This is a genomic window from Dryocola mayonis (assembly GCF_051307045.1).
Classification (GTDB): Bacteria; Pseudomonadota; Gammaproteobacteria; order Enterobacterales; family Enterobacteriaceae; genus Dryocola.
Genome location: NZ_CP150452.1, coordinates 173,014 through 403,699, shown reverse-complemented (window position 1 = coordinate 403,699; position 230,686 = coordinate 173,014). Strand labels below are relative to the sequence as shown.

The 230,686-nt window shown below is 55.9% G+C and carries 181 protein-coding genes and 36 pseudogenes (2 of these 217 running past the window's edge); 65 read left to right on the top strand and 152 right to left on the bottom strand.

All coding sequences use genetic code 11. The annotated features are described in order from the left end of the window. The 5 genes and pseudogenes from def to mscL all read left to right on the top strand — a co-directional run. Window positions 1-490 carry the 3' portion of a peptide deformylase gene (gene def / locus WLO32_RS01915; RefSeq protein WP_121264480.1) on the top strand. The gene continues 20 nt to the left of window position 1, outside the view, so the window shows 490 of its 510 coding nt (coding positions 21-510); its start codon lies beyond the left edge, outside the window; its stop codon occupies window positions 488-490. 14 nt (window positions 491-504) lie between these two features. Continuing rightward, entirely contained in the window at window positions 505-1,452 is a 948-nt protein-coding gene (fmt, locus tag WLO32_RS01910; RefSeq protein WP_435946992.1) for a methionyl-tRNA formyltransferase, read from the top strand. Window positions 1,453-1,526: 74 nt separating this feature from the next. Beyond that, window positions 1,527-2,816, top strand: a complete 1,290-nt coding sequence (gene rsmB / locus WLO32_RS01905) for a 16S rRNA (cytosine(967)-C(5))-methyltransferase RsmB (RefSeq protein WP_435946991.1) — start codon at window positions 1,527-1,529, stop codon at window positions 2,814-2,816. A 49-nt stretch (window positions 2,817-2,865) separates the two neighbouring features. Continuing rightward, window positions 2,866-4,243: pseudogene (trkA, locus tag WLO32_RS01900) on the top strand (Trk system potassium transporter TrkA). Between the two features lie 161 nt (window positions 4,244-4,404). Beyond that, window positions 4,405-4,818, top strand: a complete 414-nt coding sequence (gene mscL / locus WLO32_RS01895) for a large-conductance mechanosensitive channel protein MscL (protein WP_435946990.1) — start codon at window positions 4,405-4,407, stop codon at window positions 4,816-4,818. On the opposite strand, the gene WLO32_RS01890 is transcribed toward mscL, so the two are convergent. The 31 genes and pseudogenes from WLO32_RS01890 to rpsJ all read right to left on the bottom strand — a co-directional run bounded on the left by WLO32_RS01890 (window position 4,793) and on the right by rpsJ (window position 19,660). Next, a complete protein-coding gene (locus WLO32_RS01890; protein WP_435946989.1) occupies window positions 4,793-5,035 on the bottom strand; it encodes an alternative ribosome-rescue factor A in 243 nt (80 codons plus the stop codon). The two genes, mscL and WLO32_RS01890, sit on opposite strands and share 26 nt — an antisense overlap. A 64-nt stretch (window positions 5,036-5,099) precedes the next feature. Continuing rightward, window positions 5,100-5,516, bottom strand: a complete 417-nt coding sequence (gene zntR / locus WLO32_RS01885) for a Zn(2+)-responsive transcriptional regulator (RefSeq protein WP_435946988.1) — start codon at window positions 5,514-5,516, stop codon at window positions 5,100-5,102. A gap of 3 nt (window positions 5,517-5,519) precedes the next feature. Then, window positions 5,520-5,885: a DUF1992 domain-containing protein gene (locus WLO32_RS01880; RefSeq protein WP_435946987.1), complete on the bottom strand. Its 366-nt coding sequence runs from the start codon at window positions 5,883-5,885 to the stop codon at window positions 5,520-5,522. Between the two features lie 111 nt (window positions 5,886-5,996). Next, window positions 5,997-6,383 (bottom strand): 50S ribosomal protein L17, encoded by a 387-nt coding sequence (rplQ, locus tag WLO32_RS01875; protein WP_008457198.1) that lies wholly within the window; start codon window positions 6,381-6,383, stop codon window positions 5,997-5,999. A 40-nt stretch (window positions 6,384-6,423) separates the two neighbouring features. Beyond that, window positions 6,424-7,413: a DNA-directed RNA polymerase subunit alpha gene (locus tag WLO32_RS01870; protein ID WP_002438685.1), complete on the bottom strand. Its 990-nt coding sequence runs from the start codon at window positions 7,411-7,413 to the stop codon at window positions 6,424-6,426. A gap of 25 nt (window positions 7,414-7,438) precedes the next feature. Beyond that, window positions 7,439-8,059 (bottom strand): 30S ribosomal protein S4, encoded by a 621-nt coding sequence (gene rpsD, locus WLO32_RS01865; protein ID WP_202308084.1) that lies wholly within the window; start codon window positions 8,057-8,059, stop codon window positions 7,439-7,441. A 34-nt stretch (window positions 8,060-8,093) separates the two neighbouring features. Beyond that, a complete protein-coding gene (rpsK, locus tag WLO32_RS01860) occupies window positions 8,094-8,483 on the bottom strand; it encodes a 30S ribosomal protein S11 (RefSeq protein WP_004138423.1) in 390 nt (129 codons plus the stop codon). A gap of 16 nt (window positions 8,484-8,499) precedes the next feature. Next, entirely contained in the window at window positions 8,500-8,856 is a 357-nt protein-coding gene (rpsM, locus tag WLO32_RS01855) for a 30S ribosomal protein S13 (protein WP_121264456.1), read from the bottom strand. A gap of 146 nt (window positions 8,857-9,002) precedes the next feature. Continuing rightward, window positions 9,003-9,119: a 50S ribosomal protein L36 gene (gene rpmJ / locus WLO32_RS01850; protein ID WP_000868187.1), complete on the bottom strand. Its 117-nt coding sequence runs from the start codon at window positions 9,117-9,119 to the stop codon at window positions 9,003-9,005. A 30-nt stretch (window positions 9,120-9,149) separates the two neighbouring features. After that, complete coding sequence (secY, locus tag WLO32_RS01845; RefSeq protein ID WP_121264453.1) at window positions 9,150-10,481, bottom strand: preprotein translocase subunit SecY; 1,332 nt, start codon at window positions 10,479-10,481, stop codon at window positions 9,150-9,152. A 7-nt stretch (window positions 10,482-10,488) separates the two neighbouring features. After that, window positions 10,489-10,923, bottom strand: a complete 435-nt coding sequence (rplO, locus tag WLO32_RS01840) for a 50S ribosomal protein L15 (RefSeq protein ID WP_121264450.1) — start codon at window positions 10,921-10,923, stop codon at window positions 10,489-10,491. 3 nt (window positions 10,924-10,926) lie between these two features. Further along, a complete protein-coding gene (gene rpmD, locus WLO32_RS01835; protein WP_004846568.1) occupies window positions 10,927-11,106 on the bottom strand; it encodes a 50S ribosomal protein L30 in 180 nt (59 codons plus the stop codon). A gap of 6 nt (window positions 11,107-11,112) precedes the next feature. Further along, window positions 11,113-11,613, bottom strand: a complete 501-nt coding sequence (gene rpsE / locus WLO32_RS01830; protein ID WP_121264447.1) for a 30S ribosomal protein S5 — start codon at window positions 11,611-11,613, stop codon at window positions 11,113-11,115. A 9-nt stretch (window positions 11,614-11,622) separates the two neighbouring features. Further along, complete coding sequence (gene rplR, locus WLO32_RS01825) at window positions 11,623-11,982, bottom strand: 50S ribosomal protein L18 (RefSeq protein WP_435946986.1); 360 nt, start codon at window positions 11,980-11,982, stop codon at window positions 11,623-11,625. Between the two features lie 9 nt (window positions 11,983-11,991). Further along, complete coding sequence (rplF, locus tag WLO32_RS01820) at window positions 11,992-12,525, bottom strand: 50S ribosomal protein L6 (protein WP_121264441.1); 534 nt, start codon at window positions 12,523-12,525, stop codon at window positions 11,992-11,994. Window positions 12,526-12,538: 13 nt separating this feature from the next. After that, window positions 12,539-12,931 (bottom strand): 30S ribosomal protein S8, encoded by a 393-nt coding sequence (rpsH, locus tag WLO32_RS01815; protein WP_121264439.1) that lies wholly within the window; start codon window positions 12,929-12,931, stop codon window positions 12,539-12,541. Between the two features lie 33 nt (window positions 12,932-12,964). Continuing rightward, window positions 12,965-13,270: a 30S ribosomal protein S14 gene (rpsN, locus tag WLO32_RS01810; RefSeq protein ID WP_121264437.1), complete on the bottom strand. Its 306-nt coding sequence runs from the start codon at window positions 13,268-13,270 to the stop codon at window positions 12,965-12,967. Window positions 13,271-13,283: 13 nt separating this feature from the next. Beyond that, window positions 13,284-13,823 carry a 50S ribosomal protein L5 gene (gene rplE, locus WLO32_RS01805; RefSeq protein ID WP_435928811.1) on the bottom strand — a complete coding sequence of 180 codons (540 nt, stop codon included), beginning with the start codon at window positions 13,821-13,823 and terminating at the stop codon, window positions 13,284-13,286. A 14-nt stretch (window positions 13,824-13,837) separates the two neighbouring features. Continuing rightward, window positions 13,838-14,152, bottom strand: a complete 315-nt coding sequence (gene rplX, locus WLO32_RS01800; protein ID WP_007724317.1) for a 50S ribosomal protein L24 — start codon at window positions 14,150-14,152, stop codon at window positions 13,838-13,840. Between the two features lie 10 nt (window positions 14,153-14,162). Then, complete coding sequence (gene rplN / locus WLO32_RS01795) at window positions 14,163-14,534, bottom strand: 50S ribosomal protein L14 (protein ID WP_008457164.1); 372 nt, start codon at window positions 14,532-14,534, stop codon at window positions 14,163-14,165. A gap of 167 nt (window positions 14,535-14,701) precedes the next feature. Continuing rightward, entirely contained in the window at window positions 14,702-14,956 is a 255-nt protein-coding gene (rpsQ, locus tag WLO32_RS01790; RefSeq protein WP_000130100.1) for a 30S ribosomal protein S17, read from the bottom strand. Beyond that, window positions 14,956-15,148, bottom strand: a pseudogene (gene rpmC, locus WLO32_RS01785) (50S ribosomal protein L29). The gene rpsQ and the pseudogene rpmC overlap by 1 nt, the downstream one beginning before the upstream one ends. Next, the gene (rplP, locus tag WLO32_RS01780; protein WP_008927134.1) at window positions 15,148-15,558 is read right to left on the bottom strand and encodes a 50S ribosomal protein L16; all 411 of its coding nucleotides are present in this window, start codon (window positions 15,556-15,558) and stop codon (window positions 15,148-15,150) included. The pseudogene rpmC and the gene rplP overlap by 1 nt, the downstream one beginning before the upstream one ends. Window positions 15,559-15,569: 11 nt before the next feature. After that, a complete protein-coding gene (rpsC, locus tag WLO32_RS01775) occupies window positions 15,570-16,271 on the bottom strand; it encodes a 30S ribosomal protein S3 (RefSeq protein WP_000529945.1) in 702 nt (233 codons plus the stop codon). A 17-nt stretch (window positions 16,272-16,288) separates the two neighbouring features. Beyond that, window positions 16,289-16,621 carry a 50S ribosomal protein L22 gene (gene rplV / locus WLO32_RS01770; protein ID WP_002919773.1) on the bottom strand — a complete coding sequence of 111 codons (333 nt, stop codon included), beginning with the start codon at window positions 16,619-16,621 and terminating at the stop codon, window positions 16,289-16,291. Window positions 16,622-16,635: 14 nt separating this feature from the next. Further along, window positions 16,636-16,914, bottom strand: coding sequence for a 30S ribosomal protein S19 (gene rpsS, locus WLO32_RS01765; RefSeq protein ID WP_001138115.1), 279 nt, complete (start codon window positions 16,912-16,914; stop codon window positions 16,636-16,638). A gap of 16 nt (window positions 16,915-16,930) precedes the next feature. Continuing rightward, window positions 16,931-17,753: pseudogene (gene rplB / locus WLO32_RS01760) on the bottom strand (50S ribosomal protein L2). Window positions 17,754-17,772: 19 nt separating this feature from the next. Further along, the gene (gene rplW, locus WLO32_RS01755) at window positions 17,773-18,075 is read right to left on the bottom strand and encodes a 50S ribosomal protein L23 (RefSeq protein WP_121264427.1); all 303 of its coding nucleotides are present in this window, start codon (window positions 18,073-18,075) and stop codon (window positions 17,773-17,775) included. Beyond that, on the bottom strand, window positions 18,072-18,677 hold the full coding sequence (gene rplD, locus WLO32_RS01750) for a 50S ribosomal protein L4 (protein WP_121264423.1): 606 nt from the start codon (window positions 18,675-18,677) through the stop codon (window positions 18,072-18,074). Before rplD ends, rplW begins: the two co-directional genes overlap by 4 nt. A 10-nt stretch (window positions 18,678-18,687) precedes the next feature. Continuing rightward, the gene (gene rplC, locus WLO32_RS01745) at window positions 18,688-19,317 is read right to left on the bottom strand and encodes a 50S ribosomal protein L3 (protein ID WP_016538466.1); all 630 of its coding nucleotides are present in this window, start codon (window positions 19,315-19,317) and stop codon (window positions 18,688-18,690) included. Between the two features lie 31 nt (window positions 19,318-19,348). Beyond that, window positions 19,349-19,660: a 30S ribosomal protein S10 gene (gene rpsJ, locus WLO32_RS01740; RefSeq protein ID WP_001181005.1), complete on the bottom strand. Its 312-nt coding sequence runs from the start codon at window positions 19,658-19,660 to the stop codon at window positions 19,349-19,351. 380 nt (window positions 19,661-20,040) lie between these two features. On the opposite strand from rpsJ, the gene WLO32_RS01735 reads away from it, so the two are divergent. Next, window positions 20,041-20,508, top strand: coding sequence for a prepilin peptidase (locus tag WLO32_RS01735; protein ID WP_435946985.1), 468 nt, complete (start codon window positions 20,041-20,043; stop codon window positions 20,506-20,508). A gap of 26 nt (window positions 20,509-20,534) precedes the next feature. Here the strand turns inward: WLO32_RS01735 and bfr are convergent, their stop codons facing one another. From bfr to fkpA, 11 genes and pseudogenes are all read right to left on the bottom strand, one after another. Then, window positions 20,535-21,011 carry a bacterioferritin gene (gene bfr, locus WLO32_RS01730; RefSeq protein WP_435946984.1) on the bottom strand — a complete coding sequence of 159 codons (477 nt, stop codon included), beginning with the start codon at window positions 21,009-21,011 and terminating at the stop codon, window positions 20,535-20,537. Between the two features lie 72 nt (window positions 21,012-21,083). Continuing rightward, entirely contained in the window at window positions 21,084-21,278 is a 195-nt protein-coding gene (gene bfd, locus WLO32_RS01725; RefSeq protein ID WP_121264415.1) for a bacterioferritin-associated ferredoxin, read from the bottom strand. Between the two features lie 149 nt (window positions 21,279-21,427). Further along, window positions 21,428-22,613 (bottom strand): annotated as a pseudogene (tuf, locus tag WLO32_RS01720) (elongation factor Tu). 71 nt (window positions 22,614-22,684) lie between these two features. Next, a pseudogene (gene fusA / locus WLO32_RS01715) lies at window positions 22,685-24,800 on the bottom strand (elongation factor G). A 93-nt stretch (window positions 24,801-24,893) separates the two neighbouring features. Continuing rightward, window positions 24,894-25,364: a 30S ribosomal protein S7 gene (gene rpsG, locus WLO32_RS01710; RefSeq protein ID WP_017803037.1), complete on the bottom strand. Its 471-nt coding sequence runs from the start codon at window positions 25,362-25,364 to the stop codon at window positions 24,894-24,896. Between the two features lie 96 nt (window positions 25,365-25,460). After that, window positions 25,461-25,835 (bottom strand): 30S ribosomal protein S12, encoded by a 375-nt coding sequence (gene rpsL, locus WLO32_RS01705; RefSeq protein ID WP_003023654.1) that lies wholly within the window; start codon window positions 25,833-25,835, stop codon window positions 25,461-25,463. A gap of 124 nt (window positions 25,836-25,959) precedes the next feature. Then, window positions 25,960-26,247, bottom strand: a complete 288-nt coding sequence (gene tusB / locus WLO32_RS01700; RefSeq protein WP_435946983.1) for a sulfurtransferase complex subunit TusB — start codon at window positions 26,245-26,247, stop codon at window positions 25,960-25,962. Between the two features lie 7 nt (window positions 26,248-26,254). Then, window positions 26,255-26,614: a sulfurtransferase complex subunit TusC gene (gene tusC, locus WLO32_RS01695; RefSeq protein ID WP_435946982.1), complete on the bottom strand. Its 360-nt coding sequence runs from the start codon at window positions 26,612-26,614 to the stop codon at window positions 26,255-26,257. Beyond that, a complete protein-coding gene (tusD, locus tag WLO32_RS01690) occupies window positions 26,614-27,000 on the bottom strand; it encodes a sulfurtransferase complex subunit TusD (RefSeq protein WP_435946981.1) in 387 nt (128 codons plus the stop codon). The genes tusC and tusD overlap by 1 nt, the downstream gene beginning before the upstream one ends. Beyond that, window positions 27,001-27,723 (bottom strand): helix-turn-helix transcriptional regulator, encoded by a 723-nt coding sequence (locus WLO32_RS01685; RefSeq protein WP_435946980.1) that lies wholly within the window; start codon window positions 27,721-27,723, stop codon window positions 27,001-27,003. Window positions 27,724-27,904: 181 nt separating this feature from the next. Next, window positions 27,905-28,724, bottom strand: a pseudogene (gene fkpA / locus WLO32_RS01680) (FKBP-type peptidyl-prolyl cis-trans isomerase). Between the two features lie 225 nt (window positions 28,725-28,949). Here fkpA and WLO32_RS01675 point away from each other — a divergent pair. Further along, window positions 28,950-29,168 (top strand): protein SlyX, encoded by a 219-nt coding sequence (locus WLO32_RS01675; RefSeq protein ID WP_435946979.1) that lies wholly within the window; start codon window positions 28,950-28,952, stop codon window positions 29,166-29,168. A 46-nt stretch (window positions 29,169-29,214) separates the two neighbouring features. On the opposite strand, the gene slyD is transcribed toward WLO32_RS01675, so the two are convergent. From slyD to kefG, 4 genes and pseudogenes are all read right to left on the bottom strand, one after another. Then, window positions 29,215-29,793, bottom strand: a complete 579-nt coding sequence (gene slyD, locus WLO32_RS01670) for a peptidylprolyl isomerase (RefSeq protein ID WP_121267442.1) — start codon at window positions 29,791-29,793, stop codon at window positions 29,215-29,217. Window positions 29,794-29,892: 99 nt separating this feature from the next. Continuing rightward, window positions 29,893-30,093 (bottom strand): YheV family putative zinc ribbon protein, encoded by a 201-nt coding sequence (locus tag WLO32_RS01665; RefSeq protein WP_435946978.1) that lies wholly within the window; start codon window positions 30,091-30,093, stop codon window positions 29,893-29,895. Window positions 30,094-30,105: 12 nt separating this feature from the next. Next, complete coding sequence (kefB, locus tag WLO32_RS01660; RefSeq protein WP_435946977.1) at window positions 30,106-31,911, bottom strand: glutathione-regulated potassium-efflux system protein KefB; 1,806 nt, start codon at window positions 31,909-31,911, stop codon at window positions 30,106-30,108. Beyond that, window positions 31,911-32,475: pseudogene (gene kefG, locus WLO32_RS01655) on the bottom strand (glutathione-regulated potassium-efflux system ancillary protein KefG). The gene kefB and the pseudogene kefG overlap by 1 nt, the downstream one beginning before the upstream one ends. Before the next feature lie 125 nt (window positions 32,476-32,600). Between kefG and WLO32_RS01650 the strand changes: the two are divergent. Continuing rightward, on the top strand, window positions 32,601-34,505 hold the full coding sequence (locus tag WLO32_RS01650; RefSeq protein WP_435946976.1) for an ABC transporter ATP-binding protein: 1,905 nt from the start codon (window positions 32,601-32,603) through the stop codon (window positions 34,503-34,505). A gap of 20 nt (window positions 34,506-34,525) precedes the next feature. On the opposite strand, the gene WLO32_RS01645 is transcribed toward WLO32_RS01650, so the two are convergent. Beyond that, window positions 34,526-35,125, bottom strand: coding sequence for a LysE family translocator (locus tag WLO32_RS01645; protein WP_435946975.1), 600 nt, complete (start codon window positions 35,123-35,125; stop codon window positions 34,526-34,528). Window positions 35,126-35,187: 62 nt separating this feature from the next. On the opposite strand from WLO32_RS01645, the gene WLO32_RS01640 reads away from it, so the two are divergent. The 3 genes and pseudogenes from WLO32_RS01640 (at window position 35,188) to WLO32_RS01630 (ending at window position 37,356) form a co-directional block, all read left to right on the top strand. Further along, window positions 35,188-36,204, top strand: a complete 1,017-nt coding sequence (locus WLO32_RS01640) for a hydrolase (protein WP_435946974.1) — start codon at window positions 35,188-35,190, stop codon at window positions 36,202-36,204. Window position 36,205: 1 nt separating this feature from the next. Continuing rightward, window positions 36,206-36,424 carry a YheU family protein gene (locus WLO32_RS01635; RefSeq protein WP_121267448.1) on the top strand — a complete coding sequence of 73 codons (219 nt, stop codon included), beginning with the start codon at window positions 36,206-36,208 and terminating at the stop codon, window positions 36,422-36,424. 61 nt (window positions 36,425-36,485) lie between these two features. Continuing rightward, window positions 36,486-37,356 (top strand): annotated as a pseudogene (locus tag WLO32_RS01630) (phosphoribulokinase). Between the two features lie 26 nt (window positions 37,357-37,382). Here WLO32_RS01630 and WLO32_RS01625 read toward each other — a convergent pair. Next, a complete protein-coding gene (locus WLO32_RS01625) occupies window positions 37,383-37,787 on the bottom strand; it encodes an OsmC family protein (RefSeq protein WP_435946973.1) in 405 nt (134 codons plus the stop codon). A 315-nt stretch (window positions 37,788-38,102) separates the two neighbouring features. Here WLO32_RS01625 and crp point away from each other — a divergent pair, with 315 nt between their 5' ends. Both crp and WLO32_RS01615 read left to right on the top strand, forming a co-directional pair. Then, complete coding sequence (crp, locus tag WLO32_RS01620) at window positions 38,103-38,735, top strand: cAMP-activated global transcriptional regulator CRP (protein ID WP_000242758.1); 633 nt, start codon at window positions 38,103-38,105, stop codon at window positions 38,733-38,735. 63 nt (window positions 38,736-38,798) lie between these two features. Next, a complete protein-coding gene (locus WLO32_RS01615) occupies window positions 38,799-40,889 on the top strand; it encodes a YccS/YhfK family putative transporter (RefSeq protein ID WP_435946972.1) in 2,091 nt (696 codons plus the stop codon). Window positions 40,890-40,933: 44 nt separating this feature from the next. Here WLO32_RS01615 and argD read toward each other — a convergent pair whose 3' ends face one another. The 5 genes and pseudogenes from argD to ppiA all read right to left on the bottom strand — a co-directional run bounded on the left by argD (window position 40,934) and on the right by ppiA (window position 44,283). Continuing rightward, window positions 40,934-42,154 carry a bifunctional acetylornithine/succinyldiaminopimelate transaminase gene (gene argD, locus WLO32_RS01610; RefSeq protein ID WP_435946971.1) on the bottom strand — a complete coding sequence of 407 codons (1,221 nt, stop codon included), beginning with the start codon at window positions 42,152-42,154 and terminating at the stop codon, window positions 40,934-40,936. A gap of 88 nt (window positions 42,155-42,242) precedes the next feature. Then, a pseudogene (gene pabA, locus WLO32_RS01605) lies at window positions 42,243-42,807 on the bottom strand (aminodeoxychorismate synthase component 2). A 33-nt stretch (window positions 42,808-42,840) separates the two neighbouring features. Beyond that, a complete protein-coding gene (locus tag WLO32_RS01600; RefSeq protein ID WP_435946970.1) occupies window positions 42,841-43,443 on the bottom strand; it encodes a putative adenosine monophosphate-protein transferase Fic in 603 nt (200 codons plus the stop codon). Next, a complete protein-coding gene (locus WLO32_RS01595; RefSeq protein WP_435946969.1) occupies window positions 43,433-43,603 on the bottom strand; it encodes a YhfG family protein in 171 nt (56 codons plus the stop codon). Before WLO32_RS01595 ends, WLO32_RS01600 begins: the two co-directional genes overlap by 11 nt. Window positions 43,604-43,710: 107 nt before the next feature. Then, a complete protein-coding gene (gene ppiA / locus WLO32_RS01590) occupies window positions 43,711-44,283 on the bottom strand; it encodes a peptidylprolyl isomerase A (RefSeq protein WP_435946968.1) in 573 nt (190 codons plus the stop codon). A 280-nt stretch (window positions 44,284-44,563) separates the two neighbouring features. Between ppiA and tsgA the strand changes: the two genes are divergently transcribed. The 5 genes and pseudogenes from tsgA (at window position 44,564) to cysG (ending at window position 51,264) form a co-directional block, all read left to right on the top strand. Then, a complete protein-coding gene (gene tsgA, locus WLO32_RS01585) occupies window positions 44,564-45,751 on the top strand; it encodes an MFS transporter TsgA (RefSeq protein ID WP_435946967.1) in 1,188 nt (395 codons plus the stop codon). Window positions 45,752-46,068: 317 nt separating this feature from the next. Further along, window positions 46,069-48,619 (top strand): annotated as a pseudogene (gene nirB / locus WLO32_RS01580) (nitrite reductase large subunit NirB). Further along, window positions 48,616-48,942: a nitrite reductase small subunit NirD gene (gene nirD / locus WLO32_RS01575; RefSeq protein ID WP_435946966.1), complete on the top strand. Its 327-nt coding sequence runs from the start codon at window positions 48,616-48,618 to the stop codon at window positions 48,940-48,942. The pseudogene nirB and the gene nirD overlap by 4 nt, the downstream one beginning before the upstream one ends. A gap of 128 nt (window positions 48,943-49,070) precedes the next feature. After that, complete coding sequence (nirC, locus tag WLO32_RS01570; protein WP_435946965.1) at window positions 49,071-49,877, top strand: nitrite transporter NirC; 807 nt, start codon at window positions 49,071-49,073, stop codon at window positions 49,875-49,877. 13 nt (window positions 49,878-49,890) lie between these two features. Continuing rightward, on the top strand, window positions 49,891-51,264 hold the full coding sequence (gene cysG, locus WLO32_RS01565; RefSeq protein WP_435946964.1) for a siroheme synthase CysG: 1,374 nt from the start codon (window positions 49,891-49,893) through the stop codon (window positions 51,262-51,264). 42 nt (window positions 51,265-51,306) lie between these two features. Here cysG and trpS read toward each other — a convergent pair. The 12 genes and pseudogenes from trpS to WLO32_RS01505 all read right to left on the bottom strand — a co-directional run bounded on the left by trpS (window position 51,307) and on the right by WLO32_RS01505 (window position 61,431). Then, window positions 51,307-52,312, bottom strand: a pseudogene (gene trpS / locus WLO32_RS01560) (tryptophan--tRNA ligase). Continuing rightward, window positions 52,305-53,018, bottom strand: coding sequence for a phosphoglycolate phosphatase (locus tag WLO32_RS01555; protein WP_435946963.1), 714 nt, complete (start codon window positions 53,016-53,018; stop codon window positions 52,305-52,307). Before WLO32_RS01555 ends, trpS begins: the two are co-directional and overlap by 8 nt. Then, window positions 53,011-53,688 (bottom strand): ribulose-phosphate 3-epimerase, encoded by a 678-nt coding sequence (rpe, locus tag WLO32_RS01550; RefSeq protein ID WP_121267463.1) that lies wholly within the window; start codon window positions 53,686-53,688, stop codon window positions 53,011-53,013. Before rpe ends, WLO32_RS01555 begins: the two co-directional genes overlap by 8 nt. Window positions 53,689-53,732: 44 nt before the next feature. Further along, window positions 53,733-54,549: pseudogene (gene dam, locus WLO32_RS01545) on the bottom strand (adenine-specific DNA-methyltransferase). A 63-nt stretch (window positions 54,550-54,612) separates the two neighbouring features. Then, on the bottom strand, window positions 54,613-55,926 hold the full coding sequence (gene damX, locus WLO32_RS01540) for a cell division protein DamX (protein WP_435946962.1): 1,314 nt from the start codon (window positions 55,924-55,926) through the stop codon (window positions 54,613-54,615). Window positions 55,927-56,024: 98 nt separating this feature from the next. Beyond that, window positions 56,025-57,113: a 3-dehydroquinate synthase gene (aroB, locus tag WLO32_RS01535; RefSeq protein ID WP_435946961.1), complete on the bottom strand. Its 1,089-nt coding sequence runs from the start codon at window positions 57,111-57,113 to the stop codon at window positions 56,025-56,027. A 57-nt stretch (window positions 57,114-57,170) separates the two neighbouring features. Further along, window positions 57,171-57,692 carry a shikimate kinase AroK gene (aroK, locus tag WLO32_RS01530; RefSeq protein ID WP_121267467.1) on the bottom strand — a complete coding sequence of 174 codons (522 nt, stop codon included), beginning with the start codon at window positions 57,690-57,692 and terminating at the stop codon, window positions 57,171-57,173. 320 nt (window positions 57,693-58,012) lie between these two features. Beyond that, window positions 58,013-59,257, bottom strand: coding sequence for a type IV pilus secretin PilQ (pilQ, locus tag WLO32_RS01525; protein WP_435946960.1), 1,245 nt, complete (start codon window positions 59,255-59,257; stop codon window positions 58,013-58,015). Continuing rightward, window positions 59,196-59,528 (bottom strand): HofP DNA utilization family protein, encoded by a 333-nt coding sequence (locus tag WLO32_RS01520; protein WP_435948227.1) that lies wholly within the window; start codon window positions 59,526-59,528, stop codon window positions 59,196-59,198. The genes pilQ and WLO32_RS01520 overlap by 62 nt, the downstream gene beginning before the upstream one ends. A 43-nt stretch (window positions 59,529-59,571) precedes the next feature. Beyond that, window positions 59,572-60,045: a hypothetical protein gene (locus WLO32_RS01515; RefSeq protein ID WP_435946959.1), complete on the bottom strand. Its 474-nt coding sequence runs from the start codon at window positions 60,043-60,045 to the stop codon at window positions 59,572-59,574. Next, window positions 60,035-60,571 carry a PilN domain-containing protein gene (locus WLO32_RS01510; protein ID WP_435946958.1) on the bottom strand — a complete coding sequence of 179 codons (537 nt, stop codon included), beginning with the start codon at window positions 60,569-60,571 and terminating at the stop codon, window positions 60,035-60,037. Before WLO32_RS01510 ends, WLO32_RS01515 begins: the two co-directional genes overlap by 11 nt. Next, on the bottom strand, window positions 60,568-61,431 hold the full coding sequence (locus WLO32_RS01505; protein ID WP_435946957.1) for a pilus assembly protein: 864 nt from the start codon (window positions 61,429-61,431) through the stop codon (window positions 60,568-60,570). The genes WLO32_RS01510 and WLO32_RS01505 overlap by 4 nt, the downstream gene beginning before the upstream one ends. Window positions 61,432-61,511: 80 nt before the next feature. Between WLO32_RS01505 and mrcA the strand changes: the two are divergent. Beyond that, window positions 61,512-64,065: pseudogene (gene mrcA / locus WLO32_RS01500) on the top strand (peptidoglycan glycosyltransferase/peptidoglycan DD-transpeptidase MrcA). Window positions 64,066-64,107: 42 nt separating this feature from the next. Here mrcA and nudE read toward each other — a convergent pair. Beyond that, on the bottom strand, window positions 64,108-64,668 hold the full coding sequence (gene nudE / locus WLO32_RS01495; protein ID WP_121267474.1) for an ADP compounds hydrolase NudE: 561 nt from the start codon (window positions 64,666-64,668) through the stop codon (window positions 64,108-64,110). 334 nt (window positions 64,669-65,002) lie between these two features. On the opposite strand from nudE, the gene WLO32_RS01490 reads away from it, so the two are divergent. The 5 genes and pseudogenes from WLO32_RS01490 to pckA all read left to right on the top strand — a co-directional run bounded on the left by WLO32_RS01490 (window position 65,003) and on the right by pckA (window position 71,106). Next, a complete protein-coding gene (locus tag WLO32_RS01490) occupies window positions 65,003-67,144 on the top strand; it encodes an intracellular growth attenuator family protein (protein WP_435946956.1) in 2,142 nt (713 codons plus the stop codon). Between the two features lie 57 nt (window positions 67,145-67,201). Next, a complete protein-coding gene (yrfG, locus tag WLO32_RS01485) occupies window positions 67,202-67,879 on the top strand; it encodes a GMP/IMP nucleotidase (protein ID WP_435946955.1) in 678 nt (225 codons plus the stop codon). Window positions 67,880-67,881: 2 nt separating this feature from the next. Continuing rightward, complete coding sequence (gene hslR, locus WLO32_RS01480; RefSeq protein ID WP_435946954.1) at window positions 67,882-68,283, top strand: ribosome-associated heat shock protein Hsp15; 402 nt, start codon at window positions 67,882-67,884, stop codon at window positions 68,281-68,283. 24 nt (window positions 68,284-68,307) lie between these two features. After that, the gene (hslO, locus tag WLO32_RS01475) at window positions 68,308-69,186 is read left to right on the top strand and encodes an Hsp33 family molecular chaperone HslO (RefSeq protein ID WP_435946953.1); all 879 of its coding nucleotides are present in this window, start codon (window positions 68,308-68,310) and stop codon (window positions 69,184-69,186) included. 299 nt (window positions 69,187-69,485) lie between these two features. After that, a pseudogene (gene pckA / locus WLO32_RS01470) lies at window positions 69,486-71,106 on the top strand (phosphoenolpyruvate carboxykinase (ATP)). Window positions 71,107-71,218: 112 nt separating this feature from the next. On the opposite strand, the pseudogene envZ reads toward pckA, so the two are convergent. Together envZ and ompR are read right to left on the bottom strand one after the other, a co-directional pair. After that, a pseudogene (gene envZ / locus WLO32_RS01465) lies at window positions 71,219-72,572 on the bottom strand (two-component system sensor histidine kinase EnvZ). Then, the gene (ompR, locus tag WLO32_RS01460) at window positions 72,569-73,288 is read right to left on the bottom strand and encodes an osmolarity response regulator transcription factor OmpR (RefSeq protein ID WP_001157751.1); all 720 of its coding nucleotides are present in this window, start codon (window positions 73,286-73,288) and stop codon (window positions 72,569-72,571) included. The pseudogene envZ and the gene ompR overlap by 4 nt, the downstream one beginning before the upstream one ends. A 236-nt stretch (window positions 73,289-73,524) precedes the next feature. On the opposite strand from ompR, the gene greB reads away from it, so the two are divergent. The 5 genes and pseudogenes from greB (at window position 73,525) to feoC (ending at window position 79,836) form a co-directional block, all read left to right on the top strand. Beyond that, window positions 73,525-73,998 (top strand): transcription elongation factor GreB, encoded by a 474-nt coding sequence (gene greB, locus WLO32_RS01455; protein WP_435946952.1) that lies wholly within the window; start codon window positions 73,525-73,527, stop codon window positions 73,996-73,998. Window positions 73,999-74,127: 129 nt separating this feature from the next. Next, window positions 74,128-76,458: a Tex family protein gene (locus WLO32_RS01450; protein WP_435946951.1), complete on the top strand. Its 2,331-nt coding sequence runs from the start codon at window positions 74,128-74,130 to the stop codon at window positions 76,456-76,458. 525 nt (window positions 76,459-76,983) lie between these two features. Next, window positions 76,984-77,208 carry a ferrous iron transporter A gene (feoA, locus tag WLO32_RS01445; protein WP_435946950.1) on the top strand — a complete coding sequence of 75 codons (225 nt, stop codon included), beginning with the start codon at window positions 76,984-76,986 and terminating at the stop codon, window positions 77,206-77,208. A gap of 55 nt (window positions 77,209-77,263) precedes the next feature. Beyond that, window positions 77,264-79,587: pseudogene (gene feoB / locus WLO32_RS01440) on the top strand (Fe(2+) transporter permease subunit FeoB). Between the two features lie 9 nt (window positions 79,588-79,596). Then, window positions 79,597-79,836, top strand: coding sequence for a [Fe-S]-dependent transcriptional repressor FeoC (gene feoC, locus WLO32_RS01435; protein ID WP_435946949.1), 240 nt, complete (start codon window positions 79,597-79,599; stop codon window positions 79,834-79,836). A 44-nt stretch (window positions 79,837-79,880) separates the two neighbouring features. Here the strand turns inward: feoC and WLO32_RS01430 are convergent, their stop codons facing one another. Then, window positions 79,881-80,150, bottom strand: coding sequence for a YdgH/BhsA/McbA-like domain containing protein (locus WLO32_RS01430; protein WP_435946948.1), 270 nt, complete (start codon window positions 80,148-80,150; stop codon window positions 79,881-79,883). Between the two features lie 129 nt (window positions 80,151-80,279). After that, the gene (bioH, locus tag WLO32_RS01425) at window positions 80,280-81,056 is read right to left on the bottom strand and encodes a pimeloyl-ACP methyl ester esterase BioH (RefSeq protein WP_435946947.1); all 777 of its coding nucleotides are present in this window, start codon (window positions 81,054-81,056) and stop codon (window positions 80,280-80,282) included. Between the two features lie 38 nt (window positions 81,057-81,094). Between bioH and gntX the strand changes: the two genes are divergently transcribed. Both gntX and nfuA read left to right on the top strand, forming a co-directional pair. Then, window positions 81,095-81,778 (top strand): DNA utilization protein GntX, encoded by a 684-nt coding sequence (gene gntX, locus WLO32_RS01420; RefSeq protein WP_435946946.1) that lies wholly within the window; start codon window positions 81,095-81,097, stop codon window positions 81,776-81,778. A gap of 58 nt (window positions 81,779-81,836) precedes the next feature. After that, the gene (nfuA, locus tag WLO32_RS01415) at window positions 81,837-82,412 is read left to right on the top strand and encodes a Fe-S biogenesis protein NfuA (protein WP_121267488.1); all 576 of its coding nucleotides are present in this window, start codon (window positions 81,837-81,839) and stop codon (window positions 82,410-82,412) included. Between the two features lie 35 nt (window positions 82,413-82,447). Here nfuA and malQ read toward each other — a convergent pair whose 3' ends face one another. Then, complete coding sequence (gene malQ, locus WLO32_RS01410; RefSeq protein WP_435946945.1) at window positions 82,448-84,529, bottom strand: 4-alpha-glucanotransferase; 2,082 nt, start codon at window positions 84,527-84,529, stop codon at window positions 82,448-82,450. A 9-nt stretch (window positions 84,530-84,538) separates the two neighbouring features. Further along, window positions 84,539-86,942: pseudogene (malP, locus tag WLO32_RS01405) on the bottom strand (maltodextrin phosphorylase). 463 nt (window positions 86,943-87,405) lie between these two features. Between malP and malT the strand changes: the two are divergent. Continuing rightward, window positions 87,406-90,112 (top strand): annotated as a pseudogene (malT, locus tag WLO32_RS01400) (HTH-type transcriptional regulator MalT). A gap of 88 nt (window positions 90,113-90,200) precedes the next feature. On the opposite strand, the gene glpD reads toward malT, so the two are convergent. Continuing rightward, window positions 90,201-91,709 carry a glycerol-3-phosphate dehydrogenase gene (gene glpD / locus WLO32_RS01395; protein ID WP_435946944.1) on the bottom strand — a complete coding sequence of 503 codons (1,509 nt, stop codon included), beginning with the start codon at window positions 91,707-91,709 and terminating at the stop codon, window positions 90,201-90,203. Window positions 91,710-91,912: 203 nt separating this feature from the next. Here glpD and glpE point away from each other — a divergent pair, with 203 nt between their 5' ends. The 3 genes and pseudogenes from glpE to WLO32_RS01380 all read left to right on the top strand — a co-directional run bounded on the left by glpE (window position 91,913) and on the right by WLO32_RS01380 (window position 93,914). Then, window positions 91,913-92,242: a thiosulfate sulfurtransferase GlpE gene (gene glpE, locus WLO32_RS01390; RefSeq protein ID WP_435946943.1), complete on the top strand. Its 330-nt coding sequence runs from the start codon at window positions 91,913-91,915 to the stop codon at window positions 92,240-92,242. Between the two features lie 65 nt (window positions 92,243-92,307). Next, window positions 92,308-93,139, top strand: a pseudogene (glpG, locus tag WLO32_RS01385) (rhomboid family intramembrane serine protease GlpG). A gap of 16 nt (window positions 93,140-93,155) precedes the next feature. Continuing rightward, window positions 93,156-93,914 carry a DeoR/GlpR family transcriptional regulator gene (locus tag WLO32_RS01380; protein ID WP_121267495.1) on the top strand — a complete coding sequence of 253 codons (759 nt, stop codon included), beginning with the start codon at window positions 93,156-93,158 and terminating at the stop codon, window positions 93,912-93,914. Window positions 93,915-94,074: 160 nt separating this feature from the next. Here WLO32_RS01380 and WLO32_RS01375 read toward each other — a convergent pair whose 3' ends face one another. The 8 genes and pseudogenes from WLO32_RS01375 to asd form a co-directional block, all read right to left on the bottom strand. Then, a complete protein-coding gene (locus tag WLO32_RS01375; RefSeq protein ID WP_435946942.1) occupies window positions 94,075-94,332 on the bottom strand; it encodes a hypothetical protein in 258 nt (85 codons plus the stop codon). 75 nt (window positions 94,333-94,407) lie between these two features. Next, a complete protein-coding gene (locus WLO32_RS01370) occupies window positions 94,408-94,656 on the bottom strand; it encodes a hypothetical protein (RefSeq protein WP_435948226.1) in 249 nt (82 codons plus the stop codon). A gap of 365 nt (window positions 94,657-95,021) precedes the next feature. Further along, window positions 95,022-97,469: a glycogen phosphorylase gene (glgP, locus tag WLO32_RS01365; protein ID WP_435946941.1), complete on the bottom strand. Its 2,448-nt coding sequence runs from the start codon at window positions 97,467-97,469 to the stop codon at window positions 95,022-95,024. A 19-nt stretch (window positions 97,470-97,488) separates the two neighbouring features. Further along, window positions 97,489-98,922, bottom strand: a complete 1,434-nt coding sequence (gene glgA / locus WLO32_RS01360) for a glycogen synthase GlgA (protein ID WP_435946940.1) — start codon at window positions 98,920-98,922, stop codon at window positions 97,489-97,491. 107 nt (window positions 98,923-99,029) lie between these two features. After that, entirely contained in the window at window positions 99,030-100,313 is a 1,284-nt protein-coding gene (gene glgC / locus WLO32_RS01355) for a glucose-1-phosphate adenylyltransferase (RefSeq protein ID WP_121267498.1), read from the bottom strand. A gap of 14 nt (window positions 100,314-100,327) precedes the next feature. Next, a pseudogene (glgX, locus tag WLO32_RS01350) lies at window positions 100,328-102,312 on the bottom strand (glycogen debranching protein GlgX). After that, window positions 102,309-104,495, bottom strand: a complete 2,187-nt coding sequence (gene glgB, locus WLO32_RS01345; protein ID WP_435946939.1) for a 1,4-alpha-glucan branching enzyme — start codon at window positions 104,493-104,495, stop codon at window positions 102,309-102,311. Before glgB ends, glgX begins: the two are co-directional and overlap by 4 nt. Before the next feature lie 270 nt (window positions 104,496-104,765). Beyond that, window positions 104,766-105,872, bottom strand: a complete 1,107-nt coding sequence (gene asd / locus WLO32_RS01340; protein WP_435946938.1) for an aspartate-semialdehyde dehydrogenase — start codon at window positions 105,870-105,872, stop codon at window positions 104,766-104,768. Between the two features lie 163 nt (window positions 105,873-106,035). On the opposite strand from asd, the gene WLO32_RS01335 reads away from it, so the two are divergent. Beyond that, window positions 106,036-106,629: a YhgN family NAAT transporter gene (locus tag WLO32_RS01335; RefSeq protein ID WP_435946937.1), complete on the top strand. Its 594-nt coding sequence runs from the start codon at window positions 106,036-106,038 to the stop codon at window positions 106,627-106,629. An 80-nt stretch (window positions 106,630-106,709) separates the two neighbouring features. On the opposite strand, the gene gntU is transcribed toward WLO32_RS01335, so the two are convergent. The 5 genes and pseudogenes from gntU to WLO32_RS01310 all read right to left on the bottom strand — a co-directional run bounded on the left by gntU (window position 106,710) and on the right by WLO32_RS01310 (window position 111,708). After that, window positions 106,710-108,050: a gluconate transporter gene (gntU, locus tag WLO32_RS01330; RefSeq protein WP_435946936.1), complete on the bottom strand. Its 1,341-nt coding sequence runs from the start codon at window positions 108,048-108,050 to the stop codon at window positions 106,710-106,712. After that, a complete protein-coding gene (gntK, locus tag WLO32_RS01325; protein ID WP_435946935.1) occupies window positions 108,047-108,580 on the bottom strand; it encodes a gluconokinase in 534 nt (177 codons plus the stop codon). Before gntK ends, gntU begins: the two co-directional genes overlap by 4 nt. Window positions 108,581-108,748: 168 nt before the next feature. Continuing rightward, a pseudogene (gntR, locus tag WLO32_RS01320) lies at window positions 108,749-109,745 on the bottom strand (gluconate operon transcriptional repressor GntR). Window positions 109,746-109,850: 105 nt separating this feature from the next. Further along, a complete protein-coding gene (locus WLO32_RS01315; protein WP_435946934.1) occupies window positions 109,851-110,546 on the bottom strand; it encodes a pirin family protein in 696 nt (231 codons plus the stop codon). Window positions 110,547-110,670: 124 nt separating this feature from the next. Beyond that, entirely contained in the window at window positions 110,671-111,708 is a 1,038-nt protein-coding gene (locus WLO32_RS01310; RefSeq protein ID WP_435946933.1) for an oxidoreductase, read from the bottom strand. A 364-nt stretch (window positions 111,709-112,072) separates the two neighbouring features. Between WLO32_RS01310 and yhhY the strand changes: the two genes are divergently transcribed. After that, window positions 112,073-112,570, top strand: a complete 498-nt coding sequence (gene yhhY, locus WLO32_RS01305) for an N-acetyltransferase (RefSeq protein WP_435946932.1) — start codon at window positions 112,073-112,075, stop codon at window positions 112,568-112,570. Window positions 112,571-112,599: 29 nt separating this feature from the next. Here yhhY and ggt read toward each other — a convergent pair whose 3' ends face one another. Further along, on the bottom strand, window positions 112,600-114,378 hold the full coding sequence (gene ggt, locus WLO32_RS01300; RefSeq protein ID WP_435946931.1) for a gamma-glutamyltransferase: 1,779 nt from the start codon (window positions 114,376-114,378) through the stop codon (window positions 112,600-112,602). 123 nt (window positions 114,379-114,501) lie between these two features. On the opposite strand from ggt, the gene WLO32_RS01295 reads away from it, so the two are divergent. Further along, entirely contained in the window at window positions 114,502-114,948 is a 447-nt protein-coding gene (locus WLO32_RS01295; protein ID WP_435946930.1) for a DUF2756 family protein, read from the top strand. Here WLO32_RS01295 and ugpQ read toward each other — a convergent pair. The 10 genes and pseudogenes from ugpQ to livK all read right to left on the bottom strand — a co-directional run bounded on the left by ugpQ (window position 114,935) and on the right by livK (window position 125,171). Then, window positions 114,935-115,678: a glycerophosphodiester phosphodiesterase gene (ugpQ, locus tag WLO32_RS01290; protein ID WP_435946929.1), complete on the bottom strand. Its 744-nt coding sequence runs from the start codon at window positions 115,676-115,678 to the stop codon at window positions 114,935-114,937. The two genes, WLO32_RS01295 and ugpQ, sit on opposite strands and share 14 nt — an antisense overlap. Continuing rightward, entirely contained in the window at window positions 115,675-116,745 is a 1,071-nt protein-coding gene (locus WLO32_RS01285) for a sn-glycerol-3-phosphate import ATP-binding protein UgpC (protein ID WP_435946928.1), read from the bottom strand. Before WLO32_RS01285 ends, ugpQ begins: the two co-directional genes overlap by 4 nt. A 3-nt stretch (window positions 116,746-116,748) precedes the next feature. Further along, window positions 116,749-117,594: a sn-glycerol-3-phosphate ABC transporter permease UgpE gene (ugpE, locus tag WLO32_RS01280; RefSeq protein ID WP_435946927.1), complete on the bottom strand. Its 846-nt coding sequence runs from the start codon at window positions 117,592-117,594 to the stop codon at window positions 116,749-116,751. Continuing rightward, window positions 117,591-118,479, bottom strand: a pseudogene (gene ugpA / locus WLO32_RS01275) (sn-glycerol-3-phosphate ABC transporter permease UgpA). Before ugpA ends, ugpE begins: the two are co-directional and overlap by 4 nt. A gap of 181 nt (window positions 118,480-118,660) precedes the next feature. Next, entirely contained in the window at window positions 118,661-119,980 is a 1,320-nt protein-coding gene (ugpB, locus tag WLO32_RS01270) for a sn-glycerol-3-phosphate ABC transporter substrate-binding protein UgpB (protein WP_435946926.1), read from the bottom strand. A gap of 322 nt (window positions 119,981-120,302) precedes the next feature. Then, window positions 120,303-121,016, bottom strand: coding sequence for a high-affinity branched-chain amino acid ABC transporter ATP-binding protein LivF (livF, locus tag WLO32_RS01265; protein WP_435946925.1), 714 nt, complete (start codon window positions 121,014-121,016; stop codon window positions 120,303-120,305). Window position 121,017: 1 nt separating this feature from the next. Beyond that, window positions 121,018-121,785 (bottom strand): high-affinity branched-chain amino acid ABC transporter ATP-binding protein LivG, encoded by a 768-nt coding sequence (gene livG, locus WLO32_RS01260; protein WP_121267514.1) that lies wholly within the window; start codon window positions 121,783-121,785, stop codon window positions 121,018-121,020. Further along, complete coding sequence (locus WLO32_RS01255; RefSeq protein ID WP_435946924.1) at window positions 121,782-123,068, bottom strand: high-affinity branched-chain amino acid ABC transporter permease LivM; 1,287 nt, start codon at window positions 123,066-123,068, stop codon at window positions 121,782-121,784. The genes livG and WLO32_RS01255 overlap by 4 nt, the downstream gene beginning before the upstream one ends. Next, on the bottom strand, window positions 123,065-123,991 hold the full coding sequence (livH, locus tag WLO32_RS01250; protein ID WP_435946923.1) for a high-affinity branched-chain amino acid ABC transporter permease LivH: 927 nt from the start codon (window positions 123,989-123,991) through the stop codon (window positions 123,065-123,067). Before livH ends, WLO32_RS01255 begins: the two co-directional genes overlap by 4 nt. 70 nt (window positions 123,992-124,061) lie before the next feature. Next, window positions 124,062-125,171: a high-affinity branched-chain amino acid ABC transporter substrate-binding protein LivK gene (gene livK, locus WLO32_RS01245; RefSeq protein WP_435948225.1), complete on the bottom strand. Its 1,110-nt coding sequence runs from the start codon at window positions 125,169-125,171 to the stop codon at window positions 124,062-124,064. A gap of 422 nt (window positions 125,172-125,593) precedes the next feature. Between livK and panM the strand changes: the two genes are divergently transcribed. Next, window positions 125,594-125,974 carry an aspartate 1-decarboxylase autocleavage activator PanM gene (gene panM, locus WLO32_RS01240; RefSeq protein ID WP_435946922.1) on the top strand — a complete coding sequence of 127 codons (381 nt, stop codon included), beginning with the start codon at window positions 125,594-125,596 and terminating at the stop codon, window positions 125,972-125,974. A gap of 89 nt (window positions 125,975-126,063) precedes the next feature. On the opposite strand, the gene WLO32_RS01235 is transcribed toward panM, so the two are convergent. The 5 genes and pseudogenes from WLO32_RS01235 to ftsY form a co-directional block, all read right to left on the bottom strand. After that, complete coding sequence (locus tag WLO32_RS01235) at window positions 126,064-127,167, bottom strand: branched-chain amino acid ABC transporter substrate-binding protein (protein ID WP_435946921.1); 1,104 nt, start codon at window positions 127,165-127,167, stop codon at window positions 126,064-126,066. 233 nt (window positions 127,168-127,400) lie between these two features. Then, window positions 127,401-128,255 carry an RNA polymerase sigma factor RpoH gene (gene rpoH / locus WLO32_RS01230; RefSeq protein ID WP_435946920.1) on the bottom strand — a complete coding sequence of 285 codons (855 nt, stop codon included), beginning with the start codon at window positions 128,253-128,255 and terminating at the stop codon, window positions 127,401-127,403. Between the two features lie 273 nt (window positions 128,256-128,528). Further along, a pseudogene (ftsX, locus tag WLO32_RS01225) lies at window positions 128,529-129,585 on the bottom strand (permease-like cell division protein FtsX). After that, entirely contained in the window at window positions 129,578-130,246 is a 669-nt protein-coding gene (gene ftsE / locus WLO32_RS01220) for a cell division ATP-binding protein FtsE (RefSeq protein WP_121267521.1), read from the bottom strand. The pseudogene ftsX and the gene ftsE overlap by 8 nt, the downstream one beginning before the upstream one ends. Before the next feature lie 2 nt (window positions 130,247-130,248). Beyond that, window positions 130,249-131,790, bottom strand: coding sequence for a signal recognition particle-docking protein FtsY (gene ftsY, locus WLO32_RS01215; RefSeq protein WP_435946919.1), 1,542 nt, complete (start codon window positions 131,788-131,790; stop codon window positions 130,249-130,251). Window positions 131,791-131,984: 194 nt separating this feature from the next. Between ftsY and rsmD the strand changes: the two genes are divergently transcribed. After that, on the top strand, window positions 131,985-132,560 hold the full coding sequence (gene rsmD, locus WLO32_RS01210; RefSeq protein ID WP_435946918.1) for a 16S rRNA (guanine(966)-N(2))-methyltransferase: 576 nt from the start codon (window positions 131,985-131,987) through the stop codon (window positions 132,558-132,560). An 11-nt stretch (window positions 132,561-132,571) separates the two neighbouring features. Then, complete coding sequence (locus WLO32_RS01205) at window positions 132,572-132,841, top strand: DUF1145 family protein (RefSeq protein ID WP_167614118.1); 270 nt, start codon at window positions 132,572-132,574, stop codon at window positions 132,839-132,841. On the opposite strand, the gene WLO32_RS01200 is transcribed toward WLO32_RS01205, so the two are convergent. Further along, window positions 132,835-133,200 (bottom strand): DUF2500 domain-containing protein, encoded by a 366-nt coding sequence (locus tag WLO32_RS01200; protein ID WP_435946917.1) that lies wholly within the window; start codon window positions 133,198-133,200, stop codon window positions 132,835-132,837. The genes WLO32_RS01205 and WLO32_RS01200 overlap by 7 nt on opposite strands. A 171-nt stretch (window positions 133,201-133,371) precedes the next feature. Between WLO32_RS01200 and WLO32_RS01195 the strand changes: the two genes are divergently transcribed. Both WLO32_RS01195 and zntA read left to right on the top strand, forming a co-directional pair. After that, window positions 133,372-133,998 (top strand): lysoplasmalogenase, encoded by a 627-nt coding sequence (locus WLO32_RS01195; protein WP_435946916.1) that lies wholly within the window; start codon window positions 133,372-133,374, stop codon window positions 133,996-133,998. Between the two features lie 83 nt (window positions 133,999-134,081). Further along, a pseudogene (gene zntA / locus WLO32_RS01190) lies at window positions 134,082-136,287 on the top strand (Zn(II)/Cd(II)/Pb(II) translocating P-type ATPase ZntA). A gap of 55 nt (window positions 136,288-136,342) precedes the next feature. Here the strand turns inward: zntA and WLO32_RS01185 are convergent. The 4 genes from WLO32_RS01185 to tusA all read right to left on the bottom strand — a co-directional run bounded on the left by WLO32_RS01185 (window position 136,343) and on the right by tusA (window position 139,612). Beyond that, entirely contained in the window at window positions 136,343-137,629 is a 1,287-nt protein-coding gene (locus WLO32_RS01185; protein ID WP_435946915.1) for a TRAP transporter large permease, read from the bottom strand. A 16-nt stretch (window positions 137,630-137,645) separates the two neighbouring features. After that, window positions 137,646-138,155, bottom strand: coding sequence for a TRAP transporter small permease (locus tag WLO32_RS01180; protein WP_435946914.1), 510 nt, complete (start codon window positions 138,153-138,155; stop codon window positions 137,646-137,648). Window positions 138,156-138,186: 31 nt separating this feature from the next. Further along, on the bottom strand, window positions 138,187-139,170 hold the full coding sequence (locus WLO32_RS01175; protein WP_435946913.1) for a TRAP transporter substrate-binding protein: 984 nt from the start codon (window positions 139,168-139,170) through the stop codon (window positions 138,187-138,189). A gap of 196 nt (window positions 139,171-139,366) precedes the next feature. After that, the gene (gene tusA, locus WLO32_RS01170; protein WP_435946912.1) at window positions 139,367-139,612 is read right to left on the bottom strand and encodes a sulfurtransferase TusA; all 246 of its coding nucleotides are present in this window, start codon (window positions 139,610-139,612) and stop codon (window positions 139,367-139,369) included. A gap of 178 nt (window positions 139,613-139,790) precedes the next feature. Here tusA and WLO32_RS01165 point away from each other — a divergent pair, with 178 nt between their 5' ends. Both WLO32_RS01165 and WLO32_RS01160 read left to right on the top strand, forming a co-directional pair. Beyond that, complete coding sequence (locus WLO32_RS01165) at window positions 139,791-140,456, top strand: 7-cyano-7-deazaguanine/7-aminomethyl-7-deazaguanine transporter (RefSeq protein ID WP_435946911.1); 666 nt, start codon at window positions 139,791-139,793, stop codon at window positions 140,454-140,456. A 72-nt stretch (window positions 140,457-140,528) separates the two neighbouring features. Then, complete coding sequence (locus tag WLO32_RS01160; protein WP_435946910.1) at window positions 140,529-141,086, top strand: DcrB family lipoprotein; 558 nt, start codon at window positions 140,529-140,531, stop codon at window positions 141,084-141,086. Here the strand turns inward: WLO32_RS01160 and WLO32_RS01155 are convergent. Continuing rightward, window positions 141,087-142,311 (bottom strand): annotated as a pseudogene (locus WLO32_RS01155) (MFS transporter). A gap of 143 nt (window positions 142,312-142,454) precedes the next feature. On the opposite strand from WLO32_RS01155, the gene WLO32_RS01150 reads away from it, so the two are divergent. Next, entirely contained in the window at window positions 142,455-143,504 is a 1,050-nt protein-coding gene (locus WLO32_RS01150) for an AI-2E family transporter (RefSeq protein WP_435946909.1), read from the top strand. Window positions 143,505-143,578: 74 nt separating this feature from the next. On the opposite strand, the gene WLO32_RS01145 is transcribed toward WLO32_RS01150, so the two are convergent. The 21 genes and pseudogenes from WLO32_RS01145 to tssH form a co-directional block, all read right to left on the bottom strand. Continuing rightward, window positions 143,579-144,199: a helix-turn-helix transcriptional regulator gene (locus WLO32_RS01145; RefSeq protein ID WP_435946908.1), complete on the bottom strand. Its 621-nt coding sequence runs from the start codon at window positions 144,197-144,199 to the stop codon at window positions 143,579-143,581. A 63-nt stretch (window positions 144,200-144,262) separates the two neighbouring features. Next, window positions 144,263-147,232 (bottom strand): autotransporter outer membrane beta-barrel domain-containing protein, encoded by a 2,970-nt coding sequence (locus tag WLO32_RS01140; RefSeq protein WP_435946907.1) that lies wholly within the window; start codon window positions 147,230-147,232, stop codon window positions 144,263-144,265. 24 nt (window positions 147,233-147,256) lie between these two features. Next, window positions 147,257-147,865, bottom strand: coding sequence for a helix-turn-helix domain-containing protein (locus WLO32_RS01135; RefSeq protein WP_435946906.1), 609 nt, complete (start codon window positions 147,863-147,865; stop codon window positions 147,257-147,259). 434 nt (window positions 147,866-148,299) lie between these two features. Further along, complete coding sequence (locus WLO32_RS01130; RefSeq protein WP_435946905.1) at window positions 148,300-148,803, bottom strand: type VI secretion system baseplate subunit TssE; 504 nt, start codon at window positions 148,801-148,803, stop codon at window positions 148,300-148,302. Then, window positions 148,790-149,587, bottom strand: coding sequence for a type VI secretion system accessory protein TagJ (locus WLO32_RS01125; RefSeq protein WP_435946904.1), 798 nt, complete (start codon window positions 149,585-149,587; stop codon window positions 148,790-148,792). Before WLO32_RS01125 ends, WLO32_RS01130 begins: the two co-directional genes overlap by 14 nt. 17 nt (window positions 149,588-149,604) lie before the next feature. Next, the gene (locus WLO32_RS01120) at window positions 149,605-150,447 is read right to left on the bottom strand and encodes a TagK domain-containing protein (RefSeq protein WP_435946903.1); all 843 of its coding nucleotides are present in this window, start codon (window positions 150,445-150,447) and stop codon (window positions 149,605-149,607) included. Then, a pseudogene (locus WLO32_RS01115) lies at window positions 150,448-150,715 on the bottom strand (PAAR domain-containing protein). It abuts the gene before it with no gap. A 90-nt stretch (window positions 150,716-150,805) separates the two neighbouring features. Next, window positions 150,806-153,046: a type VI secretion system Vgr family protein gene (locus WLO32_RS01110; RefSeq protein ID WP_435946902.1), complete on the bottom strand. Its 2,241-nt coding sequence runs from the start codon at window positions 153,044-153,046 to the stop codon at window positions 150,806-150,808. Window positions 153,047-153,073: 27 nt separating this feature from the next. Continuing rightward, entirely contained in the window at window positions 153,074-153,763 is a 690-nt protein-coding gene (locus WLO32_RS01105) for a T6SS protein Cts1T (RefSeq protein ID WP_435946901.1), read from the bottom strand. Between the two features lie 26 nt (window positions 153,764-153,789). Further along, window positions 153,790-157,626, bottom strand: a complete 3,837-nt coding sequence (gene tssM / locus WLO32_RS01100; protein ID WP_435946900.1) for a type VI secretion system membrane subunit TssM — start codon at window positions 157,624-157,626, stop codon at window positions 153,790-153,792. Window positions 157,627-157,637: 11 nt separating this feature from the next. Further along, a pseudogene (gene tssL, locus WLO32_RS01095) lies at window positions 157,638-158,979 on the bottom strand (type VI secretion system protein TssL, long form). Between the two features lie 26 nt (window positions 158,980-159,005). Further along, window positions 159,006-160,352: a type VI secretion system baseplate subunit TssK gene (gene tssK / locus WLO32_RS01090; protein WP_435946899.1), complete on the bottom strand. Its 1,347-nt coding sequence runs from the start codon at window positions 160,350-160,352 to the stop codon at window positions 159,006-159,008. Between the two features lie 3 nt (window positions 160,353-160,355). Then, window positions 160,356-160,892: a type VI secretion system lipoprotein TssJ gene (gene tssJ / locus WLO32_RS01085; protein WP_435946898.1), complete on the bottom strand. Its 537-nt coding sequence runs from the start codon at window positions 160,890-160,892 to the stop codon at window positions 160,356-160,358. Between the two features lie 137 nt (window positions 160,893-161,029). Further along, window positions 161,030-161,516: pseudogene (locus WLO32_RS01080) on the bottom strand (Hcp family type VI secretion system effector). Window positions 161,517-161,694: 178 nt separating this feature from the next. Next, a complete protein-coding gene (gene tssC, locus WLO32_RS01075; RefSeq protein WP_435946897.1) occupies window positions 161,695-163,194 on the bottom strand; it encodes a type VI secretion system contractile sheath large subunit in 1,500 nt (499 codons plus the stop codon). Window positions 163,195-163,209: 15 nt separating this feature from the next. Further along, complete coding sequence (tssB, locus tag WLO32_RS01070) at window positions 163,210-163,737, bottom strand: type VI secretion system contractile sheath small subunit (protein WP_435946896.1); 528 nt, start codon at window positions 163,735-163,737, stop codon at window positions 163,210-163,212. Window positions 163,738-163,832: 95 nt separating this feature from the next. Next, on the bottom strand, window positions 163,833-164,411 hold the full coding sequence (locus WLO32_RS01065) for a fimbrial protein (protein WP_435946895.1): 579 nt from the start codon (window positions 164,409-164,411) through the stop codon (window positions 163,833-163,835). Continuing rightward, window positions 164,411-167,029, bottom strand: coding sequence for a fimbria/pilus outer membrane usher protein (locus tag WLO32_RS01060; protein WP_435946894.1), 2,619 nt, complete (start codon window positions 167,027-167,029; stop codon window positions 164,411-164,413). Before WLO32_RS01060 ends, WLO32_RS01065 begins: the two co-directional genes overlap by 1 nt. A 94-nt stretch (window positions 167,030-167,123) precedes the next feature. After that, window positions 167,124-167,894, bottom strand: a complete 771-nt coding sequence (locus tag WLO32_RS01055) for a fimbrial biogenesis chaperone (protein WP_435946893.1) — start codon at window positions 167,892-167,894, stop codon at window positions 167,124-167,126. Between the two features lie 104 nt (window positions 167,895-167,998). Next, window positions 167,999-168,539: pseudogene (locus tag WLO32_RS01050) on the bottom strand (fimbrial protein). A gap of 81 nt (window positions 168,540-168,620) precedes the next feature. Continuing rightward, window positions 168,621-171,318 (bottom strand): annotated as a pseudogene (gene tssH / locus WLO32_RS01045) (type VI secretion system ATPase TssH). 366 nt (window positions 171,319-171,684) lie between these two features. Between tssH and tssF the strand changes: the two are divergent. From tssF to WLO32_RS01010, 7 genes are read left to right on the top strand one after another with little or no spacing between them, the layout of a single operon-like run. Next, complete coding sequence (gene tssF, locus WLO32_RS01040) at window positions 171,685-173,565, top strand: type VI secretion system baseplate subunit TssF (RefSeq protein ID WP_435946892.1); 1,881 nt, start codon at window positions 171,685-171,687, stop codon at window positions 173,563-173,565. Further along, complete coding sequence (tssG, locus tag WLO32_RS01035; RefSeq protein WP_435946891.1) at window positions 173,562-174,590, top strand: type VI secretion system baseplate subunit TssG; 1,029 nt, start codon at window positions 173,562-173,564, stop codon at window positions 174,588-174,590. The genes tssF and tssG overlap by 4 nt, the downstream gene beginning before the upstream one ends. Window positions 174,591-174,642: 52 nt before the next feature. Continuing rightward, window positions 174,643-175,728 carry an ImpA family type VI secretion system protein gene (locus tag WLO32_RS01030; RefSeq protein WP_435946890.1) on the top strand — a complete coding sequence of 362 codons (1,086 nt, stop codon included), beginning with the start codon at window positions 174,643-174,645 and terminating at the stop codon, window positions 175,726-175,728. Window positions 175,729-175,731: 3 nt separating this feature from the next. Beyond that, a complete protein-coding gene (locus tag WLO32_RS01025; RefSeq protein ID WP_435946889.1) occupies window positions 175,732-176,721 on the top strand; it encodes a fimbrial protein in 990 nt (329 codons plus the stop codon). Between the two features lie 25 nt (window positions 176,722-176,746). Further along, window positions 176,747-178,093 carry a GlcNAc-transferase family protein gene (locus WLO32_RS01020; RefSeq protein ID WP_435946888.1) on the top strand — a complete coding sequence of 449 codons (1,347 nt, stop codon included), beginning with the start codon at window positions 176,747-176,749 and terminating at the stop codon, window positions 178,091-178,093. Next, window positions 178,090-179,886, top strand: coding sequence for an OmpA family protein (locus WLO32_RS01015; protein WP_435946887.1), 1,797 nt, complete (start codon window positions 178,090-178,092; stop codon window positions 179,884-179,886). The genes WLO32_RS01020 and WLO32_RS01015 overlap by 4 nt, the downstream gene beginning before the upstream one ends. A 20-nt stretch (window positions 179,887-179,906) precedes the next feature. Beyond that, window positions 179,907-180,398, top strand: a complete 492-nt coding sequence (locus WLO32_RS01010) for a DcrB-related protein (RefSeq protein WP_435946886.1) — start codon at window positions 179,907-179,909, stop codon at window positions 180,396-180,398. Window positions 180,399-180,463: 65 nt separating this feature from the next. On the opposite strand, the gene WLO32_RS01005 is transcribed toward WLO32_RS01010, so the two are convergent. Beyond that, on the bottom strand, window positions 180,464-181,666 hold the full coding sequence (locus WLO32_RS01005) for an NAD(P)/FAD-dependent oxidoreductase (protein ID WP_435946885.1): 1,203 nt from the start codon (window positions 181,664-181,666) through the stop codon (window positions 180,464-180,466). A 229-nt stretch (window positions 181,667-181,895) separates the two neighbouring features. Between WLO32_RS01005 and pitA the strand changes: the two are divergent. Then, window positions 181,896-183,399: pseudogene (gene pitA, locus WLO32_RS01000) on the top strand (inorganic phosphate transporter PitA). 172 nt (window positions 183,400-183,571) lie between these two features. Here pitA and uspB read toward each other — a convergent pair. Next, on the bottom strand, window positions 183,572-183,907 hold the full coding sequence (uspB, locus tag WLO32_RS00995; RefSeq protein ID WP_121265025.1) for a universal stress protein UspB: 336 nt from the start codon (window positions 183,905-183,907) through the stop codon (window positions 183,572-183,574). 332 nt (window positions 183,908-184,239) lie between these two features. On the opposite strand from uspB, the gene uspA reads away from it, so the two are divergent. Further along, complete coding sequence (gene uspA / locus WLO32_RS00990) at window positions 184,240-184,677, top strand: universal stress protein UspA (RefSeq protein WP_121265023.1); 438 nt, start codon at window positions 184,240-184,242, stop codon at window positions 184,675-184,677. A gap of 87 nt (window positions 184,678-184,764) precedes the next feature. On the opposite strand, the gene WLO32_RS00985 is transcribed toward uspA, so the two are convergent. The 4 genes and pseudogenes from WLO32_RS00985 to prlC form a co-directional block, all read right to left on the bottom strand. After that, on the bottom strand, window positions 184,765-185,067 hold the full coding sequence (locus tag WLO32_RS00985) for a CcdB family protein (protein WP_435946884.1): 303 nt from the start codon (window positions 185,065-185,067) through the stop codon (window positions 184,765-184,767). Window positions 185,068-185,076: 9 nt separating this feature from the next. Further along, window positions 185,077-185,256, bottom strand: coding sequence for a type II toxin-antitoxin system CcdA family antitoxin (locus WLO32_RS00980; protein ID WP_435946883.1), 180 nt, complete (start codon window positions 185,254-185,256; stop codon window positions 185,077-185,079). Window positions 185,257-185,415: 159 nt separating this feature from the next. Further along, a pseudogene (gene rsmJ / locus WLO32_RS00975) lies at window positions 185,416-186,169 on the bottom strand (16S rRNA (guanine(1516)-N(2))-methyltransferase RsmJ). Between the two features lie 8 nt (window positions 186,170-186,177). Further along, complete coding sequence (prlC, locus tag WLO32_RS00970; protein WP_435946882.1) at window positions 186,178-188,220, bottom strand: oligopeptidase A; 2,043 nt, start codon at window positions 188,218-188,220, stop codon at window positions 186,178-186,180. Between the two features lie 168 nt (window positions 188,221-188,388). Here prlC and WLO32_RS00965 point away from each other — a divergent pair, with 168 nt between their 5' ends. Next, window positions 188,389-189,231: a 23S rRNA (adenine(2030)-N(6))-methyltransferase RlmJ gene (locus tag WLO32_RS00965; RefSeq protein ID WP_435946881.1), complete on the top strand. Its 843-nt coding sequence runs from the start codon at window positions 188,389-188,391 to the stop codon at window positions 189,229-189,231. 5 nt (window positions 189,232-189,236) lie between these two features. On the opposite strand, the gene WLO32_RS00960 is transcribed toward WLO32_RS00965, so the two are convergent. Continuing rightward, on the bottom strand, window positions 189,237-189,935 hold the full coding sequence (locus tag WLO32_RS00960) for a bactofilin family protein (protein ID WP_435946880.1): 699 nt from the start codon (window positions 189,933-189,935) through the stop codon (window positions 189,237-189,239). Window positions 189,936-190,246: 311 nt separating this feature from the next. Between WLO32_RS00960 and gorA the strand changes: the two genes are divergently transcribed. From gorA to WLO32_RS00945, 3 genes are all read left to right on the top strand, one after another. Next, window positions 190,247-191,599 carry a glutathione-disulfide reductase gene (gene gorA, locus WLO32_RS00955; RefSeq protein WP_435946879.1) on the top strand — a complete coding sequence of 451 codons (1,353 nt, stop codon included), beginning with the start codon at window positions 190,247-190,249 and terminating at the stop codon, window positions 191,597-191,599. A 521-nt stretch (window positions 191,600-192,120) separates the two neighbouring features. After that, window positions 192,121-192,888 carry a winged helix-turn-helix domain-containing protein gene (locus tag WLO32_RS00950; protein ID WP_435946878.1) on the top strand — a complete coding sequence of 256 codons (768 nt, stop codon included), beginning with the start codon at window positions 192,121-192,123 and terminating at the stop codon, window positions 192,886-192,888. Next, a complete protein-coding gene (locus WLO32_RS00945; RefSeq protein ID WP_435946877.1) occupies window positions 192,885-193,352 on the top strand; it encodes a hypothetical protein in 468 nt (155 codons plus the stop codon). Before WLO32_RS00950 ends, WLO32_RS00945 begins: the two co-directional genes overlap by 4 nt. Before the next feature lie 130 nt (window positions 193,353-193,482). Here the strand turns inward: WLO32_RS00945 and WLO32_RS00940 are convergent, their stop codons facing one another. The 10 genes and pseudogenes from WLO32_RS00940 to WLO32_RS00895 all read right to left on the bottom strand — a co-directional run bounded on the left by WLO32_RS00940 (window position 193,483) and on the right by WLO32_RS00895 (window position 216,871). After that, window positions 193,483-194,550, bottom strand: coding sequence for an HlyD family type I secretion periplasmic adaptor subunit (locus WLO32_RS00940; RefSeq protein ID WP_435946876.1), 1,068 nt, complete (start codon window positions 194,548-194,550; stop codon window positions 193,483-193,485). A gap of 4 nt (window positions 194,551-194,554) precedes the next feature. Next, window positions 194,555-194,761 (bottom strand): hypothetical protein, encoded by a 207-nt coding sequence (locus WLO32_RS00935; RefSeq protein ID WP_435946875.1) that lies wholly within the window; start codon window positions 194,759-194,761, stop codon window positions 194,555-194,557. Beyond that, window positions 194,754-197,021 carry a type I secretion system permease/ATPase gene (locus WLO32_RS00930; RefSeq protein WP_435946874.1) on the bottom strand — a complete coding sequence of 756 codons (2,268 nt, stop codon included), beginning with the start codon at window positions 197,019-197,021 and terminating at the stop codon, window positions 194,754-194,756. The genes WLO32_RS00935 and WLO32_RS00930 overlap by 8 nt, the downstream gene beginning before the upstream one ends. A 27-nt stretch (window positions 197,022-197,048) precedes the next feature. Beyond that, window positions 197,049-198,689, bottom strand: coding sequence for a TolC family protein (locus WLO32_RS00925; protein ID WP_435946873.1), 1,641 nt, complete (start codon window positions 198,687-198,689; stop codon window positions 197,049-197,051). A gap of 84 nt (window positions 198,690-198,773) precedes the next feature. Next, window positions 198,774-210,506 (bottom strand): Ig-like domain-containing protein, encoded by an 11,733-nt coding sequence (locus WLO32_RS00920; protein WP_435946872.1) that lies wholly within the window; start codon window positions 210,504-210,506, stop codon window positions 198,774-198,776. A gap of 210 nt (window positions 210,507-210,716) precedes the next feature. After that, window positions 210,717-211,688 carry an OmpA family protein gene (locus tag WLO32_RS00915; RefSeq protein WP_435946871.1) on the bottom strand — a complete coding sequence of 324 codons (972 nt, stop codon included), beginning with the start codon at window positions 211,686-211,688 and terminating at the stop codon, window positions 210,717-210,719. A gap of 69 nt (window positions 211,689-211,757) precedes the next feature. After that, window positions 211,758-212,342 carry a LuxR C-terminal-related transcriptional regulator gene (locus WLO32_RS00910; protein WP_435946870.1) on the bottom strand — a complete coding sequence of 195 codons (585 nt, stop codon included), beginning with the start codon at window positions 212,340-212,342 and terminating at the stop codon, window positions 211,758-211,760. Window positions 212,343-212,371: 29 nt separating this feature from the next. After that, window positions 212,372-212,677 (bottom strand): winged helix-turn-helix domain-containing protein, encoded by a 306-nt coding sequence (locus tag WLO32_RS00905; protein ID WP_435946869.1) that lies wholly within the window; start codon window positions 212,675-212,677, stop codon window positions 212,372-212,374. 969 nt (window positions 212,678-213,646) lie between these two features. Next, a pseudogene (locus tag WLO32_RS00900) lies at window positions 213,647-215,288 on the bottom strand (STY4199 family HEPN domain-containing protein). Between the two features lie 164 nt (window positions 215,289-215,452). Then, complete coding sequence (locus WLO32_RS00895; RefSeq protein ID WP_435946868.1) at window positions 215,453-216,871, bottom strand: PLP-dependent aminotransferase family protein; 1,419 nt, start codon at window positions 216,869-216,871, stop codon at window positions 215,453-215,455. A gap of 176 nt (window positions 216,872-217,047) precedes the next feature. Between WLO32_RS00895 and WLO32_RS00890 the strand changes: the two genes are divergently transcribed. Together WLO32_RS00890 and WLO32_RS00885 are read left to right on the top strand one after the other, a co-directional pair. Then, the gene (locus WLO32_RS00890; RefSeq protein ID WP_435946867.1) at window positions 217,048-217,221 is read left to right on the top strand and encodes a DUF1127 domain-containing protein; all 174 of its coding nucleotides are present in this window, start codon (window positions 217,048-217,050) and stop codon (window positions 217,219-217,221) included. Between the two features lie 124 nt (window positions 217,222-217,345). After that, window positions 217,346-217,745, top strand: a pseudogene (locus WLO32_RS00885) (YdeI family stress tolerance OB fold protein). Window positions 217,746-217,786: 41 nt separating this feature from the next. Here WLO32_RS00885 and WLO32_RS00880 read toward each other — a convergent pair. After that, window positions 217,787-218,545, bottom strand: coding sequence for an SDR family NAD(P)-dependent oxidoreductase (locus WLO32_RS00880; protein ID WP_435946866.1), 759 nt, complete (start codon window positions 218,543-218,545; stop codon window positions 217,787-217,789). Window positions 218,546-218,664: 119 nt separating this feature from the next. Here WLO32_RS00880 and WLO32_RS00875 point away from each other — a divergent pair, with 119 nt between their 5' ends. The 3 genes from WLO32_RS00875 (at window position 218,665) to WLO32_RS00865 (ending at window position 222,263) form a co-directional block, all read left to right on the top strand. Then, window positions 218,665-219,564: a LysR family transcriptional regulator gene (locus WLO32_RS00875; protein ID WP_435946865.1), complete on the top strand. Its 900-nt coding sequence runs from the start codon at window positions 218,665-218,667 to the stop codon at window positions 219,562-219,564. 51 nt (window positions 219,565-219,615) lie between these two features. Next, on the top strand, window positions 219,616-220,677 hold the full coding sequence (gene yhjD / locus WLO32_RS00870) for an inner membrane protein YhjD (protein ID WP_435946864.1): 1,062 nt from the start codon (window positions 219,616-219,618) through the stop codon (window positions 220,675-220,677). A 260-nt stretch (window positions 220,678-220,937) separates the two neighbouring features. Then, window positions 220,938-222,263, top strand: a complete 1,326-nt coding sequence (locus WLO32_RS00865; protein WP_435946863.1) for an MFS transporter — start codon at window positions 220,938-220,940, stop codon at window positions 222,261-222,263. An 88-nt stretch (window positions 222,264-222,351) separates the two neighbouring features. Here the strand turns inward: WLO32_RS00865 and WLO32_RS00860 are convergent, their stop codons facing one another. Further along, window positions 222,352-224,418 (bottom strand): AsmA family protein, encoded by a 2,067-nt coding sequence (locus tag WLO32_RS00860; protein WP_435946862.1) that lies wholly within the window; start codon window positions 224,416-224,418, stop codon window positions 222,352-222,354. Between the two features lie 63 nt (window positions 224,419-224,481). Beyond that, window positions 224,482-225,255: a cyclic-guanylate-specific phosphodiesterase gene (pdeH, locus tag WLO32_RS00855; RefSeq protein ID WP_435946861.1), complete on the bottom strand. Its 774-nt coding sequence runs from the start codon at window positions 225,253-225,255 to the stop codon at window positions 224,482-224,484. A 232-nt stretch (window positions 225,256-225,487) separates the two neighbouring features. Between pdeH and WLO32_RS00850 the strand changes: the two are divergent. Beyond that, window positions 225,488-226,421, top strand: a pseudogene (locus WLO32_RS00850) (sugar kinase). Between the two features lie 40 nt (window positions 226,422-226,461). Here WLO32_RS00850 and WLO32_RS00845 read toward each other — a convergent pair. The 3 genes and pseudogenes from WLO32_RS00845 to hmsP all read right to left on the bottom strand — a co-directional run. Next, window positions 226,462-227,947 (bottom strand): annotated as a pseudogene (locus WLO32_RS00845) (M16 family metallopeptidase). 218 nt (window positions 227,948-228,165) lie between these two features. Continuing rightward, window positions 228,166-229,452 (bottom strand): dicarboxylate/amino acid:cation symporter, encoded by a 1,287-nt coding sequence (locus tag WLO32_RS00840; RefSeq protein WP_435946860.1) that lies wholly within the window; start codon window positions 229,450-229,452, stop codon window positions 228,166-228,168. 176 nt (window positions 229,453-229,628) lie between these two features. Beyond that, window positions 229,629-230,686, bottom strand: the 3' portion of a protein-coding gene (gene hmsP, locus WLO32_RS00835; protein ID WP_435946859.1) for a biofilm formation regulator HmsP. The gene runs 937 nt beyond the window's last position; the window shows 1,058 of its 1,995 coding nt (coding positions 938-1,995); its start codon lies beyond the right edge, outside the window; the stop codon is at window positions 229,629-229,631.

The following is a 230,686-nucleotide window of genomic DNA, read 5'->3' as shown; positions in this document are numbered from 1 at the left end:
ACATATTCCGGACGAGCGCCTTCGCAAAGTCGCAACGCCGGTCAAAGAAGTAAATGCGGAAATTCAACGTATCGTTGATGATATGTTCGAGACGATGTACGACGAAGAAGGTATTGGCCTTGCCGCAACCCAGGTCGATATTCATCAACGCATTATCGTTATTGACGTTTCCGAAAACCGCGACGAGCAGCTGGTGCTGATCAACCCTGAGCTGCTGGAAAAAAGCGGCGAAACCGGTATTGAAGAAGGCTGTTTGTCTATTCCGGAACAGCGGGCTCTGGTGCCGCGCGCCGAGAAGGTGAAAATCCGCGCGCTGGATCGCGAAGGTAAACCCTATGAGCTGGAAGCGGATGGCCTGCTGGCAATTTGTATTCAGCACGAAATGGATCACCTGGTCGGTAAACTGTTTATCGATTATCTGTCGCCACTCAAACAACAGCGTATTCGTCAGAAAGTTGAAAAACTCGACCGTTTGAAAGCGAAAGCTTAAGGACAAAAAGCAACGTGTCAGATTCTCTGCGTATTATTTTCGCCGGCACCCCCGATTTTGCAGCGCGTCATCTTGACGCGCTGTTGTCTTCTCAGCACCAGGTCGTCGGCGTTTTCACCCAGCCAGACCGTCCGGCTGGCCGCGGCAAGAAGCTCATGCCGAGCCCGGTAAAAGTGCTGGCCTGCGAAAAAGACCTCCCCGTCTTCCAGCCCGCTTCCCTGCGCCCTGCAGAAAATCAGCAGCTTGTTGCCGATTTGCATGCGGACGTCATGGTTGTGGTGGCCTATGGCCTGATCCTGCCCGCCGCGGTGCTTGAGCTGCCTCGCCTTGGCTGTATTAACGTGCACGGTTCTTTACTGCCGCGCTGGCGCGGCGCGGCGCCAATCCAACGCTCCTTGTGGGCCGGAGATGCGCAAACCGGCGTAACTATTATGCAAATGGACGTTGGTCTCGATACGGGCGATATGCTGTATAAGCTGGCCTGCGACATCGGCCCGGAAGACACCAGCGCCACGCTTTATGAAAGGCTGGCCGAACTTGGCCCGCAAGGCCTGCTGGAAACGCTAAACCAGCTTGCCGCCGGCACCGTCCTGCCTGAAGTTCAGGATGAAGCGCTGGTGACCTACGCGGAAAAACTGAGCAAGGAAGAAGCGCGCATCGACTGGTCGCTTTCGGCCGTACAGCTTGAGCGCTGTATTCGCGCCTTCAACCCATGGCCGATGAGCTGGCTGGAGATTGACGGCCAGCCGGTCAAAGTCTGGCGTGCTTCGGCTATCGCCAGGCAGACCAGCGCTACACCCGGCACTATCCTTGAAGCAAGCAAGTCGGGGATTCAGGTTGCAACCGCAGACGGCATTTTAAATCTCGAAGAGCTGCAGCCGGCGGGTAAAAAAGCGATGAAAGCGCAGGACCTGTTGAATTCGCGTCGTGAATGGTTCGAGCCAGGCGCGCTGCTCGCCTGAGCCACTAACTCTCTTACGCCCGGGTCACTGCCTGGGCATTTTTGTTTTTAAGCGCCGGAAAACAGAGCGTAGCTATGAAAAAATCTTTAAATCTTCGCAGCCTGGCAGCCCAGACCATTGAGCAGGTTGTGGAAAAAGGGCAATCACTGAGCAATGTGCTGCCGCCGATGCAGCAAAAAGTCTCTGATAAAGATAAGGCGCTGCTGCAGGAGCTTTGCTTTGGCGTGTTGCGTACGCTGCCGCAGCTCGAATGGCTGACAGGCAAGCTGATGTCCCGCCCGATGACCGGCAAGCAGCGCACCATCCACTACTTAATCATGGTAGGTTTTTATCAGCTGCTTTATACCCGCATCCCGGCACACGCCGCGCTGGCAGAAACGGTCGAGGGCGCCGTTGCTATCAAGCGTCAGAATCTGAAAGGGCTGATTAACGGCGTCCTGCGTCAGTTTCAGCGTCAGCAGGAAGAGCTGATGGCCGAGGCGGCCACGCATGAAAGCCGTCTTCTTCATCCTTCCTGGCTGATACAGCGCATCAGGAAAGCCTATCCGAACCAGTGGCAGAGTATCATCGACGCCAATAACCAGCGTCCGCCGATGTGGCTGCGCGTAAATCGCCAGCACCATTCACGGGATGAATGGCTTGGGCTATTAGCCGAAGCCGGCCTGGAAGGACAGCCCCACCCGCGGTATCGCGATGCCGTACGTCTGGATACTCCGGCATCGGTTCATGCTTTGCCGGGCTTTGACAAAGGTTGGGTCACCGTACAGGATGCCTCGGCCCAGGGCTGCGTCGATCTATTGGATCCGCAAGACGGCGAAACGATCCTCGATTTGTGCGCGGCTCCCGGCGGGAAAACCACGCATATTCTGGAAGCCGCGCCCGGCGCCAGCGTCATGGCGGTAGACGTCGATCCGCAACGTCTTAAACGCGTTCACGAAAACCTCGAACGCCTTGGCATGAGCGCGGAGGTAAAACAAGGCGATGGCCGTTTCCCTGCGCAGTGGTGCGGCAAGCAGCAGTTCGACCGCATTTTGCTGGATGCCCCATGTTCGGCAACCGGGGTGATCCGCCGTCATCCGGATATTAAATGGCTGCGCCGCGACAGGGATATCGCCGAGCTGGCAGAGCTGCAGAAAGAAATTCTGCAAGCTATCTGGCCGCATCTGAAAACGGGCGGCACGCTGCTTTATGCAACCTGCTCCATTTTGCCTGAGGAAAATAGTCAGCAGGTCGCCGACTTCCTTGCGCGCCATCCGGAAGCAAAGCTGGCGGCCACCGGAACGCCGGCGCAGCCGGGCATCCAGAATCTGCCCGCTGAGCACGAAGGCGACGGATTCTTTTACGCTAAGCTTATTAAAAACTGACTCATGCCCTACCGAGTCGTCAGTTTCATCATTAATGAAGCTATAAACCATGAAAATAATCATTCTGGGCGCCGGCCAGGTCGGCGGCACCCTGGCGGAAAACCTGGTGGGCGAGAACAACGATATTACCGTTGTTGATACCAATCAGGATCGCCTGCGCAGCCTGCAAGATAAGTTTGACCTTCGTGTGGTTCAGGGACACGGTTCGCACCCGCGCGTTTTACGTGAAGCCGGGGCGGATGACGCCGATATGCTTGTGGCGGTGACCAGCTCCGATGAAACGAATATGATCGCCTGCCAGGTAGCCTACTCCCTGTTTAATACGCCCAATCGTATCGCGCGTATCCGCGCGCCGGACTATGTCCGGGACGCAGAACGCCTGTTTAATGCAGAAGCGGTGCCTATCGATCACCTTATCGCGCCCGAACAGCTGGTTATCGATAATATCTACCGCCTGATTGAATACCCGGGCGCGCTGCAGGTGGTGAATTTCGCCGAAGGCAAAGTAAGCCTCGCCGTGGTGAAAGCCTATTACGGCGGACCGCTGGTGGGAAACGCTCTGTCGACGATGCGTGAACATATGCCGCATATTGAAACGCGCGTGGCAGCCATCTTCCGTCACGATCATCCGATTCGTCCACAGGGTTCAACCATTGTGGAAGCGGGCGACGAGGTGTTCTTTATTGCGGCGTCGCAAAATATTCGCGCGGTCATGAGCGAGCTTCAACGGCTGGAGAAACCTTACAAGCGCATCATGCTGGTCGGCGGCGGCAACATCGGCGCGGGCCCTGGCGCAGCGTCTTGAAAAAGACTACAGCGTTAAGCTTATCGAGCGCGATCCACAGCGTGCGGCAGAGCTGGCCGAGATGCTGCAGAATACCATCGTCTTCTACGGCGACGCCTCCGATCAGGAGCTGCTGGCCGAAGAGCATATTGAGCAGGTCGACCTGTTTATCGCCGTCACCAACGATGATGAAGCCAATATCATGTCTGCGATGCTGGCAAAGCGGATGGGGGCGAAGAAAGTGATGGTGCTTATCCAGCGCCGCGCTTATGTCGACCTGGTGCAGGGCAGCGTTATCGACATTGCCATATCGCCACAGCAGGCCACCATTTCAGCGCTGCTGGGGCACGTGCGCAAAGCCGATATCGTCAGCGTTTCATCATTACGCCGCGGGGTTGCGGAGGCTATCGAAGCCGTGGCTCATGGTGATGAAAGCACATCCCGGGTCGTGGGCCGCGTAATTGATGAAATCAAGCTGCCGCCGGGCACCATCATTGGCGCGGTAGTGCGCGGCAATGACGTCATGATCGCTAATGACAACCTGCGTATCGAACAGGGCGATCACGTTATTATGTTCCTGACCGATAAGAAATATGTCAGCGACGTTGAGCGCCTGTTCCAGCCAAGCCCGTTCTTCCTCTGATAAGCGATGGGCGGCTTGCTATGCCGCCCATTTATGACTCCCGCCAAATAATCCCCTCTAAAAATAAGGCATTAGCGAGAGGTTCTTATTACTCTCCGGAAATGGCAATCGGGTCATCATTTGTTAGACTTACTAACGTTCGCCAGTACAAGGAGATAAAAATGAGTATGTTAAAAGAATTCCGCGAATTTGCGATGCGCGGGAACGTGGTTGATTTGGCAGTGGGTGTGATTATTGGTGCCGCTTTCGGGAAAATCGTTTCTTCACTGGTTGCGGATATTATTATGCCGCCGCTTGGGTTGCTGATTGGCGGTATCGATTTTAAACAGTTCGCTCTAACGCTCAGGCCCGCGATAGGTGATACCCCGGCCGTCGTCATGCATTACGGTATGTTTATCCAGAACGTCTTTGATTTCCTGATCGTTGCCTTTGCAATCTTTATGGCGATCAAAGTCATCAATAAACTGAATCGCAGGAAGAAAGAAGAGCCGGAAGCAGCACCGGCGCCAACTCAGGAAGAAGTGCTGCTGAGCGAAATCCGCGATCTGCTCAAGCAGCAGAACGAACGCATCTAGTCTCGCTCGTTAAAAGCGGAAGGCCAGTGGTAAAAAAGCGGTTTGCTTGTTTGCCACTGGCCTCCCGGTTACCACGTTTGCCATATTTTGCATTACGCTGATAGCTTCCTTTTCCCTTTTTGTTGCGTTCCACTCGTTGGCGAAACAGCGGGTCGTGTAGCAAAGCCTCAATGGCGTTATCCTTGATAACCCCTTTCTTGTGCTGATAATGGCTCATAAAAACTCCGGTTTGATTAAAATAACGGCGCGATTTTATGCCTGCGCATAATCTGGTGCAACAGCTATTTTGTACTGCTCGCACCCTGCTCCAGCGCCTCGAGAATGGAGCAGTAAACGCTGCTGTGAGCGCTGCCGCAGCATGCGTCATTGAGCCGCTGCAGCGACTGACGCATATGTTCCAGCTCGTTAATTTTTGACTCAACTTCTTTTAAACGGCTTTGCACAATGCCCTTCGATTCCTGGCAGGTGTGATGTTCAGGATCGATGCGGATCGACAGCAGCTCGCGTATTGTTTCCAGGGTGAAGCCCAGCTGCTTTGCATAGCGAATAAACTTAAGGCGCTGCAGATCGGTTTGGCTGTAGAGGCGAAACCCGCCTTCGGTTCTGACCTCGTGCTCCATCATGTGCTGCTTTTCGTAATAGCGAATGGTATCAGGGGTAACATCCGCCAGTCTGGCGAGCTCTCCAATGCGGTACATAAATTACTCCTCTACTTTATGAAGCAGTTTCTCTGCATATTCCCCATGCAGAAAATCTGTACTTAAACCGGCCTGCCGCAGCTTCAGCTCAAGCAGCATAATTTTTTTGCTAAGAGCCTGGTAATCCGGATGCTCCCTGCCGATGGAGTTAAGCAGATCGTTAAGTTCTATGGCCTCTTTGCGCTGCTGAAGTTCCGGCGGCAAACACCCTGCATTCTTCAGGAGGCGAAAAGCGCTCCGCAATTCCACCGGCACGTTTGAGTCATCTTCAAGCACAAGCGGTTCGCCTGCGCCCGGCAGATTGTCAAACTCACCTTTACGCTGCGCGTCAACAATATGGCGTTCAGCCCACCGATCGAGTAACCACATAAGCGTCCAACATCAGGATGGAAATAAAACAAGAATACGACAATGGTTCGGGAAGGGAAATTACAGGCATAAAAAAACCGGGCAAGCCCGGTTTTTCTATGTTACTGCAGATTACTCTGCAGCAGCTTCTGTTTGAGACTCGGCGCGATCAACCAGCTCGATGTAAGCCATCGGAGCATTATCGCCAGCACGGAAGCCACACTTCAGAATACGAGTGTAACCACCTGCACGGCTCGCAAAACGCGGACCCAGTTCATTAAACAGTTTTGCCACGATCTCGTTATCACGAGTACGGGCGAATGCCAGACGACGATTAGCAACGCTATCAGTCTTGGCAAGAGTAATCAGCGGCTCAACTACGCGACGCAGCTCTTTCGCTTTAGGCAGGGTCGTCTTGATGATTTCATGACGAACCAGTGAACCTGCCATGTTGCGGAACATTGCCTGGCGATGGCTGCTGTTGCGGTTCAGTTGACGACCACTCTTACGATGGCGCATGACCTTATCCTTCTCAGTAAAACCTTAACCTGTGATCCGGTTACTCGTCAGCGATGCTTGCCGGTGGCCAGTTTTCCAGGCGCATGCCCAGAGACAGTCCACGGGAAGCCAGCACGTCTTTAATCTCGGTAAGAGATTTTTTACCAAGGTTAGGCGTTTTAAGCAGCTCAACCTCGGTACGCTGTACCAGATCACCGATATAGTGGATAGCTTCTGCCTTAAGGCAGTTAGCAGAGCGGACAGTCAATTCCAGATCGTCAACAGGGCGCAGCAAGATCGGATCGAATTCTGGTTTCTCTTCTTTAACTTCCGGCTGACGTACATCACGTAAGTCAACGAAAGCTTCAAGTTGTTCAGCCAGAATGGTTGCCGCACGACGAATCGCCTCTTCAGGATCGATTGTGCCGTTGGTTTCCATTTCGATGACCAGCTTGTCCAGGTCGGTACGCTGTTCAACACGCGCTGCTTCAACATTGTAGGCAATACGCTCTACAGGGCTGTAGCAGGCGTCGACCAGCAGACGGCCGATTGGGCGCTCATCTTCTTCCGAATGAATTCGGGCAGAGGCCGGCACATAACCGCGACCGCGCTGAACTTTGATACGCATGCTAATAGATGCGTTCTCATCGGTCAGGTGGCAGATCACGTGCTGCGGCTTGACGATTTCGACATCACCATCATGGGTAATGTCGGCTGCAGTCACAGGGCCAATGCCAGATTTATTCAGGGTAAGAATAACTTCATCTTTACCTTGAACTCTCACCGCCAGCCCTTTCAGGTTGAGCAGGATCTCCAGGATATCTTCCTGAACGCCTTCTTTGGTGCTGTACTCATGTAGTACACCATCAATCTCAACTTCGGTCACCGCGCAACCCGGCATCGACGAAAGCAGAATACGGCGCAGTGCGTTACCAAGAGTATGGCCAAAGCCACGCTCTAAAGGCTCAAGGGTCACCTTGGCGTGCGTCGAACTCACTTGCTCGATATCTACCAGGCGCGGTTTTAGAAACTCTGTCACAGAACCCTGCATTGTGTCCTCTCTTTGGTACTAAGCTTTACTTGGAGTAAAGCTCGACGATCAGGTGTTCGTTAATGTCCGCAGACAGATCGGTACGCTCAGGCTTACGCTTAAACACACCTTCCATCTTGGCAGCATCAACTTCCAGCCAGGTTGGCTTTTCACGCTGCTCAGCCAGCTCCAGAGCGGCCTTCACGCGAGATTGCTTTTTGGCTTTCTCACGGATGCTGACTACGTCATTCGGAGTTACCTGATAAGAAGCGATGTTAACAACGCGACCGTTTACCATTACTGACTTGTGGCTAACCAGCTGACGTGCTTCTGCACGAGTAGCGCCAAAGCCCATACGGTAAACAACGTTGTCCAGACGACCTTCCAGCAGAGCCAACAGGTTTTCACCGGTGTTGCCTTTCAGACGAGCTGCTTCTTTATAGTAGTTACGGAACTGACGCTCCAGCACACCGTAGATACGGCGAACTTTCTGCTTTTCACGCAACTGCACACCATAGTCAGACAGACGCGGTTTACGCGCACCGTGCTGGCCAGGAGCTTGTTCAATTTTACACTTGGTATCGATCGCGCGAACGCCAGACTTAAGGAATAAGTCGGTGCCCTCACGACGGCTCAGCTTGAGCTTAGGACCCAAATATCTTGCCATTTTCTTTCTCCAACAAACCTAAAAAAACGGGGCGTTATACGCGACGTTTTTTCGGCGGACGACAACCGTTGTGAGGGATCGGAGTCACATCAGTAATATTAGTGATGCGGAAACCAGCGGCGTTCAGAGCACGAATAGTAGATTCGCGACCCGGACCCGGTCCCTTAACCATAACTTCCAGGTTCTTGATACCGTATTCTTTCACGGCTTCTGCGCAACGCTCTGCTGCAACCTGAGCTGCGAACGGAGTTGATTTGCGAGAACCACGGAAACCGGAACCACCGGCAGTTGCCCAACCCAATGCGTTACCTTGACGATCGGTAATAGTAACGATTGTGTTGTTGAAAGAAGCATGGACATGAGCCACGCCGTCAGAGACTTGTTTTCTTACACGCTTACGTGCACGAACTGGTGCCTTTGCCATTATTCAATCACCCCGATTATTTCTTGATCGGTTTGCGCGGACCCTTACGGGTACGGGCGTTGGTCTTGGTACGCTGACCGCGTACTGGAAGACCACGACGATGACGCAAACCGCGATAGCAACCAAGGTCCATCAGACGCTTGATGCTCATGCTCACTTCACGGCGCAGATCACCTTCAACGACAAATTTGGCAACTTCGTCACGCAGCGTGTCGATTTGTTCTTCAGACAGCTCACTGATCTTAACATCTTCAGCGATACCCGCAGAGGCACAAATGGCCTTGGAGCGAGTCTTGCCGACACCGTAAATCGAAGTCAATGCGATTACGGCATGTTTCTGATCAGGAATGTTAATGCCTGCTATACGGGCCACTATGCACTCCTACTATTTTGATTATGCGTCCCATACCGAAAAGCCCGTTTTCAGGATACTCAAATGGAAACGCATAGACATACAAAAGATTGGCTGGCTAATCTAGCCAGCTCAACCCAACTTTGCAAGAAAAATATGCGAGATAATCAGCCTTGACGCTGTTTATGCTTCGGCTCGGCGCTGCAAATCACGCGAATAACACCGTCACGCTTAACGATTTTGCAGTTACGACATAATTTCTTGACGGAAGCACGAACTTTCATTTTTACTCTCCGTAACTTCTCAAGCGACGATTAACGGCCGTAGCCTTTCAGGTTCGCTTTCTTCAATGCAGACTCGTACTGACTGGACATCATCAGAGTTTGCACTTGAGCCATAAAGTCCATGATGACCACGACGACGATAAGCAGTGATGTCCCACCGAAGTAGAACGGCACTTTCATCGCATCACGCATGAACTCCGGGATTAGGCAGATAAAGGTAATGTAGAGCGCACCAACCAGGGTCAGGCGGGTCATTACTTTATCAATATACTTCGCCGTTTGTTCTCCCGGACGAATTCCTGGTACAAATGCACCGGACTTCTTCAGGTTATCTGCTGTTTCACGCGGGTTGAAAACCAACGCCGTATAGAAGAAACAGAAGAAGATGATTGCAGACGCATAGAGTAACACATAAAGCGGTTGCCCAGGCTGCAAATACAGCGAAATTGTTGTCAGCCAGTTCCAACCGGTACCGCCCCCGAACCATGACGCGATGGTCGCCGGGAACAGAATAATACTGGAAGCAAAGATCGCCGGGATAACCCCTGCCATGTTCACTTTCAGCGGTAAATGCGTGCTCTGCGCAGCATAGACACGACGACCCTGTTGACGTTTCGCGTAGTTCACCACAATGCGGCGTTGGCCACGCTCAACAAAAACAACGAAGAAGGTCACTGCGAATACTAATACTGCAACCAACAGCAACAGGAGGAAGTGCAGGTCGCCTTGCCGCGCTTGTTCGATGGTATGGCCAATGGCCGGCGGTAAACCCGCAACGATACCCGCGAAGATTATGATTGAGATACCGTTGCCGATACCACGTTCAGTAATCTGTTCGCCAAGCCACATCAGGAACATAGTCCCGGTGACCAGACTCACAACAGCGGTGAAATAGAATGCAAAGCTTGGGTTTAACACCAAGCCTTGCATACCAGGCATATTCGGTAAACCGGTAGCAATACCGATTGACTGGAATATTGCCAACACCAGGGTGCCGTAACGGGTGTACTGGCTGATCTTACGACGACCAGACTCCCCTTCTTTCTTTAACTCTGCTAACGCTGGATGAACCACCGTCAGCAGCTGGATAATAATCGATGCCGAAATATACGGCATGATACCCAATGCAAAGATAGAAGCACGGCTGAGAGCACCACCAGAGAACATGTTAAACATTTCAATGATAGTGCCTCGCTGTTGTTCAAGCAGTTTGGCAAGTACAGCGGCATCAATACCAGGGATCGGAATAAAAGAGCCAATGCGGAACACAATCAGCGCACCGATAACAAACATCAGTCTGCGTTTCAGCTCGCCAAGCCCACCTTTAGCACTTTGAAAATCTAATCCCGGTTGCTTTGCCATCTGCTACTTATTCCTCGATTTTACCGCCAGCAGCTTCGATAGCAGCACGAGCGCCTTTGGTGACACGCAGGCCGCTAACAGTTACCGGACGAGTGACCTCGCCAGACAGGATCACTTTCGCGAACTCAATCTGAATACCGATAATGTTTGCTGCTTTCAGCGTGTTCAGGTCAACTACGTCGCCTTCAACTTTCGCCAGATCGGACAGACGAATCTCTGCGGTGATCATTGCCTTGCGAGAGGTGAAACCGAATTTCGGCAGACGACGGTACAACGGCATCTGGCCACCTTCGAACCCACGACGTACGCCACCGCCAGAACGAGAGTTCTGACCTTTGTGACCACGACCGCCGGTTTTGCCGAGACCAGAACCGATACCACGACCCAGACGCTTGGAAGCGTGCTTAGACCCTTCGGCCGGAGACAGAGTATTTAAACGCATCTCTTACTCCTCAACTTTAACCATGTAGGAAACCGCGTTGACCATACCGCGTACAGCAGGAGTATCCTCGCGCTCTACGGTGTGGCCAATACGACGCAGACCCAGGCCAAGCAGCGTTGCCTTATGTTTCGGCAGACGACCGATTGCACTGCGGGTTTGTGTAATTTTAATAGTCTTTGCCATGGTCAATTACCCCAGAATTTCTTCAACGGATTTACCACGCTTGGCAGCGACCATTTCCGGAGACTTCATATTCGCCAGGCCATCAATAGTTGCACGAACCACGTTAATCGGGTTGGTGGAACCATATGCTTTAGCCAGAACGTTATGTACTCCAGCGACTTCCAGAACGGCGCGCATTGCACCACCGGCGATGATACCGGTACCTTCGGAAGCCGGCTGCATGAACACACGAGAACCTGTGTGCACGCCTTTAACAGGGTGCTGCAGGGTGCCGTGGTTCAGCGCGACGTTAATCATGTTGCGACGGGCTTTTTCCATCGCTTTCTGGATCGCTGCTGGAACTTCACGCGCTTTACCGTAGCCAAAACCAATGCGACCGTTACCATCGCCAACCACTGTCAGAGCAGTGAAGGAGAAAATACGACCACCTTTAACGGTTTTAGATACGCGATTTACCGCGATCAGCTTTTCCTGCAGTTCGCCAGCTTGTTTTTCGATGTGAGCCATCTTACACCTCTACCTTAGAACTGAAGGCCCAGCATCACGGGCAGCATCTGCCAGTGCCTGGACACGACCATGATATTGGAAACCAGCACGGTCAAAAGCAACAACGGTGATGCCTTTTTCCAGCGCGCGCTCTGCAACAGCTTTACCCACAGCTGCAGCGGCGTCTTTGTTTCCAGTGTACTTCAATGGCTCAGCGATAGCTTTCTCTACAGTAGAGGCAGCTACCAGAACTTCTGAACCGTTTGGTGCGATAACCTGTGCGTAAATGTGACGCGGGGTACGATGTACCACCAGACGAGTCGCACCCAGTTCTTTAAGCTTGTGACGTGCGCGGGTCGCACGACGGATACGAGCAGATTTCTTATCCATAGTGTTACCTTACTTCTTCTTAGCCTCTTTGGTACGCACGACTTCGTCGGCGTAACGAACACCCTTGCCTTTATATGGCTCAGGACGACGGTAGGCACGCAGGTCAGCAGCTACTTGGCCGATCATCTGTTTATCAGCGCCTTTCAGCACGATTTCAGTTTGAGTCGGACATTCAGCAGTGATACCCGCTGGCAGCTTATGCTCAACAGGGTGAGAGAAGCCCAAGGCTAAATTCACCACGTCGCCTTTAACAGCCGCACGATAACCTACACCAACCAGCTGCAGCTTCTTAGTGAAGCCTTCGGTAACACCGACAACCATTGCATTTAATAACGCACGAGTGGTGCCCGCCTGGGCCCACGCGTTTGCAAAGCCTTCGCGCGGAGCGAAAGTCAGAGCATTATCAGCGTGATTAACTTCAACAGCATCGTTGATAGTACGAGTCAGCTCGCCGTTCTTACCTTTGATCGAAATAACCTGACCGTTGAGTTTTACCTCTACGCCAGCAGGAATAACGACCGGTGCTTTAGCAACACGAGACATTTTATTCCTCCAATTAGGCTACGTAGCAGATAATTTCGCCACCAAGACCAGCCTGGCGCGCTGCACGATCAGTCATAACACCTTTAGAGGTAGAAACGACAGCAATACCCATACCGGCCATAACTTTAGGCAGCTCATCTTTTTTCTTATAGATGCGCAGACCTGGGCGGCTGACTCGCTGAATGCTCTCTACCACAGCCTTGCCCTGGAAATACTTAAGAGTAAGTTCCAGTTCAGGCTTAGTGTCGCCTTCAATTTTAAAATCTTCGATATAGCCTTCTTCTTTCAGCACGTTGGCAATTGCCAATTTCAGCTTGGAGGAAGGCATGGTGACCGCAACTTTATTCGCGGCTTGACCGTTACGGATACGGGTCAGCATATCCGCGATCGGATCTTGCATGCTCATCTGTCTTTACTCCCGTGATTCAATTGGTGACAATTACCAGCTAGCCTTCTTAAGACCCGGAATTTCACCGCGCATAGCGGCTTCACGGACCTTAATACGGCTCAACCCGAACTTCCGCAGGAAAGCGTGCGGACGACCAGTTTGACGGCAGCGGTTACGCTGACGAGACGGGCTGGAATCACGCGGCAGGGACTGCAGCTTAAGAACTGCATCCCAACGTTCTTCGTCGGATGAGTTCACACCAGAGATAATAGCTTTCAATTCCTCGCGTTTAGCGCGGTATTTGTCAGCCAGTTTTACGCGAACGACTTCGCGTGCTTTCATGGATTGCTTAGCCATTAGTAACCCTACCTTACTTGCGGAATGGGAAGTTAAAGGCAGCCAGCAGAGCACGGCCTTCATCATCAGATTTCGCAGTAGTGGTAATGGTAATATCCAAACCACGAACGCGATCGACTTTGTCGTAGTCGATTTCTGGGAAGATGATCTGCTCACGGACACCCATGCTGTAGTTACCACGGCCATCGAATGACTTAGCGGACAAGCCACGGAAGTCACGGATACGTGGTACAGCAATGGTGATCAGGCGCTCAAGAAACTCCCACATGCGTTCGCCACGCAGAGTTACTTTACAGCCGATCGGATAGCCCTGACGGATTTTGAAGCCTGCAACAGATTTGCGTGCTTTGGTGATCAACGGCTTTTGACCGGAGATTGCTGTCAGATCGGCTGCTGCGTTATCCAGCAGTTTCTTGTCAGCGATCGCTTCACCAACACCCATATTCAGGGTGATCTTCTCGACCCGAGGGACTTGCATGACAGAATTGTAGCTAAACTCAGACATGAGTTTTTTAACTACTTCGTCTTTGTAGTAATCATGCAGTTTCGCCATCGTACTACTCCAAATTACTTGATAGTTTCGCTGTTAGACTTGAAGAAACGGACTTTTTTGCCGTCTTCGAATCTAAAGCCTACACGGTCAGCCTTGCCGGTTGCCGCATTGAAGAGCGCAACGTTGGAAACCTGAATTGCGGCTTCTTTTTCAACGATGCCACCTGGTTGGTTCAGGGCCGGAACCGGCTTCTGATGTTTCTTAACCAGGTTGATACCTTCAACGATGACCTTGCCGGAAGACAAGACATTCTTAACTTTACCGCGTTTACCTTTATCTTTACCGGTTAACACGATAACTTCGTCATCACGACGGATTTTCGCTGCCATGATTCGCTCCTTAGAGTACTTCTGGTGCCAGAGAGATAATTTTCATGAACTTCTCATTACGCAGTTCACGAGTTACCGGCCCAAAAATACGCGTGCCGATTGGCTGCTCGCTGTTATTATTTAAAATAACGCATGCATTACCATCGAAGCGAATGACAGAACCGTCCGGGCGACGAACACCCTTCTTGGTGCGCACCACTACCGCTTTCAGCACATCGCCTTTCTTCACCTTACCGCGAGGAATTGCTTCCTTGATGGTAATTTTGATGATGTCGCCGACGCCTGCGTAGCGACGGTGCGAGCCACCCAGAACCTTGATACACATTACGCGACGTGCGCCGGAGTTGTCGGCCACGGTCAGCATAGTCTGTTCTTGGATCATTTCAGTGCTCCGCTAATGTCAACTACTACTTCGGGACCTATATATTAGGTCGTAAAAAGCCCCATAAACGAGGGCGCGGCATTATAACACCGGTTCCAGGATATGGGTAGAAAAAATAAACGGCCCACTACTGAGCCGTTTATTTGTTTTTGAGAAGGCTTACTGTATTACAGAACCGCTTTCTCTACAACGCGAACCAGCGTCCAGGACTTAGTCTTGGACAGTGGACGGCATTCGCGGATTTCAACCACGTCGCCGATACCACATTCGTTGTTCTCGTCATGTACGTGCAGTTTGGTCGTACGCTTGATGAATTTACCGTAGATCGGGTGTTTCACGAAACGTTCGATGGCAACAACAATGGATTTCTCCATTTTATCGCTGACAACGCGACCTTGCAGAGTACGGATTTTATCGGTCATTACGCACCCGCCTTCTGAGTCAATAAAGTCTTAACACGCGCAACATCGCGACGCACTTGCTTAAGCAGGTGAGTCTGTTGCAGCTGGGCCACTGGCAGCTTGCATACGCAGGTTGAACTGCTCGCGCAGCAGGTTCAGCAGCTCGGTGTTCAGCTCTTCGACGCTCTTTTCACGCAGCTCTTTTGCTTTCATTACATCACCGTCTTAGTTACAAAGGTGGTTTTAATCGGCAGTTTCGCTGCTGCCAGCTTGAAGGCTTCACGGGCCAGCTCTTCAGGTACGCCGTCCATTTCATACAGGACTTTACCTGGCTGGATCAAGGCAACCCAATACTCCACGTTACCTTTACCTTTACCCATACGCACTTCAAGCGGCTTTTCGGTGATTGGTTTATCCGGGAATACACGGATCCAGATCTTACCCTGACGCTTAACTGCACGTGTCATGGCACGACGTGCTGCTTCGATCTGACGTGCAGTCAGACGACCACGGCCAACAGCTTTCAGACCGAAAGTGCCGAAGCTAACATCCGTTCCTGCAGCCAGACCACGGTTGCGGCCTTTGTGCACTTTACGGAATTTTGTACGCTTTGGTTGTAACACAGCGACTCTCCTTACTTACGGCCTTTACGCTGCTGCTTTTTAGGTTGAGCAGCCGGTTTTTCCGGTTGTTCAACAGCAGCCATCCCACCCAGGATCTCACCTTTGAAGATCCACACTTTAACGCCGATTACACCATAAGTGGTGTGCGCTTCAGAGGTGTTGTAGTCGATGTCAGCACGCAGAGTGTGCAACGGCACGCGACCTTCACGGTACCATTCGGTACGTGCGATCTCGGCGCCGCCCAGACGGCCGCTTACTTCAACTTTGATACCTTTAGCGCCCAGACGCATGGCGTTCTGTACAGCACGCTTCATAGCACGACGGAACATAACGCGACGTTCCAGCTGAGAAGTGATGCTGTCAGCAACCAGTTTTGCGTCCAGTTCAGGCTTACGAACTTCGGCGATATTGATCTGTGCAGGCACGCCAGCGATATCCGCTACGACCTTGCGCAGTTTTTCTACGTCTTCGCCTTTCTTACCGATAACGATGCCAGGACGAGCGGTGTGAATAGTCACACGAATGCTCTTAGCCGGACGCTCGATAACGATACGAGATACAGACGCCTTCGCCAGTTCCTTAGTCAGGTACTGACGAACTTTAAAATCGCTGTCCAGGTTGTCAGCGAATTCTTTGGTGTTCGCAAACCAGGTAGAGTTCCATGGTTTTACAATACCCAGGCGAATACCATTAGGATGTACTTTCTGACCCATTGCTAGTCTCCAGAGTCTCAGCGATCGGACACAACCACAGTAATGTGGCTGGTGCGCTTCAGGATGCGATCTGCACGACCTTTTGCACGCGGCATAATGCGCTTCATGCTAGGGCCTTCGTCTACGAAGATTTTCGCGACTTTCAGATCGTCAATGTCAGCGCCATCGTTGTGTTCAGCGTTAGCAATGGCAGATTCCAGTACTTTCTTAACCAATACAGCCGCTTTCTTATTGGTGTAGGTCAGAATATCCAGAGCCTGCGACACTTTCTTACCGCGAATCAGGTCAGCAACAAGGCGAACCTTCTGAGCAGAAGAACGAGCATGGCGATGTTGAGCTAAAGTTTCCATCTCTTCCTCCTACCTTATTTCTTCTTCGCTTTTTTATCAGCAGCGTGGCCGCGATAAGTACGAGTCGGTGCGAATTCACCCAGCTTGTGACCGACCATTTCATCGGAAACAAAAACTGGAACGTGCTGACGACCATTATGGACAGCGATGGTCAAACCGATCATGTTAGGAAAGATCGTTGAACGACGGGACCAAGTGCGCAGGGGCTTCTTGTCACCGCTTTCCACCGCTTTCTCTACCTTCTTCAGCAAGTGCAGGTCAATAAAAGGACCTTTCTTGAGAGAACGTGGCATGGCTTATCCTCTAAAATTATTTGCTACGGCGACGTACGATAAATTTATCAGTACGCTTGTTGCTGCGGGTCTTCTTACCTTTGGTCTGAACGCCCCACGGAGTTACCGGGTGCTTACCAAAGTTACGACCTTCACCACCACCATGTGGGTGATCGACTGGGTTCATCGCAGTACCGCGAACGGTAGGACGAACACCACGCCAGCGAGCGGCACCCGCTTTACCCAGAACGCGCAGCATATGCTCAGCATTGCCAACTTCGCCCAGTGTCGCGCGGCAGTCAGCTTCGACTTTACGCATTTCACCAGAACGCAGACGCAGGGTAACGTAAGCACCATCACGTGCAACGATCTGCACATAGGTACCAGCGGAACGTGCCAGCTGACCGCCTTTACCTGGTTTCATTTCTACGTTATGAACAGTAGAACCAACCGGGATGTTGCGCATCGGCAGGGTGTTACCAGCTTTGATTGCAGCATCAACGCCAGACTGAATCTGGTCGCCAGCTTTCAGGGCCTTTAGGGGCCAGGATGTAACGGCGCTCGCCATCTTTGTACAGAACCAGTGCGATGTTCGCAGAACGGTTCGGATCGTACTCAAGACGCTCAACAACAGCTGGGATACCGTCTTTGTTGCGTTTGAAGTCAACAATACGATAAGCCTGCTTGTGACCACCACCGATGTGACGAGTGGTGATGCGGCCATTGTTGTTACGGCCACCGGATTTGCTGTTTTTTTCAACCAGCGGAGCAAAAGGTTTGCCCTTATGCAGCTCAGGGTTGACCACTTTAACGACGTGGCGACGACCCGGAGATGTCGGTTTACATTTAACAATTGCCATTGTTCTTTACTCCTCCGACTTACTCAGCGCCGCCGATGAAGTCCAGATTCTGGCCTTCCTTCAGGGTGACGTAAGCTTTTTTCCAGTCGCTACGACGACCGATACGCTGTCCATGACGCTTAGTTTTCCCTTTAACAACCAGGGTAGTCACGTCATTGACTTCGACTTCAAACAGTTTCTGCACAGCAGCTTTGATTTCTGCTTTAGTCGCGTCTTTAGCAACTTTGAGAACGATGGTGTTGTGCTTTTCCATCGCAGTAGACGCTTTTTCAGAAACGTGCGGTGCGCGAAGCACCTTCAGCAGACGTTCTTCACGAATCATGCCAGCATCTCCTCAACTTGCTTAACAGCATCAGCAGTCATAACCACTTTGTCGAAGGCGATCAGGCTAACCGGGTCGATTGCTGCTACATCGCGTACGTCAACCTTATGCAGGTTACGTGCGGCCAGGAACAGATTCTCATCCAGTTCGCCGGTGATGATCAGCACATCTTCCAGAGCCATGTCTTTCAGTTTCTGAGCAAGCAGCTTAGTTTTAGGCGCTTCAACAGAGAACTGTTCGACAACGATCAGACGATCCTGACGTACCAGTTCGGACAGAATGCTTTTCAGCGCGCCGCGGTACATCTTTTTGTTAACTTTTTGACTGTGGTCCTGCGGGCGAGCAGCGAAGGTCACGCCACCGGAACGCCAGATCGGGCTCTTGATAGAACCTGAACGCGCACGGCCGGTACCTTTCTGGCGCCACGGTTTTTTACCGGAACCAGTTACTTCAGCACGGGTCTTCTGAGCACGAGTACCTTGACGGGCACCAGCTGCATAAGCAACTACAACCTGATGTACCAGCGCTTCGTTGAAATCACGACCGAAGGTAGTTTCGGAAACAGTCAGCGCGCTTTGCGCGTCTTTCAATACTAATTCCATTGCTATCCCCTTACGCCTTCACAGCTGGTTTAACGATCAGGTCGCTACCGGTTGCACCCGGGACCGCACCTTTCACCAGCAGCAGGTTGCGCTCAGCGTCAACGCGTACTACGTCCAGGCTCTGAACGGTTACGCGTTCGTTACCCAGTTGGCCTGCCATTTTCTTGCCTTTGAACACTTTGCCCGGAGTCTGGTTCTGACCGATAGAACCCGGAACGCGGTGAGACAAGGAGTTACCGTGTGTCGCGTCCTGGGTACGGAAGTTCCAGCGCTTAACGGTACCTGCGAAACCTTTACCTTTAGAGGTACCGGTTACGTCAACTTTTTTAACTTCAGCAAACAGCTCAACGCTAATGTCCTGACCTACGGTGAACTCTTCGCCTTCAGCAAGACGGAATTCCCACAGACCACGGCCAGCTTCAACGCCAGCTTTAGCAAAGTGACCAGCTTCCGGCTTGGTTACACGGTTAGCTTTTTTAGCACCAGTGGTCACCTGAACAGCGCGGTAGCCGTCGTTAGCCAGGTCTTTAACCTGAGTAACACGGTTTGCTTCTACTTCAATTACGGTTACTGGGATAGAAACGCCGTCTTCAGTGAAGATACGGGTCATACCCACTTTTTTACCGACTAAACCAATCATTGTTTCAACCTCTCAATCGTCAATGACCTGATTAACCCAGGCTGATCTGCACGTCTACACCGGCAGCCAGATCCAGACGCATCAGAGCATCAACGGTTTTCTCAGTTGGCTCAACGATGTCAACCAGACGCTTGTGAGTGCGGATTTCGTACTGATCGCGCGCGTCTTTGTTGACGTGCGGGGAGATCAGAACGGTAAAGCGCTCTTTGCGGGTCGGCAGCGGGATCGGACCACGGACTTGCGCACCAGTGCGCTTAGCAGTCTCGACGATTTCCGCAGTTGATTGATCGATCAGACGATGATCAAACGCTTTAAGGCGGATACGGATTCTTTGGTTCTGCATGAGACCAGAGCTCCAATTATTTTATAGACGAAAAAAATTACTACTCGCACCCATTACGATTGATGGGAGAGTGTAATCGTTCATACATAGCCTCCCTGTTGGAGACATTGTTGGCAGCAAAATCACTACCAGGGTTCATATCGAACCAGCCGTCAATTAAGACAGGCCCGCGCATTATACGTAAATACGGCCACGAAGCAAGTCACGCTTACGAATTAAACAGCCTTTTCTGCAAGACAGACGAGGCAGCTTCCATTTACCGTGTAAAACATGCAGGCGCTGGTGAAACCCTGGAAGGTATGCCGGGAAACGGTAAACCGCCCCTTCTCCCCTTCTGCGCTCCGCAGTAGTGTCGTATAACATTTTCAGGAGCAGCGACCATGATGACTCTTCCTTCCCTGTCGGTAACTTGCTTTATAGGTGTATACATTGGGTTATTGCTGCGGCTTAGCTGGATAGATCTGAAACAACGTCTGTTGCCGGACGCTCTGAACTATGCGCTGTTATGGTCCGGGCTATTGTTCCATGTGTTTTTTAATACGGAGCGACTGGCTTCAGCGGTGACGGGAGCCGCCGCGGGTTATTTAAGCCTGTGGATAGTGTACTGGTGCTACTTTTTCTTGCGCAAATGCGAGGGTATCGGATATGGAGATATGAAGCTGCTGGCTGCGCTGGGCGCGTGGCACGGCTGGCAAAATCTGCAGTGGATTGTGTTAATAGCGGCGATATGCGGCTTAGCGACGGCGGGAACAGCTAAAATCTGGCGGGCTGATTCTGGGGATTTCACCACGCCGCTACCTTTTGGGGCCCTGCCTTGCGATAGCGGGTGGTGTTACAGGATGGTTTAATCATTACCCTTTACAGATTCACCAGCTCAACTGGCTTCTTTAAGCTGCGACTGAAGATAATTCTGCAGGCCGATTTTGGCAATCAGGTCCAGTTCCGTTTCAAGCCAGTCGATGTGATGCTCTTCCTCAGAGAGGATTTGGATCATCATGTCGCGGCTGACGTAGTCATGGATGGTATCCGCATAGGCGATGGCTTCGCGCAGATCTCTGGCGCCTTCCATTTCGAGATTGAGATCCGAGCGCAGCATCTCTTCCACATCTTCGCCAATTTGAAGCTTGCCTAAGTCCTGCAGGTTGGGAATGCCCTCAAGGAATAAAATACGCTCGATATACTTATCGGCATGCTTCATTTCATCGATGGATTCATGGTACTCAACTTCGTTGAGGCGCATCAGGCCCCAGTTTTTGAACATTCTCGCATGGAGAAAATACTGATTGATCGCGACAAGCTCGTTTCCCAATAATTTATTGAGATAATTTATTATCTTAATATCACCTTTCATTTTTTACTCCCTCCGCTTCCACTACATGAAGCGTAGATGTAGCACGGAGTAAGTCAAAAAAAAGTGACTGGCTTAAGCAATCTCTTTAAATTCCGGGATCTGTAACAGCTCTTCCTGCATGATTTCCCGTGCCGCACGAACGCACTTCCCGCACTGGTTTCCTACCGGAATAAACTTGCGAAGCTGCTGGAAAGATTGTGGCTGAAACTGGCGCACTGCCTGGCGAATTTTTTTATCACTTACACCGTTACACAAGCAAACGTACATAGGCACTCCCGTTCAAATTCTGCGCAAAGTGTAAATGAGAATAGTTATGATTACAATAGCACAGCGGCGTTTGACGGTGATGCCGGCCTGAAAAAAATGTAAAAAAAAGAGCGCCTGAGCGCTCTTTTTTCATACAAAGATATCAGCGATTAAGCGATAACTTTAGCAACAACACCGGCACCAACGGTACGGCCGCCTTCACGGATTGCGAAACGCAGACCGTCGTCCATCGCGATTGGGTGGATCAGGGTAACAACCATTTTGATGTTGTCGCCCGGCATGACCATCTCAACGCCTTCCGGCAGTTCGATGGTACCGGTCACGTCAGTTGTACGGAAGTAGAACTGTGGACGGTAGCCTTTGAAGAACGGAGTGTGACGGGCCGCCTTCGTCTTTGGACAGGATGTACACTTCAGATTCGAACTGGGTGTGTGGCTTGATGGAGCCTGGCTTAGCCAGAACCTGACCACGTTCGATTTCTTCACGTTTGATACCACGCAGCAGAACGCCAACGTTCTCGCCCGCACGGCCTTCGTCCAGCAGTTTGCGGAACATTTCAACGCCGGTACAGGTGGATTTCGCGGTATCTTTGATACCAACGATTTCAACTTCTTCACCAACCTTGATGATGCCGCGCTCTACACGACCGGTAACAACGGTACCACGACCGGAGATGGAGAATACGTCTTCGATTGGCAGCAGGAACGGCTTGTCGATAGCACGCTCTGGCTCAGGGATGTAGGAATCCAGGAAGCCTGCCAGTTCAACGATTTTCGCTTCCCACTCAGCTTCGCCTTCCAGCGCTTTCAGTGCGGAACCGCGAACGATTGGGGTATCGTCGCCCGGGAAGTCGTACTGGGACAGAAGTTCACGAACTTCCATTTCCACCAGTTCCAGCAGCTCTTCGTCATCAACCATGTCGCATTTGTTCAGGAACACGATGATGAAAGGAACGCCTACCTGACGACCCAGCAGGATGTGCTCACGGGTCTGCGGCATCGGGCCGTCAGTTGCAGCAACAACCAGGATTGCGCCGTCCATCTGAGCCGCACCGGTGATCATGTTTTTCACGTAGTCGGCGTGCCCTGGGCAGTCAACGTGCGCGTAGTGGCGAGTCGGGGTGTCATACTCAACGTGGGAAGTGTTGATGGTGATACCACGAGCTTTTTCTTCCGGCGCGTTATCGATCTGGTCGAATGCACGAGCAGAACCGCCGTAGGTTTTAGCCAGAACGGTAGTGATTGCTGCAGTCAGAGTAGTTTTACCATGGTCAACGTGGCCGATTGTGCCGACGTTAACGTGCGGTTTTGTACGTTCAAATTTTTCTTTAGACACGGCTATATTCCTTACTATAGTGCTCTCCCCTCAAGGAGAGAGCACGGGATCATTGTTTTAAAACCCAGGGCTTATTTACCACGGGCTTCGATTACGGCCTGAGCAACGTTGTTCGGCGCATCATCATACTTCAGGAACTCCATGGAGTAAGAAGCACGACCTTTGGTCAGAGAACGCAGTTGAGTTGCGTATCCGAACATTTCAGACAGCGGAACTTCAGCGTGAATCACAACGCCGGTAACGTTAGATTCTTGACCGCGCAGCATACCACGACGACGGCTAAGGTCACCGATGACGTCACCAGTGTTCTCTTCCGGCGTTTCAACTTCAACCTTCATGATAGGCTCAAGCAGAACCGGTTTCGCTTTCTTAAAGCCATCTTTAAAGGCGATAGAAGCGGCCAGTTTAAACGCCAGCTCAGAGGAGTCAACGTCATGGTAAGAACCGAAGTGCAGACGCACGCCGAGATCGACTACCGGGTAACCCGCCAGCGGACCAGACTTAAGCTGCTCCTGGATACCTTTATCAACGGCCGGGATGTATTCGCCAGGAATTACACCACCTTTAATGTCGTTGATGAACTCGTAGCCTTTCGGGTTTGAACCCGGCTCCAGTGGGTACATGTCGATAACAACATGACCGTACTGACCACGACCACCAGACTGCTTGGCGTGTTTACCTTCGATATCGGTAACTTTCGCGCGAATCGCTTCGCGGTAAGCAACCTGAGGTTTACCGACGTTCGCTTCAACGTTGAACTCACGCTTCATGCGGTCAACGATGATGTCCAGGTGAAGTTCACCCATACCCGCGATGATAGTCTGGTTAGATTCTTCATCAGTCCATACGCGGAATGATGGGTCTTCTTTAGCCAGACGGCCCCAGAGCCAGACCCATTTTTTCCTGGTCGGCTTTGGTTTTCGGTTCTACCGCGATGGAGATTACCGGCTCAGGGAATTCCATACGCTCCAGAATGATCACGTTGTCTGGATCACACAGGGTGTCACCAGTCGTCACGTCTTTCAGACCGATAGCAGCAGCGATGTCGCCTGCGCGAACTTCTTTGATCTCTTCACGCTTGTTAGCGTGCATCTGAACGATACGACCAAAACGCTCACGAGCAGCTTTCACGGAGTTCAGTACGGTATCACCAGAGTTAACCACGCCAGAGTACACGCGGAAGAAGGTCAGGTTACCTACGAACGGGTCGGTTGCGATTTTGAATGCCAGCGCAGCGAATGGTTCATCATCGCTTGCATGACGCTCAGCTGGCGTATCTTTACCGTCGTCCAGAATACCGTTGATAGCAGGAACGTCAGTTGGTGCCGGCAGGTAATCAATTACCGCATCCAGCATCGCCTGAACACCTTTGTTCTTAAATGCAGAACCACAGGTTACGAGGATGATTTCGTTGTTCAGCACGCGCTGACGCAGAGCCGTCTTGATTTCTTCCTCGGTCAGCTCTTCGCCGCCCAGGTATTTTTCCATCAGCTCTTCAGAAGCTTCAGCTGCGGACTCAATCAGGTTCTGGTGCCATTCTTCAGCCAGATCGACCATATCAGCAGGGATATCTTCGTATTCGAAGGTTACGCCCTGATCGGCATCGTTCCAGTTGATAGCTTTCATTTTCACCAGGTCAACAACACCGGTGAAACCTTCTTCAGCACCAATCGCCAGCTGAAGCGGAACAGGGTTCGCGCCCAGACGGGATTTGATCTGGCCTACAACTTTCAGGAAGTTAGCACCCATACGGTCCATTTTGTTAACGAACGCGATGCGTGGAACTTTGTATTTGTTAGCCTGACGCCATACGGTCTCAGACTGTGGCTGAACACCACCAACTGCGCAGTAAACCATGACCGCACCGTCAAGAACACGCATGGAACGTTCTACTTCGATGGTGAAGTCAACGTGCCCGGGGGTGTCGATGATGTTTACGCGATGCGGTTCATACTGCTTAGCCATACCTGACCAGAACGCAGTAGTTGCAGCGGAGGTAATGGTGATACCACGCTCCTGCTCCTGCTCCATCCAGTCCATGGTGGCTGCGCCGTCATGAACTTCACCGATTTTGTGGTTTACACCGGTGTAGAACAGAATACGTTCGGTAGTAGTGGTTTTACCGGCGTCGATGTGTGCACTGATACCGATGTTACGGTAGCGTGCAATGGGTGTTGTACGAGCCATTTGATTCCTCTATATCCTGGGACGTTCAATTAAGTAACCCAAAGCGGGCAGCTTTTTTGAAGCGCCCGCCTGGTGACTAACACTCCGAAGGGATTACCAACGGTAGTGAGCGAACGCCTTGTTGGCTTCAGCCATACGGTGAACGTCTTCACGTTTCTTAACTGCAGTACCTTTGTTCTCTGCAGCATCAGAAAGTTCGTTCGCCAGGCGAAGAGCCATGGATTTATCACCGCGTTTACGAGCAGCTTCTACGATCCAACGCATTGCCAGGGCATTACGACGAACCGGACGGACTTCTACTGGAACCTGATAAGTAGAACCACCTACGCGGCGGGACTTAACTTCGACAGTCGGACGAACGTTGTCCAGAGCGACTTCGAAAGCTTCCAGTTCGTTTTTACCAGAACGCTGAGCCAGGGTCTCCAGCGCGGTATAGACGATTGCTTCTGCAGTAGATTTTTTACCATCTACCATCAGGATGTTTACAAATTTGGCCAGCAGTTCTGATCCGAACTTAGGATCCGGCAGAATTTTACGTTGACCAATGACGCGACGACGTGGCATGGAAATACTCCGTTGTTAATTCAGGATTGTCCAAAACTCAAAGAGTTTAGTTTTGACATTAATTTAAAACGTTTGGCCTTACTTAACGGAGAACCATTAAGCCTTAGGACGCTTCACGCCGTACTTGGAACGAGATTGCTTACGGTCTTTAACGCCGGAGCAGTCAAGCGCACCACGAACGGTGTGGTAACGAACACCTGGCAAGTCTTTAACACGACCACCACGGATCAGGATCACGGAGTGCTCCTGCAGGTTGTGACCTTCACCACCGATATAGGAGGTAACTTCAAAACCGTTAGTCAGACGAACACGGCAAACTTTACGCAGTGCGGAGTTCGGTTTTTTTGGAGTGGTGGTATATACACGAGTACATACACCACGTTTTTGCGGGCAGGCTTCCAGCGCAGGCACGTTGCTCTTTGCAACTTTGCGTGCGCGTGGTTTGCGAACCAGCTGGTTAACTGTTGCCATTAAATAGCTCCTGGTTTTAGCTTTTGCTTCGTAAACACGTAATAAAACGGCCTCATATAATATGAGGACGCAGAATTTTAGGGCTGAGCCGAAAAGGTGTCAAGAAATATACAGCGATCCTGGATTACCAGGCGATCTGCCGTTCGTGTTTAACCGTCAATCTGACGAAGTCATTATAGCTGACCGTGTCGATTTTGGATGAAATTTGAGCAATCAGGCCGCGTGCTTCGAGATCTTCGCGCAGAGCGCTAACAGATATGGGGGCCGCGAGCAGCAATTCAAGGTAGCGGCTCTCCTTTATTGCGGCAATCACGCCATCCTGCAGCAGGAGCAAATCATCCCCTTCCCTTACGCAGCGTAAGAGCGTCTCCAGATCGGCGTTAAAAGGCGAGTGGCTTAAAATATGCAGCATGGGCGCCTCAGAAGGTAAGTACCACATCAAACTGATGCAGCGTTTCCCGCAGCGCATTCGGGGTCAGCAGGTCAACGTCTATGACCCACGCGCTGTTTTCAGATAACCCGCGCTCGCGCGCTGACTCGGCGCAAAGGTAGCACTGCTCAATATCATAGAGCGGCAGCACGCGAAACGTGGAGATGTAATCACGGGAGAGAATTTTATCGGGCTGCTGGCCCGGCAAGATTTGCAGCACGCCATCGCCCACGAAGAAAACGCCGATATCTTCGGACAGCGCGGAGGTGGCGAGCAGAGCGTCCAGCCCTTCGCGCCCGGCCGAGGTGCCGTGCGGGGCGGACTTAAATACAAACGCAACGCGTTTCATCAGAACTGCACCATTCTTTCACAGGTGAGCGAAGCTTCCGCAAGCGCACCCAGTCCGCTCAATGTAAAACCTGGCTGGAGGTTGCTCGCGGTAAGACCGTGCCGTTTTGCCTCGGCGTCATCGAGCACCCCACGGCGCAACGCGGCCGCGACGCAAATATGCAGCTCCACGCCATGCCGATCGTGAAGCTCCTGCCAGGCCCGCACTATATCCGCTTCATCGCTCGCCGGCGTCGTCAGGGCGTTGGCGTTGAACACGCCTTCCCGGTAGAAAAAAACGCAGCCCAGCTCATGCCCCTCGGCGATAACCGCCCGCGCAAACTGCAGCGCGCTGCTCGCCTGTTGAGTGCCGTAAGCCGGGCCAGTCACCATAATGGCGAAACGCATTTACTTTTCCTGTCCCAGGAAATCGCCGTTTTTGAACTGGCGAATATAGAGATAGACCGTGTGCTTGGAAATGTTCAAACGGTCCGCCACCTGGTTAATGGCGTCTTTGATATCGAAGATGCCTTTCTCATACAGGTTGAGGACAATCTGACGATTCTTAGCGTTATTGGAGACGTTACGATCCGCGTTCACCTCTTCGATGGTGAACTCCAGGGTTTGCATCACCAAATCCTCCACGGAGGAGGCGAAGTTTACGGAAGAAGGCACTTCCTGCGACTCCGGCGGCGTGAAGGTCGACATAATCTGCGAGAAAGGCACGTCCAGATTCATGTTGATGCACAGCAGGCCAATCACGCGCTGGTCGCGATTGCGGATGGCGATAGTAACGGATTTCATCAGCACGCCGCTTTTAGCGCGCGTGAAGTAACATTTAGAGACGCTGCTGTCTGCTCCGGTCATATCGTGGAGCATGCGCAGCGCCAGATCGGTAATCGGTGAACCAATTTTTCGCCCGGTGTGCTCGCCGTTTGCAATGCGAATGGCTGAACACTTCAGATCCTGAAGGGAATGCAGCACGATTTCGCAATGGGAACCAATCAGCATCGCTAACCCATCGACGACCGCCTCATAGGATTTTAATATTTCGAAGTCGGTTTGTTCAAAGGGACGCTGGTCCAGCAGGTCGAGCTCGCTGGTTTCGTTGGTTAAAAGCGAATTGGACATTTAAAAATACCACCCTCTACAGAGAGCCTGTCGCGCTTTAGTGGTGTCAGGGCAGACTCAAAACTCAGTTGAAACGCTGACAGCTAAGGTAATACACCGTAAGACCCGCTTTCCAGTTTTTATTATTATATCCCGCTACAAATAAAAAACCGCCGCCCCAGGGGCGGCGGTTAAGCGCTGCTTATTTATTCTTCGCAGCGTCCGCTTCCGCAGCGACGTCAGGCTTGGCGTCGGCTTTCGGAGCCGGTTTGATATCCAGCAGCTCTACGTCAAAGACCAAAGTAGAGTTAGCAGGGATTCCCGGCACGCCGGTTTTGCCGTAGGGCCAGCTCAGGTGGGATAACCATCTTGATTTTGCCGCCTTTCTTGATGTTTTTCAGGCCTTCGGTCCAGCCCGGGATAACGCCGTCCAGACGGAAAGAGAGCGGCTCGCCGCGGGTATAGGAGTTGTCGAACTCTTTACCGTCGATCAGCGTACCTTTGTAGTTTACGACTACGGTGTCGCTGTCTTTTGGCGCATCGCCGCTGCCTTCTTTATCTACTTTGTACAGCAGGCCGGTAGAGGAGGTTTTCACGCCTTTCTCTTTGGCAAAGGTATCGCGGAAGGCTTTGCCTTTGTCCGCGTTCTCTTTCGCGTCTTTTTCCATTTTCGCCTGGGCGGAAGTCTTCACGCGGGCTTCAAACGCCTGCAGAGTCTGCTCGATTTCCTGGTCGGTCAGCTTGCTCTTATCGGCAAACGCGTCCTGAACGCCGGCGATAAGCTGGGCTTTATCCAGAGTGATGCCCAGCTTTTCTTGTTCTTTCAGGGAGTTTTCCATGTAACGGCCAAGCGAAGCACCCAATGCGTACGCAGATTTTTGATCGTCATTTTTAAATGCTGCGTTGCCTGCAGGAGCCGCGGCGGCATCTTTTGTGGCAGCGGCCGGAGCAGCAAACGCCGGTGCGCTCAGGGCAACAGCCATCGTGGTCGCCAGAAGCGTTACTTTAAACAATGATTTCATCCATTTCTCCAGGACCGGGGCCTCTAACCCCAAGGTTATTTTTAACTAAGAGACGTACTATAACGTTGCCGGAGAAATCTACACAATCTCCGCGCTCTTTATCGAGTCAAATTCAGACTCTTTTTGTATAAAGAAGTTTCGTGAAGCGGCAAATGGCGCTGTAACGGGCGGTAATTTTCAGTAGAATCGCGGGAATTGTCCATCTGCAGGCCAAAGAGGTAAGCCATGCAACAAAAAACGACCGAACAGCGACTGGAAGAACTTGAGAGTCGTCTCGCTTTCCAGGAGATAACCATAGAAGAGTTAAATCAGACGGTAACGGCTCACGAACTGGAGATGGTCAAACTGCGCGAGCATTTTCGTTTACTGGTGGAAAAACTAAAGGCCAGCCAGCCGTCGATGATGGCTTCCCAGGCCGAGGAGACTCCGCCTCCGCATTACTAAAAAGAAAAGGCGTGTCTCAGACACGCCTTTTTTTATCGCTTAAGGCTTAGTGGCAGCCGCAGCCGCCGTTACCGCCGCAGCCACCTTTACCGTGGTCATGGTCGTGATCGTGGCCGTGACCACCGCAGCAGCCGTCACCGTGTTCGTGGTGATGATCGTGTTCGCCGTGAACGTGGCCATGAGCCAGCTCTTCAGCGGTTGCTTCACGAATGGCGATAACCTCAACGTTGAAGTTCAGGTTCTGGCCTGCCAGCATGTGGTTGCCGTCAACCACAACGTGGTCGTCTTCAACTTCGGTGATTTCAACCGGCACCGGACCCTGGTCGGTTTCCGCCATAAAGCGCATGCCGACCTGCAGTTCGTCAACGCCCATAAACACGTCTTTCGGTACGCGTTGTACCAGGTTTTCGTCATACTGGCCGTAAGCGTCGTTAGCGCCGACGGATACGTCAAACTTATCGCCAACAACGTGACCTTCCAACGCTGTTTCCAGGCCAGAGATCAGGGAACCGTGACCATGCAGGTAGTCCAGCGGCGCACTCACCGGAGACTCATCAACCAACACACCGTCTTCTGTACGTACCTGATAGGCTAGGCTGACCACCAGGTCTTTTGCTACTTTCATGATATCTCCTGAGCGAGCGTGGGGAAAAAAACTGGCGACGATTGTAGCGGAAATCTACGCCGGTGTACCCTTAAGCTTAAAAAAACTCGGGGCTTCCCGCTAGTCCGGATGAAAAATGCCTATTACCTGCTCCTGTTCGCGCACGTGCTCACGGGCCTGTTTGTCCGCTTCGCGCATCTGGTGCCCGCACTTAACGCATTCAACGATATCGATATTATTCTCGCGCCACATGGCGAGAGAGTCCTGCGCCTTGCAATGAGGACACACGGCACCGGCAATAAAACGCTTGCGCACTGACATTGGCTTCACCTTCTATTCAAACTCGTCCCAGCCATCAAGCTGGCGACGCTCTTGTTGCATTTCGCGTTCAAAGATCTCTTCCAGCTCCCGACGCGCCTCTCTTACTCTGGAAATCTGCGCGTTATCGGTATGGACCGGGATAAGCTCGCGCAGCATGCGCATATCCAGACGACGGAAATGCTGTTGCGCGCGATGCGCCTGATGAGGATGCATACCGAGCGTCATCAGGGTCTTGCGCCCTAACTCCAGCGCGCTGGAGAACGTTTCGCGCGAGAATTGCTTCACGCCGGCCTGTAACAGCTCGTGCGCTTCCACACGTCCCCTGGCCCGCGCCAGAATCGACAGGTGCGGAAAGTGTTGTTGACATAGATGGACGATCTTCATCGTATCTTCCGGCTCGTTGCAGGTGATAACGATAGATTTCGCCGCTTCCGCGCCCGCGGAACGCAGCAGCTCAAGCTCCGTCGCGTCGCCGTAATACACTTTATAGCCGTATTTACGCATCAGGCTGACGGAGCTGATATCCCGCTCCAGCACGGTAATACGCATTTTATTGGCCATCAGCAGGCGGCCGATCACCTGCCCAAAGCGCCCGAAGCCGACGATAATCACCTGCGGATGATCGTCTTCCACATAAGGCTTCTCGTCCGGCTCTTCATCGCTGTTAAAACGCCGCGCCAGAACGGCGTCCACGCCCTTCATTAATAATGGCGTGGTCATCATGGACAAGGTGACCGTCACTAACAGCAGCGGCATCTGATCGTTGTGAAACAGCTTTTGCGAAGAGGCGGTAGAAAAAAGGACGAAGGCAAATTCTCCGCCCTGGCTTAGCACGCCGGAAAACTGCAGCCTTTCAGAACTGCGCAAACCGTAAAGGTGGGAGATGCCGTACAGCACGACAAACTTCACCGCCACCAGCACGATAACGCTGAGCACCACGAATAACAGATGGGTATAGAGCACGCCGAGGTTCAGCGCCATCCCGACGGAGATAAAAAACAGCCCCAGCAGCAATCCCTTAAAGGGATCGATGGCGATTTCCAGCTCGTGCCGGTATTCGCTTTCCGCCAGCAGTATGCCGGCGATAAACGTTCCCAGCGCCATCGAAAGCCCCAGCATATCCATAAACAGCGCCGACCCCAGCACCAGCAGCAGCGCCGCGGCCGTAAAGACCTCACGCACGCCGGAGCCGGCGATAAAGCGGAACAGCGGCCGCAGCAGATAACGCCCGCCAATCAGCATGCCGGCGAAAGCGACGACCTTGAAGCCGACCTTTATCCAGTCCGTGTGGCCGTTGTCATTGCCCGCCAGCAGCGGCACAAGCGCCAGCGCCGGAATGACCGCGAGATCCTGAAACAGCAGCACGGAAAAGCCCAGCTGCCCCGCCTCGTTACGGTTCATTCCCTTATCGCGCATCAGCTGCAGCGCCATCGCCGTCGACGACATAGCAAGCCCGATACCGCCGATAACAGCGGCCTGCCAGGAGAACTTCGTCAGCATCAGCAGCCCGGCAAGAATAACGGCGCTTAAGATAACCTGCGCCGCGCCGACGCCGAAAATCGAACGCCGCAGCTGCCAGAGTTTTGCCGGATTCAGCTCAAGCCCGATGATAAACATCAGGAACACCACGCCCATCTCAGAGAAATGCAGGATTTCGTCCACGTCGCTGATAAAGCCTAATCCCCAGGGCCCGATAGCGATGCCCGCCAGCAAATAGCCCAGCACCGCGCCGATCCCTAAGCGGGCGGCAATCGGAACCGCGACCACCGCGGCAAATAAAAACAGCACGCCGGCAAACAGTAAGTCAGGACTTTCCATCAGCGTCCTCCCGGCGGTAACGGCGAAGCCAGCCAGTCGCCGTAGGCTTTCGCGTGGCTGGCTAACTCCCCGGGAGACTGTCGCCGCGCCCAGTAAACGATGATGGGGTTCATCCAGTGCATGCGGCACATGGCCGCCGTCAGCTCAAAGGGCCGCAAAATATCGGTCAGGGGAGAACGGTTAAAGCCATCGTGACGGTAAGCGCCCTCCGGCTCTCCCGTGGTGATGACGCTCCGCCAGTACTTTCCCGCCAGAGCCGTGCCTCCAACGCCGCTGGCAACGCCGCTGGCAAAGCCGCGGCTTAGCACGCGGTCCAGCCACTCTTTGAGCAGCGCCGGACAGCTATAGGTATAAAGCGGGTGTTGGAAGACGATGACATCGTGTTCCTGCAGCAGCGCCTGCTCCTGATAGATATCGATAAAAAAATCGGGATAGTGCGCGTAAAGATCGTGCACGGTAACATTTTCAAGCTGCTCGGGCCGGTTGGAGCAAAACCCGGTTTGCGACCGAGTCCTGAGATTCCGGATGGGCATACAGCAGCAAAACTTTCGGCGGCTGCGACATCATTACCCTCCAGGGCGTCGTCATAGTGATTTTTTTGGGCTACCATGCAGCCCGACGCGATACCCAACGCATCACGTTACCTGAATATAATGACAATTTAACATACTCTGAACATACGGCGCTTTATGATTGTTTTCTCCTCGTTACAAATTCGTCGCGGCACCCGCGTTCTGCTGGATAACGCCACCGCCACCATAAACCCGGGCCAGAAAGTCGGCCTGGTGGGTAAAAACGGCTGCGGCAAATCCACGCTGCTTGCGCTGTTAAAGAACGAGATTAGCGCCGATGGCGGAAGTATGACCTTCCCCGGCAACTGGGCGCTGGCCTGGGTTAATCAGGAAACCCCGGCGCTGGAAATGCCCGCTATTGAATATGTTATCGACGGCGATCGGGAGTTCCGTCAGCTTGAGGCCGAGCTGGCGCAGGCGAACGAGCGCAACGACGGCCACGCCATCGCCATCGTACACGGCAAGCTTGATGCGGTTGACGCCTGGACTATCCGCTCCCGCGCTTCAAGCCTGCTGCACGGGCTGGGATTTAGCAACGAACAGCTCGAACGTCCGGTCAGCGACTTCTCCGGCGGCTGGCGCATGCGTTTAAACCTGGCGCAGGCGCTGATTTGCCGTTCAGATTTACTGCTGCTCGACGAACCGACCAACCACCTGGATCTGGATGCGGTAATCTGGCTGGAAAGATGGCTAAAAAGCTATCCCGGCACGCTGATCCTTATCTCTCATGACCGCGACTTCCTCGACCCGGTGGTGGGCAAAATCATTCATATCGAACAGCAAAGCATGTTCGAGTACACCGGCAACTACTCTTCGTTCGAGGGCCAGCGCGCGACCCGCCTTGCCCAGCAGCAGTCGATGTACGAAAGCCAGCAGGAACGCGTTGCGCACCTGCAAAGCTTTATCGATCGTTTTAAGGCGAAGGCCTCGAAGGCGAAGCAGGCGCAAAGCCGCGTTAAAATGCTCGAACGTATGGAGCTTATCGCTCCGGCGCACGTGGATAACCCGTTCCACTTCAGCTTCCGCGCGCCGGAAAGCTTGCCTAACCCGCTTTTGCGGATGGAAAAGGTCAGCGCGGGCTACGGCGATCGCGTGATCCTTAACTCCATCAAACTTAACCTGGTTCCCGGCTCGCGTATCGGCCTGTTAGGCCGCAACGGCGCGGGTAAATCAACGTTGATTAAGCTGCTGGCGGGCGAGCTGGCTCCGCTACAGGGCGATATCGGCCTGGCGAAAGGCATCAAGCTTGGTTACTTTGCCCAGCACCAGCTCGAATATCTGCGGGCCGATGAGTCGCCGCTCCAGCATCTGGCGCGCATTGCGCCTAAAGAGCTGGAACAGCAGCTGCGCGATTATCTCGGCGGCTTCGGCTTCCAGGGCGATAAGGTTACCGAGCAAACGGCCCGTTTCTCAGGCGGCGAAAAAGCCCGCCTGGTGCTGGCGCTGGTGGTCTGGCAGCGCCCTAACCTGCTGCTGCTCGATGAACCGACTAACCACCTCGACCTCGATATGCGCCAGGCGCTGACCGAAGCGCTGATTGATTTTGAAGGCGCGCTGGTGGTGGTTTCCCACGACCGTCACCTGCTGCGCTCAACCACCGACGATCTCTATCTGGTGCACGATGGAAAAGTCGAAGCCTTCGACGGCGACCTGGAAGATTATCAGCAGTGGCTAAGCGACCTGCAAAAGCAGGACAACCAGCCGGAAGACGGGGCGAAGGACAACGCCAACAGCGCGCAGGCGCGTAAGGATCAGAAACGCCGGGAGGCCGAGTTACGCACCCAGACCCAGCCGCTGCGCAAGCAAATCACCCAGCTTGAAAAGCAGATGGAAAAGCTGAACGCGCAGCTGGCGGCGGTGGAAGAGAAGCTGGCTGACAGCGCCATTTACGATCAAAGCCGCAAGGCCGAAATGACCGAATGCCTGCAAACCCAGGTGAAGGTCAAATCCGCGCTGGAGGAGTGTGAAATGGAATGGCTGGACGCCCACGAACAGCTTGAACAAATGATGCAGGGCGAGTAATCGCCCCCATCAATGCTGGTTTAGCGCCAAATCAGCAGCACGCAGGCCGCCGTCAGCAGGCCCATCAAGACGTTGAAAATGGCCCAGGCGCGGCGGCTGCGCAGCAGTTTGCCAATCAGGCTGCCAAAGCCGATCCAGATGGCGCCCGCCACAATGTTCACCAGCGCGATACCGAGGCTGATTAACACCACGGAATGCAGATACTCCGCACCGGCAAGGCTAAAACTGGCTACCGCCCCAAGCGCCATTAGCCATGCTTTCGGGTTGATAAGCTGAAGCAGCCCACCCTGCCAGAACGGAATGGGCGCCGGCGGCGGAGCATCCGTTTCCAGACGCTCGTAGGTCGCCGTACCAATTTTCCACGCCAGCCATAAAAGATAAGCGCTGCCGGCAATTTTTAGAATAAGGTGCAGCGCAGGGTAAATCAGAATCAGGCTGCCCACGCCGCAGGCCACCAGCAGCAAAATGCACTGCATGCCCAGCATGATGCCGATCATCAGCGGTAAGCTGCGCCAGAAACCGTAGTTGGCTCCGGAAGAGGTAAGTAACGTATTATTAGGACCCGGGGTGATAGCTGCGACCCAAAGAAAACCAAGCATTGAAAAGAAAAGCGTTTCCATAACGTGGGTGCTCCACACCCAAAGGTAATAATTAGCAAACAAAATGAAACTAACAGTGTGATATGGATCAGACAAGCCCTGCAGAATTGAATTTTAATCATGATGACGGCCAGGATTTCCGTCCAATGCGCGGATTGAGCAACCCCCACCTGCAAACTATGCTGCCGCGCGTGATCCGTCGTCGTGTCAAATTTAAACCCCACTGGCAGCGTCTCGATATGCCGGATGGAGATTTCGTCGATCTCGCCTGGAGCGAAGATCCGGCTGCGGCCGTCGATAAACCGCGCCTGGTGGTTTTCCATGGTCTGGAGGGCAGCCTGCACAGCCCCTATGCTCACGGCCTGATTGAAGCGGCTAAAAATCGCGGCTGGCTGGGCGTGGTTATGCACTTCCGCGGCTGCAGCGGCGTGCCCAACCGCATGCAGCGCATCTACCATTCCGGCGAAACCGAGGACGGCACCTTTTTCCTTAACTGGCTGAACCAGCGCTATGGCGATGCGCCCACGGCGGCGGTCGGCTTCTCCCTCGGCGGCAACATGCTGGCCTGCCTGATGGCGAAACAGGGCGTGGACTGTACTTTAAAAGCGGGCGTTGTGGTCTCGGCCCCGCTGATGCTTGAGCAGTGCTGCTACCATATGGAACAGGGTTTCTCGCGTTTCTATCAGCGCTACCTGTTAAACCTGCTTAAAAAGAACGCCGCGCGGAAACTCAGAAGTTATCCCGGCACGCTTCCTGTCGATTTAAGACAGCTGAAAGGCGTGCGCCGCATCCGCGATTTTGACGATCTGATTACCTCGAAAATCCACGGCTTTGCCGACGCGCTGGACTACTACCGCCGGTGCAGCGCCATGCCTTTGCTGCCGGATATTGCTAAACCCACGCTCATTATCCATGCTAAAGACGATCCCTTTATGGATCACCATGTCATTCCTGATAAGGCATCGTTACCCACAAATATTGAATATCAACTCACCAGTCATGGCGGACACGTCGGCTTTGTCGGCGGCACGCTGCGTAAACCGGAAATGTGGCTTGAGCAGCGCATCCCCGACTGGCTGACGAGATATCTGGACCACTAAGATGATTATTCCCTGGCAGGATCTCGACGCGGAAACGCTCGACAATCTTATCGAATCCTTTGTGTTACGCGAGGGTACGGATTATGGTGAACAGGAACGCTCGCTGTCGCAGAAGGTCGCCGATGTGAAACGACAGCTGCAAAGCGGCGAAGCGGTTTTGGTCTGGTCAGAGCTTCATGAAACGGTGAATATTATGCCGCGCGGGCAGTTCCGCGGCTGACCCTTGTCATGGGGCGCGGTCTGTACTGCATAATTCTTACAATCCATGGAGTTGTTGCCCTATGTCAGCCAAACATCCGGTTATCGCCGTCACGGGATCCAGCGGTGCGGGAACCACCACCACAAGCCTTGCCTTTCGCAAGATTTTTCAGCAGCTGAACCTGCGCGCCGCGGAGGTCGAAGGGGACAGCTTCCACCGTTATACCCGTCCGGAAATGGATTTGGCTATCCGCAAAGCGCGCGACCTTGGCCGCCACATCAGCTATTTCGGCCCTGAGGCCAACGATTTCAGCCTGCTTGAGCAGACCTTTGCTGAATACGGGCGCAGCGGCCAGGGCAAATCCCGTAAATATCTCCATACGTATGATGAAGCCGTGCCCTGGAACCAGGTGCCGGGAACCTTTACGCCGTGGCAGCCTTTGCCAGAGCCGACGGACGTCCTCTTTTACGAAGGGCTGCACGGCGGCGTAGTCACCCCGCAGCACGACGTGGCGAACCACGTCGACCTTTTGGTAGGCGTGGTGCCCATCGTTAACCTTGAGTGGATCCAAAAGCTGGTGCGCGACACCAGCGAACGCGGCCCATTCCCGGGAAGCGGTGATGGACTCGGTCGTCAGATCGATGGATGACTACATCAACTACATCACCCCGCAGTTCTCGCGCACCCATATCAACTTCCAGCGCGTGCCAACGGTAGATACGTCTAACCCCTTTGCGGCGCGCGGCATTCCGTCGCTGGACGAAAGCTTCGTGGTTATTCACTTCCGCGGGCTGGATGACATTGATTTCCCATATCTGTTGGCCATGCTGCAGGGATCTTTCATTTCCCACATCAATACGTTGGTGGTGCCCGGCGGGAAAATGGGGCTGGCGATGGAGCTTATCATGACGCCGCTGGTGCAACGGCTGGCGGAAGGCAGAAAGGTCGTTTAGGGCGGCGCCCGCCGCCCTGAAGCGCGTTAAGCTTCGATCACTTCATAGCTGTGCGTGATGTTTGCGGCTTTCTCAAGCATCAGCGCTACCGAACAGTATTTCTCAGCGGAGAGATCCACCGCGCGGGACACGGCGTTGTCCTTCAGGTCTTTGCCGGTCACGATGAAATGCAGATTAATGTGCGTGAACAGGCGCGGGGCTTCTTCACGGCGCTCGGACGTCAGCTTCACTTCGCAATCCTTCACGTCGTGGCGGCCTTTTTGCAAAATGGACACCACGTCGATGGCGCTGCAGCCGCCGACCGACATCAGTACCATCTCCATCGGACTGGGCGCCTTATCGCCTGAATTGCCGTCCATCAGGATCTGGTGGCCCGAAGCCGATTCGCCCAGGAAAGTTAACCCCTCAACCCATTTAACTCGTGCCTGCATGTTGCTTACTCCTGTTGAAGAAATTTCCTTTCAGAGTACGCGGATGCGGTAAAACTGGCAACGGAAGGCGACCTGCATCATGCTGAAACGAGACAATAGGAGACACTTGTCAAAAGCTATGCTAAAACAATCCGGATGCAACATTTGATACATTGACGTGATAAATGTCTGCAGAGGACATCACTAATTACAGGCGGCAAGATTGACTTGCAGGCCATTTCCCCCGAGTGGGAAATATTCTAACGATTGCAACGCCGGGCAGGAGGTTTTGCATCCTGTCTTTGGTAGCCAGTTTATAACAGAGGATAACCGCGCATGGTGCTTGGCAAACCGCAAACAGACCCGACACTCGAATGGTTCTTGTCCCATTGCCACATTCATAAGTATCCATCAAAGAGCACGCTGATTCACCAGGGTGAAAAAGCAGAGACGCTGTACTACATCGTCAAAGGCTCCGTGGCAGTGCTGATTAAGGATGAAGAGGGTAAGGAAATGATCCTCTCCTACCTGAACCAGGGCGATTTTATCGGTGAATTAGGCCTGTTTGAAGAAGGCCAGGAGCGCAGCGCCTGGGTTCGTGCGAAAACCGCATGCGAAGTGGCCGAAATTTCCTATAAAAAGTTCCGTCAGCTTATCCAGGTTAATCCGGACATCCTGATGCGTCTGTCTTCCCAGATGGCGCGTCGCCTGCAGGTCACGTCAGAAAAAGTAGGCAACCTCGCCTTCCTCGACGTTACCGGCCGCATCGCTCAGACGCTGCTGAACCTGGCAAAACAGCCGGACGCTATGACCCACCCGGACGGCATGCAGATTAAAATCACCCGCCAGGAAATCGGTCAGATCGTCGGTTGCTCCCGCGAAACCGTAGGCCGCATCCTGAAAATGCTGGAAGATCAAAACCTGATTTCCGCTCACGGTAAAACGATCGTCGTTTACGGCACTCGTTAATTCCTGTTCACAAAATGGCGTGTCGCTTCGGTAACACGCCATTTTTGTCTCTACACTTCTGATATGTGGCGTCGACTGATCTACCATCCCGAAGTTAACTACGCACTGCGACAAACGCTGGTGCTGTGTCTTCCCGTGGCGGTAGGCCTGATTCTGGGCAATCTGCAGGCCGGGCTGATGTTCTCGTTAGTGCCCGCGTGCTGCAATATTGCCGGTCTGGATACGCCTCATAAACGCTTCTTCAAGCGGTTAATCATCGGCGGCGGCCTGTTCGCCATCAGCAGTCTGCTGATGCAGCTGATGCTGCTGTACACGCCCGTGCCGCTTCCGGTCATTCTTCTGGGTATGGCGCTGCTGCTGGGTGTCACCGCCGAAATCAGCGCGCTCCACGCCCGCCTGCTGCCCGCCTCGCTCATCGCCGCTATTTTTACCCTCAGCATGGCCGGGAATATGCCCATCTGGAAACCGATGCTGCTTTATGTTTGCGGCACCGTCTGGTACGGAGCGTTCAACTGGTTCTGGTTCTGGATGTGGCGCGAACAGCCGCTTCGTGAATCCTTAAGCCTGCTCTACCGCCAGCTTGCGGACTATTGCGAGGCCAAGTACGGCCTGCTGACCCAGCACACGGATCCTGAAAAAGCGCTGCCGCCTTTGCTGGCCCGCCAGCAAAAAGCCGTCGATCTGATCACCGTTTGTTACCAGCAGCTGCACATGCTGGCGGCGAATCAGCAGAACGGCTACAAGCGCCTGCTGCGCGCCTTCCAGGTGGCGCTCGATTTACAGGAGCACATCTCCGTTAGCCTGCATCAGCCGGAAGAGGTGCAAAAGCTCGTCGAGCAAAGCCACGCCGAGGCGGTGATACGCTGGAACGCGCAGACTATCGCGGCGCGTTTACGCGTGCTGGCCGACGATATCCTTTATCACCGCTACCCGAAGCGGTTTGTGATGGATAAACAAATCGAAGCGCTGGAAAAAATTGCCCGTCAGAACCCGGACAACCCGGTCGGGCAGTTCTGCCACTATCACTTCAGCCGCATCGCGCGCGTGCTGCGAACCCAGCGTCCTTTATATGTTCGCGACCTGATGGAGGACCGCCAGCGTCGTCTGCCGCTGTGGGCCGCCCTTAAAAGCTACCTGTCATTTAAATCCGCCGCGCTGCGTAACTCAGCGAGGCTCGGCGTCATGCTGACCGTGGCCAGCCTGCTCGGCGCCTCTTTGCATTTGCCCAAGCCCTACTGGATCCTGATGACCGTTATGTTCGTGACGCAAAACGGCTACGGCGCGACGAGGGTGCGTATTCTGCACCGTTCGGCCGGCACCATGGCCGGCCTTGCCATCGCGGGCATCGCCCTGCACTTCCACTTTCCGCAGTATATTGCGCTCACCGCGATGCTTATTATCACGCTGGTAAGCTATCTCTTTATCCGCAAAAGCTACGGCTGGGCGACCATTGGCTTTACCGTTACCGCCGTTTATACCCTGCAGCTGATCACCCTAAGCGCCGAGCAATACATTGTGCCCCGCCTGATAGATACCCTGCTCGGCTGCCTGATCGCCTTTGGCGGCATGGTCTGGCTGTGGCCACAGTGGCAAAGCGGCCTGCTGCGTCAGAACGCCCACGACGCGCTGGAAACCGATCAGGAAGCCATCCGTTTGATTTTAAGCAGCGATCCCAGGCCCACGCCGCTGGCCTGGCAGCGCATGCGGGTCAACCAGGCCCACAACGCGCTGTTTAACTCCTTAAACCAGGCGATGCAGGAGCCGGGCTTTAACTCGAATTATCTGGAAGATATGAAGCTGTGGGTAACGCACAGCCAGTTTATCGTTGAGCATGTCAACGCGATGACGACCCTTGCCCGCGAACACAATATGCTCACGCCGGAGCTGGCGCAGCGTTACCTGCAGGCGTGCGAAATCGCCCTGCAAAGATGCCAGCAGCGGCTTGAATATGACGGGCCCGGGGAGACGAAAGACGCGGTTATTCTGGATGCAGAAGCGCTGCCCACCGGGCCGTTAAGCACCATGGAGCAGCATTTACAGCGGGTGCTGGGGCATCTTAACACCATGCACACCATTTCTTCAGTGGCATGGCGTCAGCGCCCGCATCATGGGATCTGGCTAAACAGCAGCCTGCGGCGGCCGCAGGGAGGGTAAAAGCCATCCGCTAAACGCCGCATGACGCAGGCTTTATGGCCCGGCTAAGCCTTGGCGATCTTGCCGACGGCTTTCGCAAAGCGCCGCATGCCCTCTTCGATGTCCGCGTCATCCACAATCAACGATGGCGCGAAGCGCATCACGTCCGGGCCGGCATTCAGCACCATCACCCCTTCATCAGCGGCGGCGTACAGGAATTCACGGGCGCGGCCCTTATACTCCGGCTTCAGCTCTGTGCCGATCAGCAGCCCCATGCCGCGAATATCGCTGAACAGATTGAACTGCTCATCGATCTGCCGCAGATGCTTCACGAACAGCTGACGTTTTTGCGCAACGCCTCTTAGCACTTCCGGCGTGTTGATAATATCGAATGCGGCGCCGGCTACGGCGCAGGCCAGCGGATTGCCGCCGTAGGTTGAACCATGGGCGCCGACGTGGAAGGCGGAAGCAATTTCCTGGGTCGTCAGCATCACGCTTACCGGGAAACCGCCGCCGAGGGCTTTGGCGCTGGTGAGGATGTCCGGCGTCACGCCGTAGTGCATATAGGCGAAGAGTTCGCCGATACGTCCCATGCCGCACTGCACTTCATCGAACACCAGCAGCGCGTTGTGCTCATCGCACAGCTCGCGCAGCCCTTGCAGGAATTCAGGCGTTGCGGCGGTAACGCCGCCCTCGCCCTGAATCGGCTCCACGACAATCGCGCAGGTATGATCGTCGATGACGGCCTTTACCGCGTGCAGGTCGTTAAACGGAACGTGGATAATATCGGCAGGTTTCGGGCCGAAGCCGTCGGAATACTTCGGCTGTCCGCCAACCGAAACGGTAAACAGCGAGCGGCCGTGGAAAGCGTTATGGAAGGCGATAATTTTGGATTTGTACGGGCTATGGCGGGTAGAAGCGTAGTAGCGCGCAAGCTTAAAGGCAGTTTCGTTGGCTTCCGTACCTGAGTTCATAAACAGCACGCGCTCGGCAAAAGTTGCCTCAATCAGCTTACGGCCCAGACGCAGGGCGGGTTCGTTCGTAAAGACGTTGCTGGTGTGCCACAGCGTTTCGCCCTGGGTTTTCAGCGCCGCCACCAGCGCCGGATGGCAGTGGCCCAGCGCCGTAACCGCAATGCCCCCAGCAAAATCAACGTATTCTTTACCCTGCTGATCCCATACCCGGCTGCCCTTACCCTTTACCGGAATAAACTCGGCTGGTGCATAAACCGGCAGAATAACTTCATCAAAGGTCGCGCGGTTAATTGCTGATTGTTCAGTTGCCATTGATTCCCCATCCAGTTTTATACAGAAGAGATTCGTGAAAATATAATCACGAAATATGCATAAAAAATCATTAGCTGGCAATAAAAAATCACCGATTCAGGAAATTGGCCAGCAGCTGATGGCCCTGCTCGCTGAGGATGCTTTCAGGGTGGAACTGCACCCCTTCCAGATCCAGCGTACGGTGGCGGATGCCCATGATTTCGCCTTTGTCGGTCCAGGCGGCGATCTCAAAACCGTCTGGCAAAGTGGCGGGGTCGATAAGCAGCGAGTGGTAACGCGTCACGGTAAGAGGATTATTCAGGCCGCTGAATACGCCGCTGTCGTTGTGGGAAATAACAGAAGTTTTGCCGTGCATCACCTGGTCTGCGCGGATAATTGCAGCGCCAAACGCCTGGGCAATGGCCTGATGGCCGAGGCAAACCCCAAGGATCGGCAGCCGTCCTGCAAAATGCGCAATGGCGGCAAGCGAGATGCCGGCCTCGGTCGGCGTGCAGGGGGCCCGGAGAGATCACGAGTTTTGCAGGCGCCAGAGCGGCGATTTGCGCAAGCGTAATGTCATCGTTGCGCTTTACCACCACTTCGGCGCCGAGCTCGCAAAAATACTGATACAGATTCCAGGTGAAGGAATCGTAATTGTCGATAAGCAGTAACATGGCGGCTCCGGCAGAAAGAAGAACCGCGCTATTCTATTCGCTTTCCCTCGCCTCGCTCACCACTTTAGTAAAAATCGCCGTGAGCGGCTTAAGATCGCCCAGCGCCCCCGCCTGGTTCGCGGCTTGCCACGTATCCTGCTCGGCTTCGCTCCAGTCGAGCATGTAGCCCGCATGGATCGCCAGCTGCTCGAAGAACACGCGCTGCGCCCGGCCGCTGCCGATACGGAACGGATGCAGAACGTTTATTTCGCAATAGTAATGCGCGAGGCGCTCGATAAACTCCGGCTTCTCAAGGTCGCTCAGGTAGCGTTCATCCTCCAGCTCCTGCATCAGATCGTTGCCTTCGTTTTCAATGTACTCGAAGTGGCAGAAACGGGTATCGCCCTGATAGATATCGACCTTTCTTAACTCGCCCGCCCAGTCGTACACGTCCTGGAAAAGCTGCTGATGGATAGAACACAGCCACGGCAGGCCCATGCGCATCGGGCCAAGCTCGATGGTTGCCGCCCGTAGCGCGGTCAGCTGAAGCTCGGCCTCTTTCAGCCGCTCGGCCTCACGAATATCAAGCCGGTTGCGCAGCACGTGAATACCAGACCAGAAATAGGGATCGCGCCCTTCGCCGAATTTATCGCTCATAGTGACCCCGCAGTTCGCTGATGCGCGCCAGAGCTTCATCACGCGTAAGCGTAATCAGCGGTACTTCCAGGCCTTCCAGCCGGTTGCTGGCCTGGAAAGATCGGCTGCGCTGCTGCTGCCACAGACGGGATTTTTGCTTCTCGGTGAGTTTCTTGCCCATATCGCCTCCCTTATTTCGCCACTGGTTTGCCACAAGTATAAGCGGCATTGCGCACAGTTGCCGGGGAGCGGGCAGAGCGCGGGTCAAACCAACCCGCGCGCAAGGAATTAAGGCAGGACTTTTGCGGAGAGGATAACTATCGGTTTTGACGGAACATTCTGGTAAGGACCGACGTCGTGGGACTGAACCTGAGAAATCTTGTCGGCCACTTCCATCCCTTTCACAACTTTACCAAACACCGCATAACCGAAATCGCGCTGGCCGTGATCGAGGAAAGCGTTGTCCGCGACGTTAATAAAGAACTGGCTGGTGGCGCTGTCTTTATCCGCGGTACGCGCCATGGCGACGGTGCCGCGGGTATTGCGCAGGCCGTTATCCGCTTCATTTTTAATCGGCGGGTTCGGCTGCTTTTGATTCATATCTTCAGTAAAGCCGCCGCCCTGCACCATAAAGCCCGGAATGACCCGATGAAAGGTGGTGTTGTTATAGAAGCCGCTGTTGACGTAATCAACGAAATTCTTCACCGATACGGGAGCTTTTTGGCTATTTAATTCCAGCTCAATATTACCGGCAGAGGTCGTTAACAGGACGTGAGGATCGCCGCTTGCCGCCAGTGCAAGGGGGGAAACAGCCGAGATGGCGAATACAGCTGCAACAGCCGCCAGAGTCGATTTGAGCATCAGAAATTCCTTACGAAGGCAGTGAATGAAGCAAGTGGCTAGAGTGTAAAGAGGAGCAGCGGCGGGTGCCAGCCCTTTACGGTTTTTTACTTTTCAATAAATCAATAAGTTGCACGAATGAATCTGTTTTACAGATTGAAATATGTGAGCTGATTCATGAAACGAATGGTAATTTTTAAACATAATTACATTGAATGTTTAAATCGATCACGTTCACGGCTAAAATTCACTCGCCCACGGCGCTGTCAACGCGCTTTACACTTCTATTCACAGGCAAGATATGACTAACAGCAACCGTACCAAGCTGCTATGGATCAGCTTTTTCTCCTACGCCCTGACCGGCGCGTTGGTGATTGTCACCGGGATGGTGATGGGAAACATCGCAGAATATTTCCAGCTGCCCGTCTCCAGCATGAGCAACACCTTTACCTTCCTGAATGCTGGCATTCTGATTTCAATCTTCCTGAATGCCTGGCTGATGGAAATTGTGCCGCTGAAAACGCAGCTGCGTTTTGGCTTCCTGCTGATGGTACTGGCGGTAGCCGGCCTGATTCTGGGCCATAACCTGACTATCTTCTCCGCCTCGATGTTCGTTCTGGGTCTGGTCAGCGGCATTACCATGTCGATCGGTACTTTCCTCATCACCCATATGTATGAAGGCCGTCAGCGCGGTTCCCGCCTGCTGTTTACCGACTCCTTCTTCAGCATGGCAGGGATGATTTTCCCGATGGTCGCCGCGATTCTTCTGGCGCGCAGCATTAACTGGTACTGGGTCTATGTCTGCATCGGCCTGGTGTACGTCGCCATCTTCCTGCTGACTTTGGGCTGTGAATTCCCGGCGCTGGGCAAACATGCGAAGGAAACGCACGCACAGCCGGTGGCGAAAGAAAAATGGGGCATCGGCGTGCTGTTCCTCTCCGTAGCGGCGCTGTGCTACATCCTCGGCCAGCTGGGCTTTATCTCCTGGGTTCCTGAATACGCGAAAAGCCTCGGCATGAACATCAACGACGCGGGCAAGCTGGTCAGCGATTTCTGGATGTCGTATATGGTGGGCATGTGGGTATTCAGCTTCGTGCTGCGTTTCTTCGACCTGCAACGCATTCTGATGGTGCTGGCGGGTGCCGCGACCGTGCTGATGTACCTGTTCAACACCGGCGAACCTGCGCACCTGGCGTGGTTTATCCTGGCTCTGGGCTTCTTCTCCAGCGCAATTTACACCACCATCATTACTCTGGGTTCCCTGCAGACCAAAATCGCTTCGCCGAAGCTGGTTAACTTCGTGCTGACCTGCGGCACCATCGGCACCATGCTGACCTTCGTGGTCACCGGCCCGATTGTGGCCCACAGCGGCCCGCACGCGGCGCTACAGACCGCAAACGGCCTGTATGCGGTGGTCTTCGTCATGTGCATGGCGCTTGGTCTGGTGACCAAACACCGCCAGCATAATACGGCGGCGGCGGCGCACTAAGCCCGACCCCTCTCCCATCTTCGGGAGAGGGTTTCCCTTCCGGCACGTCTTCTCTGCTTTCGGTCGTCTCCGGCGCCTGTTACTCAGTTTTTTATCATCCTTATTACTCTTTTTTTACTTCACGCCTGGCAAGCCCTCTCCTGCCCTCGCCGCGGGCTTTTGACGAAAAACCAACCAATTCCATAACTTATAAAAAAACTATTTAAATCAACCATATACTCCTTAAGTGGTATACAAAGGCGTATTTGATTTGCATCAATAATCGCCTTTGCTGAATCGTTAAGGTAGGCGGTAATAGAAAAGAAATTGAGGCAATTATGAGCAAAGTCAGAATCGCAATTATCGGTAATGGCATGGTCGGCCATCGCTTTATCGAGGACTTACTTGATAAGGCCCAGCCCGGCGAGTTCGACATTACCGTCTTTTGTGAAGAGCCGCGCAAAGCCTATGACCGCGTGCATCTCTCTTCCTATTTTTCCCACCATACCGCTGAAGAATTATCCCTGGTCCGCGACGGCTTCTACGAGAAGCACGGCGTCAACGTGCTGGTGGGCGAACGCGCCATCACCATCAATCGCCAGGAAAAAGTGATCCACTCGAATACCGGCCGTACCGTGTATTACGACAAGCTGGTTATGGCTACCGGCTCCTATCCGTGGATCCCGCCGATTAAAGGGTCCGAAACGCAGGACTGCTTCGTCTACCGCACCATTGAAGACTTGAACGCTATCGAAGCCTGCGCGCGCCGTAGCAAACGCGGCGCCGTGGTCGGCGGCGGGCCTGCTCGGCCTGGAAGCCGCGGGCGCCCTGAAAAACCTTGGCGTGGAAACCCACGTTATCGAATTCGCGCCGATGCTGATGGCGGAACAGCTCGACCAGATGGGCGGCGAGCAGCTGCGCAATAAAATCGAAAGCATGGGCGTGCGCGTTCACACCAGCAAAAACACCCTTGAGATTGTTCAGGAAGGAAAAGAAGCGCGTAAAACCATGCGTTTCGCCGACGGTAGCGAGCTTGAAATCGACTTTATCGTCTTCTCAACCGGTATCCGTCCGCGTGATAAGCTGGCGACCCAGTGCGGCCTTGCCACAGCGCAGCGCGGCGGTATCGTGATTAACGACAGCTGCCAGACCTCCGACCCGGACATCTACGCTATCGGCGAATGCGCCAGCTGGAATAACCGCGTGTTCGGTCTCGTGGCGCCGGGCTACAAGATGGCCCAGGTTACCGCGGATCACCTGCTGAACAACGCAAACGCCTTTGAAGGCGCGGACATGAGCGCCAAGCTCAAGCTGCTGGGCGTGGACGTGGGCGGCATTGGCGACGCGCACGGCCGCACGCCAAACTCACGCAGCTACGTTTATCTCGACGAAAGCAAAGAAGTTTATAAACGCCTGGTGGTCAGCGAAGACAACAAAACCCTGCTGGGCGCGGTGCTGGTGGGCGACACCAGCGATTACGGCAACCTGCTGCAGCTTGTTCTGAACGCCATTGAGCTGCCGGAAAACCCGGACGCGCTGATTCTGCCTGCGCACGCAGGCAGCGGCAAACCTTCCATCGGCGTAGACAAACTGCCGGACACCGCGCAGATCTGTTCTTGCTTCGACGTCACCAAAGGCGACCTGGTTAACGCCATCAATAAAGGCTGCCACACCGTGGCGGCGCTGAAAGCGGAAACCAAGGCCGGTACCGGCTGCGGCGGCTGTATTCCGCTGGTAACCCAGGTGCTGAACGCCGAGCTGGCCAAACAGGGCATCGAAGTAAACAACAACCTGTGCGAGCACTTCGCGTTCTCCCGCCAGGAGCTTTATCATCTTATCCGCGTGGAAGGGATTAAATCCTTCGACGAGCTGCTGAGCAAATACGGCCAGGGCTACGGCTGCGAAGTCTGTAAGCCAACCGTCGGCTCCCTGCTCGCCTCCTGCTGGAACGACTATATTCTCGAACCGCTGCACACCCCGCTGCAGGACACCAACGACAACTTCCTCGGCAATATCCAAAAAGACGGCACCTACTCGGTGATCCCACGTTCCGCCGGCGGTGAAATCACGCCTGAAGGCCTGATGGTCGTCGGCCGTATCGCCCGTGAATACAACCTGTACACCAAAATCACCGGCTCCCAGCGTATCGGCCTGTTCGGCGCGCAGAAAGACGACCTGCCGGAGATCTGGCGCCAGCTGATTGAAGCGGGCTTTGAAACCGGCCACGCCTACGCGAAAGCGCTGCGCATGGCGAAAACCTGCGTCGGCAGCACCTGGTGCCGTTACGGCGTGGGCGACAGCGTAGGCTTCGGCGTCGAGCTTGAAAACCGCTACAAGGGCATCCGCACCCCGCACAAAATGAAGTTCGGCGTTTCCGGCTGCACCCGCGAATGCGCGGAAGCGCAGGGTAAAGACGTGGGCATTATCGCCACCGAAAAAGGCTGGAATCTGTACGTGTGCGGCAACGGCGGCATGAAACCGCGCCATGCGGATCTGCTGGCGGCAGACCTCGATCGCGACACGCTGATCAAATATCTCGACCGCTTCATGATGTTCTACATCCGCACCGCGGATAAGCTGACCCGTACCTCCGTATGGCTGGAAAACCTGGAAGGCGGCATCGGGTATCTGCAACAAGTCATCATCGAAGACAAACTGGGCCTGAACGCCCAGCTTGAAACTGAATTGACGCGTCTGCGCGAGAAAGTGATTTGTGAGTGGACCGAAACGGTGAACAAGCCGGAAGCGCAGGTTCGCTTCAGACACTTTATCAACAGCCCGCAGCGCGATCCGAACGTGCAGGTCGTATCCGAGCGCGAACAGCATCGCCCGGCCACGCCTTACGAGCGTATTCCAGTCACTATGGTTGAAGCGGAGGAAATCGTATGAGCCAGTGGACTACCGTTTGTCAGTTGAACGACATTCTGCCAGCGACCGGCGTTTGCGCCCTGCTGGGCGGCCAGCAGGTGGCGATTTTCCGCCCGCGCAACGACGAGCAAATCTACGCCATCAGCAATATCGACCCGTTCTTTGAGGCGAGCGTGCTGTCGCGCGGGATTATTGCCGAGCACCAGAGCGAACTGTGGGTTGCCAGCCCGCTGAAAAAACAGCGTTTCCGTCTGCGCGACGGGCTGTGTATGGAAGATGAAAGCCGCTCCGTTGCGCACTTTGCCGCCCGCGTTCAGGACGGCATGGTTCAGATCAAAGCTTAATAATATTCTGACCGAAGCGTAGGGTAGAAAAGCATAGCGCTTTTCACCCTACGACCTTCAGGATCGGAAAGCACAAAGCGCCTTTTTTACCTTTTCTTTATTATTTTCAATTATCTGGGATAACAAAAATGTTCACCGATACCATTAATAAGTGTGCGGCGAATGCCGCTCGTATTGCCCGCCTGTCGAAAAACAATCCGCTCGGCTTTTGGATCGCCTCCGCCATGGCCGGCGCCTATGTCGGGCTTGCCATCATCCTTATCTTCACCCTCGGCAATTTGCTCGATCCCGCCGTTCGTCCGCTGGTGATGGGCGCCACCTTCGGTATCGCCCTGACGCTGGTGATTATCGCCGGCTCAGAGCTTTTTACCGGCCACACCATGTTTTTGACCTTCGGCGTTAAAGCGGGAACCCTTTCTCACGGCCAGATGTGGGCTATCCTGCCGCAGACCTGGGCTGGCAACCTGCTGGGCTCCGTGTTTGTCGCGCTGCTGTACAGCTGGGGCGGCGGTAGCCTGCTGCCGGCGGATACCAGCATCGTCCACACCGTTGCGCTGGCAAAAACCACCGCGCCGGCGATGACGCTGTTCTTCAAAGGCGCGCTGTGCAACTGGCTGGTATGCCTTGCGATCTGGATGGCGATACGTACCGAAGGCGCGGCGAAGCTTATCGCTATCTGGTGGTGCCTGCTAGCGTTTATCGCCTCCGGCTATGAACACTCCGTGGCCAATATGACGCTGTTTGCGCTCTCCTGGTTTGGCCACCATAGCGAGGCTTATACGCTGGCCGGCATCGGCCACAACCTGCTGTGGGTAACGCTTGGGAATACGCTTTCCGGCGCGGTATTCATGGGTCTGGGTTATTGGTATGCTACGCCAAAAGCCGAACGACCACGGCCAGAGCGTATCGCTGCGCCTGAAACTGTAAGCCAATAATTGAGGATTGAACGTGGATCACCTGCCCATATTTTGTCAGCTACGAAATCGCGCCTGCCTGCTGGTTGGCGGGGGCGATGTCGCAGAACGTAAAGCACGTTTATTGATGGAGGCAGGTGCGCGCGTCACTGTTAATGCCCTGGACTTTACGCCGCAGTTTAAAGCCTGGGCGCAACAGGGCATGCTGACCCTTGAACAGGGCGAGTTTTCCCCCGCCCTGCTTGACGCCTGCTGGCTGGCGATCGCCGCAACCGATGACGACGAGGTGAATCAGCAGGTCAGCGATACGTGCGAATCCCGCCGCATCTTCTGCAACGTGGTCGACGCGCCTAAGCAGGCAAGCTTTATTATGCCGTCGATTATCGACCGTTCGCCGCTGATGGTCGCGGTCTCTTCCGGCGGCACTTCACCGGTGCTGGCTCGCCTGCTGCGAGAAAAGCTCGAATCCATTCTGCCGCTGCACCTGGGCAAAATTGCCGGCTACGCGGGCACGCTGCGCGGGCGGGTGAAAGCGAAGTTTGCCACCATGGGCGAACGCCGCCGCTTCTGGGAAAAATTCTTTACTAACGATCGCCTGGCGCAATATCTGGCGAACGAAGATAAAAAGGCAATCGACCAGGAAACCGAGTCGATGTTCGCCGCCGAACTCGATCATCGCGGCGAAGTGGTGCTGGTCGGCGCGGGGCCGGGCGATGCGGGATTACTGACCCTTAAAGGCCTGCAGCAGATCCAGCAGGCCGACGTGGTGGTCTATGACCGTCTGGTCTCCGATGACATTATGAACCTCGTACGCCGCGACGCGGACCGCGTCTTTGTCGGTAAACGAGCAGGTTTTCACTGCGTCCCACAGGAAGAGATTAACCAGATCCTGCTGCGCGAGGCGCAAAAAGGTAAACGCGTGGTGCGTCTGAAAGGCGGCGATCCCTTTATCTTCGGCCGGGGCGGCGAAGAGCTGGAAACGCTGTGTCACGGCGGTATTCCCTTCTCCGTTGTGCCGGGGATAACCGCGGCCTCGGGCTGCTCCGCTTATTCCGGCATTCCGTTAACCCACCGCGACTACGCGCAAAGCGTGCGGCTGGTAACGGGGCACCTGAAAACCGGTGGCGAGCTCGACTGGGCGAACCTGGCGGCAGAGAAACAAACGCTGGTGTTCTATATGGGGCTTAATCAGGCGCCGGCCATCGAACAAAACCTTATCAGCCACGGCATGCCTGCGGATATGCCGGTTGCGCTGGTAGAAAACGGCACCTCCGTTAAACAGCGCGTCGTCAACGGAACGCTGAACGAGCTTGGCGAGCTGGCGACGCAGGTTGAAAGCCCGGCGCTGATTATCGTCGGGCGCGTGGTGGCACTGCGCGACAAGCTGAACTGGTTCTCGAATCACTAATAAAAAAGGAGGCTTTCGCCTCCTTTTTTTATCGCTTGCGCCTTACGGCTGGGCAACAAAGCCAATCACTTCGTACACTTTCTTCAGCGTGGCGCTGGCGTGAGCACGGGCTTTTTCCGCGCCCTCTTTCATCACCTGGTGCAGGAAGGCTTCGTCATTGCGATAGCGATTGTAGCGCTCCTGAAGGTCGATCAGCATGCCTGAGACGGCTTCCGCTACGTCACCTTTCAGGTGGCCATACATTTTGCCTTCAAAGTGCTGCTCAAGCTCAGGGATAGTCTTGCCGGTGACCCCAGACATAATATCCAGCAGGTTGGAAACGCCGGCCTTGTTGACGACGTCGTAACGTACCACTGGCGGCTCGTCGGAGTCGGTCACCGCGCGTTTAAGCTTCTTCACCACCGACTTTGGATCTTCGAGCAGGGCCGATAACGTTGTTGCGGTTATCGTCAGATTTGGACATTTTCCTGGTCGGCTCCAGCAGGGACATCACGCGCGCGCCGGACTTAGGAATAAAGGGTTCAGGCACCTTGAACACTTCGCCATACAGGGCATTAAAGCGCGCGGCGATATCGCGGCTCAGCTCCAGATGCTGTTTCTGATCTTCGCCCACCGGCACCAGGTTGGTCTGGTAGAGCAGGATATCGGCGGCCATCAGCACCGGATAGTCAAACAGGCCGGCGTTGATATTTTCGGCGTAGCGCGAAGACTTATCCTTGAACTGCGTCATGCGGCTCAGCTCGCCGAAATAGGTGTAGCAGTTCAGCACCCAGCTTAGCTGCGCATGCTCAGGCACGTGGGACTGAACGAAAATGGTGCTTTTCGCCGGATCGATACCGCAGGCCAGGTACAGCGCCAGGGTGTCGAGCGTGGCTTTACGCAGCGCGTTCGCATCCTGGCGCACGGTAATGGCGTGCTGGTCAACGATGCAGTAAATGCAGTGGTAATCGTTCTGCATGTGAACCCACTGACGCAACGCACCCATGTAGTTACCAATGGTTAATTCACCTGAAGGCTGCGCGCCGCTAAAAACAATGGGTTTACTCATGTTCTGATTCCTGATTTTCTTTGCAAGGGAGCCCGAGAGCGGGCAATAAGTCACTGAACTTATCAAACACGACGTTCGGTTTGCTCAGCTCAATAGCTTCACCATAGTTATAACCGTAGGTCATGCCGACGCAGGGACAGCCCGCAGCCTGCGCGGCAAGAATATCGTTGCGGGAATCCCCCACAAACAATAGCGCTTCCGCGCTCAGGTTAAGCTTCTCCATGACCTTAAACAGCGGCTCCGGATGCGGCTTCTTGTTCTCCACATCGTCGCCGCCGATAACCACCTGGAAGTATTGCGCGATGCCCAGCTTTTCAAGCAGCGGCATAACAAACGGCGTCGGCTTATTGGTCACCAGCCCCATCGGCAGGCCGTTGTCGGCCAGCGCGGCCAGCGTGTCGGCGACGTGCGGAAACAGGAAGCTGCCTTCGTCGACCGTTTGCGCATAGAAGCTATCAAACAGCTTGCGCGCCATAAGGCACTGATCGAACTGCGGCTCCTGGCCTTTTAACGCCCAGGTCAGCGCGCGCTGCACCAGCACGTCGGCGCCGTTTCCAATCCACTTCTCGACGTTTTCTTCGCCGGCCGTTGGCAACTCAAGCGCGTAGAGCGCCTGATCCATCGCCTGGCTTAAGCCCAGCGCCGTATCCACCAGCGTGCCGTCCAGATCGAAGGCGACACCGCGAATTTTTTCAAACTTATTCATGACTTACCTTTGCCAGTTCATCGCGCATGCGATCGATGACCGTTTTATAATCGGGCTGACTGAAGATAGCCGAGCCGGCGACAAACATATCCGCGCCCGCCGCGGCAATCTCCGCAATATTATCAACTTTCACGCCGCCGTCGACTTCAAGGCGAATATCGTAACCGGAAGCGTCGATGCGCTCGCGCACCTGGCGGAGTTTTTCCAGCGTGTGCGGAATAAACGACTGTCCGCCAAAGCCCGGGTTTACGGACATCAGCAAAATAACGTCCAGCTTATCCATCACGTGATCCAGCCAGCTGAGCGACGTCGCCGGGTTAAACACCAGGCCCGCTTTGCAGCCGTGCTCTTTAATCAGCTGCAAAGAGCGGTCAACGTGTTCGGAAGCTTCAGGATGGAAGGTAATGATGCTGGCGCCGGCTTCGGCGAAATCCGGGATGATGCGATCGACGGGCTTCACCATCAGGTGTACGTCAATCGGCGCGGTGATGCCATAATCGCGCAGTGATTTCAGCACCATAGGCCCGATGGTCAGATTTGGAACGTAGTGGTTATCCATAACATCGAAATGGACGACGTCGCTGCCTGCAGCCAGCACTTTGGCCGTGTCTTCACCCAGGCGGGCAAAATCGGCAGACAGGATTGAGGGGGCAATCAAATACTGTTTCATCCGCTTCTCCAATATATTGTCATTTTTGAGGCGAACGAAACGGCTCAGGCTACGCCGTAAAGCGCCAGCAGTTCGTCCACCTTGTTACGCGTTCCGCCATTTCTGCTGATGCTGCGTCTGACCTGCAGCTTATGCAGCTTCGCCTGCTGATACCAAATCCGGGTCAGCTCGGTGTCATGATTGGAAATCAGCACCGGAATGCGGTTTTCCTGCAGGTTTTCCGCAAGGGCAGCCAGATGTTGCTGCTGCACTATGCTAAAGCTGTCCGTATGATAAGCCGTAAAATTCGCCGTGGCGGATAGCGGCGCGTACGGCGGATCGCAGTACACCACCGAGCCCGCGGCGGCGGCCCGTCATGCTGACATCATACGACTGGCAGACGAAAGTAGCCTGCTGCGCCCGTTCGGCAAAGTGGTACAGCTCCTCTTCCGGAAAGTAGGGTTTACTGTAGCGGCCAAACGGCACGTTGAATTCGCCGCGCAGGTTATAACGGCACAGTCCGTTATAACAATGGCGGTTAAGGTACAAAAACAGCACCGCACGGCGAAACGCATCTTTGCACTGGTTAAACTCGGCGCGAAACAGATAGAAGGCTTCGCCATTGTTATGCTCGGGCGCAAACAGGCTGCGGGCTTCCTGAACATACTCGTCGGTACGCGCTTTGACAATGTTGTACAGGTTAATCAGATCGCTGTTGATATCCGCGAGGATATAGCGTGAATAGTCAGTGTTCAGAAAGACGGAGCCTGCACCAACAAATGGCTCAATCAGACAGTCACCTTCTGGCAGATACTTCTTTATGTCATCAAGCAGGGGGTATTTCCCCCCTGCCCATTTCAGAAAAGCGCGATTTTTTTTCATGCTGTCTAACTATTTACACCTTCTCCAGCTGTGGAAAGGTTCCGACAGCGACTGCGCTTGCCATCACTTCAGATCGGACTGAACCTGATGAATTGGTTTTGCCCACGGGTTCTTCGCCTGTACGTCAGCCGGCAGAGTTGAAACGGCGCGTTTCGCCTCGTCTTTGCTGGCGTAAACGCCGCTAATCAGCACGTACCACGGCTGACCGTTACGTACGGTCTGGTAGACCATGTAATGCTGCAGGTTTTCTTTCTTCGCCCATGCGTTCAGATTCGCAGAGTTGGAAGAAGAGCTGAGCTGCAGGGTGTAATGGCTGCCCGGCGCGCCTTTAATTGCGCTCGCATCCCCGGTAACCATCGCGCCGCCGCTTGCCGCTGGAGCCGCAGTACTGGCTGTCGCCGCTGGAGCCGCCGCTTTCGGTGCCGCAGCCGCAGCCGGCGCTTTAACAGGTTCTTTAACCGGAGCCGCTGCCGCAGGTTCGCTGCGTTTCGCGGTAGTAACAGGTTTTGGCTCCGCAACGGTAGCTTTCGCCGTTGCCTGAGGTTTAGCCTGCGCTGGCTGAGTTTTATGCGGCTCAATCACCGCTTGTTTACGTTCCGGACGCGCGGCTGGCTGCGGCTGGCGTGCCTGCTCGTTTTTCGCGGTATTCTGAGCAGGCATGGCTGCCGCACCGCTGCCTGCCATACGTGCAACCGTAGCCGGCTGGGTTGGCAGAGTAGAACCGCTTGCCGCGTTGTCGATCTGATCCTGCTGCTGTGTCAGCGCATTATTCAGATCGCCTGGAACTTCCACACGCTGCTGGCCTTCTGGTGTCGGCTGCACCTGCGCATCCGTTGGGGTAGAAGAAATAGGCGGTAAATTTACTTCCTGCTGCTGTTGGCCCGCGTTAGCGGTTTGGTTAGCAACGTTTGACTCGCCCGGCTGCGGCTGCGCGCCGTTAGCCTGGTTCGCGGTGTCATTGGTGGCGGACAGATCGATATTCTTTTCGGCGTTTGGATTTTTGTTGGCCGTATCATTATCGGAAGAAGGCGATTTGAGCGCGGATCCGATACCGATAATGAGCAGCAGCAGAACCAGAATACCGATGCCCATCATCAGATGCTGACGAGAGACGGGAACCTTCTGTTTCGGGGCTTTTTTGCGTCCGCGCGCGGGACGGCGTTCGGCGGCTTCAACCTTCATGCCGTCATCGCCTTCGTACTCCTCTTCGTCGCGAGGACGACGGGAACGCGAGGAACGAGGTTCATCGGCATCAAGATCGACGTCATCGACGTTGATCTGCGGTTCGTTATCGAACTCGTCAGGCTTGCGTGAACGATCCCGACGACGATCGCTGGGATCGGGTTTCAGTTCGTCTTCCGGTTTGAATTCATCCATTTAACACCCCACTCAAAGGCTTATGCCAGCAGTACGTACTTTGCACATCGCCCGAAGTTAAAAATCGCCCGACTGCGGCGACCAATCATTTCTAATAGTTAAGCCTGCTGACAATCAGCAATGGCGGACAGAACGACATTGTGTGGCACTCCGCCACGAACTTCACTCTTCCCGATAGCCAACGGCAGCACAAGGCGTAGCTCGCCGGCCAGTACTTTTTTATCTCGCATCATGTGGGGCATATATGCGTCTGCTGACATTTCCCGCGGCCCGGTAACGGGCAGCCCGGCACGCTGCAGCAGGGTAATGACGCGCTGAACGTCGGCTTCGCTGAATTGTCCCAGGCGAAACGCAGTGCGCGCGGCCATAACCATTCCGGCTGAGACCGCTTCGCCGTGCAACCAGTTGCCATAGCCCATTTCGGCTTCAATGGCGTGGCCAAAGGTATGGCCCAGATTGAGTAAAGCACGTAAGCCGCTTTCGCGCTCGTCGGCGGCCACAACTTCTGCTTTCAGTTCGCAACAGCGGCGAATGCAGTAAGCCATCGCTTTGCCGTCCAGCGCTAATAAAGCGTCGAGATTATCCTCAAGCCAGCTAAAGAACGCCGCATCGAGAATAATGCCGTATTTGATCACCTCAGCCAGGCCCGACGCCAGCTCCCGTTTCGGCAACGTACTCAGACAGTCGAGATCCACCACCACCGAAGCGGGCTGGTAGAACGCGCCAATCATATTTTTACCAAGGGGATGGTTAACGGCCGTTTTACCGCCAACGGAGGAGTCCACCTGCGAAAGCAAGGTGGTAGGAACCTGAATAAAGCGTACGCCGCGCTGATAGCTCGCCGCGGCAAAACCGGTCAAGTCGCCTACCACGCCGCCGCCAAGGGCGATTAGCGTCGTGTCGCGACCGTGCGGCTTTTCCAGCAGCGCCGTAAAGACGGTATCGAGTACGGCAAGGCTTTTGAATTTTTCGCCATCCGGCAGGATGACGGTATCGACTTTAACGCCCGCTTGCTCAAGCAGACCACGCACCTTATCCAGGTAAAGTGGCGCAAGGGTTTCGTTGGTCACCAGCATCGTCTGATCGCCAGCTTTCAGCGGCCAAAAGGACGCCGAGTCATTAAATAACCCGGCAGCGATGGTGATAGGGTAACTACGTTCCCCGAGAGTAACAGCTAACCTCTCCATAACGCGAAGTCCACCTTAAGAAGCTTTGCCCGCAGGCGTTTCTCGATTAAGCCAGAATCAATTGCTTTCCAACATATGAATAATCTGGTTAGCAACCACTTTGGCACTTTGGTCGTCAGTGCGAATCGTCACGTCAGCAATCTCTTCGTAAAGAGGATTGCGTTCTTGCGCCAGGGCCTCAAGCACTTCACGAGGCGGTGTCTCAACCTGCAGCAGCGGACGCTTTTTATCGCGCTGGGTGCGGGCAAGCTGCTTTTCAATTGTGGTTTCAAGATAAACCACAACGCCACGGGCCGAGAGACGGTTACGGGTTTCGCGAGACTTCACAGAGCCGCCACCAGTCGCCAGCACAATGCCCTGTTTTTCAGTGAGTTCGTTAATGATTTTTTCTTCGCGATCGCGGAAGCCTTCTTCGCCTTCAACGTCGAATACCCAGCCCACATCAGCTCCGGTACGTTTCTCAATCTCTTGATCAGAATCGAAAAATTCCATATTGAGTTGCTGAGCTAACTGACGCCCAATAGTGCTTTTGCCGGCACCCATAGGCCCAACCAGAAAGATATTGCGTTTCTCTGCCATTTTTTCGGTACTACTAAGACAATTCGTTGATGATAAACCCACCCGGTAACAACCTGCTGCGGCGGGACATGAACTGAAACCTCATAAGCGTGAGTTCGAGAATCAGACTAAAAATTATCTCAACACTCAAGGTAGTTTGGCAACCGATTAAATTACTCAACGCCCCAGCTAAGAGATGAAAAGCATAAACCAGGTTTATCGGCCGCAGGAAATTATTACCCTGCTTCTCGAAACGGTACACCTTGTAAGCTAATTCCTCTCTGCCGTCAAACACCTGAGCTACGATTACGAGAAAAATCCGTCGGCGGCTTTAGAAAAAGCTACGGAATCGGGATAAGTCGGGGCGTAATAAAAACTACCAGCTCGCGACGCTGGCTGTCTTTCGCATCGTGGCGGAACAGGCCGCCAAGCAGCGGAAGGCTGCCCAGCACGGGAACCTTGTCACGGCTGTCTTTATTATGCTGCTGAAAAATCCCCCCCAGCGCGAGCGTTTCCCCGTTTTTCACCGACACGACGGTTTCGATTTCCTGCTTATCTATGGCCAGCGCCTCTCCATTGGCCTGCTCGATGCTCCGCCCCGGCATATTCTGGCTGATGCGTAATTTCAGGCGGATGTTGCCCCGCGGCTGAATGGTGGGCGTAACTTCCATCCCCAGTACCGCCTCTTTAAACTCTACGGATGTCGATCCTTTCTCCCCGTTGGCGACCTGATAAGGAATTTCCGTACCCTGCTTGATGCTGGCCGGCTGGCGATGGGCGGCCATTAAGCGCGGGCTGGCGATAATCTCCAGCTGCTGCTGTTGCTCAAGGGCGGATAATTCCATTTCAAGCAGCCGCCCATCAATACGCGCAATATTAAAACCGATATGCGTTGTGGCGCTGTTTACGGAAACATCCGCGCCCATACCGGTAAAATCAGGCGCGGCGCTTCCCCTGCTGCCCTGGGCGAGATTCCACTTCACGCCCAGCTCATGCAGCTTATTCTGGTTAACGGTGACGATATGCGCCGCAATTTCCACCTGCCCCATAGGGAGGTCCATCTCCTCCACCCAGCCCGCTATCTGCTTCAGAGCAGCTTTGTTATCCCGCACGATAAGGCGGTTGGTGCGTTTATCCACGGTCATGCTGCCGCGCGGGCTTAATAGCTTTTCGCCCACCGCCTTGAGCGCCGCGGCTAGCTCGCCGGCGTCGGCATGGGCCGGAGAAAATACCTGGTTAAGCAGCGGCAGCTTCAACGCCTGCTGTTGACGTAGTTGTTCCTGTACGGCCTGCTGTTGCTGCATGTGGGCTTTTGGTACGATTTGCAGGACGTTTCCTTCGCGAAGCTGCGTCAGCTCAGCCGTTTTCAGCACCAGCTGAAAAGCCTGTTTCACAGGAATGCCCTGCAGATGGAGCGACACCACGCCCTCCACGCCGGGCGCTATCAGCAGATTAAGGCGCTGGTTTTCTGCCAGCGCCTGTAAAACCTGGGCCACGGGCGCATTATCCAGCGTCAGGGAAACTTTATCCGCGAGGCCTGCTGACGGCCAGGCTATCAGCAGAACGAACGCGCGCATCCATGCCATATGTTTTTCCTTCTGTTTTCCATGAGTAAAAGGGTCGTCCGCATTCCGCGGGCAAGGTGACGGTTAAAAGCCGTTGGTCGATCTCAAGGATCTGCGTTCCGCGCTCTGTCTGCATCCCGCGAGCAAGGCGGCGCCATTTTTTCTGCGGATCGCGCATTATGACGATCGCGCCTTTTTCAGAGCTAATCACCCCATGAAGCGTCCACTGCGCCAGCTTTTTAACAAGCGCATCGCAAGGCGCGAGCAGCGGTTGAAAGGGGTTTCGCGGCATGGACGAAGCCGGCTGCGCCGCTATCAGCAGGACAAGAAGAAGGTTACGGTTCATCGCTGATGTCCAGCGTGATGGCCAGTCGAAGGCGCTCGCCTTTTGGTTCGACGGCAAACCCCTGCAGCGCGATATCGCCATAGCCTGATAAGCGAGCAAATAAGGAAGGAAGTTTTTCCCAGGCCAGCAGCATTTCCAGCGTGGCGGTTTGGCCCTCAGGCTGCCATTTTTCGAGTTTTCCTCCGCCCTGATGGGCAAACTCCACCGCTGAAAAACTTTCAGGCGGCGGGGCTTCTCCAGGTTGTTCCGCGACGCGGGTGGATGAAACCAAAGCAACAACGCCGTGGCGCAGCCGGGCAAGCGTTGTGCTTTCCTGCTGATTATGAAGTAAAGATTCCCGCAGCCTCGCCTGCTGCGGCCGGATAACAAAGCACAGGAGAAGGATAACTACGGCAGCGTTAACCGCGGCGAGGCTCGCATACTTCACCCGGCGGGGGGCGGCCAGCCAGCGTTCAGTCAGCACTATCCACCTCCGCAAAGGCAAAGGTGAAGGAGAACGCCAGCGGGCTATCAGGGTTACGCTGGATCTCCTTCGCCGAGACGTTAATAACTTCAGGAAGCTGCCGTAAATTCTGTTCCAGAAGGCGTAAGTCCTCCGGTTTTTCCGCGTTGCCGTGAAGGGCTATTCGCCCTTTTGCCATAGCAAGAGAGGTAAGCCAGATGCCGGCGGGCAACGAGCCGGCCAGCCGGATTAGCCGTGGCTCCCATTCACTTATCGATAATCGCTGCGCTTTACGCGCCTCCTGTAATTTTTGTCGCTTAGCCAGCTTTTGCGCCGCCTGATATTTTTGCTGCAGCGAAGCACGCAGCTGCGACAGATATTCGGCCTGAATGCGCTGCTGCTCTGCTTGCCACGCAACCAAAGCGCGACTGACAGCAGCGACCAATAACGCCGACAGCACGCACCCCGCGGCCAGTAAACCCCAGCGGCGCAGCTGACGTTGACGGGTGCGCTTTCGCCACGGCAGCAGGTTGATCAAAGCCGTCATCGGTTGACCCACCCGATAGCCAGCCCGATAGCCACGGTGAAGCTTCCGCCATGCGGCGGCAACGGAGGTTGCAGCCGCGCCAACGCGCGCCAGGCGTCTAATGGCCGCGCGCCCTGCGGCAAGGGTTCCGCCAACGCGCTGCTGAAGGCGACCTCCTGCGGCTCGACCGCCAGCTGCCGGCATAAATCAGAAAACGTCTGCGCCTGACGAACGTCCGTCCACCCCCAGTCCGGCTCTTCGCCGGGCCTGGCCCAAAGCCAGTGATCTTGCTCCTGGTGCACCAGCAAACGCGGCTTGTCCGGGCTGCACAGGCGGCCAAGAGCGGGAAGCACGCTCGCGCCCGGCGTAAGCGAGACAGGGAACAGGCGCTGCCTGGCAAGGTTTGTAAGAAGTTCCCGCACCTCGCTGTGCCGGGCGGCTATTACCCGTATTTGAGCCGCATCCTGCGGCATCGCCGTGTAATCCCAGCTCAGTTGAGCAGGCAACATCTGCAGCTGCTCTGCGGCGGAGGCGGCGAGATAGCTTTCACGGGCCGGTTCGCACAGGCGGTTATCGGGCGTCGGAACCGGACGCTGTAAGGTGCGCCGGGTCGGAAAGGCGACGCGAAGCTGATGGCGTAACGGCAGCTCCCTTCGCCATTGCGCCAGCGCTTTTATCAGGTTTTCCGGCGCCTGCACGACGCCTTCCCGAAAGGTGTTTTCGGGCAGCGGAATAAGCCACCATTGGCGTAGCTGCCATCCCTGCCGCTGCCGCTTTACGGCCACCGCGCGCAACGTTTGCTGTTGAATTTCCAAGCCTATTTGCCAGGTGCTGATAACCATAGTGACGATCTCCGTGTCGTTTGCTTTCGAATTTGGCATATCAAAGCTTCTGGCTTGCCTTTATACTACCGCGCGTTTGTTTATAAACTGCCCAGTGGGAACCTGATGGGAAATTTAAGGTGAAGTTCGTAAAGTATTTATTCATCCTTGCAGTCTGTTGCATTCTGCTGGGAGCCGGCTCGATTTACGGGTTGTATAAGTTTATAGAGCCGCAGCTGCCCGATGTCGCCACGCTAAAAGACGTGCGGCTACAGATTCCGATGCAGGTCTACAGCGCTGACGGGGAATTAATTGCCCAGTACGGCGAGAAACGCCGTATCCCGCTGACGTTGAATCAAATTCCGCCGGAAATGGTGAAAGCGTTCATCGCCACCGAAGACAGCCGCTTCTATGAGCATCACGGCGTCGATCCGGTGGGTATTTTCCGTGCCGCAAGCGTTGCGCTGTTCTCAGGCCATGCTTCCCAGGGCGCAAGCACCATTACCCAGCAGCTGGCGCGCAACTTCTTCCTGAGCCCTGAGCGCACCATGATGCGTAAGATCAAGGAGGCCTTCCTGGCGGTGCGTATTGAGCAGCTGCTGAGCAAAGATGAAATCCTTGAACTCTATCTGAACAAAATCTATCTCGGCTATCGCGCCTACGGCGTGGGGGCAGCGGCACAGGTCTATTTCGGCAAAACTGTCGATCGGCTTACGCTGAGCGAAATGGCGGTGATCGCCGGTTTGCCAAAAGCGCCATCGACGTTTAACCCGCTCTATTCGCTGGAAAGATCCACCTCGCGCCGCAACGTTGTCCTCGCGCGTATGCTGAGTGAAAATTACATCACCCAGGCGCAGTATGACGAAGCGCGCGGCGAGCCGATTGTCGCAAACTACCACGCTCCGGAAATCGCCTTCTCAGCGCCCTATCTTTCTGAGCTGGTGCGGCAGGATCTGGTAAGCCGCTACGGCGATAAAGCCTACGAAGACGGCTACAAGGTTTACACCACCATCACCCGCAGGATTCAGCAGGGCGCCCAGCAGGCGGTTCGTAACAACGTCATGGCTTACGATATGCGTCACGGCTACCGCGGCCCGTCAAACGTGCTGTGGAAGGTGGGCGAAAGCGCCTGGGACGAGAAGAAAATCATCGACTCCCTGAAAAATCTGCCCGTTTACGGCCCTCTGTTCCCGGCGGTGGTCACCGGCGCGAATGCGACAGAAGCAACGGCGCTGATGGCCGACGGCACCTCGGTATCGCTAGGCATGAGCGGCGTACGCTGGGCGCGTCCGTATCGCTCTGATACTTCGCAGGGCCCGACCCCGCGTAAAGTCACCGATGTGGTTCAGACAGGGCAGCAGATTTGGGTGCGCAAAGTTGATGACGCCTGGTGGTTAGGCCAGGTGCCGGACGTAAACTCGGCGCTGGTGTCCATCAATCCACGCGACGGCGCGGTGCTGGGCCCTGGTCGGCGGCTTCGACTTCAATCAAAGCAAATTTAACCGGGCCACCCAGGCGCTGCGCCAGGTGGGTTCGAATATCAAACCCTTCCTCTACACCGCCGCGATGGATAAAGGCTTAACCCTGGCCAGCATCCTGAACGACGTGCCTATCTCACGTTGGGATGCAGGCGCCGGCTCAGACTGGCGTCCTAAAAACTCACCGCCGGAGTACGCCGGGCCGATTCGCCTGCGTCAGGGCCTGGGCCAGTCGAAAAACGTGGTGATGGTGCGGGCGATGCGCGCGATGGGCGTGGACTACGCCGCAGAATATCTACAGCGCTTCGGCTTCCCGGCGCAGAACATCGTGCATACCGAATCTTTAGCGCTGGGCTCCGCGTCGTTCACCCCGATGCAGGTGGCGCGCGGCTACTCGGTTATGGCTAACGGCGGCTTCCTGGTCGACCCGTACTTCATCACAAAAATCGTCGATGACAACGACCGCACCATATTCGAAGCGAAGCCAAAAGTGGCCTGCCCCGAGTGCGATCTGCCGGTGATTTACGGCGAGACGCAAAAATCCAACGTGCTGGAAAACCAGGATGTGGAAGATGTAGCGGTTTCCCGGGAACAGCAGAATGCCAGCGTGCCTATGCCGAAGCTTGAACAGGCAAACAACGACCTCGTGGCGCAGACCACCGCGCCTGAGTATGCGCCTCACGTTATCAATACGCCGCTGTCGTTTTTGATTAAAAGCGCGCTCAATACCAATATCTACGGCGAACCGGGCTGGCAGGGTACGGGCTGGCGCGCCGGACGCGATTTGAAACGTCGCGATATCGGCGGCAAAACCGGTACGACGAACAGCTCTAAAGATGCGTGGTTCTCAGGCTACGGCCCGGGAGTTGTGACCTCCGTGTGGATAGGCTTTGACGATCATCGCCGCGATCTTGGCCGCACTTCTGCAAGCGGCGCGATTAAGGATCAGATATCTGGCTACGAAGGCGGCGCCAAGAGCGCCCAGCCGGCATGGGACGATTTCATGAAAGTCGCCCTTGACGGCGTACCTGAAGAGCCCATCACCCCGCCGCCGGGCATTGTGACGGTAAATATCGACCGCAGCACCGGGCAGCTGGCCAACGGCGGCAACAGCCGTGAAGAGTATTTTATTGAGGGCACGCAGCCAACACAGCAGGCGGTGCACGAGGTGGGTACGACGATTATTGATAACGGCGAAGAGCACGAGCTGTTCTGAAGTAAAAAAGCCCTTCTGTTGAAGGGCTTTTTTTATGGATATCTACAAACGTCCCTGCTCTTTTAACCACTCCCGGACCAGGAACAGCGCGCTGACGTTGCGCGCCTCGCTGAAGTCTTCCTCGTCGAGCAAACTCATTAACGACGCCAAGGGCCAGCGCACCTGCGGCAGCTCTTCCGGCTCATCCCCTTCCAGCGATTCAGGATAGAGGTCTTCAGCAATCACTATATTCATTTTGCTGGAGAAATAAGACGGCGCCATGGTGAGCTTTTTGAGGAAGGTCAGCTCGTTTGCACCAAAGCCCACCTCTTCTTTAAGCTCGCGGTTTGCCGCTTCAAATACGGTTTCACCCGGATCGATTAGCCCTTTGGAGAAGCCGAGTTCATAAGATTCTGTGCCGACGGCATATTCCCGGATCAGGATGATATGGTCGTCCACGATGGGCACGATCATCACCGCTTCGCGGGAGGAAGGACGCATACGTTCATACACGCGCCGCACGCCGTTGCTAAATTCCAGGTCCACCGTTTCGACATTAAACAGACGTGAACGGGCCACGGTTTCAACATGTAAAATGGTCGGTTTTTGTAAGGATTTGCTCATCGTGGCTGGATTTAACAGTGAAGACAGGAAGCTATTGTGCGGTATGCCGCACATCTCGCGCAATGCACATCGGTTATTATTTACATTTGTGTAACTTTATACCCCTAAGAACAGCACAGGCTTATATGTCAATAGTTAGCAATGAAATAGGAATTTGCTGATATTTACAGGGAAGTCGCTTTGCTAACATCAGTTTACCGCAGGTTGTGCCCTTACAAATATGTCTCAAGTTCCTGTTAATACCTGCCGATAACAACTCTTACACCCATAACTTTTTTGAAGGGGTGCAACTTGCTGCGCTTGAATAAGAAAACGATTATTTGATGGGGAAAGCATGAGCACCTTACTACTTCTTTTAGCTGCTATGCTGGCCTGCGTATTGATTGCCGGATGGTTGGTCTGGCGCAGCCTGAGGCTGCGCGCCCGTTTGCCGCACACGCAATCTTTTACCGGAGCAACCTCGCGCAAGTTAACCGCCGAAGAACGCACCGCCGTTGAAAACTACATTGAGACGCTGACCCGCACGCAGGATATCGTCGGGCCTTCCGGGGCAAGCACCGCGCCGGTTAAGCTCGTGCTTAACGCGCAAAGCAACACTGTCCTGTCCCTGACGCGCTCCATCACTCGCTATGGCCTGTCGACCGACGATGCCAATAAGTGGCGCTACTACCTTGATTCTGTTGAAGTTCATCTGCCGCCGTTCTGGGAGCAGTACATCACTAACGACAATAACGTTGAGCTGATACGTACTGAAACCGTACCGCTGGTTATCTCGCTTAACGGCCATACGCTAAACGAAGATAACGGTGAAAACCGGGGCTTCGCGCTGGAACGCACCACCGCCAGCCAGGCCTCCATCCGCGGTGAAGAGAGCGAACAGATAGAATTGCTCAATATCCGTCAGGAAACCCCTGAAGAGGCCGCGCTAAGCCGGCCGGACGGGCTGCGCGAAGCCATCCTGATTTGCGTCGCGTTTGTGATGCTATTCTTCTGCCTGGTGGGCCCTTCGGTCGTGCTGCCGTGGCTGCTGGGCGGCGCGGTGATGCTGCTGGCGGCAAGCCTGTGGGGGCTGTTCGCGCCTCCGGCAAAGAATACATTGCGCGAAATACACTGCCTGCGGGGCACGCCAAAGCGCTGGGGATTATTTGGCGAATCCAACCAGGAGCAGATTAACAATATCTCGCTGGGCATTATCGACCTGGTTTACCCTCCGCACTGGCAGCCCTACGTGGCGCAGGATCTGGGCCAGGAAACCGACATCGATATCTATCTGGACAGGCACGTTGTGCGCCAGGGTCGTTTTCTGTCGCTGCACGACGAGGTCAAAAACTTCCCCATTCAGCACTGGGTGCGCAACATGGTGATCGCCACCGGCGCGCTGGCGGTGCTGCTGATGCTGACTATCTGGGTTCCTCTCGAAATGCCGCTTAAGCTAAGCATTTCATGGCTGAAAGGCGCCCAGTCCGTCGAGGCCACAAGCGTTGCGGATCTGGATAAAACCCGGCTCCGCGTCGGCGATACGCTGCGCGTCAAGGGCACCGGCATGTGCAATATCCACCTGCCAGGCGCCTATCCAACCAAACAGAACTATCCGTTTACGCCCTTCGACTGCTCGCAGATTGTCTGGAATACCGCACGCCCGCTGCCGCTGCCGGAATCAGACATTATGGATAAAGCCACCGCGCTGATTCAGGCCGTAAGCGGCCAAATCCACCCGCAAACGGAAGCCGACTCGAAGGTTAACCCGCAGCTAAGAACCGCCATCCAGAAATCGGGCATGGTGCTGCTGGATAATTTTGCCGGCATCGTGCAGAAAACGCAGGCGCTCTGCACGGCGGATGACGAATGCGTACGGCTAAAAAACGCTTTGATTAACCTTGGCAATACCAAAGACTGGGATTCACTGATTAAGCGAGCCGACACGGGCAAGCTTGACGGCGTAAACGTACTGCTACGCCCGGTCAGCGCCGAATCGCTCGATAATCTGGTGACCACCTCCACGGCCCCGTTCTTTGTGCGTGAAACCGCCCGCGCGGCGCAGAAGCTCAACAGTCCGGCCCCCGGCGGGTTTATCATTATCAGCGAGGAAGGAAGCGATCTGGTCGATCAGCCGCTCCCTCCTGTTTCGCTGTATGACTACCCGGCGCAGGAGCAATGGGGCGAGTTCCAGCGCCTTACCGGCATGCTGCTGCAGACGCCGTTCAGCGCCGAAGGGATTATCACCGGCCTGAGCACCGATGCGAACGGCACGCAGCACGTCACCTTGCACCGCATTCCGGACAGCAGCAGCCTGTGGCGCTATATCGCCACGACGCTGCTGCTTTTCTGCCTGCTGGTAAGCCTTGCGGTCAACGGCCTGCTCGCCCTGCGCCGCTATCGCCGCAGCCGTAACCGCCTCGCGCAGATTCAGCAGTACTACGAAAACTGCATGAATCCGTCGCTAGCACCCCTCCCTGCGGTACGTTCGCTGTTCTAAACTTCGCGCGGCAGTGTGCTAACCTGTCGCGCAGTTTTCCTCAATCAGGTTTAACCCATGCATATTGATATTGCCTGGCAGGACGTCGATACCGTTTTGCTCGATATGGACGGTACGCTGCTGGATCTGGCGTTTGATACCCACTTCTGGCAGAAGCTGGTCCCGGAAACCGTAAGCCTTGAGCGAGGCATTCCCCTTGAGGAAGCCCACCTGCTGATCGCCCGTGAATATCATGCCGTGCAACATACGCTAAACTGGTACTGTTTGGATTACTGGAGCGAGCGGCTTGGGCTGGACATTTGCGCCATGACTACCGCTCAGGGGCCAAACGCCGTGCTGCGTGAAGATACCGCCCCCTTCCTGGATGCGCTAAAGGCCTGCGGTAAACGGCGAATCCTGCTGACGAATGCGCATCCCTATAATCTGGCGGTCAAGCTTGAACACACCGGTTTAGCGCAGCACCTTGATTTATTGCTTTCCACCCACACATTTGGTTATCCGAAAGAGGATCAGCGTTTATGGCAGGCCGTTGCGGCGCATACGGGGCTGGATAAAGCAAAAACCGTATTTATCGATGACAGCGAGCCGATTCTGGATGCAGCGGCGAAGTTTGGTATTCGTTATTGCCTGGGGGTGACCAATCCGGATTCCGGACTGGCGGACAAAACCTACGCGCGTCATCCCGCGTTGAATGACTACCGTCGCCTGATTCCCTCGCTTCGTTTTAAGGAGTAGCCATGAAAGAGAAATCGTCCGAAGGCATACGCCTCGACAAATGGCTGTGGGCAGCGCGCTTCTACAAAACCCGCGCCGTGGCGCGGGAAATGATTGAAGGCGGCAAGGTGCATTACAACGGGCAGCGCAGCAAGCCCAGCAAGACCGTTGAACTCAATGCCGTGCTGACGCTGCGCCAGGGCAATGACGAACGCACCGTCAAGGTGCTTGGCATCACCGACCAGCGTCGTCCGGCAACGGAAGCCGTGCAGCTTTATGAAGAGACGGCGGAGAGCCTCGAAAAGCGGGAAAAAATGGCGCAGGCACGCAAGACGAACTCGCTGACTATGCCGCACCCGGACCGTCGCCCGGACAAGAAAGAACGCCGGGATTTGATGAAATTTAAACACGGCGGCAACGACTAGCTGCCGCCTGACTGAGAGAAAACTATGGCTCAACACGACCAACTCCATCGCTACCTGTTTGAAAACTATGCCGTGCGCGGCGAACTGGTAACGGTATCCGAAACCTGGCAGCACATCATGGAAAACCATGACTATCCGCAGCCGGTGAAAAAAATCCTCGGCGAACTGCTGGTCGCGACTAGCCTGCTGACGGCCACCCTGAAGTTCGACGGCGACATCACCGTCCAGCTGCAGGGCGACGGCCCGATGACCCTCGCGGTAATTAACGGCAACAACAAACAGCAGATGCGCGGCGTGGCTCGCGTTCAGGGCGATGTCCCGGCCGACGCCGATTTAAAAACCCTGGTCGGCAACGGCTACCTGGTTATCACCATCACGCCGAGCGAAGGCGAGCGTTACCAGGGCGTTGTGGGCCTGGAAGGCGATACGCTGGCCGACTGCCTGGAAGATTACTTCCTGCGTTCTGAGCAGCTGCCGACGCGTCTGTTTATCCGTACCGGCGACGTTGAAGGCCAGGCGGCCGCAGGCGGCATGCTGCTGCAGGTTTTACCTGCGCAAAATGCCCAGGCAGACGACTTTACTCACCTGGCGACGCTGACGGAAACCATTACCGCCGAAGAGCTGCTTACGCTGCCGGCTAACGATGTGCTGTGGCGTCTGTATCACGAAGAAGAGGTCACGCTCTACGATCCCCAGGCCGTTGAGTTTAAATGCACCTGCTCGCGCGAGCGCTGCGCCGACGCGCTGAAAACCCTGCCGGACGAAGAAGTGGACAGCATCATCGCCGAAGAAGGCGAAATCGATATGAACTGCGACTACTGCGGCAGCCACTACATTTTCGACGCCATGGATATCGCCGCGATCCGCAACAACGCCTCCCCGGCAGACCCTCAGGTCCATTAATTTATCCCGCTAGCGGACGGCGCTCGCGCTTGTCCGCCCTTCTTTTTCAACGCGTTGCTTGCAATAGCGATCTCATTCACAAAGCATCCGTTTATCGCGCTGCTTTTTAACTTATCCGGCATATTTTACCCGAGCTTTTGTCAATTCCTGCCATACTCTCACCCCGTCGCGGCCGGCTGCACAGCGTTTTCCGCTGTCGAATCGGGCTGGATACTCAAATCTATGAGTTTGGTCGCGGTTAACAACCCATAAACAACCCTACAATCTCAGGCAGTACAAATTGGCTAAGGAGTAGTGACATGCGAGTTAAAGGTATAACCCCGCAGGATCTCAAGGCTTATGGTATTAACGATGTGAGTGAAGTGCTTTATAACCCCGATTACGACACTCTGTATCGCGAAGAGCTTGATCCCAGCCTGGAAGGTTTTGAACGTGGCGTAGAAACTAATCTTGGCGCCGTCGCCGTTGATACCGGCATCTTTACCGGCCGCTCACCGAAAGATAAATATATCGTTCGTGACGACACGACCCGCGACACCTTCTGGTGGGCGGATAACGGCAAAGGCAAGAACGATAATAAACCCCTTACGCAAGAGACCTGGCAAAGCCTTAAAGGTCTCGTCACCCGGCAGCTCTCCGGCAAACGCTTGTTTATCGTCGACGCCTTCTGCGGCGCCAATGCCGACACCCGTCTTTCGGTACGTTTTATTACCGAAGTGGCCTGGCAGGCTCATTTCGTTAAGAATATGTTTATCCGTCCGACCGAAGAAGAGCTGACGACCTTCGAACCTGACTTTGTGGTGATGAACGGCGCCAAATGCACCAACCCCGACTGGCGGGAGCAGGGCCTGAACTCGGAAAACTTCATCGCCTTTAACCTTACCGAAAGGATGCAGCTGATTGGCGGCACCTGGTACGGCGGCGAAATGAAGAAAGGGATGTTCTCCATCATGAACTATCTGCTGCCGTTGAAGGGCATTGCTTCGATGCACTGCTCGGCAAACGTTGGCGAAAAAGGCGATGTCGCGGTGTTCTTCGGCCTGTCCGGCACCGGTAAAACCACCCTGTCTACCGATCCAAAGCGTCGCCTGATTGGCGATGATGAACACGGCTGGGACGATGACGGCGTGTTTAACTTTGAAGGCGGCTGCTATGCGAAGACCATTCGCTTATCGGAAGAGGCCCGAACCGGATATCTTCCATGCCATACGCCGCGATGCGCTGCTGGAGAACGTCACCGTGCGCGAAGACGGCTCCATCGACTTTGACGACAGTTCCAAAACCGAAAACACCCGCGTCTCCTACCCGATTTACCATATCGACAACATCGTTAAGCCGATTTCTAAAGCGGGCCACGCGACTAAGGTCATCTTCCTGACGGCGGATGCGTTCGGCGTACTGCCGCCGGTTTCACGCCTGACGGCGAACCAGACCCAGTACCACTTCCTGTCCGGCTTTACCGCTAAACTGGCCGGCACAGAGCGTGGCGTCACCGAGCCGACGCCGACCTTCTCGGCCTGTTTTGGCGCGGCGTTCCTCTCGCTGCATCCAACGCAGTATGCGGAAGTACTGGTAAAACGCATGCAGGCTGCCGGCGCCCAGGCCTATCTGGTGAATACCGGCTGGAACGGCACGGGCAAACGTATTTCGATTAAAGACACCCGCGCGATTATCGATGCGATTCTGGATGGTTCTCTGGACGATGCGGAAACCTTCACCCTGCCGATGTTTGACCTGGCGATCCCAACGGAGCTTGCCGGCGTCGATCCCCATATTCTGGACCCGCGCGGCACCTATGCGTCTGTGGAGCAGTGGCAGGAGAAGGCCGAGCAGCTGGCTAAGCTGTTTGTATCTAACTTTGAGAAGTACACCGATACCCCGGCGGGTGCGGCTCTGGTCAGCGCCGGTCCTAAGCTTTAGGGCGTGTGGCGGATGGCGTTGACGCTTATCCGCCCTGCCGGCCCACGGGTCAGGTAGGCTGAGCCATAAAAAAAACGAACCTCTCGGGGTTCGTTTTTTAATTTCAGTCCGCTCAGGCATCTTTCGTCTGATGGACGACCTTGCTTATCGGCAGCGGCAGCCAGGCCCGAATTCGCAGCCCGCCCCGCTCGCTGACGCCGATGTCCAACATGCCGTTGTGGTTGTCGATAATGCGCTGCACTATCGCCAGCCCCAGTCCGGTGCCGCTGGTGCTGCGCGCGCTGTCGCCGCGCACAAAGGGCTGGAACAGATGCTTAAGCTGCTCAGGCTTGATGCCCGGGCCGTCATCTTCCACCTGGAACCAGGCGCGGTTAAGCTCGCCGCCGCTGCTGACCTTAATCCAGCCGTTGCCATAACGAGCCGCGTTAACCACCATATTGGCCGCGGCGCGTTTAATCGACAGCGGATGAATATTTACCGGCAGCTCGCCCGCCTGCAGATCGGTCTCTATTTCGCGCTCGTAACCGCTTTCCGCGGCGATCACCTCACCCAGCACGCCGTTAAGATCGGCGATTTCCAGCGGCATTTCCTGGCCGGTGCGCAGGTAGTCGATAAACTGTTCGATAATCGCGTTACATTCTTCGATATCTTTATTAATCGACTCGGCAAGGTAGCCGTCTTCCTGCCCCATCATCTCCGTCGCCAGACGAATGCGCGTCAGCGGCGTGCGCAGGTCGTGGCTTACGCCCGCCATCAGCAGCGTGCGATCGTCCGCCAGCTGCTTAACGCCTGCCGCCATATGGTTAAAGGCTCGCGTAACGGAACGCACCTCTGATGCGCCGTATTCGCGCAGCGGCGGCGGAATAATACCCTTGCCCACCTGCAAAGCAGCATGCTCCAGATCCACCAGCGGCCGGTTCTGTATGCGGATAAACAGCCATGCTCCCCCTATCGCCAGCAGCATAATCGCCAGCGTATAGCGGAACAGCGGAGAGAAATCGCCCTGATGGATCTCCGTCAGCGGCACGCGCACCCAGATATTCGGCGACAGCCAGGTTTTCAGCCACACAACGGGCGAGCTTTTGTTGACCTCAACGCGCACTTCCGTCGGGCCCACCCAGCTGCTGCGCCATCTGATGGCTTAAAAACTCATAGTGCTGCGCCCAGCGCAGGCCCGCGTCTTCCGCCGCCTCGTTGGAATAGAGGGAAATCCCCAGCTCGCGGTAGATCTCACGACGAAAGGCCGGCGGCACCACCAGCTGCGTGCCGTCCTCCAGCTGCAGCTTATCGGTCATCAGCATACGCACTTCGTAGGCGAGGACTTTATTAAACTGCTGCAGGCTCGGCAAAATCGCGAAGTTGAGCACCACGAGATAGGTCGTCACCAGGCTGACGAACAGCAGGGTGACGATCAGCAGCAGCGTACGGGCAAACGAGCTTCTGGGCGAGAAGCGGACTCGCCTCATGCCTTAGAGCCGTCCGGCACGAATACGTAGCCCAGGCCCCATACGGTCTGGATATAACGCGGGTGCGCCGGATCTTCTTCCACCATGCGTCGCAGGCGGGAAATTTGCACGTCAATCGAGCGTTCCATGGCGCTGTATTCGCGGCCGCGGGCCAGATTCATAAGTTTATCGCGGGAGAGGGGCTCGCGCGGATGGCTGACCAGCGCTTTAAGCACCGCGAACTCGCCGCTGGTCAGCGGCATAGGCTCATCTTCACGGAACATCTCGCGGGTGCCGAGGTTCAGCTTAAACTTGCCGAAGGCGATGACGGCCTCTTCCTGGGAAGGCGCGCCCGGCAGTTCGTTCGCCTGGCGGCGCAACACCGCGCGAATACGGGCCAGCAGCTCACGCGGGTTAAAGGGTTTTGGAATATAGTCGTCGGCGCCGATTTCCAGGCCGACGATACGGTCGACCTCTTCGCCTTTCGCGGTGACCATAATGATCGGCATCGGGTTGCTCTGACTGCGTAAACGACGGCAGATAGAGAGGCCGTCTTCGCCCGGCAGCATGAGATCCAGCACCATCAGGTGGAAGGATTCACGGGTTAACAGGCGATCCATCTGTTCTGCGTTGGCCACGCTGCGGACCTGGAAGCCTTGCTCTGTGAGATAACGCTCTAACAGCGCCCGCAGACGCATGTCGTCATCCACAACCAGAATTTTATAGTTCTCTTGCATTCTTATAACTCCCAAAGGCTCGAACAGTTGAGTGCGTATTCTTAAAAAACTGCGTCAATACGACCAGTCAAATCTGGTATATATTCTAGTCGAAATTGTTACAAAGCATATTAAACAGACGGTTATAGAGATTTTTTTGCCAAAACGATGAGCGGCTTCGCAAATCACCGCCATTGCCATCGCCCTGATTTATCGGTTTAAATCAACGCATTCTTATCCACCCTGAAGGCCTAACGATGAAAACGCCATTGATTACCCGCGAGGGCTACGAAAAGCTCAGGCAAGAGAAGGATTACCTGTGGCGCGAAGAGCGTCCGGAAGTCACCAAAAAGGTCACCTGGGCGGCAAGCCTCGGCGACCGCAGCGAAAATGCCGACTACCAGTACAACAAAAAACGGCTGCGCGAAATAGACCGCCGGGTACGTTATCTGACGAAATGCCTCGAAAACCTCAAGATCGTCGATTATTCACCCCAGCAGGAAGGCAAAGTGTTCTTTGGCGCCTGGGTGGAAATTGAAAATGATGAAGGCAGCCAGCTGCGCTTTCGTATCGTCGGCTACGATGAAATTTTTGGCCGCAAGGACTACATCTCTATCGACTCGCCTATGGCTCGCGCGCTGCTGAAAAAAGAAGAGGGAGATTTGGCCGTGGTGCAAACCCCCGCCGGAGAAGCCCACTGGTACGTCAATAAAATCGAGTATGTGAAGTAGTCCGCTGTCGGTAACGGATCCTTCCGAATCCTCTTGTTCAGGGCGCCGCGGCTGGTATTTTCGCCCTCCAGTCCGTATAACTGTCCTGTGAAATTTCCGCATTAAACGCACTACACAGATGATAAAGCCATGATGAATGATTCACTCTGCCGCATTATTGCCGGTGAGCTAAAGGCCAGGAACGAACAGGTTGAAGCAGCCGTTCGCCTGCTCGACGAAGGGAATACCGTGCCGTTTATTGCACGTTATCGTAAAGAGGTCACCGGCGGTCTGGATGACACCCAGCTGCGCCAGCTGGAGACACGTTTAAGCTATCTGCGCGAGCTGGAAGACCGCCGCCAGGCCATTTTGAAATCCATCGCCGAGCAGGGCAAGCTTAGCGACGAATTAGCCGGCGCCATTAACGGCACGCTGAGCAAAACCGAGCTGGAAGATTTGTACCTGCCGTATAAGCCAAAGCGCCGTACCCGCGGGCAGATCGCTATCGAAGCGGGCCTTGAGCCGCTGGCGGAAACCCTGTGGAACGAGCCGTCGCACGATCCTGAGCAGGAAGCCGCCCGCTACATTGACGCCGACAAAGGCGTTGCCGATACCAAAGCCGCGCTTGACGGCGCCCGCTACATCCTGATGGAGCGTTTCGCCGAAGACGCGGCGTTGCTGGCAAAAGTGCGTAACTACCTGTGGAAAAACGCGCATCTGGTCGCCGCCGTGGTCAGCGGCAAAGAAGAGGAAGGCGCGAAGTTCCGTGACTACTTCGATCATCGCGAGCCTGTCGCCAGCGTGCCTTCTCACCGCGCCCTCGCCATGTTCCGCGGCCGCAACGAAGGAATTTTACAGCTGGCGCTGAATGCCGATCCGCAGCACGACGAGCCGCCGCGTGAAAGCTACTGCGAGCAGATAATTATCGACCATCTCGGCCTGCGCCTGAACAACGCCCCGGCGGACGCCTGGCGTCGTGGCGTGGTGAGCTGGACCTGGCGCATCAAGGTGCTGATGCATCTGGAAACCGAGCTGATGGGCGCCGTGCGCGAACGCGCCGAAGAAGAAGCCATTAACGTCTTTGCCCGCAACCTGCACGATCTGTTAATGGCCGCGCCTGCCGGCCTGCGCGCCACCATGGGCCTCGATCCGGGGCTGCGCACCGGCGTAAAAGTGGCGGTGGTGGACGCCACCGGCAAGCTGGTCGCCACCGACACCATCTACCCGCACACCGGCCAGGCCGCGAAAGCCGCCGCTGTCGTCGCCGCGCTGTGCGAAAAGCATAACGTAGAGCTGGTGGCTATCGGCAACGGCACCGCCTCCCGAGAAACCGAACGCTTCTTCCTCGACGTGCAGCAGCAGTTCCCGAAAGTCACCGCGCAGAAAGTGATTGTCAGCGAAGCGGGCGCCTCCGTTTACTCCGCCTCCGAGCTTGCGGCGCTGGAGTTCCCGGATCTGGACGTCTCGATTCGCGGCGCGGTTTCCATCGCGCGTCGCCTGCAGGATCCGCTCGCCGAACTGGTGAAAATCGATCCGAAATCCATCGGGGTCGGCCAGTATCAGCACGACGTCAGCCAGTCGCAGCTGGCGAAGAAGCTGGACGCCGTGGTGGAAGACTGCGTTAACGCCGTGGGCGTGGATCTGAACACCGCCTCGGTGCCGCTGTTAACCCGCGTGGCGGGCCTGACGCGCATGATGGCGCAGAACATCGTTAACTGGCGCGATGAAAACGGTCGCTTCCAGGATCGCCTGCAGCTGCTGAAAGTAAGCCGCCTTGGGCCAAAAGCCTTTGAGCAGTGCGCGGGCTTCCTGCGCATTAACCACGGCAATAACCCGCTGGATGCATCAACCGTGCACCCGGAGGCCTATCCGGTTGTAGAACGTATTCTCGCCGCAACCGAACAGGCGCTGGCCGACCTGATGGGCAACGGTGAAGCGCTGCGCGGCCTGAAGGCGAGCGAGTTCACCGACGAGCGCTTCGGCGTGCCTACGGTGACCGACATCATCAAGGAGCTGGAGAAACCCGGCCGCGATCCGCGTCCGGAATTCAAAACCGCGAAGTTCGCCGACGGCGTCGAAACCATGAACGACCTGACGCCGGGCATGGTGCTGGAAGGCGCGGTCACCAACGTCACCAACTTCGGCGCGTTTGTGGATATCGGCGTGCATCAGGACGGGCTGGTGCACATCTCTTCGCTTTCCGATAAATTCATCGACGATCCGCATAAGGTGGTGAAGGCCGGCGATATCGTCAAAGTGAAGGTGATGGAAGTGGATCTTGCCCGTAAACGTATTGCGCTGACCATGCGTCTCGACGAGCAGCCGGGCGAAGCTTCCAGCCGCCGCGGCAGCGCGCCGCGTGAGCAAAACAACCCTCGTCGCCCGGCCCAGCAGCAGGCCAAACCGCGCGGACGGGATAACGCCGGCAGCGGCAACAGCGCGATGAGCGATGCGCTGGCCGCCGCGTTTGGTAAGAAATAATTATGATATAAAAGGGGCCGTTTGAATCGGCCCCTTTATTTATCGGCATTTACCCCAGGCCTTTTCATACGTTTTATTAATTCTGTTTCAGTATTAGCCGGACTCATCCTTTAATTAACGCCCCACGCGGCTCAGCGATATTATTTCAATAAACGCTCAAAGCTGAAACTTACCGGCATCATATATTTAACAGGTGAAATACAAAGGCAACATCCATTGATAAAATATAAATAGACCATGCTTTTTCTCACAGAATAAGCGGCTGCCATTAAAGGACTTAATTGAAAAAAAATCCTTTCAAATCCTGTTCTTAAATAAAAACATTTTTTGTTTCATTTAATCTTTGTGAACGCCCGCACATTTATAAAATAACTATTGAAGATAGAAACCATTCTCATTATCATTGTTTTGTTCGTTATTTCTCCTCTTATCAAAAGATAATAAGCCTCGCTGCGCAAAGGGACGTGCCGGTGAATACAGTAGCTCCGTCAGTAATAAATCAGAGTCTTGCTCTAAGAAGGTCCTATGAATTTTTTACCGAAAAGCGCGTGGAAAATTACCGGCTTTGCCCATGAAATAAGCCCGGCCTATCGTCAAAAATTATTGTCCCTCGGCATGCTGCCCGGTTCTTCTTTTAACGTTGTGCGCATGGCGCCCCTTGGCGACCCGGTTCATATCGAAACGCGCCGCGTCAATTTGGTTTTGCGTAAAAAAGATCTCGAATTATTAAACGTCGAAGCCCTTGTCTGACAAACGGGACGGGCGTTCGCGCTCCGGTTTTCACTCTCTTTAGTTCACGAAAAAAATGAAAAACTTAACTATCGGCTTAATCGGCAATCCTAACTCAGGAAAAACCACGCTGTTTAACCAGCTTACCGGTTCACGGCAGCGCGTCGGCAACTGGGGCCGGGGTCACCGTCGAACGAAAAGAAGGCCAGTTCTCAACCCAGGCCCACCAGGTGACGCTGGTCGATTTGCCGGGAACCTATTCCCTGACCACCATCTCTTCGCAAACCTCGCTGGATGAGCAAATCGCCTGCCACTACATCCTCAGCGGCGATGCCGACCTGCTGATCAACGTCGTGGATGCTTCAAACCTGGAACGCAATCTCTACCTGACGCTACAGCTGCTGGAACTCGGCGTTCCGTGCGTGGTTGCGCTCAACATGCTCGATATCGCCGAAAAGCAGGCTATCCGCATCGATATCGACGCCCTCGCCGCGCGCCTGGGCTGCCCGGTGATTCCGCTGGTTTCCACGCGCGGACGCGGCATTGAAGGACTGAAGCTGGCCATCGACCGCCGTCTGCCCAATACCCCGTCAGATCTGGTGCTCTACCCGCAGGCGCTATCAGAAGAAGCCGATAGCCTGGCCGCCGACATGTCTGCGCAGATGCCTGAACAACAGCGCCGCTGGCTGGCGCTGCAGATGCTGGAAGGCGATATCTACAGCCAGGCCTTCGCCGGAAGCGAGACGGATAAGCTGGAAAACGTGCGCAGCCGGCTGGCGGAGGCTGGCGAAGACCCGGCCCTGCTGATTGCCGATGCGCGCTACCAGTGCATCGCCGCCATCTGCGACGCCGTCAGCAACAGCCTGACGGCCGAACCGCACCGCCTGACCGCCATGCTGGATAAAATTATCCTTAACCGCTTCCTCGGCCTGCCGGTGTTTATGCTGGTGATGTACCTGATGTTCCTGCTGGCGATTAACATCGGCGGCGCGCTGCAGCCTATTTTCGACGGCGGCTCGGCGGCTATCTTTATCCACGGCATCCAATGGGTGGGCTACACGCTGCACTTCCCGGACTGGTTAACCATTTTCTTCGCCCAGGGGATCGGCGGCGGCATTAACACCGTGCTGCCGCTGGTGCCGCAAATCGGCATGATGTACCTGTTCCTCTCCTTCCTTGAGGATTCCGGCTACATGGCGCGCGCGGCTTTTGTGATGGACAGGCTTATGCAGTCTCTCGGCCTGCCGGGCAAATCTTTCGTGCCGCTGATCGTCGGCTTCGGCTGTAACGTACCGTCGGTGATGGGCGCGCGTACTCTCGACGCGCCGCGTGAACGCCTGATGACCATCATGATGGCGCCCTTCATGTCCTGCGGCGCGCGTCTGGCTATCTTCGCGGTGTTCGCCGCGGCGTTCTTCGGCCAGCAGGGCGCGCTGGTTGTCTTCTCGCTCTACATGCTTGGCATCGTAATGGCCATTCTGACCGGCCTGATGCTCAAGCACACCATCATGCGCGGCGAAGCCTCGCCTTTCGTGATGGAGCTGCCCGTATACCACGTGCCGCACCTGAAAAGCCTGCTGCTGCAAACCTGGCAGCGCCTGAAGGGCTTCGTGCTGCGCGCCGGTAAAGTCATCGTGGTGGTGAGTATTTTCATCGGCGCGCTGAACAGCTTTTCCTTTAGCGGTAAACCCGTCGATAACATTAACGACTCGGCGCTCGCTTCCGTCAGCCGCATTTTAACGCCGCTGCTTAAGCCTATCGGCGTGCATGAGGATAACTGGCAGGCGACCGTCGGCCTGTTTACCGGCGCGATGGCGAAAGAGGTGGTGGTCGGCACGCTAAACACCCTCTACACCGCTGAAGACATACACAACGAAGCCTTCGACGCCGAAAGCTTCAGCCTGCCTGAAGAGCTGGGGGCCGCCGCCGGCGAAACCTGGCAGAGCCTGAAAGACACCTTCAGCCTGAGCGTGCTCGCCAACCCTATCGAAGCCAGCAAGGGCGACGGTGAAATGGCGACGGGCACCATGGGCGTGATGAGCAGCAAATTCGGCAGCGCCGCGGCGGCCTACAGCTATCTGATTTTCGTGCTGCTTTATATTCCCTGCATCTCGGTAATGGGCGCAGTGGCCCGCGAATCGAGCCGGGGCTGGATGACGTTTTCCGTGCTGTGGGGGCTGAACATCGCTTACTCACTGTCAACGCTCTACTACCAGACCGTCACCTTTAAGGCGCATCCGCACTACAGCCTGGCGTGCATCCTCGCCGTGCTGCTGTTTAACGTGGTGCTGATTGGCTGTTTACGCCGCGCGCGCAGCCGCGTCGACGTCAGCCTGCTGGCAACGCGTAAAACGGCCGCGGCCCGCCTGCTGCGAAACCAGCGCCGTCGACTGTCACTAAGGGGGAATCATGGCAAGCCTGATAGCCATCCGTAACGCCCTGGCGCTGCAGGGCCGCCTTGAGGCCGCGCAGATAAGCCAACAGCTTGCCACCCCGCTGCCGCTGGTTAACGCGATGCTCGGGCGCCTGGAAGCGATGGGCAAAGCGATGCGGCTGCAGGAAGACCCGACCGACTGCCTGACGGGAAGCTGCAAAAGCTGTCCGGAAGGGAAAAAATGTATCCGTGAAGTATGGACGCTTGCGGGCTAGCAACAAAAAAGGCGGGATTTCTCCCGCCTTTCTTCTGGTAAAACTTACTTGTAAACGTCTGCCGTAGCATGAACGTCCTTGGTGTATTTCTCACCGCTGGTGACGACAAAGTAGGTGCCGCCCAGCTTATCGGCTTTTTCAGAGAGATCCTTTTTAGCATCCATCGGCGAAGAGGTGCTGTTGGTCACTATGGTGCCGATTTTAGTCAAATTCATCTCTTTGACTTTGAATTTTTGCAGCTCCTGGGCTGCCATAGCGCCAAAAGATACGGCTCCGATCAGTAACGAAGTAACCATGCCTGTAACCAGTTTCATAAACTTCTCTCTCCATAAGTACCGTTTAGACTGTAGCCGGGCGCATAGCCTGACGGCGGGCGCCCACCGTTCTCACCTGCGAACAGATTGAGTATCAGAGGGAAACCGGCTTTTCGCCACGCCGCGCGCCTATTCTTGCAGACGATTTTTCAATTCCGTTAACGCTGCGCAGAAGTCGTGCGGATGGGAGATAAACGGCGCATGGGCCGCCTTAGGGAAGATAATGGACCCGCTGTCCGGGTAGCGTTCGTCAAGCAAGGGTGCGACTTTGCGCGGCACCAGCCCGTCGAGATAGCCGTACAGCCGCAAAAAAGGCATGGTCAGATCGGCAAGCCGTGCGCGCAAATCGACGGTTTTGAGGATCTCCAGCCCGCCGTTTAGCACCTCAACATCCGGCATCGGCTGCTCAAGCACCACGGCTTTTAACAGTCGTGCGTCCTGGCGGGCGGTATCCGTTCCCATCGTTTGCAAGGCCAGAAAGCGTTCTACGGTACGCTGGAAATTATCGCTCAGCTGCTGCTGGAAGCCGGCCAGCACCTCCGGCTTGATGCCCGGCCAGCCTTCCCGGGCGCTAAAGCAGGGTGAAGAAGCTACGGTAACCAGCGCGCGTACGCGTTCGGGATGGGCAAGCGCAATCTGGCTGGCCACCAGCCCGCCCAGGCTCCAGCCGAGGAAAACGGCCTGCTCTGGCGCCCACGCCAGCACGATTTCGGCCATCTCCGGCAGCGTCAGCGCCCCGAAGCCCCGGCTGCGTCCGTAGCCCGGCAGGTCGACCAGGTGCAAACGAAACTGCGAGCTTAATTGCGCGCTAATGCAATGCCACACCTCGGCGTTCAGTCCCCATCCGTGCAGCAGCACAAGATCAATATTTCCCTCACCTTTTGTCTGCCACCAAAGTTCGCTCATCGGTTACCGTTCTCGTTTTCAAATGCATGGAAGCGAATATGCTAACAATCCCGGGGCTGTGTTGGCTATGCCGTATGCCTCTTGCCTGTCCGACATGGGGGCTTTGCTCGCGCTGCGTCCTGGCGCTGCCCGCGCCGCCGTCCTGCTGTCCGCGCTGCGGCTTGCCCGCCGCGCCGGGCGTTTCCTCGTGCGGCCGCTGCCTGCGGGAGCCGCCGCCCTGGGACAGGCTGCTATTCGTCACCGACTACCGTCCGCCCCTCACCTCGCTTATTCACCAGCTGAAATTTTGCGCCGCTACCGCGCTCGCTCCGGCGCTGTCACGCCTGCTGCTGCTGAAGGTTCTGACGGCTTTACGCGCCGCCTCAGTGCCAAAACCGGAGATAATCCTCAGCGTGCCGCTGCATTCCCGCCGCGCCTGGCGCAGGGGATTTAACCAAAGCGCCCTGCTCGCCGCGCCGCTTGCGCGCTGGTTGCAATGCGATTTCCAGCAGGCGTCCGTCAGGCGAGTCCGCGCCACGGCGACGCAGCATCAGCTAAGCGCGAGGCTACGCCGTGGCAATCTCAGGGGCGCATTCAGGGTTGAATTTCCGGTAGCGGGTCGCCATATGGTTATTGTGGATGATGTCGTCACGACGGGCAGTACCGTGGCGGAAATCGCGCGGCTGCTGAAAAAGCAGGGTGCGGCGACTATCCAGGTATGGTGCCTTTGTCGAACCTTGTAGACCCTCGATGATGGGCGTATTATAACCGACTAAAATAGTCAACTATTGAGCAATCGTTATGATCCGTATTTCCGATACTGCACAATCTCACTTCGCCAAACTGCTGGCAGGTCAGGAAGAAGGGACGCAAATCCGCGTATTCGTTATCAATCCCGGTACTCCTAATGCGGAGTGCGGCGTGTCCTATTGCCCGCCGGATGCGGTTGAAGCAAGTGACACAGCGTTAAAATTCGAGCAGTTGACCGCTTATGTCGACGAACTGAGCGCGCCTTACCTCGAAGACGCAGAAATCGATTTTGTTACCGACCAGCTTGGCTCCCAGCTGACGTTGAAAGCGCCGAACGCCAAAATGCGTAAGGTGGCCGACGATGCCCCGCTGATGGAGCGTGTGGAGTACATGCTGCAGGCGACCGTTAACCCGCAGCTGGCAGGCCACGGCGGCCGCGTTACGCTGATGGAAATCACCGATGACGGGCTGGCTATCCTGCAGTTCGGCGGCGGCTGTAACGGCTGTTCCATGGTCGATGTGACCCTGAAAGAAGGCATTGAGAAACAGCTGCTGGCTGAGTTCCCGGAGCTAAAAGGCGTTCGCGATCTCACCGAACACCAGCGCGGCGAGCACTCTTACTACTGATTTACATTCCCCCGCTTTGCGGGGGAATTATTTTTTTAGCCCTTTCTGCGCCGCTTATCCAAATCCTTCAGCAGCTTATTGACGCCGTCATCGGCAAACATCGCTTCAAGCGAAGTCGACAGCTTGCGACGCCAGTTTTTGTACTGATAGCTGGTGCCCGGGATATTGACCGGCTCCGCCATGCCCAGCCAGTCCTCCGGCTGCAGCCCCAGCAGCGCGCTGTTGCTGTCGGCGATGTAACGCTGCATGCCGCGGTTAAGCGTTGCCGTCATCGCCATCAGCGAAGCTTTGTGCCCCGCGCGCTTCGGCAGGCAGCCGTACTCGTGCAGACCGTTCAGCAGGCCCTGTTTGGCGCGTTCGCGATCCTGATACAAACCGGCCAGCAAGTCTTCGTCTGGATAGAGCCCCAGCGTTTTGCCCAGCGTTAAATCGCCGCTTTCCCAGTAGCCGCGTAGCGTCGGCAGGTCGTGGGTGGTGGCCACGGCCATCGACTGCTTCGGCCAGGCTTTCGGCGCGCGGAACTGCTTCTCGTCGTCGTGCTCGAAATAGAGCACCTTATACGAGTAAACCCCGCTGTCGCGCAGCCTGGCGACGATCTCAACCGGCACCGTCCCCAGATCCTCGCCGATCACCATGCAACTGTGACGCTTGCTTTCCAGCGCCAGAATCGACAGCAGATCGTCCACCGGATAATGCACATACGCGCCCTTATCCGCGGTTTCACCGTAGGGGATCCACCACAGACGCAGCATTGACATCACATGGTCGATGCGCAGCGCGCCGCAGTTGGTCATATTGGCGCGCAGCAGCTCGATGTAAGGCTGATAGGCCCGCGCGGTAATCACGTGCGGATCCATCGGCGGCAGCCCCCAGTTCTGGCCGAGAGGGCCAAGAATATCCGGCGGCGCGCCGACTGACGCCTTCAGGCAGTACAGCTCGCGGTCGCACCAGGTTTCCGATCCGCCTTCCGCCACGCCCACCGCCAAATCGCGGTACAGCCCGATGGGCATTTTAAAGCCCTGGCTGGTTTGCCAGCAGCCTTCAAACTGGATATGGGCCAGGTACTGCAGCCACAGGAAGAAATCCACCTCGTCGCTGTGCTCGCTGCAGAAGGCTTTCACCTGCGGATTGCGGGCGTCGCGCAAGCCTTCCGGCCACACCGGCCAGCCCCAGCGCATTTCATCTTCTTTAACCTGGCAGGCGTGCAGCGCGTCGAAAGCGGCCTGAAAATAGAGGCTCTCGCCGCCGCTTGCCACAAACGCCCTGAATGCCTGCACCTGCTCATCGCGCGCCGTGCGCTTTGAGAACTGTTTCCAGGCCATGCGCAGCGCCGCCATCTTCAGCGCGGTTACGGTGGCATAGTCGACCCACTCCGCGTCGCGCACGGATTTTAGCGACCGCTGGGTGGTCGCCATCTTCCACCAGGCCTGGGCCTCGTCGCTTAAAAGAAAATCGTCTACCGCATTAACGTCGATATAGATAACGTTCAGCCAGCGGCGCGACGACGGGCTGTACGGGCTTGCGCTTTCCGGGTTCGCCGGGTAGAGCGCGTGAATCGGGTTCAGGCCGATAAAGGAGCCGCCGCGTTTGGCAACGTCCACCAGCATGCGCTGCAGATCGCCAAAGTCGCCGATGCCCCAGTTATGGGCGGAGCGCAAAGTGTAAAGCTGCACGCAGGCGCCCCACAGCTTCTGGTCCTGCAGCAGCGCCTCGGGCTCATAGCAGCGCTTCGGCGCCACGATCACCCGGCACTGCCAGCGGTGTTCGTTCTGGCTAACGGTAAGCTCGTGGTAGCCCTCCGGCAGCCTGGCGGGCAGCGCGAGCTTTTTACCCGCCGCGGCTTGCCCGTGATGCTGTTTCCCCTCTTCCGTGGTCAGCTGCCAGCTAAACTCGCCGTGGCCTTCCAGCGGCAGCGCCATCTTCGTTCCGGCGGTAAACACCTGAACGTTTGGCACCGGGGTGACCGCCACCTTTTTAGGGGTAGCGGTACGGCTCATGGCTTCCAGCAAGCGCAGCTTGGTATCCGCCGGAATGGCCTGCGGCAAACCGTGCGCGTTGATGTAGTTCGGGCTAATTCCTGCCGCCAGCGCGGCGTTATCAAGGCGTTTGCTGTCCATGTCTCTCCCTTAGCGCTTAGCCTGCCAGATGCGTTGCTGATAATCTCGAATAGAGCGATCCGAGCTGAACATGCCGCAGCGAGCGGTGTTCAGGATGGCGGCGCGGGTCCAGGCTTCCTGGTCGAGATACAGCGCATCGGCCTGCTTTTGCGCCGCGGCGTAGGCGGTAAAGTCAGCCATCACCAGATACGGGTCGCCGCCCTGCTTACCGATGCTGTGCAGCATCTGGTCGAAGGCGTGCTTATCACCCCCGGCGTAAACGCCCTTCTCCAGCTCTTTCAGTACCGCATCAAGGGCTTTGTCTTTCTTACGCCATTTCACCGGGTCGTAGCCTTTGGCTTTCAGGGCCTTCACTTCTTCCACGGTGTGGCCGAAAATAAAGATGTTTTCGTCGCCCACCTTCTCGGCGATTTCGACGTTGGCGCCGTCCAGCGTGCCCACGGTCAGCGCGCCGTTCAGGGCGAGCTTCATGTTGCCGGTGCCGGAGGCTTCTTTACCCGCGGTGGAGATTTGCTCGGAGATATCCGCCGCGGGAATCATGATTTCCGCCGCTGAAACGCAGTAATCCGGCAGGAACACGACTTTCAGCTGGTCGCCGACCACAGGATCGTTGTTAATCGCCTGCGCCACCTTGTTAATGGCGAAGATGATGTTTTTCGCCAGGTAATAGCCCGGCGCCGCTTTTGCGCCGAACAGGAACACGCGCGGAACGCGGGCCGCCTGCGGGTTTTCGCGGATTTCCTTGTACAGCGCCAGAATGTGCAGCAGGTTCAGGTGCTGGCGTTTGTACTCGTGCAGGCGTTTAATCTGCACGTCAAACAGCGCGTCAGGACTGATGATGATGCCGGTGCGCGCCTTCACAAACGCCGCCAGCTTCACTTTATTCTGGTATTTAATCTCGCGGTATTCTTTACGGAAATTCGCATCGTCAGCGTATTTTTCCAGCCCTTCGAGCACGTCCAGATCGTTCGCCCACTCTTTTTTCAGCTTCTTATCGATAAGCGCGGAAAGGGCCGGGTTACACTGTTTAATCCAGCGGCGCGGCGTGATGCCGTTGGTGACGTTATGGAATTTGTTCGGCCACAGCTGGTGGTATTCCGGGAACAGATCTTTCACTACCAGATCGGAGTGCAGCGCGGCCACGCCGTTCACCGCGAAACCGCTTACAACGCACATGTTCGCCATGCGAACCTGCTTGTTGTACACCACCGCAAGCTTCGCCCATACCGCTTCATCGCCCGGCCAGGTTTTCACGACCAGCTTTTTGAAACGCGCGTTGATTTCGTTGATGATTTGCATGTGGCGCGGCAGCAGCGCTTTCACCAGCTTCTCGTCCCAGCACTCCAGCGCTTCCGGCATCAGGGTGTGGTTGGTGTAGGCGAAGGTTTTACTGCTGATGGCCCAGGCGTCGTCCCAGCTCAGCTGGTGCTCGTCAATCAGCACGCGCAGCAGTTCCGGAATGGCGATGGTCGGGTGCGTATCGTTAAGCTGAATCACTTCGTAATCCGCAAGCTCCGCCAGCCTGCGGCCCGCCAGGTGATGCCGGCGTAAAATATCCGCCACCGAACAGGCACACTGGAAGTACTGCTGCATCAGGCGCAGCTTTTTGCCGTTGAGGTGATTGTCGTTCGGATAGAGAACCTTGGTCAGCTTTTCCGCGTCGATGCCGGCTTGCTCCGCCTTCAGGAAATCGCCGTCGTTAAATTTAGTCAGATCAAACGGGTGCGCATGTTTTGCCTGCCACAGGCGCAGCGGCTGGGCGACGCCGTTACGGTAGCCGAGCACCGGCAAATCCCAGGCCTCGCCCTGGAAGACGAAAGCCGGTTCCCAACGCGCGTTTTTGCCGTCTTTAATAACCTTACCGCCCACGCCGACCTGCACGTCGAGCGCGGAGTTATGCTGAAACCACGGATAGCTGCCGCGATGCCAGTCGTCCGGCGCTTCCTTCTGCTGGCCGTCCTTGAAGGACTGGCGGAACAGGCCCGTACTGGTAATTCAGGCCGTAGCCGATCGCTGACTGGCCTACCGTCGCCATAGAATCCAGGAAACAGGCCGCCAGGCGTCCCAGGCCGCCGTTGCCCAGCGCCGGGTCGGTCTCTTCTTCAAGCAGGTCCGTCAGGTTGATATCAAAGGCCTGCAGCTCGTCCGCCACGTCCTGATACCAGCCGAGGTTCAGCAGGTTATTACCGGTCAGGCGGCCAATTAAAAACTCCATTGAGATGTAGTTAACGTGGCGCTGTTGCGCCTGAGGTTTGGCTGCCGGCTGCGCGGCCAGCAGCTCAGCCAGCGCGCCGCTCACGGCGTGCCACCACTGCTGGCGGGTCATTTCGCTGGCGGCATGAAGACCGTAACGCTGCCACTGACGGGTCAGCGCAGCCTGAAACTGTTCTTTTTTGAAGGTCAGCTGTGACATAGGGGATCGGATCCTTTGATGTTCTAAATTCATTGCCCGCTAGTGTGCAGGGCGGCCTGGGCTTATTCCTCATCCTGAGGGGGAAAAGACCAGGAGGAGCGGCAGGGATGAGCTAAAAGTGTGATCGCGGCCACTTAAAACTGTGCTACGCAGGGCAAAATCCCACCCAAATTCGGACAACAAACGTGCCAGTACATTCGTTTTTTTGCCGGCGAATGAAACCGCTTTCTTTGCAGGTACGGCGCGGGAAACGGGCGTTCAGAAATAATGAAAAATGAATGCATAGTATAAAAGCCATGCAATAAACATATGGAATTGTGACAAGGTGCAACTTAACACTCACCGAAAGTTCAACGCCCTTGCAATAAGAGCGAATCTGGCCGACCTTTACGGTAAGCATTAATTACGAAGCGTAAAAAAACTCATTCCTGTACACAATTTCTACACACAGTGAAGTGACACTATGTTGATCCCATCCAAATTGAGTCGCCCGGTGCGTCTGGAAAATACCGTGGTTCGCGACCGCCTGTTGGTGAAGCTATCAACCGCCGCTAATTATCGCCTGGCGTTGATAACCAGCCCCGCAGGCTATGGCAAAACCACACTGGTCTCCCAGTGGGCAGCAGGGAAAAATGAGTTAGGTTGGTACTCTCTTGACGAGGGCGACAACCAGCAAGAACGCTTTGCCAGCTATCTGGTTACCGCCATTCAGCAGGCGACCGGCGGCCACTGCGTCAGCAGCGAAGTGATGGCGCAAAAACGCCAGTATGCGAGCCTCTCTTCGCTGTTCTCACAGCTGTTTATCGAGCTGGCGGAATGGCATCGCCCGTTATTCCTGGTGATTGATGATTATCACCTAATCAAAAACGCGGTTATTCACGAAGCGATGCGTTTTTTCATTCGCCACCAGCCGGAAAATCTCACGCTGGTGGTGTTATCGCGCAACCTGCCGCAGCTTGGCATCGCCAACCTGCGCGTGCGCGATCAGCTTCTGGAAATCGGCAGCCAGCAGCTCGCCTTTAACCATCAGGAAGCGAAACAGTTCTTTGACTGCCGCCTGAATACCTCGATTGAGCCGGTGGACAGCAGCCGCCTGTGTGACGACGTCGCCGGCTGGGCTACCGCCCTGCAGCTTATCGCCCTCTCCGCGCGCCAAAGCAGCACCTCGGCGCACCACTCCGCGCGCCGCCTTTCCGGCATCAACGCCAGCCATCTTTCCGACTATCTGGTGGATGAGGTGCTGGATAACGTGGATGCGGATACGCGCAACTTCCTGCTGCGCAGCTCCATTCTGCGCTCAATGAACGATGCGCTAATCGTGCGCGTTACCGGCGAAGAAAACGGCCAGATGCGCCTGGAAGAGACCGAGCGTCAGGGCCTTTTTATGCAGCGCATGGACGATTCCGGCGAATGGTTCTGTTTCCATCCTCTTTTCGGCAGCTTCCTGCGCCAGCGCTGCCAGTGGGAGCTTGCCGCCGAGCTGCCTGATATTCACCGTGCCGCCGCCGAAAGCTGGATGGCGCAAGGTTTCCCGAGCGAAGCCATTCACCACGCGCTGGCCCGCGGGCGACGCCAGCATGCTGCGCGATATTCTGCTGCACCATGCCTGGGCGCTGTTTAACCACAGCGAGCTTACGCTGCTGGAAGAGTCCCTGAAGGCGCTGCCGTGGGAAAGCCTGCTGGAGAATCCGAAGCTGGTGCTGCTGCAGGCCTGGCTGATGCAAAGCCAGCACCGCTACAGTGAGGTTAACCTGCTGCTGGCGCGGGCCGAGCAGGAAATGAACCTGGAAATGGACGACACGCTGCACGGCGAATTCAACGCCCTGCGCGCTCAGGTCGCCATCAACGACGGCGACCCGGTCGAGGCCGAACGCCTGGCGATGATCGCCCTTGATATGCTGCCGCTGGCCAACTACTACAGCCGCATCGTCGCCACCTCCGTTCACGGCGAGGTACTGCACTGTAAAGGCGATCTGACCAAATCCCTGTCGGTGATGCAGCAAACTGAACAGATGGCCCGCCGCCACGACGTCTGGCATTACGCGCTGTGGAGCCTGATCCAGCAAAGCGAAATCCTGCTGGCCCAGGGCTTCCTGCAGGCGGCCTGGGAGACGCAGGAAAAAGCCTTTATCCTGATCCGCGAACAGCACCTTGAGCAGCTGCCGCTGCACGAATTCCTGCTGCGTATTCGCGCGCAGCTGCTGTGGGCATGGGCGCGCCTTGATGAAGCCGAGGCTTCGGCTCGCTACGGCGTGGAGGTGCTTTCCGGCTACCAGCCTCAGCAGCAGCTGCAATGCCTGGCGCTGCTGGTGCAGTGCTCGCTGGCACGCGGCGATCTTGATAACGCCCGTAGCCATCTGAACCGTCTTGAGAACCTGCTGGGCAACGGGCCGTATCACAGCGACTGGGTGTCTAACGCCGATAAGGTAAGGGTAATTTACTGGCAAATGACCGGCGACAAAAAGTCTGCCGCTAACTGGTTACGCCAGACGCCAAAACCGGAATTCGCCAACAACCACTTCCTGCAAAGCCAGTGGCGCAATATCGCCCGCGTGCAGATCCTGCTGGGCGAGTTCGAGCCGGCGGAGATGGTGCTGGAGGAGCTGAACGAAAACGCGCGCAGCCTGCGTCTGATGAGCGATCTCAACCGCAACCTGCTGCTGCTAAACCAGCTTTACTGGCAGTCTGGCCGTAAAAGCGACGCGCAGCGCGTGCTGCTCGAAGCGCTGGCGCTGGCCAACCGTACCGGATTTATCAGCCACTTTGTGATTGAAGGCGAAGCCATGGCGCAGCAGCTGCGCCAGCTAATCCAGCTCAACACGCTGCCGGAGCTGGATCAGCACCGCGCCCAGCGCATTCTGCGCGAGATTAACCAGCATCACCGCCACAAGTTCGCGCACTTCGACGAAAACTTCGTTAACCGCCTGCTGACGCACCCGGAAGTGCCGGAGCTGATACGCACCAGCCCGTTAACCCAGCGTGAATGGCAGGTGCTGGGGCTGATTTATTCCGGCTACAGCAACGAACAAATCGCAGGCGAGCTGGACGTGGCGGCGACCACCATCAAAACGCATATCCGCAACCTGTATCAGAAGCTGGGCGTGGCGCACCGTCAGGATGCCGTGCAGCACGCGCAGAAGCTGCTGAAGATGATGGGATACGGCGTTTAAAGCAATATCGGGTTTGCAGGCTTATCCTGCCTGCAAACCCGTCTTGAATTTGTCAGGTGGAGAAGCACAAGCGTCATCCACCTTTTCCTCACGAAGCCAGCGACAGGGAAGGTTTACTCACCCGCTTTGCCAGCCACTGCGCCACCCGCGCCTGCTGTTCGTCGGTCAGCCACATGCCCAGCTTGGTGCGGCGCCAGATGGCGTCATCGACGCGCTTAACCCACTCATGTTCGGCCAGATAGCGCAGTTCGGCTTCATAAAACTCGTGCCCGAAGTTCTCGCCTAAATCCTCAATCGATTTCACGTCCCTGAGGATCAGCTCGCTGTTGCTGCCGTAGGTGCGCGCAAGGCGGCGCGCCAGGCCTTCGCTCAGGAAGGAGTGGCGACGGCGCAGTTGCGCGGCGAAATCATCGCGATCGCCGTTGATATCCCCGCCCGGCAATTTGCTGCCTTTAGTCCAGGCCGGGCCGATTTTCGGGTAGTAAGCCTGCAGCTTGTCCAGCGCGTGCTCGGCAAGTTTGCGATAGGTGGTCAACTTGCCGCCAAACACGGACAGCAGCGGAGCCTTACCGTTTTCGTCATGGATATCAAGCGTGTAATCGCGGGTAATGGCCTGCGGCGAATCGGACTCATCATCGCAAAGCGGACGCACGCCGGAATAGGTCCACACCACGTCTTCACGCGAGAGCGTCTTTTTGAAGTGTTCGTTGTACACATCCAGCAGATATTTCACTTCGCTCTCGTCGATATGCACCGCTTTCGGATCGCCTTTGTACTCCACGTCGGTGGTGCCGATAATCGAAAACTCGTCCAGCCACGGGATAACAAACACGATACGTTTATCTTCGTTTTGCAGGATATAGGCCTGCTTCTGGCTATGCACGCGCGGCACAACGATATGGCTGCCTTTGATCAGGCGGATGCCGTACGGCGAAGGAAGCTGCAGGCCGTCGTCGAAGAAATCTTTTACCCACGGGCCGGTGGCGTTCACCAGGCCGCGGGCGCGCCAGCTAAAGGTTTCGCCGGTATCGATATCCTCGGCTTCGACAATCCAGTGGCCGTTTTCGCGCCGTGCGCGGGTTGCGCGGGTACGGGTTTTCACCTCGCCGCCTTTTTGCGCCACCATCTGCGCGTTCGCCAGAACCAGCCGCGCGTCGTCCACCCAGCAGTCGGAATATTCGAAACCGCGCACGATTTCAGGCTTCAGGACCGAATCTGCGCCAAAACGCAAACCGGTGGAGGCCGGCAGGCTGGTGCGTTTACCGAGGTGATCGTACATAAACAGACCAACGCGGATCATCCATGCCGGACGTAAATGCGGACGATGAGGCAGGCGGAAGCGCATCGGGAAGGCGATATGCGGCGCCATGTTCAACAGCACTTCGCGTTCGGCCAGCGCCTCGCTCACCAGGCGGAACTCGTAATGTTCCAGATAGCGCAGGCCGCCGTGAATCAGTTTTGAGCTGGCGGAGGACGTTGCGCAGGCCAGGTCTTGCCCCTCCAGCATTAGTACAGAAAGGCCGCGGCCTGCTGCGTCTGCCGCGATACCGGCGCCGTTAATGCCGCCGCCAATGACTATCAGATCTTTGGTTTCCATGCTGTCCTCGCACACTTTCGTTAAAGCTCATAAATGTTCGTTATCGCTCATAATAGCAAGTGTCCGGCTTTTTGGTAACGAGAAAAAAACATTTCTGCGTGATATGGATAACATAATGGCGTTAATATCAGCGGCCAGAGGCGGGTTTCGCTTAGTATGACGTCGAGCCCGTTCCCCTTTCCTTATATGTACACGAGCAAGCTATGGATCAATTTGAATGTATCGGTGTGGAAGAAGCGCACCAGAAGCTGCATCAGAAACTGGCGGTATTAGTGGATATTCGCGATCCGCAAAGCTTTGCCATGGGCCACACGCCGGGCGCCTTTCACCTGACCAATGACCGCCTGGTCGCCTTTATGCAGCAGACCGATTTCGCCACCCCCGTAATGGTGATGTGCTATCACGGCAACAGCAGTAAAGGCGCGGCCCAGTACCTGCTGCAACAGGGCTACGACAGCGTTTATAGCGTAGACGGCGGCTTTGATGCCTGGCATCGTCATTTCCCGGCGGAAGTCGATCGCGGCGCAGCTTAAGGTTCAGGAAACCTGCGCATTGCGGGTATACTGCTTCCTTTTGTACGGATTTGGTTGAAAACCCTATGATTATGATCACCTCGTTTGCCAACCCGCGGGTCGCACAGGCGTTTGTCGACTATATGGCGACGCAGGGCGTTATTCTCACTATCCAGCAGCATCATCAAAGCGACGTTTGGCTTGCTGACGACGGCCAGGAAAGCCGGGTTCGCCAGGAGCTGGAAAGGTTCCTCGCCAATCCCGGCGATCCGCGCTATCTGGCGGCAAGCTGGGCTGCGGGCGATACCGCAAGCGGGCCTGCGCTACCAGCGCTACCCTTTCCTTACCACCATCCGGCAAAAAGCCGGGCCCTTTACGCTTGCGGTAATCGCCGCCTGCGTGCTGGTTTATCTGGCCATGCAGGCGCTGGGCGACCGTACCGTTATGGTCTGGCTCGCCTGGCCCTACGCCGACAGCCTGCGCTATGAATTCTGGCGCTATTTCAGCCACGCGCTGATGCACTTTTCACTGCTGCATATCGTTTTCAACCTGCTATGGTGGTGGTATCTCGGCGGCCCGCTGGAGAAGCGTCTTGGCAGCGGCAAGCTGATTACCCTGACCATTATCTCTGCGCTGCTTAGCGGCTACGTGCAGGCCAGATTCAGCGGCCCGTTATTCGGCGGGTTATCGGGCACGGTTTACGCGCTGATGGGCTATGTATGGCTCAGAGGCGAGCGGGACCCTGAAAGCGGAATCTATATGCAGCGCGGCCTGATGGCCTTTGCGGTGCTGTGGATCGTGCTGGGCTACTTCGATATTTTAGGAATGTCGATCGCCAACGCCGCACACGTTACCGGCTTACTTGTGGGCCTGGCGATGGCGCTGGTCGATACTCTGCATGCGCGAAAACGAACATAAGAATCAGGAGTAGAGCGTGAAGCAAACACAACGACACGACGCCATTGTAGAACTGGTTAAAAAACAGGGATACGTCAGCACCGAAGAGCTGGTGGAGCAATTTTCGGTCAGCCCGCAGACCATTCGCCGCGATCTGAACGACCTTGCCGAGCAGAATATGATTATGCGCCACCACGGCGGCGCGGCGTTGCCGTCCAGCTCGGTGAACACCTCATGGCATGACCGCAAAGCGACCCAAACGGCAGAGAAAGAGCGTATCGCCCGTAAGGTGGCCAGCCAGATCCCGAACGGCGCCACGCTGTTTATCGACATCGGCACCACGCCTGAAGCCGTTGCCCACGCGCTTTTAGACCACAGCAATTTGCGCGTGGTGACCAACAACCTGAACGTCGCCAATACGCTGATGGTTAAGGAAGATTTCCGCATCATTCTGGCAGGCGGCGAGCTGCGCAGCCGCGACGGCGGCATCATCGGCGAAGCCACGCTCGACTTTATCTCCCAGTTCCGCCTGGACTTCGGCATTCTGGGGATCAGCGGCATCGACGGCGACGGCTCGCTGCTGGAGTTTGACTATCACGAAGTACGCACCAAACGCGCCATCATTGATAACTCCCGCTGCGTGATGCTGGTCGTCGATCATTCGAAGTTTGGCCGCAACGCGATGGTAAACTTAGGCAGCATTAGCCTGGTGGATCAGGTTTATACGGATATACTGCCGCCCGCGGGCGTGATGCAGGTAATCGCGGATAATAATGTACAGCTGGAGCTGTGCTAAATTTACGGCTATTCCACCCCTCTTCCTGAAAGGGAGAGGGTGAAAAACAGTCTAAGAATTTATCAGCGTTAACTGGTTCCTTTCACCATAAGCCGCAATATTTAAACAGGTTCGACAATGTGCATTACACCTTCGTTTAGCCCTGCCCTGAAAGCCCTGGTTAATGCGTAATATCCCTTTGGGCGATCGGCCAGGTATTCACCCCGCTGATTGAACACTCTACGTCAGAAGCATCATTCTGGGTGATGACTTCATAACGCCCGCCGGCTCTGTCATAAAAAATAAAATGGTATAGCTGGGTAATAAACGTTTTACTCTTTTTCTCTTCGGCCAACAGTTTGATTTCTGTTTTCTTATGATCGAGCTGGGTGATATCGACAACGTGAGCGTTTTTCAGCCACGCCTGTGCCATATTCATCGGCCATGCGTGACAATCCTGCGCGGCCCTGAGCGTAAAAAGGCATAATAGCCAGCGCTGCAATGATAGTCCTTTTCAACGTATAACCTCCAGCTGTCTGTCCCCACTGTCCCCTATCATCTGACGAATGTGCAACGGCAAAATAATGCAGCCGTTCGCCGCCGCTCCCGGATTTTGTCGGCTATCGCCATGAATAAGAAAGCCGGATCTGCCATACATTATATTACCCGGCGCAGGGCGCTGCCTGATGGAATATTGTCCGGTATGAGGATACGTAAAAGGATTACCGGTAATGGTGTAATTACCACGAGGAAGGGGCCCCATATCAGACAGGTTTTGCATCGCCGGGTTGTTCTTTGCATTATCTTTACCCGCGTATCCGCGCCACTTCACGGCCCTCCCGCTTCAGCACGCCGGTAGCTTGTTCATAAATCCAGGCCATAGTAATATCCTTTTAACTATGTTTATTCTTTCCATTTATTTATCGTCGTCACGGATATTACACGGTGCAAAATCAGGCACCCTCTGTTTATTCATTTTTCAGAATAATGGTCGGGCATTTCTCTTAGTTTTCTTAGGATGGTTATAAAGGTGCGGATGATGCAACTATTAGAGAGTAAAAGCAGATATTATCCAAATATTTGTAGCCAATAAAAAAGCGGGCAATCAATAAATTGCCCGCTTATTAATTACAACCGCACCGGTTTAATATGCCAAATCTCGTCGGCGTATTCCTGAATCGTCCTGTCGGATGAGAAATAGCCCATATTGGCGATATTGTGCATAGCGCGAATCGTCCACTCTTCCGGCTGACGATACAGCTCGTCCACCTTATCCTGGCAGTCCACGTAGCTGCGGTAATCTGCCAGCACCTGATAGTGGTCGCCAAAGTTGATCAGCGAATCCAGCAGATCCCGGTAGCGCGTTGGCTCGCCGGGGCTGAACATGCCGGTGCCTATTTGCGTCAGCACCTGATGCAGCTCCTCGTCTTTTTCATAATACTCACGCGGGTTATAGCCGTTGCGCCGCAGCTCTTCGACCTCTTCCGCCGTATTACCGAAGATAAAGATGTTATCCGCCCCTACGTGCTCGAGCATTTCGACGTTTGCGCCGTCAAGCGTGCCGATAGTCAGCGCGCCGTTCAGGCCAAACTTCATATTGCTGGTTCCCGACGCTTCCGTACCGGCAAGTGAGATCTGCTCGGAGAGATCCGCCGCCGGAATAATAAGCTGCGCCAGGCTCACGCTGTAGTTTGGAATAAACACCACTTTCAGCCGGTCTTTAACCACCGGATCGTTGTTGATGACCGCCGCCACGTCGTTGATGAGATGAATAATATGCTTCGCCATGTAATACGCCGAAGCGGCTTTACCGGCGAAGATATTCACGCGCGGCACCCATTCGGCAGTGGGGTCAGCCTTAATGCGGTTATAGCGCGTGATAACGTGCAGCACGTTCATCAGCTGGCGCTTGTACTCGTGAATACGTTTGATCTGCACATCAAACAGCGCATTGGGGTTCACCACCACGTTGAGCTGCTGGCCGATATACTCCGCCAGGCGCTTCTTGTTGGCGAGCTTCGCTTTGCGCACATCCTGATGAACCGTCGGGTAGTCGATGTGCTGTTTCAGCTCGCTGAGCTGGCTGAGATCGGTGCGCCAGGTGCGGCCGATAATTTCATCCAGCACCTCCGAAAGCGGCGGGTTCGCCAGCGCCAGCCAGCGTCTTGGCGTCACGCCGTTGGTTTTATTGCAAAAACGCATCGGGAAGATGGCCGCAAAATCCGCGAACAGCGACTGCACCATCAGGTTGGAGTGCAGCTCGGAAACGCCGTTGACCTTATGGCTGGCGACTACCGCAAGCCAGGCCATACGCACCTGGCGTCCGTTTGACTCGTCGATAATCGACGTACGCCCCAGCAGGCCGTTGTCGCTCGGATACTGCTCCTGAACGGTTTTCAGGAAGTAGTCGTTAATCTCGAAGATAATTTGCAGATGGCGCGGCAGGATTTTGCCGAGCATATCCACCGGCCAGGTTTCCAGCGCTTCGCTCATCAGCGTGTGGTTGGTATACGAGAAGACCTGGCAGGTCACCTCAAAGGCGTCCTCCCAGCTAAATTTGTGCTCATCGATAAGCAGGCGCATCAGCTCAGGAATAGACAGCACCGGATGGGTGTCATTGAGGTGAATCGCGATTTTATCCGCAAGGTTGGCGTAGGTTTTATGCAGCTGGTAGTGGCGGCTGAGGATGTCCTGCACCGTGGCCGAAACCAGGAAATACTCCTGGCGCAGACGCAGTTCGCGTCCGGAATAGGTGGAGTCGTCCGGATAAAGCACGCGCGAGACGTTTTCCGAATGGTTCTTATCTTCTACCGCAGCGAAGTAGTCGCCCTGGTTGAATTTCCCAAGGTTGATTTCGCTGCTTGCCTGCGCGTTCCACAGGCGCAGCGTGTTGGTGGCGTCGGTGTCGTAACCGGGGATAATCTGGTCATAGGCGACCGCAAGAATCTCTTCGGTTTCCACCCAGCGGGATTTTTTGCCTTCGAGCTGCACGCGGCCGCCGAAACGCACTTTATAGCGGGTGTTGTGACGTTTGAATTCCCAGGGATTGCCATATTCCAGCCAGTAATCCGGGGACTCTTTCTGCCGGCCGTCGACGATGTTTTGCTTAAACATGCCGTAGTCGTAGCGGATGCCGTAGCCGCGTCCCGGCAGGCCGAGGGTCGCCAGCGAATCAAGAAAACAGGCGGCAAGACGCCCAAGGCCGCCGTTGCCGAGGCCCGGGTCGTTCTCTTCGTCGATCAGCTCTTCCAGATCGAGGCCCATCTCTTCCAGGGCGTTTTTCACATCGTCATAAATACCCAGTGACAGCAGGGCGTTAGAGAGCGTGCGGCCAATCAGAAACTCCATCGACAGGTAGTAAACCTGGCGGACTTCCTGGGAAAGCTGGGCACGGTTAGAACGCAGCCAGCGTTCCACTAGGCGGTCGCGCACGGCAAACAAAGTGGCGTTAAGCCACTCGTGCTTGTTGGCGATAGCAGGGTCCTTGCCCACCGTAAACATCAGCTTATAGGCGATCGAGTGCTTTAACGCCTCGACGCTAAGCGTGGGTGATGCATAGGAAAAGGGTGCGTTCATATCGGTGATTCCTGGATAATTACATCAAGCGTTGATAAAGATCGCGGTAAGACTGCGCCGCCACCTGCCAGCTAAAATCCATACCCATGGCCTGGCGCTGGACAAATCGCCACAGCGACGGGCGGGACCACAACACGAAGGCACGCCGGATCGCTCTTAACAACGACCAGGCATTGCTGTCTTCAAAAACAAATCCGCTGGCGATACCGTCCGCCAGGTTTTCCAGCGAGCTGTCTGAAACCGTATCCGCAAGCCCACCCGTCCGCCGCACCAGCGGCAAGGTGCCGTACTTCAGCCCGTATAGCTGCGTTAAGCCGCAGGGCTCAAAACGGCTTGGCACCAGAATCACATCCGCGCCGCCCATAATGCGGTGCGAGAAGGCCTCGTGATAGCCGATTTGCACGCCGACCTGGCCGGGATGTTCTGCCGCGGCCGCCAGGAACCCTTCCTGCAGCACCGGGTCGCCCGCGCCGAGCAGCGCCAGCTGTCCGCCCTGCTCAAGTAACCCCGGCAGCGCTTCGAGCACCAGATCCAGCCCTTTCTGGCTGGTTAAACGGCTCACCACCGCAAACAGCGGCGCCTTGTCGTTGACCTTCAGCCCCATCGCAATCTGCAGCTGGCGCTTGTTCTCGGCCTTCTCCTCCAGCGTGTCGCGGTTGTAGCGCGCGGCAAGCAGCAGGTCGTGGGCGGGATCCCAAATTTTTTCATCGACGCCGTTAAGGATGCCGGACAGACGCCCTTCACGATGGCGCTGGCGCAGCAGCCCTTCCATGCCGTTGGCAAAATGCGGCTCGGTGATTTCCCGCGCGTAGGTCGGGCTTACCGCCGTAATATGATCAGCATAATAAAGGCCCGCTTTCAAGTACGAAATTTGACCGTTAAACTCCAGGCCGTTGACGTCATAGAACGACCAGGGCAGGCCGATATCGTTCATATGATGGGCGTAAAACAGCCCCTGATAGGCCAGGTTGTGCACGGTGAAGACCGACTTTGCCGGGTTGCCGCGCGCGTGCAGATAGGCCGGCGCAAGGCCCGCATGCCAGTCATGGGCATGCACGATTTCCGGGCGCCAGAAGGGATCCAGCCCGCAGGCCATCTCGCAGGCCACCCATCCAAGCAGCGCAAAACGCTGCACGTTATCGGGATACGCGAACTGGTTGGTGTCGTGGTAAGGGCTTCCTGGCCTGTCGTATAAATGGGGCGCGTCAATCAGGTAAATCCCCACGCCGTTGAAGTGGCCATATAACAAAGTCATATGACCCGCGAAGGTATCGCGGTGGGCAACCACCTGCACATCGGCGACACCACGACGGATATCCGGAAAGGCGGGCAGCAATACGCGGGTGTCCACGCCGCCCGCCAGCTGGGCGGCGGGTAGCGCACCGATAACATCCGCAAGACCGCCTGTTTTTAACAGTGGGAATATTTCAGAACATACATGTAAGACCTGCATTATCGCTCCCGTTAGCAAGTCGCGACGCCGTTTTTCAGTCAGGTACAGCGCCGAACGATAAAATGACAACGCGCGGCACGCGCCGCGCGTGGGTCAATCCTTTACTTTCAACCTTGCAGTTTGGCCAGCATGTCCCGGGTTACCAGCACAATACCCTCTTCCGAGCGGTAGAAACGACGCCCGTCTTCTTCAGCGTTTTCGCCAATAACCATGCCTTCCGGGATAACGCACGCCCTGTCGATAATGCAGCGGCGCAGGCGGCACGAACGCCCCACTTTTACATCCGGCAGCAGAACTGACGAATCGATATTACAAAACGAGTTAATACGCACCCTTGGGAACAATACCGACTGCACCACCACCGACCCGGAGATAATGCACCCGCCGGAAACCAGCGAGTTCAGCGTCATGCCGTGACTGCCCGAGCGGTCCTGCACAAATTTTGCCGGCGGCAGCGGTTCCATATGGGTGCGAATCGGCCATTCCTGGTCGTACATATCCAGCTCCGGCGTAACCGAGGCGAGATCGAGGTTGGCTTTCCAGTAGGCCTCCAGCGTCCCCACATCGCGCCAGTACGGCTCTGCGTTCGGATCGGACTGTACGCAGGACAGCGGGAACGGGTGGGCGAACGCCTGGCCGGACTTCATGACGTAGGGAATAATATCTTTGCCGAAATCGTGGCTGGAATTTTCGTCGACGTCGTCGGCTTCAAGCAGTTCATAGAGGTAATCGGCATCAAAAACATAAATCCCCATGCTGGCTAACGCTTTGCTGTCGTCGCCAGGCATGGAAGGCGGATTAGCAGGTTTTTCAACGAATTCGATTATCTTGTCTTCTTCGTCTACGGCCATTACGCCAAACGCCGTCGCTTCGTGCAGCGGCACCGGCATACAGGCCACCGTACAGCGCGCGCCCTTCTCGACGTGGTCGATAAGCATGCGCGAGTAGTCCTGCTTGTAAATATGGTCCCCGGCCAGAATCACCACGTATTCAGCTTTGTAGCGACGAATAATGTCGAGGTTCTGCGTGACGGCATCCGCCGTGCCGCGATACCAGTTTTCCCCGTGTACGCGCTGCTGCGCGGGCAACAGGTCGACAAACTCGTTCATCTCCTCGCTGAAAAAGGACCAGCCGCGCTGGATATGCTGCACCAGCGTGTGGGACTGATACTGGGTAATCACGCCGATACGACGGATGCCAGAGTTAATACAGTTGGATAACGCAAAATCGATAATGCGGAACTTGCCGCCAAAGTGCACGGCGGGCTTCGCACGGGTCGAAGTTAAATCTTTTAATCGGGTACCGCGGCCACCGGCCAAAATCAGCGCAACTGCTTTATTCGGCAGCTGTCTTGCCAACATCAGAGGATCGTTCTTTTCAAACCTAACCATGACTGACTCCTTTTTCATGACTTCTGGAATACGCAGACTCCGTGCGCAGGGCCCCATGCCAAACAGCCATTACCACCGGGTTATCCTCTCCGGCAAAAGGAGGAATGGCTCGCCATTCCCCTTCAGGTAATACGATATCTGCCACTTCTTCGGTGGCATTTATCGTAACAAGCCAACGTTCGCTGAGCAGGATTTGCAGACGATGGATCCCGCTTTGCCACTCGTCAGCGCTAAGAGGCTGCGCCTCTTTATTTAACCAACGCACATTGTCATCGCCTTCCTCCCACCAGCTATTGCGGGTTAATGCCGGAATAGACTGGCGCAGATGAATCAATGCCGCGGTAAAAGTTGTCAAACCATCGTTACAGTGCTCCCAGTCAAGCCACGTCAGGGCGTTGTCCTGACAGTAAGCGTTGTTGTTGCCGTGCTGGCTGTGGCCGTGTTCGTCACCGGCAAGCAGCATCGGCGTGCCCTGGGAGAGCAATAACAACGTGAGCAGCGCGTGTACGCTGTTGCGACGCCGCTCTTTAATGTTCAGGCTGGCTTCCAGCCCTTCAAACCCGTGGTTGTTGCTGTAATTATTGCCTGTCCCGTCACGGTTATCTTCGCCGTTGGCTTCGTTGTGCTTATTGTTAAAGCTCACGCAGTCGCGCAGGGTGAAGCCGTCGTGGGCCGTGATTAAGTTGATGCTGGCTGAGGGAAGAAGACCTTCGCGGCGGTAAACATCGCTTGAACCGGCAAAGCGGCAGGCGAACCCTCCGGGGGAGAGGTCCTGCCGCAGCCAGAAGCGGCGCATGCCGTCGCGAAAATGGTCGTTCCACTCGGCAAATAACGGCGGATAGTTGCCGACCTGATAGCCGCCCGGGCCGATATCCCAGGGCTCGGCTATCAGCTTGATCTGTGAAAGCACCGGATCGTTTTTGATCGCTTCAAACAGCGGCGCGTCCTGGCGAAACTGCGGCGTTCTGCCCATGATCGACGCCAGATCGAAGCGAAAACCGTCCACATGGCAGCAATCGACCCAGTAACGCAGGCAGTCCACCATTTGGGCGACCACTCCCGGCGTGCTCAAATTCAATGCGTTACCGCAGCCCGTCCAGTTGTGATAATCGCCGTTATCCATTAACCAATAATAGCTACGGTTATCGATTCCGCGCAGCGAGAAGGTCGGGCCGTCCAGATCCAGCTCCGCGCTGTGGTTGAGCACGATATCCAGAATCACTTCGATGCCCGCCTTATGCAGCTCTTTGACTGCCCCGCGCAGCTCGTCGGCAGCCTTCAGCGGATCGCCGCCGGAGGCGTAATAGCCTTCTGTCGCGTAGAAAGCGCGCGGGTTATATCCCCAGTAGTTGCTCAACCCCAGCTGCGCGACGCGCGGCTCGGTAACAAAATGCGCCACCGGCAGCAGCTCCAGCGCCGTAATCCCCAGGCGTTGGAAATAGGCGATCATGACCGGGTGGCCAAGCGCCGCGTAGGTGCCGCGAATGTCCTGCGGAATATCCGGATGAAGCAGCGTCAAACCGCGAACGTGGGCCTCGTAGATAACGGTCTTGCCCCACGGCGTGCGCGGATGCTCGTCGTCTTCCCAGTCGAATTTATCCTGCACCACCACGCATTTCGCCATTTCGGCGGCGTCGTCCTGCATATCAGGCTGGTCATGCCCGCCGTGGAAATGGGGATGATCGTTCAGGCCGCCGACCACCACGCGCGCGCAGGGGTCGAGCAGTAATTTAGCTGGATTGAAGCGGTGCCCGTTATCCGGCTCCCAGGGGCCGTGAACCCGGTAGCCGTAGTGCAAACCCGGTTTGGCGCCGGGCAGATAGCCGTGCCAGATATCCCCGGTACGCATCGGCAGGTCGTAGCGCTGCTCATGGCCGTGTTCGTCAAAAACGCACAGTTCGACTTTATGCGCATGGGCGGAAAACAGGGTGAAGTTCACCCCTTTTCCGTCATAAAACGCCCCATACGGCGCCGAATTGCCCGCGCTCAGTAACGTCATTCACCCTCCCGGACCAGCCAGATGGTCGCAAGCGGAGGCAGCGTCAGGTTCAGTGAATTCTCGCGCCCGTGGCTTGGAATGGCGTCGCTTTGCACCACGCCGCTGTTGCCGGTATTGCTGCCGTGGTAGTGCATGGAGTCGGTGTTCAGCTCTTCGCGCCAGCGGCCCGGCTGGTTGATGCCAAAACGGTAGTTATAGCGCGGCACCGGCGTAAAGTTGCTGGCAACAATCAGCTCGTTGCCCTGGGCGTCGCGGCGCACAAAAATAAACACCGAGTTGACCTTATCTTCCACCACCAGCCACTCAAAGCCGTAGGCGTCGAAATCCAGCTCGTGCAGGGCGGCATGATGACGATAGGTATGGTTCAGATCGCGAACCAGGCGCTGCACGCCGTGGTGCCAGTTATCGTCGCCCTCCAGCAGATGCCAGTCCAGGCTGCTGTCGTGGTTCCATTCGCGGCCCTGGGCGAATTCGTTGCCCATAAACAGCAGCTTCTTACCCGGGAACGCCCACATCCAGCCGTAGTAGGCGCGCAGGTTGGCGAACTTCTGCCAGGCATCGCCCGGCATCCTGTCGAGAATAGATTTCTTACCGTGCACCACTTCATCGTGCGAGAGCGGCAGCACGAAGTTTTCGGTGCTGTTATAGAGCATGCCGAAGGTCATTTTGTCGTGATGATACTGGCGATGTATCGGGTCGAGCTTCATATAGTCGAGGGTGTCGTGCATCCAGCCCAGGTTCCACTTGAACCAGAAGCCTAAGCCGCCCGACGACGGAGGACGCGACACGCCGGGGAAGTCCGTCGACTCTTCCGCCATGGTGACCGCGCCCGGCGTTTGCTCGCCGATAATGCGGTTGGTATTGCGCAGGAATTCGATGGCCTCTAAGTTTTCGCGCCCGCCTTTGTCATTGGGTATCCATTCGCCGGGCTGGCGGCTGTAGTCGCGGTAGATCATCGACGCCACCGCATCCACGCGCAGACCGTCGATGCCAAAGCGTTCAATCCAGTACAGCGCGTTGCCTACCAGATAGTTGCTGACTTCGCGCCGCCCGTAGTTGTAAATCAGCGTGTTCCAGTCCTGGTGATAGCCTTCGCGCGGATCGCTGTGTTCGTAAAGCGAGGTGCCGTCGAATTTCGCAAGGCCCGCGTCATCCGTCGGGAAGTGGCCGGGCACCCAGTCAAGCAGCACGTTCAGCCCGGCCGCGTGCGCCGCGTTGATGAAGTAGCGGAAATCCTCGCGCGTGCCAAAGCGGCGCGTCGGCGCGTACAGGCCCTGCGGCTGGTAGCCCCAGCTGCCGTCAAACGGATGTTCGTTAATCGGCAGCAGTTCGAGGTGGGTAAAGCCCATCTCTTTAACATAGGGCACCAGCTGGTCCGCCAGCTCACGGTAGCTGAGCCAGAAATTGTTGTCGGCATGGCGGCGCCAGGAGCCGAGATGCACTTCGTAAATCGAGATAGGCCGATCGAAACCGTTGGCTTTTTGCCGCGCCGGGCTAAGGGTGGTTTTCTCGGGCAGGCCGCAGATCAGCGAGGCCGTTTCCGGGCGCATTTGCGATTCAAAAGCGTAAGGATCGGCTTTCAGCCGCAGGTTGCCTTCGATATCAATCAGTTCGAATTTGTAGAGCTGGCCGGGATGCGCGCCGGGAATAAACAGCTCCCAGATGCCGCTTTCACGGCGCAGGCGCATGGGATGGCGGCGGCCGTCCCAGTAGTTAAATTGCCCGACCACGGAAACGCGACGCGCATTGGGCGCCCAGACGGTGAAGCGCGTGCCGGTCACGCCGTCCATGGTATCGGCATGGGCGCCAAGCGTTTCGTAGGGGCGAAGATGCGTGCCTTCGGAGAGCAGCCAGCTGTCCATCTCCTGGATTAGCGGACCAAAGCGATAAGGGTCGTCAATCAGGTTTTCCTGGCCGTGCCAGATAACGGCCAGCTGATAGCGAAAAAAGTTTTTACGACGCGGGATAACGCCGCAGAAAAAACCACGCGAGTCGAGGCATTCAAGCTTGCCGACCTTGCGGCCAGTTTTTGGTTCGATAACCCAGACCTCGGTTGCGTCTGGCAACAGCGCGCGGACTTCCAGCCCGGCTTCCGTTTTATGCATCCCCAGCAGGGAGAAAGGGTCGGCGAAATGACCCGTAATGAGCGCATTTATCACGTCTTTTTCTGGAAGAACAGACATGGCATTCGTCCTGTTTATTGTATGTGTCATCTGACCCAGCGCAACGCTTACGCGCTGACGAGACACTTATCATTGACCCAAACGGACAGCGTAAAAAAACTTCCTGTAAGCTGTTCCGCCCAACTAACCATCATGACGGTCTTAACCGTCCTAACTTAAGCATAGCCAACGCGCTATTTTACTCCTGAGAATTAATGCAAGACCTGCGGATACGTCATGTATGGCGCAAAAAAAAAGGGGCCGCAATGCCCCTTTCGTATGTAAGTATAATTACGCAATCAACCTTAACATTCTGCGTAACGGCTCCGCCGCGCCCCACAGAAGCTGGTCGCCTACGGTAAAGGCGGAGAGGTATTCCGGCCCCATATTCAGCTTACGCAGACGGCCTACGGGAGTCGTCAGCGTGCCGGTTACCGCAGCAGGCGTCAGCTCGCGCATGGTGATTTCCCGATCGTTTGGGATAACTTTCGCCCAGGCGTTATGCGCGCCCAGCATCTCTTCAATGGCGGGAATTGAAATATCTTTTTTCAATTTGATGGTGAATGCCTGGCTGTGGCAGCGCAGCGCGCCTACGCGCACGCACAAACCATCGACGGGAATCAGGGTGCTGGTGTTAAGGATCTTGTTGGTTTCCGCCTGCCCTTTCCACTCTTCACGGCTCTGGCCGTTATCGAGCTGTTTGTCGATCCACGGAATCAGGCTGCCGGCCAAAGGCACGCCAAAGTTGTCCACCGGCAGATTGCCGCCGCGCGACAGCTCGGTCACCTTGCGTTCGATATCAAGGATGGCGCAAGCCGGATCGGCCAGCTCGCCTGCGACATGGTTGTGCAGCTGCCCCATCTGGCTTAGCAGTTCGCGCATATGGCGCGCGCCGCCGCCGGATGCCGCCTGATAGGTCGCCACGGAAACCCAGTCCACCAGATCGTTGGCGAACAGGCCGCCCAGCGACATCAGCATCAGGCTAACGGTACAGTTGCCGCCGACAAAGGTTTTCACGCCTTTGTTGAGGCCTTCCTGGATAACGTGCTGGTTTACCGGGTCGAGAATAATAATCGCATCGTCTTTCATGCGCAGCGAGGAGGCGGCGTCAATCCAGTAGCCCTGCCAGCCGCTTTCACGAAGCTTTGGGTAGATTTCATTGGTATAATCGCCGCCCTGGCAGGTAATGATAATGTCCAGCGCCTTCAGTGCTTCCAGAGAGTAAGCATCCTGAAGCGTGCCGTTAGACTGGCCTGCAAAAGAGGGGGCCGCCTGGCCCAACTGGGAAGTAGAAAAGAAAACGGGACGAATGGCGTCAAAGTCACGCTCTTCTACCATGCGCTGCATGAGTACAGAGCCGACCATACCGCGCCAGCCAATAAAACCTACATTTTTCATAGCGACTTATCCGTGCTGAAGTGTGTGCGTAGTGTGCATTAATAAACTGCCATCCACCTTACAAAATGCAGCCAAAGTCGCAAGTGAAATTAATCAATGATATCCGCTGCATCAGTAACACAGCTTATTAGCGGAAAATCAGTTCGCTTTTCGGGGAAGACAGATGAACGAAATTATATCCGCGGCGGTCCTGCTGATCCTGATTATGGATCCACTAGGCAACCTGCCCATTTTTATGTCGGTGCTCAAGCATACGGAGCCCAAACGCCGTCGGAAAATTATGATCCGCGAGCTGCTTATCGCGCTGTTGCTGATGCTGATTTTCCTCTTTGCCGGGGAAAAAATCCTCGCGTTTCTTAACCTGCGCGCGGAAACAGTCTCCATCTCAGGCGGGATTATTCTGTTCCTTATCGCGATAAAAATGATTTTCCCCAGCCATGAAGGCAGCACCACCGGCCTGCCCGCCGGCGAAGAGCCGTTTATTGTCCCGCTGGCTATCCCTTTAGTTGCCGGCCCTTCGCTGCTGGCGACGCTGATGCTGCTCTCGCACCAGTACCCGAACCAGATGGGGCATCTAGTGGCCGCGCTGATGCTGGCATGGGGCGGAACGGTGGCGATTTTGCTGCAGTCGTCGCTGTTTCTGCGCCTGCTGGGCGAAAAGGGCGTGAACGCGCTGGAGCGCCTGATGGGCCTGGTGCTGATTATGCTTTCCACCCAGATGTTCCTGGACGGCATCCGCACGTGGATGCAGGGATAATTTGAATTTCCCCTTACTGCCGCTTCATAGCGAAAAAAGGCAGCCTCGTAAGAGCGCTGCCTTTTTATTTCCGCAACAGATCAGGACAGAAGCGTAAACGCTATCATCCCGACAATCGCCCCGGTGGTGCCGAGGATGGTTTCCATCATCGTCCAGGTTTTCAGGGTTTGCCCTTCCGTCGCGCCGGTGAACTTGCCGAACAGCCAGAAGCCGGCGTCGTTTACGTGGCTCACCACAATCGAGCCGCCGGCGATACAGATAGACAGTGCCGCCATCTGCGCGCCGTTGTAGTTCAGCTGTTCAATCACCGGCATCACCAGACCTACGGCCGTCAGGCAGGCGACCGTTGCAGAGCCCTGAATGATTCGCACCGCCGCGGCCAGCACGAAGCAGGTCACCGCAATCGGCAGGCCTAAACCGGTCAGCGCTTCGCCCAGCGCCGGGCCGACGCCGGAGTCCACCAGAACCTGTTTGAACACGCCGCCTGCGCCGATGACCAGCAGGATAATGCCCGCCGGCTGCAGAGCGTGGCCGCAGATTTCCATGACTTTTTCTTTCGCCATGCCCTGACGGTAGGCCAGGCCGTAAATCGCCACCAGGCAAGCGACCAGAATCGCGGTGAACGGATGCCCGATAAACTCCAGCCAGTCGTACAGCGTGGAACCTTCCGCGACAAAGCGCGCGGCGATAGTTTTCAGGCCAACCAGCACCAGCGGCAGCAGAATAAGCGACAGGCTGAAACCGAAAGAAGGCAGCTTGCCCTCGCCCAGATGCGGCTCGGAAATATCGTCCGGAATGCGCAGCTCAACGTATTTGCTGATGAAATTGCCAAACAGCGGGCCGGCGACGATCATGCCGGGAATGGCCGCACACAGGCCAATCAGGATCATCCAGCCGAAGTCGGCGTGCATCTGGGAGGCCAGCAGCATCGGCGCAGGCCCCGGCAGCAGGAAGGCGGCGGCGGCGGCCACGCCGGCAAACAGAGGAATCACCAGCTTAACGAGGTTAGTGCCGGTATGACGCGCCATCGAGAACGCCACGCTAATCAGCAGCACAATGGCCACCTCGAAGAACAGCGGCAGCGCGCAGATTAAGCCTGCAAGACCAATCGCGTAGTGCGCGCGGCTGTGGCCGAAGGACTTGAGCATTTTGACCGCAATCTGGTCAACCGCGCCCGTTTCATGAAGAATTTTGCCGAACATCGCGCCGAGCGCGACGACGATCGCAAGGAAGCCCAGCGTACCGCCCATCCCTTTTTCCATGGTTGCGGCGATTTTTTCAAGCGGCATTCCGGAAAACAGCCCTGCGCCAACAGACACCACCATCAAAGCCAGGAAGGCGTGCATGCGCGCCTTCATGACTAAAAACAGCAGCAGTAAAACCGATCCTGCCGCTGTTAAAACAAGCGTTAATGTACTCACTGCGCACTGCCTTTGTTAATTAAAGCTATTGTGCTGGCGACCACGCCGTCCAGCGGCTGATCGATATCGACAACCAGCACATCTTTTTCGTCCGCCTGCGGCTCTTCGAGCGTTGCAAACTGGGTCACTAACATTTGGGTTTTGAAGAAGTGGCCTTTACGCGCCTTCAGGCGGCTTTCGATAACCTCAAACCCGCCCTTCATGTAGATGAAAGAGAGGTTCGGGTTACCGTCGCGCAGCTGGTCGCGGTAGCATTTTTTCAGGGCGGAGCAGACGATCAGGGAGACTTTATTGGTGCGCTGCATGGCGAAAGCGGCGTCGTTGAGGGCCTGCAGCCACGGCTTGCGGTCGTCGTCGTTTAGCGGCTCACCGGAGGCCATTTTCATGATATTGCTGCGCGGATGCAGGAAATCGCCATCCAGAAAAGCGGCTTTCAACTGGTGCGCTACTTCACTGGCGACGGCGGACTTGCCGCTGCCTGAAACGCCCATCAGGACGTAGATATGGTGGTCATGGTTAGTAGTGCTCATAGCGTAGCTCCGACTGGCACAATGATTACGTAATTATCAGCCACCGCGCGCGCCTGCGCTGTTACGGGTAACTGTTATCGGTAACATTGTCATGAGTGGTCGGTCAATAAGCAATAACCATTCGGTTTAAAAGCCGATAAGTGTGAACTACATCAAGTTTTGTTGGCGTCAGATGGAGCCGCCGGGCGAGAGCGTAAAGCCGAGATCGAGCATCTTCGGCGCCACTTCTTCGCCGCGAATTCTTGCCAGCAAACGCTCCGCGCCGATGCGGCCCATGCGTTCACGCGGCGTCAGAACGCTCGCCAGCCGCGGCTCCATGACCTGGCCGATATCATGGCCGTGGAAACCGGCAATCGCCATATCCTGCGGAATGCTTAAGCCCTGCCGCTGGCATTCAAAAGCCGCGCCGATGGCTAAATCATCGTTGGTGCAAAAAATGCTGTCGAGCTGCGGGTATTCGCGTCTGGCCTGGCGGAACAGCTCAATGCCGGTGGAATAGGAAGAGGACTGCTCGACCATTACGCTATAAGGCACCAGACCGGCATCGCGCATCGCCTGCTCGTAGCCGTGCTGTTTGATAACCGTACGCTCGTCGAGACGCGCGCCGAGGTAGGCCACATGGCGGTGGGCCGCGGGCGATAATGGCCGCGGTCATCTGGCGCGCCGCTTCGAAGTTATCGAAGCCTACGGCGATATCGAGGCACGGCGAAACGCTGTCCATAAGTTCCACCACCGGAATGCCGGCCACCTCAATCATTTTAAGCGTGCGTGGGGTGTGGGTACGCTCGGTGAGGATCAGACCGTCAATATTCCAGGAAAGCATCGATTCCAGACGCTCTTCCTCCAGCTCCGGTTTATAGCCGTAGTGGGCAAGCATGGTCTGGTAGCCGTAGGCGTCAATGACGTTTTCGATACCGCGCAGCACTTCCGCAAACACCTGGTTGGTAAGCGAAGGCAGCAAAACGCCGATGGCGCGGCTGGTGGAATTAGAAAGGATATCGGGCGCGCGGTTGGGGATATAGCCCAGCTCGTCCAGGGCGGCGGCAATTTTTACCTGCAGCGCGGCGGACACCTGGTCGGGGTTGCGCAGAAAACGGCTCACCGTCATTTTGGTGATCCCTACCCGATCAGCAACGTCCTGTAGTACTGGTCTTTTCTTTTTCATATTCCGCGCGTGCTTCTTCAATATTGACGAAGAAGTTTAGCACGACCCGGGCACAACCTTCCCCTGTTTCAGCAGCAGGTTGTGACCGGTAACTAACGAGAATTATCAGACCGGTGGCAAATCAAACAGCAAAATTTCGCTTGTTTCGTTGGCGTGAACGGATATCGCCTGTTCATCCCACACGGCGACGGCGTCGCTGGTTTTTGCCCTGGTGCCGTTGACAGAAACATCGCCCTTCACCACCTGAATCCAGATGCGGCGGTCCGCCGGAATTTGACAGACGGACTGCTCGTCTTTCGCCAGCGCCCAGCGCGACAGTTCCATATCCTGATTCACCTTCAGGGAGCCGTCACGCGCATCCGGCGACAGCACCAGCTGGCGGCCCTGCGGCGCATCAAAACGACGCTGGTCGTAGCGCGGCGTGATGCCGTTTTTATCCGGCATGATCCAGATCTGGTACAGGCGCAGACGATCGGTTTTGCTGGGGTTGTATTCGGAGTGGGTGATCCCGGTCCCGGCGCTCATAATCTGGAATTCGCCCGCCGGTACCTGCTCTTCATTGCCCATGCTGTCCCGATGCGCTACCGCGCCTTCAAGCACATAGGTGAGGATTTCCATGTCTTTGTGCGGATGCGTACCAAAACCTTCCCCGGCCGCGACCACGTCTTCATTAATCACGCGCAGCGCCGAGAAGCCCATAAAATTGGCGTCGTAATAGTTGGCAAAAGAGAAAGTGTGCCAGCTATCCAGCCAACCGTGATTCGCATGTCCCCGTTCTTCGGCTTTTCTTAAGTAGATCATTTCACTTCTCCTCAATTCGTTTGATGGGCTAAGTGTGGACCTGAATCAGAAGGGATCATAGAGGGTGAAGTTTGACGCCTCTGTTCAAAAAAAATGAACAAGTCTGAGGCGTCTTTTTTTGCCGTCAGGCCAGCGTCACCGTTGAGGGCGAGGCCTGTTCGAAGCCGCGTTCGAGGATTTCAAGATTGGTTAATGCTTCAGTTTCGCTGACAAAATTCGGCGCACCGTTAAGGATGGTTTCATACAGCGCGTCGTACACGCGGCCGTAATCGCCCTGCTCCGGCTTTAACTCTTCGCGCACCGTTTCTCCGGCGTCGTTGACATACTCCAGAACGCCAACGCTGTCGTCAGCGGCAAAACCCGGTTCCCCCGGCATGATGTATGCCTTCAGGCTGGTTTCCTGCTGGTCGATGCCGTATTTCACGAACGAGCCTTTGGTGCCGTGAACGATGAATTTCGGGTAGTCGATTTTCACCAGGTGGCTGGTTTTGACCACGGCCTTCATATCGCCGTAGAACAGCTGCGCTTCGAAGGTGTCGTCCGGATTGGCTTTATTGCGCACGCTGCGGATGTCATAGGACACATGGTCCGGGCGGCCGAACAGCGAAATAATCTGGTCCATCGTATGGACGCCAAGCCCGTAGAACGCGCCGTCTGCGGGCAGGCCAGGCTTGGTTTCTGCCTCCGGGCGATACATATCAAAGTGGCTTTCAACCTCCACGATTTTGCCAAGCCTGCCGCTTTCAATGGCTTTTTTCATCGTCAGGAAGCAGGAGTCAAAGCGGCGGTTCTGATAAGGCGAGATGGTCAGCCCTTTGGCGCGGGCGAGTTCAAAAAGCTCTTTTGCTTCCGCAAGCGTTGGGGTAAACGGCTTTTCCACCAGCACGTTTTTACCCGCTTCCAGCGCGCGTTTCGCATACTCGAAATGGCTGTCGGCGTGCGTGCACACCACCACCAGCTGCACCTGCGGGTCGTAAAGCGCTTCATCCAGCCGGCTGGTGAAATGAATATCGCCGTACTGAGGCTGCTGCTCGATTTCCGGCTTTTCATGACGGCGGAAGATATGGGCGACGTGGAATTTGTCTTTGCGGGCCAGTACGTAAGGAAGATGGTAGCGAGTGGTGCTTTTGCCGAAACCAATAAAAGCGCAGTTGAGAGTCATTGCTTCGTCCTTTTTGACTTTGAGTTCCTTTAACCTTACTTCAGTCTGCGGCGGTTGGCACTTCGTTTATCCGCCCTGCCAGGCCGCGGCCGCGTTAACGCGGGATGAATAAGCGTCATCCGCCGAACGGGCTGGAAAAAAGGCAAAAAAAAGCCAGCACCCGGCTGGCTAAAGTAATACTGGAAGCAATGTGAGCAATGTCGTGCTTTCAGGATGTCTCCGTAAGGGTATCCCCTGAACGCATGGCAATAATAATCATTATCATTCGCACTTGTAAAGTGAAATTTCAAAAAATGTGCGGTTGACTTCATATTGAAAGTCAATGATGTTTAAAGGGATTATGTAACTCATTGAGGATAAAAGGATGAAAGAAATCGTAGTACGTCACGCTGAAATCGGCGACGCTCAGGCGTTGCAGCAAATCTATGCCCAGCCTGCGGTATACCGTGACACGCTACAGCTTCCTCATCCACCGCTACACCCCTGGACGGAACGCATCACCGCGCCGAAACCCGGCAGCCGCAACCTTGTGGCGTGTATTGACGATCGGGTCGTCGGGCAGCTGATGCTTACGGTTGAGCAGTCGCCGCGCCGCTGCCACGTCGCCACCTTCGGCATGGGCGTGGACAGCGGCTATCAGGGCAGAGGCGTCGCCAGCGCGCTGATGGCCGCCATGACCGACCTGTGCGATAACTGGCTGCGGATAGAACGCATAGAGCTGACCGTATACGTGGATAACGAAGCTGCTCTGGCCGTCTACCGCAAGTTTGGTTTTGAAGTGGAAGGCACCGGTAAGCATTTCGGCCTGCGCGACGGGAAGTATGTCGACGCGTATTTTATGGCGCGGTTTAAGCCTGAATAATTTTTTGGCCCTCGGACGAGGGCCAGATTTTAGTAACCCGCGGTTAAATCATCGACGGTACGCGGATCGGAAGCGCCATAAAGCACGCCATCCGGTGCGATCATGATGCTTTGCGTACTGCCCATCGCCTCTTTCACCGCAACGTTCTGCCCTTTGTCTTTCAGCAGCCGTAGCGTATCCGGGCTAAAGCCTTTTTCAACCCACAGCTGGTCCGGCAGCCACTGATGATGAAAACGCGGGGCGTTGGTCGCTTCGGCGACGTTCATGCCGAAATCAATGCTGTTGACCACCATCTGCAGCACCGTGGTGATAATGCGGCTGCCGCCTGGGCTGCCCGTCACCAGCCAGGTTTTGCCGTCTTTCACCACAATCGTTGGCGACATGGAGGACAGCGGACGTTTATGCGGCCCGACCGCGTTCGCATCGCCGCCCACCAAACCGTAAACGTTCGGCACGCCGGGCTTGGCGGAGAAATCGTCCATTTCGTTATTCATCAGAATGCCGGTATTGCCCGCGACTATCCCCGTGCCGAAGGTGGTATTCAGCGTGTAGGTCACCGCCACGGCGTTGCCGTCTTTATCCACCACCGAGAAATGCGTGGTCTGGTTGCTTTCATAGGGCGCAAGCTTACCCGGTTTGATTTCACTCGACGGGCGCGCTTTGCTGAGATCGATTTTCTCAGCGAGCGATTTGGCGTAGGCCTTGCTGGTCAGCGCCTGCCACGGCACCTTCACAAAATCAGGATCGCCAAGATACTCTGAGCGGTCTGCGTAAGCGTATTTTTCCGCTTCCGCCATTAGCTGCATCGCGTCCGCGCTGCCGAAGCCGTATTTAGCGAGGTCAAAGTTCTCAAGAATATTGAGGATCTGCACGATGTGGATGCCGCCGGAAGAAGGCGGCGGCATGGAGAAAATCTGATAGCCGCGATAGTCCCCGCTGACAGGTTCACGCTCCACCGCTTTGTAATTCGCAAGATCGGCCTTGCTGAGCAGCCCGCCGTTTTTGGCCATCTCATCCGCTATCTGGTCGGCAATCGCCCCTTTATAGAAGGCGTCCGGCCCCAGCTCGGCAATCATCTCCAGGCTTTTGGCGAGATTGGCCTGTACCAGCCTGTCGCCTTTTTGCAGCGGGTTGCCGTCCGTCTTCCAGAAAATTGCTTTGCTGTTTTCATGACTGGGCAGCACTTCTGCGCCGTACTGCTTCAGGTCATCCGCCAGCGCATCGTTAACCGTAATGCCGTCCCGGGCCAGTTTAATGGCGGGCTGAATAACCTTATTCAACGGCAAGGTGCCGTATTTCTCCAGCGCCAGGGCGAAGCCTGCCACCGTGCCCGGCGTGCCTGAAGCAAGGTGCGAAGTGAGGGATTTTTTACTGTCGGCATCCCCTTTTTCATCAAGGAACATATCGCGGGTAGCTTTTTCAGGCGCCATTTCACGGAAGTCGATGGCGGTAGTTTTGCCGTCTTTGGTACGCAGCATCATAAAGCCGCCGCCGCCCAGATTCCCGGCCTGCGGATGCGTAACCGCCAGCGCGAAGCCAACCGCCACCGCCGCGTCCACCGCATTGCCGCCCTGCCTGAGAATATCCACGCCCACCCTGGTTGCCAGCTCGTCAACCGAGGCGACCATGCCGTGCTGCGCGCGAACCGGATGATGGACGTCCGTCTCAACGCCGTAGGAAACAGGTGCCGGAGGCGGGGCGGCAACCGGCGGCGGATTGGCGCCGGCGCTAAAGCACAGCGCCATGGTCAGCGCAGGAATGGCCATCCAGCGCCCTGTTATCCATTGACTGATTTTCCACTGCTTCATGTCGTTTTCTCCAGGCTTTTCAGGGTCAATCCCCAGATAAGCCTGGTCTAAAAATCTTAAATAACCATCGCGGTGGCGCAAAAGGAGTAAACTTAGAAAATCCCCCAAATGGAGGAGGTGAAGATGAAAAAATTATTGCTCCTGACGGCCCTGCTGCCTTTTTTCAGCTGTGCACAGCCGCTTAACACCATGAATAACCCGAACATGCCGGATTATCAGATTCCCAGCCAGCAGCGCATGCAGCAGCAGATGCAAATGCAGCAGACGCAGCAAAAAGGGATGCTGAACCAGCAGCTGCAAACCCAGACGCGCATTCAGCAACAGCATCTGGAAGCGCAGATAAACAACAACACCCAGCAGCAGCCGCGCATCAGGCAGACGCTGCCGAACGAGCTGGAGCCGGGCAGCCAGCAGATGCTGCCGAATACCAACGGAGGAATGCTCAACGGCAGCGAGCGCGCGGCGCAGCAGGAACACATGCTGCAGCCAAAAACCAACGGCAGCATGCTGAACCCGACCAGCCCGACCACGCCGCAGCCTAATATTCCGCTGAAGACTATTGGGCCTTAAAATCCGGGCCGATAGCATCGATTCTGTCGGTGCAAATGGCGTCCACTCCCCAGCGCAGCAGGGTTTTCGCCCGTTGGGGAGCATTCACGGTATAAACCAGAATACGCAGCCCCACCGCTTTTAGCGCCCGCACCCGCGCCTCATCCAGCAGATTATGATTCAAATGAATCGACACGCAGCCAAGGCGGGCGGTTAGCTCGCGCCAGTCTTCACGCCACTCATCGAGCAGCAAACCACGGGGTAATTCCGGCGCGGCGACCTGCGCAGCCTCAAGCGCTTCAACGGAAAAAGAGGAAAGCAGCGGCGCGGTTTGCCCCTGCCAGAGTTCACGAGCAGCAAGCGCGATAGCTTTACCCGTCCGGGTTTCCGTGCCGGTGGTGGGTTTGATTTCGATATTCGCCATTAAGCCGTGCCTTTTGCAGCGTTCCGCCACCTGCGAGAGCAGCGGCAGCGGCTCGCCTTTGAAATCCCTGCCGAACCAGCTGCCGGCGTCCACGCCGAGCAGCTTGTCCCAGGGCAGCTCTCCCGCCACGCCCCAGCCGTTGCTGGTACGCTCAAGCGTATCGTCATGCAGCAGGAAAATTTGCCCGTCCTGTGAAAGCTTGGCGTCAAACTCAATCATCGTGTGCCCGTAGCGCGCCCCGACGTCGATTGCCGCGAGGGTATTTTCCGGCGCGAGTTTTCCGCCGCCGCGGTGGGCGACGACAGAAGGATATGGCCAGTTGCTCATAAACGTTTCCCGTTTTCTGCGTCAAAGAAATGCAGATTCTCTTCCGGCAGATGCAGCCATAGCGTGCTGCCCGGCTGCGGTCTTTGCTGATGGGTAAGGCGCACCACCAGCTTTTGCACGCCCCAGCGGCCGTGCACCAGATTATCTGCGCCGAGCATCTCCAGCGTGTCCACGACAAAGGGGATGCCTCCGGCCGTTTGTGAGCTTAGCGCAATATGTTCCGGGCGGATACCCAGCGTCACGGCCCGGCCGCGCCAGCGGGAATAAGCGCCGCCCAGCGGCAGCGCCAGGCCATCGGTTAGCGCAAAACGCGTACCCTCGGCGCTGATTCTGCCCGTAAAAAGATTCATGCCGGGCGAGCCGATAAAGCTTGCCACAAAGCGGCTGGCCGGGCGCTCATAAACCTCCCCCGGCGTGCCGATCTGTTCGGCGACGCCTTTGTTCATCACCATCACGCGCTGCGCCAGGGTCATCGCTTCCACCTGATCGTGCGTCACGTACAGGCTTGTGGTGCTCAGACGGCGGTGCAGCTGCTGCAGCTCAAGGCGCATCTGGACGCGCAGCCTGGCGTCCAGGTTGGAAAGCGGTTCGTCGAAGAGGAATACCGCCGGATCGCGCACGATGGCGCGGCCCATCGCCACGCGCTGACGCTGCCCGCCGGAAAGCTCGCGCGGCCGGCGTTTTAACAGGCCGTCGAGCTCAAGGATGCGCGCCGCTTCCGCGACCTTTTGCTGAATATGCCCCTTGCCCATGCCGCGGATTTTCAGCCCCCACGCCATGTTCTCTTCGACGCTCATATGCGGATAGAGCGCGTAGTTCTGGAACACCATGGCGATGCCGCGCTCTTTGGGCTCCAGTTCGGTGACGCGCTGCCGGTCAATCCAGATATCGCCGCTGGTCACCCGCTCAAGCCCCGCCACCATGCGCAGCAGGGTGGATTTTCCACAGCCGGAAGGGCCGACCATCACGATAAATTCGCCGTCCGCCACGTCGACCGTCAGCGGCTCAATCACCTGGGTTTTGCCGTCCCAGCTCTTGCTTACTGCCTGTAACTTCAGTCCTGCCATGGGTTATTTCTCGCTATCAACCAGGCCACGCACAAAAGCGCGCTGCATTACTAAAACGATAATCACCGGGGGAATCAGGGTCAGCAGCATCGCCGCCATCACCTGGTTCCATTGGGTGGTGCCTTCGCCGGAGGACATCATCCCTTTGATGCCCGCCACCGCCGTGCCGAGGTTTGCATCGCTGATAATCAATAGCGGCCACAGATACTGGTTCCAGCCATAGATAAAAGTGATAACGAACAGCGCCGCCAGATTGGTTTTCGACAGCGGCAGCACGATGTCGCGGAAGAAGCGCATGGGCGACGCCCCGTCGATGCGGGCGGCTTCCAGCAGCTCGTCCGGCAGGGTCATAAAGAACTGGCGAAACAGGAAAGTGGCGGTAGCCGAGGCCATCAGCGGCAAAGTCAGCCCCGCATAGCTGTCGAGCATCTTCAGGTTTGCGATGACCTCTACCGTCGGGAAAATACGCACCTCAACCGGCAGCATCAGGGTGATAAAAATCATCCAGAAGAACAGGTTGCGCAGCGGGAAGCGGAACCAGACGATGGCGAAGGCGGAAAGCATCGACACGATGATTTTGCCCAGCGTGATGCCCAGCGCCATCACCAGGCTGTTGAGCAGCATCAGGCCAAAAGGCGCGCTGTTGGCGCCCACGCCGTGCGCCCAGATGTTAGCCATGTTTTCCAGCAGATGGCCGCCGGGAATCAGCGTCATGGGCGTCTGGAATACGGCGGCGCCGTCCAGCGTCGCGGCAACGAAGGCGACGTACAGCGGGAACAGGATCACGATGATGCCAAGGATCAGCATGGCGTGGCTGAAAATCGTCAGCCCGCGGCGGTTCTCAATCATTGGTAGCGCACCTTACGTTCGACGAAGCGAAACTGGATAACCGTCAGCACAATCACCAGCAGCATCAGCACCACGGATTGCGCGGCCGAGGCGGAGAGATCCAGCCCGGCGAATCCTTCGCGGTAGATTTTATAGATAAGCGTGGTGGTGGCCTGTACCGGGGCCGCCGCCGGTCGCGGCGTCGATAACCGGGAAGGTGTCGAAAAAGGCGTACACCAGATTCACCACCAGCAGGAAGAAGCTCACCGGCGCAATCAGCGGCAGCGACAGCTTAAAGAAGCGGCGCACCGGCCCGGCGCCGTCGATGGCGGCGGCCTCCACCAGCGAGCGGGGAATAGATTGCAGCGCCGCGAAAAAGAACAGGAAGTTGTAGCTGATCTGCTTCCACACCGAGGCGAACACCACGAGGAACATCGCCTGGCCGCTGTTCTGCGCGTGGTTCCAGTGATAGCCAAACTGCTCCAGCACGTGGGTGAGCAGGCCGCGGCCAGGGTTAAAAAGGAAGATCCACAGCACCGCGGCAATGGCGGGAGCGACAGCGTAAGGCAGCAGCATCAGCGTCTGGTATAGCCGGCTGCCGCGCACCACGTAATCCACCAGAGCGGCGAAAAACAGCGAGACCAGCAGGCCGCTGCCCGCGACCATGCCGCTGAAAATCAGCGTGGTGTAGAAGGCGTCCAGATAGTAGCTGTCATTGAAAAGCTGGGTGAAATTATCCAACCCGACAAAAGTGCTGGAAAGCCCGAACGGATCGACGCTTTGCAGCGAATACCACAGCGCTTCGCCCGCAGGCCAGATGAAAAAGATAACCGTGATAAGCAACTGCGGCAGAACTAACGCGTAAGGAAGCCAGCCTGAGCGGAACACCGGACGAGATGAGGACATAGGCAACTCTTGTAAATATTAAAGGTGGATGACGCATACGCTTATCCACCCTACGTAGAAAAGCCAGGCCAGAGCGGCGCAGCGCCATCATCAGCCAGGGTTAACGCTGGTCGGATAAGCGCAACGCTATCATCAGCCGGGGTTAACGTAGGTCGGATAAGCGCAGCGCCATCCGACACAATCAGGATTTCGTCGACTGCTCGAAACGGCGCAGCAGCTGGTTACCGCGCTCAACCGCGCTGTCTAAAGCCTGCTGAGGCGTTTTCTTACCGGTCCATACCGACTCCAGCTCTTCGTCCACGATGGTGCGGATCTGCGGCATGTTGCCCAGACGCAGCCCTTTGGTGAACGGCAACGGCGGCTTGTTCAGCATCTGGCGGGTGGCGATATCGGCCCCTGGATTTTTCTCGTAGAAGCCCTGCTCGCGCGTCAGGTCATAGGCTGCTTTGGTGATCGGCAGATAGCCGGTTTTCTGGTGCCATTCGGCTGCAATTTCAGGCTGGGCGAGGAACTGCATAAACTCGGCCACGCCTTTGTAGGTCGCGGCGTCTTTACCCTGCATCACCCACAGGCTAGCTCCGCCGATGATGGCGTTCTGCGGCGCGTTCGGCACGTCTGCGTCGTAAGGCATCATGCCCACGCCGTAGTTGAATTTGGCGTACTGGCGAATATCGGCCAGCGAACCGGAGGAGGCGGTGGTAATGGCGCAGTCGCCGTTGTAGAACTTCTCGGTGGATTCATCTTTGCGGCCGAAATAGCTGAAATCGCCCTTTTTATTCAGCTCTTCCAGCATGGCGATATGTTTGACCTGCTCCGGCTTGTTGAACTCAAGAACCGCATCGGTGCCGTCGAAGCCGTTGTTTTGGGTGGCTACCGGCAGGCCGTGCCAGGCGCTGAAGTTTTCAATCTGAATCCAGCCCTGCCAGCCGCTGGCGTAGCCGCACTTCATGCCGGCCGCTTTCAGCTTAGCCGTGTACTCAGCCAGCTCCTGCCAGGTTTTTGGCGGCTGCTCCGGGTTCAGGCCGGCTTTTTTGAAGGCGTCTTTGTTGTAGTAAAGCACCGGCGTGGAGCTGTTAAACGGCTGGGACAGCAGGTGGCCGCTTTTGGAGTCGGTGTAGTAACCGGAAACCGTCGGCACAAACTGAGACTCATCGAACTTAATGCCCGCGTCGCTAAACACTTCGTACACCGGCTTGATGGCTTTTGAGGCCATCATGGTCGCTGTGCCCACTTCATAAACCTGCAAAATCGCCGGCGCGTTGCCGGAGCGGAAAGCGGCGATGCCCGCCGCCAGGTTCTGCTCGTAGTTGCCTTTATAAACCGGGACGATTTTGTAATCCGGATGCGTTTCGTTGAAGCGGCTTGCCAGGGAGTCCACCTCCTTGCCGAGCTCCCCTTCCATTGAATGCCAGAAAGGGATAGAGGTCGCGGCGAAGGCGTTGCTGCTGAGTGCACATCCAAGCGCCAGGCAAAGGGCCGTACGTCGTAACGATGCAGTCATGTCTTATCTCTCTTGTTATGAGGTTAAAAGCGCGAAAACACGCGTTTTTGTTCGCATCAAAACATGACATGCGCGAATGACAGAAAAATAACCGTAGGGTGACAGGATCGTGACGGTGAGATGAAGGAGAAATGACTAACTTAAACCAGACGCAGCTGGTCTGCGATTTCCTCGACGGCAAGATTCTGGCGCGCCTCACTATAGTTCATTGTGTTCATATTGCTCTCCTTCAGGTACGCATGAACTGTACAAGTATGGCGTACAACTTTATAGACGCTCATAAAAAAGGAGCCCGCAGGCTCCTGATAGAGTATTAAGCGTGTTATCCGCCTAAGTAAGCGCTGCGCACCGCCTCATTGGCCAGCAGGGCATCGCCGGTATCTTCCAGCACCACGTGGCCGTTTTCCAGCACGTAGCCGCGATCGGCAAGCTTCAGCGCCTGGTTGGCGTTCTGCTCGACCAGGAAGATGGTCATGCCTTCGCCGCGCAGCTGTTCGATGGTGTCGAAAATCTGCTGGATAATGATCGGCGCAAGTCCCAGCGACGGCTCGTCGAGCAGCAGCAGGCGCGGCTGGCTCATCAGCGCGCGGCCGATGGCCAGCATCTGCTGCTCGCCGCCGGACATGGTGCCCGCCCGTTGAATGCGACGTTCATACAGGCGTGGGAACAGATCGTAGACGCGCTTGATACGCTGCTGGAACTGTTCGCGCTCGGCGAAGAAACCGCCCATCGCCAGGTTTTCCTCCACCGTCATGCGCGAAAATACGCGACGGCCCTCCGGCACAATAGCGACGGCTTCACGCATGATGCGAGCGGTATGCCAGTCGGTAATATCTTTGCCGTCAAAGGTGATTTTACCGCCGGACGCGCGCGGATCGCCGCATAGCGTACCCAGCAGCGTCGTTTTACCCGCGCCGTTTGCCCCGATGAGGGTGACGATCTCACCCTGTTTAATATGCAGACTGACCTCGTGAAGCGCCTGAATCTTGCCGTAGTGGGCGCTTACATTGTCAAAAGACAGCATTACATTTTCCATTCTATGCCTCACCCAGGTAGGCGCGGATAACGTCAGGGTTGTTGCGGATTTGCTCCGGCGTGCCGTTGGCTAACGGCGTTCCCTGATTGACCACGTAAATACGATCGGAAATACCCATCACCAGCTTCATGTCGTGCTCAATCAGCAGCACCGTGGTGTTGTGATGATTACGCAGCTCCATAATCAGCTCGTCGAGCTCGTGGGTTTCTTTCGGGTTAAGGCCGGCGGCCGGCTCGTCAAGCATCAGGATTTCCGGCTGCGTCACCATGCAGCGGGCAATCTCCAGACGACGCTGATCGCCATACGCCAGGTTGCTCGCCTGGCGGTTTGCCTGCTCAAGCAGGCCGATACGTTCAAGCCAGACCGCAGCGCGGTCCAGCGCTTCGCTCTGGGCGCGGCGGAAGCCCGGCGTTTTCAGCAGCCCCGAGAAAACACCGGTTTTCAGCTGCATATGCTGCGCCACCAGCAGGTTTTCAATCACCGTCATTTCGCGGAAAAGGCGCACGTGCTGAAAAGTCCGCACCACGCCCATGCGGGCTATCTGCTGGCCCGGCAGTCCTTCAAGATGCTGGTCGCGCAGCATAATGGTGCCGCCGGTTGGCTTATAAAAGCCGGTCAGGCAGTTAAATACCGTGGTTTTACCGGCGCCATTCGGGCCGATGAGCGAAACGATCTCCTGAGGGTGCAGCTCCAGGGCGACATTGTTGACGGCGAGCAGGCCGCCGAAACGCATCATCAGGCCGTTTACGGATAACAATGGCTGACTCATGCCTGCTCTCCTTTCACTTGTTCTATCTGCTCTTTTTTCAGCTTCAATTGCGGACGCGTCATCGGCAGCAGGCCCTGCGGACGCCAGATCATCATCAGCACCATCAGGCCGCCCAGTACCAGCATGCTGTATTCGTTCAGGTCACGCATCAGTTCACGCGATACCACCAGCAGGATCGCGGCGAGAATGACGGCGAACTGCGAGCCCATCCCGCCGAGCACCACAATCGCCAGCACAAACGCGGATTCGGCGAAGGTGAACGATTCCGGACTGACGAAGCCCTGGCGCGCGGCGAACAGCGTACCGGCGAAGCCCGCAAACGCGGCGCTGATGGTAAAAGCGGTCAGCTTGATGCGCGTCGGGTTCAGGCCCAGCGAACGACAGGCGATTTCATCTTCACGCAGCGCTTCCCACGCGCGCCCAAGCGGCATGCGCAGCAGGCGGTTAATCACGAACAGCGACAGCACCACCAGCAGCAGGGCAACCAGATAAAGGAAGATGATCCTGTCGCCGGGGTTGTAGGCGATATTGAAGAAGTTGCTGAAGGTATCCCAGCCGCCTTCGCGCGCGGTACGGCTGAACTCCAGGCCGAACAGCGTCGGTTTCGGGATCTGGCTGATGCCGTTCGGGCCGCCGGTGATTTCGGTATTGTTCAGCAGCAGGATACGGACGATTTCGCCGAAGCCGAGCGTTACAATCGCCAGGTAGTCGCCGCGCAGACGCAGCACCGGGAAGCCCAGCAGGAAGCCCGCGGCGGCGGACACCAGGCCGGCAATCGGCAGGCACGTCCAGAATCCCAGGCCGTAATAATGGTTAAGCAGAGCAAAGGTATAAGCGCCGATGGCGTAGAAACCGCCGTAACCCAGCACCAGCAGGCCGGACAGGCCGACCACCACGTTCAGGCCAAGGCCGAGGATAATGTAGATCATCGTAAGCGTAGCGATATCCACGGTGCCGCGTGAGACCATAAACGGCCACGCGACGGCGAGGATCAGCAGGGCAAACAGGAAGATTTTTTGCTTCGGCGTCGAGCCGTCCAGCGCGGGCAGCACAAACTTCGGCCCGGAAACTTTCTTCAGGCCTTTCTGGAACAGCGGGCGCAGCAGCTGGAAAACAAAGACCACGGCGGTGCCGATCCAGACCCACTCCCAGCGCACGGAATCGGCGCTGTTCACCACCAGCCGGGTGCCGTCAAGGCTGAGCTGCACGCCCATAAAGACGCCCGCCAGCACGAAGAACATTGCCGCCGAAAGGGCAGAAAAAACAATATGCATCGGTTTCATACTTTTTCGACCTCCGGGCGGCCCAGAATACCGGTAGGCATCACCAGCAGCACGACGATAAGCAGGGCAAAGGAGACAACGTCTTTATATTCGGTGCTCAGATATGCCGAGGTCAGCGCTTCGGCAACGCCCAGAATCAGGCCGCCAATCATCGCGCCCGGAATGCTGCCGATACCGCCCAGAACCGCCGCGGTAAAGGCTTTCATGCCCGCCATAAAGCCGATATACGGGTTGATTACCCCGTAGAACTGGCCGAGCAGCACGCCCGCGACCGCCGCCATCGCCGCGCCGATCACGAAGGTCAGAGAGATAACGCGGTCGGTGTTAATGCCCAGCAGGCTCGCCATTTTCAGATCTTCCGCACAGGCGCGGCAGGCGCGCCCCATGCGGGAATAGCGGATAAACAGCGTCAGCGCCAGCATCGCGATGAAGGTCACGACCCAGATAACAAGCTGCATAGTGGTAATGGTGGCGGTGAAGTTCTCGCTCGCGCCGATAACCCACTGGCCGTTAAACAGGCTAGGTAACGCGATATCGCGCGAACCTTCCGTCAGGCTGACGTAGTTTTGCAGGAAGATGGACATCCCGATGGCGGAGATCAGAGCGATCAGGCGCTTGGAGTTACGCACCGGCTTGTAGGCCACGCGTTCGATGCTCCAGCCGTAGGCGCTGGCAATAATAATCGCGCCGATAAAGCCCGCGCCTACCAGCATCCAGCCTACGTCGATGCCCAGCATCATCAGCGCGGCGACGATCATAAACGAGACGTAGCTGCCTATCATATACACTTCGCCGTGGGCGAAGTTAATCATGCCGATAATGCCGTACACCATGGTATAGCCGATGGCGATAAGCGCGTAGGTGCTGCCCAGCGTGACGCCGTTAAACATCTGCTGAAGGAAATAGAGAAACTGCTCGGACATAACTTAACCTTTCTTATGCCTTCCGGGTTTTACGCCCGGAAGGTGGGATGACTCATTTATAGCCTTCGCCTTATTTCGCCACGGAGGACGAACCATCGGCGTGCCACTGGAAGACACCAAACTCAAATCCCTTCAGATCGCCTTTCTCATCCCAGTTCAGCGGCCCAATCACGGTGTTCGCACCTTTTGCTTTCAAATCCTTAACCAGATCGGCAGGTTCTGCGCTGCCGCTGCGTTCAAGCGCGGTAGCCAGAGACTGCACCGCAGCGTAGGTGATCCACACATACGGACCGCTTGGGTCTTTCTTCCCGGCTTTGAGCGCATCGACGATAGCTTTGTTCGCCGGGTCCTGGTCATAGCGTTTCGGCATAGTCACGAGCATGCCTTCGCCCGCCTTGCCTGCGATATTGGACAGCGAGGCGTTGCCCACGCCTTCCGGCCCCATAAACTGGGTTTTCAGGCCGACGGCGCGCGCCTGGCGCAGGATCTGGCCCATTTCCGGGTAGTAACCGCCGTAGTAAACGAAATCGATATTTTCTTTTTGCAGGCGGGCAACCAGCGTGGAGAAGTCTTTATCGCCCGCGGTGATACCGTCGAAGAAGACGATATTGGCGCCGGCTTTTTTCAGACCGTCCTGTACAGAGCGCGCGAGGCCTTCGCCGTACTGCTGCTTATCGTGAATGATAGCGATGCGCTGCGGCTTAACGTGTTCAAGGATGTATTTAGAAGCCGTGGGTCCCTGGGAGGAATCAAGCCCCGCGGTGCGCATAATCATCTGGTAGCCGCGGCTTGTCAGCTCGGGGTTTGTCGCGCCCGGGGTAATCACCAGAATGCCTTCGTCTTCGTAGATATCGGACGCGGGCTGGGTGGAAGAAGAGCACAGGTGGCCAATCACATAGCGCACGCCGTCGTTAACGATTTTGTTGGCGACGGCGACGGCCTGTTTAGGATCGCAGGCATCGTCGTATTCCACCGCCACGAGCTTATCGCCTTTAATGCCGCCTTTGGCGTTGATGTCTTTAATAGCCTGGCGAGCGCCGTTGAACTCCATGTCGCCCCACTGCGCTACCGGGCCGGACATCGCCCCGACAACAGCCACTTTAATGTCTTTAGCGGTTGCCGCGTGAGACACCGCCAAAGCAACGATCCCGGCGAGTAATGTCTTCGCGTTCATTTTCATCCGTTTCAATCCCCATTTCTTTCGTGATTTTATGGTTTTATGCTGGTTAAAAAGCGAGCTGTGCTTTTTATAATCAATTATGATTTTTATCATTGCCTTTAATGGCTTAGCGCTAAAATTTACATTTTTTGCACTTAAAAGCTCTATTTTTCAGGCTATTAAGCAGAGATATTATTCTGTATTTGCGCTGAGCGAAACAAAAAAAAGCGCGCTTTACAGCATAAAATAGCGGTACAAAGAGCGGAATAATTCACTGGGTTTTAGGGTTTTATACTGAACAAATTTCAATCCGACGCGTTTCGAACTGCTTAAGGTTTGTCACATAATGTAATCGACTGCTCAGGAGCTGAAAAAAGATAAAGCGTCTGGCGCAAATAAATTGGTTACACTCGGGGTTTTCCCGCTTTTTGGTTAGCTCGCTTATGAAACTCACCATCATTCGTCTGTTTGAGTGTAGTGCCCAGGATGAGATCGATCTCGCTAAGATCTGGCCGGAATATTCCAGCGCTTCGCTCAGGCTCAGTGACACCCATCGAATTTATGCAGCAAAATTTAATGACCGCCTGCTTGGCGCGGTACGCGTAACGCTGACAGGTACGCAAGGCGCGCTGGACTCGCTTCGCGTGCGTGAAATTACCCGTCGCAGAGGCGTGGGCCAGTATTTAGTGGAAGAGGTCATTCGGGATAACCCGGAGGTGACGCACTGGTGGATGGCCGACGTGGGCGTGGAAGACCGCGGCGTGATGGCGGCGTTTATGCAGGCGCTGGGATTCCGGGCGCAGACCGGCGGCTGGGAGAAGTAGGTTAAAGGCCGGATGGCGCAGCGCTTATCCGACCTACGATCGCCTGAACAATGGCAGGTCGGGCAAGCGTCAGCGCCGCCCGACAAGTTTTATTTAGCGTCGGTGGCAGTACCGTTGGCATGCCAGGTAAACACGCCGAACTCAAAGCCTTTCAGGTCGCCCTTCTCGTCCCAGGACAGCGGCCCCATTACCGTGTCCACCTTATTCGCCTTCAGCCAGGTGGCGATTTCCGCCGGGTCTTCTGATTGATTCAGGCCTGCCGCCAGCGATTGCAGCGCGGCATAGGTGGTCCATACGAATGCGCCGCTGGGATCCTGTTTCTTCGCTTTAATGGCATCCACAATAGGTTTGTTAGCAGGCACCTGATCGTAGTTTTTCGGCTTGGTCACTAACATGCCTTCGGCAGATGCGCCGGCAATGTTAGACAGGGAAACGTTCGCCACGCCTTCCGGCCCCATAAACTGGGTTTTCAGGCCGGCGGCACGAGACTGGCGCAGGATCTGGCCCATTTCCGGGTGGTAGCCGCCGTAGTAGACGAAATCGATGTTTTCTTTCTTCAGGCGCGCCACCAGCGTGGAGAAATCTTTCTCGCCTGCGGTGATGCCGTCAAAGAACACCACGTTCGCGCCGCCTTTTTTCAGGTTGTCCTGCACTGAGCGCGCCAGGCCTTCGCCGTACTGCTGCTTATCGTGGATAACGGCGATATTTTTCGGTTTTACGTGCTCAAGGATGTATTTCGCCGCGGTTGGGCCCTGATCGGAGTCCAGACCCGTGGTGCGCAGAGTCAGCTTATAGCCGCGAGCGGTAAGCTCCGGCGCGGTTGCCGCAGGGGTAATCATCAGCACGCCTTCGTCTTCGTAAATGTCAGAGGCAGGCTGGGTGGAAGAGGAGCACAGGTGGCCGATAACGTACTTAACGCCATCGTTAATAACTTTGTTAGCGACCGCAACCGCTTGTTTCGGATCGCAGGCATCGTCGTATTTGGTGATAACCAGCTTGTCGCCCTTGATGCCGCCTTTGGCGTTGATATCGGCAACCGCCTGCTCTGCGCCGGTGAACTCCTGGTCGCCATACTGCGCAACCGGGCCTGACATGGCGCCCACTACCGCGACTTTAATATCCTTTGCAAATGCCGCATTGCTCATCGCCAGCGCGATACAGCCAGCCAGTAACGCTTTGCCCTTCATTTTCATCCTGAGAATCCCCATTCTTGTTGTGATTGGTATCTGTTGTGTTGTTCGGCACGGTTTTATTTTTTAAGCAGAAGCTACCTGTGCCTTAGCAGCGCTGCGTGCTAAAAACATACCCGATTTTGCGGTTTTTGGAATAACAATTTTGCCAGCTGGTTTTAGTACGCAGCGGGCGGGAGACTGCAGGTATAAAAAAACCGCCTCAGGAGGCGGTTTTTTTGTCCGGCGGGAAAGCGTTACGCTTCGATGGCCATGCGCAGTTTTTTCATCGCGTTCTTTTCGAGCTGACGGACGCGCTCTGCGGAAACGCCGTAGCGGTCGGCCAGTTCCTGCAGCGTGCTTTTGTTGTCATCGTCAAGCCAGCGCGCGCGGATGATGTCCTGGCTGCGCTCGTCAAGGCCCAGCATAGCGTCGCTGAGCTTATCAGCGGCGTGCGATTCCCAGTTGTCATCTTCAATGCCGTCGGCAAAGTTAGATGTTTTATCCTGCAGGAACAGCACCGGCGCCATTGGCGCGCTGTCGGAATCGTCATCGTTCGACATGTCAAAGGTCATGTCCTGCGCCGCCATGCGGGATTCCATCTCACGCACGTCTTTGCTGGATACGCCAAGCTCGCTGGCGACCATTTCCACTTCGTCCTGATTAAACCACCCCAGACGTTGTTTAGTCTTACGCAGGTTAAAGAACAGCTTACGCTGCGCTTTAGTGGTCGCCACTTTCACAATACGCCAGTTACGCAGCACGTATTCGTGAATTTCGGCCTTGATCCAGTGCACGGCAAAGGAGACCAAGCGGACACCCACTTCCGGGTTGAAGCGGCGCACCGCTTTCATCAGGCCGATATTGCCTTCCTGAATCAGGTCAGCCTGCGGCAGGCCATAGCCCGAATAATTACGAGCGATGTGAACAACAAAGCGCAGGTGAGACAGGATCAGCCTTTTCGCTGCTTCCAGATCGCCCTGGTAATGCAGCTTTTCAGCCAGCTCCTTCTCTTCCTCAGCCGTTAACATCGGCCAGGAGTTAGCGGCCCGGATATAGGATTCCAGGTTACCAACAGGGGCTAAAGCTAAATTTTGCATTTCTTTGGTCATTCAAATCCTCTCTTAGAGACTAACGTACAGATTGCTACAGCCATTCTTTATGCAGCAAAGGCCTGACTTCACGTTAAGGTGCCAAACCGTACCATCCACACTACTCTCAGACAGTGATCTTATCCACAAGTTCAATGTATGGCTGTGTATAGATTACACACAAAATGTGACAGCACAACTACTACGGCAGGAGAAACGGCGAACCGAAGATGGGGCCCTGTCCCCTGCTAACGGAAGTACCGTAAGCCGGGGACAAAGTATATCAAAAAAAATTTATTCTGGGGTAAAGCGACGTAAATGTTGCACGGTGGCGATCCAGGCGGCCGTCCAGCCAATCATCGCGGACACCAGCAGCAGCAGCAGGCATTCATCAAAACCTAAGCCCGAAATATCGAACTTCGTTCCGAAGACCTGCGCCACTTCCGTTACCGCGGACGACAGCCGCAGCACCAGAATTTCCGAGAGTATCAGCGATAAAAAGGCGCCGGTGAAACCCAGCAGCGCGCCGCCGTACAGGAAAGGACGCAGGATAAAACCGTCCGTCGCGCCAATCAGTTTCTGGACGTTAATCGTATCGCGGCGGGCAAAAATGCTCAGCCTCACGCTGTTGCCGATCACCAGGAATACGGCGGCAACCATCAAAATACCGATCATGGCCGATACCCGCCCGACAAGGCCCCGTCAGCGCGGCAAGGCGCGCGAACCAGCTGTCGTCCATGCGTACTTCGTCCACGCCGTTAATACGCGCCACGCGATCGCGCAGGGTGTTCAGATGGTCCGTGCTCTGGAAGTCCAGCTTCGGATTCACCACCGCTACCGCCGGCAGCGGGTTTTCCTCCAGCATATCCAGCGCGCCGCCAAAACCTGACCAGTTGCGGAACTCGCCAAGCGCCTCGTCGCGCGAAAGATAGTTAACTTTATCAACGCCCTCTTCGGCCTGAATAGCGCCCACCACCTGCTGGGCCGCGTTATCATCCAGCGCTTTATCGAGATAAACGGTGATTTGCGGCGAAGGATAGTACTGCGTCGCGGCGTGATTCACGTTTTTATACACCATGTAGCACACGCTCGGCAGCGTAAGCGAAATGGCGATAACCATCACCGTAAGGAAAGTGGCCAGAGGCTTGCTTTTAAGATCCTGTACCGCGCCTTCCCAGGCGTAGCGGAACTGTTCGTTCACGCCGCCCTTGAGGGAACGAGCTTTTGACTGCGGCCCTTTGCCGCGTTTTTTTACCGAGCGGCCCAGATCCCCAAGCTTGTTGAGCCGGTTGATTTTATCCAGCTTGTTGCTAAAGCGCTTGATGTGATTGAGCGCGTTGCGTTTATTCACCTGCCAGGCCTCCATGCAAATGGCCGTCGCTTAACGTCAACATACGATAGTTACGACGGGAGATAAGGCCGATGTCGTGCGTCGCCATCAGCACTGTTACCCCAACGCGGTTAAACTCTTCGAACAGGCGCAAAATCCCTTCCGAGAGCGCGTCATCGAGGTTGCCTGTCGGTTCGTCCGCCAGCAGTACGGCAGGCTTATTGACCACCGCGCGGGCGATGCCTACGCGCTGCTGCTCGCCGCCGGAGAGCTGAATCGGGAAGTTCTTCGCTTTGTCCAGCAGGCCGACCTTATCCAGCGCGGCGCTTACGCGACGGCGAATATCTTCTCCGCTGGCCCCGGCGATAATCAGCGGGATCGCCACGTTGTCGTAAACCGTTCGGTCCATCAGCAGGTGGTGATCCTGGAAGATCATGCCGATCTGGCGCCGCAGGAACGGCACCTCCCGGCTTTTCAGACGGCTGATATCATGGCCGCTGAAAGAGATTTTCCCGGCGCTTGGCCGTTCAATACCGCAGATAAGCTTCAGCAGGGTGCTTTTCCCTGCGCCAGAGTGGCCGGTCAGAAAGGCCATCTCGCCGGGTTGCATATGGAAGGTGACTCCCTGCAACGCCTGTCTTCCACCGAGATAGGCTTTACTGACGTGTTCAAAGCGAATCATTGTTAATCCTCTCGGGCAAAAAGTGCCTCAATAAAATCGTCCGCTTTAAACGGACGTAAATCCTCAATTCGTTCGCCGACGCCAATGTAGCGAATCGGAATGCCAAACTGATCGGCCACGGAGAAAATCACGCCGCCTTTGGCTGTGCCATCCAGTTTAGTCAGGGTGATGCCCGTCAGCCCTACGGCTTCATGGAACAGTTTCGCCTGGCTTACCGCATTCTGACCGGTACTGGCATCAATGGTGAGCATAACCTCATGCGGGGCGTCTTCGTCCAGCTTTTTCATCACGCGAACGATTTTCTTCAGCTCTTCCATCAGGTGCGCTTTGTTCTGCAGGCGCCCTGCGGTATCGGCTAACAATACGTCGACGCCGCGCGCTTTGGCCGCCTGAATCGCATCGAAAATAACCGAAGCGGAGTCCGCGCCGGTATGCTGGGCGACAACGGGAATATTGTTGCGCTGGCCCCACACCTGCAGCTGTTCGACCGCCGCCGCGCGGAAGGTATCCCCCGCCGCCAGCATCACCGATTTGCCTTCCTGCTGGAACTGACGCGCCAGCTTGCCGATGGTGGTGGTTTTACCCACGCCGTTTACGCCCACCATCAGGATCACGAACGGCGTCTTGCCTTCAACGTTGAGCGGCTCATCGACTTTCGCCAGGATCTCGCCCATTTCTTCCTTCAGCAGGCCATAAAGCGCTTCGGCGTCGCGCAGCTCTTTGCGGCTCGCGCCTTCGGTCAGGTTGCTGATGATTTTACGGGTGGTTTCAACGCCGACGTCGGCTATCAGCAGCTGCTCTTCCAGCTCTTCAAACAGATCGTCGTCGATTTTCTTACCGCGGAACAGACTGATAAATCCGGAACCGAGATTCTGTTTAGTTTTCAGCAGGCTGCGTTTAAGGCGCGCGAAGAAGCCCTCTTTGGTCGGTCTCTCCTGCTCCTGCTGCGCGTCATCCTGCTGGAGCCGTTCCTGCGCGTCTTCTTCCGCTGGCGTAACCGCCTCGGTTTCTACCGGCGCTTCTTCAGCGGGCTCATATTCAATATGCGCGGCGACGAGTTCTTCGATTTCAGCGACGGTGTCTGCAACAATGCTGTCCTGCTCTGCCTGCCACTCTTCCGCTTCCGGTTCAACCTCAGCGACTTCTTCCGGCAGCGGCAGCTCTTCATGTTCGATAACGGCCTGCGGTTGGGCCGCGGGTTCCGGCTCGTGCACTACCTCCGCTTCAGCGGCTTGCGGCTCGGCAACCGCTGTATTCGCTTCGCTTTCAGCCAGCTTTTCGCTGACTTCCACAATCTCTTCGGCGAAGGCTTCGGTTTCCTGCTCGCCAGGCGCTGCAGGCTCAACTTCCGCTGCCGGCCGGGCGCTTTCCTCAGCGGCCTGCGGCTGCGCCGGCTCGACGGCTTGTTCAGCCTTCGGCTCGGCAGGATCTTCGGCAACCGGTGGTTCTTCTATAACTTTTTGTTCTGTTTCTTGTTCCGGTTCCTGCTCTTTCTGACCAAAGCCCAACCAGGAAAAAAAGCCGCGTTTTTTCTCTTTCGCCATTTGCGAATGTACTCCTCGCTGTTGATTCATGGCACAGGCCCGAGCATCGTTGTCCCGGGCGCTGAAAATAATCATCGATTGAATATGTTAGTCTATCACTTTCCCACAGCTAGCGGCACTCTGGCGGAATAAGGTTTCCCCTCCTGCCTCACGCCGCTAGAATAGTCGACAAAAATCGCATCGCAGTGAGTCTCATGAAGAAACCCCAATCCTCAGGCGCAGGCCAGATCCGCATCATCGGCGGGCTCTGGCGCGGCCGTAAGCTTCCCGTTCCCGACAGCCCGGGCCTGCGTCCAACCACCGACCGGATACGCGAAACGCTGTTCAACTGGCTGGCGCCGTCGATGGTGGACGCCAACGTGCTGGACTGCTTCGCCGGCAGCGGCGCGCTGGGGCTGGAGGCGCTTTCCCGCTACGCCGCAAGCGCAACGCTTCTGGAGATGGATCGCGCAGTCTCGCAGCAGCTGCAGAAGAACCTCGTCACGCTGAAAGCGGCAAACGGCCAGGTCATCAATACCAATACGTTGAATTATCTGGCGCAGCCGGGCAGGCCGCACACCATCGTGTTTGTCGATCCGCCGTTTCGTAAAGGGCTGCTGGAAGAAACGCTCGCCCTGCTGGAAAAAAACGGCTGGCTGGCCGAAGAGGCGCTGATCTATGTCGAAAGCGAGGTGGAAAACGCCATGCCGCCGGTGCCCGCGGGCTGGACATTACATCGTGAAAAGGTGGCCGGCCAGGTCGCCTGTCGCCTCTATCACCGCGAAGCATAAGGAGAAACACTATGCTGATTAACCTGGGCAGGCTGCTGATGCTGTGCGTATGGGCCTTTTTGTTACTGAATATTTTCCACCCGTTTCCGCGCCCGCTGAATATCTTTGTCAACGTAGCGCTGATTTTTATGGCGATTATGCATGCGATGCAGCTGGCGCTGTTGAAATCGACCCAGCCGAAAGACGGCCCGCCTCTGAGCCGCGTTCAGCAGCTGAAAATCTTCGTCTTCGGCGTTTTTGAACTGCTGGCCTGGCAGAAGAATCTGCGTAAAGGTCAGTGAGCGGACTGCGGGACGAAGCCGATAAAGCGCGTCCCTTTGTACCGCAGCGTGCCTTTATCCCCCACGCTAATTTCATGGTAGCTGGCTGCCGGCACGCGCATTTTCATCTCCATGCCGCCCGTTAGCGGTCGAAACCCTACTTCGTAACGCATTGCATCACCCGCAGGCGTCACGTCGCGCTGGCGCGAACGCCTGTCGTTAGCTGGCGTTTCGCGCTTGGTGGCGACTACCACCTCTTTCTGGCTCAGCGGCGCGGCGTCGTTTTCAGCATTCTGGCGGCGCTGCTGCATAAAGCGAAAAGAGGCGGCCACTACGATTAACACGATGATGGCAATAAAGAAAACGGGCGGCTTGCTCATGAATTTATCTCGATTTGTCAGACACTTTTAAGAATACCCCTCACCGCCGGGCGTTGTCATCCGGCGGGAATGACCACTAGACTGAAGGAAGAAGCACAGTCTTAAAATACATTATGAAAATTCCGGCGGGCGGCCTTATCAGTTTCCCGTCCTACGCAAAAGGAACGCGCCATGCTTTGGTCTTTTATTGCCGTATTCTTTTCCGGGTGGCTCTATGTGGATGCTTCCTATCGGGGTCCAGCCTGGCAGCGCTGGGTGTTTAAACCGCTCACGCTGTTACTGCTGCTGCTGCTCGCCTGGCAGGCGCCGATGTTTGAGGCCACGGGATATCTGATCCTTGCCGGTTTGCTGGCCACCCTTGCGGGCGACGCGCTTATGCTGCTGCCGACGCAGCGCATGCTGTACGCCATCGGCGCGTTCTTCCTGTCGCATCTGCTGTATGCCCTCTATTTCGCCAGCCAGATGACGCTCTCTTTCTTCTGGCCGCTGCCGCTGGCCCTGCTGATTATCGGGGCGCTGCTGGCGGCCGTTATCTGGACGCGGCTGGACACCTTCCGCTGGCCAATCATGACCTTTATCGGCATGACGCTGGTGATGGTATGGCTGGCGGGCGAACTCTACTTCTTCCGGCCGACCAGCAACAGCCTGTCCGGGTTTATCGGCGCCTCGCTCCTGCTGCTGGGCAATATTGTCTGGCTGGGCAGCCACTACCGCCGCCGCTTTACCGGCGACAGCGCCCTCGCCGCCGCCTGCTATTTTGCCGGGCACTTTATGATTGTCCGCGCGCTGTATATCTGAGCGGCAAATTCCCTCTTGACTCTGGAGTAAGCTCCAGAGTGTATCCTCGGTAATGAGAACATTATCATTACCGAGGAGCGCTGATGCTCAACGCTAAAAAAACCCCGCAGTTTGCGAAGGCAAAGATAAGTCCGCTGTCAGCCGACGCGCCCTCCTGCTGCAACGACGAGGGGTGCTCTGCCGCAGCGCCCCAGCCTGAGGTTGCGGCGGATAAAGGCGAACGTTACAGCTGGCAGGTCGCAGGCATGGACTGCGCCGCCTGCGCGCGCAAAGTCGAAAACGCAGCGAAACAGATCCCCGACGTAGAGCACGTACAGGTTCTTTTTGCGACGGAAAAACTTCTCGTCACCGCCCCACGCGACGTGCGCCAGGAAGTCGAACAGGCCGTGAAAGCCGCCGGCTATACGCTTCGCGACGGCTCCGCACCCGCTCCTGAAGCGGCTTCAGGCTGGCGTGAAAACCTGCCGCCGATCGCCTTGCTGATTATGATGGCCCTGAGCTGGGGGCTGGAGCAGCTTAACCATCCGTTCGGCAATATGGCGTTTATCGCCACCACTCTGGTTGGCCTGTGGCCCGTGGCCCGTCAGGCCTTAAGGCTGATTCGCAGCGGCAACTGGTTCGCCATCGAAACGCTGATGAGCGTCGCGGCAATCGGCGCGCTGTTTATCGGCGCTACCGCAGAAGCGGCGATGGTGCTGGTGCTGTTCCTGATTGGCGAACGCCTTGAATCCTATGCCGCAAGCCGCGCCAGACGCGGAGTGAGCGCCCTGATGGCGCTCAAGCCGGAAGTCGCGACGCGCGTTCGCAACGGCGAAAGAGAAAACGTCGCGCTGGGCGAGCTTCGTCCCGGCGATGTAATTGAAGTTTCTGCCGGCGGACGCTTACCGGCGGACGGCCGTCTGCTCAGCGCAGCCGCCAGCTTCGACGAAAGCGCCCTGACCGGCGAATCCGTTCCCGTTGAGCGCGGCCAAAACGAGAAAGTTCCGGCGGGCAGCACCAGCGTCGACAGGCTAGTTCAGCTGGAGGTCATTTCTGAGCCGGGCGACAGCGCCATTGACCGCATCCTTCGCTTAATTGAGGAAGCCGACGAGCGCCGCGCGCCGATAGAACGCTTTATTGACCGCTTCAGCCGTATCTACACGCCGGTAATTATGGCCATCGCCCTGCTTGCCGCCGTCGTGCCGCCGCTGCTGTTCGGGCAAAGCTGGGCCGAGTGGATTTATAAAGGGCTGGCGCTGCTGCTGATCGGCTGCCCGTGCGCGCTGGTTATTTCGACGCCGGCCGCGATAACTTCGGGGCCTCGCCGCCGCCGCTCGCCGCGGCGCGCTGATAAAAGGCGGCGCGGCGCTGGAACGCCTCGGGCAGATCCAGCAAATAGCCTTCGATAAAACCGGCACGCTGACCGCGGGAAAACCGCAGGTTACCGCGGTCGAAATCGCGGCTTCCGCAAGCGAAAACGAGCTGCTGGCGCTTGCCGCCGCCGTGGAGCTGGGTTCGACGCATCCGCTGGCGCAGGCCATTGTGCGCGAAGCGCAACAACGGGCGCTCCCGCTGCCGGCAACGGAATCGCATCGTGCGCTGGCGGGCGTTGGCGTTGAAGCAACGGTCAATGGCGAAAAGCTGCTGCTCAGCTCGCCGGACAAACTGCCTGCTGAGGCGCTAAATACCGGCTGGCGGCAGCGCATCACGCAGCTGGAGGCGCAAGGCCAGACGGTGGTTGCCGTCGTCGGGCAAAACCAGCTGCTGGGCATTATTGCCATGCGCGACACGCTGCGCAGCGATGCCAAAGAGGCCATCGCGGCCCTAAAAAATATCGGCGTGCAGGGGATAATGCTGACGGGCGATAACCCGCGCGCTGCCGCGGCCATCGCCGAAGAGTTGGGCATGGACTATCGCGCCGGCCTGCTGCCCGCGGATAAAGTCAAAGCGGTAAACGAGCTGAACGCCCGGCAGCCGCTGGCGATGGTAGGCGACGGCATCAACGATGCGCCGGCAATGAAAGCCGCCACCCTCGGCATCGCCATGGGCAGCGGAACCGACGTTGCGCTGGAAACCGCAGATGCGGCGCTCACGCACAACCGCCTGACGGAGCTGGCGGGCATGATTGGCCTTGCCAGAGCCACGCATAACAATATCCGCCAGAACATCACCATCGCGCTGGGGCTGAAAGGTATCTTCCTGATTACCACGCTGCTGGGGATCACCGGCCTGTGGCTGGCGGTACTCGCGGATTCCGGTGCGACCGCCCTGGTGACGGCCAACGCGTTGCGTTTACTCAGCAAGAAATAGCCGCTGTAATCGGCAGGGTGGATAGTCCTGAGTCCTCTCCACCCTGCTTAACAACCTAGTTCATCCCCAGGGCATGCGGCAGCCATAAAGAAACCCACGGAATATAAGTCACCATTCCCAGCACCACCAGCAGCATGGCGTAGAACGGCAGCATAGCCCGCACCACCACTTCTATTTTCTGCTTGCTGACCGCGCTTGCGACAAACAGCACCGAGCCAACCGGCGGAGTAATCAGACCGATGCCCAGGTTAACCATCATGATCATCCCGAAATGCACCGGATCGATACCCAGCGAGTTGGTCACCGGCAGCAGCACGGGGGTGAGGATCAAAATGATCGGCGCCATGTCCATCAGCGTGCCGATCAGCAGCAGCATGACGTTCAGGTACATCAGGATCACGTACTTGTTGTCGGACAGCGAGGTGAAGAACTCGGTGATGCGCGCCGGGAGCTGCATGTAAGTCATTACCGCGCCAAAGGCCGCCGCAAAGCCGATCAGTATCATCACGATAGAGACGGTTTTCACGGTGCGGAACATCAGCTTAGGCAGCTCGTTCCATTTGTAGTCGCGGTAGATAAACATGGTAACGAAAAACGCCCACACGCAGGCTACCGCCGCCGATTCCGTAGCGGTAAACACGCCGGTCAGAATACCACCGAGGATAATAACCACGGTCATCAGGCCCCATAGCGCGTCAAAAAAGATCTTCAGCGCCTGTTTGAAGGGGATGCGTTCGCCTTTCGGATAGCCGCGTTTATGGGCAAAGCCCAGGCACAGCGCCATCAGGCAAAAACCAAGCAGCAGCCCCGGCAGCACGCCGGCGATAAACAGCGTGGCGATGGAAACCGTGCCGCCGGCCGCCAGCGAATAAATCACCGAGTTATGGCTTGGCGGGATCAAAATCGCCTGCACCGATCCGCTCGCCGTTACCGCCGCCGCGTATTCGCGTGGATAGCCTTTTTTCTCCATTTCCGGGATCATCACGCTGCCGATCGACGCGGTATCCGCGACCGAAGATCCGGAGATCGCCCCGAAGAAAGTAGAGGCTACGATATTCACCAGCGACAGGCCGCCGCGGATAAAACCGACGAAAATATAGGCGAAATTCACCAGACGCCGCGCGATGCCGCCTTCCGCCATAATTGCCCCGGCCAGAATAAAAAACGGGATCGCCAGCAGCGTGAATTTGTTCACCCCGCTGGTAATTTGAATCATGATCGCTTCGAGCGGCAGCTCAATCCACAGCGCGCCGACCATCGCGCTTAGCCCAACGGCGAACGCCACCGGCATCCCCACGGCCAGCAGGACGGCAAGCGTGGCTAATAAAATTATTGCATCCATACTGGAGCCCCCGGCCTTAACCGTGATTACCAAGCATGACCACCGGACGGTTCTCCTGAGAACCAAACAGCAATCGCTCGATAACAAACAAAATCAGCAATACCGCGCCAATCGGCAACGGCAGGTAGGTTTGTCCCGATGTCAGCACGGGGAACTCCGCGACAGGCTGCTCCCACAGATCCGCGCACAGGAAGTAGCTGTAGTAAAACATCACCGCTGAAATCAGCAGCATCAGCAGATCCACTATGCGGGCGCAGAACGTCTGCAGCGCCGGCGGCAGCCGGTCCGTCAGCATATTGACCGCGATGTGCGACCCGGCGCGATAGCTCACCGCCGCGCCGATAAAGGTGAACGTCACCATACAGATTATCGCGACCGGCTCCGGCCAGGACTCGCCGCGGTTCAGCACATAGCGCGAGAAAATCCCAATCGGAATGATGACGGTCATGATAAGCAAAGAGAAACCGGCGACGAGCATCGCCGCCAGGTAAACTTTATCCAGCCAGTTTGAGAAGCTTCGGGACATAGGTCCTCCACGAACAGGTAAGCCGTTGGGATCACTGCACGTCAGCGATAGCTTTCATCAGATCCTGATGCTTCTCGCCATACTCTTTGCGTACCGGCTCGGTCGCTTTGACAAACCAGGCCTTGTCGATTTCGTGGAACTGCACGCCGCCCGCCTTCATTTTTTCCAGCGCCTGCCGGTTATAGGCGTTCCACAGCTCGCGCTGCTCCATTTGCGCCTCGCGGGCAAGCTTAAGGATTTTTTGCTGGTTATCAGCGCTTAGCTTGTCCCACTTCACTTTGGAGTAGAGCAGCATTTCCGGAGTGATGAAGTGGCCGCTCAGGGTGTAGTTTTTGGCGACCGGCATGTAGTTGTGGGCGATAAACGTCGGCGGGTTGTTTTCCGCGCCGTCGATAACTCCGGTTTGCATCCCGCTGTAAACCTCGCTCACCCCCATCGCCACGGAGTTGGCCCCCATGTCTTTAAGCGTAGCCAGCGCCACCGGGCTGCCCTGCACGCGGATTTTCATGCCGTGTAAATCTTCCGGCTTCAGCACCGGGCTTTTGGTAATCAGGTTACGGGTGCCGGAATCCATCCAGCCGAGGAATACCAGGCGGGATTTCGGATTGGAGGTGAGCTTCTCGCCGATCTCTTTACCCAGATCGCCATCGATCACCTTATGCATATGATCCTCGTCGCGGAACACGTACGGCAGGGTAAAGACCTCAACGTCCGGCAGGATGGCGGCAACCGGCGCCATGGAGACGCGAATCATGTCGATAGCCCCCATCTGCGCCTGCTCAATCATCTGCTTTTCATCGCCGAGAACGCCGCTGGGGAAGACTTTAATCTCCAGCTCCCCGTTAGTTTGCTGCTTGAGTTTTTCACCCATATTTTGCACCGCCACCACGTTTGGGTAGCCCACGGGATGCACATCCGCGGCCTTGATGACCTGCGCGAAACCCGCTTGCGCAAACAGCAGTGACGCGGTGGACAGGCACAGGCCGGCGAAAGCAGGCAGTAAAGTCTTCTTCATCGTGTCGCTCCGGTACAGAGGTAAGGTAGGTAAGAAGTAAAACAATGTTTTATTTTGTCGACTAAAAACTAGCCTGGATGAAGAAAAGCGGAGGTGAAGCAGTTCACAAAAGCAGCAAAAAATGAAATCGGGGTTCAGTTGGGATGCAAAGCAGGTTCAGAAGCCCTGTGCATGCGCAGCACAGGGAACAGGCAGGCTACTGGCCTTTACGCAGCAGGTAGCGGTAAGGCAATGATTCTACCTGCGAAGCGATTAATTCATGCTCCATAAAGCGGCAAAAACCGGGAATATCGCGCGTGGTGGCCGGATCGTCGGCGATAATCAACAGCGTCTCGCCAGGCTGCATATTACGCACGGTTTTGCGCACCATCATTACCGGCTCGGGGCAGCGCAGGCCCGAGGCGTCAAGGGTATGGTCCGGATGGGCGAACAGGTCGGTCATGGCAGTCTCGTATTTAAAAAAACCGCGCTAGTTTACGCCCGGTAAATTCTCGCGCAAGCGACGTGAACGATTGCGTTAAAATTAACCATTGCAAAGCGAGGCTAAAGCAGTATTATCCCCCGGCTTTTAAAAAGCGCTCACTGGGTTCCCTCACCCCATTCATTAAAAAGGCTAAAATATGACGCAGTTTCAAACCCAACAGCGCGTGAAGGCGTTGTTCTGGCTATCGCTATTCCATTTGCTGGTGATCACTTCCAGCAACTATCTGGTGCAGCTACCGGTTTCGGTCTTAGGTTTTCATACCACCTGGGGCGCGTTCAGCTTCCCGTTCATCTTCCTGGCAACCGATCTGACGGTGCGGATTTTCGGCGCCCCCCTCGCGCGGCGCATTATCTTCGCGGTGATGATCCCGGCGCTGGTGATTTCCTACGGCATTTCGGCGCTGTTCTATATGGGCAAATGGCAAGGTTTCGAGGCGCTGACGCACTTCAACCTGTTTGTCGCCCGTATCGCTACCGCAAGCTTTATGGCCTACGCGCTGGGGCAAATTCTTGACGTGCACGTCTTTAACCGCCTGCGCCAGAACCAGCGCTGGTGGCTTGCGCCGACCGCCTCGACCCTGTTCGGCAACGTCAGCGACACGCTCTCCTTCTTCTTTATCGCTTTCTGGCGCAGCCCGGACGCGTTTATGGCGCAGCACTGGGTGGAGATCGCTATCGTCGACTATTGCTTTAAGGTGTTGATCAGCATTGTTTTCTTCCTGCCGATGTACGGCGTGCTGCTCAATATGCTGTTAAAGCGCCTCGCGGACAAATCTGAAATATCGACGTTACAGCCCGGTTGACGGTACTTAAATCATCTTGTGCTAAGATGCTGGGATTGGCCTCAACGGCTTGTTAACGTAAAGGATAAAGTCATGCGTAACCTGGTTAAATATGTCGGTATTGGCCTGCTGGTGCTCGGTCTTGCCGCCTGCGACAACAACGATACCAAAACCCCGACCGAAGGGGCCGCAGCGGAAAGCAACGCCAACGGTCAGCCGATCGACCTGCTTGACGGCAAGGTGAGCTTCGCCCTGCCTGCGGATATGACGGATCAGAGCGGCAAAGTGGGCACGCAGGCGAATAACATGCATGTCTATTCCGACGCCACCGGCCAGAAAGCGGTTATCGTCATTATCGGCGATAACACCACCGAAGATTTGGACGCTCTGGCAAAACGCCTGGAAGACCAGCAGCGCGCACGCGATCCGCAGCTGCAGGTCGTGACCAACAAATCCGTCGAGATTAAAGGCCACAAATTGCAGCAGCTCGACACCATTATCTCTGCCAAAGGCCAAACCGCCTATTCGTCGGTTATCCTGAGCAAAGTGGACGACAAGCTGTTGACCATGCAGATAACCCTGCCTGCGGACAATCAGCAGCAGGCGCAGTCCGCCGCTGAGAACATCATCAATACCCTCACCATCAAATAATTAATCTGATGTGGACGTCACGGCCTCCGGTTGTTCAACCGGGGGCCGTTTTTTTAGCTGCCAGGCCAGAATCAGCGCGATAAACACCAGCGCAGCCGCCGCCAGGTATATTACCGATACGCCCGCATAGGCCATCGCCAGCCCGGCAAGCGGCCCGGTGACGCCAAGGGATAAATCCATAAACACGGTGTAGGTCGCTAACGCGCTGCCCTGATTTTGCTGCGGCACGGCCTTTACCGCCACCACGCCCAGCGCCGGAAACACCAGCGAGAAGCCTGCGCCAGTCAAAAACGTGCCGGCCTGCGCCATCCACTGCTGCTGCGCAAAGCCCACCAGCAGCAGCCCAACGATCTCCACGCCGAAGCAGACAATGGCCACGTTCAGCCCGCCCAGCCGGCTAATGCCGTTCGGGAAAAGTAAGCGAGCGCCCACAAATGCGCAGCTAAAGAGCGTGAGCGCAAAGGCCGCGCCCTCCCAGCCTTTGGCGTCGTAGAAAAGGGTAATAAAAGTGGCGATAACGCCAAACCCGGCGGAGGCCCAGCGCCAGCGCCATGCCATAAAGCCAGACGCGCCCGAGTACCGCCCGAAACGGCAGCGGCTTCCCTTTGCCGGCCTTCACCGCCGGGCGCGGCAGCGCAAGCAGAATGGCGATCAGGGCCACCGCCATAATAATGCCGGCCAGCAGCCTCAGGCCGCCCATGTGATAAAACAGCACGCCAAGCGGCGCACCTGCCGCCATCGCCCCGTAGGTCACAATGCCGTTCCAGGAGATAACGCGCCCGATGTGCAGCGAGCCGACAACCCCCACGCCCCACAGCGTGGAGCCGGTGCCGGCAAAGCTTTGCCCGATCCCCAGAATCACCCGCCCCAGGCAGAGCAGAATTAAACTTATCATCGGCCAGCCGCTGCCAAACGCGGCCAGCAGGTAGCTGAGGCCGCTGAGAAAACAGCCGCATAGCCCGAACACGACGATTTTCTTCGGCCCGAGCAAATCCGCATAGCGCCCCGCATGCGGGCGGCTTAATAACGTGGCAAAATATTGCAGGCTGATAACCAACCCGGCCCAGAAGGCGCTAAAGCCCATAATGTCATGGACATAGCCCGGCAACACCGCCAGCGGCAGGCCGATGGTCATGTAGCTTGCGAAGTTAAACATCACCACGGAAACAATCCGCAGGTTGAGACGAAAACCGCTTAACGGGGGTTGAGGAGCAAGGTCTGGCATCAGCATTCACTTAAAAAACAGCCGTCACCCAGTATAAACAGGTACAGGCCTGGATTTCAGCTACGGACTTTCAGATATCCACCGTGCCTGAGGAACAAACGAAGCACTACACTATGAAGATCGATAACAGAAAGGAATTCTCCATGCCCTCCCTCGAAGCCGACAAAGTCGGGCTACACATTCTTATGAAGCTCTCCGCCCTCGTGATAATTCTTGCGGGAATTCACGCGGCGGCGGACATTATCGTGCAGCTTCTGATGGCGCTGTTTTTTGCCATCGTGCTCAATCCGCTGGTCACCTGGTTTATTCGTCGCGGCGTGCGCCGTCCGCTGGCCATTACGATAGTAGTCTTCGCGATGCTGATTCTGCTCACGCTGCTGATTGGCGTGCTGGCGGCGTCAATGAACGAGTTTCTGGCGATGCTGCCGAAATACAATAAGATGCTGACGCAGAAGGTGCTGGAGCTTGAAAGGATGATCCCCTTTATCCACATGCGGCTTTCACCCGAGCGCATGCTGCAACGCCTGGACTCCGAAAAGGTCATGTCTTTCGCCACCATGCTAATGACCGGCCTTTCCGGCGCGATGGCGAGCATTTTACTGCTGGTGATGACCGTGGTGTTTATGCTGTTCGAGGTGCGCCACGTGCCTTATAAACTCCGTTTCGCGCTCTCTAATCCCAAAGTGCATATCGCCGGCCTGCACCGGGCGCTGAAAGGTGTGACCCACTATCTGGCGCTCAAGACGCTGATAAGCCTGTGGACCGGGGCCATTATCTGGGCCGGGCTGGTGCTGCTGGGCGTACAGTTTGCGCTGATGTGGGGCGTGCTGGGCTTCCTGCTGAACTACATTCCCAACATCGGCTCGGTCATTTCCGCTATCCCGCCCATGGTGCAGGCGTTTTTGTTTAACGGCACGTACGAAATGTTTATGGTCGGCGCGCTGTTCCTCGCCGTGCATATGGTGCTGGGCAATATCGTTGAGCCGCGCATGATGGGCCGCGGCCTGGGGATGTCCACCTTTGTGGTCTTCCTGTCGTTGCTGTTCTGGGGATGGCTGCTCGGGCCGGTCGGCATGCTGCTCTCGGTGCCCCTGACCAGCGTGTGTAAAATCCTGATGGAAACCACCATCGGCGGCGCGAAACTGGCGATTCTGCTTGGCCCTGGTCGGCCCAAGAGCCGGCTGCCGGGTTAGTTTTCCGGCAGCCGCCGTCAACCTCTTCTCACCGTTTATCACATCGCCGCACGGGACTCTTTCCCTGCGGCGCATCAGTTTTTTTCCAGGGGTTCTTGCATAGCTATCTGCTCTTCTGCTGCGCATAACCCAGTCGGCGATAAGCGCCGCAGCAATTTTATTTTGCAGTAAAGCTCATTAAAATTTTCCACCTGTAGCTTACCCATCGCTGAACGCTTAAGCATGCTGATGTGCCTGTAAGACATATTGCTGCTCTTTGATATCAATGAAGGCGTATGGCCTTGTATCAGATGCTGCACTACTGCAATTTCACTGCCGGTCAGGCGTTGCCAGGGACACAAAGCAGTCTTTTCAGAAAGCCTTTCGCTCAGGTAACGATTAATGGACTCCCCGATCTCTTTTTCCACCGTCTCGCAGGCAGCATCCAGCGCGACAAAGTAGAGCTTCTGCGCAAAGTAAACGTCCTCAAAAAAAGGAATTGCCTGCCGGGCGCAAAACACCAGCGCCGGCGAACGGATGCTCTGCTTAATAACGGCGTTATAAACGGCGAATGCGTTGTTGGCGGGGAAAATAAAAAAGGGGAGAAAGACCTCATCAGAAAGCCAGATCCCGTGCTCCGCGTACTCAACGCTCATTTTATCCAGTAACGCCATCACCCCCTGACGGTAAAAGCACTCCCGCGCGATAATTTTCATAGCTGAACCTGGAATATCCCATCGGAAATGCCGGACCGGCCGGGGCCGGACCGGCAAGCTAACTTAGAAGTTGTATTTCATCCCAAACATAGCGGCGCTGTCGTGGTAGCCGGCATCCCCCATCCGGGCGCTGACGTTGCCCCAAAGGTTCAAACGCGGGTTGATTTGTCCTTCCAGCCCGACCTTAACCTCGCCCAGATTAGATGCCCCGTCCTGGCTTACCCGAGCGTCATCCAGCCGCGTCGCAAAATCACGCGTATTGTGCAACCAGTTCAGCTCGATATAAGGCTGGAACTCACGCTGTTTGTCCTTATCGCTCGCATGATGGCTCTTCAGGAAAGTTCTCATCCCCAGCCGGGTCATCACATTTCCCTGGCCCTCGCCGCTGACCCGGGTTCCGTTTGCCTCACGGTGTTCATCGGCCCTGACGCCCATCCATACCGCCTGAGCCTTTGGCTGAATAAACCACTCGTTTAGCGTGCCGCGGCTGCCGAGGAACTCTCCCGCTTTCCAGGTATAACCCCCTTCCAGCGAGGCCGTAATCCCGTGGGATTTGTAGCTTTCGGCCGCCGCCAGCTTCTCTCCGCTGACCTTGTTGTTAAACCAGCCGTACTGCAGCCAGCTGTCCAGCCAGGCGCCGGTATGAGCATCTTCGTTCGCATACCAGGTGGCGTAGCCTCCGATGCTGTAGCCGTCAACAGAACCTCGCGAACCGTAGCCGCTGAGCGGGTTATGCGATTTGCCGTGGCTATTTCCATAGCCGGCCATAAAGCCTACGTGCCAGCGATCCTGACCGTCCGTGCTCCAGCGCGCAACGTCGCCGCCAAGCTGGGCTACATAGCTGTTGCTCTGGGTCTTCAGCTGTCCGCTGTCGTCACGCCAGACGTTATGCGCGCCAACCTGGCGCAACCACAGGCTGGTCACCTCCCGCTGCCCCGTCAGCATATTAATAAACTGCGTTTCCCCGAGGCGATCGTGCAGGCTCATGATAAACAGGGTGTTCGCGGCGGCCAGGTTAGCCGTGTAGCTTGCAGCTTCCGGACGAACAGTCGGAGACGTTTTCGGGGCGGGGACCGGAACCGGTGCTGGCATAGGTGCAGGCGCGGGTTCCGGCTTGGGCGCTGGCTCTGGAACAGGCGCAGGAGCTGGAGCTGGCGCTGGCGCTGGCGCAGGTTCAGGCGCGGGCTCAGGATCGGGAAGGGTTTCGAACTCAACCAGGCTGCTGGTCAGATACCAGCTCTGCGCTTTTTTAATAAGATCGTAATCGTAGGCCCCGGCAACAATGCGGCCCGTTTTGACAAAGCTGCCGCGGGAAACGCCGCCCACGTCAACAAGCTCGATTCCCTCTATCGTCTGGGCGCCATGGCCGCCAAGGTTATTAATGGCAACCTTTGTGGTTCCCTCCAGCACGTCGCCGGCAATAATGACCTTATTTGCCGGGGAGGCGTCGTTCCCCAGCACGCTGTTCATGATCAGCGTCCCGCCGTTTCCCGCATAATCCCCCGCCACGGTAAGCGTGTCGAACCTGTCCTGGCTGGAAAAGGCTATCGTGCCGTTATTCGTCAACCGTTCGACAGCGGAGCCGTTAGTTATATTCCAGCGGCTGCGGTCATCAAGCGCCAGCGACGTGACCTGGTTTACTGCGCCGTTCAGTACAGAGCCGTCAGTAAGATTCACCTCCACGGTATTGCCCGCATCGGTCACGGAGATATCGCCGTTTAGCGAGCTGTTGGCGGCATTGAAAACCACGTTGCTGTAAAGTTTGCTGTCAGGATCGAGCGCATCTTCGTAATGGCTGACGGTCATAAGCTGGCCGTTGCCGCCGCTAATGGTGGACTCTTTCACCATTAGCGCCAGGGCTGTTGTACTGACGTCAATCGCCTGCGCCCGTTCGCTTTTAAGCGTCACCTTATCCAGCGATATGCTGTTACCCGGCACGCCGGTTGAGGAATAGCCGTTTACATACAGCCCGCTCGCCTCTTCGCCACCGGCGCTGACAAGACTGTTGCTGATATTAAGCGTGCCCGCACGGCCCCACAGCCCGGCGCTCTCTTTGCCCGTAGTTTCAATCTGCACGTTGTCTGCGGCAATGTGCGAACCAGGATTGGCAAGCAGGCCTGGCGCCAGCTCGCCATGGGTCACCACCGTGCTGTTAGTCAGCGTACCCGCGCCGCCCAGCGCCGTGAACAGGCCCGCGCCGCCGGTGCCGGTAGTGGTAATCGACAGGCGATCGCCCTGAAGCTGGTTTTCGGTATACAGGGCATAGGCGTTTTCCCCCTGCGTTTCGAGAACGCTGTTGGCGACGTTTGCCGTCCCTTTTTGCGCATTTACCGCAATGGAGCGCCTGCCCTTCGTGGTGATAACCAGGTCGTTCAGCGTCGCCGAGGAATCTTTCGAGGCGACCCACACTCCATAGCTGTATTCGCCCTCGGTGGCGAAGCTGCCGCCCTGCGCATGGATTTTGGCGTCGGTATTCGCATTTAAGGCATAGCTGTTATTACCCAAGGTAGCAGCCTCTACCTTATTCAGCGCCAGATCGCCCGCCATCACCCTGATGGCGTCCCCCGCGTCGGTCGCAATAGCGCTGTCGCTGACCCGGGCTGTTGCCCTGCCCTCGCCAGACCACACGCCGTCCAGCTCCAGTCCCAGAGCGTTATTTTGCGTATTAATCTGCACATTATTCAGCTCGGCCTCGCTGTTGTTTGCCAGATAAATACCGCTGCCGGAACTGCCGCTGACGTTAATCTGTAAATCCCGCGCGGTAAATTTAGCGTTGTCGATCCATGCGCCGCCGCCACGGCTTCCTGTACTATTAAGCAGCAGCTTCGTGGCGGTAAAATCAGCGTTATTTTTTACCTGAATAATAAACGTGCCGCTCGTGGCGTTTTCCAGCGTCATATTATCCAGAGAACGCACGGTACCGTTTGCTATAATAGTGTCGTTATTTGCCGACCAGGCATAAGAACTCACGGCGAGAAAGACTGACGGCACGGATAGCGCGCCAATGCTCCATTTATGAAACTTACTGTTCATGGCTAATTCCTTTTAAGTAATCGCTTACAAACAAAGAGTATTTCGCTCATCACGCCGGCATTTAGCGATAAATGAAGCATAGCGGTAGAATTCCGCCCGATTTGCCACGCCCATTTTTCGACTGGCGTTACGATAATGCGTACTTATTGTTTTTTGCGAACGATTGAGGATTCTTGATATATCGGCGCTGTTGTATCCGCGACCGATCAAGATCATCACGTCATTTTCAGTATCCGAAAGTTGCGCATATTTTTTTAAGCCAAAATTCCAGAACGCCTCCTCTTTATTAAGAAGAATATGATAATCAGCGCTGGCTATCGCCACTATCTTGCTGATTTTCATTGAGATATCATTAAGGGTTTGGCTGCGGAGCAAAAAGGGGACATGGACTGTGAGTTTCTCCTTCGCCCTGCGCCCCGGATCGTTATTACTGTGAATCCGCCTTTTGTTGAAAAGGTTAATGGTGACCATATCACTATGAAAAATAATATTAGCAATATCGCGGTTCTTTTCTTCTGTCGGCAGTAAAAAGCAAAAGTCAGCCGGGCTTTCGCGTGTCAGCTGATTGAAGATTAAGAAGCTCAGTCCCGATATCTGATAATAGTTAGACTCCATTAATAATATGTTTAACATATATCACATCCATGCATTGCGTTTTTATTCAATAGCAATTATCTCCAGGCGTAACAAAACGCCTGTAAGAACAGACCAAAGGAATAGAAGCAACTAATGGTTTTGCGAAAGGATGAATATTTCCCCTGATCTTACAAACTCGCTTCCTTGTGCTCAACGGGCCCCAGTCTATAGTCAATATATATAACGATCAAACCCAATGAAAAAACCGAGAACGCTAAAACAATAAACCATTAAGACACATTTATGCAGCGTTTTCGCCCAATTAATTAACACGGAGCGGCAGATAATGAAAACTGACGGGAGAATAATCTTAAATATAAGGTTTAAAACAAAATACGCCGGCGCATTTTAAGATAATTACCCAGGAAAAATGCCCGGGCAATTATCCTAAATGTATAATGCGCCGGCGTATGCTTCAGCCAACCGCTGCCTTACAGCAGCGTCAGGTCAACTTTTTCAGACTCAAAGTCGTAACGGCCATTCATACATAAATCAACGGGCCTGGGCTGCCAGTAAATCAGGCCGCGAATCTCAAATAACACTATCGCATGCCTGATCGCGCCGTCTCTTTCCTGCAACGAACGTACAAGTAAGGATTCAGGTATGATGCGCGGTTCAAAACGCAAAATAGCGTCGCGAATGGTTTTCTCAATGGCATTCCAGTTACGATGATTTTCCTGGGTGCCAATCAGAGCCGGAACGCCGTAATTGAGCACCGACGCCATAATCAGCTTATGCCGGTGCTCTGTGAGAGCGTCTTCAATATTGGTGTGGTTGATCAGGTCGGCAATATTTTTTTGCACCAGCCTGCGCATCCCTTTTATATCAATGGGCTTAACGCGATCGTGCGGGCTTTTAGGTTCATCATCCTGTAAGCGTTCCAGTAACGCAGGAAGATAATGCCGTTTTTTTGCCGCTAAATTATCCGAAAACAATGTCGCCCGCTTCCATAATTGAATGTTCGCTGCGGTCGGTGATCAGCACCTTTCGCCCGCTCGCCGGAGAAAAGGTATCCGACGATGAAGCCCACTGCGTTTTCAGGCCGAGCTTGCTGTCGCGATCGTCCGCCTCGCTGACAGGATAACGCGCCGGTATATAGCCGTGATAAATCTCATCGCCTGCTTTAGCGGTAGCGGGTATCCATAAGAGATCCAAAAGATCTTCCGGCCTGGAAACATTCAGCTGCTGGAGCGTGGAAAAAGGCAGCCAGCGGTAGCCACCGGCGCAGATAAATTCGCAAACGGGTCCCAGACGGCTGTCGCTGTCGGCAATCCAGGAAAATTCGCCCAGCGTATCGCTTCGCCCCGGGCTTCCCTGCGCCAGATCGAAGGCTTTAAGGCGGGCTTTTTCCGCCCGTTCGGTCTCTCCCTGATAGTGCAGGGCGTTTGCCTGGTGTAAGGCTTCCATCCACTGCGGTCTTGCGCCCTCTAACGTTGCCGCCTGCCGCTCGCCTGCCAGCACCTGGCCGCGCTGCATTTCGCTGAACACCAGATTTTTATACAGCTCCGTGCGCTTTTTTAACGCGTCATCTAGCATCGCCAGCGTCTGCAGCTGGAGAAGCGCTTTATCCCAGAGTCCTTCAACGCAATATAATTTAAACAGCACTTCTCTTGCTTGCAGACTTTGCGGGTGCGCTTTAACCTGCTCCTGCACCTGTTCAAAGATGTCATCCAGCGATGCTGTTTTCAGCACCTGGCTAAGGGAAGTATAATCCTGCATAACTCCTGCTCCTTCGGTTAATAATAAGAATCCAGTCCCACTTTATAAAAGTCCTGAAACACCAGCTCAGGCACTTTATATTTACCTTTTGCAACGATATGTTCAGGCGAGAGCGCTTTGAGGATGTCGTTTTTTTCCTCTTCGACGAAGAGATCGTCCGGCAGCTCTGCGCTCTCCAGCTCCGCCCATACTTTTTCCATAAGGAAAGTCCGATCGACAATACATTCGGATAACGTTTTTTCTTTAATTTGCTCCCGGATAAGATCGAACCGACGATCTTTTTTGAGAATGTGATGTTCCTGCAGGCCCGTTCCCTGATAATAGCCGCCGTCCAGCTCCTGCCAGATTAAAAAGTGCTTATATTCCACTTCCAGGGTTTTTAAAACGTCGTCGCTCTTATTGGGCGCCAGCACCACTTCATTAAAATAACGCAGGTCGTTAATATAATTTCCGCCGTTGGGAAGAATATCTTCAACTTCAGGAAGCTTGTTTGCTTTCTCCCACAAGCCTTCGGGATAAATAAGGCGATAGAACGCCTGCTCAGCGATTTCGCCCGCTCCGCTGCTGTTCAGCAGCAGCTTAAAGTGGCCGGCCTGGATAGTGTTTTCATGACGTATTGGATGCACGCTGCCGTACTGCAGCTCGACGCCCTGCAGGCGGCATACGTGGCTGGCGCACAGATTCCGCATCACCGGCCTTGCCCCATGCCAGTAAAATGCTACGGCATCATGCTTAAGAGCGCTGTCGTAGGGCCCGAAGGCCCCATTAATAACATCCAAAGCAGCGGCGTTATCTGCGGTCAAATCGCGGGCGAGCGTCACCGGCTGGCGGGACGCGGGCCATTCAAAATGAATGTTCACTCAGGAACCTATATACACATCACAGGAACCGGTAGCCACCACCGCACCGCAGCCGGTGACATCACCGAGCCGCGCCGCGGGAAAGCCGTTGATAAAGACCGAACAAGAACCTGTCGCTACAGGCGCGGGCCCCATGCCCCAGCGCGCAGGGAGCGACGCTTGCGGCAGCCATTGCCGCGGGCAGGCCATTAATAAATACGTCACCAGACCCGGTGCATAGGGCGCCGCCGTGCGTGGTGACATCTCCAACTCGTCCTGCGTTTTGCATTGTTTTCCTCCTTAACGTAGCGCTTAGAAAAATGGCTCGCCCGGCGCTTATTCCAGCGATGAGCTGACGTCATCGCCGGGTTGTTTACTTTTATGGTTCCGGTGTCTCACTTCCCGTTGGGGTCTCGGTTGGCGTTTCCGTAGGCGTTTCGGTTGGCGGCTCTGTCGGCGCCTCGGTTGGTGCCTCCGTAGGCGTTTCTGTCGGAACCTCCGTTGGCGCTTCCGTTGGCGCTTCTGTCGGAGCATCCGTCGGTATTGGCAACACCGGTAGCGGAATGATTACGCCAGCCAGGGCGACAATCGAAGGTAATCCCGGCAGGCCGATCATTCCGCCGCCGCCACCGCCGCCGCCACAGTCGCTGCCGCACTCGCCGGGGTTAATATTTACCACCCCGCCCTCAATGGTGACCTGGTCGGAGCCGATGATTTTGATTTTCTTGGCCGCTATCACCAGCTCGCCGCCGGCGGTCAGCGTCATCGCTCCTCCCGCCACCATGGTGCTCGCGCCCCCCACGCTGATGGAGTGATAGCCGCCTACCGTGGTCATAAAAGCGCCGCCGACATTTATCCCCTTGGCGCCGGCAACGTTATCGCTCTGGCTGCCCCCCACCTGGATCCCTAAAGCCGCGCCCACTATGGCGCTGCTGTTGCCAACCACGTCTGACATATAGTTCGCGCCCACAAACAGGTTGCGCGACAGGCCGACGTTAATGTCGGAATTCATGCCAATGGTCTGGGTTTCGTTTTCCTTGGTTAAGCGGCTCATGCTGCGTTCGGCCTGCTCCCAGTACTGCTCGGAGCCCGGCTTATCTTCGAAGCGAATGCCGTTAAAGTTGCTGCGCCCTCCGCCAACGGTGCGGCTGATGAGCCCGCTTTGCGTCGCGTTAACCGGCAGATCCCAGGGAGGCATGGTGACGTTGTTGTACAGGCTGCCGGTAATTAACGGCCTGTCCGGATCCCCATTAATAAAGTCCACAATGACTTCATGCCCGATACGAGGAATGTAGATCCCGCCAAAGTTATTCCCGGCCCAGGCCTGGCTTACACGCAGCCAGCAGGAATCTGTTTCACGGTTCTGGCCATAACGATCCCAAAGGAAGCGCACCTTTACGCGCCCGTATTCGTCCGTCCAAATCTCTTCGCCCGGCGGCCCCACTACGATAGCGGTCTGCGGCCCGCTGGTTTTTGGCTTAGGCACGGAAAGAGGGTGACGGTAGATTTTGGTGGTCGGCTGCACGGTAAAATCGCAGCGGTAAAGAAATTCATCCTGCCCGGCCAGCTGATCGACCTCTTCGACCTGCAGGCGGCTGCGTATGACCATATATTCACGGTTCACCTTCTCAACGGGATAGCTCACCAGTTCGAAAGCGCAGCCGCAGGCAATGCCGCGTAATTCGCCTGAACCTTCGCAGCGGGAACCCTGCGCGCCGCGTTCTTCCATGCGCACGCGCGCCAGCTGTTCGCCGATATCCGGCTGTTCGTAATCACCCGGCCAGTGGAAGATCTCCATCTGGTTAAAGCTGGTCTTACGCGGCTTGCTGTCCAGCGCCATGATATCGGCGCGCGATTTGGTGAAGTCGTAATCGTTGGTGACCCATTTGCCGGAGGTGATGGTTTCCTGGAGATGGAACTGGCTGATATATTCCTCATCCATCTTTGGCTGGTCGGAGGCGTAGTGAATAACGTGATAGGCTTCGCTGTGGAAGGGTTTATGCGCGCCGACGTTATCCACCAGGATTAATTTATGATTTTTCCCCTGGTGTTCGAAAAACCAATAAATTCCCCACTCTTCCATTAAACGTTCAATGAAGTTGAAATCGGTTTCACCGTACTGCACCTGGAAATCGAGCAGGGGATAACTTCCCGCCAGCCGCTTTTCAAAGGGAAAGTTATAATCGCCCAGCACTTCCTCAATAATATCCACCACGCTTTTTTGCTGGAATATTTTGAAGTCGGCTGTCAGCTCCGCCAGATGCAGCCAGGGGCGAATAATAATTTCATAAAGCGCCTGGTTGGCATCGCGTCCGATATAGCGGGCCTGCTGCACAATGCCAGAAATTTCCCGCAGGCCCTGGCCTATTGCAGTTATCTCTCCAAGCCCGTTGCCATCCAGCTCTATTTCGACGGTCATCTCTTTGCCGATTAAAGATTTCAAATCAACATTTGAGGCCGCCTGCCAGGGAATTTGCGAGTTAGCGGGCGTTTTGGCGGTAATCACGTAGGAATACAGCGAAGAGAATTTTTCTTCCCCATCCAGCTTTGAGATTACCAACGCCGGCTCTCCAAGTAGAAGCGGCATCGCCGGGCTACTTAATTTAATAGTACGTGACATATAATCACCTGATGCGTTGTGAATATCTTAGAATGAAGCGGCAGGCGGTTCAGCCTCAGCGCGTCGTAAAGGAATTCTGTGCGAATCCAATATTTTTCTGTGCCGGCTTTGCCGCCAGAGCCAGATACCGGCCTCCTGCTGTATACAGTCAGGCCAGTTCGTCCACGGCATAACCTCGACACCATCACTATTCCGAATGTAATAATCCTCCTGTGACCCCTCCCTGAGTAATACCTGAGAATGATTTTTAAACCGGTAAGCGGGCACAAGCGCAAAGGATTCCCAGAACGGGGAATAAGCCCGCCTCAGTGCTTTTAACCATTGCCGCAACGGCTTCCAGTTGTGTTCGATAACATCGCTTTTCTGCGTGTTATTTAAAATTCGCGCCATCCAGAACGTCAGCGGATAATCGGTGCGCATATTTTTCTGCAGCCAACGATACGGCCGCTCGCTGTACACCACTATTAGCGACTTTTCCTGCTGGCTATTGCGATACACCATACAAGCGCCGGCATAATATTTATTTCTTAACGCGCCGGCGGAAATAACAAAGCACCACGGATAGCTCTCCGGTAAATAATCATCAGGCAGGGCGGAATCCCTGTTCCTCAGTATGCTTTGCGTGACTAAAGCGTACACTTCCCGCTGCCTCTTTCTGCCTGCGCCAAAGAGAACTGCGCGAGGATTATCGACAAGTAAATACAGGCGTAACGGCATAGTTCCCTCTCGCATAGCGTCGCCTTTTAAGAAGCGGCAGGGCAGCGGAAATCTTTCAGCAGATCCACAGCCAGCACGCCGTCAAAAGTTACCCCGGCGACCTCGATATCTACCCGGCGCTTATCCAGGTAATAGACCAGCACGGTTTCATCTGCGTCGCTGGCGGTAATATTGTCCGCATTATCCAGCCAGTGAAAAAACGACCAGGCCCCGGTAAAGGTTTTGGCCGATGAACCGGAAGTGGTGCGCGGCGTGGCGTTGACGGAAATCCTCGAGGCGCGGCGCGAAGCGGGCCACGTCAGGGATACGGGCGATACCGGCCAGTGAATATAATTCACCGGCGTGCCGTCAAAATTCATATTCAGCTTGGTGATAGTCGGCTCCATATAGGGCACCGACACGTCAAAGGTAAGGGATAATCTGCGTCCGCCTTCGGCCTGGAAAAACACATCGCGGATTTTCGCCGCCTGTTCAAACACCGCCAGCGAGCCGGCGTCGGCGTCCTGCGCATCGCCTTTGTAACGCCATGGACGCGAGGAGGTATCGACTTTGTCCGCCAGATTTTTTTTGTAGTACTCGTCGGCCAGGCCGCCCGCGGCAAAGAAGCGCTCAAAGTCCGCCAGCTTCACTTCCCGCTGGCTTTGAGCGAAGGGATAGCGTCCTTCCAGGGTTGCGCGGCACACGCGACCCAGATTTTCATCGATGCCTTCATTGCTTTTGGCGATGCTTTCCCTGCTCGCCCGGCCATGGGCGTCATTCAGCAGCGGACTTATCACATTGCGTAAGGGATCGGGCCAGGTTTGCGATTCGGCGCTCAGCTTGCGCGCCGAGTCGGACAGCGTCAGCGAGCCGCCGCTTTTTAGCGCATCGTTATAAATGACGAACAAGGTGTACTGTTCATTAAGCTCGCCCATAAGCTTGCTAAGGGCGGTGCCAGCCGCCGCCGGGCTGCTATCCGGCGTCGCCTCGCGGCTGCCGGTCACAAACTCGCGCAGCGGCGCAAAGTGGTTGTCCACGCCCTCCAGCAGCAGCTTTTTTTCCATGGCGGCCCAGGCAAGGCTCACCTTCTCTACCGCGTTTAAGAGCTGCCCTTTATTGCTGACGTTTTCCAGCAGCGACCGGCCCTTTTCTTCCGCCAGCGTGGTTTCGGCGACGGCACGCCGCAGCAGATTCGCCAGCGGAGAATCGGACGCGGCCAGCTTCCTCAGGATATAGATATCTGCCGCCACGCCGGTGTTGCCATAGTCCTGCGTCAGAAGGCTCTTTTTAAGATGAATGTTATTTAAAAAGGCCTGCCAGCGCCGGGTGTACTCGTTCAGATAGAGCGCCAGTATTTGCTGCTGAAGCGGATTGACCAGCACGCCGTCGCGGTTCACCTTCACCAGGGGCCCTGCGGCATTCTGCTTTGTGTCGCCAGCGCTACCCATAACCCAGGCGTCCTCGCGCTCCAGCAGCAGCAGGCCGGGCTCCATTTTTTTTTTAAACAGATCGTAATAGCCCGCGCGGGTAAATATGCCGGGAATAACCGTTTCGCCACTCTCATTCGTTAACGAAAACAGCTCGCCGCCCTGAGCGCCCGCCATTTCGCCTAACGTCAAATCGACCGGCATATCTTTCGTCAGCGAGTCTTTAATGCGCCCGTACAGGCGCGCGGCCACGTCTTCGCGTTGCAGCGTTGAGCGCGCGTATTTCACCAAGCCGTCGTCGGCCGCCTGACCAAAGCGCCGCCAGTCCGGCAGGGCGAAGAGGTTTGTCAGGTGAGCGATAAAAATCCGCCGCTCTTCATAAGGCTGCAGCTTGCCGCTCGTCTCCCAGAGCTGAGCAAGACCATTAACCATGTATTGCCGATCGAAGGTTCCCTGCCCGTAGACCTGCAGATAAAGCTTCAGGCGCTCATAAACCTGCCCGGGGCTCTCGTTCTCAATCGCCTTTTGCAGCGCCTGGGTGGCCTGGCGTTCAATTTGCGCCAGCAGCAGCCGCTGTAAAAAGTACTGGTAGAGGGAAGCGGAAGCTTTCTTAACATCTTTACCGGTATACAGCCCGTATCGCCATTCGAGCGGCGGATTTAATATATCCAGCGCGCCGTATTCAGGCAGATATTGCGCAAGCCCCAGCAGACGCGGGAGGAGCTCCTCATTCGATGTTTTAACAAAGCTTTTTACCTCATTATCCAGCGCGACAACCTTGCCGTCCGCCGCGTCCAGATACCGGTCGTTGTTGCGGTAGCTGTTATAGAAACCGTTCAGCAGGATAAAGGCGATGACGAGGCACATCGTATGCCCCAGAAAACGCTGCAGGCGGAACTTCGACTCGTTAGCCAGGTTGTGGCGCGCTAAACCGACGTCCCTGACGATAACCTCGCTGAAAAGCTGCTTGAGGAAATACTGTCTGCCATAGGAGACGTCATTCACAAGAAAGTCGCGGTCGCCCGGCTGTGCCGTAAGGGATGCGGTCACCTCCGGCGTCTTGTTTTCGACGTAGTTAGACCATTTACGGATGATGCTCTGGTTATTTAGCAGGCTAAAATCCACGGGCTGATGGCTGCTGGAGAAATAAATGCCGCGCAGGGTGGTATAACTTTGCGTTTCATCGTAGCGGGAGGCGAAAAAGATATTGTGCACAACTTTCGCCACCAGGTCGGAAAGCAGCTGGAAATCCTGCGGCAGCGCGTACATTTTCTTGCGATCGCGATTGTCATACTCTTCCTGCTGGCGCACGATCATATCCCGCTCAATGCGCTGTTCCAGCAGGGAAAACTCTTTTTGAATCTGGCTATGCAGCTCGGAAACCGACGCCTTCATCGACTCGACGTACGGAAAGGTGACGCCCCAGACCTGCTCGCGCTCCTGCTCGGTGAGGATCCTGAAATATTCAGCAAAGCCCGGCAGATGGTCGAGCTTGGTAACCAGTACGTAAACCGGGAAACGCACGCCCAGCGTCTGGCGTAAATCATCCACTCTGGCGCGCATGCTGGAGGCCAGTTCAAACAGCTCCGCTTTGCTGCGCCCCATAATATCGGCCGCGGAAAACGTCACCACGGCGCCGTTTATGGCTTTGACCGGCCGATGTTTTTTCAACGCCTTAAGCAGCGCGCGCCATTCGCTGAGATGCTGTTCAGGTTCGCTGACGTATTTACCGGCGGTATCGATATAAACGGCATCGTTGGCGAACCAGCATTCGCAGCTACGCGTGGGCTGCCCCTGCTTGCCTACCTGTATTAACTGCTCGGGCAGCGGGAAATGCTGTCCGGACCCCAGGATAGCGGACGTTTTTCCGGCCTCTTTCGTTCCCAGCACCATATACCAGGGCAGCACGTCAAGCGGCTTACGGGCCAGAATCACGCGCTGGAAAAAAGAGAGGCTGCCGCGGTTCTTATTGACGTAATTCACCGCGTTAGCAATCACCGAGGCCACTTCAAAAGTGTTATTTTCCGGCGCGGGTTCTTTATTACGAATAAACCTGTCGAGCAGCGCCGGGTTATCTTTTAGCGCCAGCAGCACCCGCCACAGGCCATACAGCAGCGTCACGCACAGAACGGCCGCGATAAGCAGCAGCCTGACGCTGACCGGCGCCAGCGGGTAATTTTCCCCTACCAGTAAAAAAGGGCCGGGCACCCAGATAAGCACGCACAGCGTCGCCATAGCCGCGATAAACAGCGGCCAGCGCAGCCAGAAGCTGACCAGGTAAAGCGCCGCCAGCAGAATAAAAATAATGCGCGACTCTATGCTCGATAAAGGACGCGTTTCGCCAAAGCCGAAAAAGGGCCCAAGAAACCAGATAGCGGCAATCAGCAGCGCAATACAGCACACAATCAGCAGCGTCTTTATAAACCGCGCCGCGAAGAATCTATTTAAATAAGACATTGTCGCTCTCGTTAATACGTAACAAAAAACTCTACGCGGCGGTTCTTCGCCCGTCCCTGCGGCGTCGCATCAGATGCCAGGGGCTGGCTGTTTCCGACGCCTTCGACTTTGATCTTGCTTTCAGGCAGGGCCCGCGGCGAGGAAATAGCTGGCCACCTGCGCCGCGCGTTTTTCTGACAGCACCACGTTATTCGGCAGGCCGGGTCTGTTAATCGGCGTGGAGTCCGTATGGCCGACGATCACCACATCCCCGTTCACGCGGCGAACTTCACGCGCCACGCGTTCGATAACGTTCGCCATGGCGGGCTGAATGCTGGTTGAACCCGACAGAAACAGCGAATCGCCCTTTAACACCACCTTGCTTAGCTTCTGGGTCTCATCCACGCTCAGAAGCTGCTGCTGTATTTCGTTACGCAGCAAAATGGCCAGCCGGAGACGCATTTTTATCTGCGGCTGGGTTACGTTGATTTTCTGCATCGCATAGAGATTGTTGGTCGTAAAGTCGCCGCGTAACGACAGCCAGTACTTGCACCAGATAAAGGCCGCCATCACCAGCACGCCCGCGCACAGGGCGGTTAGCCTGACCGGAACGATCAGCCTCTCACGCCGCGCCGGCCCGTGGGGCTGCAGGCCATGGGGCGACAACACCGGCTGCGTGGTATCGCGCGTACTTTGAATAATGGTTAACAGGCGCTGGCGGATTTTTGTCAGCTGGCGATCGCCGTCTTCAATGATGCTGTAGCGGCCTTCGAAGCCCAGCCCCAGTATGCGCAGGAGCACCTCCAGCACGTCGGCAAACTCGCTGGGATTCATCGAAAGACGGCCGATAAGCAAAAAGAATTTATTCCCGCCGTCGTTATCGCCTTCAAAATGGTTCAGCAGGTTGCTCTGGGACCAGCCGGACTCCAGCCCCCAGGGCGCGGTGTGCGCCGCCTCGTCAAGAGCGGTACAGATGCAGTAGCGAACGATCGCCATCTTTTTCCACGGGATATTCACTTCGTCACACACCACGCCAAACAGGTTGATCTGGCTCTTCAGCGTATTTTTCAGGATCTCGACGTGGGCGATATCAACGATCTGCTCTGGCATGTCGCTGAGCGCACGCAGCAGGGGCTGGGACGCCTCCAGCAGCGGATTTTCCGCCGCCAGCACCTTTAGCACGCGCTGCTGAACGCTCTCGCTTTTAAGCAGCCTTTCGTTTCTGAAAGGCGGCTCGCTGTCTGCCGGCACGCGGCTTTCGCCGGCCTGCGCGCCGGTGGGTTCCAGAATCCAGTCCCCCTGTTCATCGAGCAGAAATTTTCCCTGCGCCTGCGGCGAATTGGCCTCTTCCTGGACTGCTTCTGCAGGCGTCATTACCTGCTGACCGTTATCTTCTTTCATCAGATCCTGATTCCCCAGAGTTCCATTTTCAGGCCGGGGAATTCACCGGCGACGTGCAGCGCCAGCGCGCCGGTAGCGGAAATTTTTTCCCAGAAAGGCCCGTTTTTGAGCAGCTCGAAATAGACGTAGCCGGTGCTGTAGGGAATTTGCCGCGGTGGAACCGGTAAGCTCTGCAGCACCAGGCCTGGCAAATGTGAACGCACCAGCTCGTGCAGCTGTTGGGGAGCGCTGATTTTGGCCTGCGCCTGGAACTGCTGCTGCAGCACGTCCATCGGCAGCTGGGCATGCACCGACAGCACCAGATTGGAGAACGAACGCAGCTCGTTGGGCAGCACCGAGGCCGACCAGACGCCGTTGCCTTTCTCGCGCAGCTCGATAAGCTGCCCCGCCCGGACCAGAATCTGATTGAGCAAATCGTGAACATCGTCCACCAGTGGACGAATGGAGGGGTAAAGCCTTGCGTGGTCATATCCCGGCGCGCTTTTCGGCCGACGCGTTGTGGTGCGCACAAAGGTCGACAGCTCGCCCGCCAGCTTGGCCAGCTCTTCATAGAGAATAATCGGCGGCAGTTCAGGAATATGGCGCAGGTGATCGAGAATGGGCTCGTACTTATTGAAAATTTGCAGCAGCAGATAATCCACCACCTCCGCGCTGGCGCTGGCTTTGCCGTCTGAGGAAGAGAGGCGGTTCGCCAGCATCTCGGCGCGCATTTTGACCAGGCCGTTGAGGTGCGTAAGCCATTCGCTGAGCAGAGGATTAGCCGCATAGCCGGTCACCGGCGGAATGTAATCTTCCAGGTGCAGCAGCACGCTGCCGTCTGGCTGAATGGCCTTGACCCGGGTTAAGGGTAGGCCAATCCAGGACTCCGTCATTTCCGCCTGCGAAACCAGCTTCAGGCGAAGCTTAGCGAGCTGTACGGGCTTCGGGCCCTGGCGGATGGCGTTGGTGTCGCAAAGCTCCGCTTCCTGCGCGCTAAAACGCGCCAGCGAGCTGGCATCGTGCTGGCTGAATATGGTTTCATCGCTGTTATCGAGGCGCAAAGGCACCGCCAGATAGATCATTTTGCCCAGATGCTCGGGCAATATCGTCAGCGGCTCTGGCAGGTCGGCATGATCGGGGACATCAAAAGGGGTGCCATCGGGTAACACGCCGCGCGCGGTGCGCAGCACCAGCTTGCCGTAAGTGAGCGCCTCCCTGTCGATTTCATACTGGGAAAACCCCCAAAAGAAGGGGCTTAGCGTCGAGGCTCGCTTATGGGCATAATATTCAAAATAACGTTCTTGCTGTTGAAATAATTGCGGGCGAAGAAATAACCCTTCGCTCCAGACGACTTTATTTGTTCTCATGGTTTAATCCATTTTTTTAATTGTAATTGCTGTTTTTTGGAAATAAGCATTTAACTCAAGCGACTCATCGCTGAAAAATTTTTGCCACCATGATTGCTTCTTCTCAGGTACATCCCAGGTCACCATCCACCGCGTCCCGTTGAGGTTGCGATAGGCGCCTATAAATCCCAGCGTTTTTATATCGCTGTCCGGGCTGATAAAAAGGGTGCGTGATTCCCCCGGCTGTAAAATAGCCTCATAGATTTTCGCCGCTGCGGTTTGCATCTGCCTGCGGCTTCCCCCTACGATGTCGAAGAAATCGGCGTTAGCAAAAGCATCCGGTTCTTTTACGGCATAGATAAATATATTCAGCGGCGCCGGCCGGCCCCTTTCGTTGGGATTAATATCTTTAGCCGCCAGCAGATTTAATTTTATTTCACCAGGCTCCGGCTGGGACGACGGATGACTGCTGCAGGCGCTAATTAACACCGTCAGTAATAAAGACCTGCATCCTGCCAGCAAGCCTGGAAGATATTTTTTCAATCCTTTTTCCTGAAACATATCACCACCAGGCGCTTCCACGCGGCTTTTAACCTTTCAGTTTGGCCTGACGCTTTGCCACCGTAAAAATTACTCCGTCCGGCCTGATAAGAGTTTTACCGCCGCAGCGGTAAAACTCCGTTAGCTTACCCGGGCGATTAGCTGCGCAGGTTTGCTTTAACGTCGTAGCTGGTAGAAATCACGCCGGATTTGGCGCCTTCAGCATTCTGCATCACGTAGTCCTGCGTGACCTTGGTGAAGGCGAAGGTGACTCTTTCACGCGGACGAGTTTCATCTTCGCTTGAACCTGCGGTTTCAACGCGGGTGATGATCACGTCGGTGAATTTAACGGTCAGATATTCCAGCGGATCGCCGCCTGCTTTACGCACCACAAACTGCACGTCTTTAATGTGCTTACCAGACAAGCAGTAGCTCAGCAGGTTAGTACTGGCTTTATCCACGTAGTGTTCAAAGCAGAAATCTTCTACCGTTGCTTTACCGGAACCGCCGCCTGAACCGCTGTGCATATTTGCATGCTGGCTGCTGGCCCCAGCGCCATGAAAGCACTTCAATTTCATTTTTATGGGAAGCATCCAGGGATTCACCTTCGATGCCATCAATTTTAATAAACATATCCTGAGCCATACTATTTCCTTTATCAGCTCTCATTGAAGTACGTTACAACCTTTGTAACGACCGAAAATAAAGACAGAGTTTTTATTCACTATAAATAAAAATAACCTCTGGCTTTTTACAGTGCGTACGGAAACCCGACGCAACCGCATCTTTTAAGAATTAATAACGCTTTTATTAATTCTCTAAATCAGGCAACCCCTTTCAGGGAAGGTAATTTCGCAACCATACGTAGCGAGACGGTTAACCCTTCCAGCTGGAAATGAGGACGCAGGAAGAATTTCGCCTGGTAATAGCCCGGATTACCCTCGATATCCTCAACCACCACCTCCGCCGCAGCCAGCGGACGGCGGGCTTTGGTTTCCTGGGATGAGTTCGCCGGATCGCCGTCCACATAGTTCATTACCCAGTTATTCAGCCAGCGCTGCATATCCTCACGCTCTTTGAAGGAGCCTATCTTGTCGCGCACGATGCACTTCAGATAATGGGCAAAGCGCGAGCAGGCAAACAAATAGGGCAGGCGGGCCGAAAGGTTGGCGTTCGCCGTGGCGTCGGGATCGTAATACTCCGCCGGTTTCTGCAGCGACTGGGCGCCAATAAAGGCGGCGTAGTCCGTATTTTTACGGTGCACCAGCGGAATAAAGCCGTTTTTGGCCAGCTCCGCCTCCCGGCGGTCGGAAATAGCGATTTCCGTCGGGCACTTCATATCCACGCCGCCGTCGTCGGTCGGGAAGGTATGGCAAGGGAGGTTCTCTACCACCCCGCCGCTTTCCACGCCGCGGATCATGGTGCACCAGCCGTAGTGCTTAAATGAACGGTTTATATTGACCGCCATGGCATAAGCGGCGTTAGACCAGACGAATTTGCTGTGATCGGCGCCGTCGGTAACTTCTTCAAAGTTGAAGTTGTCCACCGGATTTGTGTGAACGCCGTACGGCAGGCGAGCCAGGAAGCGCGGCATCGCCAGGCCGATATAGCGTGAATCTTCCGACTGACGAAGCGAATTCCAGGCCGCGTACTCCAGGTTTTGGGTAAAGATTTTTGTCAGATCGCGCGGGTTAGCCAGCTCCTGCCAGGAATCCATCTGCATAACGGACGGCGCCGCGCCGGTGATAAACGGCATATGCGCGGAAGCGGCGACTTTACCTATCGACGAGAGCAGATCCACGTCCGGCGCGCTGTGGTCAAAATGGTAGTCGGCGACCAGGCAGCCATAGGGTTCGCCGCCCAGTTGGCCATATTCTTCTTCATAGATCTGTTTAAACAGCGGGCTCTGATCCCAGGCGATACCTTTATAGCGCCTCATATTACGTCGCAGGTCATCTTTGGAGATGTCCATAAAACGCAGCTTCAGCTTTTCGTCCGTTTCGGTGTTGTTAACGAGATAGTGCAAACCGCGCCAGGCGCTTTCCAGACGCTGAAACTCTTCATGATGCAGGATCAGGTTAATCTGCTCGGAAAGCTTATGGTCGATTTCCGCAATAATGGCGGCGATGTTTTTATAGGCATCGTCAGCCATGGTAATTGAGGTGGACAAAGCCTGTTCGGCCAGCGTTCTTACCGCCATCTCGACCGCGGTTTTCGCCTGGTCGGATTTCGGCTTAAACTCGCGGGTTAATAAGGCGTTGAAATCACTTTGCGTGGCGACCTCGACGGCGGCCTGTTTACTTGTTTGTGTTTGCGTAGCCATAATTCTCTCTCTGGATTACTTTTGGGGCGCGGCTTCAGCATCGGCCTGCTTAGGCTTAGGCGCGCAGGCCAGGGTATTGAGCAGCGATTTGTCTTTCAGCACTTCCATCACCAGGCTTTCCGCGCCGGCTTTGCCGTCCATATAGGTCTGCAGATTGGCAAGCTGGGTACGTGCTTCAAGCAGCTGCGATAAAGAGTCCACTTTGCGGGCGATCGCATCCGGAGAAAAATCGTCTATGCTTTCGAACGTCATATCGACCATCAGCTGGCCTTCGCCCGTCAGCGTATTTGGCACCGCAAAAGCCACGCGCGGCCGCATCGCCTTCATGCGTTCGTCAAAGTTATCGATATCGATACTCAGGAACTTCCTGTCCGCCAAAGGAGGAAGCGGCTCCAGCGGCTTGCCGGATAAATCCGCCAACACGCCCATCACAAACGGCAGTTCAATTTTCTTTTCACTACCGTAAATTTCCACGTCATACTCAATCTGTACGCGCGGCGCACGATTACGCGCAATAAATTTCTGCGAATTACTTTTGCTCATAGGAATAAATACTCTTTAATAAAGGCTTATGAATAAAATTGTCGCCAGTCCGATGTGTAGTTTTCAAATAATAAATAATATCGCCCTTCCCTCTGTCATTTATAAAGAAGCTCGACGCCTGCTACCGCGTGAATTTTACCTGCGGTGACAGCTGAATCTCCGTTTGCGTAATAGCTCGCGGTAAACCGGTGAGTTAATGGGTCCGCAACAGAAGAAATAAGGTAGTCCTGCCCCGATGCCGCATCATCCACAATGACCTGCGAATTATTTTCTTTACGCAGCCTGATCTGTACATTGCGCGCAAATTTGTCGCCCACGTCATTGATCAGGTTGCCCGTGGCGGCGTCCGCGCTGGAGACGCTGCTGTTAAAAAAAACTTTTACCGTACGGCTGGCCGGGCAATCTTTCAGGGTGATATCGAAGGCGGTGCTTCCCTCCTCGCTGCCGTTCTCCTTTAAAAGAGCGGTGGACCGTTGTGGTAATGAAATCGACTCATCGCTGCCTGCGTTGTTAACTACGACATTGCAGGTTTCGTCGGTGTAATTACCGGTAAAATCAACCTCTATTGCGCAATCGGTCACACAGGCGGAAGCCACGGATAATAGCTGGCCGCTGAATATTACCGTGAGCAGGCCTGCGCGGAGATATTTCATCCCCGGCATGATAACGTTCATTAATGACATGTAACCTCTACCTGAATAACGGAACCAAATGCACGCATAATTTTGTTGGAAATATCGGAATTTGCATAAATAGTGCAAATACGCGCGCCGGATGAACTCTTAACGTACAGATTATTTTTAGCCGCATTCCAGCCGCGAATAAAAGCCATCCCGGCCTGCCCAACGATACCGAGGCTGGTATTATTCTCGCTGACGATATCCGTACCAATCGGCAAATAGTTGCCCTGCCCGTCGCGTACGGCCAGCACGATCGGATCCCCGACCATCGTCTTCACGTTGACCTTTACGGCGGCCCCCATGCGTGGAATGACGGTGCTTTCATTTTCCAGCACGTCTACCGTGGCCGGAAGCCCAAGGGTATTGACCGCGACGGTATTCTCACGGTACGGCGTCAGGGACGGCACTATGGCATAGCCGTTGGCGTCAATTTTGGCGCCGTATCCGTTGAGCATGGTGGCGCCTTCCGCGCCCGGGGCATTGACTATCGCAAACGGGTAGTCGCCCAGGCGCGGTCCCAGGGTTACGCCGCCGCCGTGCGCCACCACGCTGCCGTTCGCAGAGAATGACAGCTGGCTGGATTTATTGCTCAGCGACGCGGTAGATCCGAACTGGCCTAAGGACGAGTTGTAATTCACGTTGCCGTTAACCGCGGCAAGGGTGGAATCGTTCTTCGCCTTATTAACGCTGCTGCCCACGCCGTAGCTCAGCTCGTTCTGCTCGCCCTGGCTGCCGATAACGTTGGTCTGCGCCGTGCTGCTGCCGTCAGAGTCATGCGTAACGGAAGCGTAGAGCGTACTGAACAACGGCTTTTCAATAATGGTGCTTTGTCCCAGAGGGACGCTCACGGCCAGCATCATGCTGTTCACATCCCTGCCATCGCTGTTAAAGGCGCGGGAAGCGGAAGCCGACCAGGAAAAATAACGCTCGGATTTGTTATACGTCAGCATAAACTGCCGCGAAGAAGAGCGGTCATCCCAGTAGTTATAAAAGTTGCCGGCAAAATTCAGCCTTGCGCCATTCCACAGCGACTGGCCAACGCTAATCATAAAACGCTGCCTGGTGCGATAATCCACGCGATAGGCGTCATCGCTTGAGCCGTAGCGATCGAGGGTCGCGTCCCTCAGGCTATAAAACCCTTTTGACGAGTAGCGGTACGCCGCAAGCGTCAGATCCGTCGCCGTTGCGTCGAGATATTTGCTATAGCCGATGTTAAAACTGTTGCCGGAGGAGGTTTTGCCGTCCTGCAGCTCGCTGCGCGCGTGGGTGACGTCCATGGAAACCCCGCCTATCCTTGTGTTAAACGCATGGCCCAGGCCCAGCGCCGCATAGCTGTCCGAAAACTGGCCGCCGCCGTACAGCGTATACAGGTTGCCAAGACCATACTGATAGAACCCCTGAGCCATGCCCGGCTCCTCGGCCAGGGAGTTATCCTTAAGCTTGCCCACCGTAACGCCGAAGCGCGAAACCCCGTCACGCAGCAGCATAGGAGGCGCCGAGAAGGGAATAACCTGGCTTCTTTCACGGCCGTCTGCCTCAGTGATGGTGAGCTGTAAATCGCCGCCATAGCCCATCGCGCCGATATCGCTAAGCTCGAAGGGACCGGGAGGAACGGTAGTTTCATAGACGATCCGCCCCTGCTGGGTTACCTGCACTCTGGCGTTCGTCTCCGCGATGCCCCGAATGAGAGGCGCATAGTTACGCAATCCGTCCGGCAGCATGCGGTCGTCGGACTGCAGCTGGATACCCCGCACGGTCAGGCTATCAAAGAGGTCGCCGCTGGTTGTGCTGTCGCCCAACGTCAGCTGGCTTCTCAGTACGGAAACGTCCCGCTGCAGCCGGGTGAAAAGGTTCTGCGTATGGGCAGGCGAACCGCTGGTCCAGTGGGTGTTAATGCGCTTACGCAGCCGCCAGTCATAAAAGTTAAATCCGGCCAGCAGCCCGAGGTTCCCGCTCAGCGAATGCGCATCTGCGCTGCTAAAGCGGCCGGCATTCTCCTGGGCGTAAAAGTTACCGTTGTAATCCAGCAGCCCCGCGCTCACCCCTGAGTCCCATGAAGCCGGATCGGTATAGCCCCGCGGGTAGCGCACCAGATAAGCCTGCGGCACCGTCAAATCGAGATTAAAATCACCGGCCTGATAGCTGGCTTCGGCGCCGGTTATCCACCGTTCAATAAATGTACACTGCTCAGTTCCGGCATCAGCAGGCTGCGGAGCTTTCGCAATTTTAATACCGTAGCGGATCAGCTCTTCGCGTTTAAAGCAGGGCTGCGCGCTCACGCTCCCCGCGACGGGCGTAAACAGCACTTCATGCCGCCCGCGGTTTTCGCCGTTCACAAAAACCTGCACGACAAATGACCCTGCCGGGGTCGGGTTGCCCTGAAAATATTGCGATACGTCAATGCTCAGGCCGTGAATAAATTCGCTGTTAAACCTGACGGTTTCCGGGCGTGAGGCCTGCTCAGCTTCAGGCACCAGCAGCCTGCCGCTCTCCTGGGCAAGCACAGAAAAGCTCGCGCCTAAAGAAGCAACAAGAATATGGCGGATCGCAAAGGCTAATTGAGATTCGCGCTGAACGTTTCGAGCATATTTTTTAGTTTGTTTTATTTTCACGTCCCTGTCTCCCTGGCTAAAGCTTGCGCATGTCCATTTTCTGATAACTATTCTTAGCGCATCGCATTCATTACATTTCACCGTCTGCCGATAATTATTTATTCTGTTTATTAAGAATTAATCCCTGACCCTGTGAATAAACCAGCTGGTGTTCAATCACGCTGCCGTAGTCGTTAATAAGGCGCACGTCTGCCCGATTAACAACGCCGACGGCGGCTTTAGCGGCTAACGTAAACGTTTTGCTCGCAAACGGCGGGACCATATCGACCTGCAGCTGATGCTTAACCGTGCCGGACGTTAGCGAGGCTGAATCAAATGAAAAATAATAGGGCGTCGGGTTCGTTACCTTGATGCCTTTACCAGAATCGATAACTTCCCAGCGCAGACGCTCGACTTCCTGAGCGCTGGTGCTTTTAAGCTGCGACGGGCGATAAAAGATTTTAATTCGCGTTCTGAAAGCCAGTTCCAGACGATCCGTTTCTTTCGTCGTTTCCTTAACCGGGGGAATTTCCAGCAGGTTGAACCAGAATACGGATTCCCTGTCCTGCGGCAAAGTCATGCCGTTATAAATAAGCCTTATGCTCTGGCCCTTACCCGGCTCCACGCGATAGACCGGCGGGGTAACGGTAAAAGGCACCTTCAGCTTATTGATATCTTCATTTTTACTGCCGTCATCGGTCCAGACCTGTACCAGTAAGGGTACGCTGCCTTTATTCGTCGTTCTTATCGTTTGTTCGCGCTCGTCGCCTGGAAAAATAATACGCGTGCCGGCAATAGTCATACCGGCAAAAGCCATCTGTAGCGATACAGCCAGAAAAATAAGGGCGCCCGTCAATTTAAAAATTATTGCACGATAAAATTTCATAGCAAAAACCTACGCGTAATACGTTCAGCCTGACCAAAGACAGACAGTGAGTTTTAATAAGGGGGCGATAACCCCCTTTACCCAGCCTGAAACAGGCAGGTCTATTATGGATAAGCCAGGGTATATTGCGCCTGGGCGTATACCATGCCGGGGGTGGTTTGCCCCGTTGCGTAATACCCACCGTAGTAACGCATCGTCGCTTTACCGTCTTTCACCGCGGCCGGCGCGCCGGTTTCGCCCAGCTTCAGCGGCTGCTCGTCAGAGTTATACAAACGTACTTCAACCTCCGTGGCTTTCTGCTCCGCACCCTGATATTTGTTAGTCAGGTTACCCGTTGCGCTGTTCACACCGCTGCTGCCGATGGCTTCGAAATGCGCGGCAACCTGGCTAATGCCCGCAGGGCAGTTTTCGACGTTCAGATCAAAGCCTTTGGAACCCGCCTTATCTCCGCTGGGCCTTCAGAGTCTGAACGGATACTTTAGGCAACTCTACTTTCCGATCGACCGAATCGCTGGCAATGGAACAGGTTTCAGCGTACAGCCTACCGTTAAAGGTTACCGTTCCCTGAGTTTCATTGGCAGCCAGCGCGGAAGCCGATGCGGTAGTCAGCATCAAAGCACAAAGCGTCATTTTGAATTTCTGCATAATTAAATTCCCTATATTTTGTTACTCAAATTAAATATAACGACAGCGTTATTTTGTATTTTGCTTACATTCCCTTCTTCATTATTGCGTCGGCAACTCCTCCGTTTTTATAATGATCTCATTTCCTTTTTCCTGACTTTTTATTACACGCATTGTTACTATCGTATTGCCCGCCTCGGGTGAACGGGCCCTGTCTAAAATCGCCGTACCGATTTTCGGGAGAATATTTTTCTCAATAAAACGGATGAGCATGCGGGCTCCCGTTTCCGCCACCGGGCAGTTTTCCACCACGTGCTGCACCACCTCATCACTGAAAGTGAGCAGAATGTTGTGGTGCGCCTTTGCCCGCTCAGCGATACGCTGCAGATGAATATTGACAATATGCTGGAGCGACTCTCTTTCTAAGGGCAAATAAGGGATTACGGTAACCCTGCCCAAAAATGCGGCCGGGAAGACGCGCAAAAGAGCTGGTTGTAAAAGCGCCTGTAGCGCTTCGGCGTCCGGCGCTGTCTGCGGGTCGGCGCAGGCGCTGCTGACTATGTCACTGCCGGCGTTGCTGGTTAATAAAATAATGGTGTTGCGAAAATCAATGTGGCGCCCTTCGCCGTCTTCCATGGAGCCTTTGTCGAAGACCTGGAAGAACAGCTCATGCACGTCAGGGTGCGCCTTTTCCACTTCATCCAGCAGGATGACGCTGTAAGGCTTGCGGCGAACCGCCTCGGTTAATACCCCACCTTCGCCGTAGCCGACATAGCCGGGCGGAGAGCCCTTTAGCGATGAAATCGTATGGGCTTCCTGGTATTCGCTCATATTAATGGTGATGAGATTATGCTCGCCGCCATAAAGCTGGCTGGCAATGGCCAGCGCCGTTTCGGTTTTTCCCACCCCAGATGGGCCCACTAACATAAAGACGCCGAACGGCTTTTGCGGATCCGCAAGCCCTGCCCGCGCGGTCTGAATGCTTTGGCTCAGGCAGCGCAGCGCGTACCCCTGGCCAATAACGCGTTCGGAGAGACGCTGCGGCAGCTCCATAACGGCGCTGATATCATCTTTCACCACCTGGCCTACCGGAATGCCGGTCCAGCTTGCGACGATTGAGGCAACCACGCCGGCATTCACTTCGGCCTGAACCAGCGGCTGTTCGTGACGAATTTCGCTTAGCGTCGTTTCCAGCTCGTTCAGCCTGGCCTGTAAAAAGGCGATTTTTTCCGTCTCCGGCATTTGGGGATCTTCAGCCGTGGCGGCAAGCAGCTGCTGGCGCGTATCAACGATACTGGCTACCAGCCCGCACTCCTGCGTCCAGCGGCGGTCAAGCTGCGCCGCCTCCTGCGTGTGTTCGGCGATCGAGGCTTCGATAGCGCTCAGGCTGCCGGCGCTTTCTTTACCGAAACCGATCGCCTTTTCCAGCAGCGACAGCTCGGTCTGCGCCGACCGGCTGCGGAATTTCAGCATCTGTAGCTCGGCGGGCGGCGCATGCTGAGCGACGGCAACCCTGGCGCAGGCGGTATCCAGCAGGCTGATGGCTTTATCCGGCAGCTGGCGCGCAGGGATGTAGCGGTGGGATAAACGCACCGCGGCGCGTAAAGCTTCATCCATGATCCAGACGCCGTGATGCTTTTCGAGCACCGGCAGCAGGCCGCGCAGCATGGCGATAGCCAGTTCTTCTGAAGGTTCCTCCACCTGTAAAACCTGAAAGCGCCTTGTTAACGCCGGATCTTTTTCAATATGGCGTTTAAATTCGCTCCACGTCGTCGCCCCGATGGTACGCAGCTGACCGCGCGCCAGCATTGGCTTCATCAGGTTTGCGGCGTCGCCGGTTCCGGCGTTACCGCCCGCCCCCACCAGCGTGTGAACCTCATCGATAAACAGCACCACCGGCTCGGCGGAGTTGACCGCTTCTTCCAGCACCGCCTTCAGGCGCGCCTCAAACTCGCCCTTCATGCTGGCGCCAGCCGAGAGCGCCACGACATCAAGCGAGAGCAAACGCACTTTTGCAAGCGAAGGAGGAACTTCGCCCGCCGCAATGGCCCAGCGCCAGCCCCTCAACCACCGCCGTCTTACCGACGCCGGCTTCCCCGGTGAGTAAAGGGTTGTTCTGGCGGCGACGCAGCAGGATATCCACCATGGTGTTTATCTCTTTATCGCGCCCCAGCACCGGATCGATTTTCCCTTCGCGCGCCAGCGCCGTGAGATCCGTAGAATATTGCGCAAGCCCGCCGCTGTGAGCGCTGCCAAGCGCATTGCTGGCCTCGCCCGGGATGCCGGCTTCGCCATGAAGGGAGGCGTCGCAGGCTAATTCATCTTCCTCCGCCGATTCGCGAACGATATAGCCAAGATCTTTACTCAAATGCTCTAACGGAATCTTTTCGAACGCTGGAGAAATAGCGAGCAGCGTGCGGCGCAGCTCCATCGTGGTCAGCAGCGCGATCAATAAATGGCCGCTGCGAATACAGGTGTTGTGGCATTCCAGGCTGGAAAAAACCCACGCGCGTTCAATCGCCAGCTCGACATGGTACGAGAAGTCGGAAATAGAACTTGCATTGGCAGGCAGGCGGGTTAATGCCTGGAAAAAATCCTGTTCAAGCCGTTGAGCATCAACTTCAAAATGGCGAATAATATGATTTAAGTCGCTATCCTGCTGCTGATAAATCTGATTTAACCAGTGCACCAGTTCAACGTAGGGATTCCCCCGCAATTTACACAGCGTGGTGGCGCTTTCGATGCTTTTGAACAAGATAACGTTTAGCTTGCCAAATAGGTTTTTTCTCGTTATGGCCACGATAAAACTCGCCCTGTCTTAATTGATCCATTATTCACCCACTGTCCCGTAGTGGAGCACTCTATTAGCCTTGACGAGGAAATCCGTCTGCCGCAACGCTAATTCCGGGTCATAGTAATTAATAAAAAGCGAAATAAAAACTCTCAATCCGACGCTTTCCGTTTTTTAAGAAAAATGCCCGCAAGAGATTCCTAAATTCACAAATACTGTAAATACCAGCATCGTAAATTTTATTTTTAATTTTAGAATTGGTCGCACGGCGTTAAGGAAAACAGCGCTGCGAAAGAACCGCAGAAGAGTCTGATTCTGATATTTACCTGTTGACCCTTCTCAGGTTGTCAGCGCGATATAACTACAGGGTGCCAAATGGAACATGATTTTTTAGATTATTATAATCGGGAGCTGACTTTCGTAAGGGAAATGGCGCGAGAGTTTGCCGAACGACACCCCAAAATCGCCGGGCGTTTGGGCATGCACGGCATAGAAGTCGCCGATCCCTACGTTGAGCGTCTTATTGAGGCTTTCTGCTTTTTATCCGCCAGGACGCAAATAAAACTTGATGCCGAATTCCCAAAGTTTACCCAGCGGCTACTGGATATCGTCTATCCAAACTATAACTCGCCAACGCCTTCGATGGGCGTCGTGCAGCTGCGGCCAAACCTGAGCGAGGGCGATTTAACCCACGGCTATACGATCCCTAAAAAAAGCGCCTTTTACAGCAAAATCCTCCCCGGCGAAATGACCCGCTGCGAGTTCCGTAATAACCAGGACGTTACGCTGTGGCCGCTGGAAATAGTGGAAGCCAGGCTAACCTCCGTGCCGCCGGATATTCCTAATCTTGAAAACTATCGTCTGCACCATTCCCGGCTGAAAGGGGCCGTGCGTATTAAGCTGCGGCTGCAGGGCGACCTGACCTTCTCCTCGCTGAAGGGGCTGGATGAGCTGCCGGTTTATATTCAGGGCGACGAGCGCGTCGTCTCTCATACTTTTGAATTACTTCACGGTAGCCATATTGCCACCATCATCCGCAGTACGGATGGAGAAAAATCCCGGCATCATGTTATCAGCCAGCAGCCGCTTAAGTTTGAAGGCCTGGCGCCGGAGCAAAGCCTGCTGCCGCTGCAATGGAATATGTTTCACGGGCACACATTAATTCAGGAATATATCTGCTGTCGCGAGCGGTTTTACTTTTTCACGCTGACCCAGCTTGCCGCCGCGCTGGAAAACAATCATACCGGGGAAGTAGAAATCATTATTCTGCTGGACAAGCTGCCGCAGGATCTTATCCCGCATCTGGATGCTTCGCGGTTTTTGCTGTTCTGCACGCCGGTTATTAATCTCTTTCCCAAACGGGTCGATCGAATCGAGGTTAACCGGGCGCTGAATAATTTCCATATCGTTCCTGACCGCAGCCGGCCGCTGGATTACGAGGTCTTCTCCGTCAATAAGGTGCTGGGGTTGCAGGCGGAAACGAGCGAAGAGCTGACGTTTAACCCGCTCTATCAAACCCGCCACAGCGATACCGGTAATTTTGGCCGCTATTTTTCCGTAAGAAGAGAAGTGCGGGCGAAAGCCGCGACCGAGCGTAAATACGACACCAGAACGCCGTACAGCGAAACCGAAGTATTTATCTCGCTTGTCGATCAGCAGGAGGCGCCCTACGGCGAGAATATCCGCTACCTTTTGGTGGACGCGATGGTCACCAACCGCGATTTACCGCGCCTGCTGGCCAGCACCAACAGCTTCGATCTCAGCATGTCGGATTCGGTGCCGGTCCACGGCGCCCGCTTTGTAAGCTCGCCCAGCGCACCGCGCCCGCCGTTTGCGGTGGGGGAATCCTCATGGCGGCTGATTCGCCAGTTAAGCTTCAACTACCTTCCCCTGTCGGAGATGGAGCATGCGCAGGGCGGGGAATCCCTGCGCAATATGCTGCGGCTGTTCACTACCGCGGCCGATCTGGAATCTGTAGCGCAGATTGACAGCCTGGTGGGTTGTAAAACCGAGCCCGTTGTTCGCCGCCTTGCGGAAGACGGGCTGCTGATATACGGGCGCGGCGTTTGCTGTAGCCTGACCGTGGATGAAGAGGGTTTTTCAGGCATTAGCCCGTATCTTTTCGGCCTGATCATGGAAAATTACCTGGCGCGCCACGCCGCCATCAATATTTTCACCGAAACGGAGCTGCACTCAATGCAGCGCGGGCTGATAGCGCGCTGGAAAGTCCGTCCGGGCAGGCGGGGAGTGCTATGAACCACGCCGATATCTCCCAAAACTCGGCGCTGCCGGCCGGCCTTGAGCGCTGGTACGATCCCCATGCTCCCTGGGAGGCGGGCTTTATCAGCCTGATGCGGGCCATCGCCGCCCGCACGCCTTCTCTTCCCGCTCCCGGCAAAGCCACGCTGCCCGCGCAGGAGCGCTTCAGATTAGGCCAGGTTTCCAGCATGGCGTTCTCGCCGCGCGAGATAGCAAGCATCGGTCAGCAGGACGATAAGCTTAAACTCCAGCTGTTCGGCTTAGGCATCTGGGGCGCGCAGGGAGCGATGCCGCTCCACCTTTCCGAGCTGGCGCATTCGCGCTACGAGCAGCACGATCGCACTCTTATCGACTTCGTGGACATTTTCCATCACCGGGCGCTCAGCCTGTTTTATCGCGCCTGGTTTTTGTCGCAGGACACGGCCTCCCTGGATCGCAAAGACGACGAGCGCTTTTCATTTTACGTCGGCAGCCTGGTCGGGCTGGACCCGGCGGAGTTAGATCCCGCGCCGCTGCCGGTACACGCTCGCCTCGCTACTTCCGCCCATCTCGTTCGCGAAGCCCGTAATCCAGACGGTTTGCTGGGGGCCATGCAGTACTACTTCAACGTGCCGGTGCGCATGGAGGAGTTTGAGCTGCAATGGATCTTCCTGGATGAAAAAGATCAAACCGCCCTCGGCGACGATCGCTACGCCAGCCTGCTGGGCGATGGCGCCATTCTCGGCAATACCGTGCTGGACCGGCAGCATAAATTCAAGCTGCTGACAGGCCCGCTGACGCTTGCGCAGTACATGCTATTTAGCCCGTGGGGCAACGATATGACGGTTCTGCGCGAGCTGGTCCGCAGCTTTATCGGCTTTGAGTACGCCTGGGATATACAGCTGGTGCTGGCCGCCGATCAGGTGCCTTTGGCCTGCCTGGACGGCAGCCACCAGCTCGGCTACGCCAGCTGGCTTGAGCGGGAAAAATGCGACACGCCGGTGTTCGGTATGAGCTTTGAACCCGAAATGTACCACCGTTAGCGGCGCTCCTCCGGGCCGCTAAGCCGCCATCCATGGATGAAAAGTAAACCTTATGACCCAAACGACACGCAGTCTGACCTGTTCAGAGTATTACCAGCACGTTATGCAGCCGATTGCCGGCGATGCGCCGTGCGGCGAAAACCTCGATTATGATTTCGCCTTCATTATGCTGCAGTCCCGGCTCCAGCCGAGGCTTGACGTCGAATACGGCAGCTTTTTTGAAGCGGCGGAGCCCGTTAACTGGGCTGAGACAGAGCGCGAATGCCTGACGCTGCTGCAAAAAAGCAAGGATATCAGGGTGATCGTTATCCTGATGCGCTGCCGGCTGCGTAAAGTCGGCCTCCTCGCGTTAGCGGAAGGCATAGAAGCTCTGCACGCTTTATTACACGCCTGGCCGAACGATCTGCATCCCCAGCTCCTTGATGAAGGGGAGTTTACCCCCATGCTGCGCGCCAACGCGTTTGCCGAACTGGAAGACGCCAACGGCCTGCTGGCCGACCTGCGTAACCAGCCCCTTCCCAAAGCATCGGGATTGCAGATAACCCTGAAGGAGTTTGAAAAGGCGCACGTTGTTCCCCGTGAGGAAGAGGCGCTTTCGGATACGGCCGTTGCGGCCCTGCTGCATGAATGGCATCTCAACGCCCGTGACGATATCGCCCCGCTGACCCAGGCGCACCATTTTCTGCGGGAAATAAAGCAAATGCTCGACCAGGCGCTGGGCCACGAAGCGCCCGAGCTTAACGTACTGGATGGCCTGCTGGCCCTTTTCTCCAGCGAGTTCGGCAGCCTGCCGCCTGCCGCTAACGCGCCGCTGCCCGATGCGCCCGCCGTTCAGGTCGCGCAAGAAATCGTCCTGCCTGCCGCCGATGACGCGCCCGCGGCGGTTGCATCAGCCAGCGTCGTAACGGCGCCCGCGTCGGTTGGCAAGCAGCCGGAAGCGCAGCGCGGCATTGGTAGCCGCGCCGATGCGCTGCAGCGTTTGCAGGAGGTGCGCAGCTGGTTCGCCATGACGGAGCCCAGCAGCCCGCTGGTGCCCGTGCTGCGCTATGCCGAAGAGAGCATCGGCAAAAATTTTGCTGAGCTTTTAAAAATGTATCCCCCTGAAATCATCGCCATGCTGCATCAAGAGAAGGAATAAATTATGTTAAGGATCTTCGTCGTTATGGTGTCCGCATTTCTTTTTTCGCCCGCCTCTGAGGCCGTCTGTCGGCTTGCACGCGGCGCGCCAACCGCCGTGGCTATTCCCATGCAGGTCATTCGCATTGCCGCCGATGCGCCGGCCGATACCTCAAACCCCATTGCGCAGTACGACAGCCCGACCGCGGGCCAGAACATTGGCTATGATGACTGCCTTGCCGGGACGGAATACGGTAAGCGCCCGCTAAACCTGAACGGCCAGAACAGCACAACCAGAATCTACCAGACCAATATTCCCGGTATCGGCATCAAGCTGCTGTGGAGCAACGGCTCGGCCTTCGGTAATTTTCCTTCCACCAGCTCTTTAACTTTCAGCGGCGGGGCGCAGAGCGGGACGTTTGACTTTGACGCGGGCTCTTTCTACCGCATCCAGTTTTTTAAAACTGAAGACACTTTGCGGCTGAGCAATCCGCAGGGCGATACCGTCCTGCCGGCTTCGGAGATTGCCTATAACTATCTGAGGACCGCGGATCCGGCCTCCTACGTAATGAAGCTGTCGATTGGCGAAATAAAGATTATCAGCACCCCCGCCTGCACCGCCGACGGCGCAAAAACCGTCGATTTTAATGACGTAACCCCTTCCCTGCTGAACGCCGGCGTTGTCCGCAATCTGGATTTTGCCCTCGTTTGTAAAAGCGACTACGGCTCTTATTCCGCCAAAGCGTCAATAGTCACGGACACCCCGTCAGGGGACGCCTCTTATATCCGCGTTGAGGATGCCGCGGGCAATAAAGACAGGCTGGCGATACAAATCACCGACGGTGCCGGCAGAGCCATGAAGGTAGACGGCAGCACCTCGGAGCAAAAAAGCAGTATCGCCAGCCGGGGACCCGCTGAATTTGCCTGGAACGCAAAGCTCGTTCCAGGCAGCCGGCCTTCTCCTGCCGGCGGGAAATTCCACGCCCGGGCGGAAATCATTTTTGATATTCAGTAACGGACTTTTTAAGGGACTAAAAAATATGGATAACCTGGCGACTATTTTTATCAGTATGGCCAGCTACCGCGATCCGGAGTTAATCCCCACGCTGCGGGACATGCTGCATCATGCCGCTCACCCTGAAAATCTGCATATTGCCGTCTGCTGGCAGGATGACGAAGACCTGCGCATATTCGAACGGGCCGGGCTGGAGCCTGCCTTTCGCCGGACCGTCTGCGGACGGGAGGTCCACCGGTTTAACTATCGTCAGGCCAGGATCGATATTATCAGCGTGCATTACTACGCCAGTCAGGGCGCCTGCTGGGCGCGCAGCCTGTCGGAATCGCTGTTTGAAGAGGAACGCTATTTCCTGCAAATCGACTCCCACTGCCGCTTTATTTCCTGCTGGGATAGCGAAATGCGGGCGATGCTGCATTCGTTGCAAAGCCGGTCCGCGCGGCCGGTGCTTTCCTCTTATCCTCCCCCTTACCAGCCGGGCGAAGATGAAGAGGCCAGCAAGAAAAGCTACGTCAGCCGCCTGATCTTTCGTGAATTTAACCAGCAGGGCATTCCCATGTTTAGCTCCACGCCCTTTGGGGCCACGGAGCCGGTGCGCGGTAGCTATCTTGCGGGCGGGTTCATTTTTACCACTTCTGACTTTGTGAAGGACATTCCCAACGATCCCCATATTTTCTTTGCCGGGGAAGAAATCGCCATGACGGTACGAGCGTTCAGCTACGGATACGATATTTTTCATCCGCATAAGCCGCTGCTGTGGCATTTCTACCAGCGCAAAGAACACCGCAAAATCTGGGGCGATCATGACAATAAGGCCCGGGAAGAAGGGGTTATTGAAAAAGCCTGGTGGGAAAGAGACAGCCTGTCTAAAAAGCGCGTCAGAACGCTGCTGGGGCTGGAGGCAGAAAGCGCCGCCGTGCTCGCCCCTTATACGCTGGGCAGCAAGCGAACCTTAAGACAGTTTGAATATCAGGCGGGTATTCATCTGAAAAACGGCACGGCGTTGCCTGAGGCCATGGCGCCTAACCCGCAGGCGTTTTTCGCCGACCCGCCCGCAGACGAAGATGAGTGGATTAGCCGCCAGTATGCCTGGTATAAAAAATCTCTCACCCTGAAGCAGGAGGAATATCTTACCGGCGACGCGGAAATAAGCAGCCTGAATCTCAGCGTTTACAACCCGCAAAACGTGCTGCTGTATCAGCGCGCTTTTAAGCTGCGGGAGCTGGAAAAATTTATATCCCGGGCGCAGGAAGGCGACTGGGTTATTCCGCTCGAATTTAAAACGGCTTCCACCGTTAAGCCGGCCGTGGTTCGCATCTGCCCCTGGTCAGCTGTCGCAGGCTGGGGAAGGGTTAGGGAGAACAGCTGGTGAAAAGCGAAGCCATTTTTAGCCGTCTGGTGGGCATAGATACGTTGCTCTCTTTTGACGGCATCATCCCTTCCCCGGCGGATTTTCAGCTAAAGCTCACCTCGCTTATCGAGCAGCTTAATAAAGAGTTGATCGCCGAGGATCACGCCCAGGAAGAGAGCGAGGCGCTGTGCCGCGCGCTGTGCTGCTATTTCGATATAAGGCTTACCGACAGGCAGCAGAATAACGCCTTATCCTGGCAGCGCTACTCCCTGGTGCATTACTTTTATGGCTACAACGCCTGTGAAGATCGCCTGTCGCTTGCCGCCCAGGTTGAATCCCTGCTGCACGCCAACAGTAAAACGCTTTTCCGGTGCGCATGGCAGCTGCTGACGCTGATGATACAGCAGGAAGGGCAAACCGAAGCGCTGCTCTCGCTACGCGCCACGGGCCATGAACGCTATTTTTCTCAGCAGGAGACCCGCTGCGAGCCGGCAGAGTCCGCAGCCCTATCGCCGTCTGCGGCCCGGTCGGGCTCGCCACGGCTCATCGTATTTATTATCGGCCCCTTCGCCGGTAAATGGTTTAACCAGAACAACCTTCCCGTCAGCGGCGGCAACGGCATCGTCTGGGTTATCGCAACCAGCGCTACGCCGCTCGCCAACCGAATCGCCCATGTGAGAGCGCAGCATCCCGGCGTGGAGATCCTCGCCTATTTTCCGCTGCTTGCCGATGGGTTTGAGAACAACGGGATTTTGATTGAACAAATCAACGCCTGGCAGTACGCCCTGTCCTCCACGCGCCTGCCCGAAAACCTGCCGTGCATGCTCGGCATTTATACGCGCCTGAGCCTGCAGCGCTCATCGCATAATCCTGACCAGGCTATCTGGACCGGAAGCCTGACGGCCGCGCCAGCGCAGCCATTAGAGCTGGAAGCGCGGCTCGTCGGCCTTATCAACATGCTGAAAGCCCGCGACGGCGGCGAAGACATCTACTCCATTCAGCGACACGCGCTCGTCTGCATGCTTGTTGCCTGGCTTGCCGAAAACCGGATTATGGGCGCCCTGCAAAACCTGTTTGACACCACCCAGCTCAGCCTTGCCGACGTGGCGATTGCCGATCACGGTCAGGGATTCACCCGGCACGGGGCCTGGTCCCTGTGGCTTGCGGAAAGGTACGGCATCCTGCCGGGGCTTTCCGGCGCGATTACCCTGCCGCCGCTGCCGGGCGTTCAGCTGCCGCCGCTCAAGGCCGTGCAATCAACCCAGCCGGCGCCTCCGCTGCCGCCCGTCGCGCCGCCGCCCGCCCGCAGGCGCTGGCCGATAATCGTCGCGATACTGGCCCTGCTCGCCTGTCTGGCAGGCGGCGTTTACGTCTTCAGACACAACCTGCTCAATCAGCTGGCCCTGCTGAAATCTTTCACTGAACCCGCCAGGGAAAATGAGGCGCAAAAGGCGGGACGGCATGCTTTATCCGGCGCGGCGCCGCTGTTTCAAAAGGGCAGCAGCAGCCTGATGCCGGACAGCGAAGCCGCGCTTGATGAGATCGCTTCGGAGATAGCCCGCGTGCCGGCACAGCTATTTCTCATCATTGGCCACTCCGACAATACAGGCTCCGAAGCGGTAAACCGGGCTCTTTCCACCGAACGCGCGCGGGTCATTCGCGACAGGCTGGTCGAGCGCACGGGTTTACCTGCCGACAGTTTTATTATCGAAGGCGCCGGCAATTCACGCCCGGTAGCCAATAACGATACCCAGGAAGGACGTGCACAAAACCGTCGCGTTGAAATCATTCCGTTATCTACGCAAGGCAAATAAGGACTAAGAGATATTTAACTATGAGTAAAAAACCTGTGACATACCCAATTAACGAAGGCAGCTTCCTGACGACCCTCCCGCAGGAAGATCAGTCCATCAATATTCTTCGTTATATGGACGAGGATAATAACCCGTATAACATTTTGATTAACCGCGCCACGCTGGAAAAAGATCAGACCGTTGACGACTTTTGCGAAAAGCAGTGGGAAAAGATGAAGCGCTTTGTGCCGGGCTTTGAGGTGGAAGGGAAAAATCTCAGGCATGAAATCGGCCCGGCTAAATTACCGGTTCTGCAAACCGCCAATAAATTTCTCGAAGACGGCGGCTGGGTCAGGCAGGTGCTGTCGATTATCACCCTGCCCTGGCATCCGCAGCTCAATCCCGACTCAAGAAAGCTGGTGGTCTTTACGCTTGCGGCGAATAACGATTTTACCGAGGCGCAGCGCAAACATTACGTGCGCATTATTAATAGCTTTGTGCCGAAGGAAGCCTCGTTAAGCGTTGAGTCCTGACGGCCATGATTAGCCATAAACGGGCCCCGGCCGGGGCCTGTTTATGGCTTCGCCGCCGCGTTTTATTATCCCTCGACGCCGTCCGTCAGCGCCTGAGCGCAGGCCCAGGCCGAGCTCCAGGCCCACTGGAAGTTGTAGCCGCCCAGCCAGCCGGTAACGTCCATCACCTCGCCGATAAAATAAAGCCCCGGCACTTTTTTGGCTTCCATGGTGCGCGAGCTTAGTTCATTAGTATCCACGCCGCCAAGCGTGACTTCGGCGGTACGGTAGCCTTCGGTGCCGTTTGGCTGCACGCGCCAGTTTTGCAGCGTTTCCAGCAGTTCATTTTGCTGGCGGACGTTAAGCTGCTTAAGCGTCGCGTCCGGAATTTGCTCAAGCTGCTGCAGGCATTCCACCAGGCGCTTTGGCAGTACCAGGGCAAGGGTGTTTTTCAGGCTCTGGTTGGGATGAGCGGTACGCTGTTCGTTAAGGAAAGCATCCAGATCGGTATCAGGAAGTAAGTTAACGCTAACAAACTCGCCGGGCTGCCAGTAGCTTGAGAGCTGCAGCACGGCGGGGCCGGAAAGCCCGCGATGGGTAAACAGCAGGCTTTCCCGGAAGCTGACGCCGTTTTCGGCGGTGATGACCGATGGCACCGAGACGCCCGATAAGACCTGAAGCTGTTCAAGAAGAGGTTTATGCAGGGTAAAAGGCACAAGACCCGCGCGCGTTGGCAGCACTTTCAAACCAAACTGCTCGGCGACTTTGTAGCCGAACGGCGTTGCGCCCAGGCCCGGCATAGAAAGGCCGCCGGAGGCGATCACCAGCTTGCCGGTTTGCACCTCGTCGCCGTTGAGCTTAAGAGTAAAACCCGCTTCGCTGCGGTCGATGCTCAGCACCTCGCTGCGCAGGCGTAGGGCGACCCGTCCTTTTTCACATTCCGCCACCAGCATATCGACAATCTGCTGCGCCGAGTCATCGCAGAACAGCTGGCCTAGCGTTTTTTCATGCCAGGCGATGCCGTGTTTGCCGACCATATCGATAAAATCCCACTGGCTATAGCGCGCCAGAGCAGATTTACAGAAATGCGGGTTTTGACTCAAATAGGCCGCGGGTTCGGTATAAAGGTTAGTAAAGTTGCAGCGCCCGCCGCCGGACATAAGGATTTTACGGCCCGGTTTTTTACCATTATCGATAAGTAATACGCGGCTGCCCGCCTGCCCGGCTAGCGCCGCGCAAAACATGCCAGCTGCACCCGCACCAATAATAATGGCGTCAAACTTTTCCACGACCGACTCCCGTCTATGCTTAAGGATGGGAATTGTAAAGATTGAACGCTGGTCGCACCAGCTTAAAGCGTATTAACAATTGCAGGTAGTTGAAAAACAAAATGTAAATCTTTTCTGTGTTTAACGTCTGGACGATAAACATCAAGAAAAGTCTATATTTCACTTGGCGCATTAAGCGGTTGTCTTACATAATGCGCCGCGTTCATGTCCTCAAAATGGCGTAACGTCTATGCTACATTTGTTTGCCGGCCTCGATATGCATACGGGGCTTTTGTTATTACTTGCTCTGGCATTTGTTCTCTTCTATGAAGCGATCAACGGCTTCCATGACACTGCGAACGCAGTGGCAACCGTCATCTATACCCGCGCAATGCGATCGCAGCTGGCGGTGGCAATGGCGGCGGTATTTAACTTCCTCGGCGTTCTGCTCGGCGGGCTGAGCGTGGCGTATGCGATTGTGCATATGCTGCCAACAGACCTGCTGTTGAACGTAGGGTCCGCTCATGGCCTCGCCATGGTGTTCTCTATGTTACTGGCCGCTATTATCTGGAACCTCGGCACCTGGTATTTCGGTCTGCCGGCTTCCAGCTCCCATACGCTTATCGGTGCCATCATCGGTATCGGTTTGACCAACGCGTTGATGACCGGGACTTCCGTCGTCGATGCGCTCAATATCCCGAAGGTCATGGGGATATTCATGTCGCTGATCCTCTCCCCAATCGTGGGTCTGGTGATTGCGGGCGGACTGATCTTTTTGCTACGTCGCTACTGGAGCGGCACCAAAAAGCGTCGCCGTATCCACCTCACTCCGGCTGAGCGTGAGAAAAAAGACGGCAAGAAAAAGCCGCCGTTCTGGACGCGTATCGCCCTGATTCTTTCCGCCATCGGCGTGAGTTTCTCCCACGGCGCAAACGACGGTCAGAAAGGCATCGGCCTGATCATGCTGGTGCTGATCGGCGTGGCGCCGGCGGGCTTTGTGGTTAATATGAACGCCTCTGGCTACGATATTGCCCGCACCCGCGACGCCATCACCCACCTTGAGCAATACTACACGCAGCATGGCGAAGCCATTCAGCACGTGGTCGATCTCACCCCGGCGATCCCTACTCCGGAAGAAGTGCAGGGCCAGAATAAACCAGCAGAGTTCCACTGCGACGCCAGCCGCGCGATGCTTGCCGTACAGCGCGCCAAAGCGCTGCTGGGCAATATCGACAGCTACGATAAGCTGAGCGTGGAGCAGCGCAGCCATATGCGTCGCCTGCTGCTGTGCATCTCCGATACCGCAGAGAAGTCGGCCAATCTTCCGGAAACGAAACCGGACGATAAACGCTTCTTAAAAGAGCTGAAAACCGACCTGCTGTATACCATCGAGTATGCGCCAATCTGGATTATCATGGCGGTCGCGCTGGCGCTCGGCATCGGTACGATGATTGGCTGGCGTCGTGTGGCCACCACTATCGGCGAGAAGATTGGTAAGAAAGGCATGACGTATGCGCAGGGCATGTCCGCGCAGATGACCGCCGCCGTCTCCATCGGCATTGCGAGCTACACCGGGATGCCGGTTTCCACCACCCACGTCCTTTCCTCCTCCGTTGCGGGGACGATGGTGGTGGATGGCGGGGGGCCTGCAGCGTAAGACGGTAACGAATATCCTGATGGCGTGGGTCTTCACCCTGCCGGTATCGATTTTGTTGTCGGGCGCGCTGTACTGGATTTCACTGCACTTTATCTAAATCGGCATAGCTGCACGTCGGGCGGCGCTCACGCTTGCCCGACCTGCAAAACCGTTTAGATCTTAGGGTGGGCAAGCCATAGCGTCATCCACCGCAACGTTATTCAGGTCCTCCCAAACAAAAAGCGGGTCAGTTTACTGGCCCGCTTTTTTTATGACCTGCTTTTAACCGCCTAGTGCCAAATCATCAACCCGATAAGGCTGATAACCACTAATCCGCACAGAGCGCTGGTCAGCATAAACTGGCGGCGCAGCCTTTCACAACGGCGGATAAACTCATCGTCGTGATGATCCAGATAGCGCTGGGCGTAAATGTAGCGCACCAGGCGAATCTGTTTGCTGGGTTGACCATGCGCCGTGAAAAATCCGCCGCCGTCGACATACTGATATAACAGCGGATCGCACCCACGAAGCACCACTAACAAAGCACGTAATGACGAGTAGTAACGCGCCATATTCACCAGACAGACTACACATAGCGCCCAAAATAGAGCCACGGTGCTGATCATGTTCCCCTCCCGGCGTAGCCACAGAGCGTCGCTCCAGGACAACCGCTCACCCCGAAAACTTCAACAGACAGTTCAGCAATCAGAAGAGCCGCCGGTGGATACAGGATTTTCCGGAACGGCTCATTTAATAGTGTAGGAGATTGATTAATTTTTTCGCCACTACGTTAATCATTATCAATACGGCAGCTTTCATTTTCGGCTTGAATGTTTAAAAGGGTGGTGCATTGACGGTTTTTATCATTCGGGATAGGGTAGAAATATCATCTACAATATGAAGTCCTTACGCTGGAATCCGATTACGCCCGGGCACAACTTATGGAAGGAGTAACATTATGGCTTACAAACACATTCTGATCGCGGTAGATCTCTCTCCGGAGAGCAAGGTACTGGTAGAGAAGGCAGTTTCTATGGCTCGCCCTTACAACGCGAAGGTTTCCCTGATTCATGTCGATGTAAATTACTCCGATCTCTACACCGGCCTGATTGATGTCAACCTGGGGGATATGCAAAAACGTATCTCCGAAGAGACCCATCACGCGCTGAGCGAACTCTCTACCGGCGCAGGTTATCCGATTACCGAAACCTTAAGCGGCAGCGGCGACCTGGGCCAGGTGCTGGTCGACGCCATCAAAAAATATGATATGGACCTGGTGGTCTGCGGACACCATCAGGATTTCTGGAGCAAGCTGATGTCTTCCGCGCGCCAGCTTATCAATACCGTGCACATCGATATGCTGATTGTGCCGCTGCGCGATGAAGACGAAGATTAATTTTTAAAAAATTAGCGCCCGACTCCCGATCCGGGAAGGGTGTTAAAGCGAGATAGCCCTCTTCGCAAAGAGGGCTTTTTTATGCCTTCAGTACCCGTTTAGCAAAAAATCTACCGTATCACGGAGTACGCTGCTACAGGCTTGTAGATCCTGTACAGGGTTGCCCATCTCTTTTAAAGAGATGCCCGCCATCATGTGCGTCAGCACAATACAACGTTGATCCGCGATGTTAACCACCGGACAGATTTTCGCAGGCAGGGAGACGTCAAATTGATGCAATCCTGTCGCAGGGATCGCTAAAGAGCGATTGAGCGCGTTCGCAACGGGATGTTGCATATTAATAAGCCAGATAGATGTTTTTACCGGCGCCACGGTTCCCGTAAGCAACATACTGCGCCATCAGAAAGGCCTTTGAAGATCATTAAATGAACCGTTTTTCTCAACGAATTCGTTAAGCGCGGCGATACCTTCTTTGTTTTCCTCATACCATTCCAGCGCCCTGTCTTTTTTATGATTCAGCAGCAAGGCATCGGCCGGTTGCGAAGATGGATTCACCTCTCTTTCTCTTTTACCAGGCATGTTGTCCTCCATGAACAGGCTATGCGATATGAGGTTGTGCTTTTCTGACGAGAATAAAAAGAGTGAACTCAATACCCTTCGCGGTCCATCGTAAAAAATTTATGTACAAAATTGCCGCACAAGATTTTTTTGCGAGCGTCCCCTCAATGCAAAGCGTTGTTACGCCGCCGTCCCGGAATAAATATCGAAACGATGGCCTTTGGTCACCACGGCGTTGTGGGTTTCCACACCGCCAAGCGGAGGCGCGTAGTCCGGCCGCTTCACCACAACACGTTTAGTCGCCAACAGCCGCGCGGGCGCTAATAAACCGTCTGCGTCCTCATCGGGGCCCTACCAGCGACTGAAACACCCGCATCTCTTTTTTCACCAGCGCGCTTTTTTGCTTATGCGGGAACATTGGGTCCAGATAGACCACTTCCGGGCGCGGGGTGATGTCGCCCAGCGCGGTCAGGCTTGAGGCATGAATAAGCTGCAAACGCTCCTGCAGCCAGCCGCCGATTTCCGCGTCCTGATAGCCGCGGCGCAGGCCGTCATCGAGCAATGCGGCAACGACCGGATTACGCTCCAGCATCCGCACCCGACAGCCTACTGACGCCAGCACGAAGGCGTCGCGCCCGAGGCCCGCCGTGGCGTCCACCACGTCTGGCAAATAGCCGCTTTTAATGCCTACGGCTTTTGCCACCGCTTCTCCCCGACCGCCGCCAAACCGGCGACGATGGGCCATAGCTCCCGAGACAAAATCGACGAAAATACCGCCGAGCTTCGGCTCGTCGCGCTTGCGCAGCTCCAGATGTTCCGGGGTTAATACCAGCGCCATCGGGGCGTCTTCGTCATGCGTAAGCCCCCAGCGCTCGCTCAAAAGAGATAAGGCGCCGGAGTCGGCGCCTGTTTCCGTTAATAAACAAATTTTCACGGAATGGTTCAGCCCTTAATGCCGTAATGGGCAAGCATGGCGTCAAGCTGCGGCTCACGGCCGCGGAAGCGTTTGAACAGCTCCATCGGCTCTTCAGAACCGCCGCGGGTCAGGATGTTATCCAGGAACGCCTGCCCGGTTTCGCGATTGAAAATCCCCTCTTCTTCGAAGCGGGAGAAGGCATCCGCCGCCAGCACGTCCGCCCACAGGTAGCTGTAGTAACCCGCCGCGTAGCCGCCGGCAAAGATATGGCTGAAGGCGTGCGGGAAACGGCCCCACTTCGGCCCCGGCACCACGGCGACCTGCTTTTTGATTTCCGCCAGGGTTTCGAGCACTTTCGCCCCCTGCTCAGGGTTAAACTCGGCGTGCAGACGGAAATCGAACAGGCCGAACTCCAGCTGGCGCAGAATAAACAGCGCCGCCTGATAATTCTTCGCCGCCAGCATTTTATCCAGCAGCTCTTTCGGCAAAGGCTCGCCGGTTTCGAAGTGGCCGGAGATAAAGGCCAGCGCGTCCGGCTCCCAGCACCAGTTTTCCATAAACTGGCTTGGCAGCTCGACGGCATCCCACGGCACGCCGTTAATGCCGGAAACGCCCGCCGTTTCAACCTGCGTCAGCATATGGTGCAGGCCGTGGCCGAACTCATGGAACAGGGTGATAACTTCGTCGTGGGTAAACAAGGCAGGCTTGCCGTTCACCGGCCGGTTAAAGTTACAGGTCAGATAGGCGACCGGTTTTTGCAGCGTGCCGTCGGCTTTACGCATCTGGCCGACGCAGTCGTCCATCCACGCTCCGCCGCGTTTGTTTTCGCGGGCGTACAGGTCAAGATAGAAGCTGCCGCGCCGGGAGCCTTTTTCGTCATACAGTTCGAAGAAACGCACGTCCTGATGCCAGACGTCGACATCTTTGCGCTCTTTGGCGGTAATGCCGTAAATGCGTTTCACCACTTCAAACAGACCAGCTACCGCACGCTCTTCCGGGAAGTAAGGACGGAGCTGCTCGTCGCTGATGCTGTACAGATGCTGCTTTTGCTTTTCGCTGTAGTAGGTGATGTCCCACGGCTCCAGCTCATCCACATCGAATTCTTTTTTCGCAAACGCGCGGAGCTGCGCCAGTTCGGCTTCGCCCTGCGGACGCGCGCGCTTAGCCAGGTCAGTCAAAAATTCGAGCACCTGCTGCGGGTTTTCCGCCATTTTGGTGGCCAGCGATTTCTCCGCGTAGTTGCCAAAGCCCAGCAGCTGCGCCAGCTCGTGGCGCAGCGCGAGGATCTCTTCCATTACCGGCGTGTTGTCCCATTTACCCGCGTTCGGCCCCTGATCGGAGGCGCGAGTTGAATAGGCGCGATACATCTCTTCGCGCAGTTCGCGGTTGTCGCAGTAAGTAAGCACTGGCAAATAGCTTGGAATATCCAGCGTCAGCAGCCAGCCATCCTGCTCTTTCGCTTCGGCCTGGGCGCGGGCCGCCGCCAGCGCGCTTTCCGGCATCCCGGCCAGCTGCGCTTCGTCGGTAATCAGCTTCGTCCAGCCCATAGTCGCGTCGAGCACGTTGTTGCTGTAGGTCGAACCCAGTTCGGACAGGCGCGCGGCGATTTCGCCGTAGCGCTTTTGTTTTTCTTTCGGCAGGCCGATGCCGGAAAGCTCGAAGTCGCGCAGCGCGTTATCAACGGCTTTTTTCTCCGCCACGCTCAGGTCGGCATAGTACGCGCCGTCGCGCAGATCGCGGTAAGCCTGGTATAAACCTTCGTGCTGGCCGACCCAGGTGCTGTATTCAGAAAGCAGCGGCAGCGTTTGCTCGTAGGCTTCGCGCAGCTCCGGGCTGTTCTGCACGGAATTCAGGTGGCTTACCGGCGAAAAAATACGGCCCAGACGATCGTCCACTTCCGCCAGCGGCTGGCAGAGGTTATCCCAGCGGTAAGGCGCGCCCTGCGCCACAACGCTTTCCACTTTTGCGCGGCAGTCGTCCAGCGCCTTCTGTACGGCGGGGACAACATGTTCTGGTTTCAAAGCGGAAAACGGAGGCAGATCGAAAGGGGTCAACAATGGATTGGTCATAAGCGCGATTCCTGGTATCAGTAAGTAGAGCGCTCGGCTGGCGCTACAAAGGCAATCTAACTAACATGAGGCTTAGTGTAGTTAATTTCAATGCCGGACGGCGAGCATAAGGCTGTATACTGTGCACATTACGTAGTCCTTCTTAGTCTTTTGGAAACCCTGCAAGCCATGCTCAGTTATCGCCACAGCTTTCACGCCGGCAACCACGCCGACGTACTGAAACACACCGTTCAAAGCCTGATTCTTGAATCCTTAAAAGAGAAAGAAAAGCCTTTCCTCTATCTCGACACCCACGCAGGCGCAGGCCGATACAAACTGAGCGGCGAACACGCCGAACGCACCGGTGAATACCTTGAAGGCATCGCCCGCATCTGGCAGCAGGACGATCTGCCGGAAGAGCTGGAGGCGTATATTGGCGCCGTGAAAGCTTTTAACCACAGCGGCCAGCTGCGCTACTATCCCGGCTCCCCGCTGATTGCCCGTCATTTGCTGCGCGAGCAGGACAGCCTGCAGCTTACCGAGCTGCACCCGTCGGACTTCCCGCTGCTGCGCTCTGAGTTTCAAAAAGACCATCGCGCCCGCGTTGAACGCGCCGATGGCTACACGCAGCTGAAAGCCAAACTGCCGCCGGTTTCCCGTCGCGGCCTGATTCTTATCGATCCGCCCTATGAGATCAAAACCGACTATCAGGACGTGGTGAAGGGCATCAGCGAGGGCTATAAACGTTTTGCCACCGGCACCTATGCGCTGTGGTATCCGGTTGTGCTGCGTCAGCAAATCAAACGCATGATTCGCGATCTGGAAGAAACCGGCATTCGCCGCATTCTGCAAATCGAACTGGCGGTGCGCCCGGACAGCGACCAGCGCGGTATGACCGCCTCCGGCATGATCGTTATCAACCCACCCTGGAAGCTTGAGCAGCAGATGGCGAACGTGCTGCCATGGCTGCATAAAAAGCTGGTTCAGGCGGGCACGGGTTCCACCACCCTGAGCTGGATAGTGCCGGAATAAATCCGCTATTCGCTATGAGCCGGTAAGATCCCCGTGGCGCGCTCCGCGGGTTTTTCCGGCTGGTTCTTTTTGATTTTCACTACGCGCTCAGGCTCGGGCTTTTGCTCCGTCACCACCAGCCGCTCCGCCTGTCCCAGGAAACAGCCGCCGGGACGTATGGAAAACGCGTCGCTGCGGCTGATGCCTTCCATCTCACCGTGCTCGTGAATCTCAATATTTTCACTGATGCAGGTTCCCTGCACCCGCCCGTTAATAATGATGCTGGGCGCCTTAAACTCTCCTTCAATAAAACCGCCGCGCATCACATACAATATGCCGTCCTTCAGATTGATGTGGCCCTGCATTTTGCCGTAAACCTGAATGTCGCCTTCTATTTCGGTATTGCCGGAAAACACGGTGTTTTGCGCAACGATGGTGCAGCGACGCGCGCCCTGGGAAGCCTGCATATTTTCCACGGAACCGGCAACGGCCGCCGCAGCCGGGGAATCATCGACGGCTTCCGCCGCCCGCGGCGATTTTTTTTTGAACATAATAAATCCTTTTTTCTTAAAGAATGGAAAGAGAACAAAAGTGATAAATAGCGCAGCGGCAGCGGCCAGCACTTCCCTTTTCCACGCAAAGACATAGCAAATCAGCGTCAGCAGCCAGCCGGTCCAGACAAGCCACAGGCAGGCGTTCGCCGCGTCGCGGGATAGCTTCATCATTTCAGGGAAGAAAAAGGGAAAAGGCAACAAGCCGGACGTCGAAAAAATGTCGGCTTATGGAGAATAAGACGGGTATAGCCAGGAGATATGAAATAAGGCATCCTTTTCCTTACTGTGCCAGCGACTACTCGCTAACTTAGCAGTTTATGCGGCGGATGAACACCGGCGCGATAAGCTGATAAGAGCTATTTTATGAAACTATTCATCAGGATAGCTTCGCCCTATTGCAAATATAGGAGCGCCCTTTGCGGCTTTCGAAGGGGAAGCGTTACAATCCCGGCAACTGATTTCTTACTTATGGAAACCTGCAGATGACCAAACACTATGACTACCTCGCCATTGGCGGCGGCAGCGGCGGTATCGCTTCTATCAACCGTGCGGCGATGTATGGCAAGAAGTGCGCGCTGATTGAGGCAAAAGATCTGGGCGGCACCTGCGTGAACGTAGGCTGCGTCCCGAAAAAGGTCATGTGGCACGCGGCGCAAATCGCCGAGGCTATCCACCACTACGGTCCTGATTACGGTTTCGATACCACGGTGAACAACTTCGACTGGGACAAACTGATCGCCAGCCGCACCGCGTACATCGACCGTATCCACACCTCTTATGACAACGTGCTGGGAAAAAATAACGTTGATGTCATTCGCGGCTTCGCCAGGTTTGTGGATGCCCACACCATTGAAGTGAACGGTGAAACCATTACCGCTGAGCATATTCTTATCGCCACCGGCGGCCGTCCAGGCCATCCGCATATTCCGGGCGTGGAGCACGGTATTGATTCCGACGGTTTCTTCGCGCTGCCGGCGCTGCCAAAACGCGTTGCCGTGGTCGGCGCGGGTTATATCGCCGTGGAAATCGCCGGCGTAGTCAACGCGCTGGGTTCTGAAACCCACCTGTTCGTGCGTAAACACGCGCCGCTGCGTACTTTCGATCCGTTAATCGTTGAGACCCTGCTTGAGGTGATCAACACCGAAGGCCCGACGCTGCACACCCAGGCTGTGCCGAAAGCGGTGGAAAAAAATGCCGACGGCAGCCTGACGCTGCATCTGGAAGACGGCCGTTCTGAAACGGTGGATTGCCTGATCTGGGCGATCGGCCGCGAACCGGCAACGGACAACATTAACCTGGCCGCCGCGGGCGTGAAAACCAACGCGAAAGGCTATATCGAAGTGGATAAATTCCAGAATACCTGCGTACCGGGTATTTATGCCGTGGGCGATAACACCGGCGCGGTGGAGCTGACTCCGGTCGCCGTTGCCGCGGGTCGTCGCCTGTCCGAGCGCCTGTTTAACAACAAGCCGGACGAGCACCTGGATTTCAGCAACATTCCTACCGTCGTGTTCAGCCACCCGCCGATCGGCACCGTGGGCTTAACCGAGCCGCAGGCGCGCGAGCAGTACGGCGACGAAAATGTGAAGGTTTATAAATCTTCCTTCACCGCGATGTACACCGCCGTAACCTCCCATCGTCAACCATGCCGCATGAAGCTGGTATGTGCGGGCGCGGATGAGAAAATCGTCGGCATCCACGGCATTGGCTACGGGATGGACGAAATGCTGCAGGGCTTTGCGGTAGCGCTGAAAATGGGCGCGACCAAGAAAGACTTCGACAACACGGTCGCGATTCACCCGACCGGCGCAGAAGAATTCGTCACCATGCGCTAACGGCGTAACACACCTTAGCCCCGCGTAATTAATCCACCTCCATGCTTTATGGATGGGGGTGGATCTCTTCCTCGCCTGTCGCCCTTTCTTTCCAAACGCGTTAGTTTACCTGCTGAGCTCAGCAGCTATTACGGCCACCGCCGGGCAGGCTTCTGTGCTGGCAGGATAATCATCAACGCCGCAGCCCGCGCATTGAAAAGCACGCTCATCCATAATCACAGCGCTCCCGTGAAGGGATTCCGGGTATTATATTTTCAGAACCTTTGTAAAAGTTTCCTGAAAACGGATGCTTTTTAATAAAAATACGCTTATATCTTATACATATCGGCCCGCGCCATATTATCAGTCCTGGTATTCGAACATACAGAACGGTGGCATCGATCACAGTAAATTTAGTATCCGCACAACGTAAAGTTAATGTTAAATAGTTTACTTTGGTTGTGATTGTGTTTATCTGCACGTAAATAAACCTACAGAACCTTTTAATCTACACATATCGACATCAGAGTTAAGAGGGATCTATGTATCTGATAAATAAAAACATTGAATTCCATCCCGAACGCTATCAGCTAATCAACAGAGAAAAAGGAGGCCAGTCAATTTCGTTACCCGTATCAGCCAGCCGCTGTCTGTTAGCGCTGTTAGCAAATAAAAGAGTTGTCACCCATCAGGAGCTATTCGAATTTGTATGGGGAGAACACCACCGCGAAGTCACCCCGAATAATCTCTACCAGAACATAAGCATATTACGTAAAACTTTAAAAATAGTTGATCAAAATACGAGCGACTGGATTAATACCGTCCCGAAAAAAGGGTTTGCTTTCAACGTAAACATCCCGCTAGAGGAAATAACGGGTCACGATAGCCAGACGCAACCCCCTCCTGAAAAACTCATTATGACGCAAGAGCAGAGCGTAAAAAGAAGGCGCCTGCATGATATTCCACTGAATAATAAGGAGAAACTTATTTTTCTGGGCTTTGTTGTTTTAACCGGCCTGGCAATGTTTCTTATAAATGGCCTGCCGCCGTCCCGAGAAGTTTCGGCATCTTTTATTTTCTACCAAAAAATTGGCGCCTGCCTGGTCTATATCAATAACGATATGCGGGAGAAAAACGTCCATGAAAAGATATTGCTGCAGTCCAATCTCGACTGCCAAAAACTCCCCTACGCCTATATTACTGCTTACAGCATCGTCCACGCCGCAACGATAATAGAATGTGAAAAACCGATAAACAGCGCCCGGCAACATTGTGGTTCTTTACTGCTCAGAGAGGTAAATGCGTCATGAAAAGACTCTTCTTTGCTCTGGCGGGAATCCTCATTTTATTTGCCGCCGTACTCTTTATTTATCGCGCACATCAAACGCATTATTTTTCCTGCACCGCCCATTTCCAGGTCAATAATGGAGAGATATATTTAAGAACCATGCTCAGCTTTACGTTTATGGGAAAAGAAGGCACCGTATCATTAAGAGGCGAGGTAAACGATGCGCAAAAGAACAGAACGCCGCTTAACCGCCTGGTGTTTTTTTCATTCACCGAAAAGGATAAAAATTATAAGCTGCATTCGGTAAATATTTCCAAAGAAAACACCGACCGCACGGATGATGCTCTCCTTAAAAAACTTCTGTACTCCTTCTATCTGGAAAAGAATAAAATGGCGCAATATAAAATAATCCAGCAAAAAAATGCTGATTACGTCATTTATGATGGCAATCTGCCTTTAGCCTACTGCCATCAAAATAAATATTGATGATGAATACCCCCTATAAAGAAACCACCGCTGTCAGGTGGTTTTGACACTGCGGCAAGCCCCTGCCGGCCAGCAAAGTGAGACCAGCCGGATAAGCTCGGCCGGTTGCTTTATTCTCATTTATATAAATTCACTTTTCTCTGAACGCCTCCTGAACGCGCAATAAAGGACGCAGCAGATACTGCAGCAGGCTCTTTTCTCCGGTTCGGATATCAACGGTCGCCGTCATTCCGGGGATCACGCGCAGCTCCCGGCTCCCTTGTTTCGTCAGCGTATTGCTTTCCGTCAGCACCATTACGCGATAATAGGTTTCCTCTCCTCCCGTCGCCTTTCTGGGAGATTTCGCATCCTCATCCTTTAATGCGCCAGGGCTGATGTTTTGCACAATTCCGCTCAGCCCGCCGTAAATTGAGTAATCATAGGCGGACAGCTTAACCACCGCCTGCTGGCCGGGGGCCAGAAACGCCACGTCCGAGGGTTTTATTTTTGTCTCCACCAGCAGCTGATCGTCCAGCGGCGTTACCTCCATAATTTCCGCGCCCGGTTGAATAACGCCTCCGATGGTATTAATGCGTATGTTATTCACGATACCCCGCACCGGCGAGCGCAGCTCCGTTCTTGCCAGCGTGTCCTGGCGGCCCTGGGCGGTTTCCTGCAAACTTGTCATCTCCACTTCTACCTTCGAGAGTTCATCATTGGCCTCGCTACGGTAACGGTTACGGCGCTCAATAATCTGCGACTGGGTATCATTGGCCTGGCGTTCAAGCTTGAGCACCTCCGTTTTTGAAAGCAAAGACCGGGCCGCCAGCGCTTTCGCCATGCTGAGCTCTTTTTGAATCAGCTGCCTGGTGCGCTCATAGCCGGCAACAGATTCATCCAGCGCCTTCTTGCGCAGCTGATAGGCGTCCATTTCTCTTAGTAAAAGTTCAGGCTGCGCCCTGATCTCATCGGAGAAGACGGGCGTTTTTCCGGAGGCCTCGGCGGACAGGCGCGCCGCCTGCGCCTTCAGCGCCAGCAGCCGGTTAGCGCTTTCCCGAAACGACGCTTCCGCGCGGGTAGGATCGATACGCACCAGAATTTGTCCTTTTTCGACGGTGTCTCCTTCATGCACCAGCAGCGCCTCCAGTATCCCGCCTTCGAGGCTTTGCAGAACCTGTTCCCGGGAGCTGGGGATAATTTTGGCCGAGCCGGTAGTCACCTCTTCAATGTTGAAGCAGGCCCGCCCACGCCAGGGTGGCGAACACTAACCCAACGCTGACAAAACTGATGGTTAACCATCCCTCCCAGCGATCCTGCCTTGCCGCCCGGACAATATCGCTGGCGGTGTCCGCGCCAAACTCATACCCCCTATCCGTACGGGCTATGGCCGCACCTGCGGCTTTACCGTCGCGCCGTAAAAACTTAAGCATGCTCCGCCTCCTGAGACGCCGCCTGCGCCGTCTGCGGGCGGGCTGAAGCGCGCACCACGGAAGCCGCCGGAATTTTGCCTTCGTTCAGGGCGGCGACAACGTCATTTTTGGGGCCATCGGCGACCTTCAGCCCTTCGTCCATGACGATGATACGGTCGACGTATTTCAGCACCGCCGGCCGGTGGGTCACGATAATGACCGTTCGGCCCTCGAGCGCGGGCAGTAAAGCCTGAAGCACCGTACGTTCTGACCCCATATCCATACCCGACGTCGGCTCATCAAGCAGCAGCACGTCCGGCTTTGTCAGCAGCGCGCGCGCGAGGGCTATCGCCTGTTTTTGTCCGCCGGACAGGGTTTCGCCGCGTTCGCCCACCGGCATGCCAAGCCCCATCGGGTGGCGCGCCGCGATGTCGCTAACGCCGGTTATTCTGGCGACGTGCAGCAGTTCTTCATCACTGACGTAAGGCGCGCCCATCAGGATATTATCCCGCAGCGTGCCGAACATCAGACGCGGCTCCTGGCTTACCAGGGCAATTCTTGAACGCAGCTCCCCGGCGGCAATCTGGCGGATATCGACGCCGCCGATCGTTAACGAGCCGCCCGTTGGCTGATAGAGCCCGACAAGCAAACGCAGCAACGACGACTTGCCGCTCCCCATTTTTCCCAGGATGGCTACGCGTTCGCCATGCCGGAAACAAAGGTCGAGATGTTCGACAACCGCGGGCAGATCCTGCTTATAGGTAAAGCTCATATCCTTACAGACGATATCCGTCTGGCTGCCCTGCGGCAGCTGGACATACACTTTTTTCTCTTCGCTTTCGCTCGGCGTCTGCATCAGCTTATTCAGTATGCCAAGCGACGTTTTCGCCTGCTGAATACGCAAGCCCAGGGCGGCAAGCGTGGCGACAGGGGCGACAGCGCGCCCCATCAGCGTCATGGTGGCGATGATGCCGCCCATAGAAATCGTGCCGTCGCCGACCAGGTAGGCTCCCCACAGTAATAAAATCACCGTGCCGAACTGCTGGGTGGTCTGGATCATGCTCGAGCCCATCGTGGCCAGAAAACGCGATTTCATGGCTATCTCAGACAGCCGGACGCTGGCGATATCATGCTTGCCGGCGACCAGGTTTTCCGCCCGCAGGGATTTAATGGTTTCCAGGTTATCAAGCGTTTCAATCACCAGGCCATAGCGGTTGCTGCCAATTTTCATGGATTCTTCCGCATGCCTTTTCAGCGGTATCTGCATCAACAGAACCATCGCGACGATGAAGAACAGGGACAGCAAAACGCACCACACCAGCGGACCGGCGACCAGGTATATAACCGCCAGGAAGAGGAAGACAAAGGGTAAATCAGCGAGGGTGGTCAACGCCGCTGAGGTGGTCAGATCCCTGACCGTCTCAAAGCTCTGCATCACGTTGCCAAACGCGCCGCTCGACTGCGCCCGGTTTTCCATCTTTCCATGCAGCACATGACGGAAAATCTGCGCGCCCAGCACCAGGTCGATCTTTTTGCCTGCCCGATCGGTTATCCATGCCCGCGTCAGGCGCGCGATAAGTTCAAATAACAGCGCCACGCAGACCCCGATGGCCATCGTCCAGAGGGTGACATAGGTCTGGTTTGGCAAGACGCGGTTATAAACGGTCATGGTGAAGATAGACATCGCCAGCGCCAGAATATTAATAATGACGGACAAAGCCACCGCTTCGAAAATATAACGCTTGAATCCCCAAAGGGTGTGCCAGAACCAGTGCTTATCCGGGGTTTTAATTAAATCGTCGGCGCGGCGATCCATATATGATTTGGGACGAATTAACAGCATCTCACCCGGATAGCCGGCGCAGAAGTTTTCCTGGCAGATTTCAACCGCGCCGCTTCCCAGCTCGGGGATAATGACCCGGCACGTTTTTTCGTCAAGCCAGGTTAATACGACGAAGCCTGTCTCCAGCCGAACAACGGCGGGCAGCAGGAAAGACCTTATTTTATCCAGCGGAATAGCCTGCCAGCTGGCAACCATTCCCCGGCGCCGTAGCGCGGCGACCGCCCACTCGTTTTGCTGCTGTGGATTTTTTTCATCGGGACAGCGGGGCATGCCGCTCGTTATTTCGGCGAGCGTCAGGCGCACGTCAAATAAACGCAGTGCGCTCTGCATCGCCGGCGCCAGGGAATTATTTTGCGGGCTGCCTGCTGGCGCCGCGGCGGTATTTTCGGCTAATTCATCCAGCGGAAATTCGGGGTATTGCGTCGCTAAATTTGACATAATTTATTCTCTTCCCTTAGAAGACGGCTACCACGGCCATTCACGCAGTATCTGTTGTGAGGCAGTGCCCTTTGTTTCGGCGACGGCTAAGCGTTCCTCCCCGGCGTCCTTATTGCTTTGCTGCGGAGAAATGAATTTTTCTGTTGAAGCAGTTAGCGTAGCCGTCCGGGCCGCAGAATTTTTAAATTCAGCGGTATTATTGCCGGCTGCAATTATCGCAGACGCGGAACCAACCCCAGCTGCCGGCTGCTTTTCTCTTTCCTTTTCTTTGAGCTTAGACCGGGCTACGGCCTCCTTAAATTCATTAATATCTTTACTGTCGGAAACCGCGAGAGAAACCGTATTTATTGCCGCGGACAACGGCTGGCCGGGCAGGGTTTTCACCTTTTTAGCCAGATCGCTCATTTTTCCAAGGGCGGAAACAATCTGCCACTGCGTGGCGCTGTACTGCACCTTCTGCTCTTCATAGCTCGCAAGGCTTGAGTAATAGTCCGTCACGAAAGAAATGAGATCCGTTAACGGACGCTGGCCTGCAAAAAACTGCGTTTCGCCGTCTTCCCAGGTTTTCTTTGCCGAGGCCGCCTGCCGGGCAAGCGCCTGAATTTGCTGTTCGCGCAGCGGCAGCGACACCCACAGCTGGGCAAGCTGCTGCTTAAGCGTTCTCATCGTGGCGTCAAGCTCCTGCTCCGCAGCGGAAAGCCGCCGGGATTCCCCTTTTAACGTCGACGCGCCCCCGCCGCCGTCCCATAAGTTCATATCGCTGCTAAGCTGCAAGGTCGCCGCCTTAAAGGGCTCCATTTCCCCCTTCACACGCGGACTGTCCAGCGTCAGCTGTACGCTCCATTTTGGACGATTCCATTTTTCGGCAAGCCTTACGGACGCCGTAGCCCCATCTCGTTTATGACGGGCGACAATCCATGAGGGATGGGTTTGCAGCGCGCTTTCGGCTACGGCAAGGCTTGCGGGCAATAGCCCGGCCTTTTTTAATTCCGGCAGCCCGCTGACCAGCGCGACATCTTTATTTAATAATTGCGAAAGCTGCGTCAAAGCCTGCTGCTGGCTGGTATAACTCATTTCACGACTGGCGATAATAGCGCTCAGGCGGGTAGATATCTGGTTAATTTCCGATGCGCGTCCCGAATCGATAGCGGCGATATTTTTCACGCGCTGCAGGAGATCTTTTAGCGCCGCTATTTCATCATCTAATACCGCAACCACCCTGGCGTTTGTTAAAGCCGCCGTATATAACGACAGCACCTGCTGGTTAATCGATTCGCGGGTTACCATTATCTGGGCAAGCTGCATATTATAGGCCGCCTGCCTGCCCTCAACGGCCGCTTCGGTACGGCCATGGTCATACAAGACCTTGCTGATATTGAGGTGGGGCGACAGGGGATTATTTTCCGCCCCCGGCTGCCCGGCATAGCCTGCGGAGCTGACGCCTGCGCTAACCTGCAAATTTGTCGCCGCCTTTGCCTGTTCAATATCAAAATAAGCCGCATTGCCTGCAGACCGCGCCGACTGAATAGCGGGATGCGACTCGGTCAGCCTTATTAAATCAATAAAATCACTCGCCCGAGCCGTTGAAAAAGGGATGGAAATAATCAGACCGCAGGCGAAGCCAGCCCTCCGCATAGCCAGAATGATATTTGTTAATAACGGTTTCATAACTTCCCTTAAAACTGGAATCAATAAAATAGAAAAAAGAATGCCTTATCGGGCGGCGGCCGAAGCCGCCGCCTTGCGTATTACTTAAATAACATTCAATCCATTCTGAATTATCAGCTTCACAGTCGTGTCATCGTTATGAACATACACGTCGTAATTCACACCATTTTCAGTCCGGGCCCCGGACGAGGTCCACACTGACTTATCAATATTTACCGTGTCTTTTGCGCCATTGTTGTTTGAATCGCCATCGTCGCCGGTAATGATTAAGGTATGCTCCGTTTCGCCGTTCGCTTTGGTCATTTCGAGCACGTCGTTCGCGCTGATGACCAGCGTCTGCGCCGCGTTGTTCCCCATATGAATCGCTTCGATGCCGCTGATTTTCGAAGAAACGCTTCCCAGCTCAAAGTTACCGTTGGCATCCCACACCAGCGTATCCCGCCCTTCTCCGCCGTTGATGCTGGTGAAGTTGGTGCCGTTGATAAAGATGGTGTCGTTTCCGTCCTTCGCATCGACGGTAATGGCGCCGCGCGCGTCCAGCGAATCGTTGCCTTCGGTACCGTTAACGTAGAACTGCGCGGGCCGATACTCGATATGAGTCACGCCGTTGCCGTCGTCGGGCAGCCCCAGGGTTTCGTTCAGGTCAACAATGCGGCCCTTAATCGCCGATCCGCTGCCGTCGCCGACCCCTTTATCGGTCCAGGTGACGTACAGCTGGCCGCCCGCCATAAAGGTGGCGTTAACTTCAACCTGGTCGCCGTAGGTCAGCTGGTTGATCTGCATCTGCTGGCCGATCTTGTTGCCCTGAGCGTCAAAGTACTGGGCATAGATTCCATCCGTCTCCGCCCCCGGCGCCGTGTCGGTCGCCGAGATAAATACGGCGACGAAACTGCCGTCGGCGCGGCTCACCACCTGCGCGAGATGCTGATCGCCTGCGGTGACGGTATTAATGAGAAACTCATCGGAAACCGCCTGGCCGCTCGCGTTATAAATACGCCCCCAGACGCCATAGCCGTTCTGATCCGGACCGCTATGGTTATTGGAGTCCCAGGTGACAACGAAATTGCCGTTATCCAGCGCGCTGACGGTAGCCGAAGCCTGATCGCCGCCGGTGGTCTGGTTAACGACGGACGCCTCGCCGGGCTGGTGGCTAACCGGATCGTAGGTCAGCATGCTGACATCGTAACCGCTTCCCGCGGTGGCGAAGGTCACCACTACCTTGCCGTCGCTTAGCTGCGTAATCGACGGCAGCGGACTCCAGCCGTTGCTGTTGCCCAGGATGCCGGTCGTCAGGCCCGTTTCGCTTAACGTCAGCTCCCCGGTGACCGGCGAGCCGTCGGCGCTGTACTGGCGGCCGTAAATCCTGTACTCGTTGGCATATTGAGCCTCCCAGACCACCAGATAGCCGCCGTCCGCAAGGGACGTAATCTGCGGATGCGCCTGATATCCGGCGCCGGTTCCGGAGCTGATATTGAACTCCGGCCCAACCGTCGTTAATCCGTTGACGTTGCCCTCGCCGTCGTAGGTATAGGTGTACTGCTGCCCCTTGATGTAATTGGCGCTTCCGGATGCCGGACTGGTCCACACCACCTGAATGTTGCCGTTTTCCAGCACGACGGGCATAAGCTGATTGCCGGCGCTGGTGCTATTCACCGTAAATTCGCTGCCAACCGGCTGGCCTTTCGCATCCAGCAATTGCCCTTTGATGCCCGTGCCGGAGCCGTCACCGTTGGCGCAGACCCACACCTCAAACAGCCCGCCGTCCGGCAGCGAAACCACTACGGGGCTGGTCTGATCGCCGGCGGTCGTGGTGTTGACGGTAAATTCCGAGTAGTAAGAGGCGTCCGGATTTACCACGATCCCCTCCACGCCCGTGCCGTCGCCGTCAACGTTGTCGGACTGCCAGGTGACGTACACGTTGCCGTCCGCCATCAGCGTGGCGTCCAGAATATGGGTTACGTCGCTGGAGTTCCCCCCCGAGCCCTGGTTTCCCGCGGTGGTGGTATTGACGATAAATTCACGTCCCACTTTGTTATCGCCGGCGTCATAGCGCTGGGCGTAGATGGCCGAACCGTCGCCGTCGCCGCCCTGCGAGCCCCAGATAATCAGATAGCCGCCGTCCTCCAGCGCCACGCCAGTGGGCTTGTACTGCTTGCCGCTGGTGTAGGTATTGACGATAAAATCGCCGGCTCCTTTTACCGACACCGCGCCGGTAGCAGGATCAAGGGTATAGTGCACCGCGCGGATATCCAGGCCATCGGCGCCGGAATCGTTGCTGTCCCAGTAGACCACGAAGCTGCCGTCCTTCAGGACGATCACGTCCGGGTAGTTCTGCCAGCCGTCCATGGTGGTGTTCACCTGGAAAGCGCCACCCAGCGGCCTGCCGTCCGCCCCGAAGATTTGCCCCACCACGCCGGTGGAGCTGTTGTCTGCCGGGCCGCTGCTGGCGCTCCAGACGGTGATGTACATCCCCGCGTGGGCCGCATCGCTAAAGGATGCCATTTCCGGCCCGCCGGAGGTGCCGACGGCTGTGCCTGTGGCGACGATGATTTCTTCCGTTTCAGGCTGATTGTCCGGCCCGTAAACGCGCTGAACGATATTCTTGCCCTGATCCTCCCAGGTGATGATATAGCCGCCGTTTTCGGTCGCCATCGCGCCCGGGTTGTTCTGATTACCGCTGGTGGAGGTGTTCACCAGGAACTCATCCGTCATCGCCTGGCCGTCGGAACCGTAACGACGGGCCAGCACGCCATCGCCGTTATTATCGAGGCCCCCCTGCCAGGATTCATACACCACCAGGAAGCCGCCGTCGGCCAGCGCCACCACCTGCGGGCTGTCCTGGTTGCCTTTGGTACGCTGGTTAACCTGCTGTTCGGTGCCGATTTTGTGTACGCCGTCGGCTTCATACATCTGCATGTAAACTTCAGTCGTCGAGCTGCCGTCCCCCTGCCAGATCGTTACAATGCGCCCGTCGGCCAGCCGGGTGGTGGTCGGGTTTGCCTGATTGCCCAGGGTGGTGGTGTTCACCAGGGTGCTTTCGTTGAGCAAATCGTAACCGTCGAGCGCCGTACCGCGGATAAGGATCGGCGCGCTCTGGTTGCCCGCCGCGTCTGAGGCGGAGATAAAACCGTTCTCGCCAACCGCCAGCGGGTTTGGCTCCAGATGCCATGCGCCTTTGCTGTCCGCCACGGTCACGTGCGGATTACCTTTGGCATCGATAACCGTCACGGTGGCGCCCGGTTCGGTCTGGCCGCCCAGCCTGTCGGCGTTGTTGACCGAGATCCCCACGTTTGGCGGCAGAGAGTCGGCCGCCGCCTCCGTTGCAGGCTGATAGTCAATGGTGGTCGGATCGTCATTTTTCGGCGTTTCCGGCTTCAGGCCGAGGGTTTCGGCCAGATCCACGATGCGCCCCTTAATGGCCGAGCCTGCGCCGTCCGCCACGCCTTTATCGGTCCAGGTCACGTACAGCTGACCGCCTTCGAGGAAGGTGGCGTCCACCTCCAGCTGATCGCCATAGGTCAGCTGGTTGATCTGCATCTGCTGGCCGATTTTATTGCCCTTCGCATCAAAATACTGGGCGTAGATACCGTAGGTGCCGTCTCCCGGCGCGCTGTCCGTTTCCGAAACGAACACCACCACGAAGCTGCCATCTTCACGGCTGACCACAACGGGCAGATGCTGATCTCCTGCCGTCGCGGTGTTGATCAGAAACTCATTCCCCGGCGCGTTCCCTTTAGTATCAAAAATACGCCCCCAGACGCTAAAGCCGGTCTGATCCGGACCGCCGTTATTGTTCGAGTCCCAGGTCACGATAAGATTACCGTTGCCCAGGGCGGTTACTACCGGAGAAGCCTGATCGTTAGCCTGCGTCTGGTTAACTAACGTCGGCGAGTTCGTGGTATGAGTAGTCGGATCGTACAGCATGACCATCGAGTCGTAGCCGGTACCTTTGGTGGTATAGGCTATCGCTAAGCGCCCATCCGCAAGCGTGGTGACCGAGGGTAACGGGTTCCAGTCGCCATTAAAGGCGTTCCAGATATTCGGCGTGCTCAGCGTGGTGGTCGCCAGAACCGTCTGGGCGGTGACCGGCTCGCCGTTTGCGTCGTACTGACGACCGTAGATCTGCCAGGTATTGTTCACGGAAGCCTGCCAGACCACCATATAGCCGCCGTCCGCAAGCGTGGTAATCACCGGGTTGGTCTGATTATCCGCTTCGCTGCCGGTGTTGACGTTAAACTCGGCGCCTGACGCGCTGACGCCGCTAACCTGCGAATTTTCATCGTAGGTGTAAGAGAACTTCTGCCCTTTGATGTAATCGCCGCTGCTCCATACCACCTCAAAATCACCGTTCGGCAAGACCGTTACCTGCGGCGTGAGCTGATTCCCTGACGTTGTGGCATTCACCGTAAATTCGCTGCCAACCGGCTGGCCCTTCGCGTCAAGCATCTGTCCTTTAATGCAGGTGCCGGATCCGTCGCCGGTCGAAGACTGCCACACCACGATAGAGCCGCCGCCGGGAAGCGCCGCCACGGAAGAGTTTGTCTGATCGCCGGCGGTCGTGGCGTTAACGGTAAATTCCGAGTAGTAAGAGGCGTCCGGATTTACCACGATCCCTTCCACGCCCGCGCCGTCGCCGTCAACGTTGTCGGACTGCCAGGTAACGTACACGTTGCCGTTCGCCATCAGCGTGGCGTCCAGAATATGGGTTACGTCCACGGATTCGCCGCCGTAGCCCTGGTTTCCCGCGGTGGTGGTGTTGACGATAAATTCACGCCCCACTTTGTTATCGCCGGCGTCATAGCGCTGGGCGTAGATGGCTGAGCCATCGCCGTCGCCGCCCTGCGAGCCCCAGATAATCAGATAGCCGCCGTCCTCCAGCGCCACGCCAGCCGGCTTGTACTGCTTGCCGCTGGTGTAGGTATTGACGATAAAGTCACCGGCTCCTTTTACCGACACCGCGCCCGTCGCAGGATCAAGGGTGTAGTGCGCCGCGCGGATATCCAGGCCATCGGCGCCGGAATCGTTGCTGTCCCAGTAGACCACGAAGCTGCCGTCCTTCAGGACGATCACGTCCGGGTAGTTCTGCCAGCCGTCCATGGTGGTGTTCACCTGGAAAACATCGCCCAGCGGCCTGCCGTCCGCCCCGAAGATTTGCCCCACCACGCCGGTGGAGCTGTTGTCTGCCGGGCCGCTGCTGGCGCCCCAGACGGTGATATACATCCCCGCGTGGGCCGCATCGGTAAAGGATGCCATTTCCGGCCCGCCGGAGGCGCCCATGCCGTTGCCGGTCGCCACGACCACCTCGCCCGTTTCGGGCTGGTTGTCCGGCCCGTAGGTACGCTGAACGATATTCTTGCTCTGATCCTGCCAGGAAATAACGTAGCCGCCGTCGGCGGTTGCCAGGATGCCCGGACGGTTCTGGTAGCCGCTGGTGGTGATGTTCACCAGGAACTCATCCGTCACCGCCTGGCCGTCGGCGCCGTAGCGGCGGGCAACGATGCCATCGCCGCTGCTGTCCAGTCCCCCCTGCCAGGACTCGTAGACAACGATAAAGCCGCCGTCGGCCAGCGCCACCACCTGCGGGCTGTCCTGGTTGTTACTGGTGCGCTGGTTAACCTGCTGCTCGGTGCCGATTTTGTGTACGCCGTCGGCTTCATACATCTGCATGTAAACTTCAGTCGTCGAAATGCCGTCCCCCTGCCAGATCACTACAATGCGGCCGTCGGCCAGCCGGGTGGTGGTCGGGTTAGCCTGATCGCCGACGGTAGTCGTATTAACCTGAGTACTCTCATTCATCAGATCGTAGCTGCCCAGCGCCGCGCCCTGGAAGCGGACGGGTTCGCCCTTGTTACCGGCAGGATCCGTGGCGTAAATCGTACCGGATACGCCGGCCTCAATCGGGTTCGGCGAAATTATCCAGCGGCCGGTCTGATCGGCGACGGCGGTATATTCCTTGCCCTCGGCATCGGTCACCGTGATGATTACGCCGGGCTCAGACAAGCCGCTCAGGGATTCCGCGGAGTTTCCTGAAATACCGACGTTCGGCGCGGTCACATCCAGCACGAAGTTCCAGTTTTCCGCGCGTTCGCTTTCGTTGCCCGCCGCATCCGTCGCGGTGGCGGTAATGCTGTGGGTGCCTTCGCGCAGGTTGGTGGTCGGGGTATAGCTCCAGTTGCCGTCTTTATCAGCGGTCACGGAACCCAGCGCGGTTTCGCCGTCGTAAAGGGTTACGATTGCGCCGGCCTCAGCCGTGCCGGTAAAGGTCGGGGCCGGATCGTCAGTTACGTTACCCTGAACCGGAGACGTAAACTGAACTGACCCTACGTCGTCCTGCATGCTGGTAATAACAGGAGGCGCCGGAGGTTTAGTATCCACGGTCAGGGTGAGGGTGGCCTGGGCGGTATTACCCGCCAGGTTGGTCGCCTCGGCCGTCCAGGTATGCTCACCGTCGGCCACTTCGTCCAGCTGGTACTTCCACACGCCGTTCGCATCCGCCACGGCGGTGCCCAGCACGCTGCCGTCCGCCTCCTTAATGGTCACGGTGGCGCCCGCCGCTGCGGTGCCCTGCAGCTCCGGGGTGCCGTCGTCGGTCAGCCCGCCGTTCAGCACCGGCCCGGTAATGCTGCCCGCGTTATCGTTGGCCTGGTCGATGGACAACTCCACGCTGCTGGCGTCCACCGTGAAGTTCACCACCTCACCGCGGGTTTCGTTGCCTGCGGCATCGGTAATTTTGGTCTGGTAGCTGTGCTCGCCGTCGCCGAGCGAGGCCAGCGAAATCGTCCAGTTGCCCTGCGCATCCACCACCGCGCTGCCCGCGGCGGCGGCGCTGCCGTCCAGATACACCGTGACGGTGGCGCCCGGCTCGCCGGTGCCTTTCAGCGTCGGAGAACGATCGTCCGTCACGCCGCCTGCCGCCACCGGGCCCCGCTCGTCACCCTGATCGTCATGGAGTACCGCCACGGCCGCATCCGGCGCCGCGGTGTCCAGTACGATCGGGAAGCCGCCGGTTTCCGCTGACGATACGCCCGCCCCGTTCACCGCAATAGCGCTCAGGCTGTAGGTACCGTCGGCGCCCAGCGCTGCCGTGGTGATGCTCCAGCGTCCGTTTTCATCCGCCTTGCCTTGCCCCGCCAGCACGCGGTTGCCTGCGCCGTCCGTTGCCCAGATCTGCACCGTCGTGCCCGGCTCGCCGCTGCCGTTAATGGTCGGCGTGGCGTCGTTGGTCGGCTGGCCCTTTTGCAGGAAGCCGGTGTCGGCGTCCTCGCCCTGGCTGCGATCGTCCACCACGCTTTCAATGGACGGCTGCGCCGGGGCGCTGGTCAGCAGGGTGAAGTCCCAGGCCGCATCCGCCGTGCCGGAGACCTGCGGGCCGACGTTGCCCGCCGCGTCCACCGCCGCCACGGTCAGGCTGTGGCTGCCGCTCGCCATCACGCTGCCCGGCGTGAAGCTCCACTCGCCGGTGGTTCTGTCCACCGCCGCGCTGCCGATCTGCACGCCCTTGTCGTAAATGTTGACGCTCACCACGCCGCCGGCCAGACCGTCGGCGCTGATTTTGCCCGCATAGGTCGGCTGCGCGTCGTCAATGGTGCTGCCGTCGACCACAGCGCCCCGCACCGGCCCCACGTCATCGGTCAGGGTGATGCTGTCCGCCTCGAACGCGCCCGCGCCCGGCGCCGTGCCGTCCACGGTAAAGCTCCAGCTCTCATCGGCGGTGCCGGAAATCTGCGGCCCTTCTTTACCCGCTTTATTTACGGCGGCCACGGTAAACTCGTGAGATGAGCCCTCCACCAGATCGCTTGCCGGCGTGAAGCTCCACTTACCGTCCTGGTCCACCGGTGCGCTGCCAATAAGGGTGCCGTTGTCGTAGATATTAACGCGATCGATATCCGCCGTGGCCTGGCCTGCGTAGGTCGGGCGGGTGTCGTTGGTGGCGCCGCCGTCGATGATGACGCCGGTGACAGGCGCTACGTCGTCGGTCAGGGTAATGGTGCCGCCGATGACGCCGGAGGTGATGTTATCCGGCGGCGTGTTATCCGCCGGGCCTTCCGTCACGGTGGAGTTGGTGTTGCCTGCCGGGTCGGTCGCCACCACGGTTACGTCGGTTGCACCCACGCTAATCGGGTTCGGCTGGAAGCTCCAGCTGCCTTCGTCGTCCGCCACCACGGAGGTTTCGCTGCCGTCTGAAGGGTTAGTGATGGTGACGGTCGCGCCCGGCTCTGCCGTACCGCCGATCTCATCCGTGGTGTTGATGGTAATAACCGGCGCGGTGGTGCTGGTATCCAGCGTAAAGTCCCACACCGCGCTGCGGCCGCTTTCGTTGCCTGCCGCATCCGTGCTGGTCACGCTGATGCTGTGCTCGCCGTCCACCAGGTTAGTGGTGGCGGTATAGCTCCATTTACCGTCCTTATCTGCCGCCACGGAGCCCAGCACCTTGTCGCCGTCGTAAACGGTAACGGTGGTGCCCGCCGCCGCGGTACCGGCAAAGGTCGGGGCCGGATCGTCGGTTACGTTGCCCGGCGTGGTCCAGATTTCCTGCACGATACCCACGTCATCTTCCATGGAGGTGATAACAGGTGCCGCCGGCGCAGCGGTGTCCACCGTCAGGGTCAGGGTGGTTTTCGCGATATTACCTGCTTTGTCCGTCACCTCTGCCGTCCAGGTATGTTCGCCGTCCGGCACGCCCGACAGCTGGAACTTCCAGATGCCGTTCGCATCCGCCACGGCGGTGCCCAGCGCGTTGCCGCCCGCATCGCGGACGGTAACGGTGGCGCCCGCCAGCGTGGTGCCCTGCAGCTCCGGGGTGCTGTCGTCGGTCAGCCCGCCGTTGAGCACCGGGCCGGTGATGCTGCCCGCGTTATCGTTGACCTGGTCAATGGTGATATCCACGCTGCTGCTGTCCAGGGTGAAGCCCACGCTTACGCCGCGCGTCTCGTTGCCCGCCGCATCGGTGATTTTCGTCTGGTAGCTGTGGTTGCCGTCGCTAAGGGTGCCCAGCGGCAGCGTCCATTTGCCGTCTTCACCCACCACCACGCTGCCTGCCGGCGTGCTCTTACCGTCCAGGTACACCGTTACGGTGGCGCCCGGTTCGCCGCTGCCTTTTAACGTCGGGGTACGGTCGTCCGTCACGCCGCCTGCCGCCACCGGACCCCGCTCGTCACCCTGATCGTCATGGAGTACCGCCACGGCCGCCTCCGGCGCCGCGGTGTCCAGCAAGATCGGGAACGGACCGGTTTCCGCCGAGGAGACGCCCGCCGCGTTCACCGCCGTGGCCGTCAGGCTGTAGACGCCGTCCGCGCCCAGCGCCGCCGTGGTGATGCTCCAGCGTCCGTTTCCGTCCGCCTTGCCTTCCCCCGCCAGCACGCGGTTGCCTGCGCCGTCCGTTGCCCAGATCTGCACCGTTGTGCCCGGCTCGCCGCTGCCGTTAATGGTCGGCGTGGCGTCGTTGGTTGCCTGGCCCTTCTGCAGGAAACCGGTGTCCGCTTCTTCGCCCTGGCTGCGATCGTCGCTGACGTTTTCAATGGACGGCTGCGCCGGGGCGCTGGTCAGCAGGTTGAAATCCCAGGCCGCATCCGCCGTGCCGCTGACCTGCGGACCGACGTTGCCCGCCGCGTCCACCGCCGCCACCGTAAAGCTGTGGCTGCCGCTCGCCAGGGCGCTCCCCGGCGTGAAGCTCCAGGCGCCGGTGGTCCTGTCCACCGCCGCGCTGCCGATCAGCGTGCCGTTGTCGTAGATATTGACGCTCACCACGCCGTCCGCCAGCCCTTCGCTGCCGATAACGCCGCCGTAGGTCGGCTGCGCGTCGTCGGTGATGCTGCCGTCCACGATGGTGCCCCGCACCGGCCCAACGTCGTCCGTCAGGGTGATGCTGCCGCTCTCAAACGCCGTATCGGCCGGTGCCGTGGTGTCTACCGTGAAGCTCCAGCCTTCATCAGAAGTGCCGCTGGTCTGCGCGCCTTCGTTACCGGCACGGTCCACCGCGGAAACGGTGAACTCATGTTCGCCCTCGGGCAGATCGGTCTGCGGCGTGAAGCTCCAGCGGCCGTCCTTGTCCACATCTGCAGCGCCGATCAGGGTTCCGTTGTCATAGATATTGACGTGATCAATGTCGTCGGTCGCCTTTCCGCTGAATGTCGGACGGGTATCATCCGTCACGCCGCCATCGGGAATATCACCGGTTTGCGCCCCCACGTCGTCCGTCAGGCTCAGCGAACCCTCAACGATGCCTGAGGCGATGTTATCGGGCGCGCCTGCGTCAATGACAAAGTTCCAGCCGCTGTCCGCAGTCCCGCTTACGCGCGGTCCTTCATTACCCGCTTTATCTACCGCGGATACGGCATATTCATGGCTCGAGCCGTCTGCTAAGGCTTTTTCCGGCGTGTAGCTCCAGGTGCCGTCGCCGTTAACCTTTACGCTGGCCACAAGCTTGCCGTTGTCGTAGATGTTGACGCGATCGATGTCGCCGGCCGCCTTACCAGAATAAGCCGGCCGGGTATCATTGGTGCTGTCGCCATCCTTAATAAGGCCGGTAACCTGTTCGACATCGTCAGTCAGGGTGATGGAATCAATCACTATCCCGGCGGTTTTATTATCAGGAGGCAGGGTATCGACGGTGAATGTCCATCCGCCGTCGTGAGTACCGCTGACGCGCGCGCCTTCGTTGCCCGCTTTATCTACGGCCGCAACGGTATAGTCATGGGTGGAACCTTCCGCAAGGCTGGCCGAAGGGGTATAGCTCCAGCTTCCGTCCCTGCCGACCTTAGCGCTGCCGACCAGCTTGCCGTTGTCGTAAATGTTGACATGGTCGATATCGCCGGTCGCTTTGCCGCTGTAGGTCGGGCGCGTATCGTTGGTTTTAGCGCCGTCCGCAATGATGCCGGTTACCGGCGCCACGTCATCAACAAGGGAAACGGAACCTTTAACGATGCCGGAGGAGACGTTATCAGGCGCGGTGGTATCCGGACGCGAGACGCCTACCGGCGGGGAAAGGTTGCCCGCCGGATCCTGGGCTACAACGGTAGCGTTATTGCTTCCTTCGTTAATCGGATTCGGCTTAATACTCCAGTTACCCTTATCATCTGCGACAACGGTGGTGGTCTCTCCGGTTTCTTTATCGGTGACCGTTACCTTTGAGCCCGGCTCGGCGGTACCGGCCAGACGTTCGTCATCGTTCGCGGAGATTACCGGTTTTTCAGGCGCGGTACGATCTTCGTATTTACCGGTCACCGTAGAGGAATTGCCGTCAGAATCAGTTACCGTAACGGTAAGGGTGCCGTTTGGCTGGGAAGAAGGCGCCTCAACGGCCCAGTTACCATTTTTATCTGTTTGCGTGGTAACGGTTTTGCCGTCGGGAAGGGTGATAACGACTTTCGAACCGGGGCTTGAGGAGCTTCCGCTTATTTCAGGCCGCCCATCTTTATCTTTGTCAGTGGCCGGATTAATAACGATATCGATGTCGCGAGCGGAGTCTGATTCAGAGCCTTTATTTTTTACCGCGGCGTAGGCAAGACCGCCAACGCCCACCGCGCCGGCGCCAAGCAGCAGGAACGGTAGCCATGCGAACCGGTTGCCGTCGTTGGCAGGATCGGCAAAAGCAGAAGGCTCGGCGCCTAATACGGCCTCGCTGGAGCCTCCGTCTACCAGCATCGGCGCATACTCATTTACCTCGCCGGAGACCGGAATATATTCATAATACTGCCCGTTCTCAGCCTGACCGATTAAATGCACCTCGTGATTCTCATAATAATTTTCAAGAATAACGTCATCGGCATCTTCACCGTCAAAAACCAGAACCAGATTGTTGCCCACGCGTTTAGTCATCACAACCTGCGGGCCATGACCTGTGGCTGTATCAATCAGTTCAATATTAAACTTACCCTGTGCGGGGATGGTAATAAGCGTCGCAGCGTTGCTTTGCGCATTGACTTCATGAGATGAAACGATCCCTCTAGTTCCACGTATATTAATTTTTACCATGGCAACCATATTAATTTCCTTTGAATACAATAATAAGGGTTAACTGAGCGTGTATTAATGAGCGTTCATTGCTACGGCGGAGTCGGTGGCGACACCATAAACTTCGATCTCGACTCTTCTGTTGGGTTGGTTACACACCATGACGTCGGTAAAATTTGAATATTTATCGCAGTCCTCAACTAAAAGATTCGTCGCGCCCATACCCTGGGATAAAATAACATCGCCAGATAAACCAGAAGCCCGTAGCCGATCGGCAACCGTAGCGGCCCGTTTTTCAGAGAGATATTTATTTTGCACGTCATCGCCTACCGGATCGGCATAGCCCTTAACGACGATTTTATCGATGGAGATATAGTCTTTAATCATTCGCTGCGAAAGCTCCGCTAAGGACTCAGCAGCGCCTTTAACCATGCCCTGCGCATCATGACGGCCAAAATTAAAAAGCGTGGCAGCATTAAGAGAATAAGTATCGGCCTGGCAGGTCTCATCTTTGGCGACGCGGGAAAGAGTATGTGTCTGCATTTTCACATTGCTCAGTACTTCACGAGCCATATCCACGTTGACCCAGCGGGCAAAAACCCTGCCGTTTTTATCAGACGTTATTTGATAAAAATAAACCTCTGCGGCCTGCAGCGCGGGCGTAGCATTTTCAAGAACCGACGCGCCGGGATTTTTCCCGCCCGGCAGCGCATCCGTGGAGACGGCGAGCTTTTTCCTACCCGGGCAAACGGAAAGAGCGATACTCTGGTGCTCCGGCAGCAGGCTGGCATAGTATTGATCGTTAACGAAAATATTTAGCGGCTTAGCCGTGAGATCGTCATCGTTTTTGGCCAGGCGAAATACGATAAGCCGGGCGCGGGCGCTTTCCGCGAGAAAATGTTCCGGCGGCGGCTCAGCATCCATAACCCATGGGATTTTACCGTCGTTAATTCTGTGGCCTATCTGCGCATAAGTATTTGAGCCATACGCCAGCATGGTAAAAAAAATAAGTAAAAATATTTTATTAATATAACGACTAAGCGCCATGGTTTAGTAACCCTCTTCAATATATTTGTAATAAATAGCTATAGATTGCTGCGTGCAGGCCCGCAATAGTTAAAAACAAAAGTCGCCCGGCGCTCTGGATATATATCCACGCACATAGGGAATTGACTTCAGGCTGATGCGTTCCACGCCCAGTTTTAACAACGCGCGAGCCTTATAAGCTGAGATGGTTTTAATCGAAAGATTTAATTTATCAGATATCTCTTTTTGTGAATTCCCTTTAAAAAGATAATAAAGAATGGTTAGCTCTCTGGAGGAGAGTCTGGAGTCGTTAGCGCCTACTTTCCGTTGTGGCTCTTTAGATAGCTGGTTTAGCAACAGGACAATTTCTTCGCCGCTGGTGCGTCTGGAAATCAGCGATACGAAATTATTTCTATGGAATTCGTGCTTGCTGAAATGCCCGGAGATGCAGAAAATCTTCAGTAAGCAATGAACCTCGACGTTCATAATGCTTTCCAGACAATCGTCAATCCTTTTTGCATCGGCAAATACAACGCAAGGCGAACCATGATGAAATAGCCGGGGGTCTATTTTGTCTTCAAACCGCAGTACATGGGTAGTATAGCCAGCGCGGGCCATTAACCGTACCATTCCTTCCGTAAAATACATATTCTCAGAAAGAATATACACTCTCATAATAAGAGCTCCCTGTTAGAGTTAATCCATTAATTACCGACGAAATAAAAAGGGCGTACAATACCTTTTTTCAGGGTATAGCCTTTTGAATCGAACGTTTCTATTCTCATGATAAGGTCGTGAGGACCGCCGAGCATGACAAGCCGAAACTTCAAAGATTGCATGACCTGCCACAGCCGCTGGCTGGAAGACTTCAGTCCGTAGGCATCCCATACCTCAAACAGGATCTGCTCGTTGGTAACGATATCGCCATCCGCATGTTCCAGCAGATAAAGAAACAGCCGCAACATGGTATCCCGGAAGGTAAAACTATGAACCGGGCCGTCCGTTGCCATCCAGTTTTATCAGTTTCTTTCGTGCAAGTTCGAAATGAATATTATCTCCAATGTAGTATCCGGCAAGTTCCTTTCCCATCATCAGTCAGTCCTTTTGCTAATTTAAAATTCCCGTATAAGAACAATGAAGTTACCAATAGTATTATTTTGAAATAAAAAAGAAAGTGATAACTTATGCAGCAAAATGCTCAAAATTTAAAACCAAAAAACCACACAAAGATAATATATTCACCCAACCCCAGGCCGGCGCACAAAAATAAACATACAGATACGGCAGGGCCCTGCTGTAGATAGCCGCGCAAACACGGTCAGCCGATCATAAAGATAAAACTCTAAACTTCAGCAAGTAGCAGAATATATCGCTGATGAAAACCTCTGTGCTGCCGCCAACACCACTATCAGCGGCCGTCTGGCGTAAATCAACCCGAATGACTTTATTAAGACTTTTATATTTATTAATGACATTCAGCACAGGCAGAAAGAATAAATAACCATTAAAATCAATTAGTTAATTAAAACATTTTGGCTATTAAAAAAATCTCAAAAAAACTTAATGCTGGATAATACGTAGCGGGGATTTTTTATCGGAATTATCTTTCTTGACTGGCGGCGGGAGGTTTTAAAGTTTATGGCTTTTTAGCGGCTAATGTTCGCCTCGCGGCGGCAGGACGAGCGCCGAATAAAATAGCAGGGCCGTTAATAATCGATGATGCTATAGCGACGTCAGTAAATATTAGGATTTTTCTCGTGAAGGAGGTTACAACCCAGGCGGGACGGTAAAACGTTTACCAACACATGATGGGAATGGCCCGCTGCACGGCCTCGCTTATCATTATCAGGCTCATAATTAAAAAACCCGGGTTCATAAGCGTTACCTTAATTACGAATCCGGGTTTTTACAGGCTGTGATATTTATAAATATCGACCCAACGCGGCCCTGCCGATCGGGGCTACAGGGATGGCATAATTTCAGCGAATGGCGTTATAGATTGCCTGCTGAATATCCACTTCATTCGTATCCGGCGGCTGCGGCTGCAGGCCCTGGGCTTTGGCTTCGTCATAGCGTCTCTTTTGCGCGCTCTGGCGCAGCAGGGCTCTTTCAAGCTCTTCTTTTTGCCGTTTTATCGTGCCCGGCGTGCTGCAAAAATTCTGCAGAAACTGTTTGCGCATCGACGTCAGGCTTTGCCCGTCTTTCATCGCCTGGCTCATGGTATTCATCATCCTCCGGCACGGGCGCACCTCGTCCATTTGCGTGCGATATTGCAGCAGCGTCGCCAGCGCGTCGCGATAATCTGCAGCCAGAGCGGATTCCGCATAAGAGGCTTTCCAGTTCATCCCGCCCTGCATAAACAGCCGGATAATGCGCGAATCTCCCCGTTCGATGGCCAGGCGCAGGCTGTTTTCATCCCAGGAGATGCCCATATTCGCCAGGATGTCGCGCGGGCTGTCTCTTTCAAGGGCGTTATCCGCTGCCCTTACGGCCGTCATTACCTGAGGCGGCGCGGTATCCTGCGCGGCACGATTCACGTCGCTGACGGCAAAGAGCGCGAAAATCGCCATGCCGACAATCGCCACCCCGACCAGGGCCCACAGCGCCACGGATACCGTCTCCGCGGCGTTGTAATGTCTTTTAGCGTTGCGTGAATCCACGCGTTCGATGCTATCGCCGATCTCTTCTTTATCGCCGCCGTTTGCCGCATATTTTTTCTGCGCCAGGGCGATAAACTCCTGCAGCTGAGGCTCTTCCGCCGCCAGCAGAGCCGCAGGGTTAACCTTTATCCTTCCTTCATCGAACGCGCGCTGAACCGGCGCGCTGGTTTGCTGGTAATAGTTATCCAGTAAGCTAAGCTGCACCGTGGTGAGGGGACGCTGCTGCATCATGTCGTTACGGATTTGACGAACGTCATCGAGGAAGGTTTGCAGGGTCTTACGCTTGTCGATAAACAGGCTCAGCTGCGGGGCATTCTGATAGAGCGCCGCGTAATGGCGGGCAAACTCCTTTTTATCCACCAGCAGAATGGATAATTCGCTAAAGCTCAGGCCGCTGAGAATATCTCCGCGCTCGGCATTTTTTAGCCAGCGCCGGACTTTATCCCCGCCAAACTGTATTTTAAGCTGATTGACCAGCTGCGCCTGGCTCCCCCAGGCGCCGTTAATCAGCCCGCGAAGCATCAGCTCCAGCGCGCGAATTTGCCGCTGCGCTTCCAGCTGCTGCGTTTCTGCGCCGTAGTTTAAATCGGTGGAATAGCCCAGCAGCGGCTGCTTGCTGCGCACAATTTCGAGATAATTCACAAAACGTAACGCGGAGATCAGCTGGTTATCGTTGACCTCCTGCCCGCTTTCATACTGCGGCACCAGCTGCTGCAGATGACGTAGCAGCAGCGTGAACTGCGAGATCTCCGCATCGTTAAGGTTAAGACGGCGCGCCACCGCGGCCCAGCTGCCCATGCCCTGCCGGGCCCTGTTCAAGCTGTTGAAAGAACCATTGCGGATCTTTGCCGTCCGCGGCGCGAATTTTAAGTAACGGAAGGATTTGTAACGACGCCTGACGAATCACACCCAGGCAAGTTTCAAACTTATCCCGTGTCAGCAGCTGTGCGGTGCTGGTCATGATTATCCTTTATAAGGTAACGGCGCGCGGGCGCCTGACGCGGCTTAACGCGTCGTCCATCTGAGATGGTAATTTTTATGTTTATTGGCTTCAGACTGACGTGCCGGTAAAGGAAAGCTTAGCCTATCGGCCCCTGAATCTATGCCTCAAAAACAGGGGAGAAATCAAGCATTTTCCAGCACCTGACTTAATGCTTCGCCCGTTTTTCGCAGCGCCGCTTCGATTTTCGCATCCACCGGCAAAGCATAGTTCAGGCGCAGGCAGTTGCGGTATTTTCCCGAAGCAGAAAGCAGCGAGCCGACGGCAATATGAATATTCGCCTCCCGCAGCGCGCAGCAAACGGGCACAATATCAATATTTTCCGGCAGCTCAACCCATATCATAAACCCGCCCTGCGGACGGCTGACGCAGATCCCGCAAGGGAAATATTGCCGTACCCGGCAGGTGAATACGTCAAGGTTTCGCTGGTAATGCTGGCGCATGCGGCGAAGATGACGATGGTAATTACCGTTACGAATAAACTCCGCCACGGCCAGCTGCGAGAAGGTGTTGGTGCTGCCGGTGACGATGTACTTCATGTGGAGCGCGCGGTCGAGATAGCGTCCCGGCACGATCCAGCCCACGCGCAGCCCCGGCGCCAGCGTTTTAGAAAATGAGCTGCACAGCAGCACGCGGCCGTCCAGATCGAGGGATTTAATGGTTATCGGGCGCGGATATTCATAGGCCAGCTCGCCATAAACGTCGTCTTCGATGATGGCAATATCAAAGCGCTGCGCGAGATTAAGCACCGCTCTTTTACGCGCCTCCGGCATGATAAAGCCAAGCGGGTTATTGCAGTTCGATACCAGAATCACCGCCTTGATAGGCCACTGCTCCAGCGCCAGCTCCAGCGCTTCGACGCTGATGCCCGTCACGGAATCCGTTGGGATTTCCACCACTTTTATGCCAAAGGCGCGTAACATCTGCATGGTGCCGTGAAACGAAGGCGACTCCACCGCCACGATGTCGCCCGGTTCGCAGACCGCGCGAATGGCGATCGACAGCGCCTCATGGCAGCCGTTGGTAATAAGAATGTCTTCGGCGGTGGCGGCGCATCCGCTGTCCAGCATCAGGCGGGAAATCTGCTCGCGCAGCGTGCGCATTCCGTAAATGCTGTCATAGCCCAGCAGCTCGGCTTCCTGATACTGCGCGATACGGCTCAGCTCGCGCCATAAAGGTTTAATGGTCGGCTGCGTCACGTCCGGCGCGCCGCTGCCGAAGGCCACCACGTCGCAATCTTCGCGGGCGATTAGCTGCTCCAGCACCGCATCCCACTGGGTAATTTCAACCGGACGCTGCGCCGGCCGCGTCAGCTGCGGTACGGGCGGCTGCGCTTTGCGCTGGGTAACGAAGTAGCCGGAACGCGGCTGCGGCGAAATAAGCCGTCTGTCTTCAAGAATATGGTAGGCCTGCTGAACGGTGCTGATACTGACGCCGTGCTCGCTGCTAAGGCTTCTTACCGAAGGCAGCCTTTCTCCGCCGCGATACAGCCCTTGTTCGATGCGTTCCGCCAGCAAAGTGGCAAGATGTTGGTAGCGCGTCATGCTGTATCCTCACGGTTAGCCATACAGAACCTGAAACCAGTACAGAGCGATGAAAAAAACACCATTCAGTTCATGTTTTAGCGTTTCTGTATGTTAAATAAAAGTGATTTTTGAATCTGTATGCTCTTTTGCCAGCGGCGCATGATGAACTCCGACGCAACAACAGGAGAAGCATCATGGGTTACGAAGAAAACCGCTCTCACAAGCCTTTTTACGGCCTGGTGATGATTTACCAGTATTTCCGGCAAAGATGGCTGCAGCGCCAGACCGCGCGAGTGTTACAGGGCCTTAGCAAGGAACAATTACGCGATATTGGGCTGACGCAGGATGATCTATCACGCTGGAAATAATCCCCCTGACGGCGCTCGCCATGAGCGCCGTTATCATTTCGTCCCCGCAGGGAAATGTGACGCTTTGCGGACCTTATGCCAGGCTTAACGGGTGTACCTCGAAGCTTAAGCTTAAGGAGAATGTATGAAGAAAATGCTGGTGATAGCGGGACTCAGTGCCGTACTTAGCCTGCCCGCAATGGCGGACGATGAGGGTGGCTTTAAAACGGACGCCGCTCCGCCGCCGCCTCACGCTATGGATAAAGGCTATCGGGGCATGGAAGATGCGCAGGGAATGACCATCGTGCAGGCAAAAGCGATGCACGACGGGGCAAGCATATCCCTGACCGGTAATATCATCAAAAAAACGGGCGAAGACAGATACCAGTTCAGGGATAAAACCGGCACCCTGGACGTACATATTCCGCAGGGCCGTGTTCGACGGCCGCAACCTTAGCCCTGACGAGCTGGTGGCCATTAACGGCACGCTGGATAAGAAACAGAAACCTGCGGTGATGAAAGTGGATCACTTTCAGAAGCAGTAGGATCTGAATACAGGGTGGATAAGCTTTATCCACCCCGTTTTTTATAAGAACATCCCACCTGAAACCTCAATGCGCTGCGCGTTCGCCCAGCCCAGCTCATCGCTCAGAATCGCGGCTATGGCGCTGCCGATATCATCCGGCTGGCCCACGCGGCCCAAAGCGGTTTGCGCAGCGATAGCGTTGCTGACCTGCTCGTTATCACGCACCACGCCGCCGCCGAAATCTGTCGCGATGGCGCCCGGGGCAATAATGTTTACCGCGATACCGCGCGCTCCCAGCTCTTTGGCCTGGTAGCGCGTCAGCACTTCCATCGCCCCTTTCATGGCGGCGTAAGCGGCTTTGCCCGGCAGGGCAAAACGGGTCAGGCCGGTCGATACGTTCAGGATGCGGCCGCCGTTTTTAATCAGCGGCAAAAGGTGCTGCGTCAGGAAGAAAGGCCCTTTCAGATGGATGTTCATTAACTCATCGAACTGGGCCTCCGTCGTTTTTTCATACGCCGCATCCAGGCCGATACCGGCGTTGTTTAATAAATAATCAAACGAGTCGCGCTGCCAGACATGCTGCAGCTGCTGCTTCACTTCCGCAGTAAAATCCGCAAATCCTGCGCTTTCGCCGACGTTTAGCTGAATAGCCACCGCCTTCACGCCTTTTAGCTCAATTTCGCTCACCACATCCTGCGCTTCCTGCCGCTTGCTGTTGTAGGTGAGGATAATATTCACACCCTTCTCAGCCAGCCTCAGCGCGGCGTTTTTACCCAGCCCGCGGCTTCCGCCGGTCACTAATGCGATAGTTTGTTTCATGATTTGCCTCATTGGTTGCTGTCCGGTGTTGGTGCTCAAGCTTATTAGCTGCTAAATAATCAATAAAGAGCGCCAGTTGCGCATCACTGTTTCACTACTAACAACAATATGTGGCAAAAGTGGATAAATTACACGCAATGCAGCTATTCATCAGAGTGGCTGAACTGGAGAGTTTCTCCCGCGCCGCAGACACTCTTGGGCTACCTAAAGGTAGCGTATCGCGGCAGATCCAGGCGTTAGAAAGCCTGCTTGGCACGCGGCTGCTCTATCGCACCACGCGCCGCGTTCAGCTCACCCAGGACGGCATGGTTTACTACGAACGCTGCAAGGATCTGCTGACCAACCTCGAAGAGCTTGACGGTCTTTTTTTGCACGATCCTTCAAGCATCAGCGGACGGCTGCGCGTGGATATGCCGGTGGCGGTAGCCAAAAATCTCGTCATGCCGCAATTACCGGCGTTCTTACACCAGTATCCCGGCATTGAGCTGGAGCTTTCGAGCAGCGACAGGCTGGTGGATGTGGTACGCGAAGGCTTCGACTGCGTGGTGCGCGTAGGTCAGCTAAAAGATTCGGGGCTGGTCGCACGCACTCTTGGCAGGCTGACGCAAATCAACTGCGCCAGCCCCGATTACCTGGCGCGCTTCGGCTATCCGGAAAGTCTGGAAGATCTCGCCTCTCACGCGGTGGTGCATTACGCCCTGAATCTCGGCACCCGTCCGCAGGGGTTTGAGTTTTATGCGGATAAAACCACACGGTGGGTAAAGACCGGGGGCGTTATCACCGTCAACAGCACCGAAACCTACCATGCGGCCTGCCTCGCCGGGCTGGGAATTATTCAGGTGCCGCGAACCGGGGTAAAAGAGCTGCTGAAAAGTAAAAAGCTGGTAGAAATTCTGCCGCAGTATCGCGCCGCGCCGATGCCGGTTTCGCTGCTTTATCCGCACCGTCGCAACCTTTCGCGCCGCGTGCATTTGTTTATGGAATGGCTGACGGGCGTAATGAAAGCCTATGTTGATTAGCGTTGCGGCTATAATTCCCTTAAGACCCCGTCGATACATAAGGAGAATTTAATGACGGATAACCAGGATAAGCGTCCTACCGACTCGCTCGACTACGAGCCCGTCGCCAAATTTCAAACCGATCCCAAACCCGAAGCCGTTCCCGCCGGGCCACCCGATGATTTGGATCCGCTGCTTAAAATAACAACGGGCAACGAAACGGTGAACGAAACTATCGCCACCGTAAATAAAGTAGCGCGGCGTCCGATGGTGGCGCACCTTTTGCGCGCCACCGAGCGGTTTAACGATCGCCTCGGCAACCAGTTTGGCGCGGCGATTACCTATTTTTCGTTTTTATCGCTGATCCCCATCATGATGGTGGCCTTTGCCGCCGGGGGTTATGTCCTCGCCTCGCATCCCACGCTGCTGCAGGACATCTTCAATAAAATTCTGGAAAACGTCAGCGACCCGACGCTTGCCACAACGCTGAAAAGCACGATAAGCACCGCCGTGCAGCAGCGCACAACGGTTGGGCTGGTGGGGCTTCTGGTGGCGCTTTATTCCGGCATTAACTGGATGGGCAACCTGCGCGAGGCGATACGCGTTCAGTCGCGCGACCAGTGGGAGCGCAACCCGCAGGACGATGAGAAATTCTGGATAAAGTACCTGCGTGATTTTATTTCGCTGATTGGCCTGCTGGTGGCGCTGATTGTCACCCTTTCTATCACCTCCATCGCCGGTTCAGCGCAGGATACCATCATTCGCATCCTGCACCTGGGAGGCATCGAGTGGCTTAAACCGGCCTGGCACCTGATTGGCCTGGCTATCTCAATCTGCGCCAACTACCTGCTCTTCTTCTGGATATTCTGGCGTCTTCCGCGCCACCGCCCGCGTAAAAAAGCGCTGCTGCGCGGCACCTTCATCGCGGCGATTGGTTTTGAGGTGATCAAGATAATCATGACCTACAGCCTGCCTAAGCTGGTCAGCTCGCCGTCCGGCGCGGCTTTCGGCTCGGTGCTGGGGCTGATGGCGTTCTTCTACTTCTTCGCGCGCCTTACGCTGTTCTGTGCGGCGTGGATCGCCACCGCTGAGTACAAAGACGACCCGAGAATGCCGGGAAAAAAGCATAAGTAAGCTCCCTTTCCCTCTCCTTCACGGAGAGGGAAAACATTTCAGCACATAAATCCAGCCTGTAACTTTTATATAACCCAAAACCAGTTTTATCTGCTGATATATAAAATGCGTGCAGCATTCCATAGAAGTATCCCGCCCGGACTGAAAATTATCCGCTTATTGTATAAATTTCGCCCGGATTCAGCGCGCCCCCTGCATTGAAATCAGCCTTTTGCTATGCGTAATATGGCCGTTCGTTCGCCAATAAATAAGAAAAAATTATGCAAGCATCCATTGCCACCACTATCGAGAGCGAGGCTGACGCCACGCCGGTTAACTCACGGGGAAAAGTTGTTGTTGCTTCTCTGGTCGGCACGGCCATCGAGTTCTTCGACTTTTATATCTACGCCACGGCGGCGGTGATCGTCTTCCCGCACATCTTCTTCCCGCAGGGCGATCCGACGGCCGCCACGCTACAGTCGCTGGCGACCTTCGCCATCGCCTTCGTCGCGCGCCCGATTGGCTCCGCGCTGTTTGGCCACTTTGGCGACCGCGTGGGCCGTAAAGTGACGCTTGTCGCCTCGCTGCTGACGATGGGGATTTCTACGGTGGCGATCGGCCTGCTGCCGGGCTATGAAACCATCGGCGTTGCGGCCCCTATGCTGCTGGCGCTTGCGCGTTTCGGCCAGGGTCTGGGCCTCGGCGGTGAATGGGGCGGCGCGGCGTTGCTGGCGACGGAGAACGCTCCGCCGCGCAAGCGCGCGCTGTACGGCTCCTTCCCGCAGCTGGGCGCGCCTATCGGCTTCTTTTTTGCCAACGGCACCTTCCTGCTGCTCTCCTGGCTGCTGACCGACGAACAGTTCATGTCATGGGGCTGGCGCGTGCCTTTCATCCTTTCCGCCGTGCTGGTCATCATCGGCCTGTATGTGCGCGTCTCGCTGCATGAAACGCCGGTCTTTGCCAAAATAGCCAAAGCGGGCAAACAGGTAAAAGTCCCCATGGGTACGCTTCTGACTAAACACCTGAAGGCGACTATTCTGGGCACCTTTATTATGCTGGCCACCTACACGCTGTTCTACATTATGACGGTCTATTCCATGACCTACAGTACCGCCGCCGTACCGGTCGGCCTCGGATTCTCGCGCAACGATGTGCTGTGGATGCTGATGATGGCGGTCATCGGATTTGGCGTGATGGTGCCGATCGCGGGCTATCTGGCCGACGCGTTCGGCCGCCGCAAGTGCATGATTGCCATCACCAGCCTGATGATTATCTTCGCCCTGTTCGTCTTCCAGCCGCTGCTGGGTTCCGGAAGCCCGGCGCTGGTCATGGCGTTCCTGTTGATCGGCCTGAGCCTGATGGGGCTGACCTTCGGCCCGATGGGCGCGCTGCTGCCGGAGCTGTTCCCGACGGAGGTGCGTTATACCGGCGCCTCTTTCTCTTACAACGTGGCGTCGATTCTGGGCGCGTCCGTAGCGCCCTATATCGCCACCTGGCTGCAGGCAAACTACGGACTGTTCTACGTGGGCGTGTATCTGGCCTGTATGTCGGCGCTGACGCTGATTGCGCTGCTGATGTCTAAAGAGACGCGCCACCAGTCGTTGTAAACCCTTCGGTGGATACGCTTGCGCTTGTCCACCCTTACTTTCCAGCCGTTACAGGGTGGGTGACGCTAGCGCCACCCGCTTCCTGCCATTACTTCTTCATCTGCCCCAGAATAGCGCCGCACTGATTCTGATTCCCCTCTGACGGCGAGATCAGCGCCAGCAGCGCGGCGGCAGGCGTTACCAGCGTCGCCAGCGCGGCTGCGACGGCGCCGCGGGCAATCAGCGGCCCGGCTTTCACGCCGGCATCCGGATTTTTAAAGGTGCCGCGCACGTAGAGCGGCGAACGTAAGGTGATAATACGAATGCCCTTACTTTCCGGATTGATGGTTAAATCGAGCCGTTCGCTGCCGAAATTAGTCGTGCCCGTGACGTTAATCAGGGCGTTTTCGGTATCGAAGGCGAAGATGCGCGGCGTGGCTATGCCGCCCCGTAAATCCAGGTTCGCAGCGGCGCAGTTAATCCGCACCTCATCGTCGCCAAAGATTTGTCCGACGATGTAGTTCCCCACGTTGAGGCCCACGATCTCCATCAGGTTACGGCTGATAACCCCGTCATTCATTAACAGCTTGAGGTTGCCGTCGCTGCTGCCCAGCAGCGCTGCGACCGAGTTGCCGCGTCCGCGAATATCCGCATCGCCGTTCAGCTCGCCCAGCGTTTTCTGCATCGACTCGACTTTTGGCATCAGCTGTTTTAGCTGTAAACGCCGAGCCTGAACTTCCGCCCGGCCCTGCATCGGTTTTTTATCGCCTTCCAGATGAATATTGGCGTTGATGGTGCCGCCGGCCATGCCGAATTTAAGCGGCTGCAGACGCAGGTCGGCATTGTTAAGAATCACATGGGTTGAGAGGTCGCTTAGCGGCAGCGTGCCGCTGTGTTCGATACGGCCCCCTTTAAAGCGCACGTCCGCATCCATCACGTCCCATTTATCCGTTTCGAAGCGGTCGTACGGCAGCACCTTGTCGGCAGGCTGAACCGTTTTCTCGCCTTTCTTCTCTTCGGATTTTTTGCTCTTCTCCGCGCCCTTGCCGGAGTCCACGCCGATAAGCGGCCCTAAATCCGCCAGCCGGAGCTGTTTGGACTCCATGTCCCCTTCAAGCTTGGGCCGCGGTTTGCCCTGGGTGTAGGTCAGGGAGCCGTGAATATCGCTGTCGCCGATGCGGCCGTTAAAGTTCTGATAGCGGAAGACCGAGCCTTTTTCGGTATCGATTTTCGCCAGCAGATGCCCGTCGGTTTCAAACGGCGGCGTATCCGGCAGCAGCACGCCGGTCAGCTCGTAGAGGTTGCCCAGCGAATCGCCGGAGAACTTCAGCCGCAGGTCGACGCCGCCCATTTTCATCGGGTCGTTGACGGTGCCGATCAGCGCAACGCGAGAAGTGCCGGAATGCACATCCGCCTGCACCGGGAAGGCCGTGTCTCCTTCGCTACGCAGCGCCAGCATGCCGCCGATTTTACCGGTCCCTTCGATGGGCTCGCCGTTGTAGCGCCCGTCGACCTTCAGTCCGAAGACGTAATCGCCGGCTTTCGCCGCGTCTTTTCCGGTCGGCTTGGCGCCGGAAACCTCATTAAACGGCAGCGGTTTGCCCAATGGATCGACGATGATCACCATGTCCGCTTTGGAGACTTTGTCATCGACGGAAATGCGGCCTTTATCGAACAGGATATTATCCATGCGGAAAGACCAGGCGGACGGCGGCTGTTGAGGGTCTTTGTTGTCGTCACCCGCAAGCTTAAAGGTCCAGTTGTTGTTTTTTTCGGACAGCCGAATCAGCCGCGCATCGGGCTGCACAAGCTTGATCCACGGGATATAAACGGTTTTGGTCAACAGGGCCAAAGGCGCAAGCGTGGCGTCAACGCGCGGCAGATGCACCATAGTGACTTCAGGAATATCCGGAGGATTACCGAGGATGATATCTTCGGCATGAACATGCGGCCAGGGCACCCAGCTTCGCCAGCCGGTTTCCTCTTTGTTACGTTCCCAAACCACCCCCAAATCGCCGCGTATGGCAAAGGGCCGGTTTAGCTCCGTCGAGACTTTCTGGTTGATGGTCGGCTTGAGTCGATTCCAGTCAAATGTCGCAATCACAACGATCGCCACCACAACCAACAACAATAAAATCCCCACTACCCAACTGATTATCTTGCCTGTCTTTGTCATGCCTTTCACCTACCTGAGTGGCTTCCCTTTAACTAAAGATAGTTGAGGGTCAGCAAAACGGCATCAGGGAAGACGAATCAGGACATTTTCCAGATTTTCGAACGGGACGGGGCGGGAGAGATAATAGCCCTGCGCGGCAAACGCCGGGGAGGCCTGAACGTCGCGCCATTCATCAAGCGTTTCAATGCCTTCAACGATGACGCCTTTGCAGTAGCGGTTCATCAGCTGCAGCAGGCCGGTAAACAAGGTGCGGCCCTCTTCGCTCTTGCGCAGCATGATAAACAGGTCGCGCGCGACTTTGATGTAGTCATAGCGCACTTCGCTAAGCGCCGAGAAATTCGCCATGCCGGTGCCGAAATCATCAAGCCACAGCGGGCCAAACTCCTGCAGCCGCGCAAGCGTCGCCGCCTGGGGCTGGGTAATATGCTCCACCAGCTCGAAGCGCACCCACGGGAGCCTGTCTATCAGGGTCAGGATCGGCTGATGATGCTTCATCGCCATCAGCGCAGGACCGTCCACGTTTACCGAGGCGAGAATGCCGTACTCAAGGAAAGTAGCCTGCCATTTTTCCAGCAGCCGCAGCTGCTCTTCAATCACGCTCAGCCGGCTGCGTGTGGAAATAGAAGAAAAATAGCGATCCGGAGGAATGCGCATGCCCTCCTCGCTCGGGTGGACCACAACGGTCAGCAGTTCTACCGCCATCAGCGTACCGTCGATCTTATAGATCGGCTGAAAGGTATATTGCCGCTGGCACTGCGACCAGAACCGCCTTTCGTATAAACTTTCGACACTCGCTTCAGCCGTGTTCAGCCGGTGAGTGATCTGCTTCAACTTCATCCTGCACGTCCTGTTTGACTTGATAACTCAGTGGCCAGTCGAAAGGTTATCGGCGTGGCGATTGATAACTTTATGTTCATCATTAGCGCAAAGTTATCTTTGGGTATTTCCGTCACGCCATCAATAAGCTGGCACAGCTCAAAATTTTCCGAAACGACGTTTTAAAATGTTTGACTCATTTTTAGCCGCGGCACACACTATTGGCCATTTCACTTATTCAGGTGCCTGCCTTATGCCAACCCGGAAAATTGCCGTTATCGGCGAATGCATGATTGAACTGTCGCAAAAAGGCGCGGAAGTTAGCCGCGGCTTCGGCGGCGACACGCTTAATACCTCGGTTTATATCGCCCGCCAGGTCAAGGCGAGCGAGCTTGAGGTGCACTACGTCACCGCGCTTGGCGAAGATAACTTCAGCCAGCAGATGCTTGACGCCTGGCAGCAGGAAAACGTCCACACCGCGCTCACCCAGCGTCTGGAGCACCGCCTGCCCGGCCTGTATTACATCGAAACCGACGCCAGCGGCGAACGCACCTTCTACTACTGGCGTAACGAAGCGGCGGCCCGCTTCTGGCTGGAAAGCGAGCAGGCCCGACGCGATCTGCGCCGAGCTGGCGCAGTTTGATTACCTTTATCTAAGCGGCATCAGCCTTGCCATTCTTAACCCGGCCAGCCGCGAAAAATTAATGGCGCTGCTGGGCAAAGCGCGTGCGAACGGCTGCAAGGTGATTTTCGACAATAACTACCGCCCGCGCCTGTGGGCGAGCAAAGAAGAGACGCAGAAGGTTTATCAGCAGATGCTGAGCTGCACGGATATCGCCTTCCTGACGCTGGATGACGAGGATTTGCTGTGGGGTAAGAAGCCGGTGGAAGAGGTGATTCACCGCACCCAGGCGGCGGGCGTGCGCGAAGTGGTGATTAAACGCGGCGCGGAGCCCTGCCTGGTGGCCATCGCCGGCGAAGCCTGGCTTGAGGTGCCCGCGGTGAAATTACCGAAAGAGAAAGTGATTGATACCACCGCGGCCGGCGACTCCTTCAGCGCCGGCTACCTGGCCGTACGCCTGACCGGCGGCAGCGCCGAAGCTGCGGCAAAACGCGGACACCTGACGGCAAGCACCGTGATTCAGTATCGCGGAGCCATTATTCCCCAGGCGGCGATGCCGGCTTAAGGCTTAACGCCCCTCTCACGGGAGAGGGGCGGCCGACACGTCACTGCGCAGGGGGAATATCCGACACGTCCTGCTTAGGATTATCCGCCAGCGGCGGCGTTTGCGCCGGGGCCATGACTTTCTCCCACGTCGCCTGAAGCTCCTTCATGTTGTACTCCGCCTCGCCTTTCGGCTGCAGCAGCACCAGGGTCATCTCCTGCGACAGCTGCTGGCGCAAATCCTGGTTAAGCATCGTCAGGGTCAGGTTATTCAGGAAGCTCTGGCGCAGCTTCTGATACTGCTCCGGGGCGATATCCACCACCTGGTTTTGCAGCGAGCGCATGCGCTGGCTAATCAGCACATCGGTATTGGTGCGGGCATAGGTGGCGAACAGCTTTGTCAGCTCCATGCTCTTCTGGGCGATCAGCGCGTCGAACTCTTCCTGCGACAGCCCTTTATCGCGCACGCGCACCAGCTCGCGGCCTACGGTCGCCAGGTTGCCGTTAAGCTTTTCGCCGGGCGTGTCCAGATTGATGCCGCACTGCGCGCGCTGGTAAAGCACGCGGCAGTCGAAACTCAGGTTAAGGTCTTTAGCGTTCCCTTTGCTCAGGTTCTGCTGCACGTGCCAGAACAGCGCCTCGCGGGCAAGATCGGCGCGCCAGTAGCGCTGCAGCATTGCGGAATCACGTATCGGCTGCCATGGCGTGTCCCACATTAGCGACAGGCGATCCTGACGTACGCTGTCGGTCATCAGGCTGACGGGCTCGAGCTTAAGCGGCGAGAGCGTCGGCACCGGGGCCGGGGTTTCGCGCTTGCCCTTGAGCTCGCCGAAGGTTTTATTGATCTGCTCGGCGACGCTGCGGCTGTCCACGTTGCCGACCACGATGAGGGTCATGGCGTCCGGGGTATACCATTTTTTATAGAACGCGCCGAGCTGTTCGGCATCGACCGGCTGCTTTAAGTCTTCGGCAGGATCGTGACCCAGCAGCGTCGAGCCTTTCAGACGGTAGCGCCACCAGCTGTCCTGGGTGTCCATCGGCCAGGTGGCGACCATGTCCTGCGTTTGCAAAGCGCCGTTCACCGTTTCAGGCGTGATGGCCATATTGCCGCTGCTGTCGGCAAGGAAGGTCAGCGCTTCTTTGAGCAAATCATTGCGGTTATTCGGCAGGCTGAGGTTAAACAGCGTGAAATCATAAGAGACGATAGCGGGCGGCAAAGGACGCGTCGGGTCCATGCTCTGTTGCCATAAAGATCGGGCCTGCAGCGGTTGCAGGCTGCCGTGTTGCGTCAGCGCCAGACGCGGCAAGAAGTGGCTGTAGCCGCTTTGTTGGGTACTCTCAGTCAAGGAGCCGGTATTCACCAACAGACGAATTTCTACGCGATCGCTGGGGCGCTGCGGAGTGGCGAGAACCTGCCACTGAAAACCATTTGCCAGCTGGGCCCTGCTGCCATGCCGGGTCGGGCTGTAGTGCTTCTGCCTGCACATTGCTGACGGCGGCGACCAACAGCAATCCGCCAGCTAAAAGTCGAATTTTGGTGCCCTGCATGTGAACCCCTGAGAAACATTCCTGGTTAAAAAGTATAACGGCGGCGCAGGTTTATCTTAAAAAAGCCGACGTTGGTGACGTTTCACCATTCCGTTTGACCGCATTTGCGCGAAAACGTCACGTAAAAATAAAAAAAATAGCCAAGAGCTACCGTAAACAGGGGCAATTATGCGCAGTCACCCGCAGCGAGGGCAAGTCGCCGCGGGCAATTGGCGGGATCAAGGAGAGACTTCGGTCACTTTTTTGTCGGAATGTTTGTTATCAAGGGTTTCCACGAGCTGTTTCTCATCAAGCTGCTTCACCCACTTCGCCACGACGATCGTCGCCACGCCGTTACCGACCAGGTTGGTCAGCGCGCGCGCCTCGGACATAAAGCGGTCGATGCCGAGAATCAGCGCCAGGCCCGCCACCGGCAGATGCCCGACGGCGGAAATGGTCGCGGCGAGCACGATAAATCCGCTGCCGGTCACGCCCGCGGCTCCTTTTGACGAGAGCAGCAATACCACCAGCAGGGTGATTTGATGGAAAATGTCCATGTGGCTGTTGGTCGCCTGGGCGATAAACACCGCCGCCATCGTCAGGTATATCGAGGTTCCGTCCAGGTTAAAAGAGTAGCCCGTTGGGATAACCAGCCCCACCACGGATTTGCGGCAGCCAAGCTTCTCCATTTTGTCGAGCATTCGCGGCAGCGCGGACTCGGAGGAGGAGGTGCCCAGCACGATCAGCAGCTCTTCTTTGATGTAGCGGATAAATTTAAAGATGCTAAAGCCCGTCGCCCGCGCGATGGAGCCCAGCACCAGCACCACGAACAAAATACAGGTCACATAGAAGCAGACGATCAGCTGGCCGAGCTGCACCAGCGTGCCGACGCCGTATTTGCCGATAGTAAACGCCATCGCCCCAAAGGCGCCGATTGGCGCAAGGCGCATGATCATATTGATAATGCCGAAAATGACCTGCGAGAAGCTTTCAATCACGTTGAAAATCAGCTGGCCCTTATGGCCCAGGCGGTGCAGCGCAAAGCCAAACAGCACCGCAAACAGCAGCACCTGCAAAATATTGCCGCTGGCAAAAGCGCCAATCACGCTGCCGGGGATCACGTCCAGCAGAAAATCCACCACCCCCTGCTGCTGGGCCTGTTCGGCGTAGATAGCGACGGCTTTGGCATCGAGCGTGGCCGGGTCAACGTTCATTCCCGCGCCCGGCTGCACCAGGTTCACAATCACCAGGCCGATAATCAGCGCGATGGTGCTGACCACTTCGAAATAGAGCAGCGCCACCGCGCCGGTGCGCCCCACGGCTTTCATGCTTTCCATACCCGCAATGCCGGTCACCACGGTACAGAAGATAACGGGGGCGATGATCATTTTAATAAGCTTAACGAAGGCGTCGCCAAGCGGTTTCATCTGCGCGCCCAGCTCCGGGTAAAAGTGGCCAAGCAAAATGCCTACGGCAATGGCGGTCAGCACCTGGAAATAGAGGCTTTTGAAGAGAGAGATTTTCATAGGGTGTCCTTGAGAGGAAAAATTCCGCGCCGCCGCATTAATTTGCCTTACGGCCTGCGGCTGCAAAAATAACACCCATAAAAACGGCGGGACGTGATACAGCGCTAATTTGTAAACAAAGTTGTTAAATTATTGAGCTGGCTCGCACCAGCTCAATAACATTTGCAACAAGGGCGCTACGCGGTGGGCGCGGATAAATAGCGGGCCTCAAACTCCTCAGGGGTCAGCGCCTTCGAGAACAGATAGCCCTGCGCTATGGTTACGTCTTCGGCCAGCAGCCAGTCGCGTTGCGCGGCCAGCTCCACCCCTTCAGCCACCAGCTTCAGGCCGAGCGTTTTCGCCATGGCGACAATCACGCTCACCATAGCCCCGTCTTCCGGCAGGCCCTCAACAAAGCTTTTATCAATTTTCAGCGCGTCTATCGGCAAGGATTTCATGTGGTGCAGATGCCGCAGGCTGGCATAGCCCATGCCAAAATCGTCCAGCGCGATCCTCACCCCCGCCTTACGCAGCGGACGTAAAATTTTCACCGCGGCGTCCGGGTCGTCAATACGGCGGCTTTCTGTGATTTCCAGCATCATTGAGCCGGGCTGGATGCGGTAGCGCGTAAGCATCTCCAGCAGCGAAGGAACCGTCGCCTCGTGCAGCAGCTGCAGCGCCGAAAGGTTGACGCACAGCGGCATGGCGATGCCCCGCTGTTGCCACGCTGAAAGCGTGCGGCAGGACTCTTCGAGGATCCAGTTGCCGATAGTCACCATCAGCCCGCAGGCTTCAATGCGCTCAATCAGGCCTTCCGGCAAAGCCCAGGAGCCGTCGGGCTGCTGCATGCGCAACAGCACTTCCGCGGCCACCGTTTCGCCGCTGCGCATATTTACCTGCGGCTGTAGCCAAATCGCAAACTGATGTTTTTCCAGCGAGTTCAGCAGATCCTGCTCTTGCGTCAGGCGGCGCTGCGCCTTTTCCATCTGCTCCGGATCGAAGAACTGAATCTGGTTTTTGCCGTGACGACGGGCGGAAAACGCCGCGGAGATCGCGCGGCGATAAAGCTGCTCGGCCGTCAGCCCACCGTGATACATGGCGATGCCGATGCTGGCGGTCGGCTTGAGCTGCAGCCCGTTAATCGGCAGCTTTTCATTAAGCGTCGCCATAATCTGCTGCGCCAGCGCCATGGCATGCCAGGAATCTTTTGTGCCGTGGGCGATAATGCCGAAGTCGTTGCCGCTAAGCTGCGCCA

What these genes read in the sequence shown, in the direction of transcription:
- rsmB (WP_435946991.1), top strand. Translation starts at nt 1,527, where the DNA reads ATGAAAAAATCTTTAAATCTTCGCAGCCTGGCAGCCCAGACCATTGAG.
- mscL (WP_435946990.1), top strand. Translation starts at nt 4,405, where the DNA reads ATGAGTATGTTAAAAGAATTCCGCGAATTTGCGATGCGCGGGAACGTG.
- WLO32_RS01890 (WP_435946989.1), bottom strand. Translation starts at nt 5,035, where the DNA reads ATGAGCCATTATCAGCACAAGAAAGGGGTTATCAAGGATAACGCCATT.
- zntR (WP_435946988.1), bottom strand. Translation starts at nt 5,516, where the DNA reads ATGTACCGCATTGGAGAGCTCGCCAGACTGGCGGATGTTACCCCTGAT.
- WLO32_RS01880 (WP_435946987.1), bottom strand. Translation starts at nt 5,885, where the DNA reads ATGTGGTTACTCGATCGGTGGGCTGAACGCCATATTGTTGACGCGCAG.
- rplQ (WP_008457198.1), bottom strand. Translation starts at nt 6,383, where the DNA reads ATGCGCCATCGTAAGAGTGGTCGTCAACTGAACCGCAACAGCAGCCAT.
- WLO32_RS01870 (WP_002438685.1), bottom strand. Translation starts at nt 7,413, where the DNA reads ATGCAGGGTTCTGTGACAGAGTTTCTAAAACCGCGCCTGGTAGATATC.
- rpsD (WP_202308084.1), bottom strand. Translation starts at nt 8,059, where the DNA reads ATGGCAAGATATTTGGGTCCTAAGCTCAAGCTGAGCCGTCGTGAGGGC.
- rpsK (WP_004138423.1), bottom strand. Translation starts at nt 8,483, where the DNA reads ATGGCAAAGGCACCAGTTCGTGCACGTAAGCGTGTAAGAAAACAAGTC.
- rpmJ (WP_000868187.1), bottom strand. Translation starts at nt 9,119, where the DNA reads ATGAAAGTTCGTGCTTCCGTCAAGAAATTATGTCGTAACTGCAAAATC.
- secY (WP_121264453.1), bottom strand. Translation starts at nt 10,481, where the DNA reads ATGGCAAAGCAACCGGGATTAGATTTTCAAAGTGCTAAAGGTGGGCTT.
- rplO (WP_121264450.1), bottom strand. Translation starts at nt 10,923, where the DNA reads ATGCGTTTAAATACTCTGTCTCCGGCCGAAGGGTCTAAGCACGCTTCC.
- rpmD (WP_004846568.1), bottom strand. Translation starts at nt 11,106, where the DNA reads ATGGCAAAGACTATTAAAATTACACAAACCCGCAGTGCAATCGGTCGT.
- rpsE (WP_121264447.1), bottom strand. Translation starts at nt 11,613, where the DNA reads ATGGCTCACATCGAAAAACAAGCTGGCGAACTGCAGGAAAAGCTGATC.
- rplR (WP_435946986.1), bottom strand. Translation starts at nt 11,982, where the DNA reads ATGGATAAGAAATCTGCTCGTATCCGTCGTGCGACCCGCGCACGTCAC.
- rplF (WP_121264441.1), bottom strand. Translation starts at nt 12,525, where the DNA reads ATGTCTCGTGTTGCTAAAGCACCGGTCGTTATTCCTGCTGGCGTAGAG.
- rpsH (WP_121264439.1), bottom strand. Translation starts at nt 12,931, where the DNA reads ATGAGCATGCAAGATCCGATCGCGGATATGCTGACCCGTATCCGTAAC.
- rpsN (WP_121264437.1), bottom strand. Translation starts at nt 13,270, where the DNA reads ATGGCTAAGCAATCCATGAAAGCACGCGAAGTCGTTCGCGTAAAACTG.
- rplE (WP_435928811.1), bottom strand. Translation starts at nt 13,823, where the DNA reads ATGGCGAAACTGCATGATTACTACAAAGACGAAGTAGTTAAAAAACTC.
- rplX (WP_007724317.1), bottom strand. Translation starts at nt 14,152, where the DNA reads ATGGCAGCGAAAATCCGTCGTGATGACGAAGTTATCGTGTTAACCGGT.
- rplN (WP_008457164.1), bottom strand. Translation starts at nt 14,534, where the DNA reads ATGATCCAAGAACAGACTATGCTGACCGTGGCCGACAACTCCGGCGCA.
- rpsQ (WP_000130100.1), bottom strand. Translation starts at nt 14,956, where the DNA reads ATGACCGATAAAATCCGTACTCTGCAAGGTCGCGTTGTCAGCGATAAA.
- rpsC (WP_000529945.1), bottom strand. Translation starts at nt 16,271, where the DNA reads ATGGGTCAGAAAGTACATCCTAATGGTATTCGCCTGGGTATTGTAAAA.
- rplV (WP_002919773.1), bottom strand. Translation starts at nt 16,621, where the DNA reads ATGGAAACTTTAGCTCAACATCGCCATGCTCGTTCTTCTGCTCAGAAG.
- rpsS (WP_001138115.1), bottom strand. Translation starts at nt 16,914, where the DNA reads ATGCCACGTTCTCTCAAGAAAGGTCCTTTTATTGACCTGCACTTGCTG.
- rplW (WP_121264427.1), bottom strand. Translation starts at nt 18,075, where the DNA reads ATGATTCGTGAAGAACGTCTGCTGAAGGTGCTTCGCGCACCGCACGTT.
- rplD (WP_121264423.1), bottom strand. Translation starts at nt 18,677, where the DNA reads ATGGAATTAGTATTGAAAGACGCGCAAAGCGCGCTGACTGTTTCCGAA.
- rplC (WP_016538466.1), bottom strand. Translation starts at nt 19,317, where the DNA reads ATGATTGGTTTAGTCGGTAAAAAAGTGGGTATGACCCGTATCTTCACT.
- rpsJ (WP_001181005.1), bottom strand. Translation starts at nt 19,660, where the DNA reads ATGCAGAACCAAAGAATCCGTATCCGCCTTAAAGCGTTTGATCATCGT.
- WLO32_RS01735 (WP_435946985.1), top strand. Translation starts at nt 20,041, where the DNA reads ATGATGACTCTTCCTTCCCTGTCGGTAACTTGCTTTATAGGTGTATAC.
- bfr (WP_435946984.1), bottom strand. Translation starts at nt 21,011, where the DNA reads ATGAAAGGTGATATTAAGATAATAAATTATCTCAATAAATTATTGGGA.
- bfd (WP_121264415.1), bottom strand. Translation starts at nt 21,278, where the DNA reads ATGTACGTTTGCTTGTGTAACGGTGTAAGTGATAAAAAAATTCGCCAG.
- rpsG (WP_017803037.1), bottom strand. Translation starts at nt 25,364, where the DNA reads ATGCCACGTCGTCGCGTCATTGGTCAACGTAAAATTCTGCCGGATCCT.
- rpsL (WP_003023654.1), bottom strand. Translation starts at nt 25,835, where the DNA reads ATGGCAACAGTTAACCAGCTGGTTCGCAAACCACGCGCACGCAAAGTT.
- tusB (WP_435946983.1), bottom strand. Translation starts at nt 26,247, where the DNA reads ATGCTGCATATTTTAAGCCACTCGCCTTTTAACGCCGATCTGGAGACG.
- tusC (WP_435946982.1), bottom strand. Translation starts at nt 26,614, where the DNA reads ATGAAACGCGTTGCGTTTGTATTTAAGTCCGCCCCGCACGGCACCTCG.
- tusD (WP_435946981.1), bottom strand. Translation starts at nt 27,000, where the DNA reads ATGCGTTTCGCCATTATGGTGACTGGCCCGGCTTACGGCACTCAACAG.
- WLO32_RS01685 (WP_435946980.1), bottom strand. Translation starts at nt 27,723, where the DNA reads ATGTCCAATTCGCTTTTAACCAACGAAACCAGCGAGCTCGACCTGCTG.
- WLO32_RS01675 (WP_435946979.1), top strand. Translation starts at nt 28,950, where the DNA reads ATGCAACAAAAAACGACCGAACAGCGACTGGAAGAACTTGAGAGTCGT.
- slyD (WP_121267442.1), bottom strand. Translation starts at nt 29,793, where the DNA reads ATGAAAGTAGCAAAAGACCTGGTGGTCAGCCTAGCCTATCAGGTACGT.
- WLO32_RS01665 (WP_435946978.1), bottom strand. Translation starts at nt 30,093, where the DNA reads ATGTCAGTGCGCAAGCGTTTTATTGCCGGTGCCGTGTGTCCTCATTGC.
- kefB (WP_435946977.1), bottom strand. Translation starts at nt 31,911, where the DNA reads ATGGAAAGTCCTGACTTACTGTTTGCCGGCGTGCTGTTTTTATTTGCC.
- WLO32_RS01650 (WP_435946976.1), top strand. Translation starts at nt 32,601, where the DNA reads ATGATTGTTTTCTCCTCGTTACAAATTCGTCGCGGCACCCGCGTTCTG.
- WLO32_RS01645 (WP_435946975.1), bottom strand. Translation starts at nt 35,125, where the DNA reads ATGGAAACGCTTTTCTTTTCAATGCTTGGTTTTCTTTGGGTCGCAGCT.
- WLO32_RS01640 (WP_435946974.1), top strand. Translation starts at nt 35,188, where the DNA reads ATGGATCAGACAAGCCCTGCAGAATTGAATTTTAATCATGATGACGGC.
- WLO32_RS01635 (WP_121267448.1), top strand. Translation starts at nt 36,206, where the DNA reads ATGATTATTCCCTGGCAGGATCTCGACGCGGAAACGCTCGACAATCTT.
- WLO32_RS01625 (WP_435946973.1), bottom strand. Translation starts at nt 37,787, where the DNA reads ATGCAGGCACGAGTTAAATGGGTTGAGGGGTTAACTTTCCTGGGCGAA.
- crp (WP_000242758.1), top strand. Translation starts at nt 38,103, where the DNA reads ATGGTGCTTGGCAAACCGCAAACAGACCCGACACTCGAATGGTTCTTG.
- WLO32_RS01615 (WP_435946972.1), top strand. Translation starts at nt 38,799, where the DNA reads ATGTGGCGTCGACTGATCTACCATCCCGAAGTTAACTACGCACTGCGA.
- argD (WP_435946971.1), bottom strand. Translation starts at nt 42,154, where the DNA reads ATGGCAACTGAACAATCAGCAATTAACCGCGCGACCTTTGATGAAGTT.
- WLO32_RS01600 (WP_435946970.1), bottom strand. Translation starts at nt 43,443, where the DNA reads ATGAGCGATAAATTCGGCGAAGGGCGCGATCCCTATTTCTGGTCTGGT.
- WLO32_RS01595 (WP_435946969.1), bottom strand. Translation starts at nt 43,603, where the DNA reads ATGGGCAAGAAACTCACCGAGAAGCAAAAATCCCGTCTGTGGCAGCAG.
- ppiA (WP_435946968.1), bottom strand. Translation starts at nt 44,283, where the DNA reads ATGCTCAAATCGACTCTGGCGGCTGTTGCAGCTGTATTCGCCATCTCG.
- tsgA (WP_435946967.1), top strand. Translation starts at nt 44,564, where the DNA reads ATGACTAACAGCAACCGTACCAAGCTGCTATGGATCAGCTTTTTCTCC.
- nirD (WP_435946966.1), top strand. Translation starts at nt 48,616, where the DNA reads ATGAGCCAGTGGACTACCGTTTGTCAGTTGAACGACATTCTGCCAGCG.
- nirC (WP_435946965.1), top strand. Translation starts at nt 49,071, where the DNA reads ATGTTCACCGATACCATTAATAAGTGTGCGGCGAATGCCGCTCGTATT.
- WLO32_RS01555 (WP_435946963.1), bottom strand. Translation starts at nt 53,018, where the DNA reads ATGAATAAGTTTGAAAAAATTCGCGGTGTCGCCTTCGATCTGGACGGC.
- rpe (WP_121267463.1), bottom strand. Translation starts at nt 53,688, where the DNA reads ATGAAACAGTATTTGATTGCCCCCTCAATCCTGTCTGCCGATTTTGCC.
- damX (WP_435946962.1), bottom strand. Translation starts at nt 55,926, where the DNA reads ATGGATGAATTCAAACCGGAAGACGAACTGAAACCCGATCCCAGCGAT.
- aroB (WP_435946961.1), bottom strand. Translation starts at nt 57,113, where the DNA reads ATGGAGAGGTTAGCTGTTACTCTCGGGGAACGTAGTTACCCTATCACC.
- aroK (WP_121267467.1), bottom strand. Translation starts at nt 57,692, where the DNA reads ATGGCAGAGAAACGCAATATCTTTCTGGTTGGGCCTATGGGTGCCGGC.
- pilQ (WP_435946960.1), bottom strand. Translation starts at nt 59,257, where the DNA reads ATGGCATGGATGCGCGCGTTCGTTCTGCTGATAGCCTGGCCGTCAGCA.
- WLO32_RS01520 (WP_435948227.1), bottom strand. Translation starts at nt 59,528, where the DNA reads ATGCCGCGAAACCCCTTTCAACCGCTGCTCGCGCCTTGCGATGCGCTT.
- WLO32_RS01510 (WP_435946958.1), bottom strand. Translation starts at nt 60,571, where the DNA reads ATGACGGCTTTGATCAACCTGCTGCCGTGGCGAAAGCGCACCCGTCAA.
- WLO32_RS01505 (WP_435946957.1), bottom strand. Translation starts at nt 61,431, where the DNA reads ATGCCAAATTCGAAAGCAAACGACACGGAGATCGTCACTATGGTTATC.
- nudE (WP_121267474.1), bottom strand. Translation starts at nt 64,668, where the DNA reads ATGAGCAAATCCTTACAAAAACCGACCATTTTACATGTTGAAACCGTG.
- WLO32_RS01490 (WP_435946956.1), top strand. Translation starts at nt 65,003, where the DNA reads ATGAGCACCTTACTACTTCTTTTAGCTGCTATGCTGGCCTGCGTATTG.
- yrfG (WP_435946955.1), top strand. Translation starts at nt 67,202, where the DNA reads ATGCATATTGATATTGCCTGGCAGGACGTCGATACCGTTTTGCTCGAT.
- hslR (WP_435946954.1), top strand. Translation starts at nt 67,882, where the DNA reads ATGAAAGAGAAATCGTCCGAAGGCATACGCCTCGACAAATGGCTGTGG.
- hslO (WP_435946953.1), top strand. Translation starts at nt 68,308, where the DNA reads ATGGCTCAACACGACCAACTCCATCGCTACCTGTTTGAAAACTATGCC.
- ompR (WP_001157751.1), bottom strand. Translation starts at nt 73,288, where the DNA reads ATGCAAGAGAACTATAAAATTCTGGTTGTGGATGACGACATGCGTCTG.
- greB (WP_435946952.1), top strand. Translation starts at nt 73,525, where the DNA reads ATGAAAACGCCATTGATTACCCGCGAGGGCTACGAAAAGCTCAGGCAA.
- WLO32_RS01450 (WP_435946951.1), top strand. Translation starts at nt 74,128, where the DNA reads ATGATGAATGATTCACTCTGCCGCATTATTGCCGGTGAGCTAAAGGCC.
- feoA (WP_435946950.1), top strand. Translation starts at nt 76,984, where the DNA reads ATGAATTTTTTACCGAAAAGCGCGTGGAAAATTACCGGCTTTGCCCAT.
- feoC (WP_435946949.1), top strand. Translation starts at nt 79,597, where the DNA reads ATGGCAAGCCTGATAGCCATCCGTAACGCCCTGGCGCTGCAGGGCCGC.
- WLO32_RS01430 (WP_435946948.1), bottom strand. Translation starts at nt 80,150, where the DNA reads ATGAAACTGGTTACAGGCATGGTTACTTCGTTACTGATCGGAGCCGTA.
- bioH (WP_435946947.1), bottom strand. Translation starts at nt 81,056, where the DNA reads ATGAGCGAACTTTGGTGGCAGACAAAAGGTGAGGGAAATATTGATCTT.
- gntX (WP_435946946.1), top strand. Translation starts at nt 81,095, where the DNA reads ATGCTAACAATCCCGGGGCTGTGTTGGCTATGCCGTATGCCTCTTGCC.
- nfuA (WP_121267488.1), top strand. Translation starts at nt 81,837, where the DNA reads ATGATCCGTATTTCCGATACTGCACAATCTCACTTCGCCAAACTGCTG.
- malQ (WP_435946945.1), bottom strand. Translation starts at nt 84,529, where the DNA reads ATGGACAGCAAACGCCTTGATAACGCCGCGCTGGCGGCAGGAATTAGC.
- glpD (WP_435946944.1), bottom strand. Translation starts at nt 91,709, where the DNA reads ATGGAAACCAAAGATCTGATAGTCATTGGCGGCGGCATTAACGGCGCC.
- glpE (WP_435946943.1), top strand. Translation starts at nt 91,913, where the DNA reads ATGGATCAATTTGAATGTATCGGTGTGGAAGAAGCGCACCAGAAGCTG.
- WLO32_RS01375 (WP_435946942.1), bottom strand. Translation starts at nt 94,332, where the DNA reads ATGAATATGGCACAGGCGTGGCTGAAAAACGCTCACGTTGTCGATATC.
- WLO32_RS01370 (WP_435948226.1), bottom strand. Translation starts at nt 94,656, where the DNA reads ATGGGGCCCCTTCCTCGTGGTAATTACACCATTACCGGTAATCCTTTT.
- glgP (WP_435946941.1), bottom strand. Translation starts at nt 97,469, where the DNA reads ATGAACGCACCCTTTTCCTATGCATCACCCACGCTTAGCGTCGAGGCG.
- glgA (WP_435946940.1), bottom strand. Translation starts at nt 98,922, where the DNA reads ATGCAGGTCTTACATGTATGTTCTGAAATATTCCCACTGTTAAAAACA.
- glgC (WP_121267498.1), bottom strand. Translation starts at nt 100,313, where the DNA reads ATGGTTAGGTTTGAAAAGAACGATCCTCTGATGTTGGCAAGACAGCTG.
- glgB (WP_435946939.1), bottom strand. Translation starts at nt 104,495, where the DNA reads ATGTCTGTTCTTCCAGAAAAAGACGTGATAAATGCGCTCATTACGGGT.
- asd (WP_435946938.1), bottom strand. Translation starts at nt 105,872, where the DNA reads ATGAAAAATGTAGGTTTTATTGGCTGGCGCGGTATGGTCGGCTCTGTA.
- WLO32_RS01335 (WP_435946937.1), top strand. Translation starts at nt 106,036, where the DNA reads ATGAACGAAATTATATCCGCGGCGGTCCTGCTGATCCTGATTATGGAT.
- gntK (WP_435946935.1), bottom strand. Translation starts at nt 108,580, where the DNA reads ATGAGCACTACTAACCATGACCACCATATCTACGTCCTGATGGGCGTT.
- WLO32_RS01315 (WP_435946934.1), bottom strand. Translation starts at nt 110,546, where the DNA reads ATGATCTACTTAAGAAAAGCCGAAGAACGGGGACATGCGAATCACGGT.
- WLO32_RS01310 (WP_435946933.1), bottom strand. Translation starts at nt 111,708, where the DNA reads ATGACTCTCAACTGCGCTTTTATTGGTTTCGGCAAAAGCACCACTCGC.
- yhhY (WP_435946932.1), top strand. Translation starts at nt 112,073, where the DNA reads ATGAAAGAAATCGTAGTACGTCACGCTGAAATCGGCGACGCTCAGGCG.
- ggt (WP_435946931.1), bottom strand. Translation starts at nt 114,378, where the DNA reads ATGAAGCAGTGGAAAATCAGTCAATGGATAACAGGGCGCTGGATGGCC.
- WLO32_RS01295 (WP_435946930.1), top strand. Translation starts at nt 114,502, where the DNA reads ATGAAAAAATTATTGCTCCTGACGGCCCTGCTGCCTTTTTTCAGCTGT.
- ugpQ (WP_435946929.1), bottom strand. Translation starts at nt 115,678, where the DNA reads ATGAGCAACTGGCCATATCCTTCTGTCGTCGCCCACCGCGGCGGCGGA.
- WLO32_RS01285 (WP_435946928.1), bottom strand. Translation starts at nt 116,745, where the DNA reads ATGGCAGGACTGAAGTTACAGGCAGTAAGCAAGAGCTGGGACGGCAAA.
- ugpE (WP_435946927.1), bottom strand. Translation starts at nt 117,594, where the DNA reads ATGATTGAGAACCGCCGCGGGCTGACGATTTTCAGCCACGCCATGCTG.
- ugpB (WP_435946926.1), bottom strand. Translation starts at nt 119,980, where the DNA reads ATGACTGCATCGTTACGACGTACGGCCCTTTGCCTGGCGCTTGGATGT.
- livF (WP_435946925.1), bottom strand. Translation starts at nt 121,016, where the DNA reads ATGGAAAATGTAATGCTGTCTTTTGACAATGTAAGCGCCCACTACGGC.
- livG (WP_121267514.1), bottom strand. Translation starts at nt 121,785, where the DNA reads ATGAGTCAGCCATTGTTATCCGTAAACGGCCTGATGATGCGTTTCGGC.
- WLO32_RS01255 (WP_435946924.1), bottom strand. Translation starts at nt 123,068, where the DNA reads ATGAAACCGATGCATATTGTTTTTTCTGCCCTTTCGGCGGCAATGTTC.
- livH (WP_435946923.1), bottom strand. Translation starts at nt 123,991, where the DNA reads ATGTCCGAGCAGTTTCTCTATTTCCTTCAGCAGATGTTTAACGGCGTC.
- livK (WP_435948225.1), bottom strand. Translation starts at nt 125,171, where the DNA reads ATGAAAATGAACGCGAAGACATTACTCGCCGGGATCGTTGCTTTGGCG.
- panM (WP_435946922.1), top strand. Translation starts at nt 125,594, where the DNA reads ATGAAACTCACCATCATTCGTCTGTTTGAGTGTAGTGCCCAGGATGAG.
- WLO32_RS01235 (WP_435946921.1), bottom strand. Translation starts at nt 127,167, where the DNA reads ATGAAAATGAAGGGCAAAGCGTTACTGGCTGGCTGTATCGCGCTGGCG.
- rpoH (WP_435946920.1), bottom strand. Translation starts at nt 128,255, where the DNA reads ATGACCAAAGAAATGCAAAATTTAGCTTTAGCCCCTGTTGGTAACCTG.
- ftsE (WP_121267521.1), bottom strand. Translation starts at nt 130,246, where the DNA reads ATGATTCGCTTTGAACACGTCAGTAAAGCCTATCTCGGTGGAAGACAG.
- ftsY (WP_435946919.1), bottom strand. Translation starts at nt 131,790, where the DNA reads ATGGCGAAAGAGAAAAAACGCGGCTTTTTTTCCTGGTTGGGCTTTGGT.
- rsmD (WP_435946918.1), top strand. Translation starts at nt 131,985, where the DNA reads ATGAAGAAACCCCAATCCTCAGGCGCAGGCCAGATCCGCATCATCGGC.
- WLO32_RS01205 (WP_167614118.1), top strand. Translation starts at nt 132,572, where the DNA reads ATGCTGATTAACCTGGGCAGGCTGCTGATGCTGTGCGTATGGGCCTTT.
- WLO32_RS01200 (WP_435946917.1), bottom strand. Translation starts at nt 133,200, where the DNA reads ATGAGCAAGCCGCCCGTTTTCTTTATTGCCATCATCGTGTTAATCGTA.
- WLO32_RS01195 (WP_435946916.1), top strand. Translation starts at nt 133,372, where the DNA reads ATGCTTTGGTCTTTTATTGCCGTATTCTTTTCCGGGTGGCTCTATGTG.
- WLO32_RS01185 (WP_435946915.1), bottom strand. Translation starts at nt 137,629, where the DNA reads ATGGATGCAATAATTTTATTAGCCACGCTTGCCGTCCTGCTGGCCGTG.
- WLO32_RS01180 (WP_435946914.1), bottom strand. Translation starts at nt 138,155, where the DNA reads ATGTCCCGAAGCTTCTCAAACTGGCTGGATAAAGTTTACCTGGCGGCG.
- WLO32_RS01175 (WP_435946913.1), bottom strand. Translation starts at nt 139,170, where the DNA reads ATGAAGAAGACTTTACTGCCTGCTTTCGCCGGCCTGTGCCTGTCCACC.
- tusA (WP_435946912.1), bottom strand. Translation starts at nt 139,612, where the DNA reads ATGACCGACCTGTTCGCCCATCCGGACCATACCCTTGACGCCTCGGGC.
- WLO32_RS01165 (WP_435946911.1), top strand. Translation starts at nt 139,791, where the DNA reads ATGACGCAGTTTCAAACCCAACAGCGCGTGAAGGCGTTGTTCTGGCTA.
- WLO32_RS01160 (WP_435946910.1), top strand. Translation starts at nt 140,529, where the DNA reads ATGCGTAACCTGGTTAAATATGTCGGTATTGGCCTGCTGGTGCTCGGT.
- WLO32_RS01150 (WP_435946909.1), top strand. Translation starts at nt 142,455, where the DNA reads ATGCCCTCCCTCGAAGCCGACAAAGTCGGGCTACACATTCTTATGAAG.
- WLO32_RS01145 (WP_435946908.1), bottom strand. Translation starts at nt 144,199, where the DNA reads ATGAAAATTATCGCGCGGGAGTGCTTTTACCGTCAGGGGGTGATGGCG.
- WLO32_RS01140 (WP_435946907.1), bottom strand. Translation starts at nt 147,232, where the DNA reads ATGAACAGTAAGTTTCATAAATGGAGCATTGGCGCGCTATCCGTGCCG.
- WLO32_RS01135 (WP_435946906.1), bottom strand. Translation starts at nt 147,865, where the DNA reads ATGTTAAACATATTATTAATGGAGTCTAACTATTATCAGATATCGGGA.
- WLO32_RS01125 (WP_435946904.1), bottom strand. Translation starts at nt 149,587, where the DNA reads ATGCAGGATTATACTTCCCTTAGCCAGGTGCTGAAAACAGCATCGCTG.
- WLO32_RS01110 (WP_435946902.1), bottom strand. Translation starts at nt 153,046, where the DNA reads ATGTCACGTACTATTAAATTAAGTAGCCCGGCGATGCCGCTTCTACTT.
- WLO32_RS01105 (WP_435946901.1), bottom strand. Translation starts at nt 153,763, where the DNA reads ATGCCGTTACGCCTGTATTTACTTGTCGATAATCCTCGCGCAGTTCTC.
- tssM (WP_435946900.1), bottom strand. Translation starts at nt 157,626, where the DNA reads ATGTCTTATTTAAATAGATTCTTCGCGGCGCGGTTTATAAAGACGCTG.
- tssK (WP_435946899.1), bottom strand. Translation starts at nt 160,352, where the DNA reads ATGAGAACAAATAAAGTCGTCTGGAGCGAAGGGTTATTTCTTCGCCCG.
- tssJ (WP_435946898.1), bottom strand. Translation starts at nt 160,892, where the DNA reads ATGTTTCAGGAAAAAGGATTGAAAAAATATCTTCCAGGCTTGCTGGCA.
- tssC (WP_435946897.1), bottom strand. Translation starts at nt 163,194, where the DNA reads ATGGCTACGCAAACACAAACAAGTAAACAGGCCGCCGTCGAGGTCGCC.
- tssB (WP_435946896.1), bottom strand. Translation starts at nt 163,737, where the DNA reads ATGAGCAAAAGTAATTCGCAGAAATTTATTGCGCGTAATCGTGCGCCG.
- WLO32_RS01065 (WP_435946895.1), bottom strand. Translation starts at nt 164,411, where the DNA reads ATGAACGTTATCATGCCGGGGATGAAATATCTCCGCGCAGGCCTGCTC.
- WLO32_RS01055 (WP_435946893.1), bottom strand. Translation starts at nt 167,894, where the DNA reads ATGAAATTTTATCGTGCAATAATTTTTAAATTGACGGGCGCCCTTATT.
- tssF (WP_435946892.1), top strand. Translation starts at nt 171,685, where the DNA reads ATGGAACATGATTTTTTAGATTATTATAATCGGGAGCTGACTTTCGTA.
- tssG (WP_435946891.1), top strand. Translation starts at nt 173,562, where the DNA reads ATGAACCACGCCGATATCTCCCAAAACTCGGCGCTGCCGGCCGGCCTT.
- WLO32_RS01030 (WP_435946890.1), top strand. Translation starts at nt 174,643, where the DNA reads ATGACCCAAACGACACGCAGTCTGACCTGTTCAGAGTATTACCAGCAC.
- WLO32_RS01025 (WP_435946889.1), top strand. Translation starts at nt 175,732, where the DNA reads ATGTTAAGGATCTTCGTCGTTATGGTGTCCGCATTTCTTTTTTCGCCC.
- WLO32_RS01020 (WP_435946888.1), top strand. Translation starts at nt 176,747, where the DNA reads ATGGATAACCTGGCGACTATTTTTATCAGTATGGCCAGCTACCGCGAT.
- WLO32_RS01010 (WP_435946886.1), top strand. Translation starts at nt 179,907, where the DNA reads ATGAGTAAAAAACCTGTGACATACCCAATTAACGAAGGCAGCTTCCTG.
- uspB (WP_121265025.1), bottom strand. Translation starts at nt 183,907, where the DNA reads ATGATCAGCACCGTGGCTCTATTTTGGGCGCTATGTGTAGTCTGTCTG.
- uspA (WP_121265023.1), top strand. Translation starts at nt 184,240, where the DNA reads ATGGCTTACAAACACATTCTGATCGCGGTAGATCTCTCTCCGGAGAGC.
- WLO32_RS00985 (WP_435946884.1), bottom strand. Translation starts at nt 185,067, where the DNA reads ATGTTGCTTACGGGAACCGTGGCGCCGGTAAAAACATCTATCTGGCTT.
- WLO32_RS00980 (WP_435946883.1), bottom strand. Translation starts at nt 185,256, where the DNA reads ATGCCTGGTAAAAGAGAAAGAGAGGTGAATCCATCTTCGCAACCGGCC.
- prlC (WP_435946882.1), bottom strand. Translation starts at nt 188,220, where the DNA reads ATGACCAATCCATTGTTGACCCCTTTCGATCTGCCTCCGTTTTCCGCT.
- WLO32_RS00965 (WP_435946881.1), top strand. Translation starts at nt 188,389, where the DNA reads ATGCTCAGTTATCGCCACAGCTTTCACGCCGGCAACCACGCCGACGTA.
- WLO32_RS00960 (WP_435946880.1), bottom strand. Translation starts at nt 189,935, where the DNA reads ATGATGAAGCTATCCCGCGACGCGGCGAACGCCTGCCTGTGGCTTGTC.
- gorA (WP_435946879.1), top strand. Translation starts at nt 190,247, where the DNA reads ATGACCAAACACTATGACTACCTCGCCATTGGCGGCGGCAGCGGCGGT.
- WLO32_RS00950 (WP_435946878.1), top strand. Translation starts at nt 192,121, where the DNA reads ATGTATCTGATAAATAAAAACATTGAATTCCATCCCGAACGCTATCAG.
- WLO32_RS00945 (WP_435946877.1), top strand. Translation starts at nt 192,885, where the DNA reads ATGAAAAGACTCTTCTTTGCTCTGGCGGGAATCCTCATTTTATTTGCC.
- WLO32_RS00935 (WP_435946875.1), bottom strand. Translation starts at nt 194,761, where the DNA reads ATGCTTAAGTTTTTACGGCGCGACGGTAAAGCCGCAGGTGCGGCCATA.
- WLO32_RS00930 (WP_435946874.1), bottom strand. Translation starts at nt 197,021, where the DNA reads ATGTCAAATTTAGCGACGCAATACCCCGAATTTCCGCTGGATGAATTA.
- WLO32_RS00925 (WP_435946873.1), bottom strand. Translation starts at nt 198,689, where the DNA reads ATGAAACCGTTATTAACAAATATCATTCTGGCTATGCGGAGGGCTGGC.
- WLO32_RS00920 (WP_435946872.1), bottom strand. Translation starts at nt 210,506, where the DNA reads ATGACTAAACGCGTGGGCAACAATCTGGTTCTGGTTTTTGACGGTGAA.
- WLO32_RS00915 (WP_435946871.1), bottom strand. Translation starts at nt 211,688, where the DNA reads ATGGCGCTTAGTCGTTATATTAATAAAATATTTTTACTTATTTTTTTT.
- WLO32_RS00910 (WP_435946870.1), bottom strand. Translation starts at nt 212,342, where the DNA reads ATGAGAGTGTATATTCTTTCTGAGAATATGTATTTTACGGAAGGAATG.
- WLO32_RS00905 (WP_435946869.1), bottom strand. Translation starts at nt 212,677, where the DNA reads ATGGCAACGGACGGCCCGGTTCATAGTTTTACCTTCCGGGATACCATG.
- WLO32_RS00895 (WP_435946868.1), bottom strand. Translation starts at nt 216,871, where the DNA reads ATGACGCGCTACCAACATCTTGCCACTTTGCTGGCGGAACGCATCGAA.
- WLO32_RS00890 (WP_435946867.1), top strand. Translation starts at nt 217,048, where the DNA reads ATGGGTTACGAAGAAAACCGCTCTCACAAGCCTTTTTACGGCCTGGTG.
- WLO32_RS00880 (WP_435946866.1), bottom strand. Translation starts at nt 218,545, where the DNA reads ATGAAACAAACTATCGCATTAGTGACCGGCGGAAGCCGCGGGCTGGGT.
- yhjD (WP_435946864.1), top strand. Translation starts at nt 219,616, where the DNA reads ATGACGGATAACCAGGATAAGCGTCCTACCGACTCGCTCGACTACGAG.
- WLO32_RS00865 (WP_435946863.1), top strand. Translation starts at nt 220,938, where the DNA reads ATGCAAGCATCCATTGCCACCACTATCGAGAGCGAGGCTGACGCCACG.
- WLO32_RS00860 (WP_435946862.1), bottom strand. Translation starts at nt 224,418, where the DNA reads ATGACAAAGACAGGCAAGATAATCAGTTGGGTAGTGGGGATTTTATTG.
- pdeH (WP_435946861.1), bottom strand. Translation starts at nt 225,255, where the DNA reads ATGAAGTTGAAGCAGATCACTCACCGGCTGAACACGGCTGAAGCGAGT.
- WLO32_RS00840 (WP_435946860.1), bottom strand. Translation starts at nt 229,452, where the DNA reads ATGAAAATCTCTCTCTTCAAAAGCCTCTATTTCCAGGTGCTGACCGCC.